We start from the raw sequence: 220,621 nt of genomic DNA on the forward strand, positions 1-220,621 counted from the left end.
AGCTCGCCAATGACAAACAGCCGCCCGCCCGATTGCAGGGTGAGGGTCTTGGTGTGCATATTGTTTTCCTTGTTATCCAATATTTTGCTAAAGATTGACCGACTTCGCAATCTATCTTTGTCAATATAAGCATTACTGTGTTTCAATGGCTGTATTAGAGACCTGCTACATGAGGGGCACCATGGGGAGCCTGAAAGCGATTTTCTCAAAGCGGTTTGGTATGCAGTTTCAGCCCATTGTGGACATGAAAACTCTGCAGCTCACGCGCTATGAGGCCCTCATGAGGCCACTGAGCTTTACCGGGGATACCGAAGCCCTGGTGAATCGCATGGAAAAATCCGGCGAGATCAGTGAGTTCGATCTCTGGGTGCTCGACACCGTGATCAACACCCTGAAGCAGATCCCGGACGGGCCGGAAGTCGCGGTCAATCTGTCGGCCAAAAGCCTGTGCGACCCACTGTTCCATGAAGAAGCCAGCTGGCTCCTGTCGCGCAAGCCTAAGGACGTCAAAATCGAATTTGAAATCACCGAGTCTGAGCCTATTCGCGATATGCGCTTGGCCAGGGCCTTCGTCGATCTGGTCAAAGCACAGGGCTGCAAAGTCGGTCAGGACGATTTCGGTACCGGATACGCGAAATTCAGCGTGGTTCAGGACTTGAACCTGGACTACCTCAAACTGTCGGCCAAACTGACGACCGCCATCCAGACCAGTGCCTCGGCCCAGCGCCTGATTACCACGGCGGTAAATGCCTGCCATGCGCGGGGCATGAAAGTGGTGGCCGAGCACATTGACAACCCCATGCAATACGCCTGGCTTCGCGATGCGGGCATTGACCATGGACAGGGGTGGCTGTTCTCGAAGGCGGGCAAGGAGTTGCGCCGCGAGATGTGCTACAAGGAAACCTTGCGGGCAGCGGTCGAGAAAGATCGCGAGGGCGCTGCACCCAGTGCAAAAGTCATCACCTTTGGCTCGCTCAATCCGCCTTGAGTCGAGCTGGCTCCCTCAAGATGGATTTCGAAGAGAAAGGTGCCATGAGGCACCTTTAGCTTTGGGGAGGGCAGGTAATTGGCACAAGCCATTCAAAATAGCCTGGCGGATGCGCTCCATGTTGCCGTCCTTGTTGCGCCATATCCGGCCATTCGTGATGGCCGAGGCTGCCGAATAGCTATAGATAGGCAGCGATAGTTCATAGCTTTTTCCTTGGTATTCCACAGTGATCCGACACTTGTGGGTTTTCTTTGCATTGTTGCTATTTCTGCGAACACCCTGGAACTTGCTAATTTTCACATCTTCATGGATGGTCATACTAATTTCTTAGGGCTATGCTCCATGAGATGGGGAGCGGGTTTCTGACTTATCGCTTACCAGGGGGATTTTTTCGAAAAACATCTTACAAGCGATCAAGCCCAGGGTGGTGGATGATATCAGTGTGAAACCCAAGCTAAGAAATCGCAATTTGTGGAGTTCGTCATCTGGGCTCGCAGAAAACATAGCAATGGTGTGCAATACAAAGCCGATAACCGCTAGCACCTGAATGAGTAGTAAGAACCAATCGAGGCCTGATGGCTTAATCTGCGTATAATTGTTGGTTTGCATGAATTCCTCCGATGAGTTCAGGAAAGGCTTTCTCTCGCGAGCATGCTAGCAAAATACCTGTAAAGTGTCCCAAAATTGTCATCTAAAATCCCAATGCAGGCGTGAGAACACCCGGAAGATGATGGTTTTTCCGCTGTCACGGCGCCTGGTGGCTGACGGGGCTGAAGCGACATGCAGCTAGAGCTCGTGCGTAGGAGCCGGCTCTGGGGGAGTCGCTTCTTCGCCGTGCCGGCTGCTGTTTTTGCGTACAAACGGCTGTATCAGCCCCCGCCACAGCCCCAGCAGGTTGGTCAGGATGAAGCAGCTCTCCAGGAGCAGAAGACCCCACGCCTGGGTCATGACGGCAAACACCGACATGCAGCTGCTGCTGACCAGGAAGCTGATCCAGCCGTAGGGGGAGTACTTGGAGTGACTGGCGACCATGGCCGCGCCAGCGATACCGGTGGCGGCGCCCATCCATTCAAAAAACGTGTGCAGAAGCATGCAATCACCCACAAAAAAAGGCCCCAGTGGATGGGGCACCATTGAAAATAACGGGAGCGGGCGCTTAGGGCTGCAATGACGGCTCTGCCGCCCGCGACACCACACCATTGATCACGCCAAAGTGCTCCTCAAGGATTTGATTCATGCGCCGCCAGGCCTTGGGGCTGCGCTTTTCCATTTCGGCCAGGCCTGTGCCCAGACCACCGAGGGGAAACACCAGGGTGTATTTACGGCTCAATTTGTCAAATCCCGAAGAGCCTGTTCCACCGCCTTGATTTCATCGTCCTGGTCGGAGAAATACGCGGCATCATACCGAGCCGGCTCGCGCTTTGTGGGAACGCCAAACGCATTGGGCATCGGGCGAATGATAGCCTGACCGATTTTCTTGCCCTTGCGTCTCAGGTTGTCACCGAAGACAAAGATCTCATTCGGACGGCTCTGAACCAATTTAATGGTAAAGCGTTCTTCAAAGCGCACTTTCATGGGTTACCGGCGTGTGCCGCCTCCTGTTTTGCCTTTTGTGGCGGGCTTGCCAGATGACTTACTGCCGGAGCCACCCGTGCTGCCCTTTGTCTGGGCGTCGAGAAACGCCTTGCAGGCGTCCATACGCGTAAAGACATCATCGCTCGGCTGCTGATCCGCTGGCAACTTGGCCGCCAGGCTTTTCGCGAACTTGATCATGCTTTCCGTGGGTGGGGCACTTTTGTATTGCGCGTCGAGGGCGGGCTTGTGTTTTTCGATGTACTCGCTGGCCAGCTTGCCGCTGGCGCGGATTTCATCGGTCACCGCTACCCCGCAGGCTGCCTCGATCTTGGCCACCAGCCCCAGTTGCGCGGCGCTTGGTGGGTAGACGCCGCCGTTGCCCGCTTCGCCGCCTTCACGCTTGGGCATGTGCTCATCCAGGAAGGCCTTGGCTTTGGCCGGGTCGCTGAGGGCGCCGCTTGGCGGCTTGATGTTCTTGCGCTCGGCGATGTTCTTGATGGCCTGCTTCATCTTGTCTGTGACCACCGAGGGTGCACGCTCAAGCGGCTTCTTTTCCACGGTGGCGTACTTGTCGTTCATCCAGGTGACGTATTCCTCCAGGCCCACCAGGTTGTCCTCGATAAATTGGTCGCGCATGGCAATGGCCTGACGATCGTCTTCCAGCAATGCCAGCTCACCCAGCTTACCCTCCCACTGCGCTGTGGTTTCGATCCGGTGCATCCAGTCGTGGCCGCTGGTGCGCTGATAGTCGATCAGCTCCTTGCCTTTGGGGGCCAGGAACAGGGCACTTTTCTCGACCGTGATGTAGACCCTTGCCTTGAGGATCGGGATGATCGTGTCGCGGGTGGCCGGTGTGCCGATGCCCATGGGTTTGTCATCACCGCTGGCCACATACTTGCGTAGCACCGGATCGTCCACTTCGCGGGCCGCGTTCTTCAGGGCCTCTTCAAAGTTCTGTTCGGTGTAGCGCACAGGCGGCTTGGTCTTACCTTCCTTGAGCAGTACCTGCTCCAGCAGGGCTGGGTCGCCATTCTTGAGCTTGGGCAGTTCGGCGTTTTTCTCGGCGCCCACGTTCATGATGCCACGCCAGCCGAAATCGACGGTGCGCGCTGCCTTGGCCACAAACAGCGACTGATCGTTGCCGAGCATGTCGATGACTGGCACGGCGAAGGTGATCTTCTGGGTGGCCAATTTCACCGGGGGCAGCAGGGCCTGGATGAACTGCTGGGCAATCAAGGTGTAGGCCACCCGCATGTGCTCACCATTGTGGCGGATGCTGTCGCCGGTTTTCTTCTGTGGCGACATGTTGGCCAGCACCTGGGCATTCACGGCGCGCAGGGTGGGGATTAAGCCATGGTGCTCCAGTTTCTTGGTGGTAAAGCATTTTGGCTTGAAGGGCTTGTACTTGGGGTCATTGCCGTCGTGAATAGCCATGGCCTGTTGGGCGGCAGCAGCGAGCCCAGGCACATTCATCACAGACTTGATCAGTGGGTTTCGCTCGTTGGCCGGGTACAGGTTGGCCGGGAGCTCACCATGCGCTGTACGCGGGTAGGAGATGAAGCCTTGCGAGGCCAAGTCCTCGATCACCGTCTGGGCAATTTCACCTGTGATCTTGGTGGCTTTGATCAACGCCGATTTCGCGGCAACCAGGTCGAAGGTAATGGGCGGGTGCTGCTCGCTTGTGCCCTCGGAGTACTCCAGCACCTTGGACTGGGCGGCGTGTTGCTCAAGGCGTTTGACGAACTGTTGCACCTGTTGCTCGCCGGTAAACAACGGCTTGTCCAACTTGTTGTCACCATCATTGCCCTGTGGCTCCCAGGTGACGCCATCAATGACGTTCTCGGTCATCTCGCGGGTTACCTTGGGGGTGTATTCGGCGTTCAGCGAAATGCCCGAGGTGTTGAAGTCGCCGGAGATGTTGAAGAAGGTTTTCTGCACGAAGTTGCGGATCGCCTCCTCGCGCTTGTAGATCATGTACAGGGCGGCAGACTGCACGCGCCCCAGGGAGATCACGCGCTCGCGTGGCGATCCGCCGCGCCCCAGGTGATTGCCCAGCAACCCGTATTGGCCGTAGTGGCTGAACACGCGGGTGATGTACATGTAGGCATGATCGCAATGGGCGCGAGCTTCGGCAGCGCGGGCCAGCGACTTCTTTTCAAAGCCTGGCAGCAGGTTGGCCATGGACTTTTGCATACTGGCCGGGTCTTCACCGGAGGCAAGCCAGCAGCGGCGCACGCCCTTGTTCCAGTTCAGGTGCTCCAGGATCGACCAGCCGATGTATTCACCTTCGCGGTCGGCGTCCGTCGCCAGGATCACTTCGTCAGACTGGCTGAGGGCTTGCTGGATGATTTTCAGGTGATCTTCGACACGTCGACCCTTGTAGTCGGGCGCGTCGACGATGGGGCGCAGTTTTTTGGTGCGGGGGATGTTCTCCATCGCCCTGGGGTTGTTCCAGCCAAGGCCTGGCTGGATTTCATCCGGTGCAGGAAGGGTCAGCAGGTGTCCCCGCGCTGGCACCATGTGAACGGTGTTGCCCATCCACTGCCCCGAGAAGCCCAGGGCGCTCTTGCTCCAGCCCATCGCTGCAGCCAGCTTTATGGAAACAGAGTTCTTTTCGGTAATTACCGTGATGGTTGTCATTCAATGAACCTTAACATACGACGTTTATTGTTTATCGCCACAACCTCGACTTTCGGGGTGACTGCCCTGGGCGTCGTGCGAGCCATAGGGGTGGAGAATTGGGGTTGGTTGCCGCCCTGGATGGACTGCTCAAGCGCTGCAAGCGAGGGGACGCCCTTGTCGGTAAACACCATCACGCCGGGGGCGACAGGGGCGGGGGTGCTGGCGGCAGGGCTGCCCCACCCAGTCGTTCTGGGCATGGCGGATGCTTCTTTGGGAGTGCCGATGACGGAGGCCAGGTTGGAGTAGGCGGCGGCTATCTTCTTCAGGTAGCGGGTGCGAAATTTCGGGGTCTTTGAATGATAGTTGCCCACGGCCAGCCATGGCTTGCCGGGCACCTCACTCAGGCGTTTGGACAAGATCCAGGAGCCTGCCTGAATGTTCTTGCAAGGGTCGAACACCAGATCCTTCCAGCTGTAGCCCAGTTCGGCTTTGATGCTGGGCAGGTGCAGGGTGTTGACCTGCATAACACCCAGGTCGTAGGAGCCATTTGAATTGGGACTGATGGTGCCAACCCGACCGCCCTCGACCGCAATAATGGTCTTTAGCATCACGGGCTTTAGCTGGTAGCTTTGACTGGACTGATTGACGCATTGATTGAGCACCGCCATGGACACGGGCTCTTCTTTGAAAACACCTGCGTGGGCTAGCAGCGGGCTGCCAAGCAACATGGCAGTGCTGAGGATCAGTCTTCGAATCATGGTGGCTACCGATTATTATTATGGGGATGCTTTTTTCGGTTTTCTGACTCTACCTGTTTCCAGGATTTCGATGCCAAGAATGTCCCTCATCAGTCGACGCTTCAAACGGTACTCCGGGGTTCTAAACCCCTTGACGTCCTCAACGACTGTCACATCCTGTTTTTTGTAAACAAAATCAGCCACATAGGTGCATATGTGAATACCACCGGCTGTCAATTCGTAGGGCACCTGGCGCTGCAGATCAGTGATCTCACCTGCGCGCAGCATCAGTTTCAAGTTCAGATACCGCTGATACTCCATTTTGGAGTCGAAGCGGCCCTCACTGGTGGTGATGACAATGGCATTGAATTTGCCATTGCGCCCCTTTTTACCTTTCGCTGCCTGGCTGTTCAACTCACGAAATTTCGCGGCGCTCATGCGATTGTTCGGCGGAATGTCGGAGGAGGGGCTGGCCAGGCGGGACATGCTTACTCGCCTTCTTCTTCGTTCGACAGTGGCATCACCACTGGATTGCGGCCAGATTTACGACGCTTGGCATCTTCTTCACGTTGCCAGTCGTCCATGCAGTCTTTGTCGCACCAGCGCGGACGCTTGACCTTGGTTGGGTCTTCTCCCGCCGCAGGGGATGAATGAAGGGGTTCGTCACAAAAAAGGCACTTGCCGGTAGCTTTGGGTGAGTCAGAAACCTTTTTCCGCTGGGCTTCAAGGCTGCTCGCCAAAAAAGCTTCCTGGAACTCGCCTGCTACATCTGCTTCATCAGCCATTTCAAAAATCCGTTGTAAATCATATTGTTAGTAGGGATTCGATGGCTGATGCAGCCTTCGAGTAATGTATGTATTGACGTTTGAGCTGTCGACCCGGACAATCTGCCAGCCGAACTGATTCTTGTCAATATACGCTATAATTGAATTATGACCCAGACCTGGGCGAGAATAGAAGCATGAATGCACCAGCGGGAGCCGGCATGGCACAGGCGATTACACTCAAAGACATCGTGGCACTCGATAGCGAAGAAGAGCGCATCGAGCTATTGATGCAGGGGCTCAATGAGCGGCAGCGCGAATGCGCCATGACCCTCAATGGTGCAGTTGCGGCGATTGCTGGCCCAGGCGCAGGCAAAACCAAAACCTTGATCGTGCGTACCGCGCACCTGCTGATCAAGGATGTGCCGGCTACTTCGATCATGCTGGTGACCTTCACCAACAAGGGCTCCGATGAGATCAAGGAGCGCCTGGAGACCATGGTGGGCGAGGTCGCCCAGTACATCACCGCAGGCACGTTCCACTCGATCATCTACAAGGTGATTCTCAAGGCCAATGCCAACCACCCGTACCTGGAATCGATCGGCATCGATTTCAACGAGTGCACCATTTTCGATGAAAGCGAGTCTTCAACCTTGTTCGAGGAAGCTATCAAGCAGCTCGACAAGGATACCCAGGAAATGATCGACGAGAAGCGCTGGGCCAAGAAGATCGAGGAGCAAATGGCTGCGGCCAGGGCCAAAGGGCATACCGCCGAAACCTATGCGCGGGAGATGATCGGTTTTGGCGATCCTTCTGACGTGCTGTATCGCGTCACCAAGGATGCCTGGGATCAGTACACCCTGTTGTGCCGTTCGGCCAATGGCATCGACTTTGACGACATCCTGGTCGTGGCCAATCAGCTGATGATGCGTGACCCACGCCTTGGCCAGGAGTTGGCGGAGCGGTACCGCTACATGATGCTGGATGAATACCAGGACACCAACCCGGTGCAAATGCGGATCATGGATCAGATCGCCAGGCACCATGAAAACATCCTGGTGGTGGGTGACGAAAAACAATCGATCTATGGCTTCCGGGGCGCGGACATCCAGGTGATCTTGACCTTCATGCAGCGCTACCGCAAAGCGGTCAAGATCGACATGAACATCAACTACCGGTCAACCCCGGCCATCCTCGAAGCTGCCAACGTGGTGGCGGCCCGGATGAACCAGAAGCTCTCCGATGGCGCCGTGTACAAGGATCATGACCAGTATCCGCAAGGCGCACCGGTTTCGATCGTGGCCTTCGAATCGGACAAGCAGGAGGCCGATGTCATCGCCAGGGGGATCAAGCGTGATCTCGCCAACGGTATCCCAGGCAAGGAAATTGCGATCCTTTATCACTCGCGCCAGGCCAAGCCGGCGATTGAGCAGGCGCTCGTGCAGAATGCGATCAACTACCAGGTGGTGGGCGACATCGGCTTCTATCAGCGCGCCGAGGTGAAGAACGCCATCGCCCTGTTGCGCTTCACGTTCCGCCCTTGGGACTCCATGGCCGCGTGCCGGCTGCTCAAGTGCACCAGCTTTGGGGTGTCAGACAAGAGCGCCAAGAAAGCCATGGCCCAAGGCAAGACCGCGCACGCCTATCTAGTGGAGATGGCCGCGAAAACCAATGCCAAGAAAGAGCCCTCGGCAGTGTCACTGAAACTGGCCCCGCTGCTGGACTCGATGCTCGCCATCCGCAAGCTGGTGGCCTATGGCGAACACGTGGACTACATACGCACGGGCGTTGAGCGCCTGTGGGAAACCTACCTAGGCCCAGGCGTCCGCCGCGCTGCGGCACAGAAAGACAACGTGCCGCTGGACGATGCCATTGCCAACTCCCTGCAGAACGTCGCCTTCCTGCTCGACCGCTTCTTCCGCGAGCTGGAGGAAGGGCGCAAGCCCGAGGATATCCTCGAAGAGCTCAGCATGCTCGGCGACATGAGCCGGCAAACCGAAGCGGATCAGTTGCAGACCATCCGCATCATGACCATTCACGCCTCCAAAGGGATGGAAATGGGGCATGTGTACCTGCCGGCGCTGGACAAGGACACCACCCCCGGTGAAAAGGAGCAAGACAATGACGTCCTGGAGGAAAAGCGCCGGGTGCTGTATGTCGGCATGACCCGAGCGAAGCACAAGCTGGTGATGTCCTACGCCAAAACCAAGCGTAAATTCGGTCAGCTTATCGTCACCGAGATTTCGCCGTACCTCAAGGAAGTGTGCTCGGGGCTTGGCAAAACCCCCTTTAACTACAAAGCACCGCAGCAGGATGGCCCGAGTCGCTGATCACCGATTGGTTTACCTGAAAATTGGCTCCTTGGAGCCAATTTGCATTTCTGTGGTGCAGCCGCATGCGCGAAAATAGCGCCCCCCTGAAATACGAACCCTCATAAAATTGATTCAATCGATTAACATGCAAATTGACAAAATGGCAATTTACCTTATACTTTCAACATCACACTGGAGGATTCACCATGTCGACTACTGACGCTGCTGCAGACCTCAAGCAGGCTATTGAACTGGAGGGTCAAAATCAGGCGGATCTGATCCGTCTGGGTACCGAACTTCAGCATCACGAGGCTCAGGCTGCCGAGCTGGCGGCTCAGGCCAAGGCAGAAGGGTGCAACACCCTTGACGAGCTGCGTGCGCTGTTCACCACCGGCAATGCCGAAAACCTGCGGGCGGTCGCGGAATTCAAAAACACAGTCAGTGCCCGCCGCACCAAAATCAGCGAAATTCGAGACCAGCTCAACCGCCTGAATAACGCGCCTAGCGCTCGGGGGTAAGCGATGACTCTGCAGCCTACAGTGAACCCCCTCGACGAGCTGAACCTGTTGACCGCGACCGTCCAGCAGCTTTCCCGTGACGAAAGCGAGCTGAAAGGCGTGGCTCGGCAGGCCATGAACGACATGGCGCGGGTGTCGGTTGAAATCGGCGCGTGTGATGCCCTGCTGATGCGTAAAGACGACATTCAGCATGCCCTGCTGGCGCTGCAGATGAAAGTGCAGGCCAAGAACAAGGGGGTTTTCGAAGACCTGCTGACCTCCCTGATTCATGAAATCATGCCTAACAAGACCGGTGAAAAGATCGTTTTCACCAGCTCGATGCGCAACAACCTGGCGGCGCTGGATGTGGACATCCTTTCCAACGGCGATCTGGAGAACGTCAGTCGTGACCGGGGCGGCAGCATTGCCAACATCGTGGCCATGGGCCTGCGCTTCGTCGTGTTGGCGCGCCACCCCAACCGACGCGTGCTGTTTTTGGACGAAGCGGACTGCCATCTGGCTGAAATGTACATTCCGGCCTTTGCGGCGGTCATGCAGCAGCTGGCGCACCGCCTGGGCATTCAGGTGATCTACATCAGCCACAAACCCGCTGCGTACTTCTCCGGCTACTCGCGAATCATCGAGATTTACAGCGAAAATGGCAAAACCCACTCGCGTACCATCAGCGATGAGGTGGTCGATGACAGCGTCGAGTACCCTGATAACGCCCTGCGGTACATCCGCCTGAAGGACTTCGGGCCGCACGAGAACATCCTGGTGGAATTGGGCCCAGGGGTGAACGTGATCATTGGTGACAACGACCTTGGCAAGAGCAAGTTCATCACCGCCGTGTCGGAGTTGCTGGACAACGACGGCACCGAGACCCGGATTCGCCACCATCGCCCTCACTTCGAGGTGGAGATCGGGCTTGAAGAGGGCATGAGCCTGATCTGGAAATACGCCCGTAAAGGCAGTAATCGCACCAGCCTTGAGCTCAAGGACAAAAACGGGATGTGCATCGAAAGCTCGAACGCCGGCAAGGGCAAGGTGCCCGAATGGCTGCACACCTACCTGGCAATGGGGCGAATCCATGGCCAGGATATTCATGTGCATCCGCAGGATGAGCCCAAGTACCTCCTGTCGAGTCGATACACACCGATGGATCGGGCCAAGATGCTGCCACTGGGGCGTGAGTCGCGAGACGTTCAGCGCATGCTCCAGCAGTTCACCCAGCAGATCATGGATGCCCGCCAGCGCAAGGCTGCGCTGGAGATTGAGCTGAACCGGATCAAGAACCAGCTCAAGATCTTGTCGCCCTTGCTCGACGAGGCACCAGATGACGATTTGCTGTTAGGTCACGAGCAACTGATTCAGCAGTGTCAAAAAATGGCGCGTCTGGCGAAGCTGGATGCCAAGTTAAACCATGCCGAACAAGCGATCGGCATTTTGAAATCCGGAATTGAAGAGGTCAGTCGCTACTTCTTGGTGCCTGTCCAGCTGATGGAAACCCAGAAACTACAGTCATTGATTCAGGGCATTGAGCGCAACAGCCAGGTGGTCAACATCCTTAGACAGCTGCGTAGCCTGCCTGGAGCGCCGGCAGTGCCAGTGCTGCATGACTCGAACAAGCTCAAGCATCTCGGGGTTCGCTGGGGCAAGAGCATCAAGGCGATTGAAATCCTGCAGGCGGTGCACGCGCTCCTCCCCGTAGCAGCACCAACCCTCAAGGACTTGTCGGCCCAGGCTGACTTGATCAATCGCCTGGACAAAACGTCCGCTGCTGTGGACGCCTGGAAGGGCAAGATCACAGCCTGCCAGCACGAAGCAGTCGCCATCAAGGAACGCAAGGACGCCTTGATTGCGCAACTCGGTGGCATCTGCCCTACCTGCCAACAGACCATTGGAGCGCATTCCCATGCTTGAATTGAACCCGCAAAGCATTGAAACCTCCGTGATTACCGGCATGAAGGGCTTTCTTCTGGTCGGTGACCCATGGTTGGGCTCAGAGCGCCGTGTAGGGCGCGTGGACAACACCTGGGACACGTCCATGGGCAAGCTGGTGAACGCCTTCGAGATCGCTGCTGAGCGGCAGCTGCTGCCTGTTGTCCTGGGTGACCTGCTGCACGAAAACCGTGATATGGGCAAAGTGCTGGAGATCATCAATGCGGTGAAGGGGCGCCAGGCTGTTCTGGTGCCCAGGGATGGCCGCTGGCTTGACCGTAGCAAAGGGCATATCGCCGCGATTCTCCAGGCTTCGGGTTTGGCACATGTCGCCGGATACAGCGCCAAGCGTTATCAAATCCAAGTCAATGACAATGGCCAATGGCATAAGCTGGAGATGGAGTGTCACACCTCCTGGGGTGGGCACAATCGACTGGATCAGGGCAGCCGTGCCCGCGTGGTGATTCCCGCCCTGGGGATTGTTGCCGAGCCCGATTCCTCGATTCCAACCATGGAGGCCGAGCAGGGTCATACGCTCATCAAGGCAGGCCGTCTGATCCGCCTAACTGCACTGGAAGAGTCGCTTGAGGTCAATGTGTTCGCCGTCACCCAGGGGGGTGTTGAGCGCATCGCACTTAAAACTGTGCCAATCGTCTTCACCGACGCCTCAATGAGTGCCGATCAGTTCCAGCAGGGGTTGGTCAGGGATAGTCAGTTCGTCGAGCGTTTGCGTGCTTCGACCGCCGAAAGCCTTGAGGAGGAGGGAAAGGAAGGCATGATCGAACAGATCGATGCCATTTGCACGGAAATCGGTGCCGATGACTATGTTCGCACCAAGCTCTATGAGCTTTCCAAAGACGCGGCTGCAGCGGTTTGATCAACCTCCAGGGTTGACTGGGCGCGCATCATGGGGCGTACCGTAGTAACAGCATTGGTGCCCCTAATGCCAATCCGTTCACCCACAAAGGGTGCCCTCTGTAGGCACGAATACCAGCAAGGAGTCGGCATGAGTGCAAAATTGGTCATGCTGACTGCAGCGGAATTCAAATGGCTGCAACAACACCAGGCCCGGCAGTCTTCCAGCCGAACCCGATGGGGGCGACGAATCGCCCATGTCGCAATGATTGGCATTTGGTCGCTGGGGGCGCTGATTTGGCTGCAGGCATTTGAGTTTCAGCGAAATCCCGTACTGGACGAAGTTTCAGCCCCGTTGTCCTGGGTACTGGGCATCGCTCTGTGATGACCTGGCTGTAGTGCTATGCGTCACCCAATGGCCTGTAGCAAGAGTTCACCAACCCATTGTTTCTGCTCATTTTTCTCGTTGTCCGAAGCTGCCCCGAAGTTTAGGGGACGTCGTCGCTTCGTTCGCTTGCGAACGGCTCGCTTTTTGTTTTTTCGGGGTTTTTTTGCGTCCAAAATATGAGAGCATGACAAAGCGTCAATTTCGGCGCATGTAGAGATAGGTCATGATTCGAATTCTCTGGATCTTCCCAGGCATGTGGGTTTCTGGGATCTTGTACATGCTGGTTTCCCGCTATCTGGAAATGGGTCACGCTGCTGGGTTCAGTCCGGTGCTTGGGATAATGCTGACAGGTTTTTTTGGAACGATAATTGGCCTACTGAAAGTCTGGATGCGCCCTGATGCCTCGTCGAGTGGGGCTCAGGCATTGGCCGAAGAAGCCCAGGTGACTAGGGTTTTCGGCGATGAAAAGGACGATGTCGCTGAGGAGGGGGCAGCGATCCCCCGGTGACCCCGACCTGAGCTTCAGGGTGGCCTGGTCAAAGGCTCTTGATTTATTCGGTGGCTGTGCGAACATGTGGTTGCGCCAATTTAGATGTATATCGAGAATTGCTCATGCTAAAAATGCGTTGGATGATGCTCGGATTGTTCATGCCACTCACTGCGTCAGCTGCCGAGCTAAACAAGCTTGATGACAGTATGCTCTGGACTATCGCCATATGCGGGCTGATCGTCTTTGTTTGGACGAGTGCAGCAGTCTGTAGTCAAATGGGTGAGCGCACCGAATCAAGCGGTGGTCGTCGTAGCAATCAGAGCGACTCAGGTGGCGGCACAGATGCTGGTGGCTGGGGTGACGGAGGCGGTTGCGGCGGTGATGGTGGTGGCTGCGGCGGTGGCGGCGACTAAAGCCGTTAGCATCCGCGTAATGACATTTCGCCCTTTTTACAGGCGATACCAGGCCCGGTATTGCCACTGATCCTGCCAATCCTTTCGAGGTTCAAATGCCTGTGCTAGCCATTGCTGCCATATTGTTTGGCCTGTGTATCTGGGCCAACGACGCGTGGGGGTGTTTCGCGGCTTGCCGACACCAGTGTTGATTGTCGCCTTTGTTTTCTGGTTTTGCATGAGTGCGTTCTTCCTGTGGTTGAGTGCTCCCACGAAGTCCGGACACAGTGGGAACGCCCAATCCGGAGGCGATGCTGGCGGGTATTTCGCCGACACAGATGCTGGTGGTGACGGGGGCGACTAAGACGGCCCGCCTTCGCCATCACCTGGGCTGGGCGCGGGGCATGGGGCAGCCATCCTTGGCTCTCCAGACGTTCAGGCCAACTGAGCGTAGTCGTATTCGTCCTCGAATTTACGCTGTTTTTCGACGTGATCCTGCAGGGCTTTCCAGCCGGCAGATGAGATCCGGATCAACACCTCTTCATGGTGCGCCAGGTTGAAAAAGCCGCGCTCTGAAAGTGTCTGGGCCCCAGCCAGTAATTTTTGCGGGACGTCAATCATGAGAATTTCATCAGGTTTGCGCTCCACGCGATTAACCTGCCTCACGATGCTCTGCGCAACCCTCAGCTCGGTGGGAGAAAGGTCAGCCATCAGGGCCTTGTGCTGCTCCAGGCCAAAGACAATGGCTTCGTGGGCATTGCGGGCAATCACCTTGTACAACCAGGCGTCATCGGGAAAATCTGGAGCAATGGCCTTCGCGTCCCACAGGGTGGTGGTGGGGTCATAGGCAACGAACCAAGTCTCTTTCATTTTATTGTTCTCCTCGACTTATACTAATATTGTCTTCCTTGAGCACCCTTGCGGACAAGCCATGATTACCAAAGTCTCCAATATTCGCGCAAACAGCAATCACGCCATTTTCATTGGGCGCAGCCGCGACCCCTATCATTTCGGGAACCCCTTTCCGATCGGCGGTAAAAACCCTCTGCATGAAAATCAGGTGTTCGACCGTGCGGGTTGCATCCTGGCCTTCCATGACTGGCTGGCAGGAAAGCCTGGGTACGAGAAGATCGAGCAAGACCGGCGACGCTGGATCCTTGAGAACCTGGAAACATTGCGCGCCCAGACGCTGGGCTGCTTCTGCGCACCGAAAGCCTGTCACGGGGATGCCTATCGCGTATTTCTCGGTGAAATCACGTACGACGATCTGCTGGACATTGTCCAGGGTCGCCCCAAAGTTCAGGTGGCCCCGGCGCATGAAGCCCCGCTACAGGGCAGCCTCCTCTGAGCCCCTCCGACTGAGGGGGAGGTGAATATCAAGCTGGGGCGGGTTGCTCATCATCTGCCTGAACTGCTCGATCACAAGGCGCGCCCGAGGCTCTGCCAGATGGTATTCGTACCATTCAAGGGAAAGCGCACATTCACCGATGCGCTTAACCACCTCTGGCTGCGGGATATTGCACTTGTAGCGGGGGTCGGTGTTTCGGGTGAGGATGATCTCAGCATAGCCAAACTGGTCTGCCGTAAGATCGAGAATCCAGCCCTGCTCGTGTTCCAGCCAGGCATGGGCTGACCACTGCTGATTCCTGGCAAGCATGCCCCCTGACGGATAATGATCATCCACCCTGAATTCATCGACAAAAGGCACGCCCTCGCGGGGCGTCCAGCCCGTCACACCCGCCTGGGTGAACAGGTGCAAGAGGTAGGCGGTCGTCAGCAAGCACATGTTTTGCGAGAGGGGGTCTCGCAGGTGATCGGGATAATTCCGCTTGAACCAGTCCCAGTCTTCACAGAGCAGGCCCCTGATGGGCACCAGGGCGTTTTTCAGCCTAACTCTGTGAAAGATCATGGGTAGCCACTCAAGTCGGCTCAGGGGACTCTTCACGCTCCCTGCTGCGCTCGTTGCTGCGCCCCTTCGAGAACATGGCCATCATCATCTTGACGATGCTCTGGATCATGGCGATGACTTTATCCATGTGCTCCTTGGCCTGCTTGGCGCATTCGCCTACGGCACCGGGCTCCTTGGCCTTTTCATCAACTACCGAGCGCACCTTGCGCAATGACTGGTCAGCCGCCCCGACAGATTCGGCCAGTGCCGGCGAGCCTTTCTTCGCGCCGAACTTGTGGGCCTTGGTCACGTCCTCCTGCAGGGATTTCATGCTGTTGGTCAACTCGCTCCAGCCACGCAGAGTCTGGTCGGCGCTCAGCGGCTTGCCGTCAGCGTGCGTACCGGTCTCCAGCATCGAGGTCAGGCCGTTGATGTGGTTCATCTTGGCATTAATGCTGTTGGCGGTAACACCCGGATCAAAGGCATTGCGCGAGAACACACCAGGCCGAGACGACAGGCCTTTGAAGCTCGGCGTCTTGGGCAGGCCGAAACTGATATTGAACATCGGCGGGGGTGGTGGCGGCATGCCCATGCCGCCCATACCGCGTGGCATACCACCCATACCACCCATACCACCCATGCCGCTCATGCCCATGCCTGGGAAGGCGTCCTTGGGTTTGGTCGGATCTTGAGGCCGAGGAGCAGCCGCCCCTTTCGGGGCCGGAATGTGTTGGCCCGGATCAATCAAACGATCTGCTGCTGCCGCTGCCCCTGCTGCCGCTGTGCGGCGGGTTTGCGGATCTGGCTCACCTGGAATGTAGGCGTCACTGTCGGCGTCCTGGAGGGCAGGATCGTTGTTCTTTTCCTCAGCGCGTCTTTTGGCTTCTTCGATCGCCTTCGGATCCTGGGGTGCTTCGTTGATGTCCGTGCTCATACTCAATACCTCATCTGGATGAAAGCTTCCAACATCCAGGTTGTTAAGAACCAGTGTGTAGCGCCCCGAATCATCGTGAATTTTCTCAATACGAGTCGGCGCCTTGATTTTCGCCATCAGGCCGTCAGCCAGCTCCGCCTTGACGGCGTTCGCGAAGTCGCGGGGCACGTCGAGAATCCGGTTTTTGGCAATTTCGCCACGGTTCACCGAGCTCAGCACGAAATCCTTGAGCGCCCAGTCCTTGAAGCCTGCATTGCGGATCCTGATTTGGCGCAACGGGCCTGCCTCAAACTCCTTGAATGCCTTGTTGTAGCGGGCCAGGTCATAACGTTTGGCCTCCATGCAATTTCTATCCAGCGTGGCAGCTTCCTCGGCGTCAGGCTCGTGATTGGGAAAATCTGCAGGGCCTTTGCCGTCAAAATAGGCCTTGGCCCACCGATCGACATCATCAATCGATCGCTCAAAAGACTCGTCCCACTCCATGTCGAATTTCGGGTCAAGCACAGGAAATTCAGCAAGGCTTGCTGGTACTTTTTCCACCGCCTTGGCCAGTTTGATGGCTTCATCCTGCTGCAGCGCTTCGATCTGGGCACGCATTTGAAGAATGTCTTCGCGTTGCTCAAAGCGCGCATTTTCCTCCGCTGCCTGGGCGCTGAGCGCCTCTATGCTGTTACCAGCATTAGCCGCCTCCCGCGAGCTGCGCTCCAACTCCTCAATGCTTGAGCCAGGTGCGGGCGCCATGAACTGCGCTGATGCTTCCTGAAGCTTGGCATGGATGCCCGAATCACTGAGCGCCTGCATGTTCAGTTCGGCAATAACAGTCTGTAGGCCAGCGATTTTCTGGCGATGATCAGGGATTTCCCCTTTCTCAGCCATCATCCTGGCCATGTCGACACGATCCTGATCGCTCCAACGATCAATGAACAGGTTGTCGACGGTGAAGGGTGGATCATATTCCACCTGGAAATGCCGCTTGTTTTCCAGATCGTAGACGCCCTCAATGCCCGCATAGGCAAACAGCTCCTTCACGCGCTTAAAGTCGATCTTCCCCTTGTTGTCGGACAGGTAGTCAATCTGATCAAACAGCTGCGTTTCGATCTTGCGCGGCAAGTTGGCGCTTTGCACCATGCGCTCGATCTGATCCACGGCGATTTCGAGAGGCTGCTCCCCACGCGTCGAACGCAGAGGCTTGTCGGTCTCGTAGTCGTAGTAGTTCTTGATGTTCGATTCATCAATACGGGCAATCCACTGCTTGAAAAAGCGCTCCTGGTAGGGATTGCCTTTCAACAGGTTACGGAAGTAGTACGCTACGCCAATATCATAGGATTTAGGCACTTCCCACTTGGGCAGGGATTGGGGCTCACTCATGGAAGCAATCTCTCTCATTTTCTCTATCGTGAGCGATGAGCAACAGTGCCATCAAGCCCACTCACATTTTATTGGCAGGGTTGTCGATGACGCCCAGCACGTATTTGGCCAGCAACTGTTCTTTGATCAGGCTGGATTCGTACCGATCAATCATTTGGCGCAACTGAATCGACTTCATGATCGCACCTTCGCGGTTGATGGCACTGGTCGTGTAGGTGTTGTCCTGAGTAACCCTGGTCACCCAGCTTTTCCCGTCAGTTGCCAGAGCGCCTTGGTCGGTGAAACGCAGGGCTGTTTGCGCTTCAAGTGCCGTCAACTTGGAGGGTTGTCCAGGTTCAGGCGGGGTACGCATCTGAATGTGCCGGTTGATGATAGCCCCCACATCATTCACTGCGTTCTTCATCCGCAGCTCTGTCAGGATTTCCTGAGGTTCGGTGGGGTCGGTCGGATTGAAACGCACGTACGGAGGGTAGGTGACATACGCATACGTCTGGGCCATTTCCAGGTCTTCGGGGCTGAATTGCGGGTTGTAGTTGCCCATGGGCATGAGAAGCCGAGGGTCGCTCGCCAATTCGCCTTTGCCCGCATCCCCCCAGGCCTTGATTTTGTCAAAAGTGGCGATCTGTTTGGCCAGATAAGCCGCATAGTTCTTCTGTGATTCAGTGAGCGTCGCTGATGCACCGGACGTTGACGCACTGGTGACCAGCCCGGTAATCCCCTGGCCTACGCTTTTGGCCTTGGCGTACAGCCCAACCACGTTTCCTGACACGGTGTCGATCACGTCTTGATAGGTGTCCAGCACCGAGCTGTCGCCACATGCCAGGTCGGAAATAGCAGTGCCATTGATGGTTGTCGTGCAGGCGTCGCGGGTCGGCAGTGATCGCTCCAGCTGGCGCTTGTTATGAATGTCGGTAAGCACCTGATTCATGCGCGCTACGGTGTTGGCCACACCATTGTTCATCGCCATGATCGAGCTGTCTTTGCCCGTGTGGTACATTTGCATTATCGAATCGAGGTGTGCATATTCGATCGCCGCATGCATCTGCGTTTGAATGTCTTCATAAATCTGCTGGGCCAGCTTTGCGTAATCGTTCACTGGGATCAAGAAGGCGTTGGCTCCCAGTGACAGCACCAAGCAGCCAAGACCCAGCGTGTTACGCATCTTGCGCTTGAAATTCATGTTAATCCTCCGGAAGCTGTTCGCTGCGCGACATGATCAATGAATCGGAAATCGCCCAGATCCAGGCCAGGTGATGTTTGGCCTTGTCTCTGACACGATCGAATGAAAGGGTGATGTCCTGAAGCGGTAAGTTACCCTCATTCAGCCGATCCTTCAATTTTTCCTCAAACCGAGAAAAATCCATATGCTCATGCTGTGCCAGATAGGTTTCTTTGTCTTCATCGGACATGGCGCTGATTTTATCGATCAGGTCAGCTCCCGCATCTTCCCATGCCTCCGACATTTGGCTGTCGATGTGCGCAAGATAATTGGATTTCCACCGAGCAGCCTCATCCGGGAGTAAGTCCGGAATCTTGGTGTTGTCGAGGTAACCTTTTGCGAGGGTGCGAACGCGCTCAATCAGGGCCTGAGCGTCCTCGTCTTCATATCCCATGTCCAGCGACTCAAATGAGTTTTCAAACAAGGGTAGCGGCATTCCGGGATCACTAGGCAGATACTCGATCGGCTCCAGCTCTTCCATCACGCATTCACGATAGGCTTTTTCCGCAGCGTCCAGGCAATGGGGCAGGGCGCTGCTGAAGAGATTCTCCTTGTCGGAAATCTGGGAGCGCTTGCTCCAGCTGTACGCCACGTCTTTCGCCAGGATCAGGGCAATTTTCGACAGCTCCCTGAGGACATCTTTCGGCTCGTGCGCACACCACAGGCCATCCAGTCGCGACTGGGTTTTCAATGTCGCGGTAAACAGTGCCAGCTTGATCACGAGGTTGCCGTCACCGGTGGCATTTTCAGCCATTGAGTTCTCAAAATCACTGCTCTCCAGCACCCATTGCTGTGCAACCTGAACCAGGCCGCTTAGGGTCTCAATGGGGGTGTCCACGTACAGACTGGCCAGGTTTTTGGCCAGGGCCCTGCGCATGTAACGCAGCAAGATGTCCTGGCTGTCGGCGTTGTTGGCCGTCAAGCACAAATCCACCAAGCTCAGGTGCTCCTTGCACTTCTGGGCGACCACCTGCTTCAAATCATCATCACTGAGGTGCGGGTTGCGTCGACGTTCACCCACATACAGAGGGGCTGCTTCAGTCATGGCCTGCAAAAACCCCTGCAGCGCACGGTAATACTGGATGCGACCCTGCCCCTGATCCAGCGGCTTGGACTCAGTGGAGGGTTTTGGCTTCGGGGTTTCCAGCTTGGGCTGCTCGCGCCAGTTGGCGGGCGCGCGTTCGCGCTCTAAGGCGCGCAGACGCTCGCGCTCACGCACCCGGCGCACAAAGTGGTCATTGCTGCTGTCACTGCTCTCATCGGCGTCATTGAATCCTTTCTCCAGGTTATCCACCATGGAGATGGGATCATCGTCATCATCGTGACTACGACCGGAACCGCGATTAGAGGCCATCTACACCACCCTCCAGGCCTGCCAGGCGCTCGAAGCGCTGGCGCTGCAATTGCTCCATCTCGAAGGCCTTCTCGCGAGCCTTGTTCAAAGCCAGGAGCGGCTCCGCTTCCATCAGCATGCCTTGCAAGTCGGACAAGGCGACCATGTTTGCATCCAGAAGCGGCAGGCCTTGGCCATCCTGATATTCCTGGGTGATCTTGAACAGACCGTGGATGACCATGTTGTGTGGCTTGATTTTCACCAGCTTTTGTTTGGGGTCAATCTCGAAGGTGTCACCGATCGCACGATCCAGAATCATGCCCATCAAGCCACGGGTCAAGGTGTCCAGGGTCGCCACCTCGCGCTCCTGGCTTTGCTGGATATTGATGTCGGTTTGCTGATCGAAACTCAAGTCTTCGAAGTGCTGAATGATCATTCCGCACGGTGATTCGTTGCTGACCAAATAGCACGCATTGGGGAAAAGCCGCACGCCATACACAAGAATCGCAATCTCCTCGGCGCGCATGGCCAGTCGAGATAGCAGTACGCCGGGGTGAGTTACCACCTCAACCGGGTGTTTTTCGTTGTCCACATCGACCTTGTACGAGCTCATGTTCAGGCGCGCCATTGAGGCGTTGAAGGCTTCGCGTATGTCTTCGATCGATTCGATCGCAATAGCTCGGGGGTCGTTTGACATGATACAACCTTGCTTTGTTTTTTCTTTGATTCTAATATCTACCCATTCAATAAACAAGAAAATAGATAGCTCATGGCCAGAGATAACAACCCGCTTGAGGGGAAAACCCCTGAAGAGACCTTGCTGCTCAACCTTGGGCATGAGATTCTGAATTTTCGGAGTGATTTTCCAAAAAACTCGTTGAAGCATACCTTTGTGCTTAGCCCTTATGGCTCTTCCATGTTTGGACTCATGCCCTCGAACGGACAGGTGTATTTGGGCATACCCAAGCGATTTTACGAGAAATTCAAATCCGCGAAGTGGCTCTATGCTGCGCGGGTGACGGGGCAATCGGGCTTGTTTTTGGTGATGCAAATCGGTTCAGGGGAAAGTGCCCACCCGATTGGCCTCAGGATTTTTGTCCGGCTGATGCGACTCGATGCCCTGGGGGACGAGATCAAGATGCTCCGGGCAGTACCGATGGACAAGAAGGGCATCACCCGTGAAAACGATCTGCTGCAAGGCTTCAATTTGAAATTGATGCAGGTTAGTCGCTATGTCTGGGAGTTCTCCGAGAACGACGACTTCTAGGGGGCTTCGATCATCTCCACGCTGATCAGCCAGGCTTCTCCGCTGCCCCCGATGTTGCCAATCCAGAAGTCGGCACCTTGGGTAACGTATGCCAGCAGTGCGTGCGGCATTTGGAATTGAATGGAGCGCCCTGTGCCTAGCATGAGGGTCATTGCGCCATGTTCAATGGCGGCGGTCACAGGCATGTCCTGCGCATCGACCAGATCGGTGAAAAAACCGCAGCGAGGTTTCCCGGTTTCCTCGTCGACACCGATAAAGGTTAGATGAGAGTCCAGGGTGATCATGGGGTTTATTTCTCCGATTCGCAGGGTACACAATCAAGTATGACGTCCAGGTGATCAAGATGAAAGCCAAAGATCTGCTTCGCAACGCGATTGTGCTTAAGACGCAGGGCCAAAAAGGCCTCTCCGATCGCCTAACCAGCCTTGTGCGAGACATTGAGTTCAAGGGATTGTCGACCCTGGCTGCCTATGTCATGGCTTTGGTGGACAATGAGCGAGACCCGGTTGTTGGCCTAATGCGTCAGGCCAGCACGGACGAAATGGTGCGAAAGAAGCTGCTTGGCAACGCCATTTTGAAAATGTCCACCTTTAATAAAGTCCTGAACATGCGATTCGCCGTCCCAGGCACACTGCTGATGGACGCGGACGACCCAGCACTGGCAGACATTGTTGCGGTGCTTCCACCCAAGCTGATCAAGGACGTTCGCTTTAAAAACCCTCATCTTGACCGGTTTGACGAAGTGCTCACTGCCACATTCCGTTGGTCGGCTACCTGGAAAGCCTGTCGCAGTACGCCAAGGATCATCACCTCTACAAGCGCGCTCAAGCCGAGCTCCACCACGAGATTGGACAGGGCAAGAACTACAATTCCTTCGCGAGGATGGCCTTTCTGCGGCATGAGCAGCAGGACGAGTGTGCCCATTCATTTCGATTTGAAGGCGAGGATGGCTTGCGCTTCGCCGCACTGAAATTTTCGCCAAAATCTGTAGAGGCTTTTGCCCACACCTGGTACCCCCAGGATATCGCCAAAACCTATCTGTTCGGACATGAGCTGGGCCATTGCCTGACCTCAAGCGTGCTTCACGGCGAATCGTATGATCAGTTTGTTAGCGATGGCAATCGTGACAACCTGACGTTTCGCGAAGAGCTTTTTGCCGACATCTACTCCGCATGCCTTATGGCCAAGATCACTGGCTCCTGGGACTTCCTGCCATTGTGCATCCTGCCGTTCAGGGCTTCTGGCAGTGTGACCCACAATACCTTTGATGTGATGCAAAGCCTTCCAAAGTCCGGGGTTGATCCGAAATCATTCCAGGCGCTAAGTGATCGTGATCTGGTGATGGCTGCAGAGAATATCTACCGTGAGTTTGCTCATAGTGCCATGAGTACGCGGCACAAGCCTTTGCAGGATGCGGCAGCGTTGATGATCACCTATTCCCATCGAGGGGATCTGCACAGCGCGCAAGCCTTTGAGAATTCGCTGCGCACGGCAATCACCGCCGTTGGGGTCACCTCGACTGCAGATAATCAGCAGCTGGTAGTTCAGTTCATGATGAAGCGTGTTCAGGCTGAAATTGACCTGATCGGCATGCGAGGTCAGATGGGTATCTCATCGCAATGGATACGCGAGAGCTTGCTGCACCTTTCCACCACCATTGATGCCAGCGGTAACGCCTGGGCCGCCAATAACCTGGGCAGAATTGCTGGCCTGGAGGATGACGCCATGCGATCTGAAATGATGACCATTATGTCCGATCAGGCGCTTTCCTCGTTGGAAAACTACGAGCAGACGGCCATGTCGATCGAGGTATTCTGGGAGGATTGGGGCAGGGATGAGTTGAAAATGGGTCGAAAGCCGGGCCCTATCGCTGAGGAAAGGGCCCTCGATCACTGAATCAGCCGAAGATTTTCAGAATGCGCTCACTAACGGCGGCGATGTTGGCTGCCAGCGCGGACATCGACTTGGCCAACTCCACAGCATCCTTGCGATACGACTCGTTTTGCAGGCGAAGATTCTGCGTCTTTTCATCGAACATCCGCGAAATCAAGCGGTTGAATTCCAGCATATCCTCACCACTCAGGCTCATGGAGTCCGCCGACTGGGACGGTTTCTCAGCCAGTTTCTGAGCCCGTTTTTGTGGTGCTGGCGCCGGGGCCGGCATGGCTGCTGGTTGTGCACCACTTTGCCCAGCTTCTGCTGCGCGGCGTTCAAGCTCCGCCTTCGATGGGCGACCGGGTCTGCGTCTTGTTGCTACCGGTTCGGTGAGCTCCAAGACAGGAGCAGCCTGTTGTCCGGCATCGACCTGTGTATTTGTGGCGGTACCAGCCGAGGCTGCTTCTGCGGCCCGGCGCTCGGCCAGCTCCTTGTTGGAAGGGCGACCGGGTCTGCGCTTGGTTGGGGTGGCGGTGACCCCTTCACTTGAAGCAGGAGCTGCTGCAGCGGCGACGGCTTTGACAGATTCCGGCTTGGGCAGTGCCTCGAAGAACGATTTTGGGAACTCAGTACGGCCTTTTTCGGTGAGTTTGAAGGTCATCTCATCCATGATTTTGTCCTGGATGACCAGTTCATTGGCAATGAGGTCGCCCAAAATGGCCTCATGACCATCAATTGCCATCAATTCTTCTTCGCGGCGCGTTTTGGTATTGAGCAATTGCAGTATTTGAAGGCGCGGCTCCAGGGGGGAGGGTGATCCGACTGGCGCGCCAGCCTGGGCAGTATTGGCCGAAGAAGCCGCCTGTTTCTGGCGCGAGCCTTGCTTGATATCCACCACCTTTTGGCCTTTGCCCGCTTTACTCGCAGGCGCGGCTTTCGACCCGGCTTTGGCAGCGTTTTTCGAGGCAGCTTTTGGGGCGGCTTTTGCGGCAGCTTTCGGGGCCGGCGCGGCGCTCAGCTGGAATTTTGCAGCGCCTTCAGCCATTTCAAACTTGGGTGGGCCGGGCTCAGCGCTGTTGGTCGCAATCAGGCCTTCCTTGAGCATCTGGTTAAGCGGAATGTTGACCTTGTTGCGCAAAGTGCCCAGCGACTTGGCGATTTCCTCAGCGGTCAAGGGGGTTTTCGATTTGGACAGGGCACCCAGAATGTCTTGGTGGGTAGCAGTGATATTCATGATGAGACTCCGTCGTACTCGATTTGGTGTGTTGCCGAGGCACGCTATGTTTGATGGAGCATAGAATGGCGCCGGAAACGCAAATTATCAAGTACTCGGAGACTCAAACGGTAAATAAGTGTCAAAAAAACCCTATTTCTTTTGCGCTTTTTTCACATTGCGCGGTTTTTTCATCAGGGTCTGGCGGTTTTTCAGCACCAGGTCGATGAACCCCGCCAAGGGCACCTGGTTCTTCAGCGGCAAGCTCAGTTTTTCGTAGATGCTTTCGCCGAATGCGGTCATCGAAGCATCATCCAGCAATGCCTGGGAAACCTCTTCTTTGCTTCTGGCCTTGATCAGGGTATTTACTTCTTTGAGGATCTGGCTGCTCAGTCTGATGTTGGCCATACCGCCATTGGCCAGGGCTCTGGCCGCACTCATAACACCCATTTTCTTATCTACCTTTCTGTTTTTATTAGGGTTTGTGAAGTATGTAGTCAACCCAGTTTTTCGTCAATAAGCATTTAAATCGGTGATGGCGAATTGTCCAGATCGGTGTGGCCAGGCGCCGGTTCGGCGACCACTTCGACCGAGTGTTGGGGCGGAGTTGCCGGAGCAGGAGAGTGTCCTTTGCTTTTGCCAGTGCTGCCGAGCGGCGCCTGCTTCAAGACCTTCCAGGCCGATTGCAAGCGGGCATCGATTGAAAGTCCAGGGGCCTTTTGCGTCAACACCTCTTCGATTTTGACAGCCACCAGGGGCTTGACCAATTCAGGGGAGCGCTCGGCCACAAGCTTGAGCATCAATTGCCCGCGCCCGTTAACCACGCCATAGCGATCCAGGTAGTTATGGGCAGTTTTTTGCGCATGAATCTTGATGGTCGAGGGTCTGCCGAGCTCCTCCCTGACCAACCTTTCCATCACCACATGCCCCACCTCGTGACGCCAGAGTGAAACGCCAGCCTGGTGAGTGTCTGCAGGTCGCGCCAACTCATTTCTCAGGGGGTGCTTGAGGTCGCCAATGGCATCAGTGTCACGCACAAATTCCAGGCTGCCCTTCCAGGATCGTAAGACATGCTCCCATCGCCGCCCGTCGTCATTGAGCTGAAGCTTGCCCGTTTCACGGGTAAACACCTCTCCCGGCTCCCCCAAGCGCATGCTGTGCATGGCAATGACGCGCAAGACAGCTTCGTCGGTAGAAAGGCTGCTGGTTGGAATGCTGGAGTCGGGAACATCTTCGACCATGGGCATGACTGCTTCGTGGGCTTCGTAGGAGCGGGCCAGCTTCTCCCCTTGCCGAAAAGCAGCCACCTCTCGGTCGAATGGTCTGCTGTAGACCTGCGCCATCCTTTCGGCCCAGCGCATACTGACTTCCCCCAGTTTTCGGCTGTCAGAGCGCGGGTAGCTGAGCTTCCCCTTTTCATAATTGCGCTGAAGTGACTCCAATACCGAATTGAGGGGTTCTTTCAACGATCTGCAGCAAAGCGACAATGCCTCTGGGCCGGTGAGGGGTTTGCACTCAAAGACCTGCTGCTCCTGGCGGGAAACTTCAATCACCGGGGTGGGCAGCGCATGCAGGAGACCAAGCACCGTCTCGGCGTGCACCGATTGCGTGGTAGGGAGGCGCATGATCGCATGCCAGCCATCTGGCAATGCCTTGTCAATCACCACTGCTTCAGCAGGGTCATCCTGTAAACTCCTGACTATGGGCGTTGTGATGCGCCCCATACTCATGCGCCACTTGTCATCCTCAGCTGTCAGCATGAAACCCAAGTGACGATCGAATAAGCGCCGGGCTTTGGCCGCACATACCCGGTCGGCATCAATTCGCATCCGATTGATCTCTGCTTGCTCAACATGCTCGGCAGAAAACCCCACCAGGTGCACTCGGTCGACAATTTGATCCTTCAGGCACAGGTGGGCCACCTGGCTGGCGATGAGCTCCCCCTCGATATCGCTATCCGTGGCAATCAGGACTTCATCCGCCGATTCAATGAGCCCTTTGAGCTTGCGAATCTGATCGGGTCGCTTGGCTTGCCAGGCAACAATGTGAGGGTTGTTTGGGTCGAGCGCCAGCCGATCTTCGGGCAAGTCATAGAGCCGGCCATAAGTGGCAAGGATCCTGTCGTGTAGGAACCCTGCATCCTTCAGTGCGGCACGTAATGAATCAACCTTGCCGGGTGCCTCGATGACCCAGATCCGGTTTTTTCTCATCATTATTGGCCCGCATTTGCAGCCGCATTCCTGATTTGTTCGGTCACCATGTCACCAATGTTGGTATTGCCACTGTTGATGACGTCGATGCCGCCAACTTGCTGCGACTTGTTGTTGATACCGTTAACGGTGTCGTTCATTGCGCCACGGATCGACGAGTTGACAGTGTCTACCATGGAGCCAGTGACAGCCTTGACGATGGAACAGGCGTTGATTCCACCACCAGTGATCGAACCGAAATCAGGCAGGCCAGGTAGCTGCAAACCGAGGTCGCATCCGCCATCCGCATTCACATAAACAAACGGGTTGTTGGCCAGGCTGGCGTCGGTGTTGATGCCAACACAGGAGTCCTTGATCAGGTTGCCGAATACAGCGTTGGCTTTGTCGATGTAGGTCTGGCATGCCCCGGCTGACGCAGGCTCTGCATTGAAGAGCGTCAATGCGCCGCAAAGCGAGATCAGGGCGGTGAGTTTCAGTGAGATCTGTTTCATGTCAGTAAATCCCTAATCAGTTGGACTTCAAAGGCCATTGAGAGTGCATGCCGATGACCTTTCTCACCCTCATCATCGTGGCAATACGCTCGACCAGCTGCTTGGCCAAATCGTAGTGAGGATGGTCAATGACATTGTTGGTAATATTGGTTGCTTCGAGGTAGCACAAGGTGCCCCAGCCGATCGGACTGTCCCCCGCCTGATGATTCAGCCAGTGAATGGCGAACACGCAGGTGCCGAAGGGCATACTTACAAGCAGAGGGATCAATTTCACCAGGACATCCTGGCTCTTTTCATCAATGGGCAATTGGGCAACGCGGGGCAGTGCGTGGGCCATGCGGATGAAAAGCTCGGGAAGCTCCTTGAAATTGTAGGTGAACGTCTCTTTCTTCTCGAACATCAGGATGCAGGCCCGAGCGTCAGGCTGCATGGATCCCCAAAACTCGGCGACAGCCTCCGGGGAGAACAAGGTTGGTGCGGCGGAAATTGAGTCCATGACGACCTCTTGGCCATTCTTTTTTTCATATATTGACTGATTGACGGGTAAATAGCCACCCCGTATGATCATCAATATAAGAATAAATAAGTAGCGGTGGGCCCATGTCTAGCCTCGTCCTTGCAAGCTTCCCAGCCTTTCCCTATACCCTCGAAGAAGTCGCCTCACCCGACGCGAGCTATAGCGGCAGATCGCACAATCTCGAAACCATCAAAGAATCTCTCGTTGGCTTGAACAAGTATTTCGAGTCCTTTTGCCGTGAGCGTCAGGTTGCCGATCTGAGCAGAAACCTGAACCTAGGCATCGAACTGGCCCAGTGATAGGAATCCTCATGAAAACCCTGAAAAAATACAAGATGCGTGGGCTAGTGGCGGCCATGGCTGTAACGGGCATGCTGTCTACCCAGATGGCGAATGCACTGCTGCCTACAACCGACCCGGCGCTCCTGGCGCAGGCCATTTCGGCGAACATTCAGCGTGCTTTCGAGTGGGCAAAAGACGAGGCCATGCAGCTTGCGCAAATGGATTTAATGGGCGCTCTTTCGGCATTAGAAATAGACTCGCTGAACAACGGGTTCGCCAACATGATTGCCCGCTTCGGCAAAACCCAGCAGGATATCCAGAATACCGAGCAGCTGGAGAAATCGGTACCCGCCCAGGACGCCTGTCAAACTGTCACGGTTTCCAACATCCTGAACGATGCCTTGTGCGCCTCCGACAGTCAGGTAGAAATCATGGAAGCGACCCGCAAGGCCATTTCGGACATGAGCCGGGGTAAACCAGTGGGGAATACCGGCAAGGGGCCGACTGTCGAAGATGTTCAAGAAATACAGGTGAAGCAGTCGATTCAGACGCTTGAGGTCTGCAAAGGCCTGGTGGATGCCAAGGGCAACTCCCTGTGTGAAAAACCCTCGTTGGCAATCAGCCCGCCTGGTGGTCAACTGGACGCCAATGAATACAAGGCGGTGATGATTCAGAACGAGCTGGCCGCCAACGCCATCACCCCTGTTGTGGCCCTGTCTGCAGGGTTTGGGGTGGAAACCGGTACCTACAAGCAGGCCAAACTGCAGGATGATCGTCGAGAGAACGTGCGCAAATTGGCGCTGGCTTCGCTGGATGAGGTGACCATCATTCGCGATGGTACCCTGGAAGCCGATGGGCAGACCCGCAAACCGGGTGAATTGTTTGCCATGCAGAAATTCGCTGACGACCGCTTCGGCAGTGCCGACTGGCTTTGCCAGATAACCAACTCCTGTGCCAACAAATCAGCGAACAGCGGTTATGTGTCGCCGGATGAGCTCCAGAAACGTGCCGCAGAAATGGATGCGTTCATGCTCCATCTCTCCGTACAGCAATACAAGCAGTCCCTGCGTCAGGAACAGTTGATGGCAAACTTGGTGTTGATGAACCTGGATCCCGTCAAAAACAACGCAGACACCGCATCCGCACGCTCATCGAAGTGAAACTAATGCCATGAAAACAACAAAAAATACCCCTTGGCTGGCCGCAATGGCACTCTTCCCCGGTTTTGCCAATGCTGCTGATGTGGACACGGTTGGCCAATTGAGCTCCCTGTTTTCAGTGGTGCTCGGCCTCGCTTCCTTCCTTGGCGTGCTGCTTTTCGCCAATGGCCTGATGGCCGTGTATCAGTCGCAAACCGGGCGCAGCAACAAAACCATTGGGCAAGCGCTCATCCACATGTTCGTCGGCACCTTCATGTTATCGGTAGGCTGGGTCTACGGCCTGATGAGAGCCTCATTTGTGAGCGCCAATGCAACCGGCGTCAGCTATGAAGGACGGGGCACCCTGGCGTTGGACTCAGCCGCCATCTCGGCGGGCAATGCGGCAGCTGCCACCGGCTTTGGCAAGTTCATGCCAGCACAGACATTGCAGGCGGTCTTCGCCTTCGTCTTCCTGGTTGGGCTTATGGCCTTTGTCCATGGCATCTATCTGCTGAGAAACATTGGTGCCGATGGCGGTAGTCCGGACATGAAACGCGCCTGCATTTACCGAATTTTCGGTGGGCTCGTGTGTATGAACATCACCTGGTTCAGCTGCCTGATTGGCGGAATTCTAGGCATTGAAGCCATGTGCTTTGGAGAGTGACAATGGGCTTGTTCAACGAACTAAGAACCATGAGCCAAACTCAGATCAAATCGAATCTGAAATTCAAGTCTCTGGCCGAAGATGTGAAGGCCCGCGTACGACAAGAAGAGGATCTGGCCGAAGATCAGGAATGGATGGAAGCCGATGAATTCCGCTTGCGCTACCGCAATGTGAAGATAGCCGCGCTGAGCGCGGCATTTTGCGCGCTGGTGTCATTCATCATGATCGCTTTCGCCAACACCATGCAGGAATTTCTCCTCGCACTGCTCTCGATGCTGGTGCTAAAATTGTTTTACGTGAAATTGAGTTTTTTGCTGTGGGCATCTCGACAGATCTTGGAGACAAGGGAAGTCAAATTCCTGCGCATTGGCGACTATTTTGCGGCAGTGTGTGCAGATCCACGTCAGCTTCTGCCATTGCCTATCGCCCCTAAGGTGAAACAATAATGACAATAAGAAAACACCTGGCTAATTTGCTGCTGTTTGTTTCATCGGTTTTTGCATCTATTGGTGCATACGCCGCAACAGCCGCTGAATCAGCTCAAGCCACGAGCTTCATGCACGATATCCTGGGTGCGACACCATCATCTACCGACCTGGCCGACCAAAGCCTGGTCATGCTGTTCGGCACCTTCATCTTTAAGCCCTTCGGTGGCTATCCCGGCACGGGCGAAGTCACCACCGTGCTGTCCCAGGTACTGGGCTACTCCAACATCGTGGCCATGATTCTCGGGGTCGTGATTCTGTCCTATACCATCCTCGGCGGCGCGGTTAAAACTGCCGCCGATGGCCAATTGCTCGGCCAGGGGTGGTCAAGCGTCTGGCTCCCCATGCGCACGGCCACTGCCTTTGGCTTGATCACACCGGTTTCTGATGGCCAGGGAGTCTTCTCTGTGGCCCAGTCGCTGGTGGTCTGGATGGTCATCGTGGGCTCGAACGCTGGCACCTGGGTGTGGGAAAAAGGGGCTGAAGTATTGACGGTAGGCAGCCCTGCCATTCCGACCACGGCGGTCTATGATTTCAACGCTTACCGCAATGTTGTCGAGGTGTTGCATTGCTCGGTCGTTCGCCACAAATACCTGGTCTCCAAGGGGGTTTCCGGGGCCCAGACCGGCAATCTGAAATATAGCTTGGGCAGCAACGCCACGGTGAAGAAATTCTCCTATTCCAGTGGCTACACCCTGAATTTTGCTGAACTGAAAACCCTGAACTCGATCAGCTTCACTGATTGTGGCACCATCGCGTTCCCGAACAACACCAACGTGATGGGTGTCTACAACAGCGCGACATCCGGCACCACTGCTGAAAAAACCACGCTCAGCCGCATCCTGAACACCCAGAGCTGGGAAGACACCATTCGGACGAATTACGAAAGCAACATTCCGACTGCTTACCTGGCATTCCTGAACAACGTGCTGGGCAAGGTTGTCACGCTCTCTGATGGCCCAACCCGTGGCGAGATTGAGGCGGCACTGACCAACTATTCGTCCAATCCGGCTGACAAGGCTGTCTACGACAAGGTGGCTACCAACGCTGCGACGCTGAACGAGATTGGCAGTGCATATCGCACCTACATCGCCGAAGCCAAAAACAAGATTGTGACCCCGGATATCGCCAGTCAATGGAAAACCACCATGAAAGAGGGTGGGTGGATGGCTGCAGGCGCTTGGTTCTTCGAGGCCTCCAGGTTGCAGTCGGTGGTGTACAACTACCTGACCAGCCTCACCTCCAGCGCCACGTATGAGGGTAAAGCGACCAATTACGTGACGGGTTGCGGCTTCTTCCACTTCACCAGTTGTGATTCAGCAGCCAAGGATCAGGAGTCGCAGCTGCAGCGGATCGAGGCCCTTCAGAAAGTCGCCAGCACCTCATCTACAGGTTCGAGCAGCACCCAGGTCATCGAACTCTCGGCGGGCGCTTCGGGCACGCTGGACGCTGGTTTCTTCAGCAGTGTGAGCAGCGCCATCGCCACAATGTTTATGAATGGTCTGATGAACTTTGGCAGCACCCAGGCAGTTGGCTCCAGTATTGGCCTGGTTAGCGGCATGACCACCAACACCTCCGGGATGCTTTCGCCGTTCACCGCCATTTCGTCCATGGGGCGTGGCCTGCAAAGCATCAACGAAACCATCTGGGCGATCGGTTTGGTCGCAGCAGGCATGGCAGGTGGTGCTGACAATGCCGCAGGTGCACTGCCGTTGCTTGGCGCGGCAGGTGGTGGTGTAGCGGGCGTGCTTCGTTACTTGATCGCCACGCTGGTACCGCTGATGGGCGCCTTGCTCGGCATGTCCTTTGTGATGGCCATGGCCATTCCATTCATGCCTGTAATTACTTGGATCATGATGTGCTGCGGCTATCTGCGACCGTCATCGAAGCAGTGGCAGCAGCGCCACTGGCTGTGATCATGATGGCGACCCCGGAAGGGGATGGTATCTCCGGGCAGAACATGCAAAAAGCCCTGCAAATGATCAATGCCATCATCCTGCGGCCAACCTTGAGCATTGTCGGCCTGTTTGCCGCGATGACCCTGTCGTATGTAGGGTTCAGCTTGATGAACACGCTGTTCTGGAAAGTGGCGGGCATGAACACCTCGCTGGGCTTGTATGAAATTATCGGCCTGATCACCATCTACATCAGCATGACGATGAAAATGTGTGAATACATGATTTCGGTTATGTACAAGATCCCGGATCAAATCCTGGATTGGATGGGCGGCGGTGTCTCCCGTCCGTTCGGTGAGCAGGAATCGATTGGCGAAATGAAAGGCGCCCTGGGCAAAGGCTCCAACCTCAATGAAAGCTCGTTCAAAGCCGTCAAGGGTGAGCATGACCGCAGCGTGGCCAAAGCCCGGTGGGAAAAGCAAAGGAAGTTCTATGACAGCATGATGGGTGAGGATGACAAGAAGGAGTAATCCTTCAGTCGCAACCCACCAGGGTGGCCGTGAGGGCCACTCTTTCGTTTGGCCAAAGAAAAACCGCCGAAGCGGAAGCCAGGGCGGTTTGTTCATTGCAGGCAGAGCGATCAGGCGGTTTGCGTTTCACCCTGAGCGCGATCGATCAGGAAGCGTGGCGGCTTGATGGCCCAGCACAGCAGGGTCACAACCACATAGAATCCCAGCTGGCCAAAGATCGCCGCGCTCGCGATAAACACCGAAGAACCCTCTGGCATCATCCAGGCCAGCAGTGCCACGGGGGCCGTCAGGATCTGGAAGAGGGTGGCGTAGAGGTCGACATTATCGCTGGCCAGCAGGTCGAAGGTGCTCAGCAGGCCGCCAGTGAGATAGGTGCTCAGCTCCGAAAGCGATGCGGCATCGTAGAGGATGCCCATGCACACACCGGCAGGCAGAACGAAGAATTTGAATACATACCAGATAACTGCAATGGCTTTCATGTCCATCTCCCTGCCGAGGCAATAATTTGTTGGCTGTCGTCAGTTTATGTTTTATGGCCAAATTGTCAAGGGTTTTTTGATGGTCGTTCCTGAGTATTTTGCATTGGTCGGGTTTTTGGGTTTGACCATTTATTTATGCGTATATTGCAACCTGACAATCTCCCCGTGCCATAATGGTGTTAAGAACCTTGAGGAGCATTCCTATGCAATTGTTTTCAGGCCTTGGGGCCAATACACCCATTGATCAGTACCAGGTCAAAAGCTGGTCTCAAGCGCTCGGTCGTGAAACCGTCATGGCCTCGTTGGAGCTCGATGAGCACGGCATCCTGCACGTGAGCGCTACCGACGCAGGGGCGGCATACTATGCCACACTGGGCCTTCCGGAAGCTGCTGATGGTGCTTATGTCGTCAACCTGCACGAAGCTCCCACATCGCTGATCGCCAAGGCCTTGGGGTTGCCAGGTGGCGATACCGCCTTCGAGCGCTCAATGGCCAAAACCACGGGTGAGTCTCCGACCGGGTATGACATGCTGGAAGCTGCCCTGCAAGGCCATCCTGCGCAGAGTGGTCGCTTGGTCGCAGGGGAGGAAAAGGGTTCCCGTTTCGTGAAAATTGACGAGAAGCAGTTCGTTGAACCCAATGCCACCAGCCTCCCGGACTTGGCCAGTTTCTATGTCAGGTCGCAAGACACCTATCAAGGCATGGTCAAGACTGACGTGCTGATCAAGGATGGCTCGGAGATCATCCCGGCCTACATTGTCTCGGTGCAGCCAGGTGCGCATGAAAACGCCAGAGATCGCCTGGCCATCTATGCAGCAACCTTGCTGGAAGCTGAAAAAATTGGCCATGTCGTCGCAGATAAAATGCGCGGTTTCACCACCACCGCTGATGGCCTGCCGGCCCTGATCTGTCAGGACGCGACCCGCCCGACCTTCGGGATCGTTGCGATTGGGCAGTCGGCCAGAAATCCCAATGTCGCCCTGGTCTCTGTCGAGCACGCACTGCTGCATGCCAAGTCCTCAGTGGAGCCTGCCGGCGCCTTCCAGTTCGAGCAGAGCCAGGAAGTCATTCGGGCCTTGGCCAAGGCCAGCGCCCTGCGTGAATTTGCACAGGACGCCAAAGGCCTCTCGGCAATCCCACCTGGAAAACTCGACGGTGGTGTGCGCATTGGCAGGCTGGACATTCCCCGCCACATGACCATTGAATACCTGTCCCTGACTGCCCAGTCTGAAGCCCACACCCTCTCAGGCCCTGTGGCTGCGCTCAGCAAGCGCATCTCCCTCAATGCCACCGAGGTTGAAGACCAGATATCACAATTGCTCAAAGCCGTTTCACGCACGGCTGCGGGGCTGGTGGCTGAAATCGATCGTACCGTCTCAGCGGAAGTTTCTGCGCCAGAGCCGGAAAAACAGGTCAAGGGTCACAACGATTACGGGCTCTCCTGAGCAGGTCAGCAAGAAGAAAAAAGGGGAGCCTAAGCTCCCCTTTTTCATGCAGCGGTGGCAGCGACCCATCATTTTGCCACCTTGACCCCCTTCAAACCGCCATGGGTGCGGTCAGCACACCGTGATGCTGGTAGTCTTTGAGGGCAAAATCACCAGGTTCGATCAGGTCGAGCCATTCCGGCTGGTATACACCGGTCACCGCAAAATCAGGCACGCGCTCACTGATCTCCAGGGTAGGAAGTGGTAGCGGTTCACGAGTCAATTGCTCGCGCACAACATCGATGTGGTTTTCATAGATATGTGCATCGCCACCGATGATGTAGTTGATCCAGCGTGGCGTATAGCCGGCCAGGCGGGCAAACAACGACAACAATGCGGCAGCCTCAGCAAGATTCATGCCAAGTCCGAGGAAGGTGTCATTCGAGCGAAGGTAGAGGGAGATGGAAAGCTCTTTCTTAACCGGGTTCGGTAGGAATTGGTACCAGGCATGACAACTCGGCAGGGCCACACTTTCCAAATCTGCGGGGTTCCAGCCGTGGAAAATGATGCGCCTGTCCTGCGGGTTGTGCATGATCTTGTCCAGGCATTCGCGCACCTGGTCAATTTCCTTATACAGCACTACGCAGTCTTCATTGTCCGGGTTCTTGAATTCAGCGAGAATCTCATAACCCCGCCCCAGGGCATCCTTGATTTTCTCCAACTCGGTTTTTTTCAGTCGTTTGTAAGCCGGCCATTTGCGCCATTGCACCCCGTAGATAGGCCCCAGGTCATCATGCCCTTCGCGGTAGGGGTTGTTCAGCCATGCCTGGTTCTCGTTGGCATTTTGATCCCAAACCTTGCAGCCCAGGGCCCTGAATCCTGCTGCACTGGAGGTAGCACGTAGAAAGCCTACAAGTTCTCCCATTGCTGTCTTGAAGGGCAAGCGACGGGTGGTGATGGCCGGAAAACCCGCCTTCATGTCAAAGCGCATGGCTGCACCTGGAACACTGAGGGTTTTAACCCCGGTTCGGTTTTCCACCAGGGTGCCTTCACCCAAAATGTGAGTGAGTAGATCGTGGTATTGTTTCATCGCGAAAATCCCCAGGCTGAAAAAATGTCCACCTGGTGGGGCCAGGTGGACGTGATGGCTAACCCTGGCAATTAGGGCTGATAGTCGAGTCCCGTCACGTTGTGTCGGGATTCACGGTTTTTCCGATCGGATTCGATCATGCCGATCTCGGTGCGACCAACCTCCGGGGAGGTCGATTTGTTCTGCAACTCGGCACTCAGCTCCTTAAGCGACTCGATCATGGCGAGGTTCTGCTCGACGAATGCCTCCATTTCCTTGACCGCACGCTCCTGGTCAGGGGTCAGCGCGGTGCTGGCGCGCACTTCGAGCAACTCCGCCTGGTACATCGCGTAGTTGCGAGCATTCTTCGGAGGGTTCTCCTTGAACCAGGCATTTTCAAGGTGCTTGACCCACTCGCTGAGCTCTTCTGGGGTGTATTTGTCGAGGGCAATGACCTGGTCTGCATGGTTGGCCCACTTGGCGCGCAGCGAGAGGTCAAAAGCGCGCAGGCGATCCCTTGCATTGAGGGTGGCGAGCTGGTGGGGATCGGTGCTGATGATTTTGGGCTGCAAGCCTTCAAGTCCCTCGGTTTGCACTGGGCGGCGCAGGGATGAACGCAAGTTCTGTTCGTCACGCCCGAACATGCCCAGGCTGTAAATCCCTTCGTACACGTCCTCACAGGGCGGGAAGACACTCTTCATGCCTTCCTGGAGTCGCTCCCTGAAGCCTGGATCAGCCTCGATCATGGCAGCGTGCTTCAGGCAGCGTTCGATATCCAAACCAGCGCGCTGGAGCACGTCCTGGCGCTGATTGAAGATGTTGAGCCCACACACCAGTGGCTGCTTGTTGAGGGCAATGGCGCGAATCGAGGTGATGCCCTCGCCGTCGCCCAGGTCATTGATGCTGGTGAACATGCGGCGGTTGATCTCGCTGGGCGACAGACTCAGCAGCTCGGTGGGATCCTCGCGCAGGTCAATGCTCCACATCTTGGTCTTATTCTGCACGCTGTCCATGATCACCGGCAGCATGATCGACAGGTGCCCTTGCTCACGCGGGAAAAACGAATTGATGACAGCCAACGGCTTGCGCTGCAGCACCAGGTCACTGGCAACAGTTTTGTCCGACAAGCTCAGGAAGTAGTCGAACAGCTTCGGACTGTTCTTCTTGACCAGGCGAAGCAGGTCAAGTGTCGCCATCACGTCGAACCGGGCGTCGTGCGCATACTCAAGCTTGATGCCGTTCTCCGCGCACAGATCGCCGAGCTTGAGAGTGTAGCGACCGGTAGCAGGGCTGATCGGCCAACGCAAGGTTTCCGGGCGCAATGCAAAGGCCAGCATGATCAGGCGCATGGCATCACCACGGGTGTTGCCGTTTCGCCATTCATGCTCGTAAGGATCGATCATGGTGCGGTAGAAAGCATTGCGCACCATTTCATCGTCGTAACCCTGCGAGTTGAAGCCCATCATCATCGAAGGAACGCTCGACCCCATGAACCACTCGCGAATACGGCCTGCCGCTTCCCACTCGGTTACTCCATTCTTGAGCAGGGACTCGATGGAAATACCGTGAATGGCGAATGCCTTGGGCCCTGGCACAACATCCGCTCGGGGCTTGACGTCGATCACCAGTTCGCTGCCAGGGATGATATTCAAGTCCTGGTCGACCTTCAGGCCGGCAAACTGCAAGATCTGGTCATGATGGTGCGAGAGCCCTGTGGCCTCAACGTCATACAGCGCAAATTCAATAGGTTTCAAGGTGGCATTCGCTCTGGAAATTGACAATATAGCCCTAAATGAAATGCTTGCAAACTATCATTCTGGGCAGATAGGTTTAGAATAACATGGGAGAAAACCTCTTTGGATCAATAACAATGAAAATCATACCCCTCAAAGAAAAGCACAAGCTGTCCGAAACGGACATTAGCAACCTCAGTCAGTGGATGATTAGCGGCAAGAGTCTGGAAGAGATGGCTTACAGCTTCAACGATCGCATTTCCGTGCCGCAGATCTTCATCGCAGCCGGGATCCTGGCCAAGGAAATGTATGACACCACGCTCGCCGAACTGTGCCCTCACCTGGTAGAGGAGCGCAGGGCGCTAAGTGAATCAAAGCATGGCCAATGGCAGGAAAAAAAGACCGAAAACCGCGTGCTGGACATGCTGCGCAAGCTGGTGGAAGACCTGACACTGTATGAGTACGAGATGATCATACGCCCAGCGTAATACCCCTGAAAAAGCCTGCTCAATTGCAGGCCTTGTCAGGAAAAGTGATCAATCGAGCTTGCGAAGCTCGATGGGCAGGTTGAGCTGAAACGCTTTGCGCTGCTGCAGCAGATCGTTCTTCAGGGTGTCTAGCGGCAAATTCCTGGCACGGATGGTGCCGGCAACGGCCTGGGTATCCAACAGGGCGTCAACCACCAGCCTGGCCTTGGCAGCCCCAGGCTGGGTCATCAGCTGCTGATGGAGGGCCATGCGAAAGCTCGAAGACAGCAGTTCCCTGACTTCTTCGGCGGTGAGGGTACGAGCCGCCATTGAGCACAGTCGCTGAATGGATTGAATGATGTTGCCGGCATGCATGGTCAGCAGCACCAGTCGACCGTCAACCGCTGAACGCAGGGCCAGGGCCGCCGTTTCCGTGTCCCTGACTTCCCCGATCATCATCATCGCATTGGTCTTGGCGGGATAAGCGCGTAATGCTCCGCGAATAGCCTGGGCAAACTCTTCCTCACCGGATACAGGTCTTTGGAAGCAAATGCCCCCGCCATGATCGCCCTGCAAAGGCATCTCGATCGGATCTTCAATGGTGATGCAAATGCCTGAGTACCGCTTCAAACGCTCAACAATGACCGAAGCCAGGGTGGTTGACTTGCCGTGCCCTGGGTTGCCCGATACGATGATCAGGCCGCCCTTGTTCATCCGCTCTGAAGTCAAATGATGGGCAATCGGTGGGGGCATGCCAAGATCCTTCATGGAAAGGATCTCCGAGGGCATTTTGCGCAGGATATACCATTCACCATTGGCGCTTGGGAAATAGGTGCAGCGGAAAGCCACTCTGCCGTCAGACAAGGTGCAGTCTTCAAGGCGCTTTTTCTTGGCCTGTTCTACCAAAAAAAGAGCACCTGCATGCATCTCGGGTGTTAGAGGTCGTTTCCCTGGATAGCTGTACCCAGCCTTGGGGTTTTCAATGGGCAGGTAAAGGTCTGTAACCGTCTCAAAGGGTGAATTGATAGCGTGCATCTTCAGGCCTTTTCTGTATGCGAAAAAAAGGGCAGCCTCAGCTGCCCTGATTTTTTGTTAGCGTGCAGTCCAGGACATCGAGACTTCGCCCGAAGAGCCGCAGCCGCTGGTTGCTTGGGCCACGGTGGTGACAGTGGTGGTGCCGGCAACCGCTTTGTCGAAGTGACGGAAGGTGCGGGTCATCAGATCGACGCAGGTGGCGGCTGGAACCTTGGTGAAGGTCACAGTGAAGCTGTCATTTGCCACGTTGGTGGTATCCGGCACGATGGTCACAGCGCCAGTGTTCTGGTTCCAAGGGTGGCGGAAGCGCGAGGCAGTACCCGAAGCGCCACCAGTGCCAGAACGAACCAGCATGTTTTCTGGGACGTTGCCGAAGCGCATCGCCACATCAGCGGTCAGGCCGGTGTAGTCACCCTGGGTGGCAAACTGGTTGCGGATCACGGAGGTCAGGGCTGTGAGGCTGGCGGTGGCTTCCTGAACCTTGGACGATTCGTTAGCCGAGTTGAAGTAGACGAGGGCGCCGATGGTAATCACCGCCATCAGTGCAACAACCATCATGGTTTCGATCAAGGTCGCACCGGCTTGGCGACGGAAATTTAGCTTCATAGCATTACACCTTTTCTTGTTTTTATTGTGGTTGGGTAACGGTTCAAACAATATCACCTTAAGTCGAATCCTTCAAGCCAATATATGGCTAAAGCATAATTTTTTGCTGTCCGTCACTATTGGCGTTTTGACAATGGCATCAGATGTTCGCAGCCTGGCCCATGGCGTTGGCAACTGCGTTGAAGCACATATAAATCCACCCGACATAAGCCGTAATGCCGAACATGGCACCCGCGTTGATAAGGCTTGAGATGACCGAAATCCTTTCGATCCCGCGCTTGACCGATTGGCGACCGATTTCATTGATCGCCTGCTGGAAATTAGCGTTATTGCTCATCATGTGCACGCTAACCATCATCTCTTGCGAGAGCAACCCAGTGTCCATGGATTCTGATAGCGACAACCCGTCCGCAATGTTGACGATCATCCGATCAAGGTGGTCTTGAAGATAAGCATCTGAATATTTGCTCAATTTCCCCATTGCATCCACGAACGGAACCCCTGAGCGCATCAATGCGGCGAGGGATATCAGCAGGTTGGCGCTGTGAAAGGCCTTGTAAAAGCTGTAGGGTGGGAACTTGTCCAGATACTTGCGCAGCGTGCCGGTTGTTCTAGGCAAACTCCACCCAACCAGCACAGCCAATGCTACGAGCGCCAGGCCGACAAAAATCCCCTTGTTCTGCACGAACATGGCTGTGGAGTACATGCTTTTAGAGTTTTCCGGCCAAAGACTTGGGTCAATCACCTCGGCGATACGCGGAATGATTTTCAGCGAGAAGAAGTAAATAAGCCCAATCAGAGCGAACACGAGCACCACAGGGTAAGAGAGCTTGTTAACAATCACCGACTTCATCTCTGTGGCAGCACCCACAGCATCAATGGTGTTCTGCATGCCACTGACTGGGTCACCACTTTCCATACCTGCGCGCACGGACATTGCCTCGTTGGCAGGCACCCACCTCGAAAGTGCCTCCGAGAAATCAATCCCCGAGGACATTTGCAAAGAAATGTCTTCGAGAATGGTCACCTGATACATGAACCTTCTTGCCTTCGCTTTCTTGATCGAAGTCGACAGATCGGTCACGATATCGTTTATGGCCACACCTTGCTGGAGGTAGTCCAGGAAGGACTGGTACATATTTTTACGCGCATCAGCGCCAAACTGAAACTTTGTCCACCACTCTTTTGCCGCCAAAGTGAATGTCATAGTAGGCTCCAAACTTCATCCATAGCCCGAAGGTTCAGTCTTCGGACTGGTCTTTCGAATCAGCTTTTGCTGGCTTCTTGGTTGCTGTCTTGCCTGCTGGCTTGACCCCAGTTTTGGCGGTCGCTTTCCCAGCGGCCTTTCCTGGCGCTTTCGCTGCCACCTGACCCTTGGTTTTCTGGGCACGAGCCACATCCAGGCTTTTCACATTGTCCTTGGATGCTTGTTCAGGGGTTGGCCCTGCGCCAGCAAGCAACTTCGATTTATAGGCCCTCGCCGGTTTAGCCTGAGCCTCCTTGGTCGTCTCCACGGACGGTGCTGTACTTGCATCAGCGCCAACTGGGGTCTCCTCCGGGAATTCGGTGGCTGCAGGCTTGCGACTACGAGCCTTACCAGCAGCGCCTGATTTCAAGGGAACCACGGAGGAGGGTTTTCTGGATTTTGCAGGCGCAGCAGGCTTATCAGCCAAAGGTGTTGGTTCCACCTGATCGGCGACCACTGCTGGCTGATCAGTCGGCAACCTGGCATCCAGGAAGGCCTGAACTTCTTCAATCGTCAGTCCAAACACCCGGACTTGCTCCGCTGGGTTCAGCGCGCCAAAAGCGTCCTGCAGGTTTGCAGCCTGTTGTTCCGGCACCAGGTCACTGGAGAGCAGTGCCTCAATGGCTGGTGCCGACAACCGGCCTTTCATGAACCGCGCACTGAGGTTGAAGCCATTTCGAGCCACTTCGGTTTCCAGGACTGTCTGAAGGGCTTCGAGGAATGCTGCCTCACAATCAAACTTAACCGAGGGCTCCGGTTGAACAACCTCAGACACGTCAACCACGGGCTCCTGTGCAACCAACTCAGGTGTGACCGGGATAACTTCAGCGATGGCCACCTCATCAACAACCTCAATCACCCCAGGCTCAGATGCGGACACCATCGATTCCGAGGTATCAGAATCCAGCTGTGCCCCAGCATCTGCAGCACCAGCCGCTTCAACATCTCCTTCACTGACACTCAGGTCAGGCACTTCCGGATCGTTCACCTGCGCTGAGGTGAGTGGTGGTGATTCAGTCTCAGCCACCTCTGTATGAGCAAGGGTCACAGAAGCCACCAGGGTCTCCTCTGCTGGGCTCGGGTGTGCTTGCTCCTGGGTATCTGCAACGAGGCTCGCTCCCGCTCGCTCTGCTTCAGGCGCCACCACAGGAGTCTCAGGCACCATGGGCATTAAGGCCTCTACCGGTCGCAGCGGGGTGGCAATTACGTCAGCGATCGCACTGGTAGGTGCATCGGGTTCCACGGGAGGGGATTTCTCCAGCGAGATGGCGGTTTCAGCGGGCTGGCCTGCCATGTGCGCAGGCAGAATCAGGGCGGGCGCTTCCGCTGGGCGGGTCACCGAGTCGGGCAGGATGAGTTCGTTGCTTGGCACGTAAATGCCACTCTCGCTTTCGACGACTCAGTCACCGACGAAGCATCGGTCAGTGTTTTTTCAATCCCGCTGATATGGACAAAATGGCGCACCGAAGCCTGCATTTCTTGCAAGGCAGAGATGCGATCAAGCTTGGTCTCGACATCACGCACATCCACCAAGCCCTGGATCAGCTTGTCAATGCCATGATGCAAGGCCACTTTTCCGCCTGTGTAGGCGTGGTACATGGCTGCGTCGATATCCTGGCGATCTCGGAAGGCCTTAAGCATGAATGCATCGGGCAGAATGACTTCCGACGCAACGGTACGGCCAACAACCCCTTTTTTGCACTTTGGGCAACCGTCGTAATTGCGGAAGCGGATGTTCTGCACCTGGTTGTTACCCAGGTGGCGATACAGCCGCACCACCAACTCTTCCTCCGCCTCAGATATGACCGTCTCTTTAAATGCGTCGATGGTGGTCGAGCAATGAGGGCAGACGACTGGCAACAATGCCTGATACATCAATGCCGTGACAAAGTTTTGGCTGCCTAACACATCGTCGGGAATGCCCTGGGAGCGCAAGCGTGCAATGATATCGATGCCACTGCCCGCGTGTGTGGTGGTATAGACTTGGTGACCCGATTGTACCGCGTGGATCAGCAGTTCTGCCGATGCATGGTCGCGAACCTCACCAACCATGATGATGTCCGGGTCGCTTCGCATGGTGGCACGTACAGCTGCAGCAAACGGGTTTTCTTTACTATCGCCGGATTTGGCCGCTGAGCGTGAACGCACAACCGGCACCTGTGTCGCACCGTTCAAAAGGTATTCAGGCGGATCCTCAACTGTGATGACTTTAATGCGACCATCGTGAGCAGCAATTTTCTCAGCAAGCATCGCATTGAGGGACGTCGACTTACCAGAACCGGTGGTGCCTGCCATGATAATCGCGCCAGTGGGTTTGGCCACTGCACGTCGCGTCTTGGTAAGTTGCTCTTTGTTGTACCCGAGTTTATCCAGGTGAATGTTTTCACCCGTCTGTCCCATCTTGAGCAAACGCATGATCATGTCGAAGCCCGAGGGATAGGCTGGCAATGTGGCAAGACGCACGCGAATCCGTACACCATCGCCTAAGTCTCGATCGATGATAGCATCCTGGGGGCGAGAGGAATCGAACGCGGTGTCCTTCTCGTCAGCAATTACCATGTAAATTACGCCGGCCATGACGTTTGCATTGCGCACGGCCCATTGCTCAGGGTCGCCAAGGTCGCCATTGACCCGCATACGAATCTGGGCCTGATCGCGGCGAACCTCCATATGGATATCGCTCGCCCCTATTTTTACGGCGCGCAGCAACAGCTCATCGAAGCTTTTCTGTATTTCTGTCGCTGCTTTTTGCTGCTCTTCCAGGGAACGGCGCTGCTCAGTCAGCTCATAGATAATCTGCAGAATTTCTGGACGTGCAATGTGCTTGCTACGAGCCCGCACATAACCAAGGCGCTTGAGTCGATCAACGATCGCCATATACTCGTCGTCAACGCCTGCCCGCTTGATCACATCCAGCGTACAAATGACCTCGACCTGCTTGCTTTCCTGACTGACCAGCAGCACAGCATAATTTTTTTGCAGTTCGGGGCTTAGCGAAACGGGGCCGCCACTGATGGAAAGAACCGCAGAGTAGGGTGGAATGTCTTCTTTCTTGGATATGACCTTGTAGGGAGGCTCTCCACCGCGATTCTGAATTTCGGTGGGGCCACGCTCAGAGGCCTTCTGAGGTGCTGCAGTGACTTGTGCAGCCGGAGCAATGCTCTTAGGCTTATTCCTGCGAAAAAAATTCATCGCCAGCTCTCTTATTATTTTTCTACTGGCCAGGTATGTTCCCGGTTTTTGTCAATATACAGCAAAAGAGTTTCGATCTAAAGCACTAAAACCGCAAAAATGAAAAAGGCCAGCCGAATGTGCTCGGGCTGGCCTCTGGAGATCCGCACTCGGATTAACTGCTTATTGGGGGTAACTCACAGACGTGGGCGGGAAACCTGGGCTCATACCGTTAATGCCGTTGTATTGCACGGGACTTTTACCAGCATTCTTATCCACCTCGGTGAACGAACGGGCTTCCGCCTGTTTTTCGGTGGTCAACAAGACGGTACGCGACTTGCCCTTGTAGGAGAACACCGCGCCATTGTCGAGAACGCGATCCATCCTCACGCCATCCGTCACAATTTGACCCCGCTTAACCTTGACGATGCTGTTGTTGTAGTAGACCGTCACCACCTCTTCGCCGCTAAAGCCGTAGATCTGGGTGACATAAACCATTTCCAAGGGCGATTTAGGCTTCTGGGCCGCAGGTGCGGCGTTCTGCGTCGCCTGCTCGGCAGCCGCCTGGATTTCGCTTGGCAGCTTTTCGCCATTGAGCTTGCGGATTTCGCTCTGCGTGCGGGCTTTTTCCTGGTTGATTTTCAAAATTTCAAGCTCGGCCTGGGCTTGCTCGCGTTGGCGGTTGAGCTCATCGAGTTTTTTCGAGTTTTTTTCCGAGGTTTGCAGCTCCTGCTGTTGCTCGGGAGTCGTCTTGCTGTAGAGCGTGGCTGGCGCCAGCTCTTCAGCCTTCAATGATTCCAGTGCAGCACCGCCGCTGACGACCACAGGGGCAGGTTTGGCCAGGGTCGGTACCGCCGCAGGATTGTCTGTGCTGACGGCCTGCACTTGAGGCGGAGGCGGTGGTGGTGGAGGCGGCAGGGAAGTGTCTGCACCGGAAACATCAGCGAAGCAATGGGCTGACGCGAGGGCGAAGATGGCGCCCGCAATCAGATTCTTCTTAAAGATAGTGTTCATCATTTCCTCATTCTTCGTACAAAGTGCCGGTGAGTTTCCATTTCACAGATGTTTGCGAACGGTTCAGTTCGATGGACTGAGGCAGGAAGTTTTCAGCTCGCTGCATCACACCCATCAGGACAGTAAATCGATCCAGGCTGTCGCCAGTAATCTCGAATTGGCGGGTCTTCATCACCAACTGGGCCATGTTCGTCATGGCGGGGTTTTTCAACCCCTCAATCGGTTGCTTGCGGTCTTTCTGCTGAGTAACCGTCGAGACAAAATCCAGCTTGTTGTTGAACAAATCAGTCGCAAAAGCCTGGTGGCCAATACCCTTGCTCCTGAGATAGCCAAGAATATCATCAACCCCACGCGACCCGAGCGAAATCTTGTGCCCGGTACGTGACTTACCCATTTCCGGAGTGAATGACATTGACACTTCGCTGCCGAAGGCTTCGCGCAGCAGCTGGGGTGTCCCATAGGACTGGCGCACCCAAAGCGCGGACATCTGGTTGCTGCTTTCGGCGTCGAAACGTACAGTTGCCAGCTGCCAGCCGTTGATGAAACGCGGCAGCTCCTTGTTCAGGAAATAAAACTGCTTGAGCGCTGGCAGGGTGTTCAGGTGGTTGAAGCTATCGCGCAACCAGGTGATTTCCTCTTGGCGTGCACGGCGCAACAACTCTTCATCTGTCGGGCCTTTCGCAATAACCTTCTCCACCGTCACTTGTGACTCGATTTTTCCCAGGTCAGCTTGATCCTGGGCAATCAAGGCATCGAGTTCACGCTGCTTCTGGATTTCCTGATACTTCCAAAAACCCCCCATCAAGGCCACAACCGCAACCAGCGCCGCCCCCAGGTACACAGCACTCGGAATGCCAATCAGGTTCCGGATCTTGGCACTCTCACCTGGGCTTTCTTCCGCCAAAGCGTCCAAAGGGCTCTGGTTAGTGAGGTTGGACAGGCCAAAGGTGTCAACATCGAGCTCCATGGCCACTGACGATTGCATCAGTAACTTCATGTATTCCAGGGATATCTCCTGGGATAACTCCTGAAACAGCGACTTGATTTCCGTGCTGGAGGCGATGGTATCAAAGCCCGGCAAGACCCGACCGTCCTGGGCTACGCACAGCCAGTAGCTGTCATCGCCGAGTTTCTCGATCGAGATAAACGACTGATGATGGGTGGCCAGGTGCCCCGCCGCCGAGTAGAAGACCCCCTTGAGCTTCTGGTGGGACAGGCCCACCTGATTCACCGTGCTGACGTCTTCAATTTCAATGGTGCGAAGCACGCCGAAGCGCACCCCGGCACTCTTAGCCTTTACCTTCGCGGCCAGGTTCACGTCCTTACCGGTCAGTGGAACCCACTCAAGACCGGTAATGAAACGCTTACCCCCTACATCAAAGATGCGCTCCATGGGTGCCCCTTATTTTTGCAAGATGTAGGGGGTGAGTACGATCATAGTCATAACCTTTTTCTTGCCCCCTGCCTGGGAGCCACCGAGCATCCAGGTTCTGCGCCCAAACATCGATTCGATGGTGGACTTGTTGGACGTTTGCTCCAACCCGGCAATCATCAGCGGTTGACCGCTTCTTACGGTGACCAGCTGGTTGTACTTGTTGGTGGAGCGGTTTGGCGTTTGAATCTGAGCCCCGCCGTCCAAGCCGTAGGCGTCGATCGAGTTCAGGCGCGAAGAATCCATCGCCAGTTTCATCTGCACCCGCCCCTCGGAGTTGATCCGGGGGATGATTGTCATCGAGAAGCCCTGGCTGGTTTTACCGGGTTTAAGCGTAGCCAGGTTCGAGTCAGAGGCAGTGTCCGAGCTCGCGCCAGCTGTCTCGATCTGCACCTCGGCGAGGTAGCCAATTTCATCCAACTGCTGGAAGGGGGTGGGCTCACCGTTTTGGGCATAAATCGTCGAGCTGGTGACCTGGGTCACGTTCTTGTTGGTGCGCAGCAGCTTCATCGCGGCTTTGGAGTCGCCCGAGAATTTGTTGTCCGAAGCGCTGTCATGACCACCACGGGAGAAGGTCAGGGTGTCATCGGAAATGCCCAGTTTCAGATCGCCCCAGTCGTACAGCGCGGACAGCTGCGGGTCAAACTCGCCATTTTCGTCCGACGAAATCTCGTAGATCTCGGTCTTGATCGCGACCTGTTTGCTGGCGATGGCGTTTTGAGTCTTGATGTAGTTATCGACGCGCCTCAATACCTGAGGAGTGTCAGTAACCGTCATGTTGCCAGTCGACTCGGCAATGGCGATCGAACCACCCGAGCTGAGCATGGACTGCACGCCACTTTGCACCGCCTTGAACGCAGAGTCGGTCTTGATGGTCGACTTGACCGTGTGTACCGAGTCCGACGTCGAGGAGCTTTCAGAGCTGGAGCCGTTAGTCGACAGGTCGGATTTGATTTCCGATTCGAACTCCACCCCGCCTGGCGCGACATCCAGGATGAAGGTTTTGGTTTCGTAGCGACGCAGCACGATCTCGCCGTTTTCATGCTTCCAGAACAGCCCGGCCTTGGTCGCCACCAAGTCCAGAAGCCCGGCTGCAGTACCTTTGTAGTTGAGGGTAAAGGTGATCTTGGATCCCGCCTCGGTGCCGGCATTCATGGCCTTGAAGATGCTTTCTTCGTTCATGGACGGCGGTGGCACACCCAGGCCTGAAGCGGCTGCATCCGCAGAGCGGTCTTCCTTCTTCGCCGCCACCACGCCATTCGTGTAGTCGATGGCGTCCTGGGTCATGATGATCTTCACGCCCAGGTCATTGCTGATCATGCTGATGATGTCTGACGCGGAGATCGGGTCGAGTTGCTTGACCGATACTATACGCTTGAGCACTGCCGGCGCATTTTCTTCCTGGGAGACATGGAACGGGTCACCGCCCAGCCAGATGCCATCCGTTTCATCAACGGAGCTCGCTTTCATCTTGCGCGCATCAGTGACAGAAGACTTCAGGTCGCGCATGTCCTGACGGCCTTGGTCATAGGATTTATCCACAACCGTACAACCTGCTGACAACGTCGCGGCAGCCAGTGCTGATAAGCTGAAAATCTTCTTGAGCATCATGGATACATCCCTCAATTAATAGGCTTCGGTATCAGTCATCGGAGTGCCCGGCTGATGCTCTGGGCTGTATCCGGCTTCGGTGATGACCACTACGTTGTTGCCACGATAGAAACGGCCTGTCAGCGGCGTCTGGCGATCGGCTGTCGCACTTAACACACGGTCAAGCACGCCACCTTTGCCTGCAAACGGGCCAACCAGGGTGGCGGTATGGTCGATGGGGTAGTTCATTTCGGTTTTCGACCAGTCGATCTGCCAGTTTGCCTTGGCAGCCCAGTCGTTGAGATTTTCGCGCAACGACTTGCCGGCCTTCAGCGTCCACACCTGGGAACCGGGCTGGGCGAGTTTTTGTGCCATGTCGGCAGTGCGAGATACCGAAATGCGCTTGGCTTGCTCATTGACCGCAATGACCAGGCGGTTGTTTTTCGAAATCTGGTCAAGCGCATCGCGCCAGTTGGCTGCGTCACGCCAGGAAACAGGGGTGTTTTCAGTGCCTGGTTCGAAAACAATCGACCACGACTTGCTGTTCGGCACTAGATTTTCAAGAGCGGCGAACAACGGCACATTCTTGCCGAACGACATTTCCCCGGTGCGCTTGGTCGACTCCATCTCGAATTTGCCATGCACGGTTGAGGTGCCCACCACTTTCTGGGTGGCAGGCGCGGGTACCGGTACGGCTGGCGCAGGGTTATACGGCACGGGCGCCTTGGTCAGATCGGTGAAAGAGGGCGCTGGAGCCGGAACGTCAGCGGGCTTTTGGTAGGTTACGCTGTCCCGCACGACGGGGGAGATGTAAAGCTCAGCGTGCACTGCGTTTGAGCATGCCGCACCGATGAGCGCAGCCGTCAGAAGTTTCAGCTTGCGGGGCATTGTGAATGTCCTCTTATCTTTAATTGCTGTAGTTTATTATCAATATTGAAAATTGCATAGCTGTTTATGCCATATATTGGTCAGAAAACCAATATCCTCATAAAGCCATTGGTCGCCGCCAGGGCGAGCGAATCTGCCGCCGTTTGCCGACGATCCATCGACGGAAAATGCGCATCATCATTGAGATGGTGATGCCACGACGAGCCAGCATCCAAAGGAACAGGATTGCAACGAGAAGGATGTACGCCGTCCACACCCGTGGGTGAATCATCCACAGGAGAATAGGGTAAACCGCTTGCGCGTCGATGGGGCCCAGCTTGGGTCTTCGGGTGATGTAATGGGCAGGCATGGCGTAATCCTAAAATACAGCGGGCCCTTAGTGACCCGCACTCGGTCAACCCAGGTTTTTCTTAATTGCTTTGTAGTTCATCCGCATGCGCTTGATGACTTCCTCGGAAATGATGCCATCGCGGTACTTGGACTCGGCATCTTCAATCATCGGACGCCCCCTGGAATCGAGCAGTTTGAACGCCGCCGAGGCGATGTTGTCGGACTCCATCATCCTGTCCTTGTCGTCCTGATCAAGAATCATGACCTCGCGAATGGCCGTACGTTTGCCATCAATGGTTGGAATCAAACGCTGAGCCACAATCATTTTCATGGGCTGGAGAACATCAAGACGCGCTTGCTGTTGCATCTCCTTGGGGTACACGTAGACCAGGCGCTGGAAGGTCTCAGGCACATTGTTGGCGTGAACCGTGGAAAAAACCCCGTGCCCAGTCATCGCCGCTTCCAGGGAGGCTTGCACGGTCTCAAGGTCACGGGACTCACCCACCAGAATCACATTGGGCGCCATACGAAGCGAGTTGACGACGCCATCATGAAAACCTGACACGTCGTTGCCGACTTGCAGCTGGGTCACCAGTGAGTTGGTTTTTTCGATTGCGTCGTACACGAACTCAATCGGATGCTCGATAGTCACCAGGTTGGTATGGCTGTTTGGCCCTTCGATGCGGTCGCGAAGAATGGACGCCAGCAAGGTTGATTTGCCATTGCCTGTGGCGCCCACCACCAGCACCAGACCCTGATCGAGCGCCCGCGTCACTTCGATGATTTCTTTCTCAACCCCGTAGACTTCCCAGTGGGGCGGGGTGGTGGGGATGGTGCGCAGGGTTATGGTCATGCTCTTACGACCATTGCGCAGGCAGCCAACTGCGTTGAGACGGAAGCGGTAGCGATTGCGCTCGCCACTCTCCTCGCGGTAAAACTCATGCGCATCGTTGATCGGCTGTGCAGCTCCGAGCATGGAAGGGGCATTGGTGTTGTACAGCGCAATGATCAGGTCGCGGGCTTCGTTGTCGGTCAGTCGACGGTTGGTCAACTTCACTTTCCGACCGTAGCGAGAAACCCAGATTTCACCCGAACCGATGATGAAGAGGTCTGACCCTCCCATCTGCACCATCTGATACAACAGCTCGTTGACATGTTCCGCCGAGTTCATGCGCGGCGGAACTGGGACTATGAAGTCCTCCATGTACATCCCCTTTTATTATTTTTGTTGGGGTTTAAAGGCGTTTGGTACTGCGGCGTCACTTGCCCTGGTTGATGGCGCGAACCTCATCAGGGGTGCGGTAGCCGCCACGTGGATCCAGATCCAGCGGCACCCATTGCTTTTCATTTCCGTTGAACGAGGCTGGTGCGGTAATCGCAAAAGTTCGCTGGTTCAGGTGCATACGATCACCCGAATTGACACGACCCGTGTACTGCGAGGCGACGTAGGAGGGCTCGATCTTGCGCTCTTTGACCAGCCTGAGATAGCGAATCATGCCGTTGATATCTGAGCCGAGGTTTCGAATGCGAGAAGTCATTTCAGCATTCGCCTGAAGCACGCCAGATTCCCAACCTTCCGAAATCCAGTCCGACCACAGCTGCTGCTCCTGCGGTGTTTTTGGGAGCAAAGCCCCCACGGGTTTCGACACATCCACCGGCAAATCAATCAGCAGATACTCGCGCCAATCCGGTGGGGCTGTCACCAACCGCTCCTTTTTGACAATGTCATAGTACTTGCCGGACACCTTGATGCGGTTGTTGTCGTCGGAATGTGCTGTGACATCGTTGGATTCATGAATGACCGGTGGCAGGAAATACAGGGACTTCTCGCCTGGTGCCGCCAGGCGCATCAAGTCCTTGAATGGAAACTGCATGTCCCAAGTCTTGGACTCTGAGCTGAGCTGCTTACGCAGCTTGTTCATCTCCGCAACGTAACCGTTCTGGGCGCCCACTGCCATTGCTGCCTCACGCATCGCTTCGTGGCGTTTGTTGGCAAGATCATCCTCGCCGGCAAGCGGCATGTCTTTGTAGTAGTGAAGCGATTGCAGCTCTTGAAGACTGGAGTTGTCGTACTGAACGCCAGGTGTTAACTCATCGGCATTGGCGGCAGGAACCGCTACGCCGATCGCCAGGGCCAGCAGCAGGGGCTTGAACATCATGCGAGCCTCTTAGTTTTTGTAAACCAGGTTGATCACGTTCGCCTGCTCAAGCACTTCCACGCGAATGGATGATCCAGACTGAACACCAAGCTCACGCAAGGCATCGTTGAGCGGCTGGTTGACAATGTTGATGGTGGCCCACGGTTCGTTGGGCATGTTGACGCTAGGCTTGCGGAACTTGTAGCCGGCCATCTTGGCCAGGGCTTCGGCGGTCTTGGTGACCGTGCCGGTGTAAGAGAAACTCGCTATGCGCTCGAAGCTCTTGGGAACATGGGTGGACTGAAAGTACATCTGGGCATGCTGCTCCTTGGTCAAGGAAGGCGCATTCACGGCGTCATTGACCTTGGCCAGCAGGCGCAGCTCATCACGGGTTTCAATGGCGACAGCCCTGAGTTCATCAAGTGGATTCACAGGGGGCGTCACCAGAACATTGGTGGAACGCGCCGTCTGGTTGCTGGCGCAGCCCCCAAGGGTCACGCTCAACGCCAGTACGCTCAGAGCAAGGGAAAATTTACGGTTCATGAAATCACCTGTGTCGTGGACATATGCTTGCCCTCAATCAATATACGCTATATTAGGTTAGTAAGGGTTACTTGACAACCGGCATCTTGGCCGCATCAATCAGCTCGCGATAATCCTTCATCAGTCTCACAACCAATACGTCGAATATCGTTTGATCCTCTTCAAAATCCACTACATCAAGCGAGTTCTCCGACATAATTTGCTGGATATCGGCCTTCGCTGAACCGTTCGGGTAAGCGGCGGTCAACACCTTCAGCGCGTTGTTCAGGCCAATCTTAAACGTAGGCGGCGACGCAGGGACACGTCTTGTGGCACGGTGGTATAGGCCCAGATTTCACTCCCGCCCAGGGTCAGTCTCAATACTTGCTCAATGCGAGGCGCCGTTTCACTTTTCAGGGCTCCAAGGTAGAGCATACTGGAGCCTTCGACGCCTGGGCCTGTGAGCCAGCGGTTCATGTGTTTGATCGCATCATTGGAAGGCCTGAAACGCGCCTTGATTTCATCCAGCGTAGTTTCGGCAATACCCTTAGACAAGATAATCGTGTTGTTGATCAGCTGAATCAGGTCTTCAGGGAAGTCACTGAGCAACTGAGAGAGGAGCGTGACGTGTACGTCATATTTTCGCCCTTCACGAATGTCGACAATGGCCTGCTTGCGAATCATCGGCACAGCGGTGGTACGGTGGAATTCGTCCATGCAGAGTTTTTTCGGCACAGACTCGTCCTTTTCGATAACCCGTCTGTGGTAATCGCGGAAATGATGAGGGATTTCCGGGAGGGTAAATTCCGCCTTGCGGTAATAATCTTTGCAGATGATCTGACGACCCAGCAGGTACATCACCGCCGTACGTTTTTCTGCTTGGGCGGAACCATCCTTGGCCACACTCATCAGGTCAATGGAGATGATTCGCGCCTCACCAATACTGAACACGGTTGGCTGGGAGAGGATAGGGTAGTCATTGACCGCCGAAATGATCATCACTTTGAGGTAGTTGATCAGCGTTTCATCGCCAACCATGGAAGACCCGAACACATCGCGGATGGTGGTCTCTTGCGACAGCACTGTGGTGGCATCATTGAGGGTCGGCACCGCATAGCGCTGCGCCTGGCTCGCATCGTTAAACAGACCTTCGTCAAAAAGCAGCCGGCTGACTTTCCACCAGGATTCACCACCCATCAAGCGGATATTGTTGTTTCGGAGGGCCTCGTCGATCAACTCATCCATGCCCGCTTCGTAGGGCTGCGGGTACTTGTCTTCGGAGAAGTAGTCGTACATCGCGTCAACCAGACTGGAGATCAGCTCCGGCATCCGATCCACCGGCTCCTTGCGGCCTGCCGGAGTGGTCAGCAGCGTCATCATGTTGACCACGTATTCGCGATCCACACTCAGGGGTTTTTGGCAGCCCAGTGGTGTGTCAAAGAAGTTCACCGCGTAATCACGGGTCATTTCCAGGCGGAATGCCTGGGCCAGATGCTTGAGGTGCGGTGGCAAGGAGTCCTTCACCAGCTCCACGAACATTGCCGAGGAAAAGCCGATGTCGAGAATCCCGATACGTGGCAGCACTTCGTTGCCTGGGCGGGTGATAAGGCCCATGTTTGACGCGGCCAGGTAGAACGACTTGCCAAAGCCAGGCGGGGCAAACACAACTTCCATGTTGGCGGTCTGCAGGTCAGAGCCCGGCAAGAAGGGGAAGAGCTTCTCATCGATGGTGCGATACAGCATGGTGCCGTCCGACCACGGCGAAACAGGGCGGGTAATGGGGCTCATCACCAGCGCTTCCAGCACCTCCAGGGGGATGCGGGTCGCCAGGTGTTCTGCCGAGAATCCGGGCAACGTGTTGAACCACGCCTCGATCGCATCGCCGCGTTCCTCGACAACCTGGGTTTGCCCCCAGGATTCGACCGCCGTTTTCAGCTTGGAACGGTTGCGACGCACCTCCTCGATGTCACGCCCCCACGTGGAGAAGGTGATCTGAGCCGAGACCATCGTGCTCTCGATCGCGGTCTCCAGCAGCTCTTCGGCTGACTCACGGATCAACTTGTTTTCACTGGAGATGAATGCAATGAACGAGGCAAAGGTTTTACGCCGGGAGAGCAGCTGGCAGACCCTGTCATGCCCGGAGTCAATCACCAGCGACATCTGGTACGGTACATTACGATCGATGGAACTGAATAGCTCGGCAAACGGCTTGGCGTCCTGTGGTCGCTGGTCAACCATGATCGGAGCAATCTTCCAGTCGCCGAGATCGACCAGGGTGTTGTCCTCCGCCGCAATCTTCGGCTCCCTGGAAAACAGCTGCTGACCCACATCGGGGAACATGATGTGCGACATGTCAGTCTCGACCGGGGTGTCCTGCTCTAGGCGAGCAGCCATGCGATCACCCGGCAGATACGGTCTCCAGCTGTCACTAGTGTCATACTGGGTGATCTGACGGCGGATCTGGTGCAGGAATTCGTGGGTTTTCATCTTGCGCAGCGAAAGCTTCTCCTCCAGGCGCGAGATAATCTGGTTCACGAAACCGGTGTGCACCATGTCAATGCCGGGCACCTCGACATTCAACGACTGGCCGAATTCGCCTGGCTTGAGGTTGCCGTTCCTCTTAGCCTTCTCGGCACGCTCCTTTTTGGATCCTGCCAGGATATCCGGGTGGAGGGCACGCTCGGAGGTGGTGATCACCAAGAAGCAGGTTTCCAGGACGGTTTTTTTCTCCAGCTTGTCCGAACGCTCCTGCACCATCTGCTCCAAGTCCATGTTCAACGTGGCCAGTGTGCGAATAGCGCCCTGGATCGATTTGCGCAGGGCTTGCTTGGAATTCAGCGGATCCCGGCGAAAGACGAACTGGAGGCGATGTCCTGGTCGTTTCAGCGCAGACGAAAGTGAATCGACCAGTGAGTCGATGTGTGCACGGGTGGCGTCAGGCCCCATGATGCCGAATGTGCCCTTGATTTCGTAGGCAGTCATCAGGCCACCCTCACGGGTGACCATGGTGAAAGGGTCATTGGCCGTTTCGAACTGGCAATAATGATTGACGCTGCTCTTGAGCAGCTTGTTCATCCAGGAGGCAACAGTAAAGCTAAGGCTCATGGTCTTTCCTCACATCTTGAGCATGGCATCAGTAACGAGCTTTTTGACGAACTCGTTATTGGTGTGGCGTTCGTAGTCATGGTCGATAAGCGAATCCATCTCTTCAAGCACCTTCAGGGCACGCGCTGAAGGCTGCAGCTGCTGAATCGGGATCATGATCATGTCTTGCTGAATGTCATTGGCGAGCTGCAGGTAGCTCTTGGCAAAGGAACTCATGAGGCTTCTCCTGGAAAGGGCGGAATCATTCCAATCTTCAGGGCCAGCTTCTCCGCTCGTTCACGCTCGCCTTCACGAATCAGCACAATGATCCTGCCCGAGCTGTACGAACCAACCACAAAGCCTGCATTGTGGAACGCCTCTGCAGCGCGCCCACAGGCCATTCGATCGTAGGCCCGCATGTAGGCACCCAGCGCCGTATTGCGCTTGTCTATCGGGGCCATGAGCGCACAGTAGTAGTTCTCAAGGAAAAGTCCGGCGCTCATGCAGTTGCTGTAAAGCGGATTGTCAATGCACGGCACATCCTGGAGCACCCCGGCACCCACGCTCGCCGATTCGTAGACCATCAGTTCGCTGTAGCGCATCAATTCCAGTACTTCCGGGTAGGTTGCCCACACCCGAGGACTTTGCGATCCGGCAGCAAAGGTGGCAAAAGCGCGGTGGGTCGGCTCTTGGCTAAGGATCGAGATGCGCAGGAAGATGCTTTTGTTGCTCTTCAAGATGTAGTTTTCCATCATCTTGATGAAATCATCGGTCTGCTTGGTGGTTTTGCCTTCACGGACACCAACTTTCCACTCTTTGTGCAGATTGTCCTTTTTCCAGGTCAGATCCATCGGATAGGGTTGCGACAGTAACCAGCGGGCGTAGGTAAAACGCGGGTAGCAAAACGCCACGGCGCTGGAGCGCTCAGGTTTCTTCACCCCGGTCATGGCCTGATTTTCCTGGGTGCAGTGATCGATGATCAGCTGCACTTCATTCGGGTTCAGGCCCCGTGGAAGCGAGTGAAGCGAGGGTACATCAAGTTTTGAGGAGACCGCCTGGGTGTAGCGGTAATTGAACTTCATCGGATCAATTCCCAGGTGAATGTCACCCAAACGTGCTACCCGGCTGAACAGCTGGGACACGAAGCGTGCGAATTCCTTGGGCTCATCGATACCGAACTCGTTCTGGAGCAGCGAGAGTTTGGTGCGAAAATACTGGGACTGGGCCAGGTGCTTGAGCCTGAGCAGATTCAGGGACTTGAAATCTGGGAAGTCCAGGTTGGTCACCCAGAGCTTGTCCGAGGCAAGCTCATGGAACCCGGTGACGCGATAGCTGGCTTCGCCATTGACTGACGCCCAGCCGTCGCGGGCGGATTTGGTGTCGTCAAAAATGCAGACACCGATGGAAGTCTGGCTCATTAACTGAGGCTCTTTTTATTAGAATATTGATGAAATCTATACGGTTTTAACCCGCACTGCAATCAATTTATCGTAAACGCGAAAACAGGAGGCGTCGCAATCACAGGGGGTTGCGGCATGATCACCGCTCAATGGTATCCATGTACTTCCACCGTATTGATGAAAGGCAGGGTGATCAATAGGCAGCCTATCAAGATCAGTACGCTCCCTTTGATGCAATGAGCCTTACTGAGTTTTTTTCATGCTGATGAATAAATGCCAGGCCACGCAGGCTCATCGCCCCGCCCAGGACACAATAGGCAAGAAAAGTCCGCTGAAAGAGAGCGACCTGTTCGAAGACATAGGAAAAACAGGGCATGCGATCGCCCTGCTCATCGTGTCACACGCTGTCGCGCCAGTCAGCGAATTTCTGCCGGGCAGTCTCCACCCAGTCAGCCGGCTTGTAGCTCTTCGAGCCCTCAATCCAAAGCTTCAGGTAGGGCAGGTAGGCCTGCTTGTTGGGCAACAAGTAAATGTCCTGGAGCACCAGGCCGCGCTTTTGATACTCATCGTCCGGCAAGCTGGCCATGTAGTCAGCCATGATCGAGGGGCTGCTGGTACCCAGCAGGGTCGCAGCAGGAATATCCGCACGGTCAAGGCGCGAGAGCAGGCTCGATGCGGTGTTCTTCAAATCCCCGGTGCTCATGTGTTCCGCAATCCAGAGCATTCGCACCAACTGGTTCAGCCCAGCCTGGTCGATCTGTGAGCCGGGCAGGTAGATCAGCTTGCCCCGGTTTTGCGTGGCGGCAAAACCAATGTGGTGGCACATGTGACAAAGCACGCAGGAAGTCACCAGGTTGTCATCGGAGTGATCTTCATGGTTGTCGTTGGCGTGATGGACTTCATTCTTCTCGTGCTTGAAGCCGCAAAAGCGACAAGTGAAATCATCGCGCTTGAGCGCTTTTACACGGGCTTGCCGATATAGGGCGTCCGAGCTAGGAGGGTGTGGGTGGTCGGCACGAAAGGCGCCTCGTTTGACGGAGAGCGCGATAGGGAGGTAGGTCATGAAGGGTCACCGAATTTTCGATAGAAAAAGGGTGGCAAACGCCACCCTTTTTTTGTGTCCAAAGCCAGGCGCGCTTAGAACGTGGTGCCTTTGGTGGCGTTTTCTGCGTTGTCACCTTCACCGGTCGCAACGGTTTCGGTGAACACGCCGAGCAGCCATGGGATGATCATCAGACCGGTACCCACCAGACACGCAACGATGCCTTTCTTGACTTCACCCTGGCCAGGCTGTTTGCTGTCCTTGTAGAAGTAGAAGAGACCACCTGCGAACAGGAAGAAGCCAATCATGGCGAATGCCATCTTGGCAATACCGATACCAGCCGCGAATTGGGTTTTCCACTGGCTACCCATACCATCGAGCCCAGTAGCGGCACTCGCATCAACGGCATACAATGCCATCAACGCACCTGCCCCAACGACGCTCAACGCACCCTTGCCGAAAAGACGTTTCAACTTCATGAGTTTTTACCCTCGTTATTATTATTGTCCGGGAAGGTGAATTCCTATAGTTAAAATATGCCAATTTAGGCTTAAATGCAACAGGAGCAAACCAATATATGTGAAAAAATATTATCAGAAATGAAAAGGGAGGCCGGCGGCCTCCCTTAGGTGTTGCGATGAATCAATACACCGTTTTAATCACGGTATTACCCACCTTCAGGTCACCGACCTCATCCAGCCCCTTGACCACACCCAGATTGTCAATGGTGTCGCCAATCTTGTAGGACTTGAACTCACCCTTGTTGTTGACGATGCCGAACGAGCGCTTGTCGTTGTACACCGCGTTGAGCGTGTAGCCTTCAGCGGTACGACTGGCAATGGGCTTGGCTTGCCGAGCCGGCGCCAGTTTGCGCTCTGGCGCTGTTGCTGGTGCCGCTGCTTTCACCGGGGCTTTAGCCGGAACTTTTGGCGCTTCCAGCACCTTGTCGATGAAGTATTTGTCTCCGACGAGTACCAGCTCGCCGTCATTTTCGATCGAAGTCACCTGGCTCTTCACACCCGCCCAGTTGATGGTCTCACCCTTGAACAGGGTAAAAACCCGACCATTGGACGCCTTCTTGATGATCGACATCGCGCCGCCCTGGGAGGTCTCGATCACCTGCAGGCCTGCCATACGCTGGCGTGGGCTCGCCTCTGCCTGGCGCACGGGAGCGGCCTGTCCGGCGTTCACGGTCACGGCGGGGGTGTTAGGGGCCAAGACCACGGGCGCTGGCTCTTCAGCCTTTTTCACCAGATCCGCTTTGATGCTATTAACACTGTCGATCAGGGCCCTTTGCGCAGCTTCCTGGCGCTCCAGCGTGCGGTTGACACCGCGCAGCAGCTCCTTGATGTCCGAGCTCTGCTCCTGCAGATTGGCAATCGAGGCTTTCAGTTCTTCAAGCTCTTTCGCCGACACAGGTTGCACGATTTCAGTCGCCGGAAGCGGAACCACGACAGGGGCGGCTGGCGCCATCGGCAAGTTCTGAGGTTGAGTCGCCTGGGCAGCCTGCACCACTTCTGGTGATGCCTGGGGCTTCAGCAAACCTGAGGCATTGCCGATCTGAGGTTCCGAGGCAGGTGCCACCAACACTGGCGCCACGGCCACTTCAGGCTCCGGTTCACCTGGAAACGCACTTGTCACTGCCTTGTAGCCAATGAAGCCCACCATAGTCACCGCGAAGGCAATCGCACACATGCCGATCGGGGTCTTCATGAAGGCTTTTGGCGCCGCATTGGTCGAGGCAACTTTCGGGGCTTTCGGGGTTTTCTCAGGCTTGCTGGGCTTCTCGGCAGAAGGTGGCACAGCAGTGTCATCGGGCGTGTCGAAATCGTCATCCCCTCCGATGATACCGCCAAATTGGTCTTCCTGGCCGAAGCCATGTTCGCCACCCGCTCCGAGGTTGTCGAAGTCATCTTCTTCGCTGAACGGGTCTCTACGGTCGTTGCTCATCGCGGTCTCCGGCAATGGGTATCAATATACGCAATAATAGTTGAAGGAGGGAGGCATGACAAGCGACCGGAGTCATCCAATCGCTGCCCCTGCCTTTATTTGGCCTTGGCCAGATCGACCGTTGCCATGAACATCACAATAATGCTCTTATTCGCTTCAACCGTGACGGTTGGTGGTCGGTCGAACTCTCGCTCGAAGATTGGCGAGAATTTTTCTCCCATCTTGCCGATGCCCATTTTTATTTGGTCGGCAGCATCAGGAAGGGCATTTGTTTGGGTCGAGGAACTGCCATCCGTGTTAGTCACCGTCTGAGTATCCTGCAAAGCATCGGCATAGCCATCGACAAATGACGCGATGGCCAGCTTGCTGTAACGCTCGAACGTGTGATTGTCCACGCTATCGGCCAGGCCAGAGCGGTACGTTTCCGGATCGAGAGCAATGGCGTTGATGCTGTAGTTCTTGCCTTTCCAGCTCATGTTCGAAAACTGGATCTTGGCTTTTTGGCCAGTGCGTACAGGCTCACCAGTCAGGACTGCACCTTCGAGCAGGCCTTTTTGCACGGTTACCGCACGCACGGGGCTGATTTCATCGGTATCGACACCGATCTGCAGAACCGAGTAGAAGGTCTGGCCGACGCTGATCGAACCCACTGGAACCTGCTTGGTGATCGAAGCCTTTGCGATTCGCTCGCTCGGGTAATCACTGCCACGCACCTGGGCATCGCCATCCTCGTCCTCAGGAGACTCATCATCCATGTTGGCGGGCTGTTGCTGGGCTACAGCACCATCCACCGAATTGGAGGTGTTGAATTTGCCGGGGTTCAGATACCTGCTGTAGCCGGAATCCGCAGTACTAGTGCCAGTGTTGGCGGTGGTGCTCTTGACTGGAACCTGCTGTGATGAATCGTACTGAGGTTTTGCCGCCAGGGTCATGGCGTCGGTTTGGATCTCGTCCACTTTGGCAGCAAAGCTCACCTCAAACTCGGTGACGCTCTTTTTCTCCTCATCCAGGAACGCTTTCCACGGGTTTTCCTGGATGTTGGCCGCCCGCTGGGCCCGCTGTGTTTGCACTTTAGCAGATGCAATTTCAGCCTGAGCGTTTCGCTCATTCACCAATTGCTGCAGATTCATGGGGGCGGCAGGCTCAGATTTTGGCTCGATCTTTGGCGCAGCCCCAACATCGCCTACGTTAACCCGCAGGGTTTCCACATGGCTATCCTTGCCCTTGGCGGCCTCTTCAGCACGTTTTTGATTGTCCTGCTGATAGTTTTTTGCAACCTCGGTATTTTCATCGAAAATGAGCTTGTCCGATGCTTTGTCCTTGTGAATTTCCTTGTCGGTCGGCGCCGATTCCAGGCTGGCCACCGCTTCGGTTGGTTTCTCATCTTTACTGGAGATCCGCAGGTAAGCAGAAAGCACGATCACGAACACGAGGACAATACTGATACCAATCATCAGTCGGGCTTTGGTGGTGATGTTGGCGCTGATATTAGCTAATGTACCCATTATTATTTTACCCCAGCATCAAAAACAGTTTTGGCGCGCTGAATGTCTACCGAATACAGATCCTGAATCGTCCCGCTGCGACGTTCGCCGTTCAGGGACATGGAAATGTAGGTTGTCGGGTTGACCTTGTAGAGGAAGCGACCGGTAGGGGAGATGGAGCTGTTAATTGGCGGGGGAAGCAGCAAGCGACCAGGCAGCGACAGGTAGAGGAATTTGCCATCAAACCAGGCTTCAGAGTTCGGCAATCCTGCCACAGAAAGTGTTTTGGAGCCGGCTGGTGCATCACCACCCTGGAGTCGAACCAGTTCATCTGAGACATTGTCCATCTCATGCTGAAATACCGGCTGAATGGTTGCGTTGGGGCTCAGCTTCGGAATCGTCACCGAAACGCGGCTGTCCACCGTTGACGCGGTGCCTTTGAGCACCACCGGAATTGTGGTGTTCAAGCCATCCAGAACGATGGCTGCGTTGGAAGCCTTGTAGCTTTTATTGAGCGTGAAGGAGGAAATATGGTGTTTCTCCCCCATGATCTTCTTCGAGAATGACTGGCCATCCCCAAGCACGCCATCTTTCTTGATCGACCAAGGTTGACCACTCGCATCGTAGAATTCAACCTGCGCCGCATAGCCAGGTGCAATCGAGATCACCAGTGGCTGATTGGAATCAGGGTTGTAAGTGACGTTGCGAATCCGGATCGAAGCATCCCCATAGACGCTTTCGTTCGAAGCCTTATCGATTGCATCGAGACGCTTTCGGAGATCGCGGATCTCACTAGGCTCCATCGGAGTCTTGTTCTGCAAAACCTTTTTTTTCCGATCACTGGTCTCAACATCATTGAAATATTGCCGAATCTCTTTGAGCTCTTCTTTCTCATTGAGGTAACCAGCAAGCGCCCCCTTTTTGGCAGCCGCTTGCTGCCGATCCATGTTGGTGACATCGGCTGGATCGATCTTGTACTGGGCTGCTGTTTCATTCAACTGATTGTCGAATGACCCGGCTGCAAGGGCATGGGAGCCCTGCAGGATCAGCAGCAGGGCTATCGCCAGTGGCGTCTTGCGCATTTGAGGTGACCTCCAAAGCTTTTCTTTTTATAGGGAGCCAATTTACATCAAAATCGACATTGCGTATAGGCTATCTTTTGGTCATCACCACCTTGGAAATGCCCAGGCCTGATACGTCTTCCAGCATGCTTCGACGCTCAACGGTCACCATGAACCGCACCTTGTTCGTAAATTGCTGGGTCTGGGTATAGAAGGTCATCAGACCATCCACCTGGAAAACCCATTGAAAGACACCCTGGGTATTCGCTGGCGACTTGCCAACAGGATCGGAGTCGAATCGAGGCTGGTGTTCAGCAGCATCCGCTTTTCAGTGATCACATCGAAGTTGCCGGAGTCTTTCAGTGCCTTGAGCAGTTCTTTGGCGCCATCGTCGGTAAACCAGCGCATAGTGGCTTCGTTCTGGTGAGTGTCAAGGTTTCGCCAGTTGGCTGTGAACGTATCAACCAATGCATTGGAAACCCACTGGGCCACCACTGGATCCTTTTGGTTCGGCTGATTGAGCATCTGCATCTTGATCAGCGAGCCGTTAGGGTCAGTGGCAAAATACACGCGCTCATTGCGAGCATTGAACCCCAAAAACGCAATGAAAATCTGGATGACCAGCACCACGGACACAAATCCGGCGACGAAAAACAGCTTCTTGTCACCCTCCTTGTAGAAGTCATTGCGATGCTGAACCGCCTGGAGGCCTTCGCCGACAGGAATGTTAGCGCCAGGGTGCTGCCGAACAGCGGGCTTGGATGCTTTGGTGTTGGGATTGGGCATGATCGCTCTTCTTATTTTTTTAGGGGGGTGACTTCAATGATCCGCCCATCCTGCGTGGTGACATAGGAGTAGGGCGCAGGGATCATGTTGAAATAGATGCTCGACGCCAAAACCAGGCTGGAGCCCAGTACGGCGCAGAAGACAATGATGTTGAGAGAAAGATTGAAACGTGCACGGCGTGAGGTGGAGGGAACTTCGGGCTCGCCGTACTGATCAGCGGCTTCAGCCATCTGGCTCAGGTATTCTTCGACCTTTGCTTTGCGCTCGGCAGGTTCAAGGTCGCGAAGACCCAGGCTGTCTTTTTTTTTCATTATTATGGCCAGCTTTGTATTTTAGCCCGAATATACCATTGACTCCTGGGGTTATCAATTAACCACATAACCGAAGTGTGCAGGTTGTCCGGATGCACTGACCGGGGCTGTGACCAAGGGTTGTCGAAAATCCAGATCACACATCCAGACTGTGACATCTATCGGCAAAAAAACCGGTCACAGTGGGTCATTGCGACCGAAATCAGCGCAGCAAGGGCTGGAAAATCTCCCAAGATGGTCGCTCTCACGTAAAGCACTCTACAAGAACTGGCGATCATCTGCTGCACACGCTTCTGTAGCCAGTTCACGAAACTGCACAATGCCTATTTGCGATGAGTGGGGCATTTTAGGCTCGATGAAAGCCATATTTGGCATCGACGGTGTCAAAATTTACCCGAGAAATGCCCGAAATGGCACCAGACATTTCTGTGAAAATCATGGAAAATCTAAAGCCCACGTGTTTCGGGGCTCGCGTCCTTATTTTAATTATAATTTATATAATTTCTATAATTACTATAAGCATTATAACCTACCGCACTCTGAGAAAATGCCAAGTCGGAATTTCTTGGCTTCCTCGATCGCAGTGGCCATCCCCAGGCTTTTTATCGAAAAACGGCGCTTCGATGGCCTTCCATCGACCTGAAAACTGACCACAATGTACAGCAATGCCCCACGATGAAAGGAATACGACAACCCTGCCGGCAACTGGGCAAGCTCTTCCCCAGACACCGGATCAAACTTGACCTGACTGACCCGTCGACTCCCCAGCTGGTAGATCTTTTCCGACACTGGGTAGCCAAAGATCCTCATGTGCTCAGCGTTTCTCCAGGCGATGGCGGCATTGAGCGCTTTCTCCGTGGATTCATAAGCACGAATCTTGAAATGACGGCAGACATAGGGGAAACCCTTGCGCTCAATCTTGACCCGTACAGACCCTTCGCAGTAACGAATGTATTTCAACGATGCCTGGTTGAGTGCATCAAGGATGGATGACCCTCGGTTTGCAGAAGCGAGGGGAGCGGTGGCAATCAAAGGCGCGTCTGTCATGGTCTAGTGGCCGCAGTCAGGGAGTGGGAGGTGGGCGCTTCTTTCGAACTGGAGAGGAGCTTGAGTACCGCAGGCAGCATCTCGTGGTAGCCAACCCCGTTGCCAAGCTCGATCAGGCTTTGTTTATTGACCAGCATGGCCGGAACACCCCTGAGGCCAACCGCCTGGACGAGCTGCTTGGCCGCACGAATTTCCGCATCGGTTTTCGGGTTGTGCATGTCAGCAGCTAGCTTGTCCCCCGTGGTCATCACGCCTGGGTTGTGGGCGTTGACGTAGCCGGCGATCTCGCCGAGCGATCCCGACAGCCTGCTGGTGTTATGGAGGCGCTTGTCCTGGATGAGGTTCATCACGTACCAATGGGTGTCACTGGAAACCTTCAGGTGATCCAGGGCGTAATACAGCCGTGCATGCATCTCCCAGGTCGGGTTGAGAGGCGCAGGGATCTTCAGGAAATGCTCGCCATCCTTGAGCAGGGCTGTGATTTTCTGTTCAGCGGACTCTGCGCGAAAAATCCGTTCCACCTCTCGGCAATGCCCGCAGCCATACCAGAAGAACAGCACAGCATCACTGGTGGGCCGCTCGACGGAGGCTCGCGCTGAAACAGAAGGGCGCTCGTATGCCAGGTAGCCGACTACCAACAACTGCAGGGCAAAGGTGATCGCAATGCACTGCCACATTTTGCGGATGGTCATGGTAAGCCTCAAACCAATATATGGCTAAAAGATAACGCCAAATTACGGTCATGGCAAGTTGCCGGGCGCCCCTGTTCGGCGCGCAAGCGCGGCTGCTGTTACGAGCGGAAGCGAGTGCCTTTCGGCGCGCAAGCGCGGCTGCCGTTGCGAGCGGCAGCGAGTGCTGTTCGGCGCGCAAGCGCGGCTGCTGTTGAGGGAAGGGTGGACAAAAGCACGGTCGGAACGACCAGGGGAAATAGCCAGGGCAAGAGGCAGGTCGAAGACCGAGCCTGGGCGCTTTAAAAAAGCACGACAGCCGGCTGCGCCGGAGAAGGCGACCCCATCATGGTGTGGTGACTTCGAAAGAAAAACACCACATCTTGTGGTTTTTTCATTTTTTTTGAATAAAGCGATAGGTATTTGAAGCCAAAATCAAAAGCAGCGGTCGCTGGCGCTCCCGAATAAAAGCGATTCCCTCCTTGCCCTCCAGCCTCCGGCTAGGGGCACAACCCGGTTGTTTCCTCAAGATCCAGGCCAAAACACAGCAAAAGCGTATTTCCTTGAGACCGTATTTTTTCAGGAAAAATGAGGTGGCTGGGACACCGCTGCTTTTTCTTAGGTCTCAAATATATAAGCTCCGTCTCGCAAAAAAAAATGACAGAGTGGAAATCGAAAAAAAATTTAAATGCGGACGAACGGTCGTTTTTATTGACATTTTGGCAACGCTGTTTTAGATTATTGAGGAGATGAGACCCAGGCTGGAACCCGCAGATTTACTGGCTCTCCCGTTTTGGGAAGGTGTATGGAAGTCGCTTATCGAGACAAAAAGCTCGCGCAGAGCTTGACCTCGTTAAAATCATCAGGCTTGGCGCATGAGACGCCGAAATTGTCGTGGGTGATCTCGGCAGACAACGCTAAAATTCCTGACCTCCAGGCCGCTCCGCGTGCGATGGACGAGGTATTCTGCATACCCCTGGGGGGCAAGCTGAGCCAGTTCGACATTGCGCTGCTGCCCAATGGCCTCATGTCACTGCGTGAATACCAGGCAGACACGATGACCTGGAAGGTGCTGTTCTACCAGACCAATCCTGGGTACATCGTGGATCTCGCCCGTGATCTTGATGTAGGATCGTCCTGTGTCCATCTCCAGGAGAAGAGTCGTGCCCAAGTTGCAGGCCAGTGAACTCACCGCCCCGGCCAACCTCGATTTGCTTCATCGTTTTGCCCTGCGTATCCATTCATTGTCGTCGGCCATGGGCCTGGATGCGATGGACGAACAGCTGCTCTGGGAATTCCTGGCGAAAGTCGGGCCTGAGCGGATTGAATCTGATTGCGCGCCGATCGCACGGTTCTTGAAAAAGGCTGGCGAGGGAGAAGCACTGCACGTCAAAGCCATGTACTACACGTTGAAGATGGATGAACGTTTTGACCGACGACCCTGGTGGAAAAAAACCACCCAACCACTGTTCAAGAAGGGGCAGGTGACGATTGACCAGGTGGTTGCGATCGAGCGTCCCGAGAGCCAAGCCTATTTCGACCAGATCATCGAGAACATCAAGGCGGAGTGTTTTTCTGAATGGTACCCTCACCTGAAGTCCATCCCGCGTGAAAACGGCGTGGATTGGAACCCGCCTGAGACCTCGGATATCGCCGTGCATGCCATTTGCTCGGTCAGCGTGCTGGTGCCGGCTAACTTGAGCAACTTGCAGGATCGACTAACATGCGGCGGCACCATTCTGCCAATCCGATAACGGGTATTGGATATATTGGTTCGGCGAGCCTAGAATAGACCTATGAACAACATTCCGTGGCGGCTATCCCTGGCCGCCACAGTCGTCTTCAAGAGGAAACTACTATGCTTGACTGGAACGAAACCGAAGAACCTGCTGCCGGCTCGCAGCCTGCTGCAGCCGCCCAGGGTGGTCTGTCCCACGCAGCACGCGCTGAGCTGGCGGCACTGGACATCGGTGTCGGCAAGGCCGAACTCGAACAATCGGCGGCCAGCCGCGTGCAGGTGAGCCAGAAGGCCATGATCAATGCCCGCGCTGACGTCAACCAACTGGTACCGTTCAAATACGACTGGGCCTGGCAGAAGTACTTGGATGGTTGTGCCAACCACTGGATGCCCCAGGAAGTGAACATGACCGCTGACATCGCCCTGTGGAAGAGCCCGCAAGGCCTGTCGATCGACGAGCGGCATATCGTCATGCGCAACCTGGGCTATTTCTCGACGGCAGACAGCCTGGTGGCGAACAACCTGGTGCTGGCCGTGTACCGCCTGATCACCAACCCCGAGTGCAGGCAGTACATCCTGCGTCAGGCGTTCGAGGAAGCCATCCACACCCATGCCTACCAGTACTGCGTCGAGTCCCTGGGCCTGGATGGCGGCGAAGTGTTCAATATGTACCGCGAGGTTGAATCGGTGGCCAAGAAGGCCGCCTGGAGCATCAAGCACACCGATGCGATCATCGACCCGACCTTCACCACGGGTACCCCGGAGACGGATGCCATCCTCCTGGAAAACCTCATCGCCTACTACTGCGTGACCGAAGGGATCTTCTTCTACTGCGGTTTCACCCAGATCCTCTCGATGGGCCGTCGCAACAAGATGGTGGGCGTGTCCGAGCAATTCCAGTACATCCTGCGCGACGAATCGATGCACCTGAACTTCGGCATTGACGTGATCAACCAGATCAAGCTGGAGAACCCGCACCTGTGGACGCCTGAAATGCAGCGCAAGGCGACGCTCATGATCATCCAGGGCGTGATGTTGGAGACCGAATACGCTCGCGACACGATGCCACGTGGCGTCCTGGGCATGAATGCCGAGATCATGGAGGAGTACCTCAAGTTCATCGGCAACCGCCGCCTGGCCCAGATCGGCCTGCCGGAAGAATGGCCTGGTGCGACCAACCCGTTCCCGTGGATGAGCGAGATCATGGACTTGAAGAAGGAGAAGAACTTCTTCGAGACCCGCGTGATCGAGTACCAAACCGGTGGCGCGCTGAGCTGGGATTGATGCCCAGCAGCAGGAATAGAGAAGGGCCCTACGGGGCCCTTTCTTATGCCATTGATTCCTGAATCAAGGCTTCAAAAGCTGGCGAGGTGAGAAACCCTGCTTGAAGGAAGCTCTCTCGAATGGCGTCCAGGGTCAGGTCTTCCTCGATGGCAAAAACAGCCTCCATGTCTTCACGGCAGCGTAACCCTTTGGGGTAGAAGGCCTTGACCGTGTGCTCAAGGTGCACGGAATCCATGTAACCATGTTCATCGAAGTAGTCCTTGTACACCATGTTAACCATGGCGCTGGCAGCAGCCATGCCCTCGTCGTCGTAGGGCTGAACCGAAAAATAGAAATCGGATGCCGCAAAGGTTTTTGGCTGCCTGACATAGAAGTCACGTTCGTTGGTGATGACCTCCTCATAATCTTCGTTGACCCAGACGGTACCCACGGTGGGGTGCGCAAACCGGCGAATTTCGCACTCCATCACGTTGTTGAACTTGGCCTCGCGCTTCCACTCCTTTGCTTGGGTGGCAGGGTAGCGGGCGACCAACAGGGCTTTGCAGTCTGCTGTACTCATGCGGCGTGTCCTGGGAGAATGCGATAGAGTTTAATTAACGGCTTATTGACAAATTGTCAATGCCTGGTGATCCTAAGCTTCATTTTGACCAATATTTGCTTAAGGGGATTTCCATGGCAGAGACCGTCGCCGTTCGGGCCAAACACCTCAAGGCACTCCTGGAGCAGGCCGGGGATGAAGATGTGCTGCTCTTTCGCATTTTCTCGGAAGATGGGGATGATGCGCCGAGGTTCTGCAGTGATGTAGCAGATGCTTCCACCCTGCAAGGGGTGCGCAAGTTCGCCCTGCAAACGAGTGCGGGAGACTGCAATGTGTTCCGGGTGGATCTTGTCCTGGATCTGAACCTGGTCGACTAAAGCCGTTGGGGGCAGCTCGTAGCCGGCAACCATGAAAAAGGGCCCCGCCGGGGCCCTTGGTGTTAGGGGTTCGGCCCTGGATCGGGAATGTGCTCGGGGACGTGCGCCTTCTGCAGGGAGAGCATGTGATCCAGGGCGAACTGAACGTAGTCAGCGCCTGGCGGGGTCATCATTTTCAATGCCCGGATCGCATTGGGCGAGAGGAACTTCTCCATTTCGGCCATGAACGTCTTGCAGGCGTCCGGTGAGCGCAGGCGATCGATGGAGGTGGCCAGCTTCTCGGCGAAATGCTGCGCGTCATAGTCCTTGAGCTTCTGGCTGACCAGGGCTAGGTCTGCCGGCGTGTTTCGATCGGCCAGGAACTTGAGATCCCAGAGGTCGCGGCCCTTGAGGTACCTGCGGTTGGCAATGGCCACCAGCTTGTCGGCCATGATCTCACGCTCGGACTCGACCCTGAGCATGATCGCCGAGTGGGTATCATTGAGGAACGAGTAGCGCGGCTTGATGAGCTTGGCATTGACGTCGTGTGCCGGCACATTGCAGAACTCGACCTTGATCATCTGTTTGCGAGCAAAGCCTGGGATGGCGATCTTGCACTGCCAGGTGCGCACGTCGACGCCATTGAACTCATTGTTCGACGGTTCCTTGATTTCCACTTCCAGGCCATAGCGATCAACCATCTGCTGCTTGAGCAGCTTCATCATGCCATCGACCACGAAGCCCTGGTTGTCGCCGGCACCGATGACGAAGTCGAGGTCTTCGCTGTAGCGCTGACCGTCATAAAACAGGCGCAGTGCCGAACCCCCCTGGAAGGTGACGTCCCTGGCCAGGTCGCTGTCGCTGATCGCTCGTAGAATGTCGTAGTGCAGGAGTTCCTTGGCGACCACGTCCAGGGGGGCGCCATCTTTGGATTGGTTCTGTGCTTGTTCCAGCAGTTGGGTAAAGGCGAGTTTCACGGGAATTTTCCTCTTGTTATCAGCCTATTTTAAGGGCGCAGGAGCCTCGGAGTCATTCCCTTTCCTCTGCCGGAATGACCAGGTCGAGGTTTTTGCCGTACCGGGTCAGATCGGCCAGGGCTTTTTCGGGAGTGGCTTCCCACACCTGGCGAACCTCGCTGTAGTGCAGGTTGTTGGCCCAGGTGTCTGGGTTTTCCTCGGTGTGAACGAACTCGATGTCGCCGAGGAGCGTGCTGTAGCGGTAGGAGCGCCCGTTGGTGACGAAGGTCAGGCAAAACGGCATCTGGCTGATCCAGCCGTGCTCGCTCAACACCGACTCAGTACTCAGGTAGAACTGGTCATTCGGACGCAGGAAGTTGGCCAGGCGGTGCAAGGCGAACAGCGGCGGCTTGAGAAAGGGGTTGGCATAGAGCTTCGGGCCCATTTTTTCGACCAGGCCTGCCTTGACGTGACGGTTCAGGGCGACCCTCAGGGTATGAAGGTCAGGGTGACCTGCAGCAGCCGCCAGGGTCGATTCAGGAATGCACCAGATGCCGGCATCGGCGAGGGAGCGACAAACCTGAAGCAAGAGGGTGCGTTTCATGGCGAAGGCCTTCCGGAGATGGTGGAAGTAGCCTACGGCGCATCATGGATGCAGGTCAACGAAAAATTATCAAAAATGATGATTTATTTGAGGTGATTGGTGTTGGATGGCATTGGCCCGAGGATTTAGGCTGCTTGTGCCGAAGATGAGTCGGCCAAGCGCAGCAGGGCCTGTTTATTGGTGCGCTTGTAGTCGGTTTTTTGCGAACGCACTACCTGCGGGCGGCACAGTGGCTGCATGACCATGGATTTGGCATGCGCGGCGCCATTCTTGACGCCTTTGGATTTCTTCTTGGCCATGGGGACTCTCCAGATAGACAAAAGGGCCTTATGGCCCCGTGTTGTACGAAACGAGTACTGACCCGTTCTTTATTTTCCAGTATACGTTGGAGTTGGATCGAGTCAATGACTGATCGGCAATATATGCCAAACTCAAAGTCCTAGCTCGCGACCCAGGCCTTCCAGGATGCCACCGGATATCTGGTCGGTGGTACTGATGTCACACAAATCCATCTGCCCATTGCCATTGAGCTGATAGATGAGCGAGAAGAAGGGGTCTTTCGGGGTGCCAGGCACCGTCTTGAGCACCACCAGCGCGTAGTTGCCAGAATTGCGCTGGAGAGACTTCAGGGTCACCAGGGCCAAATGCGCATTCGGTTTACCAATAACTTTCTCATAGGTCTTGGCCAGGCGCGCACCGACCACAGGCACAACTTGTTGCTTCATGGCGGTAAAGTTGCGCTCCGGCAGTGAGATGCGCTCTCGGTAGCCACAGCTGTCACTGATCTTCTCCGGAATTTTCGATTCCAGGATGACTTTCCAACTGTAGCCCTCGGCGCGCTGATCAACCATGGAACTCATGAATTCCCTGGCGGTCGATTGCGCATGGTTCTCCAGTGCTTTGTCAAAACCCTGGTCAGCAAGCACGAGTGGGGAAAAAGCGAGCAAAAACATCGATATAAACTTTTTCATGGTCGTCTCTGACTTGACAGAATTGCCAGTCAATTTATACTTAAACTAGCAATTTCTCAAGTTTTGGGGGCGTCAATGCGCAGGTTCTCTTGGTTGGGCGGATCAATGGTAATAGCTGCACTGCTGGCAGGCTGTGCCTACCAGGGCGGGTACCAGCAGCCAACGCGCCTGGAAGTTGGGCGTGTGATCGATGTCCAGCAAGTGCGCACCAATGGCAGCTGGATGCCAGGTGCGGCAATCGGCGGCGTGGCAGGGGTGCTGAGTGGAGGTGGGCATTCGACCGAGTCAAAAGTCATTCGGGGCGGTATCGGGGCGCTAGCCGGTGCTGCGATCAACAAGGCACTGACCACTGGCAATACCCAAACTCACCTGGTCATTCAAAATCGTCTGGGGCAGGTCATTCAGGTCTCGCATGCCCAGAACGACATGATTCCGGGTGATTGTGTTCAGATCCAGAGTCGCTACGACGGTGATGTGCGCGTCTACCGAACCAGCTCAACCCAGTGCAATTTTTGAGTATTTCCACATGAAAGACACGACCCAGCCCTGCATAATCCTTGAGAAGCATCCTGTCATAGGCGGGTGCGTAGCCACGTTCTCCGCGAATGGCCAGCTGCTGTTTGCAGACATACCGCTGGGTCATGCGCTGCCTGACAATTTTGAAATTTCCCTCGATGGTGAATTGTTTCAGGTCAGCCTGCAGGGCGATGATCACTTCATCTGTGCAGATGACCGGGATGCGTTCATCGCCCAAGTATTCGGGTGAGTCTATGTGTGAAGGCCAGGATTTTGAACAGCTGGTGCACATCCTGCAGCGCAGGGCGCACAGGCTCTGCAGCAACGTGAAAGGGGCGAGAATCCAGGCCGCAACCAGCACGTTGCGCTTTGATGGCTTTGCCGGCTCCCTCCTGGTCAGCCGTGATGGCTCCGGCATCACAGTCACTCAGCCGCGCTCAGATGTGGTGGTGTTCTCAACCTACCTGAGTGAACACCCGGTGACAGAGCAGGGGGCGCAGCTGTGCGTGGCCTGGTGAATGAGATCACCGCGCTCCTGAGGGAGAACCAGCTGAGCCCGTGATCAGCATTGCTCTCACAGGTGGGCTTTATGCTGCGCCTGGATACCCTTTTCCAGCCGAGTCAGCACTGGTTCAGCCATCCTGGTCAACTTGATCCTCGGTATCATTCAAACCCACGGCTGCAGGTGCATGCTGAGGGATCCATCCTTGGCTTGGAGGTAAGCATGCCTGTGGAAGTTGCCGCATACGCACTGAAGACAATGTTGGTCGTCATGGTTATCCATTCCGCCTGCAAGGCCCGTGTTGATCGTCTGCTGCTCGCCGTCCCGCCCCTGTTGATGATTGCGGGCGTTGAGCAGGGGCTCGCCCAGTATGGAGGATGGTCGGTCTTGCTAGATCTGACAGAAGATCAGGCCGTAGATGTGTTTGTCAGCGGTCTGATGTATGGCGGCCTGTTTATGTGCCTTGCCCTGTTGATTTGCTCGCGTATCGACAGAGTGGATACCGAGCGACCAAGCAGGTGAAAATAAATTGAAATCGAGCGTTGACAGTTTGGCAATATACACATAACCTGAGTTTAACGAATCAACCACCGTCTCCCCCGACTGGTGTTTTTAGGGCAAGTCTTTCTCCCCAGAAGCTTGCCCATTTTTTTTGTTCATCCTGTATGCTTGCGGTCGAAGCCTTCAGCGCTGCTGCCGCCTTTTTCTTCGCAGCACCTAGAATTGAGGTTGAGGAAATCATGAAAAAAGTAATTCAAGAGCCAGGATCGTCCCCAATCAAGATCTGGACGAACGACATTGAAGATGCAGCGCTGACCCAGTTGAAGAACCTGGCACGCCTGCCGTTCATTGCGCGCAACGGCATCGCCGCTATGCCTGACGTCCATCATGGCAAGGGCTCGACCGTGGGCAGCGTGATCGCGACCGACAAGGCGATCATTCCTGCGGCTGTTGGGGTGGATATCGGTTGCGGCATGAACGCAGTTCGCTTGTCGCTCAAAGCTTCCGACTTGCCTGAGAGCCTGGCCAAGATCCGCGCCCAGATCGAGCGGGATGTACCGCTGGGTGCTGGTGGTCGTCACCAGAAGGATGACGTGCTGCAAAGCAACTACGGCAAGCTGCCAGTGGCCGATGGCCTCGCTCGGCGCGCCATTGAAGAAGGCGTGTTCGGCGGTGATGTGGGTGGCTGGGAGGCGGCGGTCAAGAAGTCGATGGCGCAGCTGGGCACCTTGGGCAGTGGCAACCACTTCATCGAGCTGTGCCTGGACGAGAACCAGGATGTCTGGATCATGTTGCACTCGGGTAGTCGCGGCATTGGCAACATGATCGGCGACTACTTCATCAAGCAGGCGCAAAAGGCCATGGATCGCTGGTTCATCGACCTGCCAGACCGTGACCTGGCCTACATTCCGGAAGAGTCGGAGCTGTTCAAGGAATACATGGCCGCTGTTGGATGGGCTCAGGCCTACGCTTTCGAAAACCGTGCGGTGATGATGGAAGCCGTCCTCAAGGCGCTGCGCCTGCAAGTGGGCCGCGAGTTCGAGATCACCCAGGAGGCGATCAACTGCCACCACAACTATGTCGAGCGGGAAAACCACTTCGGCCAGAACCTGTGGGTGACCCGTAAGGGGGCGATCCGTGCTCGTGAAGGCGACCTGGGCATCATTCCGGGTAGCATGGGGCAACGCAGCTACATCGTACGAGGCAAGGGCAATCCGCAATCGTACTGCTCCTGTTCGCATGGAGCGGGTCGTCGGATGAGTCGCGCCCAGGCTGTGCGTACCTTCACCCTGGAAGACCTCAAGCAGCAAACCCAGGGTGTGGAGTGCCGTAAGGACGAAGCGGTACTGGATGAGATTCCAGCATCCTACAAGGACATTGACGTGGTCATGGGTAACCAGACCGACCTGGTCGAAGTCGTGCATACGCTCAAGCAGGTTTTGTGCGTGAAAGGTGCGTAACCAGCCCTGATCTGGCCAAGGCCCGCAGCGATGCGGGCCATTTTTTTTGGCTGATGCACCGATTTCCCGTATCATCCCCGCACCCTGAAGTGAGAGTTCCCATGCACCTGACCTACGATCAATTGCCGGTGAATGCCCTGGATACCACGGCGGTAGATGCGCAGCGCAGCGAAGCACTGTTCATCACCCTCAGTAAAACACTGATCGACAGCTTGGCGCGGTTCTTCGAAGGCAAGCGTGTACTGGAGTGCTATGCCGGTCGTGGTCACCTCAGTGCCCTGCTTCAACAGCAGGGGATTAACATCAAGCCCACCAGCCTGCAAATGGGCCATGATCAGACCGCCGAGCTCGGCTATGTCACCGAGGTCGAGATTTTGAGTGTGCTGGAGGCGGTGAACAAGTACCGCGATTGGATGGATGTGCTGCTGGTGGCCTGGCCAATCTCCGATGAATCCCTGTACCGGGTTCTGCCAGAGCTGCCTGCCGGCTGCCCGATCGTGTTTATTGGCGAGGTGACCGACTACACCCTCCAGCCATTTCCATTCCTGGGTGGGTGCGCCAGCGATCGATTCTTCGACGCAGTGCAGGAGCAGCCCGAGCTGACCGCGCAGCTTAAATACCCGACTCGCCGGCAGGACACGATCAAGGTCTTTCAGTACGTCGAGCCAATAAACGATTAACCCCTACGCTGGTTGACGTCCTGGCTATCGAATTCCTATACTCAGGGCGTCAGTCAGTTCCTGCGGATCCTGCGCAGCGAGAGGTCTGATCGCTTGGCGAAGCGGCCCCGCCCGACCACCTGGTCAAGGTTCAAACGCGTGTAACCTGAACTACACCTCTCTTCCATGATGGCTCTTAATGAGCATGCGAAGTGAAATGGGCGGATCATTGCTTGGCATGCACGGGAGAAGCCTCATGAGCACGATCGATCTGTTTGAATCCAAAGAGCAGCTTTTGTCATTTCGTGACAGGGTTGGCACTGTCCTGAGCGAAGCACTCTCCACCCGCGTAAAGGGGCGTCGGCTCGATGAGGTCTCGGCGCGGCTGCTGGGCGCCGCCGACTTCAATACCGCCCTGGGCCTGGTGGATCGTAAGGTAAGCACTTCTGTGCAGTCGATGGAGCCGTTGACCCAAGCACTTAACCTGATCTGGAGGTTAAGGGAGTACTGCAGGCAGCACGGGGCATACCCTCTTGAGGTCAAGCGCCTGTTGAAGTCGGATGAAGGTATCGAGGACTTTTTTGCGAAAGTAGCCCATGCCGCCCTTACCGAAGGAAGTGCTCCAGCGCTGGATGTGAGCTTCCTTGACAATATTTTCCTGCGCCTGCCACGCAAGATCACCGTCGACAATGGCAGCACCCTGATTCACCAGGTCTCTAATCACCTGGACAAGCACCTGCACCCTTGCCATGGGCTGATGAGCCTCCATGCCTATTCAGATGAGCGCTCCTGGAGCGTTGAGCCGCCCCGCCATTGTTCAGCGGTGTACCGGGACGGTTGGCTCGTAGCCGATCGCCAGGCTGTGAAGGGAGAACTCAGCCTCGACGAGGGGGATGCTGCAAATCATGTCAAGGACGGCCAGATTGGCGGGTTCCGTGGTCGACAGGCAGCGCAGCGTCGATTACTCCAGCACGATATCGACAACCTCCTGGAAAATGAATCGAGGCTGAGTTTGCACCTCCGGCGTTCGGTCGAGGAGGATGGGTGGCGATGGATGTGCGATCGTGCCGGCTATGAATCCGTGGAGACATGGGCATCTAAAGAGCTGGCCCTGTTCGACGGCATCAAATGCATGGGCGGCTTTGGTTTTTGCAATCAAAACGACTTCGAGCGCATCTATGCCACCGAAGGCTGGTTCTTCGACTTTTTTGATAGCGACGCTGATGGACTGGTAATCCAGCTCATGGGCTCGGAGCCTGAAGACGACACCACGCCAGCACTGACCGACGAGGAGGCCTGGGAATGGGTGGTGGCCCAAGCTAAGCTGGGTTCAGCACTGCACTTGAGGGCCTTGGAATGGCTCGGCGAGGTCAGCGAGAAAGAGCGCCAGCGTATCCGCGAACATACGGGTTATTGAGCTCATAGGGTGGAAAGGGCCGCATTTGCGGCCTTGTTCTTAGACGTCGTAAAGTGGCTCAATCGTCACCGCCACATATCAATATATGAAATAAAAATCTTGATTCCGTGCTGTCATTTACTTTAAAAAGGAAAGTGGACGTTTTTGACGTTCATCCACCCGAGTGAGGACAGTCATGTGCGATCGTACGTTTTTTCACCTAAATTGTTAAGCGCCAGCGTCTGCATGACGTTGTTGATCGGTTGCGCGCCGATCACATCGCTGCAGCGCAGTGCACCTGTGGACAATCCGGCGTTCAGGGCAAACCAGGTGCTGATCAATCAAGCCACCAGTGCCTACCTTGAAGGCAATGCCAGCTACTGGGACTGGTTTCGAACGCCAGAGATTCGACAGCCAGTCAAAAAACCTGCAGCAACCCAGCCTCTCAATATCGATAGCAACCTCAAAGCCAAGGCCCTGGCAGGCACCTTGCAAGCCAAGCTTGAGATCTCCCCCAAGGTTGCTATCAATATCGCCCCGCTGATCGAAAAAAGCGCCGAAACCCATCAAGTCCCTTCTTCACTCATCGCCGCTGTAGTCAATGCCGAGTCGGAGTTTCGCAGTGGCCGGCGATCGCCTGCCGGTGCCGTAGGGCTAACCCAGGTCTTGCCCAGGGTGTGGGGAAAGCAGTGCAACCTCAAGACCGATGCTGGCAATATCGACTGCGGAGCCAAGATCCTGGCCCACTATTACGAGCTGTCCGGGAGCTGGGGAAAGGCGCTGGCTTACTACAATGTTGGGCCTGGGAAGTATGAGCGGAGTAGGGCGGCGAGGAAGACTGGGCATCGCTATGCCAGTACGGTGCTGGCCAGCATGCAGCAGATCAAGGCGGGTAGGGAAAAGCTGATTCGCGAGTCAATTCGGGAGATTTGAGGGGGCATCCCTGCCCTTTGCGTCAGTCTCTTTTGACGACGGACAGAAACGATGCTTTCTTGCCGTTTTCTGTGGCCTTGGGCGTGGTGTTGCCAGGTGTCCCAGGGGTTGTAGCAGGTGTTCCCTGAACAGCTCTGATAGCCGGCTTGGCGGGCTTCTGGCGGATCTGCTCCATGGCAAATCGCTCAACCATGGAGCCGCTCACCAGCTGTGACAGCATGCGTTGCGCACCATGCGAGTCACGGGGCACCAAGGCAAGTTCCAGCAGGTACTGGGCGACATGGTGAAAGATGTTGGTCTCGGTGGCTTCGGCCATGGCGGTGGCCATCATGTCGACCAATCTGCTCTCGAAGCCCTGATCGACCATGAAAGAGAAAGTCTCGTGCGCGGTTTCTTCGCAGTGCGGCTTGACCACCAGGTTGTTGACCAGGGCTTCCACGTCGGTTGCGATCTCGCGCTGCCGGGCCATGCCTGCACCAAAAGCCTCCATGATCATCAAGGCAGTGCGAATGAAGTTGGTAACAAAACCCATGTCCTTGGTCGACATGTCCATGAAGATGCGATCATCCTCACGGCGGTAGCTGCCAAACAGTGGCCCGAAGGCGCTCTCAATTGCCTTCATTTCGTGGAGGCAAGCGTTCTCAGGGTCGACTTCAGACAGGTCTTCGGCCTTGGCTTCATTCATCCGATCATTGATTTCGGCAAGCGAATCAGTGTTCGCAACCAGGCCCCGAGTCATCATTTCGTTGAAAAAGTTTTGTAGCACGTCGGGATTATGGTTGTCTGTCACGTCGGGCGCTCCCCAGAGTTACGTACACGTGCAAAATAGTGACCTAGAGCGTGCGTGTCAAGAATATCTGGTCGTTTTTGCGACAAATAAATCAAAATCGTTGTGATGACCAGTAGGTCAACTTTTTTTGATGGTGGGTGGGCCTGGGTCATTGAAAAATATCGATTTTTTCAGAAATTGGTTTCAGTGGTCGGAAAAGCTTGGCAGCGAAGCCTCGCACGGTTTATAAATAAATTGAGAACTAAAATACATCCCCAGGGGAAACGGCATGACCACTACCAATAGCAACATCGAACTGGCCAAAAACGACAAGCTTATGAAAATGGAGCTGCGCCTGAAGGACGATGGCAAAATCCACGCCTTCCTGCGCGAAACCACGGCAGACGGCGTAGAACTGCCCGTGCGCATGGCTTACGTCGACAAGATCGGCGACGGCGAGAACGCGTTCTTTGTCGTCAAAGCGCCAATGCGTGAAAAGAATGAAGACGGCAGTTTCAAGACCCGTGCCCGCCAGAAGGATGGCAAGTTCCTCGATGCCCAGGGCAAGGAAGTCGAAAGCGAAGACCAGGCCGAGCGCCAGTTTGTGCTGCTGACTCAACGCAACGACCCGACCAAGCTGGTCTACGGCCAGATCGGCACCTTGAACATCAAGAACTTCAAGGTGGACAAAACCCCAACCGCCATGACCCTCATCACTGCCAAGCTGTGGAGCGACGAGGATGCGTTGGCTGCTGAGCGCATCGCGTTCCGCATGAGCGCCCTGGGCGCAGAGCATGCCGATTACCCAGCCTTGCAACAGGAGCTGAAGGACTTCCGTCGCAGCACCGGATCCTTTGCTGATTTCTTCATCAACAAAGGCCATCCGATCCTGCGCGATATGGGGTTCTCCATCCGTGAGCGCGCCAAGCCAGGCGTTACCTCGGAAGCTGAACTGGGTTAATTCTCAGGGAAACCCCTGCAAACCCCAATGGGCCTGCCTTGCAGGCCTTTTTCGTAAAATAATTTCGAAATCGCTTTAAATATATATTGACGACCGGGTATAGGATCCCTATACTTTGAATCGTGAACTGGCAACAACTAGTCAGACACTCAAATCACAACGCGAGAGGCAAAACCCATGAAAAAGCATATCGTCGTCGGCAACCTGGTTTCCGCAGTTTCCATCTCCAGCCAAAATGGCCGTGACACCGCCGCCATGACCGTTGCGGTCAACGAGTTCAAGAAAGCTGACGGCACCCAGGTCACCAGCTACCACTCGATCGTCGCCACTGGCAAATCGGGCTTCCTGGACAACGTCAAGGAATACCTGACCAAGGGCAAGGGCGTCACCGTGGTGGGTACCCCGTTCCTGAGCGAGCGTGAGAAGGACGGCCATGTCTACCGCAACCCAGGCATCCGCCTGACCCGCCTGGGCGATCTGCGCTTCACCGGCCAGGACATCGCCGCCGCCCCGGTCTCCGGTTCGGCACAGGAGCAGAAATCGCCTGAGCAAATCGCTGCCGAGCAGCAGGCCGCCGAACTCGCCCAGTCGGTTCAGCACCAGGCTTCGCCACAACCGGCAGGCAACGCCCCGGCAGCGGATTTCGACGGCCATGATGATGATATTCCGTTCTGAGTGAGTATCATTCGCATCTAGACTTTACGGTTTAGATGCGCTGAGAATCCAGTAAAGCCCTGTTAATTCAGGGCTTTTCTGTTTTTGTTTTACAAAATGGTCTAGGTAGCTTTTCGGGCGCTTAGAGTTACGGGATAGCATTAAATTGGTTAAGGGTCATGGGGGTAGCATGAACGTCAATCTGCCATTTCTGGTGTTCGGTCAAAACGCCCTGGGGGACAGGGAGGTGGCCGTGGTCGAGGTGGATATCTCGGTGGCTCACTACCTGGCTGGGGAGCATTACGCCGAGGCCGCGCTACTGGCCCAAGAGCAGGGCCTGAAGCCGCCGATGGTTGCGTTTGGCCCCGAAGAAGTGGGGATCTTGGCGGATTCCCTGGGTACGCTCAAACAGCTCCTGGTGGGCCGCGAGCGTCTGCAGCTGCTGTTGCAGCGCGCCAGGCAATACGATCTGAAAAATATTCGAGAAATTGCGTAAATCGCTTTAAATATATATTGACGTCTGGGTATAGCATTCATATACTGAGAGCGTGAATTAGGGAAAACACCCTGATCCAAATAAACCACAACGCGAGGATTCACCATGAACAAAATCATTCTTTCCGGCAACCTGGCTGCTGACGTCCGTGTTGGCACCGTCAACGAAAAAACCCAGGTCATCAACGGCACCCTGATGGTGGACAACTCCTACACCAAAGATGGTCAGCGCGTCGAGCAGTCCATGGCCTACCCCTTCGCCTACTTCGTGGACACCGGCAAGACCGGCGTTGCCCCGCACCTGACCAAGGGCCGCACCATCACCATCGAAGGCAGCCTGCAGCGCCCTGAGGGCAACCTGGCCAGCAACGGCAAGACTTACCATGACGTGCAAGTCCGCGTCGACGAAATCGAACTGGGTCGCAAGCCACACGCCCAGGAAGCCGCCGAGCGCGCTGCCAACGCTGCGGCCACCGCCTAACGGCCAGTGATCAAGGGGTGGCCTGCGGGCCACCTTTTTCAATTCAAGTATTCGAGGTGCACCCCCTTATGAGCGGTATGAGTCCGAAAAAAATAGAAACCTTGGCAGCTGAGTGGTTGGCCGGTAACGAATCCACCCGTACGCGCATCCAGCACGAGATGCGTGGCGGCACCAACCTCAACCTGCTGGTCACCGCGATCGGCAAGAAGGTTCCGGCGCCAGCGCCCGAGGCTCTGCAACAGACGGCTTGATCGTTTGGGAGCAAAGAAGGTCAGCTTAGCTGGCCTTTTTTTATGCCTCAGATTCGGGATAGATGAAAATTGGTGGGCATCGGGGCATTGCCTGGAGGGGATCGCTACTTCCGGCTTGCCGGGCTGTCGTACAGGCACCCTGGGTCAGTGAGAACGGGTGATCGCGGGGCAAGCTCCAACTCATCAGGGAGCTTTGCGCCTGTTCCGGATGGGTGAGTGTTAGCCGCGAAGTTAAGATTATGGTCGACACTTATTTGACGGTAATTTAAATAAGATATTGACGTCCTGGTATAGCATCCTTATACTCCCAATACAGACCAAAAATGCTGTTCGATCAGCCGCTTAGGTCAATTTTTTCTCTGCATCGGGGTCTTCCTGGTGCGCAGATTAGTGCACTCGCGTTGTGCTAATCTTAGGGCTCTTCGGAGCCCTTTTTTTCGTCTGCAATTTTGAATTTGATGTATAGGTCGTTGACATGAATTAATTTTATTACTAATATTCTTGTCAGGCCATGAGCCATTTAATTCACCTGCGCCCTGTATGGAGTCAATCACATGAGCAAAATCGCCGAATATCGTGAACTTGAAGCTCAAATTCAGCTTCAAGCGGCCCGCCTGGAAGAACTTCGCCCGAAGTACGAAGCCACTGAAGTACTGGTTGATCTGATTCTTTCCGAAGCCAAAGAGAAAGGCCTGGATCTGGAAAGCATCGCCCTGGCCATTGCCCCTCACCTGGGCAAGGCATCTGGCAAGACCGCCGCCATCGCCGGCGTTACCCGCACCCCGCGTAAAGCACGGGTGGTGAAAAAGTACAAGAATCCGCACAGCGGTGAAACCGTCGAAACCAAAGGTGGCAACCACAAGGTGTTGAAAGAGTGGAAGGCCCAGTACGGCGCCGATGTTGTAGAAGGCTGGCTGGAATAACAGCCTTTTCAAAGAAACCTCGCCTCGGCGGGGTTTTTGTTTATTGGTATATTTAGTTGTAAGGAACCGGCGTACCACTCATGTTGTTCGTTGTCAGTTGTTGATCTGATCATTAGAGCGCTTGGCCATCCCTGTGATGGCCTTTTTCTTTTCTGCATTCGCAATTTGACAAGCAATGTATACCAAGTATACTCACGCTCAGTATTCATTGGAGTATGGATTATGATCCGCGTGCATCATAAACCCAGGAGCCGAGACCTGGGCTCGCTGGTGGGATGGGCACTGTGTATTGCCGGCGCCTTCGTAGGTGCACTGCTCATCTACTTTGGCTTGTCCTCGGGCCAGGTAGACACCGAGCCGAAGGCGCTGGTAACCACCCTTCTGGGCGTCAGCATCGTACTCTTCTTTGTTGCGGGTTTACCGAAAGGCGCCCGCTCGTGCAGTTCGGACAAGCCGCCGCACACCAACAGATAGCCGGGTGTGGCAGAGCCTGACTTTGCCCGCCCAGGAGACCGCCATGCTAGCGCCCAAGCTCACTCCTCCCGCTTCGTGCCTATCGTGCGCACCTTCCCTACAGCATCCCCCGCGCCTGAAGCGCTTGCTCAGGTGTGCCGGGCCCTGATCTTTCTGATGGTAAGCCTGGGGGCCTCTATTGGTGCCTCCCACACCCATAGCTTCCTTGCGCTGCCAGGCTATCCCGTGGTGGCCATTGAGCTCCTGGTGATCTGCCTGGCCATTGCCCTCTGCGCGCTTATCAGCTGCGTATTGGCTGCTGTGCACGCCGTCCGCCTGGCGTTCAGCCATGGCTAGTGTGCTGGCCCGGTGCAAGCGCGGCTGCATGCGCGTTCTCTACGCATTGGTTTCCGTGTTGCTATGGCTTAAAAACCTGATCTCGACCAAGCATGACCACATGGGTTTGTAGGGGTGATGGGTGGTTATGAAATTGGTCTTGATGTGCTGGCTTTACATTGAATTTCATGGCTACAATGAAATCATCAACCACCGCTGAGCCGCCGCCCAGCGACTCTGCAATCCCTCTCAGGAGTACCGCACATGAGCCAAGCACAAGCTGCCGCCGCCGCTAAACCAGCCATCAGCTGGGATGAAGACATCGCCGACAACGACGAAGGTTTTGTCCTGGAAAGCGACCAGGCAGCCGATGTTCCCAAAGCCTGCTCGATCGACAATCCGGAATGCGAAGCCTGCACTTAAGCTGCGCCTCGCTGGTGATCAAAGCCCGACACGTTCGGGCTTTGTGCATTTTGAATGGCCATTTTGGCAAATATTGGGTTGCTGGTGTCAATATACGGGTATATTATCCGTATACCCACTAAGGGTCACAGAAGCCATCAGGCTCGGTCACACCACAACGCGAGAGACAGCCATGCATACACTCGATACCCCTCTGGCGGCTGGTCAGAGTCTGGTTTGCCCCCACTGCAATGCCGATCAGGGTGAGCAGGTTGAAGACTTCGTCATCCCTGGTCGCGTCGGCGAGGCCTCGGCGTGCACCGACAGCTGCTGCAGCTGCGGCGCCCCCTTCCGCGTGGTGTGCGTGGAGCCGAGTAAGTTCCTGGTGTCCGTTGCCGACGCTGATCTTGTGGCGTAAGGGGGGAATATGCACGATCGAACGGATCTTCAAATTCAGGCAATGGCTGTTGCCATGTGGGCCAACTACATCGAAACCGGTGATGTCAGCATCAGCGCCCGCGATGCCCAGAATGCTAAACTTTCCTTCAAGGCGCTGACCACTGAACAGTCGCGTACGGTGCTGCGCTTTCGCGATCTGAGTGCCAGCTTGCTCAGGCAAGACTCGCAGCTTAATTTGGGTGCAAAAGCTGGCTTGTCAGCGCCAGCGCCAGCGGCCCAGACACCATCTTTTCAGCTGGTGTGGAGCGACGATCCACAGGCCGTCCAATCGCTGAAGGTCGGGGCAATCAAGTTCGCCACCATCAGCAATGCGGTAGTGGCGAAGAACACGCCCAGGAAATTCCAGGCAACGTTCCTGCTCAAGGGTATCAAGCCTGATCAGGGGCTGTTCGATTCGATTGAAATGGCCAGGGCACATCTGGAGCGAGCCGCGAAGGGCTGGCTTAAGGCGCTGGAGGGATGAATGATGATCAAGCAAGCGGAATCGCTGCAAGCGCGGCGGGTCAAAGCGGTAAAGGCGGCGGCACTGGTAGTGCTGTTCGTGCTGGTCTCGTTCGCCCCATGGTCAAAAGACCATCAGCGCCACACGGTGCCAAGCTACCAACTGCAGGTCGCCAGGTGAAAGGCGAGTGGCTGTCCATGGCCTTCATTGTAGGACTGGTAGCCGCCAGCTCACTGGTTAAGGCCGAGGCGGATGCTCAGGCGATCGGCGCTGCCGGTCGGCCTGCTCACTGGCACAACGCACAGTCGGGAGAATAGCCATGGGTATGTCTACCTGTAAGGCCGGGGTGCCGCCAGCGCCTCCGGAAGCGCTGGATGATTTCTGCTACGTGCAGCGACTGAGGCTGGCTGACGCCGACCGGCGCCCAGGCTTGCGCTTTGGCGAGGCCTTCAGTCTGGAGTACATGGGCGCCGCCGAGTACGAGTTTGGCGCCTTTGCGCGATTTTTGCGCACTGCCAATGATTGTCGCGATCACCTGGTCGAGGCCAAGGCAGTCATTGCCTACGGTGATGATCAGGTGATTTGCACGGTCACCTGCTTTTACGATCCTCAGACGCAGAGCTGGGCGCACATTGAAAAGCAGCTGACGTTGCTGGCACAAGGCAAGCTGCACACCAAGTGCGGCGCACACTTCCCTGCAGCGGACACCAGGTCACTAGCCCCTGTCAAAGGGCGCAGGAAGGCCGCTGAGCATCCGCCTAGGCCAACCACCTGCGGCTGGGTGGAGATCGGTCAGAACGTGTTCTGGACAACGTCCGAGATCACCTTGGCGCAGTATCGAGATCTGCTGCACGCATCCGTTGAGCACATGGATGCGCAAAAGGCCCAGCAGTAGGGCGTCTTGAGTTGCCAAGGCGCCCCTCCGTGGGGCGCTTTTCGTTTTTCGGGGGCTGAATCAGCGCCCATCACTAGACACGCAAGCCGACCTGGCTTGCACTCAGGGCGTCCGAGGGCGGGTGCCTCGATCCACAAGGAGGGTCATCGTGGTTTCACTGTTTCGCATTGCTTCACTGTTGGGCGCTGTCTGGGTCAGCTTGGCAGGGCACCATGACGTAGGATCCGGGGCGCACCTGAGTGTCCGTCGCGCCCGCACCAAAGAGCATGCTTTCCACCAGGTGCAGCGCGGCCCACAGCCAACCTGAAAGTGTTTGACAGCTCGTTTGCTTAACCATAATATTGAACCCGCTTCGACGCTTCACCCCGGTAAGCTGGATAGCTGCCGACGTTTGTCTCCGCTCATTGAGTGCTGATGCCTCGGTCAGTTAACAGCCATTGACCCATCTGCGCAGGTGGCCAGGATGCCGGACGGTAAGTGTCACCCGCACATGACCTGAAGCGAATGCGCAGGTTGTGGAAGCAACGGCCACCTGGTGGGAAGGGTGGCCACTCCCGCGCCAGTAGCTCAGCTGGATAGAGCATCCGCCTTCTAAGCGGATGGTCGCAGGTTCGAGTCCTGCCTGGTGCGCCATTTTCCCTTTGAGTAGCCTCCATGACGACTGCCCATTGCGATGCCAGCCTCAGCGCCTGGCTTGAACAACACAAGCCCGCCATGCCCCGCAAGATCGCCGTTGTGCTCAGCACCAGACCGGTTGCCGTGGACGACTGCATACTGATGGTGGCTCCCTCCAGGTCTGAAAGTGCAGAACGGGCAGCCCAACCGCTTACCATGCATATTGCCAAGCCACGGCCTAGTATGGGCGAATTCACCTTCCAGTACGCCCCTGGTGCGCTGGATTTACTTCAGTGAGTCCTGCGGGCTTTTAGAAATCTTTCTGATGGAGCCATTCCATGACCGAAACCGTGCCCGAGCCTGACTATGAAGGCATTGCCAGGGTCAAGCTGAGCTCCGCCAGGGAGTCTCAGCTGGTTGAGCTGTGCTCCGCCAGGACACTGACTCGCTCGAACGTGCGCGCCAACACCAGGGCTCTTGCTGCGCTGGTCAAGCTCGGGTTCGCTATCGAGATCACTGCTTTTGGCGAACGTGCCTGGCAGATCACTGACACCGGGCGTATCCGCTGCACAACGATCTACTGATCTCATTCCAAAACAATTTAGGTGTAAATTGGCCGGCCTGATGGTTGACGGTTAGCGTATACCTAGTATACTCAAATCCATGGCCGGAACAATCGGTCTGCGCAAAGACGCATATCACATACAACGCGAGGATTTGTCATGAGCGAAATTCAGAAAGATGCCCTGTGTGATCACGTTGCGAGCCAGTTCGGCCTGAACCCAACGCTGCGCTTCAATCCAATCGCCGGTCGCGTCAAGGTGGCGATGGAAGACATCGGTACCAAGAAGGACATGTACAGCGTCAAGCTGACCGAAACCATCGTCATTGACGGCTTCAACCCGCGTATCAAAGACGAGAAGTACTGGGAGGGTATCCGCGCCCTGGCAGCGTCGATGGAAAAGCATGGCTGGTACCCTGACAAGCCACTGGCCGGCTATGCCATCAAGAAGGATGGCAAGGACGTGATCGTCGTTGTCGAGGGTGGTCGTCGTCGTGATGCCGGCCTGATGTACATTGAAAAAATGTCCAAGACCGACAAGGACTTCGCGGACAAATGGCTTGCACCGATGGTCACCAAGAAAATGGGTACCAGCGAGCTGGATCTGCAGTACGGCCTGGCCCAGGGCAACAACACCGAACCGTTCCGTCCGTACGAGCTGGCGATTCTGTGCAAGCGCCTGTACGTGGTCTTCGACCAGACCGAAAAACAGATTGTCGAAGGGATGCAAGGCCTGGTCTCGGCCTCGCACCTGCCAAAACTGCTGCTGCTGGCATCGGCGCCCCTGGAGATCGTTGAAGCGGTCGAGTCGGGCTCCATGTCGGTGACCGAGTCCTACGACCTGATGATGGCTCACGGCGACAAGGCTGTGGAAGTTCTCAAGCAGGCGGCCCTGGTCTCCAAGGCAGCGGGCGCGAAAAAGATCATGAAAAAACACATGCCTGGCGTGAAGTTCGCAAAAGCATTGGTCAAGGAATCCCGCCCGCTCTTCGAAATGGCCGAGGAGATCCAGGCCGACGAAGGCTACCAGGCTCTGTCAGAAGGCACCCGCGCCAAGCTCGACGACATGCTGCGCGAAATCAAGGCTATGCAGACCAAGTTCGCCGAAGACGACGCCAAGATCCTGCAAGCGGCGCGTGATGCCGAGGCCGAAGCCGCTGGCCAGACCAGCCTGGACATGGCGGGTGCGGACAACGACGAAAATCTGGGTGCGCAGCAGGTCGCCTGACGATCACCTGTTTTGTATGGGCCCTCCGGGGCCCTTTTTTCTATCCACAGGGCGGCTGCCCCATTTTAAAATGGGGGTGCCCTGGTGGAGCTGGGCAGGGGCGGGGTCGCATCTTCCAGCTTGCTGGTCTGCCGTTAATGTGGCTGACGCTTATGCGCCTTGTCATCCAGGGCTGCCAGGTGCCTGGCTGTCGCTTGCAGCATATGGAATGAGGCCAGCGCCGTCGCATTGCTCAAGGTGTTCATGAAGCCTGGCGAAATTTCCTTGGCGTACTGGGTGATCACACCCTCAAACGGCGCATAGGCTGAATTCGGTGGAATTTGAATGTCGAATTGCACCTGCATGCCATAAATGCCATTGATGTAAATCTCAAGCAGCACGGGCATGACGCGCTCAATGCCAGCCTGGGTGAGGATACATTCATTTTTCAGGAATTCATGCAGCTTGAAACGCAGATGTTCGTCAAACGCATATTCCGCCTCAGCAGCAGTGCGCTCTTTGAGCAATAGGGTAGTGTGCATTCTTATTGTCCTTGTCAATATACGCTAAAATACTGCTGCGACCGATTCCTCGCAAGCTCAAAATTTGACAAGCGGTCGAATTGGATACAGACTCCGCCTCCATGGATGGGTCAAGTGAGTAAGTCAAGATGCTACAGCACCGGGTCACGCGACAAGAACTCTTCGAAGCTGATAGCCACTCCTGCGACTGGCAAGCCCACCAGCTGTGGCGCATCGAGCGTTGCAAAGCCCGCGCTGCAGAGCAGCTGGGACTGCCGCTGGAAAAGATTCACCTGATTTACCAGGACAAGCAGCCTCTGGAACTGATCAATCGCAAGGGTGAGCACACCATCTATCGTCCTGAGGGCATCATTACCGAATGCGTGCCCGGCAGGGCGCCTGCTTTTTTCATGGAATTTGAGGTCAGCTGGGTTGACCCCTGGCTGTTTGCCCACCGCGCCACCCGCACTTTTACCGACATCATCATCGGAGCCACCGATGAATTCACTTACCTGCGCAAAATGCGCGAGATTCGTCGGGTGCGTGAAAGTCGGATGGTGTAAGGCAGCGCGTCAGCAGCATCACCAAGTCTCCTCGCCAGGCAAAGCACGACCAGGCGAGGATTCAGCCCGTTAGGGCGGCTCCGGTTTGTGCGCAAAGCTGTTGATCTTCTTTGAGACCAAAAAAAACCAGAGCTTTTAAGGGCTCTGGTTTGCAAGTTTAGGCCTTTGCTCAGGTCGATCGACGGGAAATCATGTTGGCCTGGGTTCGGTAATCAGAAATTTGTTTCAAGTTGGCATTGATAACCGATTCCGCGACCGGGAAGCTGGGGATTTCGCGCCAGCCGAACGGCACAAACGACAGCGGGACAAGACCACTGTCACCTACGGCGATCTGCCAGCTGCGCACGTTGTTGGCCAGGCTGTCAGCACCACTGTCATTGTAGGTCGACAAGGCCGTACAGGAGTCGACCATGTTCTGCGGCATGCTCCAGGACTTCATCAGCAAGTGGGTGGCAGACGCAAAGCTGATCCGGAACACTTCACGGGACAGCGACTCGCGGGACAGGTGAGGGTTCAGCTCATGAAGGCGCATGAACCGCACCGCATGGTCGGAGAGGAAGTGCATCAGCAGCATTTCGCCCAGGTTGTGCATGAGCCCCACCAGGTAAGCCGACTGGGGAGAGGCTCCACCCTCAAGGCGGTGAATGTGGCTGGCTCCGAAGGCAGACATCAACGAGTTGAAGCAGGCTGACTCCACCATGGGGGCCAGGTCTTTGCGCACCCGGAAAGAGTTGGACATTGCCGACTGCATGGCGTATTGCAGCGTTTTGTTGATGCCAAGGCGGCTGATAGCCCCCTGTACCGAGTAAATCGACCCTGCAGGGCGATTGGTGGTCGCCGCAGCATTGGCCCAGGAAATCACTTGGGCGCTGATCGGAGCATCCTGCTCCAGGATCTCGACCAGGTCTTGCATCGGGAATTCCCCGCCTTGCTGGAACAGCTCAATGATCCGCCGTGCCGTTTCAGGGAAGGGTGGGATCGTGTTGTCCTCAAGGCCGAGCTGCTCGATGCGCTTTCGGTTGTAGACCCCGACATCAAATGCCTGCTCATGCAAGGCCTGAACGTTTTTGAACTCGGTGGGAACAACCAGATCCTGGTAGTGCTCGACAAATGCCTCGGTTTTCAGGCAAAGGTATTGACCGCGCTTGCCGGTGGGCAACACCAGGTGCTCGCGCTCAAGCAGCTTTGTATCAACAAACATCTGGATGTTGTTGTTCAGAAGCGTCATGGCTTCAAGCCGACCCCGTTCGAGCAGGGCACTGATGACAGACTCAGGGTAGGATTCAAAGCCCTCGAATCCTGCCGGCAGGTCTTCGGGGGCCAGGAACGACGTTTGCGCAAGCAGGATTTGCGCTGGCCGCCCGTTGAGCTTGATCGCATAGGGGCTGACGGGATGATCGTAAGGCGGGCGCGGGAGCCCTTTGGGCATCATCTCGAATGCGACGCCTTTGTCAACCAGGTACAGGTCGAGAGTATTGATTCCGGTCATAGAGTGTCCCTCGGTGTGCAGTCAATATATGGAAGAACACGTGGAGCGTCAAGTTAGTTATTGCCAAAGTGGCAATCATTAACGAAACCACACTTATTTTTTTCACGTAAATTGAGAAAAAAATGGTGCAATCGGTTAGACTCCGTTGCTAATGTGGAATTATCAGATCGGGAATGCCCAGCTACTGCCGCCCCTGCGGGGATTTGTGCTAGGATCGGGGGAGTCCTGAAGGAAAGGTCAATTTTTGAGGCTAGCACAGCAATGACTACCAAGCTCAACGTAATTCCCCGTCAAGAAAACAACAGGATGCGTGGACTCATCCTCAGTGGCCGTGCTGGCATCGGCAAGACCAGCGCCCTGATGGCCCTGGTCAGTGACGGAGAAGAGTTTGTCCGTATCCCGATGGCCTCGCGCAGCGCCGAAGACTTCGGTGTGTACCCGGTGCCTGACAAGAAGTTCAAGCATGACGCCGAAGGCAAACGCCTGAAAGACGCCGACGGCGAGGATGTGTCTTTCTGGACAATGGCTCAGCCGCTGATCGAATCGCAAATCATCCCGCTACTCAAAGAAAACATCAAAGGTGGCTACGGCGTTCTGCTGCTTGACGACGTGACGCTGGCTGACCCGCGTCTGCAGTCCGGTCTGCTGGAGCTGGTGCAGTTCGGTCGCATCGGCGACTTCGAGCTGGGCGAGAACGTCCTGATTGCCATGACCGGTAACGGCGTCGGCGACGGTTGCTCTGCAGTCGAGTGGAACAAAGCCCTGCTGGGCCGCTCGATGTTCGTTGAATACGAGCCGGACTTCGATGCCTGGCTGAAGTACCCCTGCAACGTAAACCTCGATCCTGCTGTTGTCGGCTTCCTGAAGGAGCAGGGCTCCTTCTTCGCCCCCGGTGCGGATGACGACAAGTATTCGGACGAGAACGGCAAGACCCCGTCGCCACGTGACTGGACGTCGCTGGGCCTGGAGTTCGCCAAGTGCGGTGGCGTGCGCAACTACACCCCACGTGCCTTCTGGCCAACCGCTTCGAGCTTCGTTCGCTCCATGTGCGGCAAGCCTGCCGGCGATGCGTTCAACATCTTCGCCACCATGCTGATGGAGTACCCGACCTCGGAAGAGATCCTTGAAAATCCAAAGGTGTGGCGCGATCTGCCGGAAGAAAAACGCAACCAGATGGGCTGTGTCTTTGCCATCGCCACCTCGCTGCGTGCGACTGTCATCCGACTGAACGACAAGATCAACGATAAGCACGCCAACTTGCAGGGTGAGCAGGCGCGTGAGGCCAAGGAAGAGCTGACCAAGAAGATGTGCTACGCCACTGCGGCTCTGATGTCGGGCAACCGCGAAATGGGCGCTTTCGTGGTGCGTGATGTGATGGCCAACCAAATGGCGGCCAATCTGGGCAAAAGCGAAAAAGACTCCACCCGCGATCCATTCGGCTCCATCATCGCGAAGTGGGTTTACAACCTGAAAGGTTTGAATGATCCAGTGCTGCAAGAAGCTCAGTTTGACAAGGTGATTGACGACATCAAGCGCATGAGCGCATCGCTCAGCAACTGAGCAACAACTGCATTGTAAGCCCTCCTCTGGAGGGCTTTTTCGTTATTAAAGAGTTGTGATTCTAGAATTTTGTTATAGAAAGGCGTTGGGGGAGACAGGATCAAGGGCGTGTTTGGGGGGTGCGGGGGAGACGACGGGACGGAGGGAAGGGTGGAGCGAAAAAGCGGAAAAGGCCGAAGCGAAGCCAACACCATCGCTGCCAAACTTCCGGTCAGTGTCGGACAACATGTGTGGGCGCCAGCCCTGCGAAGGCTTTTTGCTCTCCCCTTCAAATCACTGGTCGGTGTCGGACAACATTCGGCCCTATCAAGCAATTTACGTTAAAAAGGAGTAGAATGAAGCGAAGTGCACATGTCAGACTGAATTATGACATTACAACAAGGTTCGCATCATGAGTGACCAGGCCACAACCATCAAGCCCGCGATGACCGAGAAGGGGCAGTACGATAAGGATTTCCTCGACTACATGCGTGTGGTCTTGATGGAGCTTCGCAACCACAACCCGTTCTTCGGGGTGTTGGCCACTGAGATGTGGATTGCCGGCCCCACTGACAGCATCCCAACCATCGGGGTCTCTCCGAAGGGCGTGGTGGTCTACAACGAGGAGTTCATGAAAAAGCTCCCTGTAGGGGAGATGATCGCCGTTCTGGTGCACGAAGCGCTGCACGTAGCCTTGGACTACTGGAAGCGTTTCGAAGGTCATGATCCGGAGATCGCCAACTGGGCGCATGACTTCGCCATCAACTCGATCATCATCAAGGGTATGGCGACAATCCAGATCAAAAAGGTCAAAGGCGACTCGTACTCGATCACCGTGAAGCTGCCAGAAGGCGGCCTGTATGACAGCAAATACGACAACAACTCCGGCGAAGAAATTTATCACAAACTCTATGAGGGCGTGAAAGAGCGCACCAAGCAGATTCGCGAGCAGCTCAAGAACGCAATGGGCGGTGGTGGCCAGCCGAGCGCCGACCAACAGCGCGAGGAAGCAATCAAGGCCGAAACTCGTCAGTCATGATCGACGGTATGCGTGTTGTTGGTAAAAAACGTGAGCGCCTGCAGAAAGAACTCGGTATCTACAAAGACCTCAATGCCGAGCGCCAAGAGTTTCGTTCGCTGCTCAAGAACAATGATGGCTTCTCCATGCGGGATAACCTTGGTGAAGTTGATCGCGCCAACAACAACCCGTTCGAGCAGGACGGCGTGGCCAATGCCGACAAGAAGGCCGGCAGTTTCGACCACAAGGCGCCGCAACAGCCAAGCTCGCACACCCACAACCCGTTCTCGGAAGCCAATGAGAAGCTGAACAAGCAACTCATGGAGGACTTCAAGGAATACATGGGCAAGGAAGTGGAGCGCATCACCTGCAAGGTTGACGGTGAGCCCGAGCCGACCACCAAGGAAAACAACCTGCGCGAGCTGGACGAGGCCATGGGCAAAACCGCCGACGAATACGTCGACGAAGTTACCAAGAATCCTCAGCCAGAGGTGGAGGGTGGTAACGACCAGCCTCAGCAGGGTCAGGACAACAGCGCCGAAAATGGTAACCAGCCTGGGAATGAAGGCACCGATCCAGGGCAGGGCGAAGGGCAGCCAGGTCAGGGTCAACCAGGTCAAGGTCAACCAGGTCAGGGTCAACCAGGTCAGGGTCAACCAGGTCAGGGTCAACCAGGTCAAGGTCAGCCAGGTCAGGGTCAGGCAGGTCAGGGTCAACCAGGTCAAGGTCAACCAGGTCAGGGTCAACCAGGTCAGGGTCAACCAGGTCAGGGTCAACCAGGTCAAGGTCAGCCAGGTCAGGGTCAGGCAGGTCAGGGTCAACCAGGTCAAGGTCAGCCAGGTCAGGGTCAGGCAGGTCAAGGTCAGCCAGGTCAAGGTCAGCCAGGTCAGGGTCAGCCAGGTCAGGGTCAGCCAGGTCAGGGTCAAAGCTCGAATGGCCAGCCTGCTCAGGGCGCTCAGAGTGGACAGCAACCGGACGGTGGCCAAGGGCAGGGCAATGGCCAGCAGGGCGCCCAGGCGGGTCAGGAGGCTGGACAGGCTGCAGGCCAAGGTTCTGGCGCAACCGGTGAGGGCCCAATGTCCCAGGGTCAGGCTAAGGCCGACGTGGCGGATGCACTGAAAAATCTCGAACAAGAGATTCAGAATGCCCTGCGCGGCAAGGAAAACTCGACTGGCCTCGAAAAGGGCATGGCGTCGGGCCAGAACATGATGGAGCAGGGTGCCTGGCAGAAAGCGCTGCAAGAGATGGCCAAAGAGCTGGGTGCAGGTGGCATGCAGGGTGACATCAACATCAACTGTGATGACATCGCCGGCAACCCGTTCAAGGGGGAGACCCCCGAGAAAACCCAGGAGCGTAAGCGTCAGATGCTCAGCCAGGCGGCTCGTCAGGACAAGATCCATGGTGGTAACGGCTGGGGTAGCCTGCCGAACTGGGCCAAAGATGAAATCAACGGCATTCTGAACCCGCCGCTGCGCCTGGGCCAGAAAATCAAGAAGGTGATCGGCAACTATGGTCGTCCTGACAGCGCGACCTTCAAGCGCCCCAACAAGCGCAACAGCTTCCGTGAGTACACGCCGCTGCTGCCGGGCAAGAAGAAGAACTCCTCCAGGATTTACATCCTGATGGACACCTCTGGCTCGATGTTCAACGAAACGGACAAGGACAACCTGCGGATGGCGATGGGCCTGGTCAAGCGCCTGGCCTCCTCCAAAGGCATGGAAGTAGTCGTGGTGCAGTGTGACGCCGGCTTGCAGCGGGTGATGACCACCAAGGAAGCCCTGGCCCAGATCGAGCAAGGCAAGTTCGAGGTCAACGGCGGCGGTGGTTCCGACTTCTCCGAAGGTTTCGAGTACATCTGGAAGGAGATGAAGGAAAAGGATGCTCTCTACGGCGCCCCGATCATCGTCTTCACTGACGGCGCAATCACGGTGCCGGAAATGCCACCCAAGCATCTGCCTCGGCACCAGACGCTCTGGATCACCACACCAGGGCAGAGGGCACCAACCAGTAAATGGGGTGAGCACCTCATCCTGGCTGACCTCAGCGGTTAAGGACAAAGCCCGGCGAAAGCCGGGTTTTTTGTGTCCAAATATCTTGCGTTTGAACAAGCTTTTTGTGCTGTAATCATGACAAAAATGTGATGGACATCTGGCCGGCAGCTCTCCAATATTAGTGTAAATGTCTGTATACTCGGGCCTTCAGTCAATATCTTCTGGCCTCTGTGGAGTAGACACGCACTAGGAAGCAGCCCGGAACCTATACAGCAGTCATGATGATCTATCTATTTTTCCCAGTATTGCTGCTCCTGACCATCCATTTGCAGAAGCTGCAGGTCAATCAATACGCTACCCGCTACCTGACCTCAGCTACCCTGAGCCTCACTGGTTTTTTGCTCATGGCTGGATATCTGTGCGTACGGCAAGCGCCGGTCACCCTCGATTTTCTCAGTGACTATCGTTTTTGGGTAACTCAGGTCGGGCTGCTGGTCTTCGTAAAGACCCAGATCAAGGCCCGCAAGCTCAATGAGAAAAACCTCACCGTCTTCAACTTTGCCAATTTCCTGATCGATGCCCTGGTGCCTTTCACCTCTGTCCTGGTGGTGTGGTTCTTCGGCATGCAGGGGACAATCGAGGCGCATGACCGAACCTGGTTCGATCGGGGCTTGATGAGTGCGATCATCGTGTCGCTGCTGATCCTGTTCTACCGCAGCAAGATCAAATCTCGCGAGTGCAATCGCCCAGGCCTGCTGCTGGGGAACTGTGTCCTAGGTGCGGTGGTGCTGATGATGCAGGGCAAAATGATCCAGCAATACGACCCGGCAAGCTTTCAAGCAGCAAGCTCCCTGATCATGCTGGTGGTGTTCGGCTACTTCTCCCTCAGTCGCAAGGAGTATCGGCGGTTCGACCCCAAGCAGTTCACGCCATCAGTGGTGTCCCAGTTGGTCATCTGCCATTGCGTCACGCTGGTGCTGGTGCTGATGATCGTTACCCAGATCCCTGCCGAGAACTATACCATCATCCGAAACAGCGGCCTTGTGCTGGCGGGTTACCTCTATGCCCAGGCACTTGAGCACAAGAAGCTCTACAACTGGCAGGACTGCCTGATCCTGTGTGGAATCATTTCGGTGGCTGTGCTGATTTAATATACGGCTTCAAGCCGAGTAGGGGGCGCTGCGGCGCCCTTTTTTACGTCTGAACGGGCTTACTGCGGGGTTGTGCTCTGGCGACTGAGAAGTCGGGAAGTCAGGCCTTCAATCGGCAAGTTGATTAGACGGTCAATCCGAAGACCTGCATTCATGTTCTGAATGATCATGATAGCCTCGGAGACCTGCTGAAAGTCCTCGTCCTGACCAACCTGATTCGCAAGTCGCCTCAAGTCGCTCGCAGCCTTTTCCAGGTTGCTTGCCATGGCTGCCAGCGTGCTCTCAAGTTTTTCCGTGTACGTGCTCATATCAAGGGCTCCCGCTGGACTTGTTTTCGCGTCAGGCCTGGTCACGCCAGGCACGATTGTTGTTGTGAAGGCTAGTTGTCTTCGCCCGCTTTTTCGGATGCTTCTGGCTCAGGGTCGAGACCAGGGACATGATTACGGAAGGGGTACACATAGCCGCTTTCCGAGAAGTAGCCGAACGCTTCAGGCCTTGGAGCCGTCTTCCTGATGTGGTTGACGGCGCGGGTGGACATGGCCACGCGGATGTTGAACAGGTAGTGCTCTTCCCATGGGTTCTGCAAGGCCCAGGCAATGGGGTCGATACGGGAAAGCAAGTGATTGCCCGTGCTATCCGTCTCGACATGCCAGTGCTGCAACACATCGGGCAGTTCATCCACCTGGGTGTTGGTCAGGAAGGCCAGGTCTTCTTTGCACTGTGGGCTGATGCCCAGGATGTAGCTGGAAGTCGAGCCATTCAGATGGCAGTAGGGCACCTTGGCCTTGCTGTTCCAGCCTTGGTTTAGGGCGGTTTTCGCCTCAAAATGGCGATGCTTGCGCTTCCATTCCTCGTGGGTAAGCATCTCGGTCAATTGGTAGCGCAGGTGTCCTTCCTCTGTCTTATAGGTGCATGTTGCGCTGAAGCGCTTGTTGCCCTGCGGCAGCTGATATTCGCCCCAGACCCCTTCCGTATGGGCCATGGCGTACACGCGTTCGATGTTGGCTTCGATGCGGGCCCGGTACCAGGCCAGAATCTCTTCTTTGCGCGCCTCGAACTCCCTGTCCGCCAGGCGCTGGATTTCCATGGCCAGGTTGTGGCGTGCAATGAAGATCCGGTCGGCGGCCAGCTTCTCACGGGTGCCGAAGGAGGAGCTATCCAGATGGCGGATCGGGTAACGCTGCTCCTTGTCCATGATGCTGTTACCCAGACCACGGCGGTCAGCTACTGCCAATGCAGTTGGCGCATCCTCGTTGGCAGAGGTGATGTAGATGATGGTGGTGCCAGTGCTCAGCATGTTCATGGAAACCTCGTGAACACGGTGTTTATAGCGCTCGATCATCCATTCATTGTGATTGCCGCCGTCTTTTCCCAGCGCGGATACCAGATCACCTTGTGGCGCAGCGACGTCTTCAACGGCCAGCGATGGCAAGCTCAAGCCTTCGTACTGAACCACCGGCAGTCCTGCAGACGATGCGCGCTCGATGAGGGTGGATTCCACCCGGATCATGTCACCCGTATAAGACAGCTGCTGAGGCTGTGCCGGCTGGCGCCAGAAGCGTTCCGCAATCAGCTCGAACATCAGGGTGATCCAGATCACTTCGTGTGGATTCAGATCCTTCAGGGCACTCAAGGGGAAGGCTTGCTGGTTGATCGGCACAATGCCAGCTGCGCCGTTTTTGCGTTCAAAGTAGATGCGCCCTTGCTCTTCATCGTACTTCATGTCGGTCAGGTGGTAAGGGAACCAATTTTGGCACACACGTTCGCCAAACTGCTTGTCAGGGCGCCGCGACATGTATTGTTGCAAGGGGTGAGCGTTCTCCGGCACGTCGGAGAGGGTGATGACGTGACCACCGTTGCGAATGGAGAAGACAAAGTACGACTGGAAGTTGTCAGGGGTTCTGATCAGGTTGATCGAAACCCCCGAGGGCGAACTGCAGACACACTGCAGCAGTGAGTTGATGTTCCAGAACTGAAAGACCTCGCGGTTGTAGCGGGGCCGCACACCCTCAGGCTCGGGCTCTCCGGCGAGGAAATGGTCGACCCGCAGGTTCTTCATCGAGCGCAGGGCATCGCGGCGCAGGAAGCCCATTTCGTAGTCGTTTTCGATCAGGCTCATGACCTCGGGGGTATCAGCCTGATAATGACGCACTGCCTGGCGGGTGGTCAGCTGGAAGTGTCGAAGGTCTTCGAGCATTTCGGGGTCTGTGACGATGGCACGCAACTGGCCAGACCTGGCCAAGAAGTCGTTGACCTTGTCCGGGTCGGTCAGCATTTCACTCACGGTGAAGTGCGTGCTCTTGAAGAAGCTGTCGGCAAAGTACCCCAGCAGCAGGAAGCCGGTGATGTTCTGGTCGTCGAGCTCAAGGCCTTCGCGAATCGCGTTGCTCATGCGATTGATGTCCCAGTCACGCACGCGACCCTGGCTGCGGCGATCATCGAACTCGGTGAGTGACACCCAGAGATTTAGCGCTTGGACAAGGCGTTCGTGATTGGTCATGGGAAAGCTCCGACTTAGGTATACCGAATATACCTTATATTGAGGTGATGTCAAATGCGTGTCAAATTGACCCTTTGTTTGAGGCTATGCAAAACTTGAAGTTACTTTGACGACAGGCGTCTGCATTGCAGGGGCTGGAGAAATTACATGCAGAGATATAGGACATGGGTGGCGGCGTTGGCGCTGGCCTGCGTATCGGCGGGTGCGTACGCCGCCAACGAAATCCGCCTCGCCGCCCCGATCATAAAAGGAAGTGGGGGATCTGGTGGCAGTGGAGAGCCGCTTGCAGAGAATGGCCGATGGGTGCCTAATGATCCGCTGCTTGGCGAATGGGTCAATAGCGGCGCAGCGGAGTGCTCCATCTGGTCGCCAGCGGTAGAGACCCAGGTCAATCGGGTGGAGTTCGTCCAGACGGGGGATGCTTGCTCTCAGGTGCAGATCCGCAGTGTCCAGCCATCGGAATACAATGATCTGACCTACGAAGTGAGAGCGGTCGGGGAGCCTTATACCGAGAGTCAACGCATCGAAGTGGCGCCGCTAACCCAGAAGGCCAAGGGGACGCTGCAGGGCGACTTCATGGATATCCCGAGAAAGTACCGTATCTACGAAACGAACAACGAATATTGGGGCTTCGCTGACCTGTACTTCGGCAGGGAGAACTTCTCCAACGGGGCGCGGATGGGCAGTGTGCGCTACTCCGACTACACCAAGGCCGGGGTCAAGGGGAACTACATGCTGATCCTGCAGTTGTTCGACAACCCAGGCTTTGCCACCAACGCCGAGGCGGCTGCGTACATCAAGAGCACCTTCGGCGATGTGTACGTGCCGGCGCTGGGCGTTACCCTGGAGTCAAGCAAAGCCTCGTTCAAAACCAAGGCTGAAAATGACCTCCAGCCGTTCTGGCCGCTGACCAAGGCGCAATTTGAGGCCATGGGTGGACGCACCACCGAAGGCTCCTTCCGGATTGTGTTTACCAATCCCCAGTAGCTCAGCTTGGCGCCAGCCTGCTGCGCCTGGGGTCGGCTGGCGCGGACACCCTGGCGCTTAAAGCCCGAGGTCTTCTGCCAGGGCGCGATCCAGCTGGGACTCCAGCTTTTGGAGGTACCTTTTGTCGCCTGTGGCGCGGTATAGGGCGTTCCAGTGAACATCCTGGGTACAGAGGGGTTCTAGGATTTCACGCGGCTCCTGGCGTATCAGGTGATTGATCTGGCGCAGTTTGGCTTGGGCTTGCCAAACGGTAGGATCCTCACCGTATTCAACGGCCTTGGTCATCAGTTGTTCCAAGTACAGGGCGTGGCGCTGCTCGGGTGTCATGGAACGGTAGACACTTAAGGCGGCCTGCTTACTGTATTCCTTGAAAGACTGGCCAACATCCGTCGCCAGATGGGTGCTGGTTTTGGCGAAACGCTCAACCAAGTCCTCATAGTTGAGGGTCGCAATGTTGAGAATGTCGGATCGCGAAATCCCTGCCTTTTCGAAATCAAGCATCAGATTGACCATGAGTGCGTGCTGATCTGCATTGATCGCAGCCTCCATGCGACTTAAGAAGCCAAAATCCAGGAGCATGCCGCTGTCTTCCTTGCCCAGCAGCTCCAAATACCCTGGCAGTAGAGCGATCTTGTGATCCACGGACGGGATAGTGGTGTACTCAAGCTTGCTTCCCCGTATCTTGCAAGGGGCAGCTGGGTTGAGGAGGGCCATGTGCTCTTTGGAGTACAGGGCCGATACTTGATTCTTGTAGCGTCTGACCATCTCCGCTTCGCTGATGGATGAACCATCGGGCAAGGACACCCGGATGTTCGACAGGGGATCATAAGGCACCTGAGCCAGAGCCTTAACCGCTGTACTGGGGTCGCATTGCTGCAGTTTGGCGAACGCTCTGGGGTTGTCATCCATGACCACCTTTAGCGCAAAATGGTACTTCCCTGTGCAGTAGAGCATGAGAAAAAGGTCGAGGCTGAGCTCGCCGCAGTTTTCAAATTGCTGCACATAGTCGACCTCTACTCGATTCGCCAGCAGGCCGACCAATCGCGAAATCTGACCCAACGGGAGATTGTCATTGAGCGTGCAATGCTTCAGCTGGCCGATGTCTTCGACTGCCACCAACGCGACCGTCATGCACAAGAAAGGTGAGCATAAGCGATCGGACGAGGAGAGTGAATCCTTGCCGAATTGGACTTCAAAGATGGCGTTGTAGACCTCACTGAGATTGGTATTACCGTGCTCCTGCACAACCTTGGAAAAAAAATCCATTGCCTCCCGCTGATAGCTGCCGTCGCGCAACCGATCAGGATCAAGCCCCGAAACTTCTTTGATCAAGGCGTAACTGGGCAATGTCGCAGGAATGTTCATGGTGACGTCTTCTCTGGGCTTTCCACCATCATAGGGAGTGCGAGCGTATGAATCCAAGCAACTTTGGAGATTCCGGGCATCGCCAGGCCGTGGTTCCTTGAACGAGCGGACGCCGACTGGTATTTTGCGAGGGTATTGCCGACCAGGGCTTCAGACCAGCCCCTCACCTGATCAACCTTAGGGCAAGGCCCTCCAAAGCATTTCCGGGTACGGCGACCCCTGCGCCCCGCCATTTAACAATCATCAAAGCAATCAGAGCACTCAAAACATGGACTTTCGCATCACCACCGCGTCAGCGCTATTGGCTGGCATGCTGCTTTTCACGTCCACCCTCGCGGGCGCCGCTACGCTGCAGGAGCAGGCAAAAAGCCTTGAGCACTCGGTCAAGACCGTCGAGCAGCGGCGCAAGGAAGCACTGGCTGACCTCAACATCCATGTGCTGAAAGCCTACCGGGATGCCATTCAAATCACGTCCGTGAACACCGACGTCGCAGAGGTGTTCGATCGAACTGTACGGGTGCGGGTGGTGGTCACCTATGCGGTGGATTTTGAACGCGCCAGGCAGGTGAGAAGCACCCTCAGCCAGTACTTCACGACCAACACCGACAAGGAGGTTGGGGTGGAGCCGTACGGCATGATCTACACCAACTTCGACGACTGCGTTGGCCAGTTCTGCGCGGTGAAGAAGGAGACCACGCGCTTCCTGAAGAACTCGGGGGTTGGTATCAACGTCTCCTTCCTCGGCAATTGGGAAACGGGGCTGCTGATGAACGGGAGTGGGCGCTACGAGCTTAAGCCCGGAAAATACACCTTCCTGATCGATGTGCCGAAGCACAAGATCAAGGGTGACCCGAAGCCGGTGGTAAAAGGACAGATTTACGATGTACATTATTGCGATGGAAATGGCGCCTGCGATGGCGTGACCTTCTCCCAGCGATAATTCCAGATGTATGGGTAGGCCAGGGCGGTGGTGTGACGTCCTGGACAGTATTTAAATCAGTGGGTGATATTTTGTCCTCACTCAATTGGACGGTATTGAAATTGTCGAATAATAAGAAAATTGAGGTTGTTCAGGTGGAAATGGGGCGTGGAGTAAGTGCTGGCATCCAGGATGCAGCTGCCACACCCCGCCCGACAGATGGCTGTTGCGGTCTCTGCTCAGGGAAAACCGAGGCAGGCCATGAACAGTCGGAACCTCGCAAAACCTGTGCATCCAGGGGTCATGGCCATGCATAAAAAACTGGTGGTAGGGCTGTGTTTTGTTGTCACTGCCGGGATGCTGGTTTTCACCTGGATGGATACCGCGCCCTACCGACAGGCCCTGGCGAAAGTCCCCCAGTCCATGCCGGTAGCCGACATTCAGAAAGGTTATGATGAGGCCACACTGGAAGCGACCCGGTTCACGGGGTGTACGGGCATTGGCGGGTTCGGCCTGCAGTACAGTGCAGAAGAAAGGGCCTGTTTGATCCAGGCAATGGATCAGACCACGGGCGTGATGGGAGCGATCATGTATGGCACCACTGCCTCGACATGGGTGAGGCATCAACCGGCTGACGAGGAGATTCGTGCTGCCGCCTTACGATCGATCGAACGGGGTCGAGCGGCCATGGTCGCCACCAAGGCCTGGGCCTATGATGCGCCGCAAGCCTTGGCCAAGGCCCATGACCAATCCCTGTTGCTCAGGCTTGCTCACGGGCGTATGAATACGGGTAGCCGGTTCGTCGATGATGCACAGCGACTCGATACCCTGGAGTTTTCGCTATTGATGCCGGCAGTCAGTTACCGGCAAAGCCAGTGGTTGAAGGCTGAGTTCATTTCCAAGTAACCAGGGGCAAAGCCCTGCGGTAGGCTGCTCAACCTGGATTGGGCGGGCGTGCCCGTCGAACCCAGGCGAGTGCTGCAGGTGGCTCAGCGCGGCGTGTCGTCAGCGCCCACAGCTTGTCGGATGTCCTGGAGGACACAGCGCCCCAGCAGTGTCTTGAGGCTGTGCACGATGTTCTTGCCCGCCGCCTCGCCATCCCCACAAAGGGGGTCAGCAGCAGGTTGTGCTCGATCAGGAAGTTCTGTACCGGCTCCAAGGCATGCCAGTTGTTCCAGGCGATCTTGTCTGCATCCTCTAGCTCCGCCAGACGCGCCAGCAGGCGATTGATTGTAGGCCCATCAAACAACGGCTCCAGGGGGCCTACACGGGTGTAATAGCCAGGCTCAGGGTGGAACTGATCGGACTCGGTGTATTCATGAAACGTCTTGCCCTGACGGCTGACCAGGGCCCGCCAGGCGCTGGGTGCAGGTTGTGCCAGGGCGGGGGCTTCAGCACGCCCGTTCCACGCTTCCAGCAAGTCATCATATGACTCTGATTTGGCCTTGAAGTACGAGCCGCACGCCAGGCAGTGGCAAAAAGGCCCAATGTTCATTTGCAGGCCCTGGTCGATGTAGACCTGGAAGCGCACCTGATCCTGATCCGCATTGCCACAGCTTTTGCACGGTTGCAGATTTGGTTGCATGGAATTCTCCAAAAAGAATGTGATCAGCCAATTATTGCGAAAATCGTTTTTGGGTACAAAAAACCCCGGCTCTGCCGGGGCACTTTGAGGGCCTGGAAATCAGTAGGGCGCGTATTGGCGCTCGATCTCGCGCTGGGCGCGGATGTACTGGAACTCGGTCAGGGTCTTGTCTTCGTACTTCTTGTCGTTTTCGACCAGTTTCTGATCTTTCAGGAATTGGGCATGGGTGCGGGTTGCGTAGTAGTTGCGGGCCTGGGCAGCATTGTGGGTGTCAAAGGGCATCCACAGAGGCCCCAGGAAGGGGTAGAGGGGCAGGGTCGTAAAGGCTAAAACATAGTTCCCCGAATAGAAATAGCCGACCATTGGGAGTATGCCCAGCCCTGCAGCCAGGGCTTCGTTGCGTTCGTTCACCTTCAGACCCTTGGCCTCGTAGGTCGCCAGCTCTTGTTTCTGGCCTTCGATCAGCGAGGTGGTGCAGCCTTGCAGGGCAGTTGCGAGAACCAGCAGCGACAGTGCTTTTTTCAACATGGGAACCCCCGGACGTCAATGAGGGCCTCAGATTATTGGTATATTGCCAAATCGTCAATACTCGCAAAAAGGAGTACTGATAGTTTTTTCATGCTTTTCCTGGTATGAGTCTGGTTTTCCGGTTGCAGGCTTCACACCAGCTCCCTTTCCTTGGGCGAGGCTTGGGGTCGATACGAACAGGGCTGATTGGCACAGCCTCAGCCTCCGTCATTCGGGTGAAGACCTTGAGGAAGAGGCGATGGTTGGTTGGCACAAAAGAATGCCATTGTCGGTCGATTTCTGTATCATAATCTCAGCAATAAAAATATTTAGGGCCTGAGATGAAAAATGGTATCTATCGGCCTCCGCCCCAGCGTGGAGTCACTCTTCTTGAGATGATTCTTGTCATGGCGCTGCTGGCGATCGCCACCCTGATGGGGTTAGAGAGTCACCAGGCCGAACTTGAGCAAGCCCAAGCGCGGGCCGTGGGGCTTAAGCTCAGTCAATACAACAATGCTGTGCGCAGCCTGATTTCCAAGACACCAAGCTTAGCAGCAGGGCAAAAAATGGGTAGCGCCTGGCTGAAGAGCACGGAATGTGGTGGGCCTTTCACCAAAGGTAGTGAATTTCTTCCCTGTGATTTTCCCGCCGCCACGGTGGCAGATCCTATCAAGTATGGCCAGCTCAGCATCAATTCGACCATTGATGTTACCGGTACCGGCAGCGACAAGCGCATTACAGTTACGACACTGAGCGCCCCATTTACTGTCATGGAATCTAATCGCAAGAAAGTGCGCTCCGATCTGTCGGGTTTGGCTGCGATTACTGCCGCCTCTGCGACCGAGAATGGCTATTCAGCGGGCTCCAGTTACAACTCAAACCCGGCTGATGGACGCATTACCATGGTGGCCAGCAACAAGCCAGACAATGATGTGTGGCTGCGCACCGATGGTAGCAACAAGATGCATGCCAACTTGCAATTCGATAATGCCGATCCGCTGGGACGACAGATAGTCGGTGCGTCCAGAATTCAGAACCTTGCTGGCCAAATGCTGTACCTAGGCGCCGCGTCTGGTATCGCCGCTGCCTGGAGTAGCGGTGTGGTGGTCGATGCCAATACCGAGATCATTGGTGATGTATTGATGAGGCGGACGTTGAATGTGCAGTCCAATGCATCGGTGTCGGGTTCTGCGACGGTCGGGGGTAATGTTGCCGCAAGCGGTAACGTCACAGCTGCAGCCAACGTGATAGCGGGTGGCAGTGTGGGCGCCAGCTCCAACGTCACTGCGGGAGCTGCTGTGATGGGGCAGTTGTTCTACGATTCCAACAACACTGCGTTCTACCTTGACCCCGACAAGTATAGCAATCTCGCTAATCTGCAAACCCAGTCACTTTACAACACGGGGACGATGACGTCGTTAGGCCGCATTACCGCCAACGAATACGTGGATCTCAATGGCATCGCCTATGTTGGCCAGCTCTGCCCCAAGCGAGGCCTGATCGCGAGCGATGCCAATGGCAAGACCTTGTCGTGCCAAGACGGTGTGTGGAAAGCCGGTGGGGGAGGCTCCAAGGTGCTGACAGGGTTTGTGACTAATGGCCAGCAGATCCCAATCCCTGACGGCGCCGACCCCTCGTCGTGCACCTGGTCATCGGCGAGTGCAACCAACGCCCACCCAGGCTCACGCCCAGACTACGCTGGAGGCAACTACTCAATCGTGGGAGCTGACAGAATCGTGACGTGCGGGTTCAAGGACAAAGGGGCGGTCATTGCGGGCGGCTACTGCAGCTTTGTCATCTCGTGCGAAGGTTGATGGAGGGATTGTAAGTCCCTGGGGTAATACCTAGAAGGCAGTGTCTACATCAGCGTGGCCCTGTAGCGCACCCATAAGAAGAAGCTGGCCAGCATTCGCGCTGATAACCGGCTTTTCGAAATTCCGGCCAGAAGCCCATGACAAATCAAAACCTTCTGCTCTTAGAGGCCGGTGGGGGTATCCGCTTCGTAGCCCTCAGTAAGAGGTCGGGCAACCGGTTACCGGCTAGTCACACAGCGCTGCGGGCGATTTTACACAGGGGCTGGAGTGTGTCACCTTCCTGGGTGGTGGCAGCATGCCGCCCACTTTATTGTCCAGGTAGAAAGGAGCTCAAAGTGCGTGACACCATCGAGCCTGTTGATCCTGGTGGAGTATCAGGCAATCAGGGCCAAACCGGGGTGGCTGGAAGTGTGAGAAGCCTGAAGCGGACGAACCAGCCGCCTCAGATGATCGCAAATATTGGCCCCGACATCCTGGCGCTGGTTGCCAAGGCTGAGCGAGCCATGGGTGATGTCCAGCAGGTGGGAGAGTGGCCCTTGAAGTCCAGGCTCATCGGAAAGCTGTTTGCTGATCAGTCTCCCTCTGTGGCCAGACAAGTGGAGATGGCCCTCGGCAACCTCGGCGAACCATCGAGCATTCAATGCATCGTTGGATGGCTTCGCGTTATGGCGGAGCTGGCCAAGACCAGCAATGCCAATCTTGAGGGGGTAGACCACCCTAGCGTGAGGGAGGTGCGTAACCTCAAGTTGTCCGGGATGGATTTGACAGTCCCATCAACGTTCAACGCCATGGAATTTGCCAGTTTCTCGGTACTGGGTGACGTGATGATCAATAGCGACGGGGCTATTGCCTTTGGTGGCTTGGCATGAGCATCACAGGTCGCGTGGCCGATGATTTCTGTGTGCCCAGAACGCTGTATGACATCGAGGGGCCGAATGCCAGGGTAACAGAGCGCATCACGTGCCTGGACTGGAGGGTGCTAGTTGTATGGGGGCGGGTCGCTTGCAGGGGGCGTGAGGAGGAAACCGCGCCCTTCTATTGCTATACTTTGCGTGCACAATCGCAGAGCAAATGCGTTAATGATGGGCAAAAAAATACCCTCAACGGCGAGGGCGGCAGGCGATTTGCTTTCTAGTTATTGTGTGAAAAGTATACCAGGGTTGTTTTGATGCGGCAATATATTGATAACCCGAATATCCGGTCTGACAGGCATGAAAAAGCCGGGGCATCCCGGCTCATCTCAGTGCTCAACAGCTGGTAGGGGCTGTCCCCGCAAGCAATCAGAGCGCGTGATTGGCGGCGGGCTTGCTGATCTGCGCCCACATGATCCACAGTGGAATCCAGCCGACCACAGGCACGAAGTACAGCAGGGTCAGCAGCGCATGGAAGCCAGCATCACGCAGGCGGCGTGCCGAGATCGACAGCACTGGCAGCAGTGCCAAGGCCAGGTAGATGGCTTCCAGGCGCTTGTTGAGGACGAAGAACACGATTGCGATCACGGCATGGATGGCGTAGAACTCCCAAAATGCTTTGCGATCGGTCTTGCCCGTGAAGTCCAGCAGGTTCTTGTAGGCGTTGATGTAAGACTGAAACATGTGTCTTTCCCTCAATGAGTGTGTGGCGCGAATTATAAGCATATTGTGCTGGACTGACAATTGCCCAGCAATATTCTTCAAAACCGTATTTCAGCAATTCGTTGCGCGAGGAGCGGATCGTCAATCGCCAGCTCCAGGGTGAATGCATCGGTGCTGATTTCAAGCAGACGTGGGCCCAGGGAGGCATCTACCACTGTGCCGTTGGTTGCCGACCATGAAATCACCAAGTTGCCGTTGTGTTCAAGGAAGACTGCAAGATCCTGCCCCGGCAGAGGCAAGGTCTGGCTCAGTGTCGCCAGGCTTTCCAGTGACTGGGGGTTCATGGGCAGGGCGTCGCGGCCATCCCAGCCAGCCTCAGCCGCGCTCAACCGCTGCAGACGATCGCCAACCCGATCCCCTAGCTGGTGGCGCAAGATGGCAATCTGGTGGTCGATGACTGATTGGCTCATGCTGGGCCATCCAGGCCTTCAGGCTCGTTTCGCAGGCTGACGGTTTGCAAGTAGCGGGGCGGCACCACATCGGTCAACCAGACGTTGTTCTCGCTCAGGTAGAACGCGTGACCATCGGCGAGCATGGCATTGCAGTCTACGTTGAGCAGCACTGTCTTGCCTTTGCGGCGCTGGGCAACACGCTGGGCGGTTTCGACATCCGCTGACAAGTGCACGTGCTGGCGGGAGCGAGGATGAAGTCCCTGCGCCATGATCGCTGGAATGAAGCCCTCGATGGTGCCGTGAAAGAGCCTTGCGGGCGGAGTGGCAGCCTTGAGCTGCAAATCCACGTCAATGGAATGCCCCTGCAGCGCCCGGATTTGCTGGCCGTCTGGGGAAATGGCGTAGCGGCCCTTGTCGTTGTGCGCCACCACCTGCTCGATCTTCTCGCGGGACACGTCGCCCAGGTTGGCGGGAGCGTGCGCCACGATGTAGTCGATGCTGCCCCAGCCCTGCTTATCGACATCCAGCTGTATCAACTGAGGCTCGTGCCGAAGGATAAGGGCAAGAAACCGACTGAGGTTCTTGAATTCGCGTTCTGCCATGCTGGCCATTGATTGTTTCCATATTTGAATGCTGCGGCTCCTGACCACTCCCCTGACGGTACCACCTTGACTTCCTCCCCGCCCTAAAGAGCGGGGATTCCTTCTGCAAGCGCCTGAAGTCCCAGGCGGGCAATGTTTCGTGCGGCATTGACGTCGCGATCATGAACCGATCCGCAACTGCTGCATGTCCACTGCCTTATTCCAAGTCCGGCCCTACCTTTCGGACTGCTGGGCGGATTAACGCCACAGCACGAGCACGCTTGGGTTGAAAACGCTTCATTGACCTCTGCAAACACCACTCCCTGCCTCATGGCCTTGTACTGGAGTTGTGTTCTGAACGTAGTCCAGGCTGCATCGAGCACGGACTTGGCCATGCTGGTTTTGGCCAGGGCACTGGCGTTCACGTTGCCAACGAAGATGGCGGCATGATTTTTCACCAGAGCGGCGGTTTCCTTGTGAAGGGCATCTTTGCGCTGGTTGGCGATGCGGGCGTGGATTGCCCGCACCCGTTTCTTTTTTCTGGCTCGCTGAGCGATACCCAGCGCTGCCTGGGCCTCGCGCTAGCGGCGCCTGGGCTCGAAGGCCTGGCCGTTGGAGTACGTGGCCAACGCCTTGAGGCCGAGGTCGATGCCTAAGACCGATGTGTCAGCAGGTACCCGCTTTTCCTCGACCTCAACTCTGACCGCCACGTTGAGGTACCAGCGGCCCCGCGAGTCCTCATTGAAGCTGCCGGCCTTCAAGGTGTACTTCGACAACCCGTAGGAATCCCATAGGCCTATATTGATACCGTTGAAACGCACCTGGCCATTTCGATAGGTGACGGCGCGGGCCTTGAAGGGCACCCAGCCCAGCGAATATTTGGGGGATTTTCGGTCGCTGACGCGCCAATTGAGGCGCTGGCGCTTGAATTGGCGTAGTCGGGTGGCGAATTCCTCACAGACCTGCTGCTGAGTGGCCGACCCGATGGTCACGCCTTCGCATTTTGAAAAGCCGTTGGTGAGTTTTTGCAGATCGAACCCGGAAAGCCAGGTTTTGGGTTTATTGCAATAGCGTTTGAGGCTGCGAAATTGTGTTTCGTTACAGAAATTCCACACCTGGTTGACGTCGCGAGCCATCGCAAGCATCGCTTTGGCATGCTTGTCCTTAATTCGCAGTTTTAGGGTCTTGGTAATTTCCATAGTGGAAATGTAGCATGTATTGAGTCGCCCGTATAATTTCGAAGACCAATTCCACTACGGTCGCCTGGAGCGACTGTGCTCTTGACCTCGGGCTGAACCCCGAGGCTTCTCGCACATCTGGTGACGATTTTCGGGTCAATTCCCTTCTTGGCGCAGATCCGAAGCTGTTTTTTTGCCGTCAAATGCCCCCGTGCTTTTGCTTTTAGGAATGCTGTTTGTCTTTTACCAGGCTTTTGCACTGGCTCTGCCGTTGAGGGTGAGCTTGTGCTGTGCGGCCATTTCGCTGCCGGCGAAAGGCCGATTCCATGGCGCATGGGGCTGAGCCTGGGTACGCGGTGCGTCCTGCTACGATGATACGGGGAAGCTCAGGCTGGCGGTGATGGTCTTCTACAGCGCCCAGGTGCCGGCAGAACAGGGCGTCAGGAGCAGGGCATCAGGGCAGAGCAAAAGCGCTGGGGGAGAAAAACGGACGGTCGTGTTTGGGGGTTGTAGGGGATGGGCGTGTCCTGAAGCGGCTTAAGCGAAGCCGCCAACCGCTCTCGCTCAAACCTTCGGCCAGTGTCGGACAACAAGCCTTAGCCGGTAAACATTCGCTTGAACTTCGCCGTCATCTTGGCCTGGGTCATGCGAGGGAATAGCTCCTCTCGGGCAGCGTCACCGTACTCAAGGGTCAGGACGGCTTCAACGACCGTGTCGATCAAGTCCTTGAGTTTCTCGGCGCTGAAATGCGCATCGTCAATATCAGGCGCCTTGCCAAGGATGCGTCGCAGTGTCTGCCTGTCGTCCTGCAAGCTTTTGAGTTGCGCTTCGGCAGCGCTGATCTTGAGCGTCAAGCCAAGGTCAGTATCAAGCATGCGCAAGACGTCAGGGGCGCGATAGGTGGGAGGCAATGACCACCACTCAAGTTGCTCAAACAACTCGCCCAACTTGGCCGACAGCAGCATAACCTCCAGGGGGGTGTGCTGGGCGGGATCAGGCTCTCGCAACAGCTGAATGTCGCGCTTCACCAGTGCCATGAGGTTGGCCAGGTGGGCGATATGATTCTGGAGCGCGGCGAGGTGTTCAGCCATTTCCTCAGGCCTCATCCCGGACAACCTGTCGTACATGTCGTTGGACGTCATGAGCGATGCCTTCTTAGTCGTCATCCGGGTCGTTGGCACGCACCCTGTCATAAGCGGCTTTGGGATTGTCGCTTGCCAGCTGGGCCAGCTCGGGGGAGAGGGCCTTAAGTGCATTCCAGGCGACAGCGCGGTTCTTGTGCTCGATATTGAAATACTGAATTTCCGTCAAGTACCGCAGCGCTTCCTGCAAGCGTTCGTCGGTCAATGCCGGGATCTCAGCCCTGGGCACATAGGCGACACCGTCGATTAGGACTTCCATGGTCACACCCCTTCGCCAGAGGCGGACAGGGTTGAAATCAGGTGGCCGGTTTTCGTGCGCCACTCACGCCCATACCTGAAGTACTGCTTCATCAGCCAATGCTGAACGGCGACACGCTGTTCCACACCCTGGTCAGGCAGAACCACGCCAGCGCTGAGCAGCTTGGCGCCCTGCTCGGCAATATCGGTATCGTTCAGGGCCAGGATCTTTTTGAGGTCGGCTGTCAGGGGCAGCTCGGGTACGCCGCCTGGAACAAACCCTGTATCAATGGGTGAGCCGCAAGCTGGGCAGAATTTGTAAAGGGTTTTGAACCCGATGTGGGGAAGGGCGTGGCGTTTTGTCGCCTCGTTCCACAACTCGATCATCCCCTCGAACTTCAGCGCCTCCACCGCCCAGTCGCGAACCATAACCTCCTTGCTGCCAATGTGGCCAGCCAGGCACATGCCTTCAGGGCAAGGTGTGGTAGGTGCCGCAGGTTTGGGGTTCTTACGGGTGACTGACATGGGAGACTCCTGTGGCTCAATTGCGTCAGGCATCGGCGAAACGTGGCGCTGGCCGATACGACCAGGTGCTGCGCTGGTTGCGACAGGTCATAGGCCTGTAGCGCCAGCGATTAGGCCGTGAGTATAGAGATACAGGCTGGACACCGTCAATTTGTCGCTAACGCCCGATAGGGCGTTAGCAGGTAATCCCACATTTTGGGCAATTGCAAGCAATCCCGTGAATGCAGGGGCCGTGGGAGCTTCGCCCGGTGCCATGGCAGCGCGGACATTGATCATGCAGGCAGGGCCTGAATGGGGGGTTGTTTGCCTCAAGCGATTCCAGGTGCTTGCGCTGGCGCTCACGCAAGTCACGCTCATACGTGGCGCGGTCGATCTCGGACATTTGGCAGCCTATTGGTCGGATTGATGGGGGAACAGAACAAGTAAACCAGGTTTCGGCGCATAGGAGTCTACCGCGACGAAATAGCCTTTTCCGTCGTCGGCATTGTACTCCATCAGCATGAAATCGGAGTCGTGGCGTACCAGCAATTGACTGAGTTCAGCCCAGGAGGGGCGAATACTTCCCTGAATTTCGAACCAGGCGGTGTCAGAGCCGGCGCCGGGGAAGAGGTGGCTGGGCAGGTTGTCGTCACTCGGCGGCGTGCAGGGGCCAATCATCAGCGAAAATTCGCCAGAATGAGGCTGCGGTTGCTCCGCTGTGTCGATACCATTGCCAATTTTACTGGAAACCATCATTAACCCACTGTTTTTATTGTAGTTATTGGAAAGGTTGCGGGATATAAGGTGTCTCCTGTTGCACATTAACCCGGTTAAGGTGCCGCCAGGTGCGTTTTAACTCGCCAATGACTTTCATTTGCCCGGCACCATTTGCGAACCCTGCGTTGCGGGTTAGCGATCGCATTCGGCTTGCTCCAGCGAGCGGACTGCGCTGGCAAAGGGACGCTGGGGTAGGTTCGCCCCTGTGTAAACACCTTTCTCGGAATGACCATGGGCCGTGCGCAGAATCCCGGCCATTCCACCTTGGAGAACCTCATCGGTGTCCAGCGACATCAGGTCGCTGCTGATCGTCCCGAAAGCCAGCAGGTCGGGGGTGTGCTCGTCCAGTTCTTTGCGGTGAGCTTCAAACAGCGCCAGATCTTGACGGAAGCAGTAGAGGTACACCGAGCCGAACTCCGGATCCGATTCGAGCAAGGTGTGCTCAAACACCGACCAGTACTCTGGATCACCCTTTAGGGCAAAGATGTCGCCGATCAACCGGGTCTTGTCATAGCCTGCCTGATCCCTTTGCTGGGGATTCATGTACAAGGCGGCATGACGCTCCGCCAGGTGATTGAGGACGGTGCCAGGGGGCTGATCAGTTGGGGCGATTTCGGGCGCTCCCAGGTGGATGCTGCGAAAACGCTTGAGGTCTTGGTGGAAGCTGTGGGGGCTGACCTCACGCTGCATCAGGGCCTGAATGAACGCAGTTTTGTAGGGCGGATGACCCAGGCCCAGGATAATCCGCGACCCATCTGCTGCGTGTTCCGGGTGCTTTCACAGGGGCTATTGGCCACGTATAAGGCCGCATCGCCTTCAGCGACTTGTTCAATCGTCTGGCATTCGAAGTGGAGTGGATCCGAGCTGATCAGCGCGTGAAGCTGATCGGTCAGGCGCTCCTGATAACGGGCACGGAACTCTCCATAGCTGGTAACGCCATGTTGCTTGTCGACCCTGTGCAGGGTTTGGTCAAATGCCTGCCGGTAGTCCGGGTGCATTTCGTAGTTCTGGTAGAGCGACAGAACCTGCGCTGAATGATCAGCGAATCGTGGTTTCAAAAACATTTTTGCGAAAAGACTCGCGTGCAGCTCGGCGCGGTGCGCCAGGGAGCTTGGGGTAAGAGAATGTGCAGACATGATCTATCCGAAAAGACGAGTTGATCTATTTTCTAGGATAGGGGGCTGGGTGTACAGGGCTGCATCGATTAATTGCTATATTGACAGGATGGCTATGCATGGTCAAGATTCATGCTACATTCAAGTAGTGATTTCTCAGATGACCTTGCTGGGTGTCAAGCTCGGCGCGGATCGGCCAGGCTCTGGATGACCCTGCTGTTCAATACTGGAGGTGGTTTATGGATCGCTATCAAAACCTTTGTGAGTGCGTACAGCTCCAGCTGACACCTGAGGACGAGCTGCGCCTCAGAACCGCACATATCAGTGTATATGAGGCTTTCGCTCGCGAGGTGGTCAACAAAGGCCTGCGTCCGCTGGTGATTGACCCAGATTGTTGCGCATGCGGCGGATCAGGCTGTGTTGAGGAGCGGGATGCTGCTTAAGGCGACGGTTTGATGCCCCATATGCAATAGCTTATATTGGCATCAGGATTACGCTTATGTTGGTTATTGAACATGAATTTGTCTGATCTAGATGCCCCGGCTGAAAATTCTCATGTCGGCGCTATGGTGGGCCTCACACTGCTCTCGTCGATGGCGCGTGGCAATGTCGATGACATCACCCAGGCCTTGATCGGCACCAGGGACTACCACCTGCGCTGCGCGCTCTACTTTGTCCTGAAGGGCGAGCGATTGCCCGAGTCTGTCCGCGACCTCATGGATGCTGAGGTGACGGTGGAGCTTGCGCGGATGAAAGACCAGTACCGCGCTGCTTGTCTGCATGCCCTGAACCTGGTGCAGCACCAGGAGGCGAGGCAGCAACATACGGCTGACCAGCGGCGCTTTGACCAGGCCGCCGTCAAATTTCGCGCCATGAATGCGCCAGCGCCAGAGGGCACGGTGGATGAGCTGGCCAAAAGACACGGGGTGTCGAAGAGCCATGTCCGCCTGCTCAAGCGTGAGAACCGCCTGCATGAGTTGACCGGGGCAGCCTCGCAATAGCGTGCACGCGAGCAGGTTCCCGCACTGCATGAACCCGCAGGCCTGTGTGGTGCCGAGAGGTTGATTGCCCAGATAGGGCGGCTCTGCCCATAATAGGGCAATGGAGGGCCTCATCATGGCAACTAGGCAAGCAGCGATCATTTCAAACGATCACCGACTCAGGGCTAAGAAGCCGTATGTGCTTCGCTTCTATCAGCATTTCAGCCGGGCAGGTGACGATCAAATCCTGAAGGATCAAACCTTTTGGACGGAGGTCATGTTTGCCAGTCGAGAGATGCTCGACAAGGCAATGGACAAGCCTGACAGCCTCATAGAGGGCTGTCGCCAGGAACTGATTGCCTACGCCGCCGACATGCATCACCGGGGGTATGAGGTTCAGGATCTGGTGGTCAGTTTTGATGGCGTTCACGGGTTCGAGGTCGAAGCCCTGGATGCACGCCATGTCAGGATGGCTTTGCGCAAGCATGACAGCCTTGCGCTCGATCGAAAGGCTGGCAAGGTCGAGCAGCACTTGAAAAAGGCCTGGAAGGTCAGCCAGGATGCGCAATTCGGACAAGCCCTTGAGGTTTCGTTTGAGGCCTGCATGCAGAACCTTCGCCCGCGCACGGAGCACCTGAAAAATCTCCTGTGGCTGGATGAATCCAAAATCGTCAAGGAGTTCTTGCGTGTAGCCCCCATCTGGTCACAGCATGAGAAAGGCTACGGGCGCATTGAGGAGTTTTTCGGCGCGCTGCTCAAGGATGGGAAATTCGGTGCACATCGGCAATGCCTTGGCATCTGGGGCGAGCAGATTCATGCCAAGCCTGCGCGATTCTCGAAAAGCTATGACATCAATGAGCTGACGTTGAGTCCTGGGGAAATCATTCCCAATCCGCAAGTGACCGCCGCAGACAAGCCGTCTTTGCTCAACACCTACCTGGCGTTGGATCCTTGCGCATGCCTGGCAGAAGGCAGCAACCTGCTTTCCGATGCTTGGCGAGCATCGCTCCAGGACGAATCCCTGCGCAGCGCCACCGTGGTGGCACTCATGTCGGGGTACATGAGGTTTCAGACCACTATTGCCAGGCGTAGTCGCGGCCAGGATGCGGAGAACGCAGCCCCCGGCCCCATGAAATCTGCCAAGGTGTTCTTCGACCTGGTGGCAGCATCAGCAGGGATGGATTTCAGCGCACTTCTGGATGAGATTCCGGATTTTGGCACCGAGCCCTCTGAGCCTGTTCGGCGCTACTATGCCAACGAAATTGCCCTTGCTGGATCATATGGCCGCCTTGGCCTGACGATTCCTAGGGCCATCTCAACGATCACGCCAGTCTGCTACTGCGAGGAGATGCTAAGCCTGGCGCTCAAGGCCCGGTTGCTTGCCACCCCTTCGCATATCGCCTATGCGACAACCAAGTACCCGAGAGACCAGGACGAGGCCTATTTTGGCAAAGTTATCACCAACCCGCACACGAGCCTTGCCCAGGTTGTGGGGGTGGTTGACCCTAACTACATGCACAAGTCGAACTTCAGGCAGTTGGAGCAGGTGGATTTTGGACAGGCGTACGTGGCGCAAATCCCAGACAAGACGCGTCAGGAACTGATTGCCAAGGGAATGATCCCCCTTTCGCTGCTGACCCATGAATCTGACATTGCGATGGTGCTTGAGGTGGATTTGGGGCTCTAGCGGGCGGGTGCTGGCTACCGGTGGTTTCTGTGGATTGATGAGTGGCTTGGCTTGCCAAGCACCTTCGATCATCATAGACTTTTGGTACGATTTACCGATTTATTGAGTATCAGGTGTCGCATGGACTCCCCCCGCAGCCCAAACACGGACAAACCATCGCTTATCTCCCTCATTCTCACGGATGCAGCGCTCGTGCTGTTTGCCTTCTGTGCAGCCTCTTTTGCCGCCTGGCAAATCGATGCCCGGCAGAATCCGCAAGAGAATGCGCCCCATAAAATCGGTTCAAACCAGTCGAGTGATCAAAGAGTGTATTTGCAGCTTAAGGGCACTGAGCAAACCCTAGGGGTGCAATACCGAGCATTCAACGATGATCATGCATCGGCTGGATCAGTATTGATCGTTCAATCAAAAGACAGTCAATAGGGGCTCATGCACGATGCCGAAGACTCAAGCAAATTCCGTCAAATCGATTGTTTTCCTGCTTGTGCTCACCATTTTTCTCACGTTTTTCATGCTGGCGATCGCCAACGTTAGGGACAGGGATCGGATTGTGAAGCGTGAGGCCATGGAGGTGCTTAGCATTTATCAGAAAGACCCTCAGATCCACGACCCGAAGCCGATCGAGGCGTATCACAACAAGGGCTATGGGTATGCCACAGCCCTGCTGATCAAGCGGGCTGAGCAGAAGAGCGACTTCCAGGAGCGAGACCGCCTACTATCCGAGGCTGCTAGTCGCTTTACCAACATCGAGCTTGCTGGTCTGCTGATTGCGCATCGTGAGTCATTCGACCCACAAAAGCGTGCAGAACTGCTAATTGAAGCCGCGAAAATGCCGTCTGGGCCTGGCGTCGACCGGTTGTTGCAGCGCGCCACCACGATCCTCCCTGAGGATGTGCAGGCGGCAATGCTGATGTGCTCGAAGTTGTTATCAAGCCGTTACGACACAGGGTATGAGACGCTCGATAAAACTCGTTTCACCTGGGACTACATCTGGCAGACGCGCTCCTGTCGAAGCTGAATTATTTGGGACATGAAATCCGCCCTTGAGGCGGATTTTTCGTTGGTAGACGGCAATTGCCAAATTGTCAATGATTTTTTCGTTGCTTTGCTCAATATATTGATTTATCGTTTTCTCAACTGGTTTGACAGGCGCGAAATCTGCGTTAGACAAACTGGTAAAAATAATAAAAAGTCCCAGGAGGACACATGATTGAGAAAGTGCGTGGTAAATTTGGTGTGCCTGCAAAACTGGGTCTTGCCGCATTTATCGCTTTATCGTCATATTGGGTAACTTTTCACGAAGTCCTCTATTACAACGAAGCAGGCTACCAAGCCCACATCCGCACCAAGTTCGGCACTGAGAAGGTTGCTGACACCCTCGGATACACTACGAAGTGGTTTGGCAATGTAACGGCCTGGCCACGCCAGATGACGGCCCAATCCGTATCCGATCCAAACCTCTTGAAATCGGGTGGCGACATGGACGGTTTTGGCGCCTCGATGATCACCTCTTTCCCGGTGACGTTCCTTGGCGGTGTGACCGCTTCGGTTGACTCCAACGTGCGCATCATTCTGCCCACGGGTGATCAGTTCCTGCAGATCGCCCGTGATTATCGCAACCCAGAAAACTTCATTAGTCAGGCATTGACTCCAGCGCTGAAAAATACCTTGCAGTCGACCGCGCAGATGATGACGGCTGATGACTACTACTCGGGTGCCCGCTCGGAATTCGCTGCGAATTTCCGCGACCAGATTTCCGATGGCATCTACCTGGTCAAGCGCACCGAGGTGCACACCCCGAACAACACCCCGAAAAAGACTGCAATCCTGCAGCTGGGTACCGATCAGGGTGAGTTCGGCGACAACACCACCACCCGCTTTGTGACTGAGAAGGTGCTGGGCAAGAATGGCCTGCCAGTTCGCCTGGAGCAGCAGTTCCGCAAGCTGGGTGTCCAGGTGGCCGAAGCCAACATCCTGAACCTGACGCCGAATGCCAACTTCATGGAGCGTATGAAGCGTCTCCAGCAGTCCCAGGCTGACCGCATGCTGGCGCGCCAGGATCGTGCCAAAGAAGAAGAGCAAAAGACCCTGGTAACTGCACGCGGTGAGCGTGAGGTGGAGGAGAACCGTCAGAACTCACTCAAGGCGCAGGTGCAGCAGACCACCGAGGCAGAGACCGCTCGCCAGCTGACCATCATCAATGCGCAGCGTGAGAAAGAGCGCGCTGAGATTGAAAAGCAGACTGCCGAGGTGACTTACGCCAAAGCCCAGGTCGAAGCCAAAACCATCAAGGAGCTGGCAGACGCCCACGCCTATGAAAAGAAGGCGGCCATTCTGGCGGACGGTGCGCTGGCGCAGAAGCTGGAAGCCTTCGTGCAGGTTAACAAGAGCTGGGCTGATGCAGCATCGCGGGCTCAGGTGCCGGGTATCATGATGGGCGGTGGCGCTTCTGGGAATGCTGGTGCTCGCCAAGGCGAGTTCAACGACTACCTGAACATCCTGGCCACCAAGGCAGCGAAGGATCTTCAGTTGGACATGTCGGTTAAGCAGTAACGCGTGTGTTCATGAAAGCCTGCTGACTTCAGCGGGCTTTTTTGTGGTTGGCTTTCACAATATAGGATTAAAGGGTTATCATGAGCGTCTATCAACCCACTCGGGCGGATGTATGCTGATGCCGCCAAGATGTCGAGAGAAATATGGCCAATACTGCGCTGCGCAACGCTTTCCCTGCGAGCACTGAAGATCAACAGGCTCCCATCATCAACAACGTGCAACAGGGAGGTAATCCCTTGTGCAGCCAGGAGTCAGAGGTTCATTCAGGCCTGGGGATCGCGCTTGATCACACCAAAGCCCTGCGTGTTTCCAGGCAGCTTAAGCGTAGGCGGTAATAAAGGCGTTCCATTAATTTCTGAAAAATGATTTTAGAAAAAATTGATGCCGCGTTGGCGTTACTGATTCTTCATGGGGTGACATTGATGAGCTTTCTGAAATCAGCGATTGGGTCAGCATTCAAGATATTGATCGCATCTGCGATAGTGTTGATTCTGTCTATTATTGGTGCACGGCTTGCACTCAGCTACATGATTCATGAGACCAAGCAGCGCTGGAACGATGCAGCTGCATTTACTCAGCTGTATGGAAAGAAAGCGGGGGATCCTGCACTGGATGCCCTGATGGCCAGGCACCTGACCGGTGACACGGCGGCCACCCAGACGCTGATGAATAAGGCGTTGGCCGAAGGCCGTATGACCCAGCGCATGACCTTGTTTTGGGAAGCTGTCGAGCGCGCCCCCGATCCACAGCTGTATGATTTGCTGGCAAAACACCAAAAGTGGTTCCACGAGCCTGATCCGCTCGCGCTGATGGAGCCGTCTGCAAAGAAGGCCTTTTTGAAGACCCTGGGCGTCGTGAAGGCAGCGGCCCTTCCGACCATTGCGCCGGCTGTCCGCACCTCGCTGCGCGTGTGCTATGACCGGTTTGAAGCCAGATACGAAGGCACGTTCGGCGGCCCTCTGCGCGCCTATGACGCCTACAGATCCAAGCGCAGCTGTGAAATCTCGCTACATGCTGCGCCACAACCTAAGTCAGTGATTGAAGGAAAGGAGTAACCAGATGACCGATATCGACGAAGTGGCAAAGCTGTCAGCCGATGGCCTGCGAGCGCTCGAACGCACACTACTTGAGATGCGGCTTTTGGCCTCTATGACGAATTGGAGTGATCAGCGTCGAGTGCTCATCTACCAACTGGCCGACGCCATGCACAACGTGCCCAAGGCGATTAATGACATTGGCTCGGACGAAGGGCATGAGCAGTGGGCCATCGAAGAGCTGAAGCAAATCCCTGAGCGCTTGGGGTCATTGTTGGCCAAGGCTCCCGATCTGCTCTAGCGGGCAGCAGGTAGCTCAGTCGATGATGAGCGGCTTGATGTCATCCCAATCATCCGGGGAGGCATCGCCAAAATGGAACGCCATACGCATCCCCACCGTAGGGGCGCCGCGCTTCATCAGGAGCGCCGACGCACCTGCGCACATGCGCTCCTCCCCAGAAGGGGCGTAAGTGTAATCACCGTCTTCAGTCTCCAGCTCTTCGCCAGTTGCCGTCTTGTGGCAAGGGAAGGGGTGGTGATCGTTGCTCAATAGGTCTTCAATGATGCCCTGTAGACGACCGTCGCGCAGTTCGATAGCGCCTTTGAGGAGAAACGGACAGTTGGCACAAGGCTTCTTGAGCTTGAAGTAGTCCCTGATTGACTGTACCTGTTTCATGTCTTCTATTCCTGAAAGTAGCCGCGTTCTCGAATGCTCTGGCGCAGTTTGTCATAAAACGCGGTGGCTTGCTCGTCACTGTCACCATTGGCGGGCCACTGGGCGGTCGAATCGTCGGTCAGCACCTGGGCAAAGCTGGTCAGCAAGTCTTCCCGTTCCAGGGTGTCGATGGCCCCAGATGCGCACGACTCGATGTGCTTGATGGTGGTGCGCAGTTTGCGTTGGGTGAGATTGGCCCGACATTCCAGCCAGAGAATTTGCGCCTGATCTTCTTCCAGTTCCACGCGCATGGCCCGTTTAGCCAGCTTCCGTACCGCATTTACGCCTGACATAAAAACTCCGTGAGTCAAGGTGAGCATTAGCCTAACCATGGCAAAGCATGAGTCAGACTATAATTACCATTATGGTAATTTGTCAATGCCACCACTAGAGCCCCAGATCGATCTCAAGGCATTCTGCTATCAATTTTGGATGGTGCGCGACACATTTTGGCAAGTAAGGGGTTTGTAGGAGGTCTGTGCGCACCCAAGCTTTGTGGCCTTCACGCTCCAGGAGATGATTGCAGACAGCAGTGATTTTTTTTAAAGTGCACGCATGGATGCCTTGTGGGTCAGCTTTTGTATGCTTGAGAGACCCCTCTACGGCATGAATAATTTCGTTTGTCCGCCAACTGGCGGTGTCATCGACATTCAAGGCACTGATAATTTGATCTGCGGACACCACAGGGCTTTCCATCACCGCGCATAACGCTCTACCCCATGCCCGACCGGCGTACGCGTTGCGCTTATCGCTGGTGGCTTTGGTTCGGATGTATTCGATCAAATCCTCATCTTTGGCAGGGTAGTTGGCAAGTCCAAGGGCCCGGACACGAACGAAGAACCGTGGGTCATCATGTTCATTGGCATGGTGCTGCACAAGTGTCCGCACACTCTGCTCCGGGAGCCCTTCCGCAAACGCCTCAATGGTTTCCAAGGGTAAGGAATGCTCTTTGCTATAACTGGTGAGTTTTCTGTGAATGGCTGCCAGCAGTTCGTGGTGCTCACGCAACAGATCTAGTACCGGTCGAGGCAATTCACGACTGAATGCCTTGGGCGGCCTATGGTATTCGCCATCTATATAGATGTTTTCTGGCTTCATGTATTCCCTCAGAAGCCAGATGATCGAGCGCTTTTCACACATGTTAACTATCTCATGGCGATCCCCGTGCGACAGCAAAGCTTTAAGCGCAATGGCAAAGGCCTTTGGGAAGCCGTGAGCGCAGAAGTGGTCGGCGAGCACTACGAAACGGGACGGCACCATGACATTTTTCTTTAGATGCTGAGTGAGTAGTTCCGAGTGGATTTCATCGGTGCTTTTTTTCGAATACATTTCGGATTGGGCAGGGGGCATGTGTTCGATAATTTCACTGAAAACCTCTGGCGGAATAACGCCAGAAAGCCTGCGCGCAATGAGTTGATCGAACTGAATGGCGCGATACATGTCCTCTGAGAGCTTCGTGGACACGTTGAGGTGGCCATGCTCTAACGCCTGGATCATGCAATCCCTGTACATAAAAAACGCGTCCCGCACCTCGGCTGGGTTGTTGTTGTCTATTGCCGATTTGATTGCGGTGATTACGGTGCCGCTGTAATGATGGCAGTCATTGAGGTTCATCAGTGGGCGTCTCATTCAGGGTGTCCGGGATAGGTGCATTATAGGCACAGTGATACCCACATTGCCCAGCACCCAGCCGACCAAGAAAGAGGGATAAGAATATTGTATTAACATTGGGTTATAGCTAAAATGACATTCTGTTTTCTAGCTTTTTGGATAGCGTATGTCGTCGTTACTGGATGCCGCATGCATGCTTTTGGCAGGGGCATTGGCAGGTGGTGTTTTGAATGTAGTGGCTTGTATCCTTCCTCGGCGTATCAAGGAAAGTGCGCTCACTGAAGCCATGGTGGTGCTGCACCTATCGGCGAACCAAGATGATGTGAACCGCGAACCTTGTGTTTCCATCTGGCGAGCGTTTCGGGGAAACCCCTTTACGATTGCGATCTGCGCCAGTATAGCTTTTGGCATATGTCTGTCGCAGGGACTTAGTCTCTGGAGCGTGGCCTGCATTATATTTGGTTGGGTGGCAGTGCTGGTTTCTAAAATTGACCACAAGCATGGCTTAATTCCCGATGAAATTACACTCCCGCTGATTTGGGTCGGCCTGATGCTTGGTTATTTTGAGGTGATCACTGATATAGAATCCGCCCTATGGGGTGCGATAGCGGGTTACCTTTCATTATGGATTCTCTATAAGGCGCATCTCAAAATCACGGGAGTGGAAGGGATGGGTCATGGCGATTTCAAACTTTTGGCGTTGATGGGTAGTTGGGGTGGGTGGCAGATTTTACCACTGACTATTTTTTATGCAAGCCTACTTCTCTTTGCAGCAATGCTCCTGTATTTGAGCACCATTAGTCCAAAAGACTTCGATGCACGCGGAGGAGTCGCATTGGGGCCTTACTTGGCAATTGGAGGGTGGGTTTCTCTTCTTCAAGGTGGTGGAATCTAAGAGCCTTGTTCAAAATGTGTATTAATAAATATGGAATTAATTAATGAAGAAGATAAAAGGAGTTACACTCCTTGAATTGATGCTTGTTGCAGGAATCATTGCCATTGGCACACTGATGTCGCTTTGGAATAAACAGGCTGACCTCGAACAGCAGCAAAGTCTCAGGTCGGGTTGATTTTGTCGCAGTATAACAACGCTGTGCGGAACTATCTGGCCAAGCATTCGGATACCCCATCTGGAATAAAAATTGGGTCTACATGGTTAAAGAACACAAATTGTGGCGGCCCATTCGCGCCCAATGCTGAATATCTACAATGTAGTTTCCCCGACGCCTCCACCGCAAGTCCCATTAAATTTGGTCAATTGAGTTTGACTACAGTGATCCAGGCTACGGGTACCTCCCCGAATCGTAGGGTGTCTGCCACCACCACCACCACACCTTTCAAAATACTCAAGAATCGTGACTTGCAGGTCAGGTCGGATTTGTCGGGTATTGCAGCCATGACTGCTGCCGCTGGCAGTGGCATTAATTACGATCAGAATGCTGCAGCCACCGCCGTTACTAGTGATGCCAGTTACAGCTCGAATCCTATAACGGCCCAGATCACTATGGTGGCCAGCAACAGTGCGGATAACGACATCTGGCTGCGGACTGACGGGGGGAACCAGATGCACGCTCCTTTGCGCTTCGATAGCGCTATCGATGGAAACCGGGAAATTATTGGCGTGAGCCGAATTCAGAACCTGAGCGCGCAGATCCTTCACCTTGGGTCACCTTCGGGGGTTGCAGCGGCTTCGGGCGCAGGTCTAATCGTCGATACAGATAGCGAGATCATCGGCAACCTCAGAATTATAAAGGAACTAAAGGTTGACAATGGAGCTTCGGTAACTGGATCTGTTTCTGCCACGGCCAACGTGGTTGCGCAGCAGAATGTCGTTGCTGGGCAAGCGTCATCGGCACAGATTTTTTATGACGCCAACAACAGCAGTTATTACGTTGACCCTGACAAGGTATCAAATCTCAATTCATTGGCGGCAAATTACATTAGCTCAAAAGGACGCTTACGGACAGAAGAGTACTTGGAGCTTGGAGGGGTTGCTACTCCAGGTAAAGGTTGCTCGCCGAATGGATTGCTGGGAAGAACTCCAGATGGAAAACCCCTCTCTTGCGAATCTGGAACCTGGAGGCGTCTTGAGGGGGGGTTAGATGGGCCATATCAAGTTTCTGGCACCTACCTTGGAAACTGGAAGCTCTGCACTCTAAACTACACGAGTGGTAACTCAAAACAGGTATACTACGACGGATCACAATGGATATGGAAAGGCAGCGGTACACAGCTGGTATATTGCTATAAATGAAGAAGTAGTACGACCAGTGTCATATTCTAATTCTAAGCGATCGCGTTCATATATTAACCTATTGCCAAATGCACCCTCCCGCTACCAAGTCCTGTAAAAATAAGTTTGGGAGTAAAATAAACCGCCTTGTTAAGAGCGTTTTTTACTGGCAGCGAGGCTTAGAGGTCGACGAAAAGCTTGCGGTGGGGCATTAAACGGTTCAACGGATAAAGCCTATCCATGGCTCGCTCATGCATAAGGATAGTGCTGTTACCTGTTAGAGGCCAAGATCGACGCCTAGCATTGTTTCATGCAATATGGGAATCTCCAAGATGCTGTCCCGCTCCAACCCATCTATGCTTAACAGTGCTTGCGGATAACCAGGAGGGATTCGGCTCATGGAGCAGACGGAAAGAATCAAGGCGCGAATCTTCTCGTTTTGCAATTCGTTGCGCTGTGCAATTGCGATCGCCTTGCAGGTCTGAGCTAATGCTTCCATCCAAGGCTTGAAAATGCCGGCCAGATATTTCAGGAAGTCAGTAAATTGCGCCATATCTATGTGGTTGCTGCACAGGGCATAAACCGCAGCACAGACATTGGTTTCCGTGGTGTATTGAAGCTTTGTCTTGAGGGTTGAAAGCATGGGGCGGAAGCCCATTGCCTCAAGATCAATCAGGCTCCATGGCTGAGCGGAATTAAACATCCATGCTGGCGCCATCGCATTTACAACATCGTGTGCTCCCGCCTGATGCAGTTGCTTCAGGATATTCAGGTTCAGCGATTTTTGTTCTGAATAGGCACTTTCAGAACGCTCACTCACTTGGATAAGCAACGCTTGATTGTCAGCAAGGATATTTAGAAGTGACGCTGGGATCTTTTTGCCAGATGGGTAATCTCTACCAAACTCGTTGATATATTTTATCAGGGGTGTGGCACTCCCCTTCGCGATAAACTCCGGTGTGACGGTTGAGAAAAATCTTGTCAGGATTACAGCGAGAGCCTTATGGCTGGCGCGATAACTTAGATCCGAGATAATGTGAAGCAACGCGTTACATTGGGGATCGTCGTGGTCGACCAGTGCTTCAATCAGCATCAGGTCAATATCAAGCCGTGTGATGGTTTTGTCCAGGCTTCGGATCACAGAGGTTGTGGGTGGAAACAAGTTGAGACATAGACGGAAAAGTGGCTCGGAAATCCGTGCTAGTCGGAAGTCCTGAATTACCTGCTCGATCTTGAACGCATGCCACATCGTCGATGTCAGGGATGAGGCCAACATGAAGCGACCTGTCTTTGCAGCGTGACAGGTCGCCTTAGAGAACTGGCTCCGGGCTCTCTGAGCCATCTCAAAATCATTTTTCTTGAGGGCTTGTTGGAATGAGCACCGAGCATTGGCCACGTCCCGCTCAAGCTCGCTTGATCGAATCATCACAGGCACTCCATTAGTACTAGTAACATTGGCTTTTTGGAATAGTAGTGCAAAACAAAAAGCCCCGGAAGTTCAAGTCTACCAGGGCCTAGTGGACTTGACGCAATTAGCTGAGAGGCAAGGTCACCTGGGCGCCACGCTCACTGACCATTACAGTGAGCAGGTTGGCCGCCAGCTCAGCCTTGGTCTTTTCATCCATCCTGATCGATTCTTGACCGTTTGTAATGGATTCCATGGACTTGATGGCATCTTTAACCACGGTGACAGTGGATGCCACCAGGATCTTTCGTGAATCCATCAGGGCGCTGGCCTGCTGGCGCTGCAGCATCACGCCGGCGATTTCCGGTGCATAGGACAGATTGGTGAAGTTGGCGTCGAGCACTTCCATCCCGATGTTGCTGACGATCAGCTGGATTTCTTCTTTGAAGCGAGCAGAGATCTCTTCCGAATCATCCCGCAGGCAGACGTTACCCTTTTCATTCGCGTCATGACTGCCACTGATGTCGTAGGCATACAGGGAGACAGTTTTGCGCAGTACACGGTCGATTGCGTTCATGACCAGAGCTTCGGTGTCATCCGCATTGAACGTGTAAGCCTCAGGGTCAACAACCTGGGTGCTGACCACGGCTGCCGCCATGATGGGGGAGCCTGTCTTGTCATTGACTTTGATCTGCTCAGACTCAAAGTTTTCGATCTTCAAGCTAACCTTGCGGGTACTGGCTAGCGGGTTGATCCAGAAGAACCCATTATCCATCATGACTCCCGAGAATTTGCCGAAAAATAGCAGCACTCTGGCTTCTTTAGGTTCAATAATCGCAAAACCCATGGTCATGAAGATGTTGAACAAAACCAATGGAATGATCAGCCAGTCGAAGATGTCGCCATTGAGGATTCTCGTCGAATTGCCATAGCTGGCCGGTTGAGTGATGACATGTGGGAGCCAGCATGCCATCGCGAGGCCGGCAAGGATGATCAGGATGGCAACCGCACCGGGCAAAATGGTCACCTGCGGTTTTTGAATGGACTGGCTGATGGACATGGACAAGATCCTTGGCTGGGTAAGTATCGACGTGCATTTAATCATATATTGATTGAGGGTCAAGCGGATTTTGTCAGTGAATCCCCCTGGATTTTCAGGATGCCCCACACAGCAGCGACCAAAAGCTTTTTGGCTGCAAAAAACCGTGGGAGAGGCTGCCCGCTGGTGTTTCATGCCTGCAGACGACGGGCCAATAATATTTGATAGCCTGGCTTCGGCGGCATCATAATGAGGAAAACGAACACGCAGGATAAGCGGGCATGACCACCCTTGAAAACAAATCCGAACTGCAGCTGCTGATCCAGAATCCGGGCTTTCAGGCACTGCTTGAAATCGACTCATCAGAAGCATTTCTGCAGCGAGCGCTTGAACATCCCAATCAACAGTTTGAGTACTATGCGGGCAAATGGGATGAGGAGGGGGCGGGCGTAAAGCTGTTCCAAACCCCCATGCGTGGCAACAATTGCGGGGCCGCCTATGGCACCTGGTTGAATGTCGCCAAGCTGTATGGGAGCCCTGATTTACCGTATCGGGTTCAGGCGGCGGAGTACGTCCCGTGGGGTGTTGAGGTTGATCTGGAGAACATCGGGGATTTCAAGACCCTGGGTGAGGCTCTGGATTGTGCCTTTGCGGTGCACGAACATGGCAGCATTGAGCTGGATGTCAGAGGCTTCGACGCCGAAGGCCGGTATGGTAAGGGCGACCCGAGGATCGACCTGGCCGCTGGTGATACCCTGAGTGTTGAGGCACTGGCGGTCAACGCCATGCTGGAAAGCCTAGCCGAACGGCGCCAGGAGCACTTGGCAATCGAACGTGAGAAAGCTCAAGTCCGACAAATGCGCTATGACGTGCCGGTTGATTTGAACCATGCGCCGGCCCTGCTCGGGCTTATCAAAGAGAGGCTGAAGCAGGCTGACCTTGAGGAAGCCTGTTCAACGCATATCGAGCTGGCTGCTTCGATCAACAAGCACCTGTTCGCCGATCAGGGTCACCTGTTCACCTGCTACAACAATGATTTGAGACAGCACCAGGTCGAGCCTGATGGCTCCACATTTGTGGCGATCGAGGTAGGCCAGGATCTGCGTTACTACAACGTCGATGGCATGTTTGAGACTTGGGAGAAAGCTGAAGCCTCACTGGTTGCGCATCTGACCGAGATCTACAAACCGCAATTCCAAGATCTGGGGGATGGCGGGCCAAAATTGTCCTTTTGCCACCTGGAAATTTATGGGGCTGACGGGGAGGATCATGAAGTTTATCTCGATGACAACACCCTTCAGCCGATCACGGATGTGCCCGCGTTACCCGAAGTCGATGACCTGGATCCGGAGGTGCCGGAGGAAGTCGTTGCCGACCGCATCGTAAAGGCCGTCGCTCATGAATACAAAATCGCCAGGGAGAAGCGTCTACAACAGGCCTTGCGCGACGAAGGTCTGTCGCTCTAATCCAGCTTGCTCAGTCGTAAGGCATGAGCGGCGCCAGCCTGGCGCCGCCTACCTCAGTTTTCCTTTGGGTTGTAGACCCTGAAGCCAGTGACCGCACCCAGGTCGACCTTCAAGATCGAAAAAACGTTCTGCAGGGGTGCCTGCATGCCGTAATCGCTCAAGTTAGTTTGATACTCGTTGCCAGAAGCGCCACCAGACGCCGAAAGAGTATAAGTTCCCAGTACATTCCCTGAAGGCCCAAGGAGATCAATATGCGAATACCGCCTACTCCATCCCAATGCGAGTTGATAGTCTGAGGTGGCGGTAACATTAAGTGTTGCCACCAATTTTCCAGGTTGCCATGAGTATTGTTCGAACGAAACCCCTGCGGCTTTTAAGCCAGGAATGGCAATGGTGGCGACGGTACCGACCCAGCCTTGCCTGGCTCCCCAGTAGTATACTCCATACCAATCTAGGTACTTGGCAACCATTTTGCCAGTGAAGTCACCGTACACGGTGCGGGTTTTGTAAAATGGGTTGGAGACTTGGAATTCGTCGTAAGGTGGTGCGGTTTCCCGCAAAATGCCGGTCTTGGTGCTTCTTTCCAGAGGCCTGACCTCTCGGGCTTGCGTGACGCCACAGGTGCCGGTCTGATTGACCTGTGCTGTGTACGCTACCGATGAGCTTGGCGGATCCCAGGAGCATCCGGTGCGGACATCCCTCCATGACCCTCGCATCGTGGCATCAATCCAGCGTTCAGGCGCAGCCTCGGGAATAGGGGCGGTTATGCGAATTTCGTTGCTCGCCTGGATCGAAAATGGAGCGAAAGTCAGCAAACCGAAGGCCAGTGACACGAAAAGTGAAGATTTTTTGTTCACAACTCACCCCGTGGTTTATGCGTTTCATCTCCATGTTAATTTACTATGCCGATCTAAATAAAGTCTCTGACGGGCTCAATTAACGAGTTAAGAGTTTTGGCCTAGAATCATTAGAAATATTGGAGCCCACTTATGGTTATAACAAGCCTCATTGAATTGTAATGTTAACTTCATTGGCACTGGTCGGGGAGGTGTGAAGCGGTTTGCCCGAGTGGGCTTTGGGTTGGTACAATGGCTTTAAGAACAATCTTCAGGAAAGAACTCCATGAGCCGCAGCCCAGACGACATTCCAGGCCTGATTCAAGAGGCCATCACTCAAAACATCGAGAAATATGGGCTGCATGTGCAGTACGTGTTTGCCTCTGAGGATACTCCGTCCTTCATCTATACGATCGGCATGACCGACATCGGTGCGCCCGAGCTGTTGGTGTTTAGCCTACCACCGCAGGATTTGTACGAGGCTATCAGTCAGCTGTACCACGAAATGAGGATGGGGCAACGCCCGAAGGATTCCGACAGAATCACTGATCTGTGGTCTGTGCCGATGATTCTGGAAAGCGTCGACCGCGAGGATGCGGCTCAGTATACCCTCCAGGCCGAGGCGTACTACCGTGGAAAAGGGGTGAAGCCTGTCTACAAGCAGATGGTGTGGCCGGACACCCATGGCAAATACCCGCACCAGTATGGCTTTGACAAGACGCTCAGGGCGTCTCAACCCTACCTCGGCAAGCGCCACCCCCGTCTGGATGATGACTGTGGGGTGGAGTATTTCTCCCACCACTGATTGCATCGTTCCGTTCGAGTTATGTGTAAATTGACTAGAATTGATCTTTGTTTATAATCCGGTCATCTGGGGCAACGGCCCCACTTGACCTGGATAATGCCCCATGAAACTGATTGCCAGCGCAATCGAGCTGCCGCGCCGTTGCGTCACCTCCGCCGAACTGGACACCCTGTCCGGACTTCCCCAAGGCCAGACAGAAACCAGCTTCCTGATCAAACGGCGCTACTATGCCGACCCTCAAGGCGGTGAGACTGCCGATTACCTGGGCGCCAGCGCACTCAAGCAAGCGCTGGCTGAAGGGGGGCTGTCAATTGAGGACGTGGACTGTCTGATTGCTGCCTGCGCCACCTCAGCCCAGGCCATCCCGTACAACGCTGCCAGCATCTATCGGCACATGGGCTCCGATCGGCGCATCCATACCTTTGATGTCGGCATGACCTGCCTGTCCTTCCTGCAGGCCCTGGACGTGGCCAACCTGTACCTGAGCAGCGGGCGGTACCGCCGCGTGGCCATTGTCAGCGCTGATCTGGCCTCGGTGGGACTCAATCACGCACATCCCGAAGCATCAGCGATCTTCGGCGATGGTGCGGTGGCCTACATTTTCGAGGCGGTGAGCGTCTTGAGCTGGGGTCGCAGCCGCGAAGACGCAGACAAGCTGGTGTTTGGTGTCAAAAGCATCTGCTTTGAAACTGTTCATCAGGCCTATGATTTCTGTGAGATCCGGGCGGGCGGCAGTAGCCGGCACATCAGTCAAGTGCAGGACGCTGAGGCGCTTGAGCAGTTCCGCCTGGATAACGCATTCAAAATGGACGGCAAGCGCCTGTACCGCCACGTTCTCAAGGATTTCAGACCTTACGTTGACCGGCACCTGACGCAGCTGGAGATGACTTTGGACGACGTCAGCCTGGTGATTCCGCATCAAGCCAGTGGTCATGGCCTCATGCACGTCCAGCGCTTGCTGGAGGTTGAGGATGAGCGCTTCTTCAATGTCTTCAGCCAGTATGGTAATCAGGTGGCGGCGTCCATTCCCTGTGCGCTGCACCTGGCCAGGGTCGCGGGGCGCTACAAGGCGGGTGACACCTTGCTGCTCCTAGGAACCTCTGCCGGGATGTCGTATGGCAGTGTGGTGGTGGAAATACGATGACCTTCCAAAGATTCGAATTGGTCTTCGGGTGTCGTGCGCTGATGATTGGCTGCAAGGCTTTTTTACGGGGTGATTTGCTGGATAAGCCCACACACCCGCTGAAACGCATCATTTTTGGCATGTGGTTCTGCGTTAATGCGCTCGCCTGGCAGATTTTCGTTCCATGGCTCTTTTGCATCCCGTTTCTCGGGATCTTCTTTCGCCCAGGAGATCCGCTCACCCATGCCTCAATGGTTCTTCTGGTGTTGCTAGCTTTGGGTGTCGCTGCATGGGGAGTTCGTCTGGGCTGCGCGATCCTAAGCGAACATGGAAAATCGGTACTGAAGCAGGGAAATTCTTGAGCAAAAGTCCATCAAGGGGTATTGCACGCTGCCACATCAAGCGTTGCAGGCTTTACGATCCCCGTTGTGCCTGACGGCTGCATCGATTTATCGATAAATTGACATCGCTGCACAGGCATGTACACTCACCGGCATGAGGCCCTGGAGGTTGATCAGGGTGAAATCGGGTTGCTAGAACAGCCCAGAGTCCTCGATTGCGAGGGTCACAATCTTGAAGGTGCGCTCATGCAGAACCAAGCCGGTGAAGGTGGAAAGAAGCTGGCGGTACTGATCGACGCCGACAATGTGTCGGCTGCCGCCATTGATGCCATGCTCAATAAAATTGCCACGCTCGGTTACCCGTGCGTCAAGCGAATGTATGGTGATTGGACGTCACCTGGCCTGACGGCCTGGAAAAAAGTCATGCGCAAGCATGCACTGCAACCCATCCAGCAATTCGCCTTCACCAAAGGCAAGAACTCCACTGATGGCGCGATGATGATCGATGCCATGGATCTGATGTACACCCAGCGTTTCGACGGCTTCTGCATCTGTTCCAGTGACAGTGATTTCACCCGGCTGGCCATTCGACTGCGTGAGCAGGGGCTGACCGTCTATGGATTCGGTGAGCGCAAGACCCCGGACTCCTTTGTTTCGGCCTGCACGCAGTTCACCTATATCGAGCCATCCAAGGTTGCCGATGAGTCCGCGATTCCTGCAAAGTCAACGGCCAGTACCGAGGGGGACAGCCAAGCAAAGCCGACAGCCAGCGCCATCCCAGCCCTACAGTTAGCAACTGCTGCCAAGCCTCGCCCCGTTACAGCAGGGGCCAAGCGGGCCATCCGTGATGCGATTGAGGCAGGCAAGGATAAAACAGGCTGGTGCAATGGCGCGACACTGGGCGGGAAAGTGAATGCCCAGGTCTTCGGCTGCAAGAAATTGATGAACCTCATCGAACGATACCCCGACCATTTCGAGGTCGAGTGGCGCTACGTCACGGGGGATAGTGGCAACCGCTCGATGTACGTGCGCAACAAGCCCGTCATCCAATCCGTCGAGACACACTGTGCCTCTGCTCTTCACTGATAGGAACAAGCCATGCTGTTGGTCACAGGCGGTACCGGATTTCTAGGGCGCAACTTCCTGGAGCAGACTCAGGAGCCGTGCATTTTCACAGGCCGAGATCGGACAAAAGGCGAGGAGATTGCCCGTGCCACTGGCCATCGCTTCATCCCGATTGACCTGACGCGCAGCACGTTGAACGAGGTGGAGGATCTGGGGCCCATTACTGGGATTGTGCACAGCGCGGCTTTGTCGTCCCCCTGGGGCACCTACGACAACTTCTTCATCAACAACTACCTGGTTACCCGGTTATTGCTCAACTTCGCCCTCAAGCAGGGGGTTGAGCGGTTCGTGCACATTTCGACGCCAAGTTTATATTTCGACTTCAAGGATCGCACCATGATTCCTGAATCGTTCAGGCCTGACCGTCCCGTGAACCACTATGCGGAGACCAAGGAGCTGGCGGAGGCAGAAGTCTTGCGCGAGTCCGCCAAGCTGCACACCACCGTGCTACGCCCAAGGGGCATTTTCGGCAAGTACGACACGACCATTTTCCCACGCCTGGTGACGCTGGGCGACAGGGGCGGCATCCCGCTCGCCCGCAAGGGTCAGGCGGTGGTCGACATCACCCATGTGGACAATGTGGTGCACGCCATTGAGCTGGCACTCAAGGGTCACCATAAGTCTGGAAACGCCTACAACATCACCAATGGCGAGCCGATGGCGGTCATTGACCTGATCAATCACTTTCGCAGGTGCTGGGCCGTCAGATGAAGGTCGTGCACGTGCCTGGGAAGCTCATGGGGGCGATTTCGAGGGCGCTTGAGCTTGCAGGCAAGGTCTCGGGGCGCGAGCCTGGCTTGACCCGTTATACGGCGGCTCTGCTGCGATATGACCAGACCCTGGACATTACCCGCGCCAGGGGCGAACTCAATTACCAACCTATTCGCAGCATCCAGGATGGGCTCATGGACTATGCGCATGTCTGAACCCACTGCAGCAATTCAATCGATTGAACAGCGCCGGCACGACTGGCTTGCTGAACGTAGCCGCTGGGCGAGTGTGTCCGTGGATTTTGGCCCTGGCGGCTATTACCAGAAGCATCGGGTGGTGTGGCATGTCCCAGGCGCGTGGCTAACCGAGGAGGGTCAGTCGTTCGAGGAGGCGGTCGACAAGGCGATGAAGCGGGATGCGGCGCGTGGCGCCAATGATTCGGTTTGAGGCCTGGGTGAACCACTTCTGGGCACTGGCTCCGTGATTTTCTCAGTGGGTATGCTGGTAAAAAAGGAAATGCCCATGAAAACAACACCAGCTGAACTGTCCGGCACGCTCGTAAAGGGGGCGGACGGCACCCCCTTGATCGTGTATCGCGGTGAGCGGGATCGAAACAGTCGGCCAGGCTTTCATACCCGACTGCCCTCCCTGTCGTTTGGGAGTCTTGAGGCGGCCCAACAATACGCCGAGGGAAGCTACCCAGAAACCGCCAGCGACCCGCGTATTTTTGAATGCTACCTGAATATACAGAAGCCGCTGTTCAACCGGGAGGATCCGTTCATCGAGTTCCCCGAGATGGTGGCGGTGGTGGGATTTGAGTTGGCGCTGAAGCTGGCGATCCGCTACCAGGATTACGCCATGAACACCGATAACTGGCGTTGCCACCTAGATCCCAATGATAGCTACCACGGGGTAGCGGATCTCTATGCAGCAGAGCCCGACAAGCTTGAGCAGCTGTACACCAACATCTTCCCCATCCTGGACGACCCCGAGTTTGTGGTGGCGGCCAAAGCTGCCGGCTACGATGGCGCCATTTACCACGGAACAGGCGCCAATCTGGCCGAGCTGGAGTACCGGATTTTCGATGCAAGCCAGGCCTACTGCGCCAGAACAGGGAAATGTTTCGGGGTGTTGGCTCGGCGCCAGCGCGAAAGGAATGATGAGGGGCTGGCACCATGATGCAGATTATCGATATCTGCAACGAAGGGGGTTCGCTTTCCGGTTATATTGTCGATGCCAGCCAGCCCAACCTGGAAAATTACCTGAGCGTTCACACCAACCTCAGCCGGGCAATCATGCTGCACCTGCGCCATCGCGGGGAGCGGGTAGCGCTGCTGGCAAACCTGTACGTGGAGGAAGCCTGTCGCGGACAGGGTCATGGTGGCGAACTGGTGGATCGGTTCTGTCAGGAAGCTGAAGCCGGAGGCGCCACCGCCTATCTGCTCATCTGCGACGAGGCAGAGACCCAACTCGATGGTTTTGAGCTATGCCAGTGGTACGAAGCGTTCGGTTTTTGCACGGTGTTCAAGACCTCCCAGGGCCCGCTGATGGTCGTTCCCGAGGCCTTGTGTAACAGCTTGGCTGAGTTTCTTGGGGTGGGCGCTGAGCCCGATGAGGCGTACGAGCCCTAGCGACTGCTCGCTGGCCGGTGGTGTGGCGTTCGCTCAGTCCCAGAAATACACCGATACGAGCTCAGCCGTTAGCTCCCGGACAACGAAGGAGCCAGTCAACGCGCCGAGGAGCACAAGCGCAGGAGGAGAGGCCTCATTGAGGACATACAGTGCGACCAACACCGCCGCTAGACCACCCAGAAAATAACGCATAAAACCTCCCAGTCACCTTTTAACTGAAATTGATGATACGTGGCCTTGCCAAAATGTCAATTGAGGGCGGGGCGCACCAGCTGCTACCGCCCCTAGCAGAGCATGCCCGTCCCTGGCGCAAATGCCTGGCTGAGCTTGCGGGGCGGGGAAAGTCCGATAGGGCGTATCAACCTAGAAGCCTGTTTTTTTGATCACAAACAAAGATCCTCCCGGAAAAGCTATACAGGTGGTGGGTCAAAGGCCGATATCCGAGGACAGCTTGTCCTCCATGAAGCTGGGAAACTCCCTGAGAAGAGCCAAAGGAAGCTTGCGAATACTGATGATTTGCCGCCTGGCGTCACTGCAATCCATGCTGAGCGATGCGATCCATTTCAGCAACACACGGGTTTTCTCATGCACAAGTGGGTCTCGACTCTTGCCCGCCTGGCCATACACGGCTTTGAGCGCCGCTCCGACATTTCCGAGCTGGGTTTTCAGGACATCCTGTTCATCATCCCGTGAACGCCTAGAGTCTTTAACAAGGAAAGCCTTTAGCTGATCTGCCGTAAAGCGAGGGGATTCCAATACATACGCCATGGCAGGAAGCGCATGATGGTCTTTGCCCAGATTGGTGAGAGCCCGATCAACCAAGGTTTCCTCGATGGCAACACCCATCTCTTCGGCCAACGTGAACTGCCGAACATTATCTCGGGTTCCTAGAATCGCAGGGTACATCGATGGAGCCAGCTCTACAAAACCGAGAGCATGGAGTTGCTGAACGACCGGGAACGGGATTAGTGCTTCTGTTTCACTGGGCAAGCTTCCAGATCGATAACGACTGAGACGTCTAGCAATATAAGTAATGACCACGTCTTTGCGGTTTATCAGTACCTGGGCCACGGGCTCACTTAATTGGCCCTTGATGTACTCTTTTTTTCGCTCACTCCAAATGCTATCAAGCCCTGTAAGCGGGCATCCGAACTTCTCGATCTCTGCTGTGGCTACGTTAGCCAGGAAGTAATCCAGCACTTCGGATTTTGCTTCTTGTTGGTCAGGCTTTGAGAATTGGTTCAATAGCTGCAAATGAGATGCGTGGTCTTTTGGCCAGAATGTAAGGCAGTTTCTCGCCAGCATCTTGCACAGCGCGGCAGACATCTTATCGGTGCCAGCATTCCAGATCAGATGCGGGGTCGGAGCCACCCGCTCCAGCAGCAAGCCAAGCGCCTGCTCGGATAGATGCCCTTTTATTACGGCAGGAATTATCTCCATCGATTTGAAGAGTTCGCGCAAACCCCCGTTGGCGATCTCGACTAGGTAAAATTGGCCAGTCGAGAGCGCTTCCACCATGCCTTCGGTCAGCACATCCAGGCTGGTTTTCAGCAGGCCTGCGTCATTTCGCTGGATAGCCTGCTGCACCATCGGCAAGGTTTGGTCAAATTGGTCTTTCAGCGTTGCCATGGTAGAAGCCTTCGTGTGAGCGTCGAGAGTCAGGGTATTCATAGGCCAAGATCGCGGCAGAGGTGGTGCTCGCGACACACCGGGTTGGACAGGATCAGGTCTTTGAGTTCCTGAGGTAGGGACGGGGCGGACAGCAATTTTCCCGAAACATTGGCAAGGTCGATGTTTCCGGACAACATCCTGGAAACCGCCGCCATGAGTTTGTCTCGCAGTTGCTTGTCGGTGGAATAATTATCCATACTCACCCGCCGGGAAATAGCAATTGCCATGTTATTGCAATGATATTCAGAATTTTCAGGAAGCAGGGCTTTAAAAAGAGTGGCGTTAATGGCTGAGTCGCGGAACAGATGGGCGTACGTAGCCAGGGGCGCCTGCCCGGTCTTCAGTAGCAAAGGTGACAGCAAGGTGTAATCAAATGCATGACCTTCCTGTTTCATGGCCTTAATGATAGTGAAGTCCAATTTATCATCGATCACATCCATGATTGCCTTGTCCGGATAGAGGCTGAGCCCAGCCTTGGACATTTGCACCAACCATTTAGGCGGAAGATTGTTTGTATGTTGCTGCTCAGCCGTTTCATTGAGGTAGTGCTGATGCTTTGTCAACACAGCGAGGGTGCTTGCGTCAAGGCAGTGATCCTGGTCGGAGGAAGAACCTTTTTTAAGGTACGAAATGGCGGTCATCGGCGAAAATCTGCCGATTGACCCCCTTCCCGGATAATCCTTCGATACGCGGGTAAGGATGGCGTCGAATACCATGTTGAATGCCTTCAGCTTGTCCTGCTTGGCAGCTGATCGGCAGAAATCAAAGAGATCGGCCAGGTGCTGGTCTTCGCGCCGGATCACACTGCTGGCGAGTGCGTCCATGAGGCGTTCGCTCAGCCCAGTGGCTTTTGCCGCAGCGAGTGCAGGATAACTGAATTCTCGCAAGATCAAGGCTAGGCTGTCATCGGACAGCTTGTACTCGGCATGTTTTTCCAAGGGCCTGGACTGGAGAATCCTGGCGTCGAATTCATGCTGTACCTGCTGGCACAGCGGGAGGCCGCCAATCGATTCCAGGCTTATTTTGAGTGTGGCGTACATTTCAATCCCATCGGCAATGATGGCGCAATTGTCCTTCGCGATGCCGGTGCTGATGAGGCGGCAGGCACTGCCCAGGATGCTGGAGTCGGAAAAAACAGGGGGCATGTCAGTAACTCATGGGGGCTGTGCTTTCAGTATGCCCTGAGCGGAAACTCGTCAGGAAGGCCTGGGCCGGGTGGCGGGGAAATTTAAGGTGGCACCCCCGAGACAATTATTCGAGTTATCTGTATATTGCCTTCTCAGCGTCGCTCAGCCCTCAGTGAACTCTCGATGATTGATTACAACCCGATCAAGCAATTCAAAATCTACCAGGCAGGCCATTGCACGCACCCAGGATGCGTGGCGGAGAAGGGCTGTGGCATCGAGCCCAGAGAATTCCCCGCCTATGTCGCCCTGATTGAGCATGAGCGCTACGGCTTGATTCTGTTCGACACCGGATACGACCCGGAATTTTTCGTGCAGACCCGCAGCTTCCCGGAGAGCCTGTACGCCCGCACCACGCCTGTGACCCTGCCCGTGCCACTGGTTGAGCAACTGCTGGCCGATGGCATCGATCAAAAGGTCATCCGCCATCTGGTGCTGTCCCACTTTCATGCCGACCACATCGCAGGCCTCAAGCGCTTCACCGAGGCCACCTTTGTGGCGGATGAGCGAGGTTATCGCAAGCTGATGACGATGGGGCGTTGGCGCCAGGTCATGCAGGGGTTCCTCAAGGGCTTGTTGCCCAGCGATTTTGAAAGCCGCACCGCGTTTGTGAATGACTACCCCGACTCCGTTCGCTCCATCCTGCGCCTGGATGCCTGGAAGTATTGCAACCTTCAAGCAGCGCCGCTGTTCAAAGATGGTAGCACCTACCTGGTCAACCTCCCAGGGCATGCTGCAGGACATATCGGCCTGCTGTTTCGTATGAACGGCAAATGGGTATTGCTGTGTGGAGATGCGTACTGGACGCAGGGCAATCTCGATCCAGGTGGAAATGGCAGGCCGAGCTGGCTGGCGCGCTTGATCATGGACAGTCCACGGCAGTTCGACACAACCCTTGATGCCATTGTCCGGCTGCGCCTAGATGCTGGCGACCGGCTGAAGGTAATCGGTTCACATGACAGCTCCATTGCCCAAGGAAATCCAACCCTTGAATTCGTTTAACATCCTCAAGCACTACCTGTGGCACCGTTTTGCCAGCTTCGGAAGCCGTGAAGCCTTGGAACACTGGCAGGCCAAGCAGATCGACAAGCACCTGCACTGGGTGAGCCTGAATACCCCGTTCTACGCCCGCTGTGGCGGCAAGCCTCTGGCTCAATGGCCGACCATGAACAAGGCCACGATGATGGCCAACTTCGGTGCCATGAACACCGTAGGGCTGACCGATGACGAAGCTTTCATGTTCGCCCATGAAGCGGAATGCCAACGGGATTTCGGCAAGAATTTTCGCGGGGTCACGGTTGGCTTGTCATCCGGGACTTCGGGCAATCGTGGCATCTACCTCGCCTCCCAGGCTGAGCGCGAGCTGTGGGCGGGGGCCATCCTGGGCAAGATGATGCCGGATCTACTGTGGCGCAAGCACCGGGTTGCCTTGTTCCTGCGCGCCGGCAGCACACTGTACGACACAGTCAAATCCCGGCGTTTGCAGTTTCAGTTCTTTGACTTGGCCAACACCATGGAGGCCAACCTGGTGCAGTTGAACCAGTACCAGCCGGACATCATCTTCGCCCCCGGCCAGGTGCTCAAGCTGCTGGCCCAAGAAGCTGAACACCTTGTTTTTGCCCCCAAACGCATCATCGCATGCGCTGAAGTCTTGTATGACGACGCCGCCCATGCGGTGCGCACTGCCTGGGGCGTAGAGCCCGAACACATCTATCAGGCCACCGAGGGCTTCCTCGGCTGCACGCAGAAAGGGGTCTTCCAGCTCAATGAGGATCTGGTGCATGTTGAGCCGTTGTGGCTGGATGAAGCCAAGACGCGGTTCAAGCCATTGATCACGGATTTTCGCCGGGTCTCGCAGCCGATCATTCGCTACGAACTCGATGACGTGCTGGCCATCAACCCCGAGAGCCGCACGGTCTTCCGAGAAATCGCCAAGGTCGAGGGGCGCTGTGACGACATCCTTGACGCCTTGACGATTGCCGGCCATAGCGTGCCGCTGTATCCCGACTTTTTGGTCAGGGCGGTACTGTTCCAAAGCAGTATCGACCAATTCCAGATCGTGCAGAAATCGCCTCAGTGGCTAATCGTCCGGTGTAAGCCTGAGGACAATGAGCGGATTGCCCGGATCCTTCTCGATGTGTACCAAGCGCGTGGGCTGATTTCCCCGGTCATCCAGCATGAGCCGATGACCCATGATCCGCTGGCCAAGCAGCGCAGGGTGGTGAAGCTGCCCAAGGCGGTGGTGGCATGATACCAAAGCTCATTCAGCGTCTCGTGGGCCTTGTGCGTTGCCTGTTGATGGGGGCGGCCTTGGGCTTGGCTTACCCTGCGCTGGTCTATCAGTATCGCAGCTGTCGGAGCTGGATGCGGTTGATTCCTGGCTTCAGGCGGCTGGCTTCACTCGCCACAGGGTTCTTCCTGGTCTATGTGGGGCTGGTCAGCCTGGCGGTTATGTCCATGGTGGGCGCGCTTTGACCCTGGACATCAGGTACAGTAGGCGCACCCGCGCACGCCTGCCTGGTGGCGCCTACCCCTTTTTGAGTTCCCTATCATGAGTTTTGCCTACCTGGCCTTGAAGCGACTGCGCGGTGGACGGATGCAATTGGGTCTCAAGTCCGCAGCGCGCAAAGAGTTTCAACCCCTCGTGCTGTGCATGTGGTTGCAGGCCATGGTCAATCAGTATCGCAATGCAGTGATCCCGGTCGAGCTGGAGCCCGTGGCGGAGTGCTTTCTCCAGGAGCATGAAGCGGCCATCGAGCAATACAAAGCGGGACTCAGCCCCGCAGGCGCGTTGCTGCTGGCGTCCATCCTCCTTGCCTGCGAAATGCCTACCACCCATGACCTGGATGAATGCCTGGTGCTGATCGACCTCGCTGCAGCTCATGCGGCCAGCCTTTCAGCGCGCCCCATTCCCAAGCTCCCCTTCCAGTTTTCCACACGCAAGCATCCAAGCTCGCCTCGCGAGCGCCTGATGAGCATCAAGGGCGATGTGGTGGGGAGTTTGGGTTTTGAGGCGGCGTGCCTGGTCTCCAGTGCGATCAAAAGTGCTTTGGCAAGAAACCTGGGGGTCACAATCACCTTGATCAATGGCACGGCTGTGTTTGGCGGCGATTACTGCCGGCGTCGCTTGACGCCTGGATTTGCAGACCTCCAGACCTGGCAGTTGTACCGCTTCATGGTGCAGCACCTCTGCGAACGTTTGGAGCTTTCCCAGGTCAAGGCCTCCATTGGCGTCATCAAGGTGCTGCACGACTATTTCGAAGCGCTGCAAACCCCAGAAACCGTATACCCCAACAACGTGATCCACTGATGGGTCGGCTTGCCTGGCTGGAGAGGATGTTATGACAAAGAGCGCAAAGATGTTTGAGTGGTGGCTGTGGGAGGACAATGCTGATACAGCGCTGGAGCCTGTAGGCGGCACGCTGACCGTTGAACAGACCGCGAAAATGCTCGGCATGTCAAATCTGGAGGTGAGGGTAAGAATTGAGGAGCGCTCGATCCTGTCGATCATGATCGCTGACTTGAACTCAGAATCCATCCTGATTCCAGCCTTCCAGTTTGTAGGTGCCGCGCATGTACCGCATTTCCATGACTTGTGGGATCGGCTGGATCCTGGGTGTCGGGTGGAGCGGATTTGCCAGTTTTTTGCCCACGAAACGTTCGCCGACACCGGGATGCGCATTATCGATGTATTGCGAAATCGCCCCTCGGCGGATGTGCTTCAGGAAATTGTCCTGCAGGCGGACGCGTTCAAGGACTGGTGTACGCAAAGCGAAGTCGACCACCGCAAAACCTTCTGTATTACGTCCGATCCCAGCCTGCTGGCGATCAAAAACAACACGGTCGCTTACCCTGGTGAACAGCTCGTCGAAGCCTCACCTCAGACGCAGCAGGCCACTGGGCGCTTGAGGGCCGTGCTGGGCAAACTGATGGGCCCTAACGCCAGGAAGGTCGGTGCGTTGGTGAAAGACCTCGTGCTAATGCCCCTGGAGTGGTTCTGGGTGGTGCTGCTATTGGCGGTTGGTGGGTTAGTGTTCCCAGTGTTGCTGACGAAATGGTGGAAACATCGCTCCTGGCTGGTGCTTACCGATATTCTGGTTTTCATGTTTATTGGAAGCGGGGTAGTATTCGCCCTGTACGTTGCCATGATAATGGGGTGGTGCGTAGGCTGGCTTTAATACCTTCAATGGGGCATGGGGACAGGGTCATGAAAAAAGGTATAGTTTGGGTGCGCCATTCTCTGGTCGCCGCCGTGGCTGCCATGGCATTCCAATCTCAGGCATCTGCGGATGCCGTCGTCAAAAATTTTGTAGTTACTGAGGCCACCTCTTTAGCCCCCGTGCAATTTTGCATGCCGGAGCATACGCCTTTTTGGCGTCAGGGCGTTTGCTCTCCGGTTAGCCCTGAAAAGTACCTCCAAACGCTGTGCCCAGGCGCGACTCTGCGTTCACTGGCGCCTACGCCCTATGACAGAGCTCCAAAAACAGTGGCTATCGGTTACGAACCGCCTCTGGGTGGGTGCAAGCCCTCTGACAAGGCACAGGGCCAATAACAAAAAACGTTTGAGGGCAGGGACATGAAAATTTTGATTACCGGCGCACGTTCCTACGTCGCCTACTACTGGGCGCTGGCGCTCAAAGACAAGCATGAAGTCATCTTCGCCGATAGCATGGCCATGGCCTACTGTCGCTTTGCCCCGTTCAAGGCAGCCTTCTTCAAGGTCGCGCCACCCGCCCAGGATTTCTGGGGCTTCCGCAAAGACCTTGTCGAGCTCGTCCTCAACGAGGCGGTGGATCTGATCATTCCGACGTGCGAGGAGGTGTTCTTCATCAGCGCCTTCAAGAATGAGCTGCCGTGCAAGGTCTTTTGTGCCGACCATGCGCTCTTGGCCACCTTGCACAACAAGTTCACCGTGTTCGAGACCCTGGGCTTTGCCCGCGCCGTGAAGTTCCCAGAAACCCAGCTGATACGCCAGCGTTCTGACGTTGACCGCTCGTTCAACTCGATCCTCAAGCCGGTGTTTTCCCGTTTCGGCGCGAAGATCATCACCGACATCAGCCTGGCCGAGCAAGCCAAGCTGGATGTGTCCTTCCAATGGGTGCAGCAGCGCAGGCTGACCGGTAGGTCGCTGTGCAACTACGCCATTGCGCTTGACGGGCGCATGCTCGGTCATGTCTGCTACCACGCCAAGCACCGCATCAAGCATTCCTCGGCGCTCTACCTGGAGCCGATGGAGAACGAGGCCATCACCAATTTCACCCGTGCCTTCATCGCCAAGCACAACTACACCGGACAGATTGCCTTCGACTTCATCCAGACCGATGACGGCAGAGTCACCGCAGATCTGTCTCAAAACCTGGCCCAAGCTGACCTGGGCGTCTACATGATCGAATGCAACCCACGAGGCACCAGCGGCATCCATCTGATGGATCTGAGCACGATCGCCCCGGCGCTGTTCGAAGATGGCCCGGCGATTCAAAACCACTGGAGCCGGTAGCGTTCAAGTTCCCGCTGCGGATGTACCGTTGCCTGAAGCTGTTGGAGACCCGTGTGGGTGCCTTCTTTGGTGCCGAGCTCAAGCGTGCCAGGGACGTGCTCAGCCATCCAACCCATCCTGTGTCATGCCTGGCTACCCCGGCAGCACTGGTAGAGCTCCTGTGGCGCCGCCTAAGGCGTGGCATCAAGTTGACTGAGGCCTCGACCTACGACATTGAATGGAACGGCGAGAAGCTGCCCGAGGGTGCGCCTGCGGGTAGTTTCAGCTACTGGCTGGAGTCAGAGAGCGATCGCGAGGTTGTCTACCGCTATGGTGTCAGCGGCAAGGAGTTGGGCTTGATCCACCTCGACCGAATGACCGGTGGTTATCATCTCCTAGAGGTTGCCCAGGGTGATGAGGGTGGGGTTGAGGGTGAGGCTTTGGGTCAACTACTGGTGCAAGCACCATGACCGATTATGAACAACTATGGTCACGGGCCTACGCGAATGCCCCGCATGTGTCAGACATCAGTCAGCCAGGCGGTGGGCTGTGTTCAACCCTGCTTGGCATGCATGCGTTGTCCTGGGTTAAGGCCCAGTCCAAGGACATAGCCCGGAACTGGTTGGCGGATACCGCGCTCAAGTACCTAACGGCGACTGAGGCCTTCGAGCCAATACCCCTGGAGGTCAAGGACGGCATTCACAGTTCGCTGAGTTATGCCGGCAACTGGGTATTGCATTTGATGTCCCTTCAGGTGCTCTTGCACCCGAGTCGAGCGCCGGTCAGCCAGTGGGGCTTCATCGAGCAAGGGGCACTCGATTACCCGGGGTATTGCTCCAACAAGCATGTCGCCGGGCTCATGGTTGAGATCACGAGCTGTGCGGTGTATTTCATGGGCAAAGGCGTTGACATCGATCTTCAGATGTTCATCGCCAGGTCATGCGCAGTCCTCAATGAGCGCTCATCCGCCTTTGCCGGGGAATCCAGGGTTCCGGCGTTTGCGATCTTCTGTCCCAAGGAGTGGCCGGTAAAAGAGGAGACTCAGACTTTTGTGGCTGAAGCCGCCAGATTCATTGCCGAGAACCCCGAACGCGTTCAGTTCCTGAAGGGGGTTGGTGAAAATGCCTTGAAGCGCCTGTTTGCGACTTATGACATGAAGACGCTTGGGCCCTTTTTAAATCAGCGCCAGCTGGAAAGTAAGTTGTCTGAGGATCTTGGCCTCTAGAGGCAGGTCACATTTTGGCAACAAAGAGCGCTGCTTATATTCAATAAACCTACACTCCGTTGGCATACTGGTTAAAACAGCTTGTCGGAGTGGGTAATGAACAATGTGCAACAACTGACTCAGAGTATTGAGCGAGTTGTCGAAAACTGGCTGGGGGGTGAACCCGCCCGAAATGCCAAGGAAATCGTGGATGGTGTTGCTCGCTGGGGAACGGCCAGGGACTTCATCAGTGATGTCTACAACGATCTCTGTTCGAAGGTGAATCTGTTCGAAATCGGAGTGGGGCAGGTGCGCTTCGGGGATCTGATCAGCAAAGTGCCGGGCGATGATTTCGTGTTCGACAAGGCGCATCTGCGGGCGCTCTGGGCAACGGGGCCGATCCCGCCAACGATCACCCTGGATGACCTCGATGAACAAGCGCAGAGCATGTTCTACGCCTTCAGGCACCATGAGTGGATCGTGCTTGACGGCAAGCACTTCGATGCTGAGGCGCCACGGGGGGCCAACAGCGTGCTGCAACTCCCATTCTTCCAGCGTCATCTGGATCACATGCAGCAGGAGAAGATACGCCAGTCACAAGCCGATCGGTTGCCGGAGCACCTGATGACCTGGACGGGCGAGTTGAGTGACGAAGACTTGCCGTTCTAGAGTCCCAATTCGACACCCAGCTGGTGCTCAACACTCTGATCGGACATTTTCTCCAGAAACGCTTTATCGGGAAAATGTTTGTAGAGCGTTTTCAATTGATCGTCATTCAAGTCCAAACTCTTGAAGGCTTCGACAGACTCGGCCAGGATCAGGAAACTGGATTTGTTGACAATTTGTGGGTTTTCAGACCCATTGTGTTTCAGCAGCGCCCCTAAGTATTGGGGGCGAGTGAAGGCATCTCGGTCGAGAATATCCAGGATTTCCCCAGGGGAAAGCGAGGCGCAATGCTTCATGAAGTAGTGTTGAATGCTCATGCCTTGTTGAACCATGGCCTTGGCGATCGATGCAAGGATGCGGTTGAATTCCGGGTCAATGGGGTCTCTCTCGGCACCCACCGTTGCGGCGATCAGTTCACTGATCTCGTGCTTGAAATGTGCAAGGAATCGTGGGAACTGAGGATACTGGTGCAGCTTTTTGTCGACACCATCTATCGCCAGGTCTTCCGTGCGCAGAAGCCCTGTGTTCGGTTTCCGGTAGGTGACGCCGCTTGTTGGACATTTGACGGTCACAGGCAGGTGCTCGGGCGCTATCCGATACTGCTGAATGGCGTTCTTGTCAAAAAATTTGGAAACCCCTTCTCGGGACTTGGCGATTGCCAGGATTTGATTGGTTGTGCGCTCGAACAGCTCGCCCATCGACACACCATCCGAAACGCCCATGGCCACCCTGACCTTGGAAAATGGGTCGAACTTGAATAGCGCCAGGTTGCGATCAATGGCGGCCCTGACAACCAGCTGGGACTTGGCGCGCTGGGTAAGCTGATGCACCGTGTCTTCGTCATCAAACAGCAGGGCCAATCGCATGACATCGACATCGCCGAAGGCAAGGTCTTTCAGCAGGTCGGCTCGGTTGGAGTCTTCGACATCAAGGATAACGGCATAGGTATTGGCCAGGTTGATTCTGCAGACTTCCCGGAGCATGTAGTTGAAGTCAAGGAATTCGTTATCATAGTCTCTGGTGATTACTCTGCTGTACCTATACAGTGCATTCCAGTCAGGTGCTGGAATGCTCAGCGCGTAGGCGATGTTGCAATTAATGATATGGTCTCGTGCGTAGTCGCGGGTTTCCTCTCCCATTTCCTCAACTATGTCTTGAAAGCTCTGGCCGCGCTGCATGCAACGCCTGATTGCCGCCTGGGCATTCAGTTGCACCGATCCGTCGAGGAAGCTGGAGTAGAAATCAAGCCCCGTGAATTGATCCGAGATGAAATCTTCAGGCTTGTGAGGCTCGGCGATCCCCAGAATGGTCATGCCATTTCGGTAGGTGAAGGCGGCGGTGTGGTTAGCAGGCATGGTGTTTGTCCTCAAAGGCCCAGGCTTTCCGAGAGGTGTGATTCAATGCCGTGACTGCTCAGGCGTTCAAGGAAAATGGGGTTGCCAGTAGACTTGTGAGCACTGGACAGCTCATGGTCATTGCGTGCTGCCATCAAGATATCTTCTGTTGGCACTTGCTTGAGCAGTTCCGAGACCATGAATGCTTTGAGTGGGTAGTCCTTAAGGCGCTTACCCTGCAGCAACTCACGAATGCAGTCGATGTAGCCGCCACCCGGCTGATCGAGCCTGTCCAGATACTCGGCATCAGACTTGCCGCAAAGGCCTCGAATCACCACCTCCTTGAAGGTAATGCCATGGCTTTGCAGGTCGGTGATCAGCCGACTGAGGACGGCCTTGCGGGCGTTGCAAGCAGGGGCTTTGGCGCGATTGAGGGTGGTGCACAGGTCTATCATCACGCCACGCGTGTTTTGTGCCAGGTACTCCTGGTAACGCGGCAGATGATGCAGAGCCCGGTCAATCAAGGGTTTCTTGAAGCCTACTTCGCTGGCGTAGCCAATGTCAGGTTCATCACCCATCCTTGCTGGTTCCAGGCGAACGCGCACAGCATGCAGGGCGGGATCATCTTCAAATACGGCGAGTTGGAGCCTGATCCTGGCTCTTACCTCAGTCATCAACATTGGCTTGCCACAGGCGTGCTCAAAGCGGACTTGAGACAAGGCGTCAAATGGCGTTTCGGCCAGCAATTCCGCAACTTCGATGTCGATTTTTTCGTTATCGTAAAAGAGGCATTCCAGGCGCCGGGTCATTGCCGGATCGTCGCAGGCGATCGCCAATCTGAGCAAGTCCAGCTTGTGATAGCTCGGGTTGGTCGCGCCAGACCCCCACTTTTCCGTGGGGCGGCTTCTCAGGATCTTGTATAGATTGAGCAGGTTGTAATCCTGGAGAGGAAAGCTGGCTTCCTCCATGACTTTTCTTACGGCAGTTCCAGGCGCCCCCTGACAAATGGAATCAGCGTAAACAAGCAACCTTTCGTAGTCGGGCGCAGGGATGGACAGCGCCAGCGCCAAGTTTATGCCAACAATTTCTTCTTTGTTGACCTCAATGTCTTTGCGCATATAGGATATCTCAGCAGGAGAGTAATCCTCTTTAAGAACGAGCGTGCGCCAATCAAGCTCCATGGAAGAAAAGATATCGTCGAGTGAGGTATTGTTCTTGGCGAAGACTCTCAATGCTTCCTGTGCTTGGCGCTGAAGAAACCCATTGAGCATCTTCTCAAGCCGAAAGCCTGGCGCGGCATGTTCCAGAACCGGATCAGTAAACTTGAAATGCTCGGGATCGAGATTCACTAGGCCATTGGTGAGTACGATGCAGGTCACGGCTGATGCTCCGATATGTGCGGTTTGCCCTGTGTGAAACGCATGCGTCCTGTTCAAGGCGAATAATCCCATGATAGCGGTGGCGGCGGAGCGCCTACAACACGCAATGGGGGTGGGCAGGGGCTTTCGTGCCGGCCTTCTCAGCCGGTATTATTGATATATTGAACACTGAGTCATGAGTCGATGGCCCTCAATTCCCAGACCTACACCCAATACAGCCCCCATGACTGCATCGAGGTGCTTTGGGCTGGGCGTGATCCTGTGTCCAAGCGAAGGGTTGAACTGGCTCGTGATGTGGCGTTGGGCCAAGACGAAGACTGCTGGCGCAGAAGCTTCTATGCTCTCAGTGGGGTTAGCCAGTGGGGTTCTGACGTGTTCCAATGCCTCCACTTGCTGCGCCCTGACATTGACAATGAGACGTTCCATACTGCATTCAGTCATGCCATTGCAGAGGCGTGCTTTCGCACCAGTCCCTCGCGCTATCTGATGTTTGTGTGTGCCCTGAAGAGCTGGGGCGATCTGAGCGCCAAATACTTGAAAAATCCAGAGCCTAAGGCGCGTATTGTCGAAAGGGTGCTCGACCGGATGGCCAATCATCCGAGATTTCGCCCGATCAAATTGGATTTTTTGCTCGTGCCAAAGACCCATGAATATCGCAACCTGAGGGTTGAGCGCTTCAACATGGATCCGGCACCACTGATGCAGCATTTCATCGACAATTCCGTGCAGTTCGATGCCATGTTCAAGAATCTGTTTGGCAAGCGCCTGACGTGGGCCTTGAATAACCTACCTGCCAAGGCGATCGACGCCTATTTTGATCGACACCCGGATTCCGACAAATTGGCCGCTCGCCTTGAAATCCAACTTGGGTTGTAACCCTGGAGAATAACAACAATGAGCCTTACCTGGTACAACCTGCAAAAGCAGTTCAACGCCCAGATCCACGCCGATGACTTCGACCTGGAGAAGGCCGTTGCCTGCCGATTCGACTTCGGGGAGCGGGCCTCGATGCGCGATATTCTCGGGTTGGCAATCCACGACTCCCTGATCGGGGAACCTGGCGCCAAGCCTGTCAATATCTCGGTAAACCGCAGCCTGGAAGTGTTGGCGGAGTGCGCCCCACGCGACCTCTTCAAGGCCAATTTCCTGATCGCCAATGGTGGCTTCGCAGATCCGGAGGTTCTGGAGCGCCTGTGCGGCGCTTCTGGCCCCCTGGCAATTGATGTGCAGGAGCTCAATTGCGGGCCAGAGCGCAAGGTGTCGATGAACCTGGAGTGGAAGGGGGATTGTCACTTCAATCCCAAGTCGGTGCGAATGGTGGCAGAGCACCTGTGGGATTGGGTGGATTACCAGTACAGTCTGCGGGATGCCCTGACCCGCTCGCGCAGCGCGCCGATCGTGGGTGAGCTGTTGAGCTTCAAGCCCATCAGTGATTTTTGCGCCAATTCGACGTTCTCAACAGAGGCCCTGGAACATCCTGCCGTGCTTGCCATGATCCTTCGCAATGGCCATTTTGAAAACGGCCAACAGGGTCAGGCACTGCGCGCCAGCATTCTGACTGGTGATCGCGCCACGGTCGAGGGCATGACCAAGCTTATCTGCAAGGGCATCACGGCCCTGCGCGATGATTACAGCGTTCGCTCTCAAGCCGGTGTGTTCCAGTCGCTGTTGCAGACCTATTTCCCTGGGGGTGAGGGCGCAGACCCCGCGCTGTTAAAGCTTGCCAACCGATCTTTTGAGCGTATATTGGACGACTCGACTTTGCAGATGGGATGAGCTTCATGAAGGCAGAAGACTTCGACAAGGTGCTGATCAAGGTCAGCAACGTGTATACGATGCCGGGCGACGAGCCTGAGGCCAAGCTTGCCTTCAAAATGGAGGAGGTGCTGGCCTACGAAACCGACAAGATGTACAAAACCGTCGACAATCAGCGGATCGCCAAGACCAAATTGCTGAAACCGGTCAATCGCTTTCAAATGCTGATCCCGGTTTACGAGGCTTACTGCCTGCCGGGCGATGAGCAGAAGGCGGCGGAAATCATTCGCAACCTGCTGGAGCCGAAGCTGGATGAGTTGCTGGGGCATATTCAAGCCATCATCAGCGCGATCAAAGGCGGTGTTCAGCTGTTCGACGGCCCTGCCTACTATGCCCGCAACATGGCTATCAGTGATCAGAATCGCGCTCGCCGAAAGGCCCTTGAGGAGCAGCAGGAATCCCAAAAACCTTGAGGGCGGTCGGCATGGGGTGCTTTCTGCAAGCACCCAGGCCCTGCTCGCCAACCTGATGCCCGTTCCAATTCAGACTTCCGGCCAATGTCATCCAAACCTGATTGAAGACAACGTGCTTGAGACAACTGTCCCTACAGACCGCCCGCGACGTCAGCGGCGCACCCTTGTGCGATCGTCCGCAGCGGTGACTCGACGCCAAGGGTGGGGCGCCGGGACGCTGGCGCCCGCAACTGCTTAAAGTACCTTCTTTGTCACACCTTCGTAGGCGAACGGCGTCAGGTCAAACGTCTCATAGACCTGATCGAAATCGAGGAGGTGGCCAACCGGCTCGTCCAGCGCTCCTGTGACCACAAACAACCGCCAGCGCGGGTTCTCGTGGTAGTTATATTCATTGCGGGTCAGGAAGAAATGGGGCGTATCCATGCTGGTGCCCTTCACTTCGACATGTAGTTGCTCGCCGGTAACTCTGTCGCTGAACAGCAGGTCGAATCCCAGGTTCAGGCTGGAGACGTCGCCAATGTCGTACAGGCTGTCGAACATCGTGTAGGCATGCTGCATGGCCGCCAGCTCCACCTGCTTCCGGTGCTCGGCATCCGGAAACTTGAGAAACGGCGGTCTTTCCTTGGCCCTGTCAGGCTGGCTACCCACGATGCGCTCGGCCAGGCTGGCCAACTCCTCGCGCCAGGGCTGATTCTGCTCATCGCGGTTGCCCCGCACGTACAACACCGGGGTGCGCTTCATATGGTCGCCGCTGATCTCGATCTGCCGATCTTCCAGGGGGATGAGGGTCGCCTTGTCCGCACTGACTACGTAGCTGAAGTGGGCTCCATCCGCATCGAGCGGGAAGGGTACCGTCCCATACTCGGGGCGATCGGTGAACTGCCGTTCAAAAGTAGCGTTCTCGTAGTAGCCAACCACCGTGATCGGGCCGTCGCCATCGCGTGCGGCGACAAATATCAGTGTCCAGCCACGACTCTCCAGGGGGCGTGGCGTTGAGAAGTGCGCGCCAATAGGGTGGATATACGCGTAGTAACGCCCATCCGGTGCCTGAAGGAAGTTGAAGCGCTCGTGCGCTTCGGCATAGCGGTTGATGTGCTGATGACGCCCCACCACCTCTTCGCCCCGGTAATCGATGGCCCAGCCCGTCTTAATGAATGCAATTCGTTCCATACCAGGCACTCCCAATGTCAGGAGCGCCAGCCTAGGCCGCATTCCCCTGAGGGTCAAGCGAACGTATTCGCCCACCTTGATTTCGGTTATGATCTCGCACTAATTCAAGCCAAAAGGATTTCTCATGTCGGATGCGAACACACCGGTCAGGCACATACGCCACGACCCAGCCCTGCGGTTTACGGTGGTGGCGTATGCCTATGAGCACTATGTCGAGTATTCCATCTACGACATTGTCGGCTTCAAGGATGGCAACGATGATACTCCGCTCTGGCAACGAGCCGGATCTCACACCAGCCCTGATTGCGTGGAAACTCTGGATCAGGCGGAGGTGTACTTGAGTGGTTCCGTCAAATGGGATGGCTGCAGCAACTGGAAATTCGACGAGCAGGATCGTTGCATGCTCCATGCCTGCAGCCGGGAAGGCGTACTGCGCTACGGCCTGGTCATGGCGTTGTGCTGGGATTGGATGGACGAGATTTGCCCGCGCTGGTGCCCTTGAGCGCCAGGATGAGGGCATTGTTGAGCACGCCCTTGCCCAATCCTCCACTCATTATCCATTCAGGGTCAGCAGCGATGGCCTGAAATAGGCCTCGCTTCGATTTGCCGGGGAGTCGCCGCATGAGTAAGGCCAAGACCGATCAGCAACAGGAAATTTTGCCCAACCCCAAGTTCTACCCGCCTGAGCAGGAGGTCACATTTCTCACCTTCGGTCTGGACGAGCAGGGGCATACGCTGCGCCTCCTAGTCAATGGACAGCATCACTGGGTGCGCGTCGGGTTCAAGGACGTCGACTCGATGTATCGGGGCCAGGAAATGGTGCGACAAGGGATCTTTAAGTCTGCGTCGATGCTTCACCCCTCGACCGAGGATGGCAGCAGCTGAGCCTATTGTGCGGAGGAATCACCCAATAGTCGATTACGTGATATATTGAATAAATGGCAATGACCTCAATTTCGAATTCATTTACCCAGGGTGGAGATCATGGCCGCAGTCATCGAGCATAAATCAGGGTTCAAGCTCTGCCGGGAATCGCAGATGGCTGTCGACGCACTGAAAAGTCAGGGCAAGCCCTATGTTGTGGCGGCACTGTCACAGCTGCAGCGCGACCGGGTAATGACCGACGCCGCGCCGCTGGTGGTGGGCACCCTGGACTTCATCAAGGCCGCGCTGCGCCAGCGAAAGCTACCAATGCCCGAGGAAAACTGCTACCCCGAAGCACTGGGCCACCTGCTGCACCGATCAATCTGGCAATCCACGTTGTATGAGGTTGTCCAGGAGGTGGTGAAGGGGAGGCCGCTATTCGCAAAACCCTCCAAGCGCACCAAGCGCTTTACTGGCATGGTGATCAGAGACGGCTTTGACTGGCGCCTGGACAGAATTTCGCGCAATGAGCCTGTGTGGTGCAGCGAAGTCTGTGAGTGGAAGAGCGAATGGCGGTACTATGTGGTTTGCCATCAAATCCAGGGCAAGGCTCTGTACCACGGTGATGGCGCACACGGTGTCGATGAACGGGTGGTGCACGAAGCGGTGGCCCTCATGGCGGCTCTTCCTGGCACACCTGTCAGTTACGCAATCGATTTTGGCGTATTGGCCAGCGGCAAGACCGCGCTGGTGGAAATGAATGATGGGTTTTCGATTGGCGCCTATGACGGGGTTGATCCTCAGGTCTATCTGGCGCTGCTGGAAACCCGATGGCATCAACTAACCACTGTGTGAACGAGGTTTTCTATGGGTGATTCGTTTTGGGGCAGTCCCTGGCTTTGGGGTCTTATTGGTGTCGGCGCAGGCCTGGCTATTGGTGCAAAATTTATGGGGCCTGAGTTGCCAGTCAATCCGGTGGTCGAGATCAACGAGCTGAGGAGCGACTGGACGATCGAGTGCATCAAAAGAGCCACGCCGCAGAATTACCCGACGCCTCCGGAGGCGATCAACAACTGCACGGAGCAGAGCTTGAAGGTCATTCCGCTGAACCAGGTGATTCCGAACGTCGCTGGCGTGTCCCGCGATAACTCACCCGCTGGCGTACAGACCGTCAGTTCTGAAACCTGGCGTGCTGATTTGGAGAGGTTTATGGGAGAGGTAACTGTGAGCAAGACATTCATCAAGGGGGCCAGCATCGGCCTGGCCATTGGCTTTGTCTTCGGCTGTTTCTTTATCGGCTCGTTCGTGAGTGGCCCGCCAAAGCCGCCACCCACCGCCAATGAGCTGCGTAGTCAGTGGGCCAGCGATTGTATTTCCGATGGGCGAATGGCTGGCCAGGCCGCGACCAAAGAAATCATTGCAGTGTGCACCGAAACGGCGGCCAAGCTCATTCTCACTGAAAAGCTCCCCGATTCGATTCCAGGCGGGTATGATCTGGATCCCAACGTGTCGTTGAAATAAGGGGTAAGGGCAGTGAAAGGGAAAATCTTCGCCATACGATTATCGCTGGGGCTTCCCATCGTATCTTCCCACGCTGCTGAAACCCAGTGTCCTGCCGGCAAGGAGGTGGCCTGCCAAGAGGCGACCTTCCAGGCCCAGGCGTACAACGAAGCTTTGCGATCAAAAGCCCGTCCTGCACTCGACCTGGATTCAGCCGTCGCCGAGGGCGAGTTTTTCACCCTAAAAATCCATGTCGACGTTGACCGAGCGTCCATCGATACGCAGGATTCGGCCAAGGTGACGCACATGGTCGACTTGTTCTCCAAACCCTTGCTGGCCATGTGCGAAAGCCCCCAGCACCACAAGCTCATCAGTGCTGGCGGGGCGTATCGCACCGAAGTTTATGCCAAGCACTCGCAGATGTTTCTCTCCATTCCGCTTGAGTGTGAGCGCCCCGGCAGGGTTTCCGCGAAAATCCATCCGGCTTCATAAATAGCGGTATTTGCTGCTGGGTTATCACTTCCTTTCTGTGGCTCGGTGGCGTATTTTTGTGTTCAGTCTTTACCACATTCTGTAGAACTACTGACGAGACTACCTGTGACCAGCAAAGTATCCACTGCCGACTGCAAGGCCTTCGTCGTCAATTTCCAGCGGAACAATCCTGGGCTTGAGCGGGGTCGTTTCGGCATGCCCGCTGATGCCCCTGAAGCGCCTTATGCGGGCCTGGACAACGTCAAGAACTGGAAGCGTGTCTCCAAGACCCGACCTGTGGATGGCGAGCTCTATCATCGCTATGGCGACACCACGACTCCGTTCAGTGCCAATGGCGAGGCGCGCATTCCCGTGGCCCATGCTGATATCGCCTGGGTACGCACTTTCGACTTCGACCCGGCTGATGGGCAGATCGCCTACTTCGTCTTTGAGCTCAAGGACGGCACCCTGGTGATGGGTGACTATGTGGGTGATTGAATGGAAATCTTCGCTGGATGCCGGTATTGCACCAGCATCCAGCCTGCATTCCAGTTTACAGTCATGCGGCTAATGGAATTACAGTGTCGGACTGTTAGGATTTACAGGTGACATTGAACGATATTGAACGTGGAACTGTTGAACGGCGGTTTTGATCTGTTCGGCACTGACCTCACCCAGCCAGGCAGTGAAGGTTTCTTCGCCGACGTGTTTCTTGAACGCCTTCATGAACGCACCGAGCTCGATGCGGCTCAGCCCCGTCAGGCTGGCCACCACCTCGCCGTTGTAGCGCTGCTTGATCAGCTCCGATCGGTCTTTGGACGCCAGCAGGTCGGTGTATTGCTCGCGGGCGCCGGCAAAGTGATCCAGCGCCAGCTCCAGCCAATCCCTTTCATCACTGGCCCAGTCATATTCCGGCAGGTCGCGGTCTTTCATCCACGCCAGGAAGGCCTGGTAGGTGACGCGCTTCTTGTCCTGGCCTCGGCCCCGGTTGGTGCGGTTTTCCAACTGGTACATGCTGGTATTGAACCGGGGGTTGGAGGCCGCGAACTCAAACATGTCCTCCAGGGTGTCGAAACCCTGGTTGTAGCGCACCGCGTCATAGCCAAGAAATGTCAGTGCCTTATCAAAATCCCGCGTGAAGGTCACCGCGCCCAAGACCCGACCATTGATCTTTATCGAGCGCGACAAGCCATCATTGCCGAAGCGCAGGCCATTCATCTGGCGCGCCAGAATGATGAACAACTTGCTGAGGTCGTTCCAGGCGTAAAAGCTCTGGGCGTACGCAAAGCATTCGCTGGGCACTGGCATCAGATCGACCTGCAGGCTGCCGCCCTCCTCAAGCGCGATGGCGGTGTGAAAGGCTGGCGCGTCAGGGTAGGCCTCCACAAAGGGCCAATCACCCCCCAAGACGCCCTGCAGGCGCTCGACGAGGGGCCTGTGACCTACGCGATCAACAAACTCCTGAGGCAGCAGGATGTCCAGGTCGCCGTAGTCAACCTTGCTGCGGTAGGCCCGGATCAGGTGGGATTGCAGCGTAAAGCCATCGTCCGCGAGCATTTTGTCCAGCGCAGCGCAGACGGTCGCCCCGAGTGCCCTCGCTCTTGTACTCTCGACACGCTTGGCGCCGAATTCCTTCAATGCATTACCACCCACAGCTACCTCCGTTTCAAATCTCTAAAGAAGTTCGGCTCTCACAATCAGTGTGGCCAGATTCTTCGCGTCGACCAGCGCATTATGCGCCGAGCCTTCAAACTCAGCGCCAGCCCGTTGCAGCGCCTGCGACAATCCCACATTTTCACTGCTGCGTTTCTTGATACGGTACAGCAAGCCTGCATCAACTGATAGGTGAAACGGGCTGGTAAAGCCATGCTTCCGGCATTCTCGGGCCAGGTAGGCGGCATCATCACCCCAGGCAACATAGGGCCGTCGCGCACCGAAACCCTTGGTGATGGTCGTTATCACATCCTGCAGGGGTCTGCCCTGGCGTTCCACCATGCGCTGCGTGATCCCGGTGAGCTCCTCACAGAAGGGCGATACCCGGTCGCGAACTGGCTTGACGTAGTAGTGCGCCTCGCGATGCGTCTGCCCGGTGGTGAGATCAAGCTCAACCAGGCCGATGGAGAGGATCTCCCCCAGCTGGCGCTTATCTTCCCAGCAACACATTTCCATGTCGAAGCACATGACCCTGGAGAAATTACTACTCATGCTGAAATCCTTGCCGTAAATTCTGCCGCAGGGGTTACCACCTAGCCCACGTCGGGCTGTACCTGGCAGATCACATTCTGTGAAAACGATTGGCTGCCACTACCGCCTTGCGCCTGCATCGTAGCACCCATGACATAGGTACGCCCACCCGTGACATATTCATACTTATTTTGGGGTGGAGCCGTCAATGTCACGCCATTGAAGGTGGCTCTTGTTGTACCGGCACCATTCGAAAACCATTCCGAGACTGGGCTGCCATTGATATTGTAGCGACAGGCCAGGTACCTCGGTTGGTTCAGAGTGCTACTGGTTTTGCTTTCGGTGGTGCTTGGGCCGGCATCCCGGTAGGCGGCCTGCTTGGGGTTGTATTCACGGGGCTGGATGGTGCGCGTACTGGTCACCGCATTGCAGCTTTGGTACTGCACCGTATCCCCAGCCCTCAGCGCCGATCGGCTAGGGCTGTCCACGCACCCGCTGGACGTGGTCACCACCCAGTTGCCCACGGCGGGTTCTGCGGGCATCCAGGTGTCCTGCAGCGGCGAAGGGGGGATGGGGGCGGTCATGCGGATGACATTGTCACTTACGGCCACCATCGGGAGGCTAGCAGCCACCAGAAAACTCAGTGCAAGGAGTGATCTTTTCATGGAGTAATCTCAATAATTTCAAAATTAATTCAATATACCGATATGGAATTTCTGGTTCAAATTCAAGTTATGTGGTTTGTCTGTATATTGACAATTGCCATAATGGCAATTAAGGTTTCAGTAAATTTCCCGAGGCCATGATCATGAACCCTGTCAGCACTCAGCTGCTCAACACACTTGCCAGTCTCGCAGTCATCAGGGATGAACCCGAGTGGGTTGCGCGTTTTTATGATGCCGCGCACCTGGACATCTTCCACCCGGAGTTGTGGCGAACGGCTGCAGCTTTAGCCTCTGACAGCAGCAAGCCCGAATTGGTGGCGCAGGTTGCAGCCGCACAGCAGGAATTCGAGCAACGTCTGCAGAGTCTGGGCTGGAGCCTGGGCGCTCACCAGTGGAATACGCCTGTGGGCGAGGTGGATCAGGGGGATGAGGGCCTGTTCGTAGACATCCTACTCGGCGAAAACGGTAGCCCGCTGCGCCTAGGGGACAAGCTGTACCTGCACCCCTATCGCTACCGTTCGGCTGAGGAGCTTTTGGCAGCTGCCAGCACCAACTACCCAGACTCGCCTTTCAAATTCCCCGAGCACAGTGTCGCCTGGCACTTCCTCAAGCGGGTCGAAAAGTACGTTGGCGATGAGCTTGAGTCAGGCATCGAGCAGTCCTTCGAGCAGTGGTGGGCCAACGGTGGCGAGAGGCTGACCGAGCATGAGTTTGGCTTGCAGGATTTGATGGGAGCCAGCTGGCGTGGCGGTCTGCTGAAGGGTCAGCAAACCCTTGCCAAGACCCAGGCGGAACTTGAACAGGCGCTGAAGCGGATCGAACGCATGGAAAAGGCGCTGCTGAGCGTGCGCCGCACCTCGCAAGACGCCAAATCCGTCACGATCGTCAGCGATGCCCTTCAAGAAGCAGCCCTGATCCCGGTCAACCTCCTGGCTGTGCCCAAGCCTCGCTTCCGGGTGTTCGTGCAAGAGATGAAGGAGAGCCATCGGACGACGCACTGGGTGACCCTGGAGAATGCGTCCAGGGCCTCGGATGCGAAGATCTGGGACAACACGGGGCGTATCACCCCGGTCTACCACGAAAACCCTGAGTATGCCTTAGAATCAGCCCAGAAGTGGGCGGAGTTCTTGGGTGTCGAGGTTGAAAAGGAGAGTGGCAATGGTGAATCAAAATGAGCAATAGGCTGACAGCGGGTCAGTTGCGCCGCGAGTTCCTGCTGCGGATCATCCGATTATCGGTGGATGGCCGGTGGGTCAACTGCAAAGGGGGCCTGCCACTCAACGATGATCTCAAGCGGCTAGTCGCTGAAGGCAAGGTCACTTTGACCCGCCATGGCGGCCCTGGGCGGACGGAGTTGGTGGTACCTAGGAGCCCTAGATATAGGGGTAATGGCATCAAGCGGGTGACCAAGGCGAGGCCAGCAGACGGGGTGTACGCCACCGATCGGCTGGTGTGCCCTTGCTGTGGCGCTATGGCACCCTCCCAGGGCCTGATCAAGCATGCAGACGCCTGCTCGCTGCGGGTCGACCATGTTTACGACAGCCTCTACCCGCGAAAGGGCAGTGGCTGGTGGCATAACAAGCACTGGATGGAAAGGCCGAACAGGGCATAGACCCCGCCTTCATCCTGACCAGGGTTCGTACTCAATACTGCAGGCGGCATACAGCGAGGTTATGCCATCTGCAGCCATCTCCATGAACCTACCCCGTCCCCATTGTCCGTCCGAATCCATGTAAGAAGTGTAGCCGTCGTAGATTTCATAGACCTTGTTCTCCCAACTCCAGGTGACCATCCCTCCGGTTTTGGCCCCGGTTTGCCAGAAGTTACCCCTTCCTCCCGGACTGACGTCGTACCGGCATTCGCCGTGGGAGACAGGCTTGACGACGCGGGGGTCGTAACGCTCCTCGGTTGCAAGTTCCCCGACATTCCGGTACTTGTGCGAAACGGTGTTGTATTCCCTCGGCTGGGACGTTCGGGTATAGAGCGGGCTGCAGGTTTTGGTCTGTGTAAATTCGCCCAGCGGAAGATCATTGTCGGTGGGTGTGAAATCACAGTTCAATAGCGCATAGAACTGCCATTCCGACGTGAGGGGATCAGCAGGCACCCAGGCATCTTCGGGGCCTTCGCCCGATGTAGCCCTGATCGGCGCGCTGATACGGATGATATTTTCTGCTGACGCTGCCGTAGACACAAGGTTGATCGCCAGCAAGGCCCACGCTACTAATTTCATGCTCGACACTCTCTTTTTGAATACAGTATCAGTGTTCATGGTGCGCCCGGAATCCTTTCTGCCGGAAAATTGAGCCAGATCAATCCTTTGCTTAAGCCTTGGCGGCCACCTGGCCCTAAAATTCCGGAAATCAATTAATTCGCGAAGCCCAATAAACGTTTAATCTTCTAATATTCGAATGCCCAATAGATGGATAGTTACACTGAGCATGCATGCCGCAAGTACTGACACACGTGCTGCTGACGCTCCAGCCTATCGGTGGCATAAACACCCCCCCGACTCAGTCGCTTACTTTTTCCAGGTTGGCCAGGGGAATGACCTTTTCAAAGGCAGGGCGATCGTCCGTGGCCTCGAATGCAACCATGTATTGGTTGACGCCTGCATCGTATTGCACGGTGCCTTGACGACCTCGCAGCTGCTCCTTGGCACTGCGGATGTAATGCCGCAGGCGATCCTTGGGCACCACGACGGCATCGCCCGTATGGAGCCTGGGCTGCAGCAGCAGGGCTGCCATGTAGGCATTGAGTTCTGCTCTGCCGGCTGAAATGACCGACTCCAGGCTACGGTGTTCGATTGCTTGCATGTGGCCCCTCCAGAAAAATGACAGCGCAAATCAAAAACGCATTGTTTTTTGTGAGCAAAAACCCCGCTTTTGAGCAGGGCTTTTGAGTTGTGCAATATTATCGATAACCGATTGGCGGCTCAAGCCATTCTCAAGCAAGGGCTTACGACGGTTCCAGTCCCCGACTCTGATTGTGCTCGGACATGCGTCGCTGGCGTTCCGCCGCGAGTTCGGTAGCAATCTCTTTGCGGCAACCCTCCAAGAACTCAGCTCCGCGTGGGCTGCCCAGCCACTGGATCATCATGTTGATCGTGTCGATGTCGTCAGCGGATGCCTGCCACTCGGTGTCCAGGGCTGCCGCCCCCAGCCTGGCATGATCGGGCGCTAAGACCGCATCGACGCAGTTCAGGCCCAGGTTGTACTGCCGATCACGGATGTTGGCCACCGCCCAGGCCGCAACAAACCCGCGTTTGCGATCAGCCAGCTTTCCAACCATGTCTTCGGCGGCGTCCAGGAAAGCCTTGCCGTTGTTGGTACCGAGCCAGCGAATCAGGCTGGCGCAGACGCTGGCATCGCGCTGGGTGGTCTCGTGACGGGCCATGGCCAAGATGTCGCGCAGGATCGAGTTGCGCCCATCCAGATATTCTGGTTTGTCGTCGGCGTCCTGGAGGGCCTGCCAGCGGCGCATAAACACCACCTCGCCGATGACATCAGGTCGGACAGGACGAATGGGGTCATGCACAAACAGGGGGTCATCTTCAAAGGTGTCGGTCATAGAGGCTCCGGGGAACAGGTCAGATTTTACCACTGAGGAAAACTTTCATCTGGGCGCGGGACATGGCGCCGATTTTGGTGCCTTCGACAACCCCGTTCTTGAAGACCAGGAAGGTAGGAATGGCCCGTACGCCGTAGTTCTGCGCCAGCTTATCATCCTCGCTGATGTCGATCTTGGCGATGACCAGGTCATCACGTTCGGTAGACATCTCGTCAAGCATGGGGGCGATCATCTTGCAGGGGCCACACCAGGGGGCCCAGAAATCCACCAGGACTGGAACCTTGGACTTCAAAACGACTTCTTCAAAATTTTCTTGGGTGACTTTGATGGTGCGTGACATGGGTACTGCTCCTTATGAGTGGTGTCAATTTACACGTTAACCAAGCAATCTTCCACCCTCAAATCAACACCTTTGATGACCATCATCGACAGGAGCTGTGCAAGGGGAGGTTGACCAGGAAATGATGGGGGTTATGAGGCAATGAGGATGCTGGAAGGTTGTCATGAAGGCTATAAACTGGTTTTGGGATCAAAAAACCTGTTCTTTGGACTGGCATGGGGGTATTGATACTACTACCCATCCTGATTGGAAATAAAAAGCTGTTTGGGGCCCACTTCATTCCTTCAGAAAATCACCTGCAGTGTAGGGAGCGGCAAAGCATTGTAGGAAATCAAAGGCATTGTATAAAATCAAGGGCATTATAAAATTCTAAGGTTGGACAGGATTGGAGCGATTATAGGACTCCTTCGTCGTCCAAAATAAGGCCGCCTTCGGCGAAGATGAAATATTATAAGGGCGGGAAAAGCAGAGGGAAATTTTTCAGAAAAACCCCTGATAATTGGGTGCTCTTTACCAATAATCAGGGGTTGCTGCTGAACTAATTTGATTCGATGAAAGAAATCGGAGCATGTATGCGAATTATATTACGACCTTTTGGCGCGGGGACAAAATTCAATTGCACCGCTTGGTCAAGGTGGAGTCCGTCCTGATCGGTCGCCCTTATGACTACAAACGTGTTGGCGTCTCCAGTGGTCACATAGCTGAGCACTTTGCCCTTCAGGGTGACAAATCCATGCGCAGGTTGTTCAACCACTTCCAGGGTATGGGTATCACCCAAGTTAGGGTCTGTGACATGCAGCGTGCCAGATCCACCCCGTCTTTCGTACACCTGCAGTTCTGGTGGTGTAATGGCGATAGGCGCCAGGTTGTATTGGTCGACGATCACCGAACCCTGGCCCTCAACGGAGTAGCCCTCCTGGTCGATTGCAACGAATCGGAACGAATCAGAGCCATAGAAGCCTGGGTCGGGAGTGTAGACAAGGCCATTTTCGGTAACGACAATCTTCCCGTGAGCCGCCTCCTGAACAACCTCAAACACATGACTGTCCCAGGCGTTAAGGTCTTCGACAGTCGGTATTGTTGGCATACTGGAGGCGCTTTCACGGGTATGAATACTGACGCTCGTCATGGTTGGTGGGTAGTTGTACTTCGCAACTGTGATCTGTGCTTCTCCATCGGCGGTCATACCTGAAGCATCGGTCACTTGATAAGCGAACCTGTCCGTGCCGGTGTAGCCGATTGCGGGGGTGTACTTGAAGCCAGTGGAAAGCACTTCCACCGTGCCTTTGGCGGGCCCACTAATCACGGAGTAGATTTTTGCCTCCCAGGCCTCTTCAATGTCCTCAGTCGGCGTGACGGAGGTCTGAGAGCTTTCGTTGAGGGTAAAGGAGAGGCGGGTAGTCACGGTCGGGTGGACAACCTTAACGATCGATTGCCCCTGGCTCAACACGACCTGGGTGCCCGCACTATCGAAGATAGAGGCAGTCCATTCCACCGGGAGCTCGCCAGAACGTGCAAACACGCCAGTAAGCTCCAATGGTGTGCGAGATGAAACGCGCAGTTGGTCTGGCACTCGGGTGAACTGTATAAGGCACACCAGCGCCCCTTGCGCTGCGCCTGCAGCCCTTGCAGCTGCCTCATCCCCTGTGATGGAGCAGCTCTCGCCCGACACTTGCTGCATTGTCAGGCTTGCTGTCTCAATTGCCCTGACCACCGACTTTCCTTCAAGGGATTGGCGGAATGTAGCTGTGGCTGTCGCTGATTGCACGTCGAGCATACGCTCGCCTGAGCTCAGCAGGATCTTGCTGCCCTTGGCGGTATAGATCGACAGTGAATAGCCAACTGGTTGCTTGCCGACATTCAGGGCGCGCCCAACCAGTTGCGTCATGGGCAGACTGCCATCCCCATAGCTTTGCTCCTCCAGCCCTTTCGGCTTAGCCGTCCATTCCAGCAAACAAATAGGCTCCAGAATGGGGTCAGCTGCGCGAGCGACTGCGTCAGAGGTGGTGATCCGGCAGCTGTTGCCAGTCAGGGCGCTGACCCTGACCTGGATATCGCTTATTGCCTGCACAGGGCTTTCATTACCGACTTCCATTGACACCTGGGGCATCCAGGTATTGATGCTGGCGTACACCACAGGGGAATTTGGTGCTGATGTGGAGATGATCACGCCATTGTTGCCCACAGCCCCATGCTGCTGAGGAACAACGGGGATGGAGATCTTGCCAGCTGTCTGCGTGAAGTCCAGTTGCTTGAGTGTCACTGTGGCACCAGGCTTGACGCTGACTCCGTCGATGGTAAGTGGTGTCACCGCATCTGCCCTGAGGGTCGCGCTGATACTGTACACACCACTTACAGGCGTGCCGTCAGCCAGCTTCAGTTGCTCACTGCTGATCAGGAATGACCCGTCTTTTCGGTCAAATTGCGCCGGCACGCTGGAATTTTGATTACCCCTTCCACGGCATCAACGATGCCGGTAGTGGCGGGCTTGTACATAAAGGTGGTCGAGCCCACCCCCGTGTTTAGCTGGCTGTCCTGAGCCGTCACAGTCAGCGTATATACCTCGCCTGAGCTCAGGGACGGGAAGAGAATGGGGTATTCCAACCCATAGGTGGTGGCGTCGATTTTACGGTAGGAGAGGGCGATCGATTCATTTGCCGGGCCACCTTTGAGATTCACCGACAGGATCTTGGGGGCTGGATCTTTGTTGTCAGCCACAGTGAAACTGATCTTGTCCAGTGTGTCGATGGAATCTGAGCCATTTTTGCTCACGGTCACAACCGGGCTGGTTCTATCGCTGTCGAACTTGAACAATGGCAGCTTGGACACCGCCCCTAATTTTTCGTCGGCTCCGGCCACCAAGTCATGGACACCCTCGGGCAGCGTTTTGAGATCAAACTCATACTCGAAATACTCACCTACGCTCGAAGTCAGCTTTTTGTTAACGTTAAGTGTCGTACCGCCTTTATCCTCAAGCCAGGCACTCTTGTGACCCAGTCGGTTGTTGTAGTCACCTTGCTTTTGCTGTTGAATTTTGAGCGTAAGAATCTTTGAGGATTCGTTGTAGATGTGGCTCAGAACAGGGTAGTAGAGATCGTTCCACACGACTTGCGCGGTGGTTCTTGTTGCAACCAGGGCGCCGTCCGAGCTTCTAAGCCCGAAAATATCAGCCATATAACCCGCGGTGCCTTTGGCGAGAATCTTTGAAGTGCTGATTACGCACTGCGTTTCATTTGCTGGAATTGTGCAGGTGCCATAATGGCTTGTGACCTGGGCGAACGGCCTTTTCTCGACTGTATAGCGCACCTGGGTAATTTCCACCGGAAGTTCAGACGGTGTAATTACGCGATTAGGAATCATCCAACCCTTGTCGCTGAAGTAGTACTCAACTTTTTCTATGACCGGTGTTTTCGGCGCTTCATCGTCTAGAACAAGATCATAAGTAATGGTTCCATTGCCAGCCGATGACCCAAAATTGATAAACCGGACGTAGTTTAGTTGCTCTGCCCGATAAGGAAGCGAAGCAACTAGGTATATATTGCCAGCGTCTTCACCTACCACCTTGTTTTCACCGAGAGTGTTGGTGAAAGATAGCCCTCCCAAGCGATAAGTACTCCAATTGCTCTTCGGAATCTTCCAGGCCAGGCGGATAGGGTTGGTTTTCACAGCCATCCCGGCGACATACGGCACGAAGCCTGTCAGCCCTGGTGCGAGCGTAGTGGTTGCGCTTGGGTCATAGACTCCAAATGGTTCGGTTGGGGCGTTACCAATGTCATCGAACATGACCTTTTGGCGGTTGGTGGTGGTCGTGTTTCCAGCCTTGTCCGTCACCAGAAATTCCACACCAAACACTTCGTCGAGGTCAGAGCTTGGGAAGAAGCCGGTGCGGTATTGAATCGATGCTTTTTTATCCGCCTCAGAGAACAGGACATTGTATTCCTTGTGCAGCACACCCGTTTCCCGATAAACCCTGGCAACCACCTTGCTGATGCCAGAAGTATCCGAAAAGTCTTTCAGGACAAAGCTTGAGTACGTCAGGGCGTCTCCCGAGGCAATGCCGAGCTTCCAGACATCGCCGGAAAGCACTGGCCCGCCCCATGTGTAGGGAAGGGGGGCGAATGTGCCTGGTGCAGGGCCCGTGGTGTCGATAACCAATGGCAGCGTCTCGGTCTTGACCACTTCCCCGGTGCTGGCAAGGATGTCCGTTGTCACCTGATAGCTACCATCCGGCAGCTTAGGGCTGGCGAACTCCTCGGCGTAGTAGTTCTTTCCCTGGTAAGTGATCACATCGCTCGCACCCAGAACCTTCCCACTCTCCTTAGAGAAGGCGGGGGTTTGAGACCCTGACCGTGTAACCGCTATGCGCAGCTTGCGATCGATTCCGCCACTGACCATGAAGGTGATTCCGGAGCTCGGGTTGGCCAGCCCCTGTGTCGCGACCACATCCTTGCGTGCGCCGTCCGCGATACTGACGTAACTGTACTTGACCAGGTCTGCATGTGCTGCCTGGGACATTGCCAGGGAAGCGGCGGCTACAGCAGTGGCCAGCCACGCATTCCGAAATATTGAGCACAGTTTCGTAGCTGCGACTTTCACACTAGAATCCTCTTCAGGGGCCAGTCACTGGAGCAATGTGCGTCGAACTGGCCGTTGTCGGCTCTCAATGAGCCAACCAATGTCTATATTTGAATTATTGCATTGAGGCCTGGAAAAGTACACGGCATCCGCAACCAATAAACATACAAAGCGTATGGGGCTGCATGCGCCAAACCTCAACTTATATTCAGCTTTATACGCAACATTATTGGACGCATTTGAATTTAGTGATCTTGAAGGTCAGCGCACTTGCCCCCAGGCATCTTGAATTAAATAATCGGAAACACAGGGTGCGTCACCCATGCTGGATGCTTGGAAATTCAGCGCGAAATGGTAGGGCCGTGGGAGGCACGGCGCCCGAAGTGAGCGCAGATGCTTAAGCGCTGCAGCAGCGTCAAGCATACCTCTGCGAAGCAGAACTGCGTGCCTTCAGGAGGGTACATCCGCCAGCACTAAATGGGCCTGCCTCAGCGCCCACACAGGTGCTCGATGTAGCCATCGAAGTCAAGGGACAGTGCGTTTGCCTCGGCCACGATCGCAGATGGCAGCCGGTGCACGGTGCTTGCGTGCTTTTCAGCAAATGCGAGGAACACCGGATCAGGGCTCATGTGATAGGGCAGTCGGTTGACCTGGCGCAGCAGCGGGGGAAAGGGGTTTGTCACCGTGTTTGCAAGCCCGAGCAGTTTGGAAAAGGTTGTAGAGTGGGGCTTTGTTCATGTTTCAAGGCTCCAGATGACAAGGGTTACCGGCGCATGTCACCCCGTTCGATGACTGGCTGTGTCCAGTAGAGCAGCCTAGGGAAGGCTGGTCGCCCAAGGTACTTCTCCAGCGAAGGTCGGGTGACACAAAAGCCTCCGTGCGAAAGACCATGAACCCCCATGTGGTGGCCCATGCCCAGCGACAACCTGTGGCTCGCCCCATCGTTGGTAAAGTGGTGATCAAGAATGCGCAACTCGTCTGGGATGCCCAAGTGATCTGCAACAGCCCAGCCCCAAGCGGCGGCCTCTGGATCAGAGCATTGCATCGCAGCCCGATGCAGCCTTTCGTCCGGGTGCAGATCCATTGCCGCGATCTCGTCCAGCATGCGCTTCTGACCCACCCCAACATCGCCATCCAGGTAGCTGCGGAACTGGGCGGGCACTGTGGCGATGTGACCTGCCTCGTGGAGCAGATCGCTGACGTCGCAAGCGCGTGAATACTCGATACTGCCGTGGGTGATGCGACAGTTCGGCAGGAATCCCTCCACCTGGTCAACCTCGACAGCCTTGATCCCGATCTCATTCAGAAACGCAGCGGTCTTCTGAAGCCAAGGACAGGGGGCGAGGGTTGCTGATGTCATGGGAATCTCCTGAATGGTCGGCAAATCTTATCAAACAATGTGCGTCGAAGTGGACAGGCAATCTCGTCAAGGCTTCACGGGCACTTGAACTTCCATCAGTGCCCGAAGATCTGCCTTGTACACCTCGACTCGTGGGCCTTCCCCCTCCATTGCGTCGATGATACGCAGGCGTCGGGATTGCTCGATACTCCACAGTGCGCCCATGGTTTTGACGGGGGCGCCCGCACCTGAGGCGTCGCCTCCAGGCAGAAGATCATTCAGGCGCTTTGCGATCTTCTCTACTGTGGCCACATCCAGTTTCTTGGTCACTTCAGAGAGGCTCAAGCAGCCCAAAATGATCTCATAGGCGGCGCGGATGGTGGCCGCTTCAGGACTGCCTGACTCGATGTGAAACATTGTTTGGGACATGGCAAGCTCCAGTGCGCAGAAGTGACGGCAGGATAGTGTATCAGGCGGCGGTCAGCCAACGGTTGGACTCAAAGAGCGTCGCAGGCGCAATAGTCTTGAGATTGAAGCCGTACTGGCGACCGATCTGCCGCGCTGCGGCATGCAGGATCCGGCGCACAGGCTGGGCTTCCACATAGACGCCATCACACCAGACCTCCAGGCCACTACCGCGACGCACCCGCACTTCCTTACCCTTGAAATAATCCCGGTATTGGAGGCAGCCGTGCATCTGATCGATGATCGCTTCTGCGTAGTGGCCGGTGATGTAGATCACACCACCCTCACCATCGTAGGAGAAATCTTCCGGGCCGGAAATGCGCAGTGCTTTTTCGATGTCGCTGTGCGGGGTTTGTTCCACGATTAAATCCTCAGAAGGTCGTAATGGCGATTTAAGCATAAATTGCCAAAATGGCAATGATTATTTCGACCACTGGCCCTGGCTTCGCTAAGCGCGACCATGAAACAATTGAAGCATCAGCACGCTGCACCGAAAAACGGGAAAATGCCATGATCAAATTCTCAGACCTGCCTCCTGATATGCAAACGCTCATCAGCGATTTTATTGGCGCCCCGATAGGTGATGCGGCAATTCCGGAGCACCTGCCCGTGATTGACGTCCGGCTGGCCGATATCCCCATTGTGCCCCTGTGCGAATACGACCGAGGCACCCTGTACGCCAGGCGCATGTCGCCAGAACAAACACCGCCCATCATCGTTGCTGATAACCAATTTCTTGATGGCAAGCATAGGCGATTTTCGTTCCTGGAGCTTGGGCTGACCAGCGTGCCAGCCATCGATCTAACAGGCATCGCAGATCCGGAAATGGTGAAATTTTGCAGCATGGGTGAATTAGGTGCCGGCATTTCCTACGCCCCTGAGCACGATCGCCCCGATGCGCCTGACTTCATGGTCTGGGACTACGCAAACAGTGGTTTTGTAACCAAAGACTACGGCTACAGCGCCCATCCTAATGACGCTTGTGAGCTGTCTCTAAACGAGATTGCCGAGCGCTACATCAGTCCTAAAGAGTACCTGATCTTCCCCTACCTGTATTTCGTGGATATCCAGACCAAGCTGCGCATCGAGCGCGGGACACCCGAACTCCTTGCCAGGGGCATTGAAGGATGGGCGTGGCAAATCGACTCGCCAAAATCCCTGGGTGGTGATTGGTATGACTGCGAAACCGCCGAGGATGCTGTCGAGGCCGCGAGGTTGTATGTGGCGGATCGCCTGATTGGCGTGCGAGTACCCGAGCCGGAGCTGCTGTTGGCCCTGGACGCCCCCTGCATCACCGATGCGCTAGAGGCAGTTCCACCACAGGCGGTCAAACGCCAGGCCTTTGAGTCCGTCTTGGGCTTCTGATTGGTTTAGGCTTTGCGCCGCCAGGGACGTATTCGCTAGACTTCATTGAAAGGCACTTGCGAGCGATGAACATGACCAAATTGACCACGCTGTTCCCTGAAGACGATGGCGTTACGCACATTAACATCGGGCGCGCCGCTCAAACCCAGTTGGGCCGTGACCTCGATATCTATGCCCATCGTCCTTTCCAGCATCCGCAACATGGGCAGTTCGCCTCGGTGGCCGGCTATTTGGTATGGCTGACACGACAAGTCGAGTCAATCCGGGAAGTCCATGGCTTTGATGCGGTGAAGATTGCCAAAGAGCTTCCAGTCATGAAGCACTTCACGCCAGAGCGATTCCAGGCACAGATCAACGCAGCAACGGCATTGAAAATTGCCGCGCATGCGGATATCAGCAAGGCCCTCTACGCATCAACTCTACCATTGATGCACTACGAGGTGCTCAAGCAGGATGGGCAGACGACTGTTCAAATGGGCTCGAACGGGCCTCACGCGCTCTTGTTCATTGAAGGACTGCGCCGCGAAAAAAACTGCGATGCCGACATGCACAACATTCACAAGTCTTCTGAGCGATTTGCCGAAGTTCGCCATCTGACCGACGATTATGACATTGGATTGCGGCACTGATTTGTAGGCAAGCAATTTTGGCGGTGCATTCGCCAAGTCAGGGTGAAAGACCCATTGGGATCCTGGCGTTGCATTGCCATCTACTTCTTCGATTAGCCCCCTTGGGGCACCAGCCAGGAGCGTGCTTACCCACCGTAGTGCCAGGCGGTAAGACCTGGCAGGTGGTAATCCGGAGCTGCCCATGCGAGCTTCATGTCACGCAGTGATTATTTGGTATATTGACAATGTGTCAATGCATGCTAACATCTTCCTGAAGTTCGTTTTGCCCACTGTGCATCCGCTGATTAAAGGAATGACCAGCGACACATCAGTCTATCAGCGAAACCTTCAGGCACGGTCGTCTTGAAGCCTCCGAGGCGAAGTAAAGTCACATGCGCCGTAGCTTTCATTTTTTAAGGAACATTCCATGATCAAACACCAGCAAAACAGCCGCCTCGCATCAAGCACCCATCACCGTGGCTTCGAGATAAGGCTGATGGAGGGATCGGATGTACTTAGTATTTCCCTGGAAGGCCGTGAGATCGCCAAAGTTGACTCCCTGACTCTTGCCAAGGAACACATCGACTTCTACCATGCAGCGACGGACGCTTCGTTTAGTCTCTCTCGTCAGCGCGTAGCAACCGCCCAGGAGCTGGGTGATGCGGAGCCCGAACCAGAACTTGCCCATGGAAAAATCAATACCTGGATCAAATGGTATCGGAATGCCAGTGGCTGCGGTTTGCGCGAGGCCCACGAGGAAGGTATGCGGCGTCTACGCGAAAAAGGCGCCTGAGGCAGCCAAGTCACAAGGGGACTTGATCTTGGTCACGCATAATACCTCTGAACTTTGATAAACTTCGCGGGCTGTTCGAGCGCCATTTTGGTATTTGCAAACTTTGATTTAAGCGTGGAAATCAATTCATGCATAAAACGCTATTGCACGCACCTTTCTGAATGGTGCGCGCACATGCCGATCAATGATTGAAATTATCGAGCCATCAGGAGAACCACTCTTGGAAACCGAACAGCAGCCGAAACGGAAACACCGATCAACCATCCGCCGCGTGGCCAAGCAGCTGCGCCAACAGCTGAATGGCAACTCAGCTGGCGTCTATTGGTCGGCGAAACGCCTGGCCACCTGGGCAAAGGAAGACCTCGAAGCAGTGCGAGATCTCGCAGAGTGCGAGGGCATGATGCGCGACGATGAGCTAGTTTGGCACGACGATCCATGAGAAGGGGCCCTTGAGCCACCCGAGCATGCTGTCGAAATCCGCTATGATTGCCAGACCCTTTTGGAGTGCGTCTCGATGCCACCCCCTGCTGAGCAGCTAACAACCTCAGAACAACCCCTTGACTTCAGGGGTATGCGAATCAGCCCTGAGGAGCTAGAGGAGAACGGGGATGGTGTGCTCGCCATTCTACCGAATGACCAGGTGGTTGAGCTGCTCGAATGGATGCGTGTCCGAATAGGTCATGGCGGCGCTACGGTAGGTGGTACCAGCAGTGGCGAGGAGTGGGGCTATAGGGTGGTACGCCAAGCGCCAAGCGGACTCTACGCAAGGATGCAGCAGTTTCTTGGAGCGGTTGCACAAGTGAGGGCTGAGCGTATTGCCGCTGGCAAGCGACAGAAACGCTGGGACAGCATCATTCATGTGGTTGGCCATGAGGCCCTGACCTGCCCAGAGATTGCTGCGGAGGCGGTGGAAGATGGCTGGCTTACCCTGCTAAGGGACTTCAGGGCTTGAGTGCGAAACCCCCTTAAATTTTGAGTATGAACGTAGGGTGCAGAATTTCCCGCAGGCCGCTAGCATCGCAAGCACGAATGTAGCCATCGTGCTTGAAGAGCTCTGAGCGGCGAGCAGCATCCAGTACCGCCCTGATCTTGTTCAGTGGATGTTCCACTCGGCCTGCTGAGCGCTGATAGGCAGAAATACACAAATCAGGATCACCCGCCCAAGCACAGGATGCTTTGCGTTCCAGCATTTCGTCTCTCAGGTGTTCGGCTAGCGTCGATTTCTTGGGCATAGTGCGAGCTTCCTATCTTGCTGAACTTGGTTGCTGAACCTCGATGTAAGCATACACCTCAGTTCTCAGATGTGTTCTTGCTTTGTCGAATCGCTGGCCCTGGCGAACCGCGAACCAGTGGTTGGGAACACTGATAATGTAGGTCTTGGTCGCATCAAGCGTCGGCAAAAAACGCTTCAAGGTCACACGCCCACCCGGCTGCTTCATGGGTGTTATCTGAAACCCCAGATCATCACGAAGCATGTACCAAGCTGCCACCCCGTTCATGCCTCTTTCGCTGTCCCAACCTCGTTGCTGTGCCAGAGACAAAACGTCTGCCAGTTCCAGACCTGTTGCAATGTGAATGGCGTAGGGCACACAGTCTGTCATGACACGTTTTCCTCTAACTTCTGGCACCCAGGTCGGGGATAGTTTGTATCACCTTCGCTACCTGGCGCTTGGCTTCTTTCAAGTTGTTTGCCGCCCAAACCGGGGTGTAATGCCAGTGCTTGATGATCCGGGTGGGCTCATGCCAGCGCTCGAACCCTTGAATGCTGGCTGTCCAGGGCTGGCCCCTCGGGCGCCGGTTCAGCCTCCCGATGACAATACCATTCATTGATATGGAGTAGCCCAGGGCGCCCTTTGTCCATGTCAGATCAGCGCCCGCTTGCTGGCGGATGCGGCGCAGTGCAGCTTCATTCCACCGGCCTTCGGCGGCAATCACTTCACCTGACCGGACGTCTGGCTGTGGCGGGGCTTCATTTGTTGCCACGGTGGTGTTCCCCTGTTCGATTCTGCGTGCGAAAACCACCCATTTCTTACTACTGCCGCCCAGCGGGTACTGGGCTTGAGCGGTCACTGGAGTTTCCCTGTGCAGTAAGCGGCTAACTATTAGTGCCTCGGGGTTTAACGGTACCACAGTCCGGCGTACCGAGCAAAATCGTAGATCTCTGCGATTAGTGGGATCATTTTAAGCTCAAAATCGAGAATACTTACAGCGCAGGAGCGGGGCGGTATAGTAGCATCGTATGTGGCATCATTTTGCACTTAGCGCGGAGGATCCAATCTACCATGACAAACTTCAGGGAGTCAGTCAGATCGACCCAGCAAAGCTGGAGAGAGAACGTATACAGCAGTGGTTACCCTTGAAGTCTATTCCAATTTTAAATGCGGATCAGGAGGTAAAAAATGAAGCGTGAAGAAATCACTGCAGGCAAAATATACTCGGATGGCACCAAATCGTTGCGTGAGATCATCACTATTGAACCCGATGACCACGGCAACATGTGCGTCGTTTATGCCCTGCTCAGCGGAAAGCCGAATGGCAAGCCGCTGGATCACGATCAGGAATGCAACCCTATTTTTGGCTGCTACCTCCATTCATTCCAGCGCTGGGCAAAGGGAATCCTGGCACCGAAGGCTGGCGCCACTGAATAGGCGTAGGTGCTTGCGAATAGAAACCGGGAGGTTGGCTGGGGCTAAGCACCCACCAGCCTGTACGCAGTGCACTTCCTCTTTGATCATATCCCCCTGCACATCACTCAGCGCGAGCGGTGTGTGTCTCCACGCGGAACCTCTTCTGGCAATCCTACTGAACTGGCCAAGTCTTTGCGCCTTACCTGCTTTACCTGAAGCCTGGGGCAAGGAGTTCAAGCAGGTTATCAGGTGTCGCTTTAGCCAAAAATTGGCTTGACTTGCAGATGTTGGTTTCCATAGCATGAGCTCAATTTTTGCTGGAGAGCCCCATGCAACCCCTGAGCCTTGCTGAAGCGTTGGCGTCTGCCATCCATGAACTCAAAGACCCCGCAACCAAAGCCGTGAAAAAAGCCATCCCGGAAAGTATTTATCTGGGCATCAGGAACAAAAGCCCGGATTTCATCCTGGCTCCCAGTGATTTTCCCGAATACCTCACCCTGGTTTGCTCGTTGCTGAATTACTCTGCCAGCCCGTCACCCAGCCCGTTCAATGATCTGGCGGTCGCAACCGACATCCTGGCGAACCCGAAAGCTCAAAAATCAATTTCCTCGCTGCTCGGATCAAGCGAAACCCACGTGATAAAGCTGCTTGATCCAGGCCTCCGGGTCGATTCGTCGATGTGCTGCCCAAGTTGCAAGACAACAGTCACGGCTTGAGTTCTGACACGCTAGAAGCACCAATTGTGCTGAACATGGGCGGTAATGCTGCCGACCTCGCGTTCAGCCCTTTTTGGCTGGCGACCTTCAAAATGCCGTGGGGTGAGGTTACTGATCACTTGAGCGTGCTGATGACCAACAGGGGTTCTCAAGCGCACAACTGGTTTATGGATGCCCTTACCAAGCTTGGGGCGCAGGCGTTCGCCAGCAGCCTCAATCAAGCCGCTGCACTGGCTTCACAGTCATTCACTGATGATGTCATTGGCAAGCTAGTGCGTTTCCCCCTGTCACCTGATGCCGCCGCGACTGACAATTACATGACTTTGTCACCCGTGCCGTCCGCCTCGATGGTGGTTGAATTCAATAAGCGTTACTTCAACGCTGTGGCTGAACGCAAGGCGATTCCGAAGGCCGAGCTACAAAACCATGTCTTTGGCTATCCCGCGACTGCAAACGTCAATGTTGGTGGCGCCAATCCACAAAACTGTGGCAGCACGGCAAGCATGGTTAATGGTAAGGTCAAAGCGTTTCTCGCCCATATCCCAAGTCAGTCCGTGGTCGATGGTCGAAAAAATGGCCGTCTTATTGCCAAGCTTCAGTCTGGGCGCGGGTCGCTACTGGTGCTCGGCAAGGCGGCGGTGAAGTTTCTGCTGAAAACACCCCCCACTTCAACACTTCGCCAGAACTGGCAGAGCAATTTGCCCGACGTGGTCGCCGATATCCTTGGCGGGCTGATCAGCCTTCGGGAAAATGGGCTGCCGACCGAAGTCACAGAACCCCGCTTCAGTTTCGCCATTGAGCGTGACTTCGTCATGAAAACTCTGGCGGGCGACAAACAGGAGCGATCTTTGACTCCAAACGACCTGTATCTGCTAGGGCTCCATGTCCGTGACCAGATCCAGTACCAAATTGTGAAACGCACGAAGGGGCTGGGGCTCGATTATGACCGCCAGGAAGCACTCTATGCCGTCGTGATCGACCTTCTTCGATAAGGATAACCCATGCATACTCTGGTAATTCCCTTTGCGGCTCACAACGTGAATCTGCGATCTTCCTTGCATGTCGTAGGCACTCCAGCCGCGACGGCGATCTCGGGGTTTGGCCATGCTGCGCTTCGACTGATAGCCGAAATCACCAGGCAGTCCTTTGTAGACAGGGGCTCGGCCCTGGTCATTAAAAGTTACGACATGCTCCCAGGTCGTTCCAAGGCTCGTTTGGCAATGAGAGATGATGCTGGCAAGGCAAGGGCGGGCACAGAAGCGGGCATGTTCGATGAGCGGCTTGGGATCATCACAGGATCCTTCGTGATCCGCTTTGAGGCATCATCAGGAGCGCTCTTTCAGCTGGAAGAGCATCTGATCGAGGTGAAAGATGCTCTGCACACCTTGGGTTTCTCAGGGGGCGTTTTGCAGGTTACTGATAAATTGAAAATCAATGCCAATGATGACAACGGGCTGATCGCTTTCAAGCAGCTACCCGGCCATCACCGAGTGTTGGTTGATCGCACTGAAATGCTCACCACGTATGCCGAGGCGATGGAGGTTGATCACCTCGACGCCCTGGCCCAGTTGCTTATCCTCTCCCAAGAGCAGCTGAAGGCCTGGGGGCAGAGCCAAGTCGCAAAAAAATCTGTTGGCGAGAAGGCTGTTCAGGAGGCTGAGGCATCGGAAGACGATATTCCCTACTTGGGCCGTCTCGTTCCCATGAGCATCGGTTATCGGGCCATCGAACTGGCGCGGCTCCGAAACACTGGCATGCCCTACCTGCATGTCTACGCAGAGCCTGTGACAGGCCTTGCGCGCCTTCAAGCACTTTCCAGCTACATCCGCTCCGAGGAAGGCATTTCTGCTTTCTGGGCACATTCGCACAATGACAGAGCCTACATCTCTAAAGGAGAAATCTAATGGCCAAGCTGACTCTTCCATCCCTGCTTTCCTACCGTGGTTCGATCAAACCGGGCGCAGCGTTCTATTTCGCTGAGCTTGAGGATGGCAGCCGTGTGCCGGTTGAAGTGACCCAGGCAACGGTCAAGGGCACGATGGCCAGTTACAAGGAGGTAAAAGGCGCAAAGAACCCAACAGAGATGGAGAAAAGCTCGGGGCGCTCGAACCTTCAAACGATCGACCAGGCCGTGCTGCCGGTCTCGACCAAAAAGTTCCTGATGGAGTTCGTGGTCAACGTCACTCCCGGCTCGGTCAAACCCGAAAGCTGCAACAACCAGGCAGTTGCGCTGGCGCTGAACGCATTTGTAGCGCGCTACCACGCCCTTGGTGGTTTCAAGGAGCTGGCTCAACGCTACCTGTGCAATATCTTCAACGGCGCATGGCTGTGGCGCAACGGTTCGCTGTTCGAAACCGGGGTGATCGAGGTCAAGGCCATGATTGACGGTGCAGAGCAGACCTTCTGTGCTGCCATCACCCCGCAGCTTGACACTCAGTTGGCATTGCCGGCTGCCCTCGTCGAGCTGGTGGCCAGCGCTCTGGCAGGAGACAGAAGGGTCGCCATCCTTCGCGTGAGCGCTGCACTTGATGCCTATCCTGGCCAGGAGGTCTACCCGAGCCAGGAATTCGCCAATGAGTCGACCGACGTTTCCCGCGTGTTTGCCAGCGTGAGGGGCAAGGATGGTGTGCGCCAGGCGTTCATGCACCCGCAGAAGGTCGGCAACGCCCTGCGCCGAATCGACGACTGGTACGAACCATTGCCTGGCTTTGATGTGAAGCCATTGGCTGTTGAGCCGCTCGGCGTTGACGCCTCCAACCAGGTGGCTCATCGCGCCACTAACGGAGAAGACTTCTACACTCTGGTTGAAAAGCGTCTTGACGACCTGCAGTCGAGCCTGAATGCCGCCGAATCGGCTGATCAGCTTACTCCGGAGCATCACTACATCGTCGCTGTACTGGTTCGAGGCGGCGTGTTCAGTGGCGAGAAAAAATCCAAGTAAGCATGCTTAATGGTGAAGGGGAGACCCTTCACCTTGCCTGGAGGCATTATGACAATTCGATACTACCTGGACATTCAGCTGAATGCCCAGCATGACATGGATGTGAAGACCAAGACGCAGGTCTTCAGCAACATCCACCGTCTGCTCAAACACCATGGCATCAAGGATGTCGCCCTAGGCTTCCCATCCTTTGGCAAAGTCAATGCGGTCGGGCTCCCTGGGCTTGGCGAGCATCTACGCCTGGTGTCGAAGAATCAGGACAGCTTGAACCTGATCAAGAACAACGTCACCCACCGCACCCTGCATGACATGGGCATCGTCAAATTCGGCGTTGTAACCCAGGTGCCAGATGATGCCAATGAGGTGCGCTTCTATCGCGACCAGTCACCTGGACGCGTTAAAAAGGGCATCAAGCGTCGGGGAGAGCCGTCGCCAGGCAAGCACTACGATGGCATTGACCGGGAATCGGCAGGCCTGCTGATCCAGCGTACCGATGGTTCAAAGTATCCCATCTTCATCGGTCTGCTACCCGCAACTGAGCGGGTTGATGGTGCTTTCAGTACCTATGGTCTGAGCACGAAGTCTGGCCCGACATTCCCGAATTTTTGATGGCATTGTAGCTTGGTTTCGAAGCCTGTTGCCCAGGCTTTTTATCCGTAGCCCTGAAGGCGACATGGGTAATGCATGTGCTCTTTAAAAATTTCAGCAATACCGAAAATTGGATTTGATGGTATACTTTTCCAAGCCTTTTTGGCTAAAATTGGGTTTGCGCCCTTTGTTTTCAGGGCTTTTGAAATAAATGGCCTACTTCACTGCCGCATGGGCAGCTTAGAAACTACCGCCGTCATTTTTGACAGCAAATCGATGCTTCACTGCCGCATGGGCAGCTTAGAAAGCGAAAAAGCGGCGCTGGAGCAAGCTGCCCAGCTTCACTGCCGCATGGGCAGCTTAGAAAAGGGGGGAGCTCGATGCGAGCAATGCGGACGCCTTCACTGCCGCATGGGCAGCTTAGAAAAAGGATTCGTAGACGCCCCGTCGCTTCGAAAACTTCACTGCCGCATGGGCAGCTTAGAAATCGCTGGAAACAGCTCGTAAAGGGCGCCAAGACTTCACTGCCGCATGGGCAGCTTAGAAACCAGAGCTCAACCTGGAGGCCTGGCGCAAGCTCTTCACTGCCGCATGGGCAGCTTAGAAAATCGCACCGCTGATGGCGCGGGCTTTGAGGTCCTTCACTGCCGCATGGGCAGCTTAGAAACTGGCGGGAGCGCTTTGGCCAAGCCTCGACAGCTTCACTGCCGCATGGGCAGCTTAGAAATCATGGAAATCATCGTTGCCAATGATGGTGTCCTTCACTGCCGCATGGGCAGCTTAGAAACGGCCCCCGCCTCAGCGGGCTCTGGCTGAGCGCTTCACTGCCGCATGGGCAGCTTAGAAAATATCAGCGAAAGCTTCCTGGGCGTTTTTTGACTTCACTGCCGCATGGGCAGCTTAGAAACATTTGACCGACCGACCTGCTTTGCCGGTCTTCTTCACTGCCGCATGGGCAGCTTAGAAATCATCCACGACCCACTTCACTGATCGCCCCTCCTTCACTGCCGCATGGGCAGCTTAGAAACCGCGAGGAATGGCGGCAGGAGCAAGCGCAGGCCTTCACTGCCGCATGGGCAGCTTAGAAAATGCAGGCTCGATACCTTGAATGTGCTTTTGCCTTCACTGCCGCATGGGCAGCTTAGAAAGCGTAGATCATCTTGATCGCATTGCTCAGGCCCTTCACTGCCGCATGGGCAGCTTAGAAAATGAAAGACCCTAACGACCACGCGACCGTCGACTTCACTGCCGCATGGGCAGCTTAGAAAAGTTGGACAGGCAAAATCCCGCCGTAGATAGCCTTCACTGCCGCATGGGCAGCTTAGAAATTTCAGCTCCGCAGCCGTGGTGCGGTTGCCATCCTTCACTGCCGCATGGGCAGCTTAGAAACCTCCGGCAACAAGAGATGGGAGTTGAGGTACCTTCACTGCCGCATGGGCAGCTTAGAAAAGGGTCTCCAGGGGCTCGCCAAACACATAGGTCTTCACTGCCGCATGGGCAGCTTAGAAATCGACCCAGCCCCTTCACTGATTACTCGCTATCTTCACTGCCGCATGGGCAGCTTAGAAATCTGGCGGGCCTCGTCGTATCTGCCTACCAGTCTTCACTGCCGCATGGGCAGCTTAGAAAATTGCTTCACCAAAGGTTACGAGGCTGCCACACTTCACTGCCGCATGGGCAGCTTAGAAATCAACAGGCTTGAGGTCGATCAACGGTTCACGCTTCACTGCCGCATGGGCAGCTTAGAAAAGAACTGCTCCAGAGCCTGCTGCCTCGCCAAGCTTCACTGCCGCATGGGCAGCTTAGAAATATATCAGGCCATAATCGATAGATCTGAACTGCTTCACTGCCGCATGGGCAGCTTAGAAAATTGCCGAGACCCGCGAAAGCTCGGCTGTAGACTTCACTGCCGCATGGGCAGCTTAGAAAGCACTGGCGGTCACGCTACGCAGCCTGGCAGACTTCACTGCCGCATGGGCAGCTTAGAAAAGGGCGATGTGAATTCTCAAGTCCCTGGAACTCTTCACTGCCGCATGGGCAGCTTAGAAAAATCGCTGGATAAAGCGCCGACGTGATGACGACTTCACTGCCGCATGGGCAGCTTAGAAACATCGCACATTTAACCCCAAAGAAACCATATTCTTCACTGCCGCATGGGCAGCTTAGAAATTGGTGGCCTTGACGGTCAATGGGACGCGGGTCTTCACTGCCGCATGGGCAGCTTAGAAATCAAGCGGCGGTATCGCAAGAAAGGCGCCCCACTTCACTGCCGTATGGGCAGCTTAGAAAATAAATGGCCCATTGATTTATCAAGCCTACGCCTTTACTGCCGCCCAGGCAGCTTAGAAAATGTAAGGAGCGACCGGAAACATAATCAGACCCTTCACTACCGCCTGGGTAGCCCGGATAGTAGATTGCAAGGTCAGTACGCCTGAGAACCTTTATGCCCCCAGGGCAGCCTGAAGAATAACAACACATCACAGGTGACCACCCATGTCAGACAGTTACCACAAGCTCAACCAAGTCATGCCATCCCATAGAAACACCCTGCACTATGTGGAGTATGCCTCTATCCACTCATTCGATGACACGCTGAGTTTTCGGGTTGCTGAGAAAGGAAAATCCAAAGAGATTTCGATACCACATCGCAATATCGCAGGATTGATGCTCGGCCCAGGAACCAGCTTGACGCAAGCTGCGGCACAAAAACTAAGAGAGGCGAACATATGCGCGATGTTTGTCACGGGGGATGGCGGCAACCCCTTGCTTTGGACGGCGCCGGATGAGTACCGCCCCGGTGAATATTGCCGATCATTTCTGAGGATTTACTATGACGCTGATCTTCGAGACCAGGTGGCGCAGCTGTTCATGCAGAAACGGATCGAGATGATCCTCACGCTTTGGCCAAAGGTTTTGCCCAAGGACTCCCGCATCCTGAATGACCTTTCTGGGGTTTGCCAAGCGTTCCGTTCAGCAGTCGCAGGCAAGACCGGGCAGAGCCTATTGCTTGAAGAAGCCAGGTTTACCAAAGATCTTTACCGCTTGGCTTCACGGGCCTTTGATGTTAATTGGTCGGGCAGGGTGCACAAGGGGGATCTCGATGAAGCCAACCAACTCCTCAACCACGGCAATTACCTGGCCTACGGGGTGGCCAATATTGGCCTCTACATTCTGGGCATTCCCCACAGCCTGAGCATCATTCACGGTAGCACTCGGAGAGGCGCCCTGGTTTTCGATGTTGCAGACCTGTTTAAGGATGCACTTATTTTGCCAATGGCCTTCAAGGCTGCAAGCGATGGCCTTCAGGACAGGCAATTTCGAAGTGAGATTATTCAGGAAATTGACCGATTGAGAATCCTTTCCTTTACAATCAATGCATTAAAGGATGCCTGTGCAATAGAAGGCACTCAACTTGATGACAGCCTGCCGTTCTGACGGGCCCAGAGGAATCACCGCGTGAAGAATTACCTGCTCGTATCGCAATGCCAAGGTAAGTCCTTGAGGACGACACGGCGGATTGCCTCCTCATTCTTGTCGCGACTGGGGGACACGACTTGGCAGGGGACACTCAGTCAGGAAGCGCTGAGGATCATGGTGCTGGCGCTCAAGCGCAAAGCCAACCAGAACTCGTGCATCGTGGTGTATGACGTGAGCGGTCGAGCCAGGCAGAAGGTGGTGCACATTGGGAATAGGCGCCGCTACAGTGCCGATGGGAGCTACGCATTCAGCATTCATGCTCAAACGGCAAAACCCCAGGGAAATGCCTCAAGCATGATGCCTTTGTTGTCAAAAATGGCTGCTCTGGCAGGTTTTCTTCATGATTTGGGCAAGGGCACAGTTCGGTTTCAAGATAAATTGGATTATGGTATCAAGTACGACAAGGGGCTTGCGGATGCCATTCGTCATGAGGTTGTATCTGTGTTGATGGCCGAGCCATTGCTAAAGTTCTTGGCGCAAGCCGACGTGCAGGCCCTGCAGGACAATCCCCGGCGCCTGGGAGATTGGTGTACCGAGCATCTTCAGAAGCCCCTGTCTCGATTCAAGGCCAATGACCAGGATGATTTGACGCGTCAATCGAGCAGAATCGCCGGGCACCTGAGTACACAGACACTCTCAAAGGAAGCCTGGGCGAGAGATTCCCTGCTGCATACCAGCATATTGTGGATGGTGCTTTCCCACCATCATTTGCCAGAGGGTGTTGATGATAATGGACTGCAGGTGGGCATTCCCTACAGTGCATCCGGAGGCAGCCACTACTTCTTGAAGGCTGTAGGGGGTGCCGGCATTGGTGAAGATCCATGCAAGCACTCACCAGATTTCAACGTGAAGGAGTTCAACAGCAACCTGACCTTGTGCACACTGACCAAGGCTTCAAAGCCTGTCGCTCAACCTTGGGATGATGCAGCCTGGTGCAAAGAGGTGATCAAGGCATACTCCCGGTTGCGGAAATTGGAGGTGGCGGCTGATCATTACCTGCCAGCAAACGCCATTGCCACCAACAACAGCTGGGCCACTGCGCTGGCGTATATGGGGCGCACAGCCTTGGTGTATGCCGACTACATGGTTTCCAGCGAAAAGCGCCCAGGGGGCCAGCAGAGAGCGCCAGGCGCGATTTACGCCAACACAACCAAAGTCCTGCAGACTGCCGTGTATGCGGACACGCTCACCGAGCACCTGATGGGGGTTGGGCGGCGTGCCGAGCAGTATTTCGCCCAAATGTTCATCCAGCAGGATAGTCTGGCACGGTCGTTTCCAAGCTTGTCCAGGGACGAGCGCAACAGCATCCTGCCGGGCCTGAACAAACGATCGGCGGATGAGAGGTATCAATGGCAGGACAAGGTTAGAGACAGCTTGAAGGCCAAAGCCTCGAACGCGCCGTTCTTTGGCAATGTCATGGGCAAGACGGGGGCGGGGAAGACCCGAGGCAACATCATGCTGATGCACGCCATGAAAGAGCACATGCGGTTTACGTGTGCCATCGGGCTGCGCAGCTTGGTTAAGCAGACCCATAGCGCCTACCTTGAGCCATTCATTGGCATGAGTGATGAGCATCTTGCGCTATTGGTTGGCGAGTCCCAAGGGGGTTCAGACCAGGTTGCTCAGGACAATCTGGGCACTGGGAATGATCTCGAACAGGACGCCGATTTGTTGCTGGGCGACTATGTTATCGAAGGTCAGTCCATTTTCGACCACCCTCTGGCGAAGCTCTATGACGCAAAGAAGCAGCGCGCCATGCTTTCTCACCCTGTGCAGGTGATGACTGTCGACCACATCATGCCTGGTGCCTCCTTGGGCCGCTCATCCGAGCTCAAGCTTTTGCTGCACCTGATGGGGACGGACATCATCCTTGACGAGATTGATGATTATCCGGTGTCGAGCCAATGCGCCTTGATGCGCATGGCCTTTGTCAGTGGTGTCTTCGGGCGTTCGTTTGTGCTTTCTTCGGCCACGGCCACACCAATCATTCAAAAGGCCTTTTTCAATGCTTGGTACGAAGGCATAAGCCACCATCGGCAGCTGTTTCAATTGCCGGGAGCTGAATTGTCACCCAGGGCTGTGCTGGTGTCACATGTTGCAGGCAGTGAAGCTTTGACGATAGCGCCCGAGGCCTTCAGCGAGGAGTGTGATCGGTTTGTGGAGGCCGTGGTGCAAGAGGCCACAATTAATGCCCGCCACCGGATTGACCTTGTTGATCTCAGTGCCGCCGTACAGCTTGATCCGCCAGGGCGCCTGACTTCGCTCTACAAAAACAAATACCTGAGCTACGCACAGCACACCGACTTGGTAGCCCAAATTAAGGCCGCTCATGATCTCCATCACATCGATGCTCAAGGTGTTTCCGTATCTTCAGGGTTCGTAAGATTCAACAATGTTCGTAATGCGCAGCACCTGGCCCTGGCCCTCAATCAGTGGGAGGATGAAGACACCCTGATCTTACCAGTGTGCTATCACTCCCAGATGATGGCCATGGAGCGTCAGCAAATCGAGGTATTTCTGCTTGAACTCAACTGTCGAAAATCCCGTGGTCAGGCGAGCGGGGATGAGCGGATCCTCAGCCACCCCGCCACTGTTTCGGCCATCGCTCAAGCGGTGAAGAAAGGTGTCTCCAGGGTCATCTTTGTGATCTGCACCACCAACCTGCTAGAGGTTGGCCGCGACCATGATTATGACTGGGCGATTCTGGAACCCAGCTCCACCCGCTCAATGGTGCAAAGCTGTGGGCGAGTCTGGCGTCATCGAAGCAAATTGCCTCCACCCGGTGTTGCGAATGTGTGGATGCTGAACAAAAGTGTCAGAGCTCTGACAGGCGAGGAGGACGAGCTTCCCAAAGCCGCTATCAAACACCTGTGGACACGCTTCGGCATCGAGGATGAGGCACTGCCCGGAAAGCAGCAGGCTCCCTTGATTTCGATGACATTCCCTTATCCCCACATTCCAGAAATGCCCTGGATGAGCTAGGCGTGGAAATTCCTGCGACTTTGAATGGACAAATGACCAAGGGAACACCTTTCAAAAAGGCTGTCATGGGGCATAGTGCAATGCTCTCCACCCGGCGCGTGTGGGAAGATTTGTTCCACACCCCGGCATCCAGTGTTCACGCTGGTCTGTGCCTTGAACGGCCAGGCAACGCTGCCGCTGCCTTCATGCCCTCAATGGAAGCCGCCCAGCAGCACCTGCATCTTTGTGGTACCGCGACACCTGATAGAGCTTTAAATTGGCAGTTTCCTAGCGCGCTTCAATATGCTGAAAGCCCGGTCTACAGGCTCACCAGTCATCACACACAACAACGGCGACTACGCGATCCCGATGAGGGCTATGTCCTGCAGCATGACAAGCAGCAGGGGTATAACGCTGAGGGCGATCCCAAAGGAACCTGGATGGCAATTGACAGGAAAGGAGATGTAAAAACACAGCAAATGGAGGTGCGTAGAGCTGCCACAGGGATGCTTTGGAAGCCATCTTCGCTGGAAGCTTACCTCGATGGCCGTGAGCACGAGGCGGGCAGGGCGAGCCGCATCCCGCTGAGAAAGGATCAATACGGGAAGCTGGTTGATTTTTGCTATGTGGTTGGTGTCGGATTACTCAAGAAGGGCTGACGGAGCTGGGATTATGGGGCTTTGACCAGTCTTGGTGCCAAGGCTGCGCCAATGATCCTTGCTTGGCAAGGTAGTCTGTACTTGCCCGTCTAGCCACGCGCTGTGCTGTGTATCAGGTTGCGCAATACTGGCTGCGCACAATATCGCCATCTTCCGTGTAGGACACCAGCACGTCGCCGATCACGCCGTTATCCTTGACCATCTGGTTGACGGTCTTCCACCTGCCAGTTTGTGCCAGCCACCCCTTACGGGTCACGGTCACTGGGCCTGAGCTTGTGGTACCAGAAAAGACCGTGCTCCGTGTCTCGATCAGTTGCGCCGCCGCATCTCGCCCCAACTCCCAGTCCATCAGGCGCTGTCCAACCAGATGGATTGGTGCCTGGCGCGGCCACAAGCGGCCTGCCAGCCTTTCCCTGCCCTTGAGGCCCGCTTCCAAGCCTGAGACGATATCGACATTGATTCTCCCAGCGTAGCGCTCAATGCGAGCGGTATCTGTCCTCATCAAATCCTCCTCAAGGCATACTCTTGCATAGGGTCGAAGCTCTAGGACGCCCACACCAGCAGCGTGCGCAGCTTACCCAGGAATGAGACAATCCACTCCTGCGCAACGCCCTGGTCACGCAGGAAATAATCGGCATCCCAAGAGGCTTCAAAGGAGCCGTGGTACTCGGTGTAGGCGGCATGGATCATTTCCATGGCGCGCAGCGTGTTGGGTTCGCTGACCCCCTTTTCCAGGAGTTCGCCGGCACACGCGATAAATGCGGTTTGGGACGCCTGATCAGGGAACCCTGGCTTTTGCGTGAGCAGATTCATTTGCATGCAAAATGCCGAGGCAGGCGGATCAGCGCTGATCACGGGGGAGGGTGGTGAAGCTGACATACGCACCTCTTGCGTCGATTTCACAACAGTTGAAGAAGGTCTTTCTCTGCCTGGTCAAAAAGCCCCGGCAGCATGTCTTGCATGTCACCCTCACAACCCACGGTCACTTTGTGCTGGCGCTCGCCGTCGTGGAACAGGAAGGCAAAGCCATCTGGCGGCACATGCCCTTGGCGAATGGAGATCCGCACGCCATGGGCAACGTGACACGAATTGCTGAACACATGCAGATCCGTAGCGCCTTCTGGGGCGCGCAGGCCTTTGCCGATCTCCGACATCTCAGCCTGAGTGGCAGTCAATGACCCGAGAACAACGGTGTCGCTGGGGATGTCCTGGAACACGCCGCAATGCAGATAGATCACACCCATGAGTTACACCTTCAATGATGCTGAGAAGCCGCAGACATGCGACAAGCGCAGTGAAGCGGATTCGCCAGGTTAGACCGAGCCTTGGGCTCTGGACGCCGATTTGCGCTTGCGAGGGCGCCGCAGCTGGTACTCTGTGCGCATATTGAAGTAGTCGGCATCCCACAGTTTTTGTGTCAGCTGCTGAATGCAGCCATCCACCCGCTCCGAGCCGATAGACGCCCAGCGGGTGTGAGCCGCTTCGCGAAAGGAGTCGATGTCCCGGTACGCTTCAGAGCGGGCAAGGCTGAGAAGATCAGCCACAACCTCAATATCTTCGATCTCTTCAGTGCTCATGGCTTTTTCCTTCGATTTTATGGGGTTCAAATTAGGCATTAATTGACAAAATGTCAATGGGTTTCATCCAACAACTTGCCCGCCAACACGAGATGCCCTGCCCACTGCTGCTATGAGTTTGATCGGGTTCAAAAATATCTCGTTATGTGTAAATTGCTTTATCATCACCCCGCTGATACGCTCCAATTAAATATCCATTTTTGACCCAACCCGGCTTTGCTAGTAAGGATTACTTATGAAAATCTGCATGGTCGATCTGGCCCAGTCACACAACCTCGTGGGAAGTGCCCTCGGTCGCCTGGTGGGCATGAAAATCCGCGAGCTCTGCAACGCCCCAGCGGTAGCTTTGAGCTTTGAGCGCGCCACCAGGGTCGATGCGACCTTCATGCGTGAGGCGGTGGTTAGAACTGTGATGGTGTTCAGCCCAAGTACTGCCGTGGTGGTGACAGGGATCGACAACCCCGACCACCGGGATAATTTGCTGTACCCCTGCCTGCAGCTGGAGCGCCCGATTACGGTCATGAAGGGGCGATCGTTCGAATGCCTGGGCCCGGCGCTTAGTCCACCGCTTGCCAAGGCTGTTGAGCTGGTGCTGGCAAGAAAGTCACTGACGTCAGTAGAGCTTGCGAACGCGTTGCAATGCAGCGTTCAGTCAGCGAGCACAAACCTCAAGAACCTTCACAACAAGGGCTACATCAACCGAGTCAGACGAGGTGCGGCCAGTGGCGGAGATGAGTATGTGTATGAACCCTTCGGAGCTAATTTGAAATTTGAGTCCCACCATCAGGCTGTGGATCTGGCTCTATGAGACGCTAGTTCCAGAGAAGTCGTTGTGTTCAGCGAAGCTGGCTGCTGCGCAGGGCCACCCGGCGTCCCGTGGCCACACCCAAATCCGCCTTCAAACTAGCGTAAAAAGTCACTCAGGCGAAAGCTTGATGACATGGAGTCAAGGGCGGGCAGTGACCCCGATTTTTATGCACATGGCCAGGAAATACTCAGCAGTGATCATTTTTTCAGCCAAATCGGGATCGTGATTTCTGGCGATGGCTGCCAACTCAGGATTTTCGTACAGGATCATGAAAAAGTCGGGCGCGGCCTCAAGCTGTTCAAGCAGCCACAGTCGGCACGCACGATTGGTTTCATCCATCAGGTCGTAATTAGGGGCGCTCATCCCGGCCAACCTGAGGGCTTCGCCGACCGGTGTATCATCGCAGCAGACGGTGCCAACTTGGCGCCCACCCAGCAGCCACTGATGCATGTTGCCGGCCCCAGGAATCCCCTTGCGGATCAGGCTCATGGCCACCAGGTCGGGCATATGCACGACACCTGTCTGGCTTAGTAACTGCAGTGCATCATGCTCGACCAAGTACTGCAAAGGGCCGGATTCTGGAATCAGGATGTCGACCTGCATTGTTCCACCCCCCATACGTACAGATGAACCGCTGACTGCCTGCTAGCGATAGGCTTCGACCAGCTGTTCGCCTCTGGTGGCGTATTCAGCCCAGCCTGATGCTGTCCTGAAGCCTACAGCAATGCCCAGGTAGCCTTCTTTGGAGTCCCAGTCATTGCAGGCATCCTCGATCTGCTCATGGGTGACCCGGAAGTGCCGGGCTACTTGCCGCAGCGTCGGGTACTGGGTGCCCTTGTCATCCGCTTCAGCTTGGCGAGCATAGGCATTTGCATAGTCAAACAGTGCTTGAGGGGTGAGGGGCATGTGCATTGCTCTCCGATGGGCGACTTAAGTGAGCTTAGCGGAGCTTTCAGTTCAGCATTCGCGCTCGCTCAATCAGCCGATCATAGCAGCCGGAGATGGGGGCTATTAGGACTTTCTGCGGCCAGCCCCTTACAGCCCTGGTGGCGAAAACTCATCTTCGTACAGCATGCCTGGGGATACAACCAAGGCGTTGAGTTGCAGCAACCCAATTGCCTTCATTTGCAGGAAATGGTGCTCCAGGTGTTGGCGCTCACCCTTGAGGTAAGGGGCCAGGACGCCCTCTCGCATTTGTAGCTCGATGAGCGCCATCGCTTCATGATCACCCAACTCTTGCACTTGAGCAGTGTTGGCGCAGTATTCATCAAAGAGATCGCGCCCGGAGCGTGGCCCTCGTGCATCCAGGCAGTAGTTCGCCGTGCTGGGGAGTCGGCAGAAGGCATGTTCAACGCGAGTACTGAGCAGGCCCGCCGCTTTCGGATCAGCAGGCCTGCGATCGACAAAAGCCCCCAGGCTCAAGCCACTGACTTCAGCAAACGCCATTGCCGCCAAGTGGGCCCGACTGCCAAGGTAATCATCGACGCGAAGGTTGTTGCTGTAATCGATGACATAATCATCCGTGACGTTCATGAAATTTTCGTCGTAGGCGGTAAGCGATCTTTTCAGCAGAATGTTCATCTCGACCAACCTCATTCAGCGCTGCCAACATCAACAAACCAATGGGTGGCAGGCTCTATGTAATCAGGGCATAGTTGAATACACCCTGATTATTTCATTGAGGAAATGCAAAGACAACAATATACAACTTATAGGCCAAGCTCTTCCGAAAGCAATCTTTCCGTGCCCCGATCAGACATGGCGTCTAGAAACGCTATGCTACCCGTGACTTTATAGGCTACTTCAAGGTCTTGATCATTTCGACAGTATTTCATGATCACATCCCTGGGCTCGCGCAAGATGAATGCGGATACCCAGGCGCGACTGAGGTAGTTGGGCACCATGGTGGTCTCGGACGCTTTGCTCATGTCCTTGCTGTTTCGGTACAAATGAAAAGCCTGCTCGAAATAATTCGCCATCAGCGCATCAGGCTCATCTTCGAGATCAGAAATCCAGGGGGAGATCCGGATGCCATGTCGCTCCAGGAAGAAGCGGTGCCGCCCAGTCCCCAGGGTATCCAGCAAGTCCTCCAGCAAGCGATTGACCAGTGGCAAGATGGAGACTTGCGGCGTCTGCATTTTGACATTTCCAAGTCCGACCCAAAACGAGACTCCGAATTCATTGGCTTGTCGTTCAAGGTATTCCTGGTAGCGGGGAAGTTTATATACTTCGTAATCGGGCGGTCTTTTTTCAAACGTCTGGACGATCGTCATCGAGGGCTCAATTTCCAGGGCACGCATCTGAGCCTTAATTCTCATGTGAACTTCATGTAGGGAAATGGGCTGGTTAGGGGTAATCCATTTACGGATCTTGCTTTCGGTAAATGGTATTTCCGCCAACGCCTTGAGGATTTTAGCCTGCCCATACACCGGGCTTCTGTTATTCAATGGATCGTGCAGTTCCTCATGGATTTTCATTGCCATGGCAACGTCATCGGTTTCAACAATGTGTGCAAGCACCTGTTCTTGCCTGAGGCCGAAATGGCGCTTTAAGTAATCCAGGTCGATGGTCGGCAATCGATACAGGTTGTAGGCATCGAACTGCACACAGCTGGGTATATTCCGGAACCAGGAATCCAGGATGTCGGGATTCTCCAGCATGATTTCGGCGAATTCAAAAAGCTGCTCGAAATCAGGCGCAGGAATGGACAACGCCAACGCCACCTGGAAGGTGTAGGGCGGAAGGTTGCTCAGCGGCGCTACTTGGTCGACCGCAGCGCCATCGGTTTTCATTGTGTTGGCAGGGCCGTCCAGCATGTAGCGGCGCAGCGCGTTTTGGCAATAGCGCTGCAGATCACCTTTGCGGGCTGCAGCTTCCAGGTAGTCGGGCAGTTCGTGACCCGCCTGAATTGCTTGGCGGGGGTAGATGTCAGTTGTGAAGCGCCAGCCAGTCAGTGTGTTGGCCATTTTTAGAGTCCCAGGTCGATGCTGAGTGCAGTGGCTTGGTCTGATTCTCGCATCAGATCAATGATGGGCTTGTGGCCTGTCACCTTGTAGGCGGCCATCAGCAGTTCTGGCTGATTGCGAAGCAGCTTGGCCACCTTACCATGCCCAATGTGCCTGAGCGTCGTCTGGGCGGCCTTTCGGGCCCCTGCATGATGGGGCGAGGAGTCATCCACCACGCTGCGGAATGAAAGCACTGTGGTCAGAAAGAAGGTGTCGTAATCAGGCCGTTGTTTTGCGGTCAAAATCCAGCCGGGACTCATGCCAAACCAACGAAGGGCATAGTCGCGCAGATCCACATGCTTGGACACCTCATCCATCAGCCGGTCGTGCACACGGTGCATTTTGGCAGGCAGGGCAGCATCGATGTTCTTGAGTACAGAAAACAGCTCCTTGGCCATATCAGGAGCAAGGCTTGCCACAAATTCTTGGTAGCCAGGAAGCTCGTCGATACGCTCGTCGCGGGCATTCTTCCATTCCAGCAAACCATTGTCGTCTGTCATGTCAGTGTCGACAAAACGCAGCATCTGCGCTTCAAAACGCAAATAAAATTCATGGGCTGTGATAGTTTCTGGTCTGTTGTGCCAGTTCCGCAGATTGGATTCGGCGACATAGGGCATTTCTGAGAACAGTTTGTCGAGCTGAAATTTATCTAAATCTTCACTTTCCACCAGCCTTTTGACCATCGAAACATCGTCTCTGTCAAAGCTCGCATGGAAAAAACTATTTTTTGTATAGTCAGTCATCTGGCGGTAGACGCCCCATAACGCGGGTTCCAAGCAGGAGAACAGTTCTGGATATGGCACCGGATTGTGCTTGTTGATGGTGCGTAACCCATTGACGATCACGTGATTGCGATCACTGATTGTCGAGGCATAGGCCACTAGCGCATTCAGGTCATGGCAGGGGGTGGAGAGGGCCAGAGCCAGGTTATAATCGATCCAGTGCTTTGCTATGTAACCGTCAAATCCTGAGCCCTTGAGGCATTCCCGCACTTCATTCTCAATTTGTGTGCGGGAAAAATTGCCGGCTGCATACCTGCGAATGGCGGCAAGGGTATGACGCTGAGCGGCTTCGTAGCGCGTTGGCATGTCGTCCTCAACATCGAACACACCGTCATAGCGACCATCATCAACACCCAGGTCAAAATACTCCCAAAATGGGAGGAATGTTGGCTGAGCTTGCCCTTGCTGATCCAGCATAATCGCATTCACAGGTTGCACCCCGCAGCATCATCCGCCATGCGATCCATAGTGGAGCTGGCAAATTGCAGGCTCTGTACAAACACCGCCCCCATTTGTTCAGCGAGGTTGCAGTCTCGGGCGTAGCGAGTTGAGCATCCACTCACAAGCATGGTGACCATCAGCATTCCAAGACAGTAAGAAAGGCGGGTTGTCGAGCGTCGAAACATGGCATCTTCCATCAATATAGGCTATACGGGTAGTCTGACACGTAAGGGACTCCCACCCCAAGAGAAACTCTGCCACTTCTGGCTGAAGCGTTGAACAGAAAGTGCAGGCGACCCTTTGTTCCTCGGATAGCTTGCAACACTTCAACATCCCGTCGCTAGGCAGGCTGATGAGAAAAATGCCGACATTCTTGTGAAATTTTGCTTAAATCACCCAACTCGAAAAATCTGCGGAAGATGAGCATGAAATGTATGAAGCTGGTTTTGCCACTCAGCGCCGCAGTGATGCTGACCACTGCACAGGCCGAAACGGTCAGCGTAGCTACACTGAGCGAGATTCGCGACGCGGAAGGACTTGTTCGGCTCATCTCCGTGGATGGTGAGTGCCAATACTCCGGCGCTGTCGATCTGCAGGCCTACCTGATCCACATTGATCACAAGACCTGTCTTACCGAAGGCGGCGGATTGACTCATGAACGGTACATGGCTCAGGCATCATTTGGTACGCTGCCGATAGCTGCTGATACGCATCTGACTGTGGAGCGTGTCTGCGCACATGCTGATCGGGCGGGAGCTATTTCAGTCCACTCCTGTGCCTCCGGTCGCCCGAGCAAGAATGCCGAGTCCGAGCAAGGGGCTCGTGAGCGTGCTATTCGTGAAAACCAGCTGCCCACCGCATACATCAGGGTGCGCAACGAATTGGCCGCGAAAGGCTACGATGCACCCATGCGCAGTCGGCAAGAGATTCGTGCGATGCTTCAGGTGATGCAAACCCAGGCTGAGGAGTTGGCGCGTCGTCAGCGTGAATTGCTAAGCGAACTGGACGAGGCTGACCAGCAAGAATCTTCGGCCAACTGAGCCCAGCTCAATGGCCAGACAATCCCAATCTGTGCACCTAGGAGGCATTCGTGAAAGATTACAGTCAACTGAAAAAGTCGGCAGCGGCAGCCAAGGCCGCCCATCCAGGCGACCCGTGGCATTACCAGGAGAACAGTGATATTTACACGCATATTGTTCGTGTCAACAACCCAAAGCTGAATAATTCGATGATCGTTGCCCAGCTGGGTCAGCGCACCGATGGTGTTTCTGAGACGGTGGCTCGCTACATCGCCGGGACAAACCCGGATGTGATCCTGGAGCTTATTTCCGAGCTGGAGAGCCTCAGGGCTCAAGTTGCGCTGGGGCAGTCTGGCGAAAGCGTGGTGTAGACACGTCCGACTCTAGAGCCCCAAGTCAAGCGTCAAGCTGTCTTCAAGTATGCGTTCCTCTCGGATCTGATTCAGAAGCGCCTGGTCTCCGAACACCCGGTAGAGTTTATGCAGGGTGGCATTATCCAGTTCATACCCAAGGAAAGACTTGGGATCGCCCTCCATGAGCAGCCCCTGGGTGAACAGTCGTAGAACCAGGTGTTTCTGGCAGGGTACCGGCATGAGGTTGATCAGGGCCTGCAGGGACTGAGCATGCGACAGGGGTGTTCTCGGTTCGTATCGGGCCGCATAGGGCGTTAGCATGGATTCGTGCACCGCTGCATCGATGCTTACACCTACCACATTCGCGAGTGACATGATGGCAGGGAAGGCGGTCTTCACGATGGCATCTGCCTCGTGCTCGGAAAATGCGCGTCGCCTGGTGGACAGCGCCCCTGACTCAGACCTCAGGTAATTAACCAAGGCTTGATGGTAGAGTGCCGGCTGAAGGATGGGGCAATTGTCCAATAGCCCCTTGAAGTTATCCATGTATTGCTTGAATGCGGCGGTCTGAGGGGCTTCGGGGATGCGCGCGTACGTAAACGCCACGTAGTGGATCAACAATTCAAAGCGCGCTCGGCACTCATGGGGTTGGGCAACGAAGCCCAGGAGGCGGGTGCGCCGGGGATCATCGAAACGGATGTCGAGATGATAGACTTCATCGGTCGGCTGAGTCATTGATCAAAGGCCCATGTCCGATTCCAGCAGGTTGCTGCGCGCCACCTCGCTGATCAGGTGATTCAGAAACCGGTTATCTCCGGTCACTCGATAAAGCAGACCGCGCTGGCTGTCTCTAGTGACGAGGGGGGCGAGCCATTCGGGCCCAAAGTGCTCTCCGATCGCCTTGATCATGGCGAACGATTTCGCATCGCCAACCAGGGCTGGGAACAGGGTGCCGTCCTCTGCCATGTAGTGAACCTTTCGGCCAAGGCTAGTAAACACGTGCTTTATCCCTGAGGCGAAGTCAACGCTAGCCTTGAGGTTTTCGATGCTGCCAAGGTTGTAGCCCTCGACCTGGGCTGCCCAGAGGCCTGCAAAGGGACTTGGGCCCTGTTTGAGTAAAAAGGTGAGGGCTAGGCTCGCTTGTTCGATCGACGCCGTGCAGGCAGGCGCAGGGGCGTTGCGAGCCTCAGCTCGCTGAATAGGCTTGCTGTCACCCATCGCCTGGGCAATGGTGTACCAGAGCAAGTCGGCATGTCGCTCCACAAAATCAGCGGGAACGCTGCTTGGTGGCTGGAACTGCTGGTAGGTGCCTGCATGGTTGAGGCTGTTGATGGCGCAAGGATGCGGGCGAACACCTCTTCAGCCTGCGGTTCCGACTGCCCCAGATAGAGTTTCCGGGTGTTGGGGGCCAGGGTGTCGTCACGAGTGTAGAACAGCCTCACAAGGGCGCTGCGGTGGGGCTTGCGCTTGCCACAGTTGTTCATCAGGAGGATGACGCGCTTGGTGTCATCGTGATCGATACACAAACCTAGATCACGCTCAATGTTCCCCAGGGTGGATTCATACTTCTTGACCCACTCGCGCTGGGTCGGGACATCCATGATGCTGAGCCGCCGAAAGCCCAGGCAGGCGTCTTCCAGTGACCCCCAGCCAGCCGTCAGCTGATCGATCCGAGGCATGAAACCGTCCATGCGGCTTCTCAATTCCTGCCGCACATTATCCGCTGTGCTCAGCCCCCTGTACGCCGCCTCGATGATGTCCAGGGTGTGGTCGCCTGGATAGTGGGCGGCTGCCACCAGGATATTGAGCATTTCACAGCGCCTGGCATTGTCGGTCATGCCCAGCAGCGACGGGAATCGCTCTTCCAGCTGCTGGCTCATCTGCAGCAGCGTCAAGCCGTTGTGCACAAGCGCGGTGATGATCAGCTCGACACATTGGTCGGGCGAATCCAGGCAGAGCGCCTCGATCGACGCATCGTAGACCGTGGCTATAGGCAAAGGCCTTATGATACCCATCATGTTCAGAGCCCCAGATCCTGGGCAAGAATGTCCTGCCGCATTTCTTCGTTTTCAATGATGTCCAGGAAGCGTGTCTCGCCTGAAGCCTCATAGAGCAATCGCGCCAGCTTCTCGTCCTTGTCGAGTGCCTGAATGAGCGTGCCTCGGTCATGACTCAGCACCCCGCCCAGCAGATGCATGGCGGTGAGCGTGGCGAAGTTCTTGGTAATCGTGTCATCCAGTTCTGTGTAGTGGTGCAGAAGGCGCTTGATAACAGCCTGCGGGCCTTTGCGCAGAAGATCGTAGGCATGACCTGGCATAAGGCCGCACACCCCACGCAGCAGCACCAGATCCAGGCCTACCCCGAAATCGCGCAGCAGCTTGTAGCCCTGGGCGAACTCCAGCACCTTCGACTGGCCACCAACAACCGCTGGGTTTGGATCTACTTCGTCTTCACCCAGGTGCCCCCGGATAATTTCGATCAGGTCGGCAGCCAGGCAGTTGTTCAGGTAGAAGTCATTGCTGGCGCTCACATGTAGTACATGCTTGATTGCATCGAATGCAGCCCCTGGTCGCGTGGCCTCTCCAGCCTTGCGCAACTGTGCCTCGACCCGGTTACTCAGTTCAGTAAGTCCTGGCTTTTCCTTACCCATGACCATGATTCGAAGTGGGTCATTGTCAGCCAATGGATACTTGGGGAGTTGTTCCTTGGCGATCCAGTGGGTGATGTGCGCCTGAAAAGGAAATGCTTGTACGAAATAGCGCAGCTGAGCAACGCATTGCTGCGAGTCGATCTTTTCTTTTTCGAACTGGCTAAACAGGGCATTCACGGCGAGCAGGATCTCTTGGGGAAGGAGCAGCCCCCGCAGAGCGGTCTCTGCGTGATCGCCTTCACAGGTGAAGGCCATCGGTATGTAGGCTTTGCAGGGCATGGCAGCCCTGGGTTTGGTCTTTGACTCGCGGATGCGCCAATAGTGCAGGTCGGTTTCAAGGTTACCTTGATTCAACTGCCACGCAACTTTGCGATGCTCACTTTCAAATTGACCCAGCACATCATGCTTGTGCAGAAACTCGCCCTCCGCCGCGAAAGCGCTGATCATCGGTTCGCGCAGGTGTTCATCAAGAAATGCCATGCACAGCGTGAAACCCAGTGCCTTGTCATTAGGGGCGATACCCAAAACGTTACACAGGTGCTCCAGGGTATGACCATTGGCCTTAGCTGCCAGGAACCACTGCGCACACTCATCGCTCAGCGCGATTTGCTCCAACCGAATCGTGATGGATTCGATTTCAGATGGATGAATGTCATAGCGCTCACGGTGGGTGAGGGTGCGGTTGACCATTGAGTGGAACTGGTCGACGGCTTGCTGGGAAAGGGAGCTGGGTGCGCGCATGGTGGATTCCCGAGTGGTTATGCTATCCATGATACGGGGGGAGACCGTCTCAAACCAAGGCCGCAAGACCTCGGGCAGTTGGTGACGGTGAATATCGTTAGGTGGACGCTTGATGCCCACCAGGCAGTTACAACCCCATGTCCACGGCGAGGATTTCTTCTCGCAACTTCTCAGAGCGAACAGCGTTGAGCAGGCGCCTGTCACCAGACACGTCATATAGCATCTTGGCCTGATGTTCTTTCGTGCCAACGGCCTGAAGAATGACCTCGGGCTCGTGACTGAGGACACCTGCTAGCATATACTGTGCGGACACAGAGCCAAGGTGGCGCATCGGGTCGCCCGGCCCCAATTTTTCACACTCATGGAGTAAATACTTGATTGCGCCCTCCGAGCCTATAACATCCTGAGCGTTGCCTGCACTCAGGGTGCACGCACAACGCAACAAGATCCAATCAAGCGGTAATCCATGCTCTCTCATCAGCCTGAAGCCATACGTGAACCCGGCAAGTGTTTCTTTGCCATTTTTGATTTCATCCTGCAAGTCCCTGTACTCATCGTCGACACTGACTCGTAACGCGTCTTCTAAATCACATGCAAAGCAATGCTGGAAATACTCCTGATTCGACAGCGCGCCAAATACAAGGTTGTCGAACGTCTTTTTCATGTCGCTTAAGGAATTTAGGGTGTCCATGCCGTGCATCATGTCGAGCGTTTTGGTGCTGAGCTCGGTAAGCGAAGGTGACTTGTCGCCCATGACGTGGAGGCGCAGTATTTCATTGCCTTGCAACGGAAGCCGCTCCAGGAATTCCCTTGCGGTTTTTTGAATCAGCTCGATGTGAATGCGGCAGGCTGCCTCCAGGTTTTTCAGTTCGTTGATGCAAATGCTGACATCAATTCGACCATGTTCCCGACTGCTTAAAACGATAAAAACTTGTCTGGCAAGTTGACTGGGTTGAAGGGTGGCCCGCAAAGCCGTTTGGTCAGCACTCCCCTCAAGCGAGAAATCCAAGGGTACAAATGCTGTGCATGGGATGGGCTCAATAAAGGTGCTTTTGTTTTTCAGGCTCCATCTAGGGAAATCATTTTCAAGATTTCTGGCTGACAAATGGAAGACAGAGGAATTGGAGAGGTTTTCATAAGCTTTAACCAGGCCGAATTCATGAATGAACTCAACTTCGTCAGCCAGTGTGACGATCAGCTGTTCGCGCAGATGCTCATCCAGGAAGGCCATGCACAGGGTTTTGCTCAAGGCGATGTCATCGGGCGATATACCGATTTGCTCGCACGCCTGGGCCAGCGTGTTGCCGCTCGCCTTGAGCGATGTGAACCACTCGGCGCATTCTTTGCTCAATCCCCGTTGCTCAAGCAAGATGGTGATGGCGGGGATTTCGTTCTGGGCCACCCGGTAGCGATCCTGATGCATGAGGATTCGATTGACCATCGAGTTGAATTGACGAATCGCTTGTTGCGTCAGGGGCCGAGGGGCTGTCATGGGTACTTTCCTTGAGCTGATATACCTCCACTATAGGGTGCTGGAAGCTAGCTGTTCAAGGTTGACTCGCGGTCAGGGTGCACATGTTTACCGGAGCGGTTGAAGTGGGTAATGCTCAATGCGGGATTCGCCTCTTCGCCGCAAGGCGGCTGCCATTGTGTTGTTATCGGGATAGACAGTCAAATTAACAATTTTCCAATTAAAGTAGAGCAGAACACATAAGTCATTATGGGATTCTCGGCTAAGTGTGGCACCAGCCAGGGCAAGCCTGAATTGAAGGATTTTTTCTTGAGCGGTATAGAGGCGCAAAGGTTTTCGTCGTTTCAGCGAGCGCCAACCATGACCAGCCACAACTTGGGAATCAATGCCCGTCAATAGAATTACCCGCTGACCATCCCATATGAAGTCAGTCAGCCGATGTCCGCGCCCGAGTTTTTTCGCCATACAGTGGATTTCATTATCCGATGCGAGCGGAAACCGCTTGTCTGCCAATACCTTTCGAATCTCAAGATTACGCGCCGCACGCCTCATAAAGAATTTGGTAACGGGGATCATAATGACCAAAAAACTCGCACAACCTACCAGCACCAGAAGAACCCCAATGATTTCACTATCCCGAAGTGCCAATGCGAATGTGCCGACGATGCCGATCAATGTGATCAACCACATCCCTGCAGGATGAAAGCAGGCGATCATTGCAATGGCTGAAAGCGCTAAATAAATGTGCCAGTCCACCTCAAGTCCCACGAAGTCACCTCAAGATCAAAGATAAGTGAGCACCGAGCTGGCTGTGTGCACCTAGTTACACAGTCACTTTCGCATTTTTGTATTCAGCGTCGTTGAAGCTGGTTTATCCCTTAGGCAGTGCTTTCAGCCATGCGAAGCGAGTAGCGCTCGTAACGGGTATCCGCCCGGCGCCCCAGCATAGCCAGCAGCGCGTGGCGTTCACCGTCTACCGTCATCTCCAGAACCTCCCAGTTGAAGTAGAGCAAGGCACAGAGAGCATGGTGATCGGCTATAGACAGCTTTACCCCTAGGCTCTGCAGCCTGAAGTCGAGTTCTTTTTGCTGGGCCAGGTAGACATAGTCCGGGGTGGGGGCATTGATGGAAACCCATCCGCGAGACCCCGCGATTCTGGCGTTCTCGCCCTCACCCAGGATGACTCGCTCACCATCCCACTTGAAGTCATCCAGTGTCTTGCCACGATCCAGTGCAACGCAGATTCGATGAATTTCCAACCTCGTGGCAGATGGAAAGCGCTCAACAACCCCGGCCTGGCGGAACTTGAAGGTGCGATCGGATCGCCGACTGCGCACCACGGACACCAAAAAACCGATGGCCAGCATGGATATGATCAGGCCTGCAAAGTAGCCGACCACCTTCAAGACCGCCATGGCGCCGAACAGGTAAATGGAATAGCCGATACCGGCAAGAATGGCCATCACCACCGTCAGTGCGAACCTGCCAGCGGTCTCTGAGGCAGGGGATATAACCGCAGAAATGAATCCCACGCACAGGCAGCCGATCAAAACGGTATGCAGAAATGAAGAGATTTCAGGTTCCATCGCAAACTCCTTTGTCGTTAGAGGCCCAGATCAACTGCCAGTGCTTCTTCACGCTGATTGGCTGGCATGGCTTCGATCAGTTCGAGATGCCCAGTGAGCTCATAGGCGAACTGCCATTGCCAGGGCTCATGCAAGGCCTGATTGAGCGTGGAAGCGGGGGTTGAAAGGATCAGACTGGTGAGCAGCCGGGCTTTTGATGTCCTGATAACTTGCTGGGAGGAATATTTGCCCGTACGGTCATCCAAGGCAAAATTGGCGAGGCTATTGAACCAGGCTTCAATGTTCGATTCCTCCCAGTCGGGCTTGCAGAAGGCTTCCCCAGCAGAGCAACGACCGTCACACAGCAGGGCCATCGAAATGATTTCGGCTGCCTGAGGGATTTTTTTGAGCACAAACCCCATGAGCCGAGCCAGCCTGTTGACCGCTTTGAGTGAACTATCAAGGTCTTCTCGCACTACCCCGCTAAAACCAATGTTAACGGACAGCGTTCGGGTCAGATTTTGCAGGTCTATTTGCGCCATGCTGCGCAAGTAATCTGTGTTCCTGCTAACCGCCTCCAACTGCGCATCAACCGCCTGCTCTGGCGTAGTCAACAGCAACTCATGTATTGGGCGCAACCGCGAAGGCATTGGGCTTGCCAAGCGAAAGGCGTCATTGAAACGCTCAGAGACCTCCCACAGCGTCATGAAATCACCGAGCCCAAGGGCCTGGCGCAGCAAAGCCGCTTCATCGCCCCACGAGCAGACCAACAATTTGCCCAAGGTCTGTTTTACTGCCTTATCCAGATTGGAAAGGCCCGTGTCGCAAAGCATTTGCAGGCATTGCAGTGCATCGGGACGGGCGTAGAGCTCCTGAATCGACAGGTAATCCGTGAAGGCTGGATTCATCATCTCGACTGCCAGCATCTTGAGGCCATGCCGGGACACCGGCTGGGGTTGTTCACTGGCTGGACGGTGCCTATCCAGAGGGGCGGGGGTTGTGATGTGGTGGGGCATGGTATCGTTCAACTGCAAGCGAAAACAGCGCCTTGGAATGGCGCTGTTTTCTGGGTGAATGTCAGCCAACAATCAAGAGGCTTCGTGGATGAGCCGCAGTTCTTCATCCATGGCGGCGTCATGGTCAGCCTTCTCTGCCGCCTGCTGCTCGTCATTGATCGACTGTGCATTCTGCAGGCTCGTTGGCGCTTCGTGGTTTTTGGTTTCGCTGCGCTTCATGAGGCGCTTGAAGCGCTCTTTCGCGTACTTCTGGTGCTCGGGGGTAAGGGACTCAGCCACCTCGCCATTGAGATCGATGCGGTGCGTCGCCTTTTTGAAGGCATTGAGGTAGAACTTGCGCGAACACCAGTATGCCAGGGCAATGCGTACCTGGTTCCAGGTCAGGCCAAGCTGCTGCTCCTTGACCTTCGCCATGATCTGGCGATTGATGCTGATCGCCAGCGGCCTCACCGGCAGTTCGCCTTTCTTGGGGAACGCCTTGGGGAAATGCTCGTTGAACGCAGCAAGGGTCTTGACCAGTTGCTCCATTTGTTCCGGCGACAGCTTTTTCTTGGCGGGCATGCTCGTTCTCCTTGTTCGGTGTGCGATCAATATATGCTATAAGCGATACATTGCAAAGGCCGAATTCAGAAAATTTTCTTTCAGCTCAGATGGATAGCGCCGGTGCTAGAGGCCGAGGTCATGCTCCAGGGCGGCATCGAGGCGTTCAGTCGATTCGACCCTGACCAGGAACTGCGCATCACCCAGGTGCCGGTAAAGCTTCAAAAGTTGGTCATCATTCAATTTAAGGCTATACCATGTTTCAATCGGTATCCGCCGCAGCAGGACGTTAAGCCACACCGAACATTGCGTTTGTCGAGTGGGTGACACCGGATCTTCAGGAAGCACCTGCAGCAAGTCTGCAGCGCGATCTGCCAGGGTGGGTTCGCGACGTGACTGACATCGCTGATAGAGGTCTTTAGCCAATCCTGGTAGCAGCTTCGATTCGGATGGCGAGCGTACCAAGCTGGTGACGATTTCATGGAAATTGACGCCACGGCTTTCAGCGTAATCCATCAGGGCATGCAGCGCCGGAATACCCGCCAGAGGAAAGGCAAACTCGTCCTCTGTATTGAGGCTGATTTGATCGAACACCTTGCGAAACTCATAGTCTTCGCCGCTGCGCCCGCGAGGCGCTGAAATAGAAACAAACGCGGCTACCGCTGTGTCCGCCAACCCATTCTTCGGGCTCAGGATGTCTTTCCAGACCTGGTCGAACCGATCACGGATTTCAAAGACATGCATGGCCGGAAATTGATCTTCCCACACCGCCTTGCGGCGAACATCATCCTGAAAGAGATGGCGCGAATCGGCGACCTTCTGGTAGCGCCGGGTCAGTGCCCCACCTGGACGGCTCCCTTGTGCCAGCAGATTCGCCATGGCCCGCGAAAATCCGGCAGGGTTTTCGCAGAAAAGGTCATCCATGGTCTGGTACAGCAAAGCCGGGTAGAGATGCTGGAATGTTTCGGCGTGATAGCGAAGCTGCTGCTCATCATCGAACAGCTTTGGCCGCTGCTCGACAGGCAGTTTCATTACCAGGGCCGGCCATTCCTGATCACCCAGATCAATCAGCGCGGGATGCTTGTCCTCGTAGGCCCTGAAGGCTTTCATGATCCGGGCCAGACCTGGGTGCTCATACGACAGCGCCAGCTTGACCCGGCCCACGAACTTGGCCATGAGCGAGTTGTAGTCATGTTCCTCCATCCTCCGCATCACCTGTAGACAGCCCTCGAAGGAATGGTGTTTCTCCAGCGCCTGCAAAATGAAGCGCACGCCCTCCTGCCGGCAGTGCATGCTGACTGGGAGGGTAACTGGGGCCAATTGGGGTAGGGCGCAAAGCTCGGGCGCCTCCGAACCCGCCAGGCCGTGCCCGTGTGGATAGCACAGGTGCTTGGCCAGGTTTTTTCGATCGTTTGCAGCCATTGTCAAAGCCCCAACTCATGGACGAGTACGGATTCCAACACGCAGTCATCAACGATGATGTCGCGCAGCCGCTTGTCATCGAACGCCAAGTAGAGCTTGAAGCGATCTGCGTCAGGCAGTGGCAATTCCAGCAGCCGATCCACTCCAGCTATCCGGAGGATGCCATACGTCCAGAGCATGGCCGCATCAACCTGGCCATTGAGGCTGGGCATCGTTGTGATGAGCATGACCAATGCATCCGTCTCGCTCTTGATGCCAGGATCTCCAGGTGAAGTCAGTGCATTGGCAAGCAGGATCGCAGGGGATAAACCCAAGTTTTCGAGCAGACGGTGCAAAGGCTGATACTTGAAATAAAGAAAATCGATCACATTAGGCCCAGCATTGGGAAGGGGATCCAGGGCTTTGTGAATTTCCTGTTGTGTGACTCCACGCAAAGTTGTCGCAAGCTGCTGAGCAACAGCAGTTTGAAATTCGGTCAAATGCTCTTCGGCTTCCACCGAGAACCTCACAATCTGTTTTCTGATGACTGTCATAAGGTGCTGGCCCAACAGGTTGGGCGACACATCACCGCAGGCGTGGACAATCTCGGCATAGACGGAGACTGCCGCCGATGCGGCTTCGACTGACGCTTCGGAGGCCAAGTCCAGGTACTTTCTGCTGGTGAAAAAGGCCAGCACGTTATCGAGACGTTTTAAGCACTCCCCCGCAGTCGGTACGGCTCCAAGGATGGAGCAGCGGCGACGATCTGTCAGCGGACAATCCACTGCATGCACTGCTACCATGGTTTTCTCGACGCCCAGTCTGCAGAAAGCCCGCACCATGTTGCGGTGTGCGGTGGTGAGAAGTTCAAGGCTGTTCGGGCGCACCGCTTTGGTCATCCAGCGCTGGAATTGCAAAAAACGCTGATCGCCCGTGGCGGCCTCCTGGAAATAGCGGTCAATTTCCTGGTTGACCCACGTGGGAAAGATCCAGCTCAAAATCTCCAGGCGATGGGGAATCTTGAGATCTTGCCCCACCAAAATCGGTAGATCCTCGGGGTCTGTGGATGCCAGGTATTTATCATCACTGCAGGTGGTGGCCAGGGTTGAGTGTTCAGCACCCAGGTCTTCCATGAAGGCGTCTAGGATTTTGTCCAGGCCAGGGTGTTCGAAGCTCAGTGACAGGAAGAGGCGGGTTCGGGCAATACCATCAAATTGCCTCACGTAGGCGCCATTGTGCTCATGAATACCCTGGTGATAGATCGCCAATGAACCGAACTGGTCGAGCACCCGCAGCATGAAGTCAGCGCAATCAACCTTGCTCTGCTTCGAAAACGGTTCGATGACGTTGGTGAACCGATGCAACTCATCGATGAGGTCGGCTTGTGCTTGGGTCAGGTGCATGGCTGTCACACTGGGTCAGATAAAAGTGGCGACAGTCTCTCAGCTGACACGGATTAATGCAATATTGATTTGTACAACACTGCCCCGATGTTTTGGCAGGCGTTGAGGCTGCCGTTTGTGGGCAAAAACGGCCTCGCTCAGGATTGCTGCAGCATCTCGTAAAAACGGATGGCCTCGCGATCCAGGCGCTCGCGAGCTACACCCCGGACGCCGACCGTAACCCTGGCGTAGCGACCATCGAGGTCTTTGAGGTCATGCCAGTGGGCCTTGCTGCTGGCGCTTTTGAACTTGCCCACCAGGGTGCCGACTTTGATGCCATTGACCAGCACATCATAGGAAGCCGGGGCATAACGTGCGTCGACCAGGGTATCGGCGCTTTCGATTTTCTTGAGCAGGACTTCATGGGCCATGGTAGTGGGCCTGTGTTGTTTTTGTTATTTAAATTATGCTGGTGCAGCAGCCGGCTGATCAAGACGGACACTTACGGGCGCTCCGCCAAGGTTATCTAGGGCATTTGGGGGCTGATCATGGGCTAATCACATGCCAGGTCGTGCGCCAGCAACGTATCCACTCGGTCAGGACTCAGCAAGACCTCTCGGAAGCGCTCATCCCGCTTGAGGACATACAGCGCCAGCACGGCATCGGTGCTGCACCCACTGGCAAGCAGCGCTTCCGTGTCTTGCAGGTACAGGTAGGACGCCCTCAGGATGTCGAACGCAGTCTCGTCAGCGTAACAGTCATGTGAGTCGTTCATGCTCTATGGCGATGGCATGCATGCCAAGGGCGAACATGTCCTTCTGGTTGTGGCACGGCGAACCTTCGCCCAGATGTGTTTCGATCCCACCCATATTTTTATGGGTGTCGAGCATGTCCCCGAACAACACCACCGCCGCCAGCGCCGTTTCATGGATATGGTTGGACTGCTGATTGGCAATCCTAAGTGCGGTGAACTCATCTACGCGACTCAAGAAATTCAGCTTGAGGATCTCTGCATTACTCATCGTTCGTCCTCTCGGGCTTACATGCCCAGCTCATGGGCCAGGAGGGTATCAGCCCGCCCAGGGGTGAGCAGCGCCTGTTTGAACCTGTTATCGCGCTTGAACAGGTAAAGCGCCAGCAAGGTGTCGGCATCTAGGTCGGCAGTGAGTAATTGCTCGCTTTCCTGGAGGTACAAAAAGGCCGCACTTATAACGCTCCCAGCATCGACGCCCGCGTATTGGTCGAATGGCTTGTTCACCAGGCATTTTGCGCAAGTGGTAATGACAGCGCTGTAGGCAGAGGGGCTGGTCAGAAGAAAGTATGCATCCAGGTTGAAGCCATAGTTTTCCGCAGCCTGCAAGAATGCGGCATGTGCTGGGACGGCATTGTTGGAATTGAGGGTCACGTCCAACGTGCAATCCAGGGCGACCAGGCTTTCATGTATCTCAAGTATCATGCACTCCTGGTCTTCTTTGCACAGGGTGCCTGCTATGGCGAAGAAATTCTTGATGGTGGCACGGAGCTTGTCTTCACTGCTATTCGTATCCAGCGCTTTCATGACCTTCAGCAAGCGCCTTTGACACTCGATAAGCGCGCTGCAGAAAGGCAAAACCCCCTGCCTGCGAGTGTCGTCCATGGTCACATCAAGGTCGATCAGCTTGAACAAGATAGTATCAGCGATTCTTTCGCTTGGCCTTTGCTCAAGGGTGGACAGCGAGGCAATAACCTTGCTGATGGCCTCGCCATTTTCAGCCACGAATTGATTGAGCTGTAATTGGGCGGCCAATGGATTGAGGGAGATGAACGCCGTGGGGTTATGCAGCTGATTTCCCTGGTCATCCCAGAGCTGGGGAATGCGACGGACATCTGCTTCGGGCATGGCGTATCCCGGCTCATGAATGTGATTGGTAGTCAATTGGCCGGCAAAGTGCTGATGGATCTCTGCGAGGAACTCATCATAGCGCTCATGGTTGACCATCAACGAAAACTTGAGCAGCGCCAGGAATCCTTGCTCGGCCTCTTTGTCTTCATGGTCGTGGCGAAGCCATGCCGGCATGAATAGCGCCCTGATGACATCCAGGTTCTCATAGGCATCCAGCAGGTCGTTGAGCAGGCATACGGCCTCCATGGCCATCTGAACATGGGTTTCGCCGCTGCCATGGACAGCCTCGACATAGGCAAAGTCCTTGATCCTGGCCAGGAAGGCCGCCTGCCGGCGTTCTAAGTTTGTGGGCATCCTAGAGCCCCATGTCATAGGCGAGCAACACGTCGGCCTTGTCGGGCGTGCGCAACGCGTCCTTGTAGCGCTCATCACCCTTGAGCATGTACAGACAAAGCAAGGCATCACCACTCAAGTCGCTGGCCAAGAGGGCATCGTCATCCTGATTCAGCAGGAAAGCCGCGCACAGCACCCGACGCACAGGTTCTCCAACAAAGACACTGCTATTTCCGATAGGCAACTCAGCGGCAACACGCCTGAACACGTCCTGTTTGCGCGGGGCTTTCATCTGAAAATGCGTTGCTAAAAAATCGAGGTCATCGAACCCATGCGACCGCGCTTTACCGAGGAAGTCGGCGTAAGCATGGATGGCGCCAGCGTAGTCAACAAAGTTTCCATCATCGACCATTTCCTCAAACAGGTTTTGCGATATGCGGGCCAATGCCGATTGCTTAACAGGCGCATCCAGCGCCTGAAGGCAATCGAATAAACGCGCAACAGCAGAAGGAAGGTCAGTCCAGCCATCTTCTTGGCTCAATCGCCTCATGATCATGTGCAGGCGATTGGTAAATTCCTCACTGGCATCCAGGTGCCCAAGGAGGGCCATGCGGCGCGGGTCATCAATCGCCACATGCCCCATAGACATGAGGTCACACAGGTGCTTAACCACATTCTCGCGAAATGACGGTTCCAGCTCGGGGAGAGAGCTGATGACACGGAGCAGCGCAGGGCCATTTTGCTCATAAAAAGCTTGCAACTGACTGTCCACACTGGCTTTTCGCGTGGTAATGAAATGCACGGGATTGTGCTTCAGGTTGCCCTGGTTGTCCCAGAGCTTTGGTTTTTGCCGCTCATCGATCATCGGCGGCGTTGGGTAGTAGGTCATCATGGCGGTACGAGCAGCGTTGATGGCAAAGATCTGTGTGGGGTAATGCTTGCTGTGCTCTAGGTGTGCCTGCTCCAGGATTTGATCCAGGCGCTCGTGCTCGATAGCCAAAGCGTTCATGAACGCTCCAAATATTCCCAATTGAAAGTCTTCGTCCTGCAATTGATCCTGGAAGGTATCGGCAATGTTGCCAATGTGCCCATAATCATCCAGCAGGTCGCAGGCGAGCAGGATCGCGCTCCAAATCGTGCTGGAGTACTCCTGTGCTTTTCGGTTGGCGATATGCAGCTGCCGAAAGTCCTGCACGCGCTTGACGTAGGACTGTTTGAGGGCTGCGCTGGCTTGCTGGGTGCTCATTGTGTTTTCAGTGTTCATCCGTTTACAGCCCCAGCTCGTTGGCAAGCAGCAAATCGGCCTTCTCTGGCGTGCGCAATGCGTCCTTGTAGCGCTCATCCCCCTTGAGGATGTACAGACTCAGCAAGGCATCTCCGTTCAGGTCGCTGGCCAAGAGGACATCGTCATCTTTGTTCAGCAGAAATGCGGCACAGAGCACCGCGCAAACCGGTTCACCGACATAGGCATCGGCACGTTTAGCGGGCAACGCCGCCGCCACCTTGGCAAATACATCATGATTGCGGTGGGTTTTGGCTTCAAAATGCTTGGCAAAGAATTTGTCCGCATCGAAACCATTTTGACAGGCTGTTGACAGCAAAACCGAGTAAGCATGCACAGCGGAATTGTAGTCGACGCAGTCGTCTTTCATCTCAAGACTGACACTAAGGTCGGCTTCAAAGGTCTCCAGGGCATGTTGCTTTTCCTGAGCATTCAGGAATTGAAAAATATCAAACAGTCGGTCAATCGCGGAGCCATGCACTCGTCGCTCGTGTTTCAGTCCCATCATGATCATTTTCAGGCGATCGTTGAACTCATCGCTGACATCCAGATAGCTGGCCATGGCGAGTCGCCGAGGATCATTAACCGCCACATGATCGATGGAAAATGAGGATTTCAGGCTACTAACAATTATATCTGCAATGGAAGCATCCAGGGTTGGCAGCATGTTGATGACGTTCAAGATCGCCGGGCCATTTTCTTGATAAAACTTGTACAATTGGCTGTCAACACTGGCTTTTCGTGTCGTGATGAAGTGCACTGAATTGTGCAGCAGGTTGCCCTGACTGTCCCACAGCTGCGGCTTGAGCTGATCGCCAATCATTGCGCGGGTTGGGTAATAGGTCATCATGGCCGTGCGGGCCGGGTTGGTAGCCAGCAATTGAGCAGGGTAGTGCCCGTTATAATCCAGGTGCACCTGCTCTAGGAGCTGATCCAGACGATCATGCTCAATGGCCAGGGCATTCGTGAATGCACCAAAAACCCCGTTCTGAAAGTCGTCGTTTCGCAGCTCGGGCTGGAAGGTTGCTGCGATGTTGCCAATATGCACGTAGTCATCAAGCAGGTCGCAGGCGAGAAGAATCGCATGGGCCGCCGTGCTCGAATGATCCTGGCTTTGCTGATTGGCGACATACAACTGCCAAAAGTCCAGCACCCGCCTGATGTAGGACTGTCTCAGCACTTCTTCGTTGGCCTGGGTACGCATTGGATTTTCCGGATTCAGTTTTTCACCATTATTGAGTGTGCCGTACGACCCGGTCAAACCCAGCGACGCCTAGCGATTGACCTTACAAACCCATGTCCTGTGCCAGCAGGTCAGCCAGGTAATCCGGGTCGGTGGTCTTGTCCCGAAGCCGGGTATCGCCCTTGATGCGGTACAAGCGCGAGGTGGTTTTCGAGTCCAGCTCCATCGCCAGCAGCTGGTCGACAGGGTAAGCATCGATAAACGCACCCAGCCAGACATCCTGCTTTTTCAGGTATTGCGTATTGGGGATCTGGGGCAAACGCTCAGCCACTGCTTCCACCAGGGCCGTGGGAGTAGTCTCAGCCGGCATCCCCAACAAGCCTGTGAAAACCGGATTGAAATCAATCCCCGTTGTGCGCAGCTTTTGAATGAAGTGGGAGGCCGGCTGGAAATGGAATTCCAGAGAAAACCCCAGGTCGATATTGGCCTCGAAGTCCAGATGATGCACAAACGCGGCTACGACCGAATCCTGACCAACCTCTGTGGCCTGAATGTGCTGGATCAATTTGTCGGTAATGTTCAGTGCATACTCAATGACGATGGGGTCAGAGAGGTCTTTAACGACCTCGGCCATCCGCTCTGAAATCAAGGCCGAGTCCTGCTCGCCCTCAAAAAGGAGTGCGAAGCGTGGATCGTTCACGGCAAGGTGGTCTTCAATGGCTACTCGCAGGATGCTGGATTTGAGGCTTGCGAACAGTGTTTCACCCAAGCTGTCTTTTAGCTCGGCGAATTGCCATTCAAAATGATCGCTCTTCTTGTGGTAGGCAAAGGCGAGATCGTCCGTCACCCTTCCTTCAAAAAATGCACAGTATTCTTTGGCTGGGTATCGCAGCGTTGAGTCATCTGAGAACAGATAATGCTTTTGCAGGCTTGTAGTCCCGAACGATGTTGTCCCCAACCTCTCTTTGATTTGCGAAAGGCGCACAGGGCTCAATAGTCGATGTTCCTCAGCTACCGCATCCTGATATGCCCAGGCTAGGATCTCCCTGAAATACAGACCTTCGTGCTGCAAGGCCCATCGGATAGCCGCAAATAGCCCTGCCGATAATTTCTCAGCCCTCTCCTCGGGCTCCAGCGCAATGGCGTCTAGCACCGGGTCGATCCCACCGAACACGACAAAAATTCGTCCCATCAACGCCTGGGAGTTTTCTGCCAGCTCGCCACGACTAGCCCTTTTGGTTTGGAAGTTCAAATCGGTAAGCGAGATAAAAAGATCCTGAATGGTGTTCATGGTCAAAGGCACAGATCTGCTTCCATGGAGTCGGTAAGGTCGGTTGAGCTCATCTCTTCCAGGAGCGGCTGAAACCCTGTCAGCTTGTACAGCTCGCGCCGTTCACGGCTGGTGTAGCCATTGAAATGGAAGTCATCTTCCCCAACCTGCATGACCATGGCCTTTTTGATGTCAAAGTCCGAAGACACGCCGTAGGCATTGCCGGTCAGGGCCCTGAGAAAGGCGCGGTTGGCGATGTCAGAAAACGCCGTGCGATTGAAGCTAGTGGAGAGGGCCTGGCCTGCCGGCACACCCATCAGCGATATGGCCAGGTGGCGATAGAAGTCAGGACTCATCTGCATCAAAGTGCGGAAGGTGTTCTCCAGCAATTTCTGGTTATCCAGGCGGAACACTCCTTTGTTCTTGTCAGTCTCGCCCATGACTGCATAGAAATCGAAAATCCACTGGTTTTGCTGGTAGCTGCTCGACCACAGTAGATTCAGTTGCTCATCGATAAAGGCGACGCTGTGCTCTGCGGGCAGGCGTGTGTGGGTCGACGGCGCTGCGGCCACACGCAACATTTCGCGAAAACGATGGGAGGCCTCCTCATTCCCCAGCTCGTAGGAACCTGTGACCGTGAAGCGCAGGTCGGGCAGATGCGCACGGCTGCAGGTAAGTAGGGCTTGCATCACCTCCCGGTGGTCAAGCAGGTTGGCATTGTGCAGGGCGGCGATCAAGTCCATCTCGTTCTTTTGGGCGAGGTAATCCAATGATCCTTCCCACTGTGGCCCATGGTAGCGGCAGTACAGCGAGACATCGCGCAGACTCCCATCTTCATTACGAATGGAAGGGCGCTGATTGAAGGGCGAGCCTGTGGTGCCGAGCTCTTCACACAACCCTTCGACGAAGTAAAAGAGCGGCTTACCCAGGTAGGCGGGAATCAAGGCATTGGACTGATAGGGCAAAAAGCCAAGCCCTCCTTCAGGCAGATCCACGAACAGCTCGGCTTCACACCGCTGGACGAATTCCATCACACGGGGAAAGTCGGGGTGCTCGAACGCCAGGCTGATGGCCAGCATTTCCACCAGGCGTATTTGTGCCATGTCGATCTGCTTGGGCGTGGGGGCAGTGACGCCTTGGCGGGCGAGGTGACTTTCCACCCACTGATCACACGCGACCTGCTGATCAATCGCCTCCATGACTTCGGCAAGGGAGTATCGAGCAAATGCCATCAGGCTGTCTTTGCTCTGGTAACAATCCTGGCGGGTACCGCCTGCGAACCGGTGTTCAAGTGGGTATGACATTTAGATCCCCAGGTCGGATGACAGAATTTCTTCGTGGTACTGCTCAGACTTTATGCGATGGACAAACGAGGAGTGCCCAGTGGCCTTGAAGCACGCCATCAGCTGGTGCTCATCCTGGCAGAGGTTGATGCAATCCCGCTCACTTAAGGTATTGATCCAGCCATAACGCCGGGCCTGCGCTCGACTGGGGGCGTCCTTGTCGACTGCGCGCTTCATCCACTCGGCTGCAGCGCGGATGACTTCGCGATCTAGCCAACGCTCGTCATGCGCATACTTGCTCCTCATCTCAAGGCATTGCCCGAAGTTGTCACAACTCAAAATCCAGGGCGCCATCTTGACGCGGTAGTCCATTCCTTGATTGATCAAAAATTGCTTCAACACCTTGGTCTGTTCGGCCTGGGTGGTGATGGAACCGGGTTTGAAAGATTGTTCGCATGGGTCTGTCAGGTCGTAATCGGTGCTTTGATCCTGAAGGTGCCGGTACAGATCATTGATAAAGCAGTGCTCCATGAACTCCGGCGAGCTTCCCACCGCCGCCAGGTGTTCAGCGAGCTCTTGTGGAATGACCCTCGATCTGCCGCCAAACAGCGCCATAGCCACGGTCTTCAACCTAGTTTCACATTCCAGCGGGGTGATCAGCTCTCCATCAAACAATACTCGACGCAGGGCCATGCCAGAGCCGTCAGCAACGCCCAGATCAAGCGGATGCTGCTCCAGGGCATTTCTGCAGTTGTCCCGCATCGCCTTGAGCCCATAGGGGTCGCATACCTTGGCGATCGCCACGTACTCCTGCACCACCGGAAGATTTTGCCGCAATAATGTCAGATCAAATTCAAGGGATTGAATTGTCCCAGCTGGTTGGGCCAGCAGGCTACCCAGGATGACATCCGGTGACTCACCCTCAATCAGCTCCAGCCGCTGGCTGGATGTTCCTGATAGCCGGTAATTGCCTGCCGCGCTCTGCGCATATTCCAGCACATTCCTCAAAAAGTCAGGCTCTTCTCGCCCCAGCAGGGCTATTTGAGCGTGGTAGCGCCTGGCGAAGTGGAACGTGTCGTAGTGGCTGCAACCGATAACGCCCGCCAGGGCATTGCGAAGGTGCCCCCTTAGGGCTTCAGGGGCGTTTTGCAGGTCGTCCAAGGCCTGCTTGAGGTCAGGGTACACCTCATGGATGCTACGCAGCATATCGGCGCACAGAGCGGCTTGATTGGACAAGCGTAATTTCCCAGCGCTGCTGACGCATTCATCATGGATCTGCATCAGGCTCTTGTGGAGTTCGTGTTCTAGCTTGCTCATGTTACATCCCAAGCTCGGTGGAAAGAATTTCTTCAAGGTGGTACTCGCCTCGCAAGGCCTGAGCCAGGTTGCGATGCCCGGTGGCGCGGAAACAGGTCATCAGCTGATCGTCATTCTCACAGAGGGTCAGGCAATGTTGTTCACTGAAGTTCTTGATCCAGTACATACGGCGGGCCTGTCGTCGATTGTGCTGTATTGAATTGGCATCTTGCTGCAGGGCGGCGGCCCGGATGATCTCACGGTCGAGCCAGTGCGCATCGGTGATTGGCTTGCTCTTGGCGCGCCAAGCGTTGAGGTTGCCTTCAAGCAACCAGGGCGCCAGGTAAGTGCGGTGATCCACCCCCTGGCGGGTAAAGACGCCCTGCAATGTCAGGCAAAAGTGCTCATCGACAGTCGGAATCTCACTGTTCTTGGTCGGCGCCTCACCCCAGTCGAGGTCATTCTCAAGGTAGGCAATTTCGGCATAGATGCTGTCAAACAGCTCATCCACGGACAGCTTGCTGTGGCCCAACGCCTCAAAATCGTTCGTCATACGTACACGGGGATAACCATCACCCGTGCCATGCATGGTATGGGCAATGGCTTGGATCCGGTGTGCACACTCATGGGTCGAGGTGATCTCGCCACCAAACAGCTGACGTCTGAATGCCAGTGACTCCCCGTCACGCTTGGAAAACTCAAACGGGTAGTCGCTCAGTTTTTCAGCGAAGCAGTGCACGACCTTCTCCAGGCCAGCTTTATCGACCTGCTCGGCGATCGCCATGTACTGGGCGACAAAGGGAATGTTTTTAGCCAGTCCGAACACTGAAAGGAGTCTTGCCGTCCCGAGCGGTTGCGCCAGCAGGCTTCCGAGGGTGAGGGCGTTCTCGTCGCCTGGATGGAGGTCTTCGCACACCGCCCGATTTTTCGGCCTGCCAGAAAGACGCTTGTTGTCCTTTTGTCTGCCGGCGAACTGCAGGATGTCATTGAGAAATTCCGGCGCTTGCTGGCCAAAGGCTGCAATGTCGCCGTGGTACCTGACCATCAAGGCGAGTTCATCGTATTCGGTGCAGCCATAGACAAATGCCAGACTCTGGCGCATCGCCTGACGTCGATCCTCGGGCGCTTGTTCAATGCTGTGCAGAGCCTGCAGGCCATCTCGATACAGATGCTTGATCTGGCGGAACAAGTGCGTGCATGGGGCAGCTGCGGAAATCTCGGTCGTGGTGGTTGACCAGCTGTGCACCGTAACACGGATTTCATACAGGCGCTGAAGGAGTTCTGTGTGGTTGGTAAATGTTTCGGTCATGGTCACAGTCCCAGATCCCCAGAAAGCACACCCTCAAGATGATGCTCACCCTGGATTTTATGGAGGAAGGTAGGACTAGGCCTGAGCTTGTAAAGGAACGCCCACTCTCTGTCACCGAGGTTTGCATTGAGCAGATTTTCTTCGGGCGTTCGCATGAGGAATTCACGGTACAGCAAGGTGCTGACCTTGATATCCAAATCATTGTTGCACGCATCCACGGCTTGAGTGACAAACCTGCCGTACTGCTCAGCATCCAGTCGCCCGACACCCCAACTACCGCCTACGACTGAAGCCGCCAGCCGGCAGATATCGGCTCCGATATCGCCCAGCGCGCTTAGAAAGACCGCTACATTTTCCTTGTAACTTGTAGTGATGTACCTGCCATCGCGCAGCACTGCGTAAAGATCAATGTTAAAATCCTCCATGCAGAAGCCAGGCATGTGATCCAACAACCCTTTGAATGCGCGCACGCTTTTGCGAATGAATTCTTCAGCGGAGATACCCCCAGAGGCTTCCACGGCCTGGAGAGGGCGTGCAAAGTGATCGGCTAGAAGTTTGAGGCGCCTTGCATACTCGTTGGCACTAACATCCTCACCTAGAACCGCAAGCCTGATGGGGTCATTATGAGCCAGTTCTTTGAGGTGAACGGACTCACTAAGACTCACTTGATATCGCCGCAGCGCCTCAGAGTTCTGAGCTCTGGCATAGAGAACAAGATCCGCAAGGTGGGATCTAACTCATCCAGCATGTCACTAACCCGATTCACAAAAACATCCGGATAAATGAGGTTGAACTGATCGACTATCCGACCATTCTTCATCAGGTCGAGCTTGTCCAGGTTGCCATCCAGCCAGGCCCTGGCAGGCGAGTTCGGATTGAGGACTTCCAGCACCTGCTGAGCCAGGCCAATTTCCCCTTGGGTTCTAGGCAGTGGGTCTTGGATGGACGCCTCGACCATTTGATAGGTCAACGGGATCAGTCTATCCAGGTGAGGCCCATCCTCCATCAGCGACCTGGCTAGCATGGCAATCCAACGCTCTGTCAGCGAGACATGCTGACCAAAGAGCGGTGAACCCGGCTGCACCGTGGCAAGGCGCAGGGACTGAATGAGTGTCACGAAGTCCGGGAAGATTTCAACGGCGCGTTCCATCGCGGAAAGGGATTCGAAGGGCTCGCAAAATCCCAGTTCGTCTGGCAACACAGGAAGTTGCTCGAAATAGTCGAGTTGGGCGGGCGTGATCAACGCAATTCTCCTGGATTCTTTCTCCCTCCACTATAGGGATATTGCCTGGGCCACTGCAATGAAAGCCTGCCTCGGCGTGAATGATGCCGTCCATGGCTGGGGACTTACACAGGCAGCATAGCCATAGCCAACAAAGATTGGGCTGTCTGGTGCGGGGAGGGCGACCGAAGGTTAGGCGGTTTTGCGCTTAAGCTGGGTCGTCAGCACGTCGATGCGCATCAACTCATCCGAGAAAGCCCGCACCCAGTCTTTGGCGCCCGCAGAGAGGCCACAGGATATCTGGCCAGCAAGCAGGTGCACGACACTCAAACGGAATGCTGCACTAAAGGCCTAGGTCACACTCAAGCATGCTGGCCATCCCCCTTTCCGAAAGCAGGTTGGTCAGCTCGGGCCAGCCATAGATGGCATGAAGGCGATCAAAATAGGCAGTGTCAGCGATCGAAGCAATCACGCTCTCACGGTTTACGAATGCATTGATGGCCTCCACGAAGCCTGGGCACCGCTCAGGCATCACCGTGCGCAGGAGAAAATCCATGAACGGCTGGGTACCGAAGCCCTGGATCACGCTCAAAAAGTGCAGGCCGCCCGCCTGATCGATCTGTAATGCCTGAACCCATGGTGCCCGCAGATCAAAGACCACGCGCTTGGCTAGCATCCTGTCATCCAGTGCTTCCTTGAGTACTGCAAAGCCACGTTTACGCCGTGTGACATCCCCAGGATTGACCGATGTACTGAAAATGCCAGAAAGCTTGCACAGATGCTGGGTATACGAAGGACGCTGCTCGATCTTTAGCGCTTTGAGCAATGGCCAGATTAGCTCGGTGTACAGCGCACCTTCCAGATGGGCCTGGGCGTAGTACTTGCCTGGCGCCTGGTTAACACGCTCAAGCCTGAGGGGATCATCGAACATCGGTGTGAGATTCCTGGGTTTTGACCAATATACCGACAAATACAGCAGGCAAGCCATCCCTGGCCAAGCTTTCGTCAGAACCCCAGGGCGTAATACAGGTTCGCCTGGCTGATAAGCTTGCCATAACGAATCTCCACGCTCGATTTTTCAGCATCCAACAGGCTTTTTTGCGTATCCAGCACGGTCGAGTAGTCAACGGTGCCCACGGCATACTTGCGCAGGGCGAAATCCATGGCCTTCTGCGCTGCACTCAGCTCATCTTGCATCCACGGGGTCTGCTTGTTCCAGCCCTCGGTTTCGATCAAGGCCTGGTTGACGTCTGCAAAGGCTGTGAGGATCGTTTTTTGATAGAGCGCTGCCACTTCACGCTGGGCCGCTTTGGCCTGATCGATCTGGGACAGCCTGAGCCCGCCGTCAAACAACGGCAGGTCAAGGGTGTAACCCAGTGTCCAGAACGATGAGCCGGCACCGGTCAGGCTGGACAGGGAGGCGCTCCTGCCGCCGCCCTGGGCGGAGAGCCCGATCGAGGGGAACAGGGCAGCACGGGCCACGGCCACGTCGAAGCCAGCCGCTTGCAGCTGATTCTCCGCCTGCTTGATATCTGGGCGCTGTTGCAGCAGGAGCGAGGGTAGCCCCATGGTGGGCGCCATCAAGGGCTCCGCAATGCCGGTGCCCGCTGACAGCGTCAGGTCGGGTATGCCAACCAGAATGGCCAGGCTTTGCTGGTAACCTTCCCGGCTGGTCTTGGTGCTGATGCGACTGCGCTCCAGGCTGGCCAGGTCAGCTTTAGCCTGCTGAACATCCAGCTCGGAGGTGACCCCGAAAGCGAGCTTCTGCTCGGAAATGGTCAGTTGCTGGCGGCGAGCCTCGATCTGCTTGGCAATCACCTCACCCAGTGCGTCCAGCTGACGTATCGACCAGTATTGCTGGATCACGGCATTTCGAATGAGGTTTTGCGTATGCCGACTGTACTCACGCGCCGCTTCCGCAGTTTGTGCATTCGCCTTGGTGGCGTTACTCAAGCGCCCCCACATATCCAATTCAAAGCTGGCCAGGCCAGACGCGCTATGGGTACTGGAGCGGTCACGCTTGTTCGCGGTGTTGGTCGATTCGCGGGTAGATCCAGCGTTTACAGTGAGCGAAGGCAGCTCATTGGAGCGAGTGGCTCCCAGCACGGCAAGGGCCTTGTCGTACTGGGAAAGCGAGACGGCGATGTCCTGGTTGTGGGCGTTGGCCAGCCCGATCAACCTCAATAACTCCGGGTCTTGGTACCGGCTCCACCAGTTAACCACGGACGCCGAGGCCGCATCAGCCTCACTGGCTTGGGCGAGGTACTGGGCAGGCAGCTTGACGGGCTCAGGGCTGGCGGGAGGATTGAGCGCACAGCCAGTCATAACCAGCGCCAAGGCGAGAGGTGTCAGTTGAAGTAGGCGGGGCACCGGGACGATCCTTTTTATTATTAGTCAAAGGATTTTCCCACATTGTTCCAAGCGAAACAATGTTTAGCCTTATATTGGAATTTAGATGCGGGATTGCCCAGCGCGGATCCCAGTCACCTGCGACCCCGAAAGACCGCACGCACGGCCACAGCGTGAACGTAAGCCCTTTGTAGTGCTTCCTCATGGGCCAAGCTTGTTCGCCAGGATCGACAATCTTTGCAGGTACACGCCGTGCCTGCCGGTGGATCGCAGTAGATCGGAGGCGGCTCATTGGCTTCACGTTTTTTAGCTGAGTCCCCGGCAGCGGGGTAGGGATAGACCGAGCATTCTGGCGATGCGGGGTGCTGGGCTACGAACCAGGGCTCATCGCCTTTTTCCTGCAGGTAAGAAACGGGGATATCTACCCCATAGACTCGCATCAGGGCAATGCTGGGTTGATCGCGATAAGGCGAACTGAAGTTAAACTCGGAAGCGGGGAATGATTTCCCATGGAACTCCGGATTGAGTATTCGGCGAAGCCGCTGCGGCGCATGGGATGTCTGGTTGTTGGTCAGTGCCCAAACGGCTTTGGATAAAGCTTCGACTTGCTGGCGCAGTGCATCGATGTCATGCGCCTGACAGTTACACCGGGTAGTGCTGAGTTCACCACCATGATAGATGCGCCCAACGCTGCGCCGTGATACGCCGAATTTCTTTGCAGCAGCTGCCAGGGACAGGGTGCCCTGGCAGGCCTTGATCGCCTGGCGGGTCGCTTCCGAAATCAGGGTGTTTCTGGGCTTCATGGCGTCAGCACTCCAGAGGGTTTCCTAGGTACTTACCCTGCCTGGGCTGGCAGGGGGCAACCGCTCAGTATCCAAGGAGGGGCGAGGGTTGGTTGCGCTTGTTGATCAGCCGATTGATCGCATCCTTAATTGTAGACTCGCCAGCTTCACGGCTATTGTCACTGAGCAGCGTGAGCGTCTTGCACATCAATGGTGTCAGTGGGTAGACGGGCACGGCGAAGCCTTTGCCCTCGCAGCCATTCTTGACGATCTCCCAGCTGGCGCTGAAAGCACCGTTGCCGTAGTGGTAAGCCAAACCATAGCCGACCTCGGCATCGTGCGGAAGATCGGAAAGCGGGCATTCCACATGATCAGCTTGACAACAGTTGCTGGCGCTGCTGAACGACCCATGCACCTTGCGGCATTTGCCGCAGGTGTACTGGTTTTCACCCAGGATCTTGCCAATGACATCGGCAGCATCATAGAGGCCGAGGCGGTTTGCAACGACCCGCAGGTCACGCAGCTGATCATTGGCCCCGTCCTGGCGCTGGGGCTGCTGCTGGATATTCCGCAAGGTGGTGGCTAGCGTAGTCGTCAGGGTGTGATTGACCACCGGATGCTGTTCGTAGACGATCATGTTGCCAGCACGATCGAATACTGCGCCAGGTTCGGCGTCGAAGTCGTGTTTTTCTTCAGCTCTGCAGCGGGCGCAGGTGGCGTTGTGATCCCCATTGGGGTCGTCGTCGATGACCGACATTTCTGTCCTGCAGCTAATGCAGTGTCCGTAGTCATGGCTCATGATTGTGCCCTGTGGTGGGTGGTTGACAGTAATGTATACCGGGTATATCTTGTGGTCAAGACAAACAGGACAAGGAATCACGACCATGACCAGTCAGAATCTGTTCGCCATCACCTACAACTCGGACACCACCGAGGGCCGTGGCTACACCATTACTCTCGGCTATACGCACACCCGCGAACTGGCCGACGCCATCGTCAGCGATCCTCGATTCAGCAAGTACTGCTGCATGGGCTTTCACAATGCTGAAGAATGCAGGAAGTACAGCGTGCGACCAGCTGAACTGTTGATCTTCGAGTCAGTAGACGAGCTGTACGACCGCGAGCAGGAAGCCGAGCGTCAGAAAGCGTTGGCAAAACTCAATCCTCGTGAGCGCAAGATCCTTGGCCTGGAGTAGGGCGGGCTGAATGCAGCAGGCTCTTCAGCCCCCTGCGAAGGGGGAGATTAGCCTCGCATCAGCCGCTCGCCCTTCTGTTTAGCGGAAAAACTGGAGCTGCACCCAAGCCCCAAGGCGCCTGAGCGCAGCAGCATAAAACTCGATGCGTTCAATTTGCTTGGCGTTCACACATACAGCCTTGCACCCAGCCTCATAGTCATCGACTACCCGGTGGAACCTGTTTATGAAGGTGGCGCACGCCTCCTTGCTGTTGAGGATCCGGACGGCACAAGGGCCGCCAATAGCATGATTATCGCTGTAGACAGCCCCCTGATATACCTCATAGATAGCCTCTACCACCCCTGGCGACGTGTCGTAAAGCTCATCAAGCTTGGCAATTTCTCCCATTTTCTGGAAGGCGTCATTAATCCGGCTTTCGGCCTGATGCTTGTTCTGCACATGGCTGTAATGATCAAGTTCGCTTGGTGCAGGGTGCCCTGCTTTGATGAACGCCTTGTAGGCGACTTTTTCATTCCAGACGTACCTTGGGGTGCCGTCTGACAACGGCCTTAACACAGCATATTCAGGCTTTACCGGCTCACCTGTCGCCGACATGATCTTGCCGACCTTCAAAGCCTTATTGGCCTGCATCATGGTGATGGCAAAGTCTCTGGACAGTTGTTTGATGCCGGAGAACTTGGTGTTTTGGTTGGACATATTTAAATCCTGTTGTTATTGAAACTCCAGATGGAGTAATAACAGCATCAATATATTATAAAGCAGAATCAATAAGCAATAAAAAGCTGTAACTTCGTCACACCATTTTCATATAGTGCTCGTACATGCAAACAACAAGTCGTGATCATCGGTGAACATGCGAAGAAAGACAATGATGCGAATGGCGCGAAAAAATCACCTGATTCAACCCTGTGAAGCCATGCGTCCATGAAAGGATTGCGAATAGCGTATACCTGGTATACTCTATGGGAGTCACCAATCGAAAGGAGAAGGGCATGTCACTGGTATTCATCGGCGAGCAGTTTCGCAACGAGGTCACCAGACCGTTCTCCCTGCGTCGGCTTGAGCGTGGCCGGCAACCAATCGATTTCGGTAAGGCCAGCCTGGCAGTTGAGCCAGGCGTCTCGACCAACAACCTGCTGATCAAGCTGCGCAATAGTAATGAGTTGAAGATTCCCGCCTTCCTTGGCGAACCAGTACGGGCCTTCATCGAAGCCTGCGTTGCCCACGCCAGGGCGGCTGATCTGCCGGTGCGCAACCGCTTCATCTACGTGACCCTCGATTCTCGCCCTTTTAAAAAGGGTGGCACGCAGCGCACGCCAGGATGGCATGCGGAAGGCCTGCAGGGCGCCGAGGTTCCGGTCAAGCAGGGCGGCTGTTACCACTTTTTGTGGACAAACAAACTGCCGTTCAAAATCAGCACGCAGGGGTTCGATCTGTCTGGCATCAACCTTAGCCAACACCATGTGTTTGATTCGCTGGCGCGGCAGGTCTATGACGATATGGTGAAACCAACCCTGGCCGGGCACCTGTACCTGCTTAACTGCTACCAGATGTACACGGCGGTGCCAGCTGATCAGGACACGGATGATCGGTTGTTCGTGCGTGTTTCGTTCTCGGAGCTCGCCTACACCTCGACCCGCATGTCACTGAACCCTGATATCGATTATCCCTTCACGCCGCACACCACGACCGGTGCCGCACCCGCCCATCTGCAGGTCTGGGATGCTGGTGACGAGCAGGTCGGCAAGGCGTCTTGACCCCTGTGGGCGTGCCCCCTAGTGTAGGGTCACCTGGACGCTGGAAAATGGCCTGATGACGCAGACAATGCTTCAAACCCGATGGATTGACCTTTGCCAGCGGCTGGGCATCGACACGCCAGAGCACAAATGGGGGATCCTGGAGGCTCATTACCAGGCCGAAGGGCGCACTTACCATACCTTGCGCCATGTTGCTCAGTGCCTGGTGCTGTTTGATCAGTACCGCACCCTGGTGGCCGACCTGGATCTTGTCGAGTATGCGTTCTGGATGCACGATGTCGTCTACGACCCCAAGCGTGCGGACAACGAAGCGTTGAGCGCTGAAATGGCCGGGGCATGGATGGCGCAGGACGTTCGCTCGGCCTCTATCGTGTCGGCACATATCCTGGCCACACAGCACCCCTCGGCGCCGATCGATCCGGATCAGCAATTCGTGGTGGACGTTGACCTGGCGATCCTGGGGGCCCCACGCTCGGCCTATGCCGACTACTCTCAGGCCGTCAGGCGTGAGTATGCCTGGGTACCCGATCAGGCGTTTCAGGTGGGCCGGGGGAAGGTTTTGGCTGACTTCCTGGCCCGATCGCGTATCTACAGCCGTCCGGAGTTCGTTGACCTGTGGGAGCAACAGGCTAGGCTTAATATGCAGTGGGAGCTGAAGCTCATGAGAGAAGTCGACTAATTCCACCGACCAGAGGGAGGCGGGCTGCCATGAACAACGATCGTGATCAGGCACCGGCAGAGCAGGACATCCACCTGAGTCTGACTGCCAGCGAATACGCCGAACTTCTCAGCAAGATTGCCAAAGAATTGGAAATCTTCGGCGTGTCTGAGCTTGACGGGATGGCCAGCACCACGCTCAAGAGCGCATTCGTCAAGCTGGACATGGCGTGCCCCTTTGACCGACAAACACTGGGTGAGCTGCAGCCGGTTGAGAAAATCCGCCACCAACTTGGCCATCTCTATTAGTAAAAGGTTGTCGGCTAATATTTTCTCAGCACATCCGCTACGTCATCTCCCACAGATAGGGTTTATGCCACCTTCTGGGCGGCTTGGACTCCCTCCTGGGAGAGCTTCAGAAAGAACCGCAAAAGCTAGACCAAACCTGCCTGGATCATCTGGCCTCGTCCGTCAAGATCACCACGCGGGGGCTGGTTGGCATTGCGCAAACGTGGTCAATATTCCCCAGCCTGCACGCCAGACCCCGCGAGCGTGACCACAGATGAGCGTACAAGCCCAGGCGGGAGAGTCTCGGGTGACAGAGGAGTCTGGCCAGCCTGCTATTGTCGCGCTCAAATGCATGCCCGAACTTCAAGCGGTGGCGATACAGGGGCCTTCGCCCTGATTCAAGGATGGTCACCACCCACAAAGGGCAAGCCTTTGAACCGGCGCTCAAGTATCGAGATCTGCACGCTGGGCCAGAGGTGTACAGCGCCTGTGGCAGGTTGGAAGAGACAATCACCAGGCTCTACCGGCAGGCCGGAATCAAGCAGAGCTCATCGCACAGTGGTGGCCGGACATTGGCAGTGAAGGTGCTTGCCGCGACCGTCGACGTGGATACAGTGCAAACCATCCTGGGCCGCCAATCTCTAGACCACAGCAAGCCATATCTGACCGTCGATCAGGAAACCATATGACGAGAATTTCTACATGGCCATTTGACGTCCTCACCTACCTGAAGGAAGGCGGCTCCAAGGCTACGATTGTATGAATTTATGTGTATATCCCATTGACATATACAC

The 220,621-nt window shown here is 55.4% G+C and carries 255 protein-coding genes, 1 tRNA gene, 1 pseudogene and 1 CRISPR repeat array (1 of these 258 running past the window's edge); of the genes and pseudogenes, 118 read left to right on the plus strand and 139 right to left on the minus strand.

The features are described from left to right. Positions 1-59, minus strand: partial view of a hypothetical protein gene (locus DV532_RS25445; RefSeq protein ID WP_056799970.1) — the start only. Its footprint begins 751 nt before the window's first position; the window shows 59 of its 810 coding nt (coding positions 1-59); it begins with the start codon at positions 57-59; its stop codon lies off the left edge, out of view. A gap of 122 nt (positions 60-181) precedes the next feature. Here DV532_RS25445 and DV532_RS25450 point away from each other — a divergent pair, with 122 nt between their 5' ends. Continuing rightward, complete coding sequence (locus tag DV532_RS25450; RefSeq protein WP_056799968.1) at positions 182-988, plus strand: EAL domain-containing protein; 807 nt, start codon at positions 182-184, stop codon at positions 986-988. A gap of 15 nt (positions 989-1,003) precedes the next feature. Here DV532_RS25450 and DV532_RS30455 read toward each other — a convergent pair whose 3' ends face one another. The 9 genes from DV532_RS30455 to DV532_RS25485 form a co-directional block, all read right to left on the minus strand. Continuing rightward, on the minus strand, positions 1,004-1,306 hold the full coding sequence (locus DV532_RS30455) for a hypothetical protein (protein WP_156675982.1): 303 nt from the start codon (positions 1,304-1,306) through the stop codon (positions 1,004-1,006). 15 nt (positions 1,307-1,321) lie between these two features. After that, the gene (locus tag DV532_RS25455) at positions 1,322-1,597 is read right to left on the minus strand and encodes a hypothetical protein (RefSeq protein WP_056799964.1); all 276 of its coding nucleotides are present in this window, start codon (positions 1,595-1,597) and stop codon (positions 1,322-1,324) included. 177 nt (positions 1,598-1,774) lie between these two features. Then, a complete protein-coding gene (locus DV532_RS25460) occupies positions 1,775-2,080 on the minus strand; it encodes a hypothetical protein (RefSeq protein WP_056799959.1) in 306 nt (101 codons plus the stop codon). A 64-nt stretch (positions 2,081-2,144) separates the two neighbouring features. Further along, positions 2,145-2,318: a hypothetical protein gene (locus tag DV532_RS30460; protein WP_162948988.1), complete on the minus strand. Its 174-nt coding sequence runs from the start codon at positions 2,316-2,318 to the stop codon at positions 2,145-2,147. Next, positions 2,315-2,563, minus strand: a complete 249-nt coding sequence (locus DV532_RS25465) for a hypothetical protein (protein WP_120715401.1) — start codon at positions 2,561-2,563, stop codon at positions 2,315-2,317. Before DV532_RS25465 ends, DV532_RS30460 begins: the two co-directional genes overlap by 4 nt. Positions 2,564-2,566: 3 nt before the next feature. Then, on the minus strand, positions 2,567-5,203 hold the full coding sequence (locus tag DV532_RS25470) for a DNA topoisomerase (RefSeq protein ID WP_056799955.1): 2,637 nt from the start codon (positions 5,201-5,203) through the stop codon (positions 2,567-2,569). After that, positions 5,200-5,943, minus strand: coding sequence for a lytic transglycosylase domain-containing protein (locus tag DV532_RS25475; protein ID WP_082476861.1), 744 nt, complete (start codon positions 5,941-5,943; stop codon positions 5,200-5,202). The genes DV532_RS25470 and DV532_RS25475 overlap by 4 nt, the downstream gene beginning before the upstream one ends. Positions 5,944-5,961: 18 nt before the next feature. Beyond that, positions 5,962-6,408 carry a DUF1064 domain-containing protein gene (locus tag DV532_RS25480; protein WP_082476859.1) on the minus strand — a complete coding sequence of 149 codons (447 nt, stop codon included), beginning with the start codon at positions 6,406-6,408 and terminating at the stop codon, positions 5,962-5,964. Positions 6,409-6,410: 2 nt separating this feature from the next. Then, positions 6,411-6,707 (minus strand): hypothetical protein, encoded by a 297-nt coding sequence (locus tag DV532_RS25485; protein ID WP_056799949.1) that lies wholly within the window; start codon positions 6,705-6,707, stop codon positions 6,411-6,413. Between the two features lie 200 nt (positions 6,708-6,907). Here DV532_RS25485 and DV532_RS25490 point away from each other — a divergent pair, with 200 nt between their 5' ends. From DV532_RS25490 to DV532_RS30730, 7 genes are all read left to right on the plus strand, one after another. Continuing rightward, the gene (locus tag DV532_RS25490) at positions 6,908-9,016 is read left to right on the plus strand and encodes an ATP-dependent helicase (RefSeq protein ID WP_056799946.1); all 2,109 of its coding nucleotides are present in this window, start codon (positions 6,908-6,910) and stop codon (positions 9,014-9,016) included. Positions 9,017-9,204: 188 nt separating this feature from the next. Beyond that, the gene (locus tag DV532_RS25495; RefSeq protein ID WP_056799943.1) at positions 9,205-9,516 is read left to right on the plus strand and encodes a hypothetical protein; all 312 of its coding nucleotides are present in this window, start codon (positions 9,205-9,207) and stop codon (positions 9,514-9,516) included. A 3-nt stretch (positions 9,517-9,519) separates the two neighbouring features. Further along, positions 9,520-11,418, plus strand: coding sequence for an AAA family ATPase (locus DV532_RS25500; protein ID WP_082476857.1), 1,899 nt, complete (start codon positions 9,520-9,522; stop codon positions 11,416-11,418). Next, complete coding sequence (locus tag DV532_RS25505) at positions 11,411-12,313, plus strand: hypothetical protein (protein ID WP_056799941.1); 903 nt, start codon at positions 11,411-11,413, stop codon at positions 12,311-12,313. The genes DV532_RS25500 and DV532_RS25505 overlap by 8 nt, the downstream gene beginning before the upstream one ends. Positions 12,314-12,442: 129 nt before the next feature. Then, on the plus strand, positions 12,443-12,676 hold the full coding sequence (locus DV532_RS25510) for a hypothetical protein (RefSeq protein ID WP_056799940.1): 234 nt from the start codon (positions 12,443-12,445) through the stop codon (positions 12,674-12,676). Between the two features lie 226 nt (positions 12,677-12,902). Beyond that, a complete protein-coding gene (locus DV532_RS25515; protein WP_056799937.1) occupies positions 12,903-13,187 on the plus strand; it encodes a hypothetical protein in 285 nt (94 codons plus the stop codon). Positions 13,188-13,291: 104 nt separating this feature from the next. Further along, the gene (locus DV532_RS30730) at positions 13,292-13,582 is read left to right on the plus strand and encodes a hypothetical protein (RefSeq protein WP_082476855.1); all 291 of its coding nucleotides are present in this window, start codon (positions 13,292-13,294) and stop codon (positions 13,580-13,582) included. A gap of 414 nt (positions 13,583-13,996) precedes the next feature. Here the strand turns inward: DV532_RS30730 and DV532_RS25520 are convergent, their stop codons facing one another. Continuing rightward, positions 13,997-14,431, minus strand: coding sequence for a hypothetical protein (locus DV532_RS25520; RefSeq protein ID WP_056799933.1), 435 nt, complete (start codon positions 14,429-14,431; stop codon positions 13,997-13,999). Between the two features lie 61 nt (positions 14,432-14,492). Here DV532_RS25520 and DV532_RS25525 point away from each other — a divergent pair, with 61 nt between their 5' ends. After that, on the plus strand, positions 14,493-14,909 hold the full coding sequence (locus DV532_RS25525; RefSeq protein ID WP_056799930.1) for a DUF4326 domain-containing protein: 417 nt from the start codon (positions 14,493-14,495) through the stop codon (positions 14,907-14,909). On the opposite strand, the gene DV532_RS25530 is transcribed toward DV532_RS25525, so the two are convergent. From DV532_RS25530 to DV532_RS25550, 5 genes are all read right to left on the minus strand, one after another. Next, the gene (locus DV532_RS25530; RefSeq protein WP_056799927.1) at positions 14,889-15,470 is read right to left on the minus strand and encodes a hypothetical protein; all 582 of its coding nucleotides are present in this window, start codon (positions 15,468-15,470) and stop codon (positions 14,889-14,891) included. The two genes, DV532_RS25525 and DV532_RS25530, sit on opposite strands and share 21 nt — an antisense overlap. Before the next feature lie 10 nt (positions 15,471-15,480). Beyond that, positions 15,481-17,751, minus strand: a complete 2,271-nt coding sequence (locus DV532_RS25535) for a hypothetical protein (protein WP_056799923.1) — start codon at positions 17,749-17,751, stop codon at positions 15,481-15,483. A 61-nt stretch (positions 17,752-17,812) separates the two neighbouring features. After that, positions 17,813-18,931, minus strand: coding sequence for a hypothetical protein (locus DV532_RS25540; RefSeq protein ID WP_056799920.1), 1,119 nt, complete (start codon positions 18,929-18,931; stop codon positions 17,813-17,815). 1 nt (position 18,932) lies between these two features. Continuing rightward, positions 18,933-20,324, minus strand: coding sequence for a hypothetical protein (locus tag DV532_RS25545; protein WP_236707510.1), 1,392 nt, complete (start codon positions 20,322-20,324; stop codon positions 18,933-18,935). Next, positions 20,314-21,000 carry a hypothetical protein gene (locus DV532_RS25550; RefSeq protein WP_056799914.1) on the minus strand — a complete coding sequence of 229 codons (687 nt, stop codon included), beginning with the start codon at positions 20,998-21,000 and terminating at the stop codon, positions 20,314-20,316. The genes DV532_RS25545 and DV532_RS25550 overlap by 11 nt, the downstream gene beginning before the upstream one ends. Before the next feature lie 72 nt (positions 21,001-21,072). Between DV532_RS25550 and DV532_RS25555 the strand changes: the two genes are divergently transcribed. Beyond that, complete coding sequence (locus DV532_RS25555; RefSeq protein WP_056799911.1) at positions 21,073-21,570, plus strand: hypothetical protein; 498 nt, start codon at positions 21,073-21,075, stop codon at positions 21,568-21,570. Here DV532_RS25555 and DV532_RS25560 read toward each other — a convergent pair. Continuing rightward, positions 21,567-21,854 carry a hypothetical protein gene (locus DV532_RS25560; protein ID WP_056799908.1) on the minus strand — a complete coding sequence of 96 codons (288 nt, stop codon included), beginning with the start codon at positions 21,852-21,854 and terminating at the stop codon, positions 21,567-21,569. The two genes, DV532_RS25555 and DV532_RS25560, sit on opposite strands and share 4 nt — an antisense overlap. Positions 21,855-21,913: 59 nt before the next feature. On the opposite strand from DV532_RS25560, the gene DV532_RS25565 reads away from it, so the two are divergent. Both DV532_RS25565 and DV532_RS25570 read left to right on the plus strand, forming a co-directional pair. After that, complete coding sequence (locus DV532_RS25565) at positions 21,914-22,540, plus strand: hypothetical protein (RefSeq protein ID WP_120715402.1); 627 nt, start codon at positions 21,914-21,916, stop codon at positions 22,538-22,540. After that, positions 22,522-23,466, plus strand: a complete 945-nt coding sequence (locus DV532_RS25570) for a hypothetical protein (RefSeq protein WP_120715403.1) — start codon at positions 22,522-22,524, stop codon at positions 23,464-23,466. Before DV532_RS25565 ends, DV532_RS25570 begins: the two co-directional genes overlap by 19 nt. Before the next feature lies 1 nt (position 23,467). On the opposite strand, the gene DV532_RS25575 is transcribed toward DV532_RS25570, so the two are convergent. The 5 genes from DV532_RS25575 to DV532_RS25595 form a co-directional block, all read right to left on the minus strand. Beyond that, positions 23,468-24,679 carry a hypothetical protein gene (locus DV532_RS25575; RefSeq protein ID WP_056799904.1) on the minus strand — a complete coding sequence of 404 codons (1,212 nt, stop codon included), beginning with the start codon at positions 24,677-24,679 and terminating at the stop codon, positions 23,468-23,470. Positions 24,680-24,811: 132 nt separating this feature from the next. After that, complete coding sequence (locus tag DV532_RS25580) at positions 24,812-25,159, minus strand: hypothetical protein (protein WP_256659164.1); 348 nt, start codon at positions 25,157-25,159, stop codon at positions 24,812-24,814. A gap of 23 nt (positions 25,160-25,182) precedes the next feature. Continuing rightward, complete coding sequence (locus DV532_RS25585; RefSeq protein ID WP_056799899.1) at positions 25,183-26,871, minus strand: DNA topoisomerase; 1,689 nt, start codon at positions 26,869-26,871, stop codon at positions 25,183-25,185. After that, a complete protein-coding gene (locus tag DV532_RS25590; RefSeq protein ID WP_056799896.1) occupies positions 26,871-27,359 on the minus strand; it encodes a hypothetical protein in 489 nt (162 codons plus the stop codon). Before DV532_RS25590 ends, DV532_RS25585 begins: the two co-directional genes overlap by 1 nt. Positions 27,360-27,375: 16 nt before the next feature. Next, the gene (locus tag DV532_RS25595; protein ID WP_056799893.1) at positions 27,376-27,855 is read right to left on the minus strand and encodes a hypothetical protein; all 480 of its coding nucleotides are present in this window, start codon (positions 27,853-27,855) and stop codon (positions 27,376-27,378) included. A 104-nt stretch (positions 27,856-27,959) separates the two neighbouring features. On the opposite strand from DV532_RS25595, the gene DV532_RS25600 reads away from it, so the two are divergent. From DV532_RS25600 to DV532_RS25625, 6 genes are read left to right on the plus strand one after another with little or no spacing between them, the layout of a single operon-like run. Beyond that, the gene (locus DV532_RS25600; protein WP_056799890.1) at positions 27,960-28,175 is read left to right on the plus strand and encodes a hypothetical protein; all 216 of its coding nucleotides are present in this window, start codon (positions 27,960-27,962) and stop codon (positions 28,173-28,175) included. An 11-nt stretch (positions 28,176-28,186) separates the two neighbouring features. Beyond that, positions 28,187-29,317 carry a hypothetical protein gene (locus DV532_RS25605; protein WP_056799889.1) on the plus strand — a complete coding sequence of 377 codons (1,131 nt, stop codon included), beginning with the start codon at positions 28,187-28,189 and terminating at the stop codon, positions 29,315-29,317. Between the two features lie 10 nt (positions 29,318-29,327). Further along, positions 29,328-29,960: a hypothetical protein gene (locus DV532_RS25610; RefSeq protein ID WP_082476851.1), complete on the plus strand. Its 633-nt coding sequence runs from the start codon at positions 29,328-29,330 to the stop codon at positions 29,958-29,960. A gap of 29 nt (positions 29,961-29,989) precedes the next feature. Next, entirely contained in the window at positions 29,990-30,406 is a 417-nt protein-coding gene (locus tag DV532_RS25615; RefSeq protein ID WP_156675981.1) for a hypothetical protein, read from the plus strand. Next, positions 30,406-32,361, plus strand: a complete 1,956-nt coding sequence (locus DV532_RS25620; RefSeq protein WP_120715404.1) for a DotA/TraY family protein — start codon at positions 30,406-30,408, stop codon at positions 32,359-32,361. Before DV532_RS25615 ends, DV532_RS25620 begins: the two co-directional genes overlap by 1 nt. Then, positions 32,304-32,870, plus strand: coding sequence for a DotA/TraY family protein (locus DV532_RS25625; protein ID WP_162948989.1), 567 nt, complete (start codon positions 32,304-32,306; stop codon positions 32,868-32,870). Before DV532_RS25620 ends, DV532_RS25625 begins: the two co-directional genes overlap by 58 nt. A gap of 110 nt (positions 32,871-32,980) precedes the next feature. On the opposite strand, the gene DV532_RS25630 is transcribed toward DV532_RS25625, so the two are convergent. Then, entirely contained in the window at positions 32,981-33,349 is a 369-nt protein-coding gene (locus DV532_RS25630) for a hypothetical protein (protein ID WP_056799878.1), read from the minus strand. 203 nt (positions 33,350-33,552) lie between these two features. Between DV532_RS25630 and DV532_RS25635 the strand changes: the two genes are divergently transcribed. Continuing rightward, positions 33,553-34,794, plus strand: coding sequence for a hypothetical protein (locus DV532_RS25635; RefSeq protein ID WP_056799876.1), 1,242 nt, complete (start codon positions 33,553-33,555; stop codon positions 34,792-34,794). A gap of 91 nt (positions 34,795-34,885) precedes the next feature. On the opposite strand, the gene thyA is transcribed toward DV532_RS25635, so the two are convergent. Continuing rightward, positions 34,886-35,863, minus strand: a complete 978-nt coding sequence (gene thyA / locus DV532_RS25640) for a thymidylate synthase (protein ID WP_056799873.1) — start codon at positions 35,861-35,863, stop codon at positions 34,886-34,888. A 71-nt stretch (positions 35,864-35,934) separates the two neighbouring features. Then, a complete protein-coding gene (gene sbcB / locus DV532_RS25645; RefSeq protein ID WP_056799869.1) occupies positions 35,935-37,596 on the minus strand; it encodes an exodeoxyribonuclease I in 1,662 nt (553 codons plus the stop codon). Between the two features lie 116 nt (positions 37,597-37,712). Between sbcB and DV532_RS25650 the strand changes: the two genes are divergently transcribed. Next, on the plus strand, positions 37,713-38,063 hold the full coding sequence (locus tag DV532_RS25650) for a hypothetical protein (protein WP_056799867.1): 351 nt from the start codon (positions 37,713-37,715) through the stop codon (positions 38,061-38,063). 48 nt (positions 38,064-38,111) lie between these two features. Here DV532_RS25650 and DV532_RS25655 read toward each other — a convergent pair whose 3' ends face one another. The 27 genes from DV532_RS25655 to DV532_RS25780 form a co-directional block, all read right to left on the minus strand. Beyond that, the gene (locus DV532_RS25655; RefSeq protein WP_236707509.1) at positions 38,112-39,077 is read right to left on the minus strand and encodes an ATPase, T2SS/T4P/T4SS family; all 966 of its coding nucleotides are present in this window, start codon (positions 39,075-39,077) and stop codon (positions 38,112-38,114) included. A gap of 57 nt (positions 39,078-39,134) precedes the next feature. Then, positions 39,135-39,683, minus strand: coding sequence for a type 4 pilus major pilin (locus tag DV532_RS25660; RefSeq protein WP_056799861.1), 549 nt, complete (start codon positions 39,681-39,683; stop codon positions 39,135-39,137). Positions 39,684-39,822: 139 nt separating this feature from the next. After that, on the minus strand, positions 39,823-40,890 hold the full coding sequence (locus DV532_RS25665) for a type II secretion system F family protein (protein WP_056799859.1): 1,068 nt from the start codon (positions 40,888-40,890) through the stop codon (positions 39,823-39,825). Positions 40,891-40,924: 34 nt separating this feature from the next. Further along, positions 40,925-41,986 carry a hypothetical protein gene (locus DV532_RS25670; RefSeq protein ID WP_162948990.1) on the minus strand — a complete coding sequence of 354 codons (1,062 nt, stop codon included), beginning with the start codon at positions 41,984-41,986 and terminating at the stop codon, positions 40,925-40,927. Between the two features lie 278 nt (positions 41,987-42,264). Further along, the gene (locus DV532_RS25675; RefSeq protein ID WP_120715407.1) at positions 42,265-44,121 is read right to left on the minus strand and encodes a GspE/PulE family protein; all 1,857 of its coding nucleotides are present in this window, start codon (positions 44,119-44,121) and stop codon (positions 42,265-42,267) included. Between the two features lie 162 nt (positions 44,122-44,283). Beyond that, positions 44,284-45,114 carry a hypothetical protein gene (locus DV532_RS25680; RefSeq protein WP_056799853.1) on the minus strand — a complete coding sequence of 277 codons (831 nt, stop codon included), beginning with the start codon at positions 45,112-45,114 and terminating at the stop codon, positions 44,284-44,286. 7 nt (positions 45,115-45,121) lie between these two features. Continuing rightward, positions 45,122-46,507, minus strand: a complete 1,386-nt coding sequence (pilO2, locus tag DV532_RS25685) for a type 4b pilus protein PilO2 (protein WP_056799850.1) — start codon at positions 46,505-46,507, stop codon at positions 45,122-45,124. 9 nt (positions 46,508-46,516) lie between these two features. Further along, a complete protein-coding gene (locus DV532_RS25690) occupies positions 46,517-48,157 on the minus strand; it encodes a hypothetical protein (RefSeq protein ID WP_082476845.1) in 1,641 nt (546 codons plus the stop codon). A 15-nt stretch (positions 48,158-48,172) separates the two neighbouring features. Beyond that, complete coding sequence (locus DV532_RS25695) at positions 48,173-49,024, minus strand: toxin co-regulated pilus biosynthesis Q family protein (protein WP_056799845.1); 852 nt, start codon at positions 49,022-49,024, stop codon at positions 48,173-48,175. 97 nt (positions 49,025-49,121) lie between these two features. Then, the gene (gene icmT, locus DV532_RS25700; RefSeq protein WP_056799842.1) at positions 49,122-49,373 is read right to left on the minus strand and encodes an IcmT/TraK family protein; all 252 of its coding nucleotides are present in this window, start codon (positions 49,371-49,373) and stop codon (positions 49,122-49,124) included. A 45-nt stretch (positions 49,374-49,418) separates the two neighbouring features. Next, entirely contained in the window at positions 49,419-50,558 is a 1,140-nt protein-coding gene (locus tag DV532_RS25705; RefSeq protein ID WP_082476843.1) for a type IV pilus twitching motility protein PilT, read from the minus strand. A 55-nt stretch (positions 50,559-50,613) separates the two neighbouring features. Then, the gene (locus DV532_RS25710) at positions 50,614-51,513 is read right to left on the minus strand and encodes a type IV secretory system conjugative DNA transfer family protein (RefSeq protein ID WP_056799835.1); all 900 of its coding nucleotides are present in this window, start codon (positions 51,511-51,513) and stop codon (positions 50,614-50,616) included. A gap of 9 nt (positions 51,514-51,522) precedes the next feature. After that, complete coding sequence (locus DV532_RS25715) at positions 51,523-52,035, minus strand: DotD/TraH family lipoprotein (RefSeq protein ID WP_056799832.1); 513 nt, start codon at positions 52,033-52,035, stop codon at positions 51,523-51,525. Positions 52,036-52,102: 67 nt separating this feature from the next. Then, positions 52,103-52,285 carry a hypothetical protein gene (locus DV532_RS25720; RefSeq protein WP_120715408.1) on the minus strand — a complete coding sequence of 61 codons (183 nt, stop codon included), beginning with the start codon at positions 52,283-52,285 and terminating at the stop codon, positions 52,103-52,105. Positions 52,286-52,299: 14 nt separating this feature from the next. After that, the gene (locus DV532_RS25725; protein ID WP_162948991.1) at positions 52,300-55,119 is read right to left on the minus strand and encodes an ATP-binding protein; all 2,820 of its coding nucleotides are present in this window, start codon (positions 55,117-55,119) and stop codon (positions 52,300-52,302) included. A gap of 9 nt (positions 55,120-55,128) precedes the next feature. Continuing rightward, positions 55,129-55,335 carry a hypothetical protein gene (locus DV532_RS25730; protein WP_056799827.1) on the minus strand — a complete coding sequence of 69 codons (207 nt, stop codon included), beginning with the start codon at positions 55,333-55,335 and terminating at the stop codon, positions 55,129-55,131. Next, on the minus strand, positions 55,332-56,516 hold the full coding sequence (locus DV532_RS25735; RefSeq protein ID WP_056799824.1) for a hypothetical protein: 1,185 nt from the start codon (positions 56,514-56,516) through the stop codon (positions 55,332-55,334). Before DV532_RS25735 ends, DV532_RS25730 begins: the two co-directional genes overlap by 4 nt. Before the next feature lie 379 nt (positions 56,517-56,895). Beyond that, complete coding sequence (locus DV532_RS25740) at positions 56,896-57,561, minus strand: HNH endonuclease (protein ID WP_177339532.1); 666 nt, start codon at positions 57,559-57,561, stop codon at positions 56,896-56,898. A gap of 74 nt (positions 57,562-57,635) precedes the next feature. Then, complete coding sequence (locus DV532_RS25745) at positions 57,636-58,019, minus strand: hypothetical protein (RefSeq protein WP_056799816.1); 384 nt, start codon at positions 58,017-58,019, stop codon at positions 57,636-57,638. Positions 58,020-58,182: 163 nt separating this feature from the next. Then, positions 58,183-59,490 carry a hypothetical protein gene (locus DV532_RS25750; protein ID WP_056799814.1) on the minus strand — a complete coding sequence of 436 codons (1,308 nt, stop codon included), beginning with the start codon at positions 59,488-59,490 and terminating at the stop codon, positions 58,183-58,185. Positions 59,491-59,585: 95 nt separating this feature from the next. After that, positions 59,586-60,995: a DotG/IcmE/VirB10 family protein gene (locus tag DV532_RS25755; protein WP_056799811.1), complete on the minus strand. Its 1,410-nt coding sequence runs from the start codon at positions 60,993-60,995 to the stop codon at positions 59,586-59,588. A 2-nt stretch (positions 60,996-60,997) separates the two neighbouring features. Continuing rightward, entirely contained in the window at positions 60,998-62,056 is a 1,059-nt protein-coding gene (locus DV532_RS25760) for a DotH/IcmK family type IV secretion protein (protein ID WP_056799809.1), read from the minus strand. Positions 62,057-62,126: 70 nt separating this feature from the next. Next, positions 62,127-62,255 (minus strand): hypothetical protein, encoded by a 129-nt coding sequence (locus DV532_RS31015; RefSeq protein ID WP_256659165.1) that lies wholly within the window; start codon positions 62,253-62,255, stop codon positions 62,127-62,129. Further along, complete coding sequence (locus DV532_RS25765) at positions 62,255-62,821, minus strand: DotI/IcmL family type IV secretion protein (RefSeq protein ID WP_120715410.1); 567 nt, start codon at positions 62,819-62,821, stop codon at positions 62,255-62,257. The genes DV532_RS31015 and DV532_RS25765 overlap by 1 nt, the downstream gene beginning before the upstream one ends. A gap of 11 nt (positions 62,822-62,832) precedes the next feature. Beyond that, entirely contained in the window at positions 62,833-63,132 is a 300-nt protein-coding gene (locus DV532_RS25770) for a hypothetical protein (RefSeq protein ID WP_056799804.1), read from the minus strand. 522 nt (positions 63,133-63,654) lie between these two features. Then, positions 63,655-64,179, minus strand: coding sequence for a hypothetical protein (locus tag DV532_RS25775; RefSeq protein ID WP_056799801.1), 525 nt, complete (start codon positions 64,177-64,179; stop codon positions 63,655-63,657). Further along, on the minus strand, positions 64,176-64,871 hold the full coding sequence (locus DV532_RS25780; protein WP_056799798.1) for a hypothetical protein: 696 nt from the start codon (positions 64,869-64,871) through the stop codon (positions 64,176-64,178). Before DV532_RS25780 ends, DV532_RS25775 begins: the two co-directional genes overlap by 4 nt. A gap of 781 nt (positions 64,872-65,652) precedes the next feature. Here DV532_RS25780 and DV532_RS25785 point away from each other — a divergent pair. From DV532_RS25785 to DV532_RS25795, 3 genes are all read left to right on the plus strand, one after another. Continuing rightward, a complete protein-coding gene (locus tag DV532_RS25785) occupies positions 65,653-66,033 on the plus strand; it encodes a hypothetical protein (protein WP_056799796.1) in 381 nt (126 codons plus the stop codon). Then, positions 66,011-66,601 (plus strand): hypothetical protein, encoded by a 591-nt coding sequence (locus tag DV532_RS25790; protein ID WP_056799793.1) that lies wholly within the window; start codon positions 66,011-66,013, stop codon positions 66,599-66,601. The genes DV532_RS25785 and DV532_RS25790 overlap by 23 nt, the downstream gene beginning before the upstream one ends. A 104-nt stretch (positions 66,602-66,705) precedes the next feature. Beyond that, positions 66,706-67,869: a ribonucleotide-diphosphate reductase subunit beta gene (locus DV532_RS25795; RefSeq protein WP_056799792.1), complete on the plus strand. Its 1,164-nt coding sequence runs from the start codon at positions 66,706-66,708 to the stop codon at positions 67,867-67,869. Between the two features lie 43 nt (positions 67,870-67,912). On the opposite strand, the gene DV532_RS25800 is transcribed toward DV532_RS25795, so the two are convergent. Continuing rightward, positions 67,913-68,428, minus strand: a complete 516-nt coding sequence (locus DV532_RS25800) for a hypothetical protein (protein ID WP_056799789.1) — start codon at positions 68,426-68,428, stop codon at positions 67,913-67,915. A 113-nt stretch (positions 68,429-68,541) separates the two neighbouring features. Between DV532_RS25800 and DV532_RS25805 the strand changes: the two genes are divergently transcribed. Beyond that, a complete protein-coding gene (locus tag DV532_RS25805; RefSeq protein ID WP_156675980.1) occupies positions 68,542-68,784 on the plus strand; it encodes a hypothetical protein in 243 nt (80 codons plus the stop codon). Between the two features lie 62 nt (positions 68,785-68,846). On the opposite strand, the gene DV532_RS25810 is transcribed toward DV532_RS25805, so the two are convergent. From DV532_RS25810 to DV532_RS25820, 4 genes are all read right to left on the minus strand, one after another. Beyond that, a complete protein-coding gene (locus DV532_RS25810) occupies positions 68,847-69,740 on the minus strand; it encodes a nucleotidyl transferase AbiEii/AbiGii toxin family protein (RefSeq protein ID WP_056799782.1) in 894 nt (297 codons plus the stop codon). A 52-nt stretch (positions 69,741-69,792) separates the two neighbouring features. Continuing rightward, positions 69,793-70,323, minus strand: coding sequence for a type IV toxin-antitoxin system AbiEi family antitoxin (gene abiEi / locus DV532_RS25815; protein WP_056799779.1), 531 nt, complete (start codon positions 70,321-70,323; stop codon positions 69,793-69,795). 125 nt (positions 70,324-70,448) lie between these two features. Further along, positions 70,449-70,622 (minus strand): hypothetical protein, encoded by a 174-nt coding sequence (locus tag DV532_RS30470; RefSeq protein ID WP_156675979.1) that lies wholly within the window; start codon positions 70,620-70,622, stop codon positions 70,449-70,451. A 132-nt stretch (positions 70,623-70,754) separates the two neighbouring features. Continuing rightward, on the minus strand, positions 70,755-71,183 hold the full coding sequence (locus DV532_RS25820; protein ID WP_256659168.1) for a hypothetical protein: 429 nt from the start codon (positions 71,181-71,183) through the stop codon (positions 70,755-70,757). Positions 71,184-71,477: 294 nt separating this feature from the next. On the opposite strand from DV532_RS25820, the gene DV532_RS25825 reads away from it, so the two are divergent. The 8 genes from DV532_RS25825 to DV532_RS25860 all read left to right on the plus strand — a co-directional run bounded on the left by DV532_RS25825 (position 71,478) and on the right by DV532_RS25860 (position 77,261). Further along, the gene (locus DV532_RS25825; RefSeq protein WP_236707508.1) at positions 71,478-71,810 is read left to right on the plus strand and encodes a hypothetical protein; all 333 of its coding nucleotides are present in this window, start codon (positions 71,478-71,480) and stop codon (positions 71,808-71,810) included. A gap of 10 nt (positions 71,811-71,820) precedes the next feature. Continuing rightward, on the plus strand, positions 71,821-72,060 hold the full coding sequence (locus DV532_RS25830; protein WP_056799770.1) for a hypothetical protein: 240 nt from the start codon (positions 71,821-71,823) through the stop codon (positions 72,058-72,060). A gap of 4 nt (positions 72,061-72,064) precedes the next feature. Then, the gene (locus tag DV532_RS25835) at positions 72,065-72,328 is read left to right on the plus strand and encodes a hypothetical protein (protein ID WP_120715411.1); all 264 of its coding nucleotides are present in this window, start codon (positions 72,065-72,067) and stop codon (positions 72,326-72,328) included. A gap of 71 nt (positions 72,329-72,399) precedes the next feature. Continuing rightward, positions 72,400-72,834, plus strand: coding sequence for a hypothetical protein (locus DV532_RS25840; protein WP_056799764.1), 435 nt, complete (start codon positions 72,400-72,402; stop codon positions 72,832-72,834). A 218-nt stretch (positions 72,835-73,052) separates the two neighbouring features. Beyond that, a complete protein-coding gene (locus tag DV532_RS25845) occupies positions 73,053-74,273 on the plus strand; it encodes an RtcB family protein (RefSeq protein ID WP_056800096.1) in 1,221 nt (406 codons plus the stop codon). Positions 74,274-74,374: 101 nt separating this feature from the next. After that, positions 74,375-74,953, plus strand: coding sequence for a hypothetical protein (locus tag DV532_RS25850; protein WP_056799761.1), 579 nt, complete (start codon positions 74,375-74,377; stop codon positions 74,951-74,953). 235 nt (positions 74,954-75,188) lie between these two features. Then, on the plus strand, positions 75,189-76,349 hold the full coding sequence (locus DV532_RS25855) for a hypothetical protein (protein WP_156675977.1): 1,161 nt from the start codon (positions 75,189-75,191) through the stop codon (positions 76,347-76,349). A 144-nt stretch (positions 76,350-76,493) separates the two neighbouring features. Beyond that, positions 76,494-77,261, plus strand: coding sequence for a lytic transglycosylase domain-containing protein (locus tag DV532_RS25860; protein WP_056799756.1), 768 nt, complete (start codon positions 76,494-76,496; stop codon positions 77,259-77,261). Positions 77,262-77,283: 22 nt separating this feature from the next. On the opposite strand, the gene DV532_RS25865 is transcribed toward DV532_RS25860, so the two are convergent. Further along, a complete protein-coding gene (locus DV532_RS25865) occupies positions 77,284-78,051 on the minus strand; it encodes a hypothetical protein (RefSeq protein ID WP_056799753.1) in 768 nt (255 codons plus the stop codon). Positions 78,052-78,319: 268 nt separating this feature from the next. Here DV532_RS25865 and DV532_RS25870 point away from each other — a divergent pair, with 268 nt between their 5' ends. The 15 genes from DV532_RS25870 (at position 78,320) to DV532_RS25940 (ending at position 87,187) form a co-directional block, all read left to right on the plus strand. Next, the gene (locus DV532_RS25870; RefSeq protein WP_056799749.1) at positions 78,320-78,991 is read left to right on the plus strand and encodes a hypothetical protein; all 672 of its coding nucleotides are present in this window, start codon (positions 78,320-78,322) and stop codon (positions 78,989-78,991) included. A 177-nt stretch (positions 78,992-79,168) separates the two neighbouring features. Further along, positions 79,169-79,666 (plus strand): single-stranded DNA-binding protein, encoded by a 498-nt coding sequence (locus DV532_RS25875; RefSeq protein ID WP_056799747.1) that lies wholly within the window; start codon positions 79,169-79,171, stop codon positions 79,664-79,666. 169 nt (positions 79,667-79,835) lie between these two features. Beyond that, a complete protein-coding gene (locus DV532_RS25880) occupies positions 79,836-80,141 on the plus strand; it encodes a hypothetical protein (protein ID WP_056799744.1) in 306 nt (101 codons plus the stop codon). A gap of 105 nt (positions 80,142-80,246) precedes the next feature. Continuing rightward, a complete protein-coding gene (locus DV532_RS25885) occupies positions 80,247-80,621 on the plus strand; it encodes a single-stranded DNA-binding protein (RefSeq protein ID WP_056799741.1) in 375 nt (124 codons plus the stop codon). Between the two features lie 68 nt (positions 80,622-80,689). After that, complete coding sequence (locus DV532_RS25890) at positions 80,690-80,872, plus strand: hypothetical protein (RefSeq protein ID WP_056799738.1); 183 nt, start codon at positions 80,690-80,692, stop codon at positions 80,870-80,872. A gap of 554 nt (positions 80,873-81,426) precedes the next feature. Beyond that, on the plus strand, positions 81,427-81,795 hold the full coding sequence (locus tag DV532_RS25895; protein WP_056799735.1) for a histone-like nucleoid-structuring protein, MvaT/MvaU family: 369 nt from the start codon (positions 81,427-81,429) through the stop codon (positions 81,793-81,795). A 1,053-nt stretch (positions 81,796-82,848) separates the two neighbouring features. Further along, positions 82,849-83,007 carry a hypothetical protein gene (locus tag DV532_RS30475; RefSeq protein ID WP_156675976.1) on the plus strand — a complete coding sequence of 53 codons (159 nt, stop codon included), beginning with the start codon at positions 82,849-82,851 and terminating at the stop codon, positions 83,005-83,007. A 172-nt stretch (positions 83,008-83,179) separates the two neighbouring features. Beyond that, complete coding sequence (locus DV532_RS25910) at positions 83,180-83,404, plus strand: hypothetical protein (protein ID WP_056799727.1); 225 nt, start codon at positions 83,180-83,182, stop codon at positions 83,402-83,404. Positions 83,405-83,413: 9 nt separating this feature from the next. Then, positions 83,414-83,908, plus strand: coding sequence for a hypothetical protein (locus tag DV532_RS25915; RefSeq protein ID WP_156675975.1), 495 nt, complete (start codon positions 83,414-83,416; stop codon positions 83,906-83,908). Next, entirely contained in the window at positions 83,909-84,067 is a 159-nt protein-coding gene (locus tag DV532_RS30480; RefSeq protein WP_156675974.1) for a hypothetical protein, read from the plus strand. Positions 84,068-84,206: 139 nt separating this feature from the next. Beyond that, the gene (locus DV532_RS25920) at positions 84,207-84,782 is read left to right on the plus strand and encodes a hypothetical protein (RefSeq protein ID WP_056799721.1); all 576 of its coding nucleotides are present in this window, start codon (positions 84,207-84,209) and stop codon (positions 84,780-84,782) included. A 556-nt stretch (positions 84,783-85,338) separates the two neighbouring features. Beyond that, positions 85,339-85,415 (plus strand) — tRNA-Arg (locus tag DV532_RS25925). A 21-nt stretch (positions 85,416-85,436) separates the two neighbouring features. Continuing rightward, positions 85,437-85,694 (plus strand): hypothetical protein, encoded by a 258-nt coding sequence (locus tag DV532_RS25930; RefSeq protein ID WP_056799717.1) that lies wholly within the window; start codon positions 85,437-85,439, stop codon positions 85,692-85,694. Positions 85,695-85,735: 41 nt separating this feature from the next. Then, on the plus strand, positions 85,736-85,981 hold the full coding sequence (locus tag DV532_RS25935; RefSeq protein WP_056799712.1) for a hypothetical protein: 246 nt from the start codon (positions 85,736-85,738) through the stop codon (positions 85,979-85,981). Positions 85,982-86,119: 138 nt separating this feature from the next. Further along, on the plus strand, positions 86,120-87,187 hold the full coding sequence (locus DV532_RS25940; RefSeq protein WP_056799709.1) for a hypothetical protein: 1,068 nt from the start codon (positions 86,120-86,122) through the stop codon (positions 87,185-87,187). 134 nt (positions 87,188-87,321) lie between these two features. Here the strand turns inward: DV532_RS25940 and DV532_RS25945 are convergent, their stop codons facing one another. After that, positions 87,322-87,708, minus strand: a complete 387-nt coding sequence (locus DV532_RS25945) for a hypothetical protein (protein WP_056799707.1) — start codon at positions 87,706-87,708, stop codon at positions 87,322-87,324. A 128-nt stretch (positions 87,709-87,836) separates the two neighbouring features. Between DV532_RS25945 and DV532_RS25950 the strand changes: the two genes are divergently transcribed. Beyond that, positions 87,837-88,250: a hypothetical protein gene (locus DV532_RS25950; protein WP_056799704.1), complete on the plus strand. Its 414-nt coding sequence runs from the start codon at positions 87,837-87,839 to the stop codon at positions 88,248-88,250. 169 nt (positions 88,251-88,419) lie between these two features. Here DV532_RS25950 and DV532_RS25955 read toward each other — a convergent pair whose 3' ends face one another. Then, positions 88,420-89,739, minus strand: a complete 1,320-nt coding sequence (locus DV532_RS25955) for an HDOD domain-containing protein (RefSeq protein ID WP_056799700.1) — start codon at positions 89,737-89,739, stop codon at positions 88,420-88,422. A 306-nt stretch (positions 89,740-90,045) separates the two neighbouring features. Here DV532_RS25955 and DV532_RS25960 point away from each other — a divergent pair, with 306 nt between their 5' ends. Together DV532_RS25960 and DV532_RS25965 are read left to right on the plus strand one after the other, a co-directional pair. Continuing rightward, positions 90,046-91,299, plus strand: a complete 1,254-nt coding sequence (locus DV532_RS25960; RefSeq protein ID WP_156675973.1) for a hypothetical protein — start codon at positions 90,046-90,048, stop codon at positions 91,297-91,299. Positions 91,300-91,690: 391 nt separating this feature from the next. Further along, positions 91,691-92,317 carry a hypothetical protein gene (locus DV532_RS25965; RefSeq protein ID WP_120715413.1) on the plus strand — a complete coding sequence of 209 codons (627 nt, stop codon included), beginning with the start codon at positions 91,691-91,693 and terminating at the stop codon, positions 92,315-92,317. Here the strand turns inward: DV532_RS25965 and DV532_RS30485 are convergent. Beyond that, on the minus strand, positions 92,308-93,345 hold the full coding sequence (locus DV532_RS30485) for a hypothetical protein (protein WP_162948993.1): 1,038 nt from the start codon (positions 93,343-93,345) through the stop codon (positions 92,308-92,310). The two genes, DV532_RS25965 and DV532_RS30485, sit on opposite strands and share 10 nt — an antisense overlap. Before the next feature lie 27 nt (positions 93,346-93,372). Here DV532_RS30485 and DV532_RS30490 point away from each other — a divergent pair, with 27 nt between their 5' ends. Then, complete coding sequence (locus tag DV532_RS30490) at positions 93,373-94,347, plus strand: VWA domain-containing protein (protein ID WP_162948994.1); 975 nt, start codon at positions 93,373-93,375, stop codon at positions 94,345-94,347. Positions 94,348-94,568: 221 nt separating this feature from the next. Beyond that, entirely contained in the window at positions 94,569-95,438 is an 870-nt protein-coding gene (locus DV532_RS25975) for a hypothetical protein (protein ID WP_082476909.1), read from the plus strand. Between the two features lie 59 nt (positions 95,439-95,497). On the opposite strand, the gene DV532_RS25980 is transcribed toward DV532_RS25975, so the two are convergent. Together DV532_RS25980 and DV532_RS25985 are read right to left on the minus strand one after the other, a co-directional pair. Next, positions 95,498-95,746, minus strand: a complete 249-nt coding sequence (locus DV532_RS25980) for a hypothetical protein (protein ID WP_056799689.1) — start codon at positions 95,744-95,746, stop codon at positions 95,498-95,500. A gap of 71 nt (positions 95,747-95,817) precedes the next feature. Continuing rightward, positions 95,818-97,938 (minus strand): hypothetical protein, encoded by a 2,121-nt coding sequence (locus tag DV532_RS25985; protein WP_056799687.1) that lies wholly within the window; start codon positions 97,936-97,938, stop codon positions 95,818-95,820. 303 nt (positions 97,939-98,241) lie between these two features. On the opposite strand from DV532_RS25985, the gene DV532_RS25990 reads away from it, so the two are divergent. Beyond that, positions 98,242-98,925 carry a hypothetical protein gene (locus DV532_RS25990; protein ID WP_156675972.1) on the plus strand — a complete coding sequence of 228 codons (684 nt, stop codon included), beginning with the start codon at positions 98,242-98,244 and terminating at the stop codon, positions 98,923-98,925. Between the two features lie 57 nt (positions 98,926-98,982). Here the strand turns inward: DV532_RS25990 and DV532_RS25995 are convergent, their stop codons facing one another. Beyond that, positions 98,983-100,290 (minus strand): hypothetical protein, encoded by a 1,308-nt coding sequence (locus tag DV532_RS25995; protein ID WP_056799681.1) that lies wholly within the window; start codon positions 100,288-100,290, stop codon positions 98,983-98,985. Between the two features lie 268 nt (positions 100,291-100,558). On the opposite strand from DV532_RS25995, the gene DV532_RS26000 reads away from it, so the two are divergent. Further along, positions 100,559-101,230 (plus strand): hypothetical protein, encoded by a 672-nt coding sequence (locus DV532_RS26000; protein WP_056799679.1) that lies wholly within the window; start codon positions 100,559-100,561, stop codon positions 101,228-101,230. Positions 101,231-101,401: 171 nt separating this feature from the next. Then, positions 101,402-102,115, plus strand: a complete 714-nt coding sequence (locus DV532_RS26005) for a hypothetical protein (RefSeq protein ID WP_056799678.1) — start codon at positions 101,402-101,404, stop codon at positions 102,113-102,115. Positions 102,116-102,143: 28 nt separating this feature from the next. On the opposite strand, the gene DV532_RS26010 is transcribed toward DV532_RS26005, so the two are convergent. Together DV532_RS26010 and DV532_RS26015 are read right to left on the minus strand one after the other, a co-directional pair. Continuing rightward, positions 102,144-102,794: a hypothetical protein gene (locus DV532_RS26010; protein ID WP_120715416.1), complete on the minus strand. Its 651-nt coding sequence runs from the start codon at positions 102,792-102,794 to the stop codon at positions 102,144-102,146. Positions 102,795-102,893: 99 nt separating this feature from the next. Next, the gene (locus DV532_RS26015) at positions 102,894-103,322 is read right to left on the minus strand and encodes a TM2 domain-containing protein (RefSeq protein WP_120715417.1); all 429 of its coding nucleotides are present in this window, start codon (positions 103,320-103,322) and stop codon (positions 102,894-102,896) included. 320 nt (positions 103,323-103,642) lie between these two features. Here DV532_RS26015 and DV532_RS26020 point away from each other — a divergent pair, with 320 nt between their 5' ends. Both DV532_RS26020 and DV532_RS26025 read left to right on the plus strand, forming a co-directional pair. Further along, entirely contained in the window at positions 103,643-105,115 is a 1,473-nt protein-coding gene (locus DV532_RS26020; RefSeq protein WP_082476836.1) for a prepilin-type N-terminal cleavage/methylation domain-containing protein, read from the plus strand. Between the two features lie 335 nt (positions 105,116-105,450). Further along, positions 105,451-105,984 carry a hypothetical protein gene (locus DV532_RS26025; RefSeq protein ID WP_056799669.1) on the plus strand — a complete coding sequence of 178 codons (534 nt, stop codon included), beginning with the start codon at positions 105,451-105,453 and terminating at the stop codon, positions 105,982-105,984. Between the two features lie 411 nt (positions 105,985-106,395). Here DV532_RS26025 and DV532_RS26030 read toward each other — a convergent pair whose 3' ends face one another. The 10 genes and pseudogenes from DV532_RS26030 to DV532_RS26075 all read right to left on the minus strand — a co-directional run bounded on the left by DV532_RS26030 (position 106,396) and on the right by DV532_RS26075 (position 112,696). After that, on the minus strand, positions 106,396-106,710 hold the full coding sequence (locus tag DV532_RS26030) for a DUF805 domain-containing protein (protein WP_056799667.1): 315 nt from the start codon (positions 106,708-106,710) through the stop codon (positions 106,396-106,398). A gap of 77 nt (positions 106,711-106,787) precedes the next feature. After that, entirely contained in the window at positions 106,788-107,159 is a 372-nt protein-coding gene (locus DV532_RS26035) for a hypothetical protein (protein WP_056799665.1), read from the minus strand. Then, a complete protein-coding gene (locus DV532_RS26040) occupies positions 107,156-107,743 on the minus strand; it encodes an RNA 2'-phosphotransferase (RefSeq protein WP_082476907.1) in 588 nt (195 codons plus the stop codon). Before DV532_RS26040 ends, DV532_RS26035 begins: the two co-directional genes overlap by 4 nt. Positions 107,744-107,826: 83 nt before the next feature. After that, positions 107,827-108,921, minus strand: a pseudogene (locus DV532_RS26045) (RNA-guided endonuclease InsQ/TnpB family protein). 575 nt (positions 108,922-109,496) lie between these two features. Next, a complete protein-coding gene (locus DV532_RS26050) occupies positions 109,497-110,042 on the minus strand; it encodes a hypothetical protein (RefSeq protein WP_056799660.1) in 546 nt (181 codons plus the stop codon). 13 nt (positions 110,043-110,055) lie between these two features. Beyond that, complete coding sequence (locus DV532_RS26055) at positions 110,056-110,301, minus strand: hypothetical protein (protein ID WP_056799659.1); 246 nt, start codon at positions 110,299-110,301, stop codon at positions 110,056-110,058. Positions 110,302-110,303: 2 nt separating this feature from the next. Further along, the gene (locus DV532_RS26060; RefSeq protein ID WP_056799657.1) at positions 110,304-110,804 is read right to left on the minus strand and encodes a hypothetical protein; all 501 of its coding nucleotides are present in this window, start codon (positions 110,802-110,804) and stop codon (positions 110,304-110,306) included. A 390-nt stretch (positions 110,805-111,194) separates the two neighbouring features. Then, positions 111,195-111,539: a hypothetical protein gene (locus tag DV532_RS26065; protein ID WP_056799654.1), complete on the minus strand. Its 345-nt coding sequence runs from the start codon at positions 111,537-111,539 to the stop codon at positions 111,195-111,197. 153 nt (positions 111,540-111,692) lie between these two features. Continuing rightward, on the minus strand, positions 111,693-112,250 hold the full coding sequence (locus tag DV532_RS26070) for a hypothetical protein (RefSeq protein ID WP_120715418.1): 558 nt from the start codon (positions 112,248-112,250) through the stop codon (positions 111,693-111,695). Beyond that, positions 112,250-112,696, minus strand: a complete 447-nt coding sequence (locus DV532_RS26075; protein ID WP_120715419.1) for a hypothetical protein — start codon at positions 112,694-112,696, stop codon at positions 112,250-112,252. Before DV532_RS26075 ends, DV532_RS26070 begins: the two co-directional genes overlap by 1 nt. A 494-nt stretch (positions 112,697-113,190) precedes the next feature. On the opposite strand from DV532_RS26075, the gene DV532_RS26080 reads away from it, so the two are divergent. The 7 genes from DV532_RS26080 to DV532_RS26110 all read left to right on the plus strand — a co-directional run bounded on the left by DV532_RS26080 (position 113,191) and on the right by DV532_RS26110 (position 119,230). Then, positions 113,191-113,676 (plus strand): hypothetical protein, encoded by a 486-nt coding sequence (locus DV532_RS26080; protein ID WP_156675970.1) that lies wholly within the window; start codon positions 113,191-113,193, stop codon positions 113,674-113,676. 115 nt (positions 113,677-113,791) lie between these two features. Continuing rightward, positions 113,792-115,342, plus strand: coding sequence for a hypothetical protein (locus DV532_RS26085; RefSeq protein WP_056799643.1), 1,551 nt, complete (start codon positions 113,792-113,794; stop codon positions 115,340-115,342). A 120-nt stretch (positions 115,343-115,462) separates the two neighbouring features. Then, the gene (locus DV532_RS26090) at positions 115,463-115,765 is read left to right on the plus strand and encodes a hypothetical protein (protein WP_120715420.1); all 303 of its coding nucleotides are present in this window, start codon (positions 115,463-115,465) and stop codon (positions 115,763-115,765) included. A 13-nt stretch (positions 115,766-115,778) separates the two neighbouring features. Then, a complete protein-coding gene (locus DV532_RS26095) occupies positions 115,779-116,360 on the plus strand; it encodes a hypothetical protein (RefSeq protein WP_056799641.1) in 582 nt (193 codons plus the stop codon). Between the two features lie 461 nt (positions 116,361-116,821). Continuing rightward, positions 116,822-117,895 (plus strand): SPFH domain-containing protein, encoded by a 1,074-nt coding sequence (locus DV532_RS26100; RefSeq protein ID WP_256659170.1) that lies wholly within the window; start codon positions 116,822-116,824, stop codon positions 117,893-117,895. A gap of 422 nt (positions 117,896-118,317) precedes the next feature. After that, entirely contained in the window at positions 118,318-118,950 is a 633-nt protein-coding gene (locus tag DV532_RS26105) for a hypothetical protein (protein ID WP_218571362.1), read from the plus strand. Positions 118,951-118,954: 4 nt separating this feature from the next. Beyond that, a complete protein-coding gene (locus DV532_RS26110) occupies positions 118,955-119,230 on the plus strand; it encodes a hypothetical protein (RefSeq protein WP_056799635.1) in 276 nt (91 codons plus the stop codon). Positions 119,231-119,245: 15 nt separating this feature from the next. Here the strand turns inward: DV532_RS26110 and DV532_RS26115 are convergent, their stop codons facing one another. From DV532_RS26115 to DV532_RS26125, 3 genes are all read right to left on the minus strand, one after another. Then, complete coding sequence (locus DV532_RS26115) at positions 119,246-119,605, minus strand: hypothetical protein (RefSeq protein ID WP_056799633.1); 360 nt, start codon at positions 119,603-119,605, stop codon at positions 119,246-119,248. A 5-nt stretch (positions 119,606-119,610) separates the two neighbouring features. Further along, complete coding sequence (locus DV532_RS26120; RefSeq protein ID WP_056799630.1) at positions 119,611-119,937, minus strand: hypothetical protein; 327 nt, start codon at positions 119,935-119,937, stop codon at positions 119,611-119,613. A 94-nt stretch (positions 119,938-120,031) separates the two neighbouring features. Next, positions 120,032-121,258 (minus strand): hypothetical protein, encoded by a 1,227-nt coding sequence (locus DV532_RS26125; protein WP_056799627.1) that lies wholly within the window; start codon positions 121,256-121,258, stop codon positions 120,032-120,034. Positions 121,259-121,421: 163 nt separating this feature from the next. Here DV532_RS26125 and DV532_RS26130 point away from each other — a divergent pair, with 163 nt between their 5' ends. The 3 genes from DV532_RS26130 to pilV all read left to right on the plus strand — a co-directional run bounded on the left by DV532_RS26130 (position 121,422) and on the right by pilV (position 123,509). Then, positions 121,422-122,150, plus strand: coding sequence for an A24 family peptidase (locus DV532_RS26130; protein ID WP_082476832.1), 729 nt, complete (start codon positions 121,422-121,424; stop codon positions 122,148-122,150). Positions 122,151-122,193: 43 nt separating this feature from the next. Then, on the plus strand, positions 122,194-122,325 hold the full coding sequence (locus DV532_RS26135; protein ID WP_120715421.1) for a prepilin-type N-terminal cleavage/methylation domain-containing protein: 132 nt from the start codon (positions 122,194-122,196) through the stop codon (positions 122,323-122,325). A gap of 239 nt (positions 122,326-122,564) precedes the next feature. After that, positions 122,565-123,509 (plus strand): shufflon system plasmid conjugative transfer pilus tip adhesin PilV, encoded by a 945-nt coding sequence (gene pilV, locus DV532_RS26140; RefSeq protein ID WP_162948995.1) that lies wholly within the window; start codon positions 122,565-122,567, stop codon positions 123,507-123,509. 256 nt (positions 123,510-123,765) lie between these two features. Here pilV and DV532_RS26145 read toward each other — a convergent pair whose 3' ends face one another. Beyond that, complete coding sequence (locus tag DV532_RS26145) at positions 123,766-124,914, minus strand: hypothetical protein (protein WP_056799618.1); 1,149 nt, start codon at positions 124,912-124,914, stop codon at positions 123,766-123,768. Positions 124,915-125,020: 106 nt separating this feature from the next. Next, positions 125,021-125,953: an SPFH domain-containing protein gene (locus DV532_RS26150; protein WP_056799615.1), complete on the minus strand. Its 933-nt coding sequence runs from the start codon at positions 125,951-125,953 to the stop codon at positions 125,021-125,023. Positions 125,954-126,213: 260 nt separating this feature from the next. Here DV532_RS26150 and DV532_RS26155 point away from each other — a divergent pair, with 260 nt between their 5' ends. Then, positions 126,214-127,398, plus strand: coding sequence for a hypothetical protein (locus DV532_RS26155; RefSeq protein ID WP_056799614.1), 1,185 nt, complete (start codon positions 126,214-126,216; stop codon positions 127,396-127,398). A gap of 53 nt (positions 127,399-127,451) precedes the next feature. Here DV532_RS26155 and DV532_RS30495 read toward each other — a convergent pair whose 3' ends face one another. Next, positions 127,452-128,255 (minus strand): hypothetical protein, encoded by an 804-nt coding sequence (locus DV532_RS30495; protein WP_156675969.1) that lies wholly within the window; start codon positions 128,253-128,255, stop codon positions 127,452-127,454. 265 nt (positions 128,256-128,520) lie between these two features. Here DV532_RS30495 and DV532_RS26160 point away from each other — a divergent pair, with 265 nt between their 5' ends. The 9 genes from DV532_RS26160 (at position 128,521) to DV532_RS26200 (ending at position 133,970) form a co-directional block, all read left to right on the plus strand. After that, positions 128,521-129,039: a DUF4262 domain-containing protein gene (locus tag DV532_RS26160; RefSeq protein ID WP_056799612.1), complete on the plus strand. Its 519-nt coding sequence runs from the start codon at positions 128,521-128,523 to the stop codon at positions 129,037-129,039. A 103-nt stretch (positions 129,040-129,142) separates the two neighbouring features. Then, positions 129,143-130,183: a 3-oxoacyl-[acyl-carrier-protein] synthase III C-terminal domain-containing protein gene (locus DV532_RS26165; protein WP_056799611.1), complete on the plus strand. Its 1,041-nt coding sequence runs from the start codon at positions 129,143-129,145 to the stop codon at positions 130,181-130,183. Further along, complete coding sequence (locus DV532_RS26170) at positions 130,180-130,524, plus strand: hypothetical protein (RefSeq protein ID WP_056799609.1); 345 nt, start codon at positions 130,180-130,182, stop codon at positions 130,522-130,524. The genes DV532_RS26165 and DV532_RS26170 overlap by 4 nt, the downstream gene beginning before the upstream one ends. Positions 130,525-130,749: 225 nt before the next feature. Next, positions 130,750-131,589 (plus strand): NYN domain-containing protein, encoded by an 840-nt coding sequence (locus DV532_RS26175; protein WP_056799607.1) that lies wholly within the window; start codon positions 130,750-130,752, stop codon positions 131,587-131,589. A 12-nt stretch (positions 131,590-131,601) separates the two neighbouring features. Next, a complete protein-coding gene (locus DV532_RS26180) occupies positions 131,602-132,339 on the plus strand; it encodes an NAD(P)-dependent oxidoreductase (protein WP_120715424.1) in 738 nt (245 codons plus the stop codon). Then, entirely contained in the window at positions 132,336-132,554 is a 219-nt protein-coding gene (locus tag DV532_RS26185; RefSeq protein WP_120715425.1) for a hypothetical protein, read from the plus strand. Before DV532_RS26180 ends, DV532_RS26185 begins: the two co-directional genes overlap by 4 nt. After that, a complete protein-coding gene (locus DV532_RS26190) occupies positions 132,547-132,786 on the plus strand; it encodes a hypothetical protein (RefSeq protein WP_056799602.1) in 240 nt (79 codons plus the stop codon). The genes DV532_RS26185 and DV532_RS26190 overlap by 8 nt, the downstream gene beginning before the upstream one ends. A 75-nt stretch (positions 132,787-132,861) precedes the next feature. Continuing rightward, a complete protein-coding gene (locus DV532_RS26195; RefSeq protein ID WP_056799599.1) occupies positions 132,862-133,518 on the plus strand; it encodes a hypothetical protein in 657 nt (218 codons plus the stop codon). Beyond that, a complete protein-coding gene (locus DV532_RS26200; protein WP_056799596.1) occupies positions 133,515-133,970 on the plus strand; it encodes a GNAT family N-acetyltransferase in 456 nt (151 codons plus the stop codon). Before DV532_RS26195 ends, DV532_RS26200 begins: the two co-directional genes overlap by 4 nt. Positions 133,971-134,396: 426 nt before the next feature. Here DV532_RS26200 and DV532_RS26205 read toward each other — a convergent pair whose 3' ends face one another. Together DV532_RS26205 and DV532_RS26210 are read right to left on the minus strand one after the other, a co-directional pair. Further along, the gene (locus DV532_RS26205; RefSeq protein ID WP_056799593.1) at positions 134,397-135,599 is read right to left on the minus strand and encodes a hypothetical protein; all 1,203 of its coding nucleotides are present in this window, start codon (positions 135,597-135,599) and stop codon (positions 134,397-134,399) included. Between the two features lie 38 nt (positions 135,600-135,637). After that, complete coding sequence (locus tag DV532_RS26210; protein WP_056799592.1) at positions 135,638-136,786, minus strand: hypothetical protein; 1,149 nt, start codon at positions 136,784-136,786, stop codon at positions 135,638-135,640. Positions 136,787-136,951: 165 nt separating this feature from the next. Between DV532_RS26210 and DV532_RS26215 the strand changes: the two genes are divergently transcribed. From DV532_RS26215 to DV532_RS26255, 9 genes are all read left to right on the plus strand, one after another. After that, the gene (locus DV532_RS26215) at positions 136,952-137,827 is read left to right on the plus strand and encodes an MBL fold metallo-hydrolase (RefSeq protein WP_056799589.1); all 876 of its coding nucleotides are present in this window, start codon (positions 136,952-136,954) and stop codon (positions 137,825-137,827) included. Further along, complete coding sequence (locus DV532_RS26220; protein WP_056799586.1) at positions 137,814-139,076, plus strand: F390 synthetase-related protein; 1,263 nt, start codon at positions 137,814-137,816, stop codon at positions 139,074-139,076. Before DV532_RS26215 ends, DV532_RS26220 begins: the two co-directional genes overlap by 14 nt. Further along, positions 139,073-139,300 carry a hypothetical protein gene (locus tag DV532_RS26225; RefSeq protein ID WP_056799583.1) on the plus strand — a complete coding sequence of 76 codons (228 nt, stop codon included), beginning with the start codon at positions 139,073-139,075 and terminating at the stop codon, positions 139,298-139,300. Before DV532_RS26220 ends, DV532_RS26225 begins: the two co-directional genes overlap by 4 nt. 76 nt (positions 139,301-139,376) lie before the next feature. Further along, the gene (locus DV532_RS26230; RefSeq protein WP_056799580.1) at positions 139,377-140,135 is read left to right on the plus strand and encodes a hypothetical protein; all 759 of its coding nucleotides are present in this window, start codon (positions 139,377-139,379) and stop codon (positions 140,133-140,135) included. Between the two features lie 31 nt (positions 140,136-140,166). Beyond that, positions 140,167-141,003: a hypothetical protein gene (locus DV532_RS26235; RefSeq protein ID WP_056799577.1), complete on the plus strand. Its 837-nt coding sequence runs from the start codon at positions 140,167-140,169 to the stop codon at positions 141,001-141,003. Positions 141,004-141,401: 398 nt separating this feature from the next. Continuing rightward, a complete protein-coding gene (locus DV532_RS26240; protein ID WP_120715426.1) occupies positions 141,402-142,322 on the plus strand; it encodes a hypothetical protein in 921 nt (306 codons plus the stop codon). A gap of 20 nt (positions 142,323-142,342) precedes the next feature. Continuing rightward, entirely contained in the window at positions 142,343-142,771 is a 429-nt protein-coding gene (locus DV532_RS26245; RefSeq protein ID WP_120715427.1) for a hypothetical protein, read from the plus strand. Next, positions 142,768-143,526, plus strand: a complete 759-nt coding sequence (locus DV532_RS26250; RefSeq protein ID WP_056799570.1) for a hypothetical protein — start codon at positions 142,768-142,770, stop codon at positions 143,524-143,526. The genes DV532_RS26245 and DV532_RS26250 overlap by 4 nt, the downstream gene beginning before the upstream one ends. Before the next feature lie 96 nt (positions 143,527-143,622). Then, positions 143,623-144,174, plus strand: a complete 552-nt coding sequence (locus DV532_RS26255) for a hypothetical protein (RefSeq protein ID WP_056799567.1) — start codon at positions 143,623-143,625, stop codon at positions 144,172-144,174. Here the strand turns inward: DV532_RS26255 and DV532_RS26260 are convergent. Beyond that, positions 144,171-145,526, minus strand: coding sequence for a hypothetical protein (locus DV532_RS26260; RefSeq protein WP_056799564.1), 1,356 nt, complete (start codon positions 145,524-145,526; stop codon positions 144,171-144,173). The two genes, DV532_RS26255 and DV532_RS26260, sit on opposite strands and share 4 nt — an antisense overlap. A gap of 11 nt (positions 145,527-145,537) precedes the next feature. Then, positions 145,538-146,884 carry a hypothetical protein gene (locus DV532_RS26265; RefSeq protein WP_056799561.1) on the minus strand — a complete coding sequence of 449 codons (1,347 nt, stop codon included), beginning with the start codon at positions 146,882-146,884 and terminating at the stop codon, positions 145,538-145,540. Between the two features lie 183 nt (positions 146,885-147,067). On the opposite strand from DV532_RS26265, the gene DV532_RS26270 reads away from it, so the two are divergent. Genes DV532_RS26270 through DV532_RS26280 form a run of 3 tightly spaced genes read left to right on the plus strand, consistent with a single transcriptional unit; the run spans position 147,068 to position 149,112 of the window. Beyond that, positions 147,068-147,760, plus strand: coding sequence for a hypothetical protein (locus tag DV532_RS26270; RefSeq protein WP_056799557.1), 693 nt, complete (start codon positions 147,068-147,070; stop codon positions 147,758-147,760). 18 nt (positions 147,761-147,778) lie between these two features. After that, complete coding sequence (locus tag DV532_RS26275; protein ID WP_056799553.1) at positions 147,779-148,660, plus strand: hypothetical protein; 882 nt, start codon at positions 147,779-147,781, stop codon at positions 148,658-148,660. 29 nt (positions 148,661-148,689) lie between these two features. Further along, positions 148,690-149,112 (plus strand): hypothetical protein, encoded by a 423-nt coding sequence (locus DV532_RS26280; protein WP_156675967.1) that lies wholly within the window; start codon positions 148,690-148,692, stop codon positions 149,110-149,112. 234 nt (positions 149,113-149,346) lie between these two features. On the opposite strand, the gene DV532_RS26285 is transcribed toward DV532_RS26280, so the two are convergent. Beyond that, entirely contained in the window at positions 149,347-150,282 is a 936-nt protein-coding gene (locus tag DV532_RS26285; protein ID WP_056799547.1) for a DUF3883 domain-containing protein, read from the minus strand. 124 nt (positions 150,283-150,406) lie between these two features. Between DV532_RS26285 and DV532_RS26290 the strand changes: the two genes are divergently transcribed. From DV532_RS26290 to DV532_RS26315, 6 genes are all read left to right on the plus strand, one after another. Further along, on the plus strand, positions 150,407-150,784 hold the full coding sequence (locus tag DV532_RS26290; RefSeq protein ID WP_056799544.1) for a hypothetical protein: 378 nt from the start codon (positions 150,407-150,409) through the stop codon (positions 150,782-150,784). Positions 150,785-150,903: 119 nt separating this feature from the next. Continuing rightward, a complete protein-coding gene (locus DV532_RS26295; protein WP_056799541.1) occupies positions 150,904-151,167 on the plus strand; it encodes a hypothetical protein in 264 nt (87 codons plus the stop codon). A gap of 99 nt (positions 151,168-151,266) precedes the next feature. Then, the gene (locus DV532_RS26300; RefSeq protein ID WP_056799540.1) at positions 151,267-152,001 is read left to right on the plus strand and encodes an ATP-grasp domain-containing protein; all 735 of its coding nucleotides are present in this window, start codon (positions 151,267-151,269) and stop codon (positions 151,999-152,001) included. Between the two features lie 12 nt (positions 152,002-152,013). Continuing rightward, complete coding sequence (locus tag DV532_RS26305) at positions 152,014-152,667, plus strand: hypothetical protein (protein WP_120715428.1); 654 nt, start codon at positions 152,014-152,016, stop codon at positions 152,665-152,667. A gap of 12 nt (positions 152,668-152,679) precedes the next feature. After that, a complete protein-coding gene (locus tag DV532_RS26310) occupies positions 152,680-153,138 on the plus strand; it encodes a hypothetical protein (protein WP_056799532.1) in 459 nt (152 codons plus the stop codon). A 105-nt stretch (positions 153,139-153,243) separates the two neighbouring features. Then, positions 153,244-153,615, plus strand: a complete 372-nt coding sequence (locus DV532_RS26315) for a hypothetical protein (protein WP_056799529.1) — start codon at positions 153,244-153,246, stop codon at positions 153,613-153,615. Between the two features lie 78 nt (positions 153,616-153,693). Here DV532_RS26315 and DV532_RS26320 read toward each other — a convergent pair whose 3' ends face one another. From DV532_RS26320 to DV532_RS26330, 3 genes are read right to left on the minus strand one after another with little or no spacing between them, the layout of a single operon-like run. Then, complete coding sequence (locus DV532_RS26320) at positions 153,694-154,770, minus strand: hypothetical protein (protein ID WP_156675964.1); 1,077 nt, start codon at positions 154,768-154,770, stop codon at positions 153,694-153,696. Positions 154,771-154,791: 21 nt separating this feature from the next. Further along, a complete protein-coding gene (locus DV532_RS26325; protein WP_056799524.1) occupies positions 154,792-155,322 on the minus strand; it encodes a 3'-5' exonuclease in 531 nt (176 codons plus the stop codon). 41 nt (positions 155,323-155,363) lie between these two features. After that, entirely contained in the window at positions 155,364-155,885 is a 522-nt protein-coding gene (locus DV532_RS26330) for a hypothetical protein (protein ID WP_236707506.1), read from the minus strand. 224 nt (positions 155,886-156,109) lie between these two features. Between DV532_RS26330 and DV532_RS26335 the strand changes: the two genes are divergently transcribed. Continuing rightward, positions 156,110-157,141, plus strand: a complete 1,032-nt coding sequence (locus DV532_RS26335; protein WP_156675963.1) for a hypothetical protein — start codon at positions 156,110-156,112, stop codon at positions 157,139-157,141. A 446-nt stretch (positions 157,142-157,587) separates the two neighbouring features. On the opposite strand, the gene DV532_RS26345 is transcribed toward DV532_RS26335, so the two are convergent. The 9 genes from DV532_RS26345 to DV532_RS26380 all read right to left on the minus strand — a co-directional run bounded on the left by DV532_RS26345 (position 157,588) and on the right by DV532_RS26380 (position 166,613). Further along, a complete protein-coding gene (locus tag DV532_RS26345; RefSeq protein ID WP_056799513.1) occupies positions 157,588-158,235 on the minus strand; it encodes a hypothetical protein in 648 nt (215 codons plus the stop codon). Positions 158,236-158,476: 241 nt separating this feature from the next. Further along, on the minus strand, positions 158,477-158,779 hold the full coding sequence (locus tag DV532_RS26350) for a hypothetical protein (protein WP_056799510.1): 303 nt from the start codon (positions 158,777-158,779) through the stop codon (positions 158,477-158,479). A gap of 142 nt (positions 158,780-158,921) precedes the next feature. Then, positions 158,922-159,533 carry a hypothetical protein gene (locus tag DV532_RS26355; protein ID WP_056799507.1) on the minus strand — a complete coding sequence of 204 codons (612 nt, stop codon included), beginning with the start codon at positions 159,531-159,533 and terminating at the stop codon, positions 158,922-158,924. Between the two features lie 19 nt (positions 159,534-159,552). Beyond that, positions 159,553-159,873 (minus strand): thioredoxin, encoded by a 321-nt coding sequence (gene trxA / locus DV532_RS26360; RefSeq protein ID WP_056799504.1) that lies wholly within the window; start codon positions 159,871-159,873, stop codon positions 159,553-159,555. 538 nt (positions 159,874-160,411) lie between these two features. Then, entirely contained in the window at positions 160,412-162,136 is a 1,725-nt protein-coding gene (locus tag DV532_RS30735) for an Ig-like domain-containing protein (RefSeq protein ID WP_177413839.1), read from the minus strand. Between the two features lie 131 nt (positions 162,137-162,267). Beyond that, complete coding sequence (locus DV532_RS30740) at positions 162,268-164,469, minus strand: DUF4165 domain-containing protein (protein WP_177413840.1); 2,202 nt, start codon at positions 164,467-164,469, stop codon at positions 162,268-162,270. A 742-nt stretch (positions 164,470-165,211) separates the two neighbouring features. Beyond that, positions 165,212-165,808, minus strand: a complete 597-nt coding sequence (locus DV532_RS26370) for a hypothetical protein (protein ID WP_056799497.1) — start codon at positions 165,806-165,808, stop codon at positions 165,212-165,214. Positions 165,809-165,874: 66 nt separating this feature from the next. Continuing rightward, positions 165,875-166,216, minus strand: a complete 342-nt coding sequence (locus DV532_RS26375) for a hypothetical protein (RefSeq protein ID WP_056799495.1) — start codon at positions 166,214-166,216, stop codon at positions 165,875-165,877. A 40-nt stretch (positions 166,217-166,256) separates the two neighbouring features. Then, the gene (locus DV532_RS26380; RefSeq protein ID WP_056799492.1) at positions 166,257-166,613 is read right to left on the minus strand and encodes a hypothetical protein; all 357 of its coding nucleotides are present in this window, start codon (positions 166,611-166,613) and stop codon (positions 166,257-166,259) included. A 50-nt stretch (positions 166,614-166,663) separates the two neighbouring features. Here DV532_RS26380 and DV532_RS26385 point away from each other — a divergent pair, with 50 nt between their 5' ends. The 5 genes from DV532_RS26385 to DV532_RS26405 all read left to right on the plus strand — a co-directional run bounded on the left by DV532_RS26385 (position 166,664) and on the right by DV532_RS26405 (position 169,970). Then, complete coding sequence (locus DV532_RS26385; RefSeq protein ID WP_156675962.1) at positions 166,664-167,617, plus strand: hypothetical protein; 954 nt, start codon at positions 166,664-166,666, stop codon at positions 167,615-167,617. Positions 167,618-167,688: 71 nt separating this feature from the next. Beyond that, a complete protein-coding gene (locus DV532_RS26390; RefSeq protein ID WP_156675961.1) occupies positions 167,689-168,246 on the plus strand; it encodes a hypothetical protein in 558 nt (185 codons plus the stop codon). A 406-nt stretch (positions 168,247-168,652) separates the two neighbouring features. Continuing rightward, complete coding sequence (locus DV532_RS26395; RefSeq protein ID WP_056799484.1) at positions 168,653-169,018, plus strand: hypothetical protein; 366 nt, start codon at positions 168,653-168,655, stop codon at positions 169,016-169,018. A gap of 220 nt (positions 169,019-169,238) precedes the next feature. Then, positions 169,239-169,457, plus strand: coding sequence for a hypothetical protein (locus DV532_RS26400; RefSeq protein WP_056799482.1), 219 nt, complete (start codon positions 169,239-169,241; stop codon positions 169,455-169,457). 174 nt (positions 169,458-169,631) lie between these two features. Then, positions 169,632-169,970: a hypothetical protein gene (locus tag DV532_RS26405; RefSeq protein WP_156675960.1), complete on the plus strand. Its 339-nt coding sequence runs from the start codon at positions 169,632-169,634 to the stop codon at positions 169,968-169,970. Positions 169,971-169,983: 13 nt separating this feature from the next. Here DV532_RS26405 and DV532_RS26410 read toward each other — a convergent pair whose 3' ends face one another. The 3 genes from DV532_RS26410 to DV532_RS26420 are packed head-to-tail and all read right to left on the minus strand — an operon-like array spanning position 169,984 to position 171,088. Next, a complete protein-coding gene (locus tag DV532_RS26410; protein ID WP_120715429.1) occupies positions 169,984-170,250 on the minus strand; it encodes a hypothetical protein in 267 nt (88 codons plus the stop codon). Between the two features lie 12 nt (positions 170,251-170,262). Continuing rightward, complete coding sequence (locus tag DV532_RS26415) at positions 170,263-170,619, minus strand: hypothetical protein (RefSeq protein WP_056799478.1); 357 nt, start codon at positions 170,617-170,619, stop codon at positions 170,263-170,265. A 13-nt stretch (positions 170,620-170,632) separates the two neighbouring features. After that, entirely contained in the window at positions 170,633-171,088 is a 456-nt protein-coding gene (locus tag DV532_RS26420) for a hypothetical protein (RefSeq protein ID WP_056799475.1), read from the minus strand. Positions 171,089-171,417: 329 nt separating this feature from the next. Between DV532_RS26420 and DV532_RS26425 the strand changes: the two genes are divergently transcribed. The 9 genes from DV532_RS26425 to DV532_RS26465 all read left to right on the plus strand — a co-directional run bounded on the left by DV532_RS26425 (position 171,418) and on the right by DV532_RS26465 (position 182,987). Next, the gene (locus tag DV532_RS26425; RefSeq protein ID WP_056799473.1) at positions 171,418-171,666 is read left to right on the plus strand and encodes a hypothetical protein; all 249 of its coding nucleotides are present in this window, start codon (positions 171,418-171,420) and stop codon (positions 171,664-171,666) included. Between the two features lie 308 nt (positions 171,667-171,974). Then, positions 171,975-172,361 carry a hypothetical protein gene (locus tag DV532_RS26430; RefSeq protein ID WP_120715430.1) on the plus strand — a complete coding sequence of 129 codons (387 nt, stop codon included), beginning with the start codon at positions 171,975-171,977 and terminating at the stop codon, positions 172,359-172,361. Further along, positions 172,325-173,353, plus strand: coding sequence for a type I-F CRISPR-associated protein Csy1 (locus tag DV532_RS26435; protein ID WP_120715431.1), 1,029 nt, complete (start codon positions 172,325-172,327; stop codon positions 173,351-173,353). Before DV532_RS26430 ends, DV532_RS26435 begins: the two co-directional genes overlap by 37 nt. A gap of 9 nt (positions 173,354-173,362) precedes the next feature. After that, positions 173,363-174,265 (plus strand): type I-F CRISPR-associated protein Csy2, encoded by a 903-nt coding sequence (locus DV532_RS26440; RefSeq protein ID WP_056799466.1) that lies wholly within the window; start codon positions 173,363-173,365, stop codon positions 174,263-174,265. Further along, a complete protein-coding gene (gene csy3, locus DV532_RS26445; protein ID WP_056799463.1) occupies positions 174,265-175,302 on the plus strand; it encodes a type I-F CRISPR-associated protein Csy3 in 1,038 nt (345 codons plus the stop codon). Before DV532_RS26440 ends, csy3 begins: the two co-directional genes overlap by 1 nt. Before the next feature lie 48 nt (positions 175,303-175,350). Next, entirely contained in the window at positions 175,351-175,911 is a 561-nt protein-coding gene (gene cas6f / locus DV532_RS26450) for a type I-F CRISPR-associated endoribonuclease Cas6/Csy4 (RefSeq protein WP_056799460.1), read from the plus strand. Positions 175,912-176,109: 198 nt separating this feature from the next. Beyond that, a CRISPR array of direct repeats spans positions 176,110-178,239; the repeat unit is 28 nt; unit sequence CTTCACTGCCGCATGGGCAGCTTAGAAA. A gap of 144 nt (positions 178,240-178,383) precedes the next feature. Further along, positions 178,384-179,325: a type I-F CRISPR-associated endonuclease Cas1f gene (gene cas1f / locus DV532_RS26455; protein WP_056799457.1), complete on the plus strand. Its 942-nt coding sequence runs from the start codon at positions 178,384-178,386 to the stop codon at positions 179,323-179,325. 21 nt (positions 179,326-179,346) lie between these two features. Beyond that, positions 179,347-182,349 (plus strand): CRISPR-associated protein Cas3, encoded by a 3,003-nt coding sequence (locus DV532_RS26460; protein ID WP_120715432.1) that lies wholly within the window; start codon positions 179,347-179,349, stop codon positions 182,347-182,349. Positions 182,350-182,351: 2 nt separating this feature from the next. Further along, on the plus strand, positions 182,352-182,987 hold the full coding sequence (locus DV532_RS26465; RefSeq protein ID WP_120715433.1) for a hypothetical protein: 636 nt from the start codon (positions 182,352-182,354) through the stop codon (positions 182,985-182,987). A 112-nt stretch (positions 182,988-183,099) separates the two neighbouring features. On the opposite strand, the gene DV532_RS26470 is transcribed toward DV532_RS26465, so the two are convergent. The 4 genes from DV532_RS26470 to DV532_RS26485 all read right to left on the minus strand — a co-directional run bounded on the left by DV532_RS26470 (position 183,100) and on the right by DV532_RS26485 (position 184,564). Continuing rightward, on the minus strand, positions 183,100-183,489 hold the full coding sequence (locus DV532_RS26470) for a hypothetical protein (RefSeq protein ID WP_056799451.1): 390 nt from the start codon (positions 183,487-183,489) through the stop codon (positions 183,100-183,102). Positions 183,490-183,530: 41 nt separating this feature from the next. Beyond that, positions 183,531-183,866, minus strand: a complete 336-nt coding sequence (locus DV532_RS26475) for a hypothetical protein (RefSeq protein WP_162948996.1) — start codon at positions 183,864-183,866, stop codon at positions 183,531-183,533. 20 nt (positions 183,867-183,886) lie between these two features. Then, positions 183,887-184,231 carry a hypothetical protein gene (locus DV532_RS26480; protein WP_056799446.1) on the minus strand — a complete coding sequence of 115 codons (345 nt, stop codon included), beginning with the start codon at positions 184,229-184,231 and terminating at the stop codon, positions 183,887-183,889. Between the two features lie 69 nt (positions 184,232-184,300). Beyond that, positions 184,301-184,564, minus strand: a complete 264-nt coding sequence (locus DV532_RS26485) for a hypothetical protein (protein WP_056799443.1) — start codon at positions 184,562-184,564, stop codon at positions 184,301-184,303. Positions 184,565-184,799: 235 nt separating this feature from the next. Here DV532_RS26485 and DV532_RS26490 point away from each other — a divergent pair, with 235 nt between their 5' ends. Beyond that, positions 184,800-185,372 carry a hypothetical protein gene (locus DV532_RS26490; RefSeq protein ID WP_056799440.1) on the plus strand — a complete coding sequence of 191 codons (573 nt, stop codon included), beginning with the start codon at positions 184,800-184,802 and terminating at the stop codon, positions 185,370-185,372. A 138-nt stretch (positions 185,373-185,510) separates the two neighbouring features. On the opposite strand, the gene DV532_RS26495 is transcribed toward DV532_RS26490, so the two are convergent. The 5 genes from DV532_RS26495 to DV532_RS26515 all read right to left on the minus strand — a co-directional run bounded on the left by DV532_RS26495 (position 185,511) and on the right by DV532_RS26515 (position 189,588). After that, positions 185,511-185,975: a hypothetical protein gene (locus DV532_RS26495; protein WP_056799437.1), complete on the minus strand. Its 465-nt coding sequence runs from the start codon at positions 185,973-185,975 to the stop codon at positions 185,511-185,513. A gap of 42 nt (positions 185,976-186,017) precedes the next feature. Next, positions 186,018-186,278: a hypothetical protein gene (locus tag DV532_RS26500; protein WP_156675958.1), complete on the minus strand. Its 261-nt coding sequence runs from the start codon at positions 186,276-186,278 to the stop codon at positions 186,018-186,020. A 129-nt stretch (positions 186,279-186,407) separates the two neighbouring features. Continuing rightward, positions 186,408-186,953 (minus strand): hypothetical protein, encoded by a 546-nt coding sequence (locus tag DV532_RS26505; protein ID WP_056799431.1) that lies wholly within the window; start codon positions 186,951-186,953, stop codon positions 186,408-186,410. Positions 186,954-187,081: 128 nt separating this feature from the next. Beyond that, complete coding sequence (locus tag DV532_RS26510; RefSeq protein ID WP_056799428.1) at positions 187,082-188,338, minus strand: hypothetical protein; 1,257 nt, start codon at positions 188,336-188,338, stop codon at positions 187,082-187,084. Between the two features lie 2 nt (positions 188,339-188,340). Continuing rightward, positions 188,341-189,588, minus strand: coding sequence for a hypothetical protein (locus tag DV532_RS26515; protein ID WP_056799425.1), 1,248 nt, complete (start codon positions 189,586-189,588; stop codon positions 188,341-188,343). 446 nt (positions 189,589-190,034) lie between these two features. Here DV532_RS26515 and DV532_RS26525 point away from each other — a divergent pair, with 446 nt between their 5' ends. Together DV532_RS26525 and DV532_RS26530 are read left to right on the plus strand one after the other, a co-directional pair. Next, the gene (locus DV532_RS26525) at positions 190,035-190,640 is read left to right on the plus strand and encodes a hypothetical protein (protein ID WP_056799419.1); all 606 of its coding nucleotides are present in this window, start codon (positions 190,035-190,037) and stop codon (positions 190,638-190,640) included. 50 nt (positions 190,641-190,690) lie between these two features. Beyond that, positions 190,691-190,990, plus strand: coding sequence for a hypothetical protein (locus DV532_RS26530; protein WP_056799417.1), 300 nt, complete (start codon positions 190,691-190,693; stop codon positions 190,988-190,990). A gap of 12 nt (positions 190,991-191,002) precedes the next feature. Here the strand turns inward: DV532_RS26530 and DV532_RS26535 are convergent, their stop codons facing one another. The 27 genes from DV532_RS26535 to DV532_RS26660 form a co-directional block, all read right to left on the minus strand. Continuing rightward, positions 191,003-191,707, minus strand: coding sequence for a hypothetical protein (locus DV532_RS26535; RefSeq protein ID WP_056799415.1), 705 nt, complete (start codon positions 191,705-191,707; stop codon positions 191,003-191,005). Between the two features lie 3 nt (positions 191,708-191,710). After that, complete coding sequence (locus DV532_RS26540; RefSeq protein WP_120715434.1) at positions 191,711-191,938, minus strand: hypothetical protein; 228 nt, start codon at positions 191,936-191,938, stop codon at positions 191,711-191,713. Between the two features lie 164 nt (positions 191,939-192,102). Continuing rightward, positions 192,103-192,990 (minus strand): hypothetical protein, encoded by an 888-nt coding sequence (locus DV532_RS26545; RefSeq protein ID WP_120715435.1) that lies wholly within the window; start codon positions 192,988-192,990, stop codon positions 192,103-192,105. Positions 192,991-192,992: 2 nt separating this feature from the next. Further along, positions 192,993-194,363, minus strand: a complete 1,371-nt coding sequence (locus DV532_RS26550) for a hypothetical protein (protein ID WP_056799410.1) — start codon at positions 194,361-194,363, stop codon at positions 192,993-192,995. A 127-nt stretch (positions 194,364-194,490) separates the two neighbouring features. Beyond that, complete coding sequence (locus tag DV532_RS26555; protein ID WP_056799407.1) at positions 194,491-195,855, minus strand: hypothetical protein; 1,365 nt, start codon at positions 195,853-195,855, stop codon at positions 194,491-194,493. 87 nt (positions 195,856-195,942) lie between these two features. After that, entirely contained in the window at positions 195,943-196,602 is a 660-nt protein-coding gene (locus DV532_RS26560; RefSeq protein ID WP_056799404.1) for a hypothetical protein, read from the minus strand. 110 nt (positions 196,603-196,712) lie between these two features. Further along, on the minus strand, positions 196,713-197,420 hold the full coding sequence (locus DV532_RS26565; protein WP_056799401.1) for a hypothetical protein: 708 nt from the start codon (positions 197,418-197,420) through the stop codon (positions 196,713-196,715). A gap of 17 nt (positions 197,421-197,437) precedes the next feature. Beyond that, positions 197,438-198,415 (minus strand): hypothetical protein, encoded by a 978-nt coding sequence (locus DV532_RS26570; protein WP_156675956.1) that lies wholly within the window; start codon positions 198,413-198,415, stop codon positions 197,438-197,440. Positions 198,416-198,487: 72 nt separating this feature from the next. Beyond that, positions 198,488-198,976 (minus strand): ProQ/FinO family protein, encoded by a 489-nt coding sequence (locus DV532_RS26575; RefSeq protein ID WP_056799395.1) that lies wholly within the window; start codon positions 198,974-198,976, stop codon positions 198,488-198,490. 105 nt (positions 198,977-199,081) lie between these two features. Beyond that, positions 199,082-200,377, minus strand: coding sequence for a hypothetical protein (locus DV532_RS26580; protein ID WP_056799392.1), 1,296 nt, complete (start codon positions 200,375-200,377; stop codon positions 199,082-199,084). 2 nt (positions 200,378-200,379) lie between these two features. Then, complete coding sequence (locus tag DV532_RS26585; RefSeq protein ID WP_056799389.1) at positions 200,380-201,759, minus strand: hypothetical protein; 1,380 nt, start codon at positions 201,757-201,759, stop codon at positions 200,380-200,382. 137 nt (positions 201,760-201,896) lie between these two features. Continuing rightward, entirely contained in the window at positions 201,897-202,169 is a 273-nt protein-coding gene (locus DV532_RS26590; RefSeq protein WP_056799386.1) for a hypothetical protein, read from the minus strand. Between the two features lie 122 nt (positions 202,170-202,291). Next, a complete protein-coding gene (locus tag DV532_RS26595; RefSeq protein ID WP_120715436.1) occupies positions 202,292-202,513 on the minus strand; it encodes a hypothetical protein in 222 nt (73 codons plus the stop codon). Next, the gene (locus DV532_RS26600) at positions 202,497-202,760 is read right to left on the minus strand and encodes a hypothetical protein (protein WP_056799381.1); all 264 of its coding nucleotides are present in this window, start codon (positions 202,758-202,760) and stop codon (positions 202,497-202,499) included. Before DV532_RS26600 ends, DV532_RS26595 begins: the two co-directional genes overlap by 17 nt. Before the next feature lie 17 nt (positions 202,761-202,777). Further along, on the minus strand, positions 202,778-203,992 hold the full coding sequence (locus DV532_RS26605) for a hypothetical protein (protein ID WP_156675955.1): 1,215 nt from the start codon (positions 203,990-203,992) through the stop codon (positions 202,778-202,780). Continuing rightward, positions 203,976-205,199: a hypothetical protein gene (locus tag DV532_RS26610; protein WP_056799372.1), complete on the minus strand. Its 1,224-nt coding sequence runs from the start codon at positions 205,197-205,199 to the stop codon at positions 203,976-203,978. Before DV532_RS26610 ends, DV532_RS26605 begins: the two co-directional genes overlap by 17 nt. Positions 205,200-205,221: 22 nt before the next feature. Continuing rightward, a complete protein-coding gene (locus DV532_RS26615; RefSeq protein WP_056799369.1) occupies positions 205,222-206,439 on the minus strand; it encodes a hypothetical protein in 1,218 nt (405 codons plus the stop codon). A gap of 82 nt (positions 206,440-206,521) precedes the next feature. Beyond that, on the minus strand, positions 206,522-207,709 hold the full coding sequence (locus DV532_RS26620) for a hypothetical protein (RefSeq protein ID WP_056799366.1): 1,188 nt from the start codon (positions 207,707-207,709) through the stop codon (positions 206,522-206,524). Between the two features lie 2 nt (positions 207,710-207,711). Then, positions 207,712-208,992, minus strand: a complete 1,281-nt coding sequence (locus DV532_RS26625; protein ID WP_056799363.1) for a hypothetical protein — start codon at positions 208,990-208,992, stop codon at positions 207,712-207,714. Next, entirely contained in the window at positions 208,993-210,288 is a 1,296-nt protein-coding gene (locus DV532_RS26630; RefSeq protein ID WP_056799360.1) for a hypothetical protein, read from the minus strand. It lies immediately after the preceding gene. Between the two features lies 1 nt (position 210,289). Continuing rightward, positions 210,290-211,576 carry a hypothetical protein gene (locus DV532_RS26635; RefSeq protein ID WP_056799357.1) on the minus strand — a complete coding sequence of 429 codons (1,287 nt, stop codon included), beginning with the start codon at positions 211,574-211,576 and terminating at the stop codon, positions 210,290-210,292. Between the two features lie 2 nt (positions 211,577-211,578). Then, positions 211,579-212,241: a hypothetical protein gene (locus DV532_RS26640; protein WP_120715437.1), complete on the minus strand. Its 663-nt coding sequence runs from the start codon at positions 212,239-212,241 to the stop codon at positions 211,579-211,581. Beyond that, on the minus strand, positions 212,238-212,819 hold the full coding sequence (locus tag DV532_RS26645) for a hypothetical protein (RefSeq protein WP_120715438.1): 582 nt from the start codon (positions 212,817-212,819) through the stop codon (positions 212,238-212,240). Before DV532_RS26645 ends, DV532_RS26640 begins: the two co-directional genes overlap by 4 nt. Positions 212,820-213,141: 322 nt before the next feature. Next, positions 213,142-213,786 (minus strand): hypothetical protein, encoded by a 645-nt coding sequence (locus DV532_RS26650; RefSeq protein ID WP_162948997.1) that lies wholly within the window; start codon positions 213,784-213,786, stop codon positions 213,142-213,144. 17 nt (positions 213,787-213,803) lie between these two features. Further along, entirely contained in the window at positions 213,804-215,168 is a 1,365-nt protein-coding gene (locus tag DV532_RS26655; RefSeq protein WP_236707505.1) for an efflux transporter outer membrane subunit, read from the minus strand. Between the two features lie 113 nt (positions 215,169-215,281). Further along, entirely contained in the window at positions 215,282-215,950 is a 669-nt protein-coding gene (locus tag DV532_RS30500) for a hypothetical protein (protein ID WP_156675954.1), read from the minus strand. Between the two features lie 64 nt (positions 215,951-216,014). After that, a complete protein-coding gene (locus DV532_RS26660; RefSeq protein WP_120715439.1) occupies positions 216,015-216,686 on the minus strand; it encodes a hypothetical protein in 672 nt (223 codons plus the stop codon). A gap of 127 nt (positions 216,687-216,813) precedes the next feature. Between DV532_RS26660 and DV532_RS26665 the strand changes: the two genes are divergently transcribed. After that, positions 216,814-217,125, plus strand: a complete 312-nt coding sequence (locus DV532_RS26665) for a hypothetical protein (protein WP_056799349.1) — start codon at positions 216,814-216,816, stop codon at positions 217,123-217,125. Between the two features lie 78 nt (positions 217,126-217,203). Here the strand turns inward: DV532_RS26665 and DV532_RS26670 are convergent, their stop codons facing one another. Then, a complete protein-coding gene (locus DV532_RS26670; protein ID WP_056799344.1) occupies positions 217,204-217,821 on the minus strand; it encodes a hypothetical protein in 618 nt (205 codons plus the stop codon). A gap of 296 nt (positions 217,822-218,117) precedes the next feature. On the opposite strand from DV532_RS26670, the gene DV532_RS26675 reads away from it, so the two are divergent. From DV532_RS26675 to DV532_RS26690, 4 genes are all read left to right on the plus strand, one after another. Beyond that, complete coding sequence (locus DV532_RS26675) at positions 218,118-218,882, plus strand: hypothetical protein (protein WP_056799343.1); 765 nt, start codon at positions 218,118-218,120, stop codon at positions 218,880-218,882. A 55-nt stretch (positions 218,883-218,937) separates the two neighbouring features. Beyond that, positions 218,938-219,561, plus strand: coding sequence for a hypothetical protein (locus tag DV532_RS26680; protein WP_056799340.1), 624 nt, complete (start codon positions 218,938-218,940; stop codon positions 219,559-219,561). A 29-nt stretch (positions 219,562-219,590) separates the two neighbouring features. Further along, positions 219,591-219,848, plus strand: a complete 258-nt coding sequence (locus DV532_RS26685) for a hypothetical protein (RefSeq protein WP_056799337.1) — start codon at positions 219,591-219,593, stop codon at positions 219,846-219,848. Between the two features lie 383 nt (positions 219,849-220,231). Next, entirely contained in the window at positions 220,232-220,516 is a 285-nt protein-coding gene (locus tag DV532_RS26690; RefSeq protein ID WP_201785245.1) for an integrase, read from the plus strand. Positions 220,517-220,621: the final 105 nt, after the last annotated feature.

It is taken from the genome of Pseudomonas sp. Leaf58, from assembly GCF_003627215.1.
Taxonomy (GTDB): domain Bacteria; phylum Pseudomonadota; class Gammaproteobacteria; order Pseudomonadales; family Pseudomonadaceae; genus Aquipseudomonas.

Bases quoted from the DNA above. Each gene is read 5' to 3' on its own strand.
- DV532_RS26015 (WP_120715417.1), bottom strand. From the start codon at position 103,322: ATGTTGAAAAAAGCACTGTCGCTGCTGGTTCTCGCAACTGCCCTGCAA.
- DV532_RS25850 (WP_056799761.1), top strand. From the start codon at position 74,375: ATGCACCTGACCTACGATCAATTGCCGGTGAATGCCCTGGATACCACG.
- DV532_RS25795 (WP_056799792.1), top strand. From the start codon at position 66,706: ATGCTTGACTGGAACGAAACCGAAGAACCTGCTGCCGGCTCGCAGCCT.
- DV532_RS26350 (WP_056799510.1), bottom strand. From the start codon at position 158,779: ATGCAAGCAATCGAACACCGTAGCCTGGAGTCGGTCATTTCAGCCGGC.
- DV532_RS26040 (WP_082476907.1), bottom strand. From the start codon at position 107,743: ATGGCAGAACGCGAATTCAAGAACCTCAGTCGGTTTCTTGCCCTTATC.
- DV532_RS25505 (WP_056799941.1), top strand. From the start codon at position 11,411: ATGCTTGAATTGAACCCGCAAAGCATTGAAACCTCCGTGATTACCGGC.
- DV532_RS25565 (WP_120715402.1), top strand. From the start codon at position 21,914: ATGAAAGCCAAAGATCTGCTTCGCAACGCGATTGTGCTTAAGACGCAG.
- DV532_RS25820 (WP_256659168.1), bottom strand. From the start codon at position 71,183: ATGAGTTCCATGGTTGATCAGCGCGCCGAGGGCTACAGTTGGAAAGTC.
- DV532_RS26105 (WP_218571362.1), top strand. From the start codon at position 118,318: ATGAGCTTTCTGAAATCAGCGATTGGGTCAGCATTCAAGATATTGATC.
- trxA (WP_056799504.1), bottom strand. From the start codon at position 159,873: ATGTCACGCACCATCAAAGTCACCCAAGAAAATTTTGAAGAAGTCGTT.
- DV532_RS25690 (WP_082476845.1), bottom strand. From the start codon at position 48,157: ATGATGCTCAAGAAGATTTTCAGCTTATCAGCACTGGCTGCCGCGACG.
- DV532_RS25655 (WP_236707509.1), bottom strand. From the start codon at position 39,077: ATGCACGCTATCAATTCACCCTTTGAGACGGTTACAGACCTTTACCTG.
- DV532_RS26145 (WP_056799618.1), bottom strand. From the start codon at position 124,914: ATGATTCGATCAAGCGAGCTTGAGCGGGACGTGGCCAATGCTCGGTGC.
- DV532_RS31015 (WP_256659165.1), bottom strand. From the start codon at position 62,255: ATGACCTTCTATACCCAGACCCAGCAATTTACGAACAAGGTGCGGTTC.
- DV532_RS26440 (WP_056799466.1), top strand. From the start codon at position 173,363: ATGCATACTCTGGTAATTCCCTTTGCGGCTCACAACGTGAATCTGCGA.
- DV532_RS25755 (WP_056799811.1), bottom strand. From the start codon at position 60,995: ATGGGTACATTAGCTAATATCAGCGCCAACATCACCACCAAAGCCCGA.
- DV532_RS25550 (WP_056799914.1), bottom strand. From the start codon at position 21,000: ATGTCAAACGACCCCCGAGCTATTGCGATCGAATCGATCGAAGACATA.
- DV532_RS26170 (WP_056799609.1), top strand. From the start codon at position 130,180: ATGACCTTCCAAAGATTCGAATTGGTCTTCGGGTGTCGTGCGCTGATG.
- DV532_RS25750 (WP_056799814.1), bottom strand. From the start codon at position 59,490: ATGAGCAACGACCGTAGAGACCCGTTCAGCGAAGAAGATGACTTCGAC.
- DV532_RS25840 (WP_056799764.1), top strand. From the start codon at position 72,400: ATGCTGCGCCTGGATACCCTTTTCCAGCCGAGTCAGCACTGGTTCAGC.
- DV532_RS26100 (WP_256659170.1), top strand. From the start codon at position 116,822: ATGGACGGTTTTGGCGCCTCGATGATCACCTCTTTCCCGGTGACGTTC.
- DV532_RS26690 (WP_201785245.1), top strand. From the start codon at position 220,232: ATGGTCACCACCCACAAAGGGCAAGCCTTTGAACCGGCGCTCAAGTAT.
- DV532_RS25705 (WP_082476843.1), bottom strand. From the start codon at position 50,558: ATGGAGGACTTCATAGTCCCAGTTCCGCCGCGCATGAACTCGGCGGAA.
- DV532_RS25920 (WP_056799721.1), top strand. From the start codon at position 84,207: ATGGGTATGTCTACCTGTAAGGCCGGGGTGCCGCCAGCGCCTCCGGAA.
- DV532_RS26085 (WP_056799643.1), top strand. From the start codon at position 113,792: ATGGCAACTAGGCAAGCAGCGATCATTTCAAACGATCACCGACTCAGG.
- DV532_RS26300 (WP_056799540.1), top strand. From the start codon at position 151,267: ATGGCCGCAGTCATCGAGCATAAATCAGGGTTCAAGCTCTGCCGGGAA.
- DV532_RS25455 (WP_056799964.1), bottom strand. From the start codon at position 1,597: ATGCAAACCAACAATTATACGCAGATTAAGCCATCAGGCCTCGATTGG.
- DV532_RS26005 (WP_056799678.1), top strand. From the start codon at position 101,402: ATGCAGCTGCCACACCCCGCCCGACAGATGGCTGTTGCGGTCTCTGCT.
- DV532_RS26370 (WP_056799497.1), bottom strand. From the start codon at position 165,808: ATGACATCAGCAACCCTCGCCCCCTGTCCTTGGCTTCAGAAGACCGCT.
- DV532_RS25880 (WP_056799744.1), top strand. From the start codon at position 79,836: ATGAACGTCAATCTGCCATTTCTGGTGTTCGGTCAAAACGCCCTGGGG.
- DV532_RS26605 (WP_156675955.1), bottom strand. From the start codon at position 203,992: ATGACATGGGGCTCTAGGATGCCCACAAACTTAGAACGCCGGCAGGCG.
- DV532_RS26240 (WP_120715426.1), top strand. From the start codon at position 141,402: ATGAAAATTTTGATTACCGGCGCACGTTCCTACGTCGCCTACTACTGG.
- DV532_RS30500 (WP_156675954.1), bottom strand. From the start codon at position 215,950: ATGAAGCCCAGAAACACCCTGATTTCGGAAGCGACCCGCCAGGCGATC.
- DV532_RS26030 (WP_056799667.1), bottom strand. From the start codon at position 106,710: ATGTTTCAGTCTTACATCAACGCCTACAAGAACCTGCTGGACTTCACG.
- DV532_RS26050 (WP_056799660.1), bottom strand. From the start codon at position 110,042: ATGACGTCCAACGACATGTACGACAGGTTGTCCGGGATGAGGCCTGAG.
- DV532_RS26415 (WP_056799478.1), bottom strand. From the start codon at position 170,619: ATGACAGACTGTGTGCCCTACGCCATTCACATTGCAACAGGTCTGGAA.
- DV532_RS26585 (WP_056799389.1), bottom strand. From the start codon at position 201,759: ATGCACCTGACCCAAGCACAAGCCGACCTCATCGATGAGTTGCATCGG.
- DV532_RS26020 (WP_082476836.1), top strand. From the start codon at position 103,643: ATGAAAAATGGTATCTATCGGCCTCCGCCCCAGCGTGGAGTCACTCTT.
- DV532_RS25500 (WP_082476857.1), top strand. From the start codon at position 9,520: ATGACTCTGCAGCCTACAGTGAACCCCCTCGACGAGCTGAACCTGTTG.
- DV532_RS25525 (WP_056799930.1), top strand. From the start codon at position 14,493: ATGATTACCAAAGTCTCCAATATTCGCGCAAACAGCAATCACGCCATT.
- DV532_RS26395 (WP_056799484.1), top strand. From the start codon at position 168,653: ATGATCAAACACCAGCAAAACAGCCGCCTCGCATCAAGCACCCATCAC.
- DV532_RS25515 (WP_056799937.1), top strand. From the start codon at position 12,903: ATGATTCGAATTCTCTGGATCTTCCCAGGCATGTGGGTTTCTGGGATC.
- csy3 (WP_056799463.1), top strand. From the start codon at position 174,265: ATGGCCAAGCTGACTCTTCCATCCCTGCTTTCCTACCGTGGTTCGATC.
- DV532_RS26630 (WP_056799360.1), bottom strand. From the start codon at position 210,288: ATGAGCAAGCTAGAACACGAACTCCACAAGAGCCTGATGCAGATCCAT.
- DV532_RS26060 (WP_056799657.1), bottom strand. From the start codon at position 110,804: ATGTCAGTCACCCGTAAGAACCCCAAACCTGCGGCACCTACCACACCT.
- DV532_RS25760 (WP_056799809.1), bottom strand. From the start codon at position 62,056: ATGCGCAAGACGCCACTGGCGATAGCCCTGCTGCTGATCCTGCAGGGC.
- DV532_RS25770 (WP_056799804.1), bottom strand. From the start codon at position 63,132: ATGAAAAAAAAAGACAGCCTGGGTCTTCGCGACCTTGAACCTGCCGAG.
- DV532_RS26410 (WP_120715429.1), bottom strand. From the start codon at position 170,250: ATGCCCAAGAAATCGACGCTAGCCGAACACCTGAGAGACGAAATGCTG.
- DV532_RS26390 (WP_156675961.1), top strand. From the start codon at position 167,689: ATGACCAAATTGACCACGCTGTTCCCTGAAGACGATGGCGTTACGCAC.
- DV532_RS26625 (WP_056799363.1), bottom strand. From the start codon at position 208,992: ATGTCATACCCACTTGAACACCGGTTCGCAGGCGGTACCCGCCAGGAT.
- DV532_RS25585 (WP_056799899.1), bottom strand. From the start codon at position 26,871: ATGATGAGAAAAAACCGGATCTGGGTCATCGAGGCACCCGGCAAGGTT.
- DV532_RS25465 (WP_120715401.1), bottom strand. From the start codon at position 2,563: ATGAAAGTGCGCTTTGAAGAACGCTTTACCATTAAATTGGTTCAGAGC.
- DV532_RS26580 (WP_056799392.1), bottom strand. From the start codon at position 200,377: ATGGCTGCAAACGATCGAAAAAACCTGGCCAAGCACCTGTGCTATCCA.
- DV532_RS30730 (WP_082476855.1), top strand. From the start codon at position 13,292: ATGCTAAAAATGCGTTGGATGATGCTCGGATTGTTCATGCCACTCACT.
- DV532_RS26080 (WP_156675970.1), top strand. From the start codon at position 113,191: ATGAATTTGTCTGATCTAGATGCCCCGGCTGAAAATTCTCATGTCGGC.
- DV532_RS26345 (WP_056799513.1), bottom strand. From the start codon at position 158,235: ATGAACACTGATACTGTATTCAAAAAGAGAGTGTCGAGCATGAAATTA.
- DV532_RS26000 (WP_056799679.1), top strand. From the start codon at position 100,559: ATGGACTTTCGCATCACCACCGCGTCAGCGCTATTGGCTGGCATGCTG.
- DV532_RS26200 (WP_056799596.1), top strand. From the start codon at position 133,515: ATGATGCAGATTATCGATATCTGCAACGAAGGGGGTTCGCTTTCCGGT.
- DV532_RS30490 (WP_162948994.1), top strand. From the start codon at position 93,373: ATGTCCCAGGGTCAGGCTAAGGCCGACGTGGCGGATGCACTGAAAAAT.
- DV532_RS26125 (WP_056799627.1), bottom strand. From the start codon at position 121,258: ATGAACCTCAATGACTGCCATCATTACAGCGGCACCGTAATCACCGCA.
- DV532_RS25775 (WP_056799801.1), bottom strand. From the start codon at position 64,179: ATGACAGACGCGCCTTTGATTGCCACCGCTCCCCTCGCTTCTGCAAAC.
- DV532_RS26245 (WP_120715427.1), top strand. From the start codon at position 142,343: ATGTACCGTTGCCTGAAGCTGTTGGAGACCCGTGTGGGTGCCTTCTTT.
- DV532_RS26575 (WP_056799395.1), bottom strand. From the start codon at position 198,976: ATGCCCGCCAAGAAAAAGCTGTCGCCGGAACAAATGGAGCAACTGGTC.
- DV532_RS30470 (WP_156675979.1), bottom strand. From the start codon at position 70,622: ATGGCCAAGAAGAAATCCAAAGGCGTCAAGAATGGCGCCGCGCATGCC.
- DV532_RS26635 (WP_056799357.1), bottom strand. From the start codon at position 211,576: ATGACCGAAACATTTACCAACCACACAGAACTCCTTCAGCGCCTGTAT.
- DV532_RS26495 (WP_056799437.1), bottom strand. From the start codon at position 185,975: ATGCAGGTCGACATCCTGATTCCAGAATCCGGCCCTTTGCAGTACTTG.
- DV532_RS25475 (WP_082476861.1), bottom strand. From the start codon at position 5,943: ATGATTCGAAGACTGATCCTCAGCACTGCCATGTTGCTTGGCAGCCCG.
- DV532_RS25715 (WP_056799832.1), bottom strand. From the start codon at position 52,035: ATGAACCGTAAATTTTCCCTTGCTCTGAGCGTACTGGCGTTGAGCGTG.
- DV532_RS26090 (WP_120715420.1), top strand. From the start codon at position 115,463: ATGGACTCCCCCCGCAGCCCAAACACGGACAAACCATCGCTTATCTCC.
- DV532_RS25980 (WP_056799689.1), bottom strand. From the start codon at position 95,746: ATGAGCACGTACACGGAAAAACTTGAGAGCACGCTGGCAGCCATGGCA.
- DV532_RS26680 (WP_056799340.1), top strand. From the start codon at position 218,938: ATGACGCAGACAATGCTTCAAACCCGATGGATTGACCTTTGCCAGCGG.
- DV532_RS26230 (WP_056799580.1), top strand. From the start codon at position 139,377: ATGAGTTTTGCCTACCTGGCCTTGAAGCGACTGCGCGGTGGACGGATG.
- DV532_RS25675 (WP_120715407.1), bottom strand. From the start codon at position 44,121: ATGAATTTTTTTCGCAGGAATAAGCCTAAGAGCATTGCTCCGGCTGCA.
- DV532_RS26115 (WP_056799633.1), bottom strand. From the start codon at position 119,605: ATGAAACAGGTACAGTCAATCAGGGACTACTTCAAGCTCAAGAAGCCT.
- DV532_RS25665 (WP_056799859.1), bottom strand. From the start codon at position 40,890: ATGACATTCACTTTGGCGGCAAAAGAGTGGTGGACAAAGTTTCAGTTT.
- DV532_RS26675 (WP_056799343.1), top strand. From the start codon at position 218,118: ATGTCACTGGTATTCATCGGCGAGCAGTTTCGCAACGAGGTCACCAGA.
- DV532_RS25600 (WP_056799890.1), top strand. From the start codon at position 27,960: ATGTCTAGCCTCGTCCTTGCAAGCTTCCCAGCCTTTCCCTATACCCTC.
- DV532_RS30480 (WP_156675974.1), top strand. From the start codon at position 83,909: ATGATGATCAAGCAAGCGGAATCGCTGCAAGCGCGGCGGGTCAAAGCG.
- DV532_RS26430 (WP_120715430.1), top strand. From the start codon at position 171,975: ATGCAACCCCTGAGCCTTGCTGAAGCGTTGGCGTCTGCCATCCATGAA.
- DV532_RS25780 (WP_056799798.1), bottom strand. From the start codon at position 64,871: ATGACCATCCGCAAAATGTGGCAGTGCATTGCGATCACCTTTGCCCTG.
- DV532_RS26475 (WP_162948996.1), bottom strand. From the start codon at position 183,866: ATGTCAGCTTCACCACCCTCCCCCGTGATCAGCGCTGATCCGCCTGCC.
- DV532_RS26590 (WP_056799386.1), bottom strand. From the start codon at position 202,169: ATGGCCCATGAAGTCCTGCTCAAGAAAATCGAAAGCGCCGATACCCTG.
- DV532_RS26160 (WP_056799612.1), top strand. From the start codon at position 128,521: ATGAGCCGCAGCCCAGACGACATTCCAGGCCTGATTCAAGAGGCCATC.
- DV532_RS25735 (WP_056799824.1), bottom strand. From the start codon at position 56,516: ATGAGCCAGACTTCCATCGGTGTCTGCATTTTTGACGACACCAAATCC.
- DV532_RS25765 (WP_120715410.1), bottom strand. From the start codon at position 62,821: ATGCCCAATCCCAACACCAAAGCATCCAAGCCCGCTGTTCGGCAGCAC.
- DV532_RS25545 (WP_236707510.1), bottom strand. From the start codon at position 20,324: ATGGCCTCTAATCGCGGTTCCGGTCGTAGTCACGATGATGACGATGAT.
- DV532_RS26670 (WP_056799344.1), bottom strand. From the start codon at position 217,821: ATGTCCAACCAAAACACCAAGTTCTCCGGCATCAAACAACTGTCCAGA.
- DV532_RS26595 (WP_120715436.1), bottom strand. From the start codon at position 202,513: ATGAACGACTCACATGACTGTTACGCTGACGAGACTGCGTTCGACATC.
- DV532_RS25680 (WP_056799853.1), bottom strand. From the start codon at position 45,114: ATGAACACTATCTTTAAGAAGAATCTGATTGCGGGCGCCATCTTCGCC.
- DV532_RS26235 (WP_056799577.1), top strand. From the start codon at position 140,167: ATGACAAAGAGCGCAAAGATGTTTGAGTGGTGGCTGTGGGAGGACAAT.
- DV532_RS26500 (WP_156675958.1), bottom strand. From the start codon at position 186,278: ATGCCCCTCACCCCTCAAGCACTGTTTGACTATGCAAATGCCTATGCT.
- DV532_RS26210 (WP_056799592.1), bottom strand. From the start codon at position 136,786: ATGCCCCCTGTTTTTTCCGACTCCAGCATCCTGGGCAGTGCCTGCCGC.
- DV532_RS26190 (WP_056799602.1), top strand. From the start codon at position 132,547: ATGTCTGAACCCACTGCAGCAATTCAATCGATTGAACAGCGCCGGCAC.
- DV532_RS25950 (WP_056799704.1), top strand. From the start codon at position 87,837: ATGCTACAGCACCGGGTCACGCGACAAGAACTCTTCGAAGCTGATAGC.
- DV532_RS26120 (WP_056799630.1), bottom strand. From the start codon at position 119,937: ATGTCAGGCGTAAATGCGGTACGGAAGCTGGCTAAACGGGCCATGCGC.
- DV532_RS30455 (WP_156675982.1), bottom strand. From the start codon at position 1,306: ATGACCATCCATGAAGATGTGAAAATTAGCAAGTTCCAGGGTGTTCGC.
- DV532_RS26615 (WP_056799369.1), bottom strand. From the start codon at position 206,439: ATGCGTACCCAGGCCAACGAAGAAGTGCTGAGACAGTCCTACATCAGG.
- DV532_RS26165 (WP_056799611.1), top strand. From the start codon at position 129,143: ATGAAACTGATTGCCAGCGCAATCGAGCTGCCGCGCCGTTGCGTCACC.
- DV532_RS26510 (WP_056799428.1), bottom strand. From the start codon at position 188,338: ATGGCCAACACACTGACTGGCTGGCGCTTCACAACTGACATCTACCCC.
- DV532_RS25915 (WP_156675975.1), top strand. From the start codon at position 83,414: ATGCACGATCGAACGGATCTTCAAATTCAGGCAATGGCTGTTGCCATG.
- DV532_RS26490 (WP_056799440.1), top strand. From the start codon at position 184,800: ATGAAAATCTGCATGGTCGATCTGGCCCAGTCACACAACCTCGTGGGA.
- DV532_RS25710 (WP_056799835.1), bottom strand. From the start codon at position 51,513: ATGATGTTCAAGCCCCTGCTGCTGGCCCTGGCGATCGGCGTAGCGGTT.
- DV532_RS25835 (WP_120715411.1), top strand. From the start codon at position 72,065: ATGTGTGAAGGCCAGGATTTTGAACAGCTGGTGCACATCCTGCAGCGC.
- DV532_RS25975 (WP_082476909.1), top strand. From the start codon at position 94,569: ATGATCTATCTATTTTTCCCAGTATTGCTGCTCCTGACCATCCATTTG.
- DV532_RS25510 (WP_056799940.1), top strand. From the start codon at position 12,443: ATGAGTGCAAAATTGGTCATGCTGACTGCAGCGGAATTCAAATGGCTG.
- DV532_RS26250 (WP_056799570.1), top strand. From the start codon at position 142,768: ATGACCGATTATGAACAACTATGGTCACGGGCCTACGCGAATGCCCCG.
- DV532_RS25695 (WP_056799845.1), bottom strand. From the start codon at position 49,024: ATGCCCCGCAAGCTGAAACTTCTGACGGCTGCGCTCATCGGTGCGGCA.
- DV532_RS25535 (WP_056799923.1), bottom strand. From the start codon at position 17,751: ATGAGTGAGCCCCAATCCCTGCCCAAGTGGGAAGTGCCTAAATCCTAT.
- DV532_RS25945 (WP_056799707.1), bottom strand. From the start codon at position 87,708: ATGCACACTACCCTATTGCTCAAAGAGCGCACTGCTGCTGAGGCGGAA.
- DV532_RS26480 (WP_056799446.1), bottom strand. From the start codon at position 184,231: ATGGGTGTGATCTATCTGCATTGCGGCGTGTTCCAGGACATCCCCAGC.
- DV532_RS26150 (WP_056799615.1), bottom strand. From the start codon at position 125,953: ATGTCCATCAGCCAGTCCATTCAAAAACCGCAGGTGACCATTTTGCCC.
- DV532_RS26525 (WP_056799419.1), top strand. From the start codon at position 190,035: ATGAAGCTGGTTTTGCCACTCAGCGCCGCAGTGATGCTGACCACTGCA.
- DV532_RS25635 (WP_056799876.1), top strand. From the start codon at position 33,553: ATGCAATTGTTTTCAGGCCTTGGGGCCAATACACCCATTGATCAGTAC.
- DV532_RS26295 (WP_056799541.1), top strand. From the start codon at position 150,904: ATGAGTAAGGCCAAGACCGATCAGCAACAGGAAATTTTGCCCAACCCC.
- DV532_RS25935 (WP_056799712.1), top strand. From the start codon at position 85,736: ATGACCGAAACCGTGCCCGAGCCTGACTATGAAGGCATTGCCAGGGTC.
- DV532_RS25605 (WP_056799889.1), top strand. From the start codon at position 28,187: ATGAAAACCCTGAAAAAATACAAGATGCGTGGGCTAGTGGCGGCCATG.
- DV532_RS25615 (WP_156675981.1), top strand. From the start codon at position 29,990: ATGAGCCAAACTCAGATCAAATCGAATCTGAAATTCAAGTCTCTGGCC.
- DV532_RS26545 (WP_120715435.1), bottom strand. From the start codon at position 192,990: ATGATGGGTATCATAAGGCCTTTGCCTATAGCCACGGTCTACGATGCG.
- DV532_RS25730 (WP_056799827.1), bottom strand. From the start codon at position 55,335: ATGAGTTCCTTTGCCAAGAGCTACCTGCAGCTCGCCAATGACATTCAG.
- DV532_RS26275 (WP_056799553.1), top strand. From the start codon at position 147,779: ATGAGCCTTACCTGGTACAACCTGCAAAAGCAGTTCAACGCCCAGATC.
- DV532_RS25490 (WP_056799946.1), top strand. From the start codon at position 6,908: ATGGCACAGGCGATTACACTCAAAGACATCGTGGCACTCGATAGCGAA.
- DV532_RS25890 (WP_056799738.1), top strand. From the start codon at position 80,690: ATGAGCGGTATGAGTCCGAAAAAAATAGAAACCTTGGCAGCTGAGTGG.
- DV532_RS26205 (WP_056799593.1), bottom strand. From the start codon at position 135,599: ATGGCAACGCTGAAAGACCAATTTGACCAAACCTTGCCGATGGTGCAG.
- DV532_RS26135 (WP_120715421.1), top strand. From the start codon at position 122,194: ATGAAGAAGATAAAAGGAGTTACACTCCTTGAATTGATGCTTGTTGCA.
- DV532_RS26600 (WP_056799381.1), bottom strand. From the start codon at position 202,760: ATGAGTAATGCAGAGATCCTCAAGCTGAATTTCTTGAGTCGCGTAGAT.
- DV532_RS26290 (WP_056799544.1), top strand. From the start codon at position 150,407: ATGTCGGATGCGAACACACCGGTCAGGCACATACGCCACGACCCAGCC.
- DV532_RS25630 (WP_056799878.1), bottom strand. From the start codon at position 33,349: ATGAAAGCCATTGCAGTTATCTGGTATGTATTCAAATTCTTCGTTCTG.
- cas6f (WP_056799460.1), top strand. From the start codon at position 175,351: ATGACAATTCGATACTACCTGGACATTCAGCTGAATGCCCAGCATGAC.
- DV532_RS26610 (WP_056799372.1), bottom strand. From the start codon at position 205,199: ATGAGCACCCAGCAAGCCAGCGCAGCCCTCAAACAGTCCTACGTCAAG.
- cas1f (WP_056799457.1), top strand. From the start codon at position 178,384: ATGTCAGACAGTTACCACAAGCTCAACCAAGTCATGCCATCCCATAGA.
- DV532_RS26260 (WP_056799564.1), bottom strand. From the start codon at position 145,526: ATGCCTGCTAACCACACCGCCGCCTTCACCTACCGAAATGGCATGACC.
- DV532_RS26565 (WP_056799401.1), bottom strand. From the start codon at position 197,420: ATGGAACCTGAAATCTCTTCATTTCTGCATACCGTTTTGATCGGCTGC.
- DV532_RS26285 (WP_056799547.1), bottom strand. From the start codon at position 150,282: ATGGAACGAATTGCATTCATTAAGACGGGCTGGGCCATCGATTACCGG.
- DV532_RS25870 (WP_056799749.1), top strand. From the start codon at position 78,320: ATGACCACTACCAATAGCAACATCGAACTGGCCAAAAACGACAAGCTT.
- DV532_RS25965 (WP_120715413.1), top strand. From the start codon at position 91,691: ATGAGTGACCAGGCCACAACCATCAAGCCCGCGATGACCGAGAAGGGG.
- DV532_RS25895 (WP_056799735.1), top strand. From the start codon at position 81,427: ATGAGCAAAATCGCCGAATATCGTGAACTTGAAGCTCAAATTCAGCTT.
- DV532_RS26095 (WP_056799641.1), top strand. From the start codon at position 115,779: ATGCCGAAGACTCAAGCAAATTCCGTCAAATCGATTGTTTTCCTGCTT.
- DV532_RS25485 (WP_056799949.1), bottom strand. From the start codon at position 6,707: ATGGCTGATGAAGCAGATGTAGCAGGCGAGTTCCAGGAAGCTTTTTTG.
- abiEi (WP_056799779.1), bottom strand. From the start codon at position 70,323: ATGAAACGCACCCTCTTGCTTCAGGTTTGTCGCTCCCTCGCCGATGCC.
- DV532_RS26330 (WP_236707506.1), bottom strand. From the start codon at position 155,885: ATGACCGCCCCCATCCCCCCTTCGCCGCTGCAGGACACCTGGATGCCC.
- DV532_RS26620 (WP_056799366.1), bottom strand. From the start codon at position 207,709: ATGAACACCATTCAGGATCTTTTTATCTCGCTTACCGATTTGAACTTC.
- DV532_RS26215 (WP_056799589.1), top strand. From the start codon at position 136,952: ATGATTGATTACAACCCGATCAAGCAATTCAAAATCTACCAGGCAGGC.
- DV532_RS25885 (WP_056799741.1), top strand. From the start codon at position 80,247: ATGAACAAAATCATTCTTTCCGGCAACCTGGCTGCTGACGTCCGTGTT.
- DV532_RS26665 (WP_056799349.1), top strand. From the start codon at position 216,814: ATGACCAGTCAGAATCTGTTCGCCATCACCTACAACTCGGACACCACC.
- DV532_RS26225 (WP_056799583.1), top strand. From the start codon at position 139,073: ATGATACCAAAGCTCATTCAGCGTCTCGTGGGCCTTGTGCGTTGCCTG.
- DV532_RS26305 (WP_120715428.1), top strand. From the start codon at position 152,014: ATGGGTGATTCGTTTTGGGGCAGTCCCTGGCTTTGGGGTCTTATTGGT.
- DV532_RS25740 (WP_177339532.1), bottom strand. From the start codon at position 57,561: ATGACCTACCTCCCTATCGCGCTCTCCGTCAAACGAGGCGCCTTTCGT.
- DV532_RS25540 (WP_056799920.1), bottom strand. From the start codon at position 18,931: ATGAATTTCAAGCGCAAGATGCGTAACACGCTGGGTCTTGGCTGCTTG.
- pilO2 (WP_056799850.1), bottom strand. From the start codon at position 46,507: ATGGAGCGCATCTTTGATGTAGGGGGTAAGCGTTTCATTACCGGTCTT.
- DV532_RS26485 (WP_056799443.1), bottom strand. From the start codon at position 184,564: ATGAGCACTGAAGAGATCGAAGATATTGAGGTTGTGGCTGATCTTCTC.
- DV532_RS25450 (WP_056799968.1), top strand. From the start codon at position 182: ATGGGGAGCCTGAAAGCGATTTTCTCAAAGCGGTTTGGTATGCAGTTT.
- DV532_RS26650 (WP_162948997.1), bottom strand. From the start codon at position 213,786: ATGGCTTGCCTGCTGTATTTGTCGGTATATTGGTCAAAACCCAGGAAT.
- DV532_RS26110 (WP_056799635.1), top strand. From the start codon at position 118,955: ATGACCGATATCGACGAAGTGGCAAAGCTGTCAGCCGATGGCCTGCGA.
- DV532_RS25940 (WP_056799709.1), top strand. From the start codon at position 86,120: ATGAGCGAAATTCAGAAAGATGCCCTGTGTGATCACGTTGCGAGCCAG.
- DV532_RS26255 (WP_056799567.1), top strand. From the start codon at position 143,623: ATGAACAATGTGCAACAACTGACTCAGAGTATTGAGCGAGTTGTCGAA.
- icmT (WP_056799842.1), bottom strand. From the start codon at position 49,373: ATGCCTGCCCATTACATCACCCGAAGACCCAAGCTGGGCCCCATCGAC.
- DV532_RS26375 (WP_056799495.1), bottom strand. From the start codon at position 166,216: ATGTCCCAAACAATGTTTCACATCGAGTCAGGCAGTCCTGAAGCGGCC.
- DV532_RS25830 (WP_056799770.1), top strand. From the start codon at position 71,821: ATGAAAGACACGACCCAGCCCTGCATAATCCTTGAGAAGCATCCTGTC.
- DV532_RS25995 (WP_056799681.1), bottom strand. From the start codon at position 100,290: ATGAACATTCCTGCGACATTGCCCAGTTACGCCTTGATCAAAGAAGTT.
- DV532_RS26075 (WP_120715419.1), bottom strand. From the start codon at position 112,696: ATGTCTGCACATTCTCTTACCCCAAGCTCCCTGGCGCACCGCGCCGAG.
- DV532_RS25855 (WP_156675977.1), top strand. From the start codon at position 75,189: ATGAGCACGATCGATCTGTTTGAATCCAAAGAGCAGCTTTTGTCATTT.
- DV532_RS26325 (WP_056799524.1), bottom strand. From the start codon at position 155,322: ATGAGTAGTAATTTCTCCAGGGTCATGTGCTTCGACATGGAAATGTGT.
- DV532_RS25875 (WP_056799747.1), top strand. From the start codon at position 79,169: ATGAAAAAGCATATCGTCGTCGGCAACCTGGTTTCCGCAGTTTCCATC.
- DV532_RS25610 (WP_082476851.1), top strand. From the start codon at position 29,328: ATGAAAACAACAAAAAATACCCCTTGGCTGGCCGCAATGGCACTCTTC.
- DV532_RS25805 (WP_156675980.1), top strand. From the start codon at position 68,542: ATGGCAGAGACCGTCGCCGTTCGGGCCAAACACCTCAAGGCACTCCTG.
- DV532_RS30475 (WP_156675976.1), top strand. From the start codon at position 82,849: ATGAGCCAAGCACAAGCTGCCGCCGCCGCTAAACCAGCCATCAGCTGG.
- DV532_RS25985 (WP_056799687.1), bottom strand. From the start codon at position 97,938: ATGACCAATCACGAACGCCTTGTCCAAGCGCTAAATCTCTGGGTGTCA.
- DV532_RS26660 (WP_120715439.1), bottom strand. From the start codon at position 216,686: ATGTCGGTCATCGACGACGACCCCAATGGGGATCACAACGCCACCTGC.
- DV532_RS25520 (WP_056799933.1), bottom strand. From the start codon at position 14,431: ATGAAAGAGACTTGGTTCGTTGCCTATGACCCCACCACCACCCTGTGG.
- DV532_RS25560 (WP_056799908.1), bottom strand. From the start codon at position 21,854: ATGATCACCCTGGACTCTCATCTAACCTTTATCGGTGTCGACGAGGAA.
- DV532_RS25955 (WP_056799700.1), bottom strand. From the start codon at position 89,739: ATGACCGGAATCAATACTCTCGACCTGTACCTGGTTGACAAAGGCGTC.
- DV532_RS26505 (WP_056799431.1), bottom strand. From the start codon at position 186,953: ATGAACATTCTGCTGAAAAGATCGCTTACCGCCTACGACGAAAATTTC.
- DV532_RS26550 (WP_056799410.1), bottom strand. From the start codon at position 194,363: ATGCGCGCACCCAGCTCCCTTTCCCAGCAAGCCGTCGACCAGTTCCAC.
- DV532_RS26055 (WP_056799659.1), bottom strand. From the start codon at position 110,301: ATGGAAGTCCTAATCGACGGTGTCGCCTATGTGCCCAGGGCTGAGATC.
- DV532_RS25660 (WP_056799861.1), bottom strand. From the start codon at position 39,683: ATGAAGCTAAATTTCCGTCGCCAAGCCGGTGCGACCTTGATCGAAACC.
- DV532_RS26470 (WP_056799451.1), bottom strand. From the start codon at position 183,489: ATGAGGACAGATACCGCTCGCATTGAGCGCTACGCTGGGAGAATCAAT.
- DV532_RS26070 (WP_120715418.1), bottom strand. From the start codon at position 112,250: ATGCAGCGTGAGGTCAGCCCCCACAGCTTCCACCAAGACCTCAAGCGT.
- DV532_RS26185 (WP_120715425.1), top strand. From the start codon at position 132,336: ATGAAGGTCGTGCACGTGCCTGGGAAGCTCATGGGGGCGATTTCGAGG.
- DV532_RS26180 (WP_120715424.1), top strand. From the start codon at position 131,602: ATGCTGTTGGTCACAGGCGGTACCGGATTTCTAGGGCGCAACTTCCTG.
- DV532_RS25960 (WP_156675973.1), top strand. From the start codon at position 90,046: ATGCGTGGACTCATCCTCAGTGGCCGTGCTGGCATCGGCAAGACCAGC.
- DV532_RS25785 (WP_056799796.1), top strand. From the start codon at position 65,653: ATGGAAGTCGCTTATCGAGACAAAAAGCTCGCGCAGAGCTTGACCTCG.
- DV532_RS25575 (WP_056799904.1), bottom strand. From the start codon at position 24,679: ATGAATATCACTGCTACCCACCAAGACATTCTGGGTGCCCTGTCCAAA.
- DV532_RS26065 (WP_056799654.1), bottom strand. From the start codon at position 111,539: ATGATGGTTTCCAGTAAAATTGGCAATGGTATCGACACAGCGGAGCAA.
- DV532_RS26035 (WP_056799665.1), bottom strand. From the start codon at position 107,159: ATGAGCCAATCAGTCATCGACCACCAGATTGCCATCTTGCGCCACCAG.
- DV532_RS26540 (WP_120715434.1), bottom strand. From the start codon at position 191,938: ATGGCAGAGGACGGCACCCTGTTCCCAGCCCTGGTTGGCGATGCGAAA.
- DV532_RS26130 (WP_082476832.1), top strand. From the start codon at position 121,422: ATGTCGTCGTTACTGGATGCCGCATGCATGCTTTTGGCAGGGGCATTG.
- DV532_RS26425 (WP_056799473.1), top strand. From the start codon at position 171,418: ATGAAGCGTGAAGAAATCACTGCAGGCAAAATATACTCGGATGGCACC.
- DV532_RS26175 (WP_056799607.1), top strand. From the start codon at position 130,750: ATGCAGAACCAAGCCGGTGAAGGTGGAAAGAAGCTGGCGGTACTGATC.
- DV532_RS25930 (WP_056799717.1), top strand. From the start codon at position 85,437: ATGACGACTGCCCATTGCGATGCCAGCCTCAGCGCCTGGCTTGAACAA.
- DV532_RS25555 (WP_056799911.1), top strand. From the start codon at position 21,073: ATGGCCAGAGATAACAACCCGCTTGAGGGGAAAACCCCTGAAGAGACC.
- DV532_RS25650 (WP_056799867.1), top strand. From the start codon at position 37,713: ATGAAAATCATACCCCTCAAAGAAAAGCACAAGCTGTCCGAAACGGAC.
- DV532_RS26335 (WP_156675963.1), top strand. From the start codon at position 156,110: ATGAACCCTGTCAGCACTCAGCTGCTCAACACACTTGCCAGTCTCGCA.
- DV532_RS25595 (WP_056799893.1), bottom strand. From the start codon at position 27,855: ATGGACTCAATTTCCGCCGCACCAACCTTGTTCTCCCCGGAGGCTGTC.
- DV532_RS26385 (WP_156675962.1), top strand. From the start codon at position 166,664: ATGGCAATGATTATTTCGACCACTGGCCCTGGCTTCGCTAAGCGCGAC.
- DV532_RS26270 (WP_056799557.1), top strand. From the start codon at position 147,068: ATGGCCCTCAATTCCCAGACCTACACCCAATACAGCCCCCATGACTGC.
- DV532_RS25590 (WP_056799896.1), bottom strand. From the start codon at position 27,359: ATGAAACAGATCTCACTGAAACTCACCGCCCTGATCTCGCTTTGCGGC.
- DV532_RS26555 (WP_056799407.1), bottom strand. From the start codon at position 195,855: ATGACAGCCCCTCGGCCCCTGACGCAACAAGCGATTCGTCAATTCAAC.
- DV532_RS25910 (WP_056799727.1), top strand. From the start codon at position 83,180: ATGCATACACTCGATACCCCTCTGGCGGCTGGTCAGAGTCTGGTTTGC.
- DV532_RS26010 (WP_120715416.1), bottom strand. From the start codon at position 102,794: ATGCAACCAAATCTGCAACCGTGCAAAAGCTGTGGCAATGCGGATCAG.
- DV532_RS25745 (WP_056799816.1), bottom strand. From the start codon at position 58,019: ATGAAGTTGAAACGTCTTTTCGGCAAGGGTGCGTTGAGCGTCGTTGGG.
- DV532_RS26685 (WP_056799337.1), top strand. From the start codon at position 219,591: ATGAACAACGATCGTGATCAGGCACCGGCAGAGCAGGACATCCACCTG.
- DV532_RS26355 (WP_056799507.1), bottom strand. From the start codon at position 159,533: ATGACCGACACCTTTGAAGATGACCCCCTGTTTGTGCATGACCCCATT.
- DV532_RS26155 (WP_056799614.1), top strand. From the start codon at position 126,214: ATGACCACCCTTGAAAACAAATCCGAACTGCAGCTGCTGATCCAGAAT.
- DV532_RS25530 (WP_056799927.1), bottom strand. From the start codon at position 15,470: ATGATCTTTCACAGAGTTAGGCTGAAAAACGCCCTGGTGCCCATCAGG.
- DV532_RS25620 (WP_120715404.1), top strand. From the start codon at position 30,406: ATGACAATAAGAAAACACCTGGCTAATTTGCTGCTGTTTGTTTCATCG.
- DV532_RS25495 (WP_056799943.1), top strand. From the start codon at position 9,205: ATGTCGACTACTGACGCTGCTGCAGACCTCAAGCAGGCTATTGAACTG.
- DV532_RS25845 (WP_056800096.1), top strand. From the start codon at position 73,053: ATGAAAAAAGTAATTCAAGAGCCAGGATCGTCCCCAATCAAGATCTGG.
- DV532_RS25725 (WP_162948991.1), bottom strand. From the start codon at position 55,119: ATGAGCCTTAGCTTTACTGTTGCCTCCTGGATGAACAAGCTGCTCAAG.
- DV532_RS26570 (WP_156675956.1), bottom strand. From the start codon at position 198,415: ATGCCCCACCACATCACAACCCCCGCCCCTCTGGATAGGCACCGTCCA.
- DV532_RS26195 (WP_056799599.1), top strand. From the start codon at position 132,862: ATGAAAACAACACCAGCTGAACTGTCCGGCACGCTCGTAAAGGGGGCG.
- DV532_RS25460 (WP_056799959.1), bottom strand. From the start codon at position 2,080: ATGCTTCTGCACACGTTTTTTGAATGGATGGGCGCCGCCACCGGTATC.
- thyA (WP_056799873.1), bottom strand. From the start codon at position 35,863: ATGAAACAATACCACGATCTACTCACTCACATTTTGGGTGAAGGCACC.
- DV532_RS26535 (WP_056799415.1), bottom strand. From the start codon at position 191,707: ATGACTCAGCCGACCGATGAAGTCTATCATCTCGACATCCGTTTCGAT.
- DV532_RS25470 (WP_056799955.1), bottom strand. From the start codon at position 5,203: ATGACAACCATCACGGTAATTACCGAAAAGAACTCTGTTTCCATAAAG.
- DV532_RS25800 (WP_056799789.1), bottom strand. From the start codon at position 68,428: ATGAGTACAGCAGACTGCAAAGCCCTGTTGGTCGCCCGCTACCCTGCC.
- DV532_RS25480 (WP_082476859.1), bottom strand. From the start codon at position 6,408: ATGTCCCGCCTGGCCAGCCCCTCCTCCGACATTCCGCCGAACAATCGC.